Source organism: Bacillus sp. SW14, from assembly GCF_047608225.1.
In the GTDB taxonomy this organism is placed as follows: Bacteria; Bacillota; Bacilli; order Bacillales; family Bacillaceae; genus Bacillus; species Bacillus subtilis_G.
Genome location: NZ_JBLKRW010000001.1, coordinates 2475772 through 2706457, shown reverse-complemented (window position 1 = coordinate 2706457; position 230686 = coordinate 2475772). Strand labels below are relative to the sequence as shown.

Annotated in this window: 228 protein-coding genes, 1 pseudogene, 2 riboswitches and 1 other annotated feature (2 of these 232 running past the window's edge); of the genes and pseudogenes, 213 read left to right on the top strand and 16 right to left on the bottom strand. The window is 43.7% G+C overall.

What is annotated here, in order from left to right:
• Together ACMX2I_RS13880 and nprE are read right to left on the bottom strand one after the other, a co-directional pair.
• Positions 1 to 514 carry the 5' portion of a class I SAM-dependent methyltransferase gene (locus ACMX2I_RS13880; protein ID WP_414957238.1) on the bottom strand. Its footprint begins 401 nt before the window's first position, so only the first 514 of its 915 coding nucleotides appear in the window; the start codon lies at positions 512 to 514; the stop codon falls past the left edge of the window.
• Positions 515 to 881: 367 nt separating this feature from the next.
• Positions 882 to 2447, bottom strand: coding sequence for a neutral metalloprotease NprE (nprE, locus tag ACMX2I_RS13875; RefSeq protein WP_414957237.1), 1566 nt, complete (start codon positions 2445 to 2447; stop codon positions 882 to 884).
• 214 nt (positions 2448 to 2661) lie between these two features.
• Here nprE and ACMX2I_RS13870 point away from each other — a divergent pair.
• Positions 2662 to 2808, top strand: a pseudogene (locus ACMX2I_RS13870) (anti-sigma factor); the annotation flags it as partial.
• A gap of 40 nt (positions 2809 to 2848) precedes the next feature.
• On the opposite strand, the gene ACMX2I_RS13865 reads toward ACMX2I_RS13870, so the two are convergent.
• Together ACMX2I_RS13865 and ACMX2I_RS13860 are read right to left on the bottom strand one after the other, a co-directional pair.
• Positions 2849 to 3460, bottom strand: coding sequence for a hypothetical protein (locus ACMX2I_RS13865; RefSeq protein ID WP_414957236.1), 612 nt, complete (start codon positions 3458 to 3460; stop codon positions 2849 to 2851).
• A 470-nt stretch (positions 3461 to 3930) separates the two neighbouring features.
• A complete protein-coding gene (locus tag ACMX2I_RS13860; protein ID WP_333517676.1) occupies positions 3931 to 4119 on the bottom strand; it encodes a YlaF family protein in 189 nt (62 codons plus the stop codon).
• 112 nt (positions 4120 to 4231) lie between these two features.
• Between ACMX2I_RS13860 and typA the strand changes: the two genes are divergently transcribed.
• Entirely contained in the window at positions 4232 to 6070 is a 1839-nt protein-coding gene (gene typA / locus ACMX2I_RS13855) for a translational GTPase TypA (protein ID WP_087992181.1), read from the top strand.
• Between the two features lie 56 nt (positions 6071 to 6126).
• A complete protein-coding gene (locus ACMX2I_RS13850) occupies positions 6127 to 6444 on the top strand; it encodes a YlaH-like family protein (RefSeq protein WP_003232274.1) in 318 nt (105 codons plus the stop codon).
• Positions 6445 to 6500: 56 nt separating this feature from the next.
• On the opposite strand, the gene ACMX2I_RS13845 is transcribed toward ACMX2I_RS13850, so the two are convergent.
• A complete protein-coding gene (locus ACMX2I_RS13845; RefSeq protein ID WP_414957235.1) occupies positions 6501 to 6710 on the bottom strand; it encodes a YlaI family protein in 210 nt (69 codons plus the stop codon).
• A 95-nt stretch (positions 6711 to 6805) separates the two neighbouring features.
• A complete protein-coding gene (locus tag ACMX2I_RS13840) occupies positions 6806 to 7423 on the bottom strand; it encodes a YhcN/YlaJ family sporulation lipoprotein (protein WP_087992178.1) in 618 nt (205 codons plus the stop codon).
• A gap of 154 nt (positions 7424 to 7577) precedes the next feature.
• On the opposite strand from ACMX2I_RS13840, the gene ACMX2I_RS13835 reads away from it, so the two are divergent.
• Entirely contained in the window at positions 7578 to 8906 is a 1329-nt protein-coding gene (locus tag ACMX2I_RS13835; protein ID WP_087992177.1) for a PhoH family protein, read from the top strand.
• 2 nt (positions 8907 to 8908) lie between these two features.
• On the opposite strand, the gene ACMX2I_RS13830 is transcribed toward ACMX2I_RS13835, so the two are convergent.
• Positions 8909 to 9394 (bottom strand): peptidyl-prolyl cis-trans isomerase, encoded by a 486-nt coding sequence (locus ACMX2I_RS13830; RefSeq protein ID WP_414957234.1) that lies wholly within the window; start codon positions 9392 to 9394, stop codon positions 8909 to 8911.
• Between the two features lie 103 nt (positions 9395 to 9497).
• Between ACMX2I_RS13830 and glsA the strand changes: the two genes are divergently transcribed.
• The 5 genes from glsA (at position 9498) to ACMX2I_RS13805 (ending at position 17242) form a co-directional block, all read left to right on the top strand.
• On the top strand, positions 9498 to 10427 hold the full coding sequence (glsA, locus tag ACMX2I_RS13825; RefSeq protein WP_087992175.1) for a glutaminase A: 930 nt from the start codon (positions 9498 to 9500) through the stop codon (positions 10425 to 10427).
• Positions 10428 to 10524: 97 nt separating this feature from the next.
• A complete protein-coding gene (locus tag ACMX2I_RS13820; RefSeq protein WP_003221339.1) occupies positions 10525 to 10806 on the top strand; it encodes a YlaN family protein in 282 nt (93 codons plus the stop codon).
• A gap of 205 nt (positions 10807 to 11011) precedes the next feature.
• Entirely contained in the window at positions 11012 to 12223 is a 1212-nt protein-coding gene (locus tag ACMX2I_RS13815; RefSeq protein ID WP_414957233.1) for an FtsW/RodA/SpoVE family cell cycle protein, read from the top strand.
• Positions 12224 to 12297: 74 nt separating this feature from the next.
• Positions 12298 to 15744: a pyruvate carboxylase gene (gene pyc / locus ACMX2I_RS13810; RefSeq protein WP_414957232.1), complete on the top strand. Its 3447-nt coding sequence runs from the start codon at positions 12298 to 12300 to the stop codon at positions 15742 to 15744.
• Between the two features lie 64 nt (positions 15745 to 15808).
• Positions 15809 to 17242 (top strand): cryptochrome/photolyase family protein, encoded by a 1434-nt coding sequence (locus ACMX2I_RS13805; protein WP_414957231.1) that lies wholly within the window; start codon positions 15809 to 15811, stop codon positions 17240 to 17242.
• A 37-nt stretch (positions 17243 to 17279) separates the two neighbouring features.
• On the opposite strand, the gene ctaA is transcribed toward ACMX2I_RS13805, so the two are convergent.
• A complete protein-coding gene (gene ctaA, locus ACMX2I_RS13800; protein WP_414957230.1) occupies positions 17280 to 18200 on the bottom strand; it encodes a heme A synthase CtaA in 921 nt (306 codons plus the stop codon).
• Positions 18201 to 18553: 353 nt separating this feature from the next.
• Here ctaA and cyoE point away from each other — a divergent pair, with 353 nt between their 5' ends.
• From cyoE to ctaG, 6 genes are all read left to right on the top strand, one after another.
• The gene (cyoE, locus tag ACMX2I_RS13795) at positions 18554 to 19471 is read left to right on the top strand and encodes a heme o synthase (RefSeq protein ID WP_039073848.1); all 918 of its coding nucleotides are present in this window, start codon (positions 18554 to 18556) and stop codon (positions 19469 to 19471) included.
• A gap of 239 nt (positions 19472 to 19710) precedes the next feature.
• The gene (gene coxB, locus ACMX2I_RS13790) at positions 19711 to 20781 is read left to right on the top strand and encodes a cytochrome c oxidase subunit II (RefSeq protein WP_087992170.1); all 1071 of its coding nucleotides are present in this window, start codon (positions 19711 to 19713) and stop codon (positions 20779 to 20781) included.
• A 32-nt stretch (positions 20782 to 20813) separates the two neighbouring features.
• A complete protein-coding gene (gene ctaD, locus ACMX2I_RS13785; protein ID WP_414957229.1) occupies positions 20814 to 22682 on the top strand; it encodes a cytochrome c oxidase subunit I in 1869 nt (622 codons plus the stop codon).
• Positions 22682 to 23305 (top strand): cytochrome c oxidase subunit III, encoded by a 624-nt coding sequence (gene ctaE, locus ACMX2I_RS13780; protein ID WP_252685724.1) that lies wholly within the window; start codon positions 22682 to 22684, stop codon positions 23303 to 23305. The genes ctaD and ctaE overlap by 1 nt, the downstream gene beginning before the upstream one ends.
• Before the next feature lie 2 nt (positions 23306 to 23307).
• Positions 23308 to 23640 (top strand): cytochrome c oxidase subunit IVB, encoded by a 333-nt coding sequence (ctaF, locus tag ACMX2I_RS13775; protein WP_414957228.1) that lies wholly within the window; start codon positions 23308 to 23310, stop codon positions 23638 to 23640.
• A gap of 26 nt (positions 23641 to 23666) precedes the next feature.
• The gene (gene ctaG / locus ACMX2I_RS13770) at positions 23667 to 24560 is read left to right on the top strand and encodes a cytochrome c oxidase assembly factor CtaG (protein WP_414957227.1); all 894 of its coding nucleotides are present in this window, start codon (positions 23667 to 23669) and stop codon (positions 24558 to 24560) included.
• Between the two features lie 237 nt (positions 24561 to 24797).
• Here ctaG and ACMX2I_RS13765 read toward each other — a convergent pair whose 3' ends face one another.
• A complete protein-coding gene (locus tag ACMX2I_RS13765; protein ID WP_087992166.1) occupies positions 24798 to 25160 on the bottom strand; it encodes a YugN family protein in 363 nt (120 codons plus the stop codon).
• A gap of 140 nt (positions 25161 to 25300) precedes the next feature.
• Here ACMX2I_RS13765 and ACMX2I_RS13760 point away from each other — a divergent pair, with 140 nt between their 5' ends.
• The 8 genes from ACMX2I_RS13760 to coaD all read left to right on the top strand — a co-directional run bounded on the left by ACMX2I_RS13760 (position 25301) and on the right by coaD (position 30112).
• On the top strand, positions 25301 to 25747 hold the full coding sequence (locus tag ACMX2I_RS13760; RefSeq protein ID WP_087992165.1) for a CBS domain-containing protein: 447 nt from the start codon (positions 25301 to 25303) through the stop codon (positions 25745 to 25747).
• 81 nt (positions 25748 to 25828) lie between these two features.
• Positions 25829 to 26869 (top strand): CAP domain-containing protein, encoded by a 1041-nt coding sequence (locus tag ACMX2I_RS13755; RefSeq protein WP_202327705.1) that lies wholly within the window; start codon positions 25829 to 25831, stop codon positions 26867 to 26869.
• A gap of 324 nt (positions 26870 to 27193) precedes the next feature.
• Positions 27194 to 27592, top strand: a complete 399-nt coding sequence (locus ACMX2I_RS13750; RefSeq protein WP_414957226.1) for a YlbD family protein — start codon at positions 27194 to 27196, stop codon at positions 27590 to 27592.
• Positions 27593 to 27607: 15 nt separating this feature from the next.
• Positions 27608 to 27847 carry a YlbE-like family protein gene (locus ACMX2I_RS13745; RefSeq protein WP_003221368.1) on the top strand — a complete coding sequence of 80 codons (240 nt, stop codon included), beginning with the start codon at positions 27608 to 27610 and terminating at the stop codon, positions 27845 to 27847.
• Positions 27848 to 27966: 119 nt separating this feature from the next.
• Entirely contained in the window at positions 27967 to 28416 is a 450-nt protein-coding gene (gene ricF / locus ACMX2I_RS13740) for a regulatory iron-sulfur-containing complex subunit RicF (RefSeq protein WP_148961906.1), read from the top strand.
• 54 nt (positions 28417 to 28470) lie between these two features.
• Positions 28471 to 28743: a YlbG family protein gene (locus ACMX2I_RS13735; RefSeq protein WP_015715839.1), complete on the top strand. Its 273-nt coding sequence runs from the start codon at positions 28471 to 28473 to the stop codon at positions 28741 to 28743.
• Between the two features lie 324 nt (positions 28744 to 29067).
• Entirely contained in the window at positions 29068 to 29622 is a 555-nt protein-coding gene (gene rsmD / locus ACMX2I_RS13730) for a 16S rRNA (guanine(966)-N(2))-methyltransferase RsmD (protein ID WP_414957225.1), read from the top strand.
• Positions 29623 to 29626: 4 nt separating this feature from the next.
• The gene (coaD, locus tag ACMX2I_RS13725) at positions 29627 to 30112 is read left to right on the top strand and encodes a pantetheine-phosphate adenylyltransferase (protein WP_414957224.1); all 486 of its coding nucleotides are present in this window, start codon (positions 29627 to 29629) and stop codon (positions 30110 to 30112) included.
• 13 nt (positions 30113 to 30125) lie between these two features.
• Here the strand turns inward: coaD and spoVV are convergent, their stop codons facing one another.
• Positions 30126 to 31352 (bottom strand): dipicolinic acid transporter SpoVV, encoded by a 1227-nt coding sequence (gene spoVV, locus ACMX2I_RS13720; RefSeq protein WP_414957223.1) that lies wholly within the window; start codon positions 31350 to 31352, stop codon positions 30126 to 30128.
• A 179-nt stretch (positions 31353 to 31531) separates the two neighbouring features.
• Here spoVV and ACMX2I_RS13715 point away from each other — a divergent pair, with 179 nt between their 5' ends.
• Both ACMX2I_RS13715 and ddcP read left to right on the top strand, forming a co-directional pair.
• Positions 31532 to 32314 carry a patatin family protein gene (locus tag ACMX2I_RS13715; RefSeq protein ID WP_087992158.1) on the top strand — a complete coding sequence of 261 codons (783 nt, stop codon included), beginning with the start codon at positions 31532 to 31534 and terminating at the stop codon, positions 32312 to 32314.
• A 1-nt stretch (position 32315) separates the two neighbouring features.
• Complete coding sequence (gene ddcP, locus ACMX2I_RS13710; protein ID WP_414957222.1) at positions 32316 to 33341, top strand: protease DdcP; 1026 nt, start codon at positions 32316 to 32318, stop codon at positions 33339 to 33341.
• Between the two features lie 192 nt (positions 33342 to 33533).
• Here ddcP and ACMX2I_RS13705 read toward each other — a convergent pair whose 3' ends face one another.
• Positions 33534 to 34781, bottom strand: a complete 1248-nt coding sequence (locus ACMX2I_RS13705; RefSeq protein WP_414957221.1) for a nucleotidyltransferase — start codon at positions 34779 to 34781, stop codon at positions 33534 to 33536.
• The gene (locus tag ACMX2I_RS13700; protein ID WP_414957220.1) at positions 34778 to 34963 is read right to left on the bottom strand and encodes a hypothetical protein; all 186 of its coding nucleotides are present in this window, start codon (positions 34961 to 34963) and stop codon (positions 34778 to 34780) included. Before ACMX2I_RS13700 ends, ACMX2I_RS13705 begins: the two co-directional genes overlap by 4 nt.
• 27 nt (positions 34964 to 34990) lie before the next feature.
• Here ACMX2I_RS13700 and ACMX2I_RS13695 point away from each other — a divergent pair, with 27 nt between their 5' ends.
• The 3 genes from ACMX2I_RS13695 to gerR all read left to right on the top strand — a co-directional run bounded on the left by ACMX2I_RS13695 (position 34991) and on the right by gerR (position 36440).
• Positions 34991 to 35509 (top strand): YceD family protein, encoded by a 519-nt coding sequence (locus tag ACMX2I_RS13695; protein ID WP_148961898.1) that lies wholly within the window; start codon positions 34991 to 34993, stop codon positions 35507 to 35509.
• Positions 35510 to 35530: 21 nt separating this feature from the next.
• Positions 35531 to 35710 carry a 50S ribosomal protein L32 gene (gene rpmF / locus ACMX2I_RS13690; protein WP_003154457.1) on the top strand — a complete coding sequence of 60 codons (180 nt, stop codon included), beginning with the start codon at positions 35531 to 35533 and terminating at the stop codon, positions 35708 to 35710.
• A gap of 145 nt (positions 35711 to 35855) precedes the next feature.
• Positions 35856 to 36440: a sporulation specific transcriptional regulator GerR gene (gene gerR / locus ACMX2I_RS13685; RefSeq protein ID WP_087992153.1), complete on the top strand. Its 585-nt coding sequence runs from the start codon at positions 35856 to 35858 to the stop codon at positions 36438 to 36440.
• 55 nt (positions 36441 to 36495) lie between these two features.
• Here gerR and ACMX2I_RS13680 read toward each other — a convergent pair whose 3' ends face one another.
• On the bottom strand, positions 36496 to 36978 hold the full coding sequence (locus ACMX2I_RS13680) for an N-acetyltransferase (RefSeq protein ID WP_087992152.1): 483 nt from the start codon (positions 36976 to 36978) through the stop codon (positions 36496 to 36498).
• 157 nt (positions 36979 to 37135) lie between these two features.
• On the opposite strand from ACMX2I_RS13680, the gene ACMX2I_RS13675 reads away from it, so the two are divergent.
• The 53 genes from ACMX2I_RS13675 (at position 37136) to sirC (ending at position 95825) form a co-directional block, all read left to right on the top strand.
• A complete protein-coding gene (locus ACMX2I_RS13675; RefSeq protein ID WP_414957219.1) occupies positions 37136 to 38032 on the top strand; it encodes a 2-dehydropantoate 2-reductase in 897 nt (298 codons plus the stop codon).
• 69 nt (positions 38033 to 38101) lie between these two features.
• The gene (bshC, locus tag ACMX2I_RS13670; RefSeq protein WP_414957218.1) at positions 38102 to 39721 is read left to right on the top strand and encodes a bacillithiol biosynthesis cysteine-adding enzyme BshC; all 1620 of its coding nucleotides are present in this window, start codon (positions 38102 to 38104) and stop codon (positions 39719 to 39721) included.
• Between the two features lie 125 nt (positions 39722 to 39846).
• Complete coding sequence (gene mraZ / locus ACMX2I_RS13665; protein ID WP_003221402.1) at positions 39847 to 40278, top strand: division/cell wall cluster transcriptional repressor MraZ; 432 nt, start codon at positions 39847 to 39849, stop codon at positions 40276 to 40278.
• A gap of 69 nt (positions 40279 to 40347) precedes the next feature.
• A complete protein-coding gene (gene rsmH, locus ACMX2I_RS13660) occupies positions 40348 to 41283 on the top strand; it encodes a 16S rRNA (cytosine(1402)-N(4))-methyltransferase RsmH (protein ID WP_414957217.1) in 936 nt (311 codons plus the stop codon).
• A gap of 39 nt (positions 41284 to 41322) precedes the next feature.
• Positions 41323 to 41676, top strand: coding sequence for a cell division protein FtsL (gene ftsL, locus ACMX2I_RS13655; RefSeq protein WP_087992148.1), 354 nt, complete (start codon positions 41323 to 41325; stop codon positions 41674 to 41676).
• Complete coding sequence (gene pbpB, locus ACMX2I_RS13650; RefSeq protein ID WP_289347130.1) at positions 41673 to 43823, top strand: penicillin-binding protein 2B; 2151 nt, start codon at positions 41673 to 41675, stop codon at positions 43821 to 43823. The genes ftsL and pbpB overlap by 4 nt, the downstream gene beginning before the upstream one ends.
• A gap of 133 nt (positions 43824 to 43956) precedes the next feature.
• Positions 43957 to 45897 carry a stage V sporulation protein D gene (locus tag ACMX2I_RS13645; protein WP_087992146.1) on the top strand — a complete coding sequence of 647 codons (1941 nt, stop codon included), beginning with the start codon at positions 43957 to 43959 and terminating at the stop codon, positions 45895 to 45897.
• A gap of 173 nt (positions 45898 to 46070) precedes the next feature.
• Entirely contained in the window at positions 46071 to 47555 is a 1485-nt protein-coding gene (locus ACMX2I_RS13640; RefSeq protein WP_414957216.1) for a UDP-N-acetylmuramoyl-L-alanyl-D-glutamate--2,6-diaminopimelate ligase, read from the top strand.
• 111 nt (positions 47556 to 47666) lie between these two features.
• Positions 47667 to 48641 carry a phospho-N-acetylmuramoyl-pentapeptide-transferase gene (mraY, locus tag ACMX2I_RS13635; protein ID WP_087992144.1) on the top strand — a complete coding sequence of 325 codons (975 nt, stop codon included), beginning with the start codon at positions 47667 to 47669 and terminating at the stop codon, positions 48639 to 48641.
• On the top strand, positions 48642 to 49997 hold the full coding sequence (murD, locus tag ACMX2I_RS13630; protein ID WP_414957215.1) for a UDP-N-acetylmuramoyl-L-alanine--D-glutamate ligase: 1356 nt from the start codon (positions 48642 to 48644) through the stop codon (positions 49995 to 49997). It begins immediately after the preceding gene.
• A gap of 60 nt (positions 49998 to 50057) precedes the next feature.
• On the top strand, positions 50058 to 51158 hold the full coding sequence (gene spoVE / locus ACMX2I_RS13625; RefSeq protein WP_014663887.1) for a stage V sporulation protein E: 1101 nt from the start codon (positions 50058 to 50060) through the stop codon (positions 51156 to 51158).
• Positions 51159 to 51278: 120 nt separating this feature from the next.
• The gene (gene murG, locus ACMX2I_RS13620) at positions 51279 to 52370 is read left to right on the top strand and encodes an undecaprenyldiphospho-muramoylpentapeptide beta-N-acetylglucosaminyltransferase (protein WP_414957214.1); all 1092 of its coding nucleotides are present in this window, start codon (positions 51279 to 51281) and stop codon (positions 52368 to 52370) included.
• A 31-nt stretch (positions 52371 to 52401) separates the two neighbouring features.
• On the top strand, positions 52402 to 53313 hold the full coding sequence (murB, locus tag ACMX2I_RS13615) for a UDP-N-acetylmuramate dehydrogenase (RefSeq protein ID WP_289347137.1): 912 nt from the start codon (positions 52402 to 52404) through the stop codon (positions 53311 to 53313).
• Between the two features lie 129 nt (positions 53314 to 53442).
• On the top strand, positions 53443 to 54234 hold the full coding sequence (divIB, locus tag ACMX2I_RS13610; RefSeq protein ID WP_414957213.1) for a cell division protein DivIB: 792 nt from the start codon (positions 53443 to 53445) through the stop codon (positions 54232 to 54234).
• Positions 54231 to 54926: a DUF881 domain-containing protein gene (locus ACMX2I_RS13605; RefSeq protein WP_087992138.1), complete on the top strand. Its 696-nt coding sequence runs from the start codon at positions 54231 to 54233 to the stop codon at positions 54924 to 54926. The genes divIB and ACMX2I_RS13605 overlap by 4 nt, the downstream gene beginning before the upstream one ends.
• Positions 54927 to 54948: 22 nt before the next feature.
• Positions 54949 to 55656, top strand: coding sequence for a DUF881 domain-containing protein (locus ACMX2I_RS13600; RefSeq protein WP_087992137.1), 708 nt, complete (start codon positions 54949 to 54951; stop codon positions 55654 to 55656).
• Between the two features lie 17 nt (positions 55657 to 55673).
• Positions 55674 to 56039, top strand: coding sequence for a small basic family protein (locus ACMX2I_RS13595; RefSeq protein WP_087992136.1), 366 nt, complete (start codon positions 55674 to 55676; stop codon positions 56037 to 56039).
• A gap of 174 nt (positions 56040 to 56213) precedes the next feature.
• The gene (gene ftsA, locus ACMX2I_RS13590; RefSeq protein ID WP_087992135.1) at positions 56214 to 57536 is read left to right on the top strand and encodes a cell division protein FtsA; all 1323 of its coding nucleotides are present in this window, start codon (positions 56214 to 56216) and stop codon (positions 57534 to 57536) included.
• A 35-nt stretch (positions 57537 to 57571) separates the two neighbouring features.
• Entirely contained in the window at positions 57572 to 58720 is a 1149-nt protein-coding gene (gene ftsZ, locus ACMX2I_RS13585) for a cell division protein FtsZ (RefSeq protein WP_394714857.1), read from the top strand.
• A 300-nt stretch (positions 58721 to 59020) separates the two neighbouring features.
• Positions 59021 to 63322, top strand: a complete 4302-nt coding sequence (locus ACMX2I_RS13580) for a S8 family serine peptidase (RefSeq protein WP_414957212.1) — start codon at positions 59021 to 59023, stop codon at positions 63320 to 63322.
• 193 nt (positions 63323 to 63515) lie between these two features.
• Positions 63516 to 64445, top strand: a complete 930-nt coding sequence (gene spoIIGA / locus ACMX2I_RS13575; RefSeq protein ID WP_414958338.1) for a sigma-E processing peptidase SpoIIGA — start codon at positions 63516 to 63518, stop codon at positions 64443 to 64445.
• Between the two features lie 62 nt (positions 64446 to 64507).
• The gene (gene sigE, locus ACMX2I_RS13570; RefSeq protein ID WP_003221446.1) at positions 64508 to 65227 is read left to right on the top strand and encodes an RNA polymerase sporulation sigma factor SigE; all 720 of its coding nucleotides are present in this window, start codon (positions 64508 to 64510) and stop codon (positions 65225 to 65227) included.
• A gap of 139 nt (positions 65228 to 65366) precedes the next feature.
• Positions 65367 to 66149, top strand: coding sequence for an RNA polymerase sporulation sigma factor SigG (gene sigG / locus ACMX2I_RS13565; RefSeq protein WP_003221449.1), 783 nt, complete (start codon positions 65367 to 65369; stop codon positions 66147 to 66149).
• Between the two features lie 148 nt (positions 66150 to 66297).
• Positions 66298 to 67092, top strand: a complete 795-nt coding sequence (locus tag ACMX2I_RS13560) for an ABC transporter ATP-binding protein (protein ID WP_414957211.1) — start codon at positions 66298 to 66300, stop codon at positions 67090 to 67092.
• A gap of 12 nt (positions 67093 to 67104) precedes the next feature.
• A riboswitch (TPP riboswitch) is annotated at positions 67105 to 67206 on the top strand.
• 85 nt (positions 67207 to 67291) lie between these two features.
• The gene (locus tag ACMX2I_RS13555; RefSeq protein ID WP_414957210.1) at positions 67292 to 68572 is read left to right on the top strand and encodes an acetylornithine deacetylase; all 1281 of its coding nucleotides are present in this window, start codon (positions 67292 to 67294) and stop codon (positions 68570 to 68572) included.
• An 83-nt stretch (positions 68573 to 68655) separates the two neighbouring features.
• The gene (locus tag ACMX2I_RS13550) at positions 68656 to 68901 is read left to right on the top strand and encodes a YlmC/YmxH family sporulation protein (RefSeq protein ID WP_003232153.1); all 246 of its coding nucleotides are present in this window, start codon (positions 68656 to 68658) and stop codon (positions 68899 to 68901) included.
• Between the two features lie 161 nt (positions 68902 to 69062).
• A complete protein-coding gene (pgeF, locus tag ACMX2I_RS13545; RefSeq protein WP_414957209.1) occupies positions 69063 to 69899 on the top strand; it encodes a peptidoglycan editing factor PgeF in 837 nt (278 codons plus the stop codon).
• Between the two features lie 6 nt (positions 69900 to 69905).
• The gene (locus ACMX2I_RS13540; RefSeq protein ID WP_414957208.1) at positions 69906 to 70598 is read left to right on the top strand and encodes a YggS family pyridoxal phosphate-dependent enzyme; all 693 of its coding nucleotides are present in this window, start codon (positions 69906 to 69908) and stop codon (positions 70596 to 70598) included.
• Positions 70595 to 71053: a cell division protein SepF gene (sepF, locus tag ACMX2I_RS13535; protein ID WP_141113407.1), complete on the top strand. Its 459-nt coding sequence runs from the start codon at positions 70595 to 70597 to the stop codon at positions 71051 to 71053. The genes ACMX2I_RS13540 and sepF overlap by 4 nt, the downstream gene beginning before the upstream one ends.
• 6 nt (positions 71054 to 71059) lie before the next feature.
• A complete protein-coding gene (locus ACMX2I_RS13530; RefSeq protein ID WP_414957207.1) occupies positions 71060 to 71332 on the top strand; it encodes a YggT family protein in 273 nt (90 codons plus the stop codon).
• A 60-nt stretch (positions 71333 to 71392) separates the two neighbouring features.
• On the top strand, positions 71393 to 72166 hold the full coding sequence (locus tag ACMX2I_RS13525; protein WP_414957206.1) for an RNA-binding protein: 774 nt from the start codon (positions 71393 to 71395) through the stop codon (positions 72164 to 72166).
• 93 nt (positions 72167 to 72259) lie between these two features.
• Positions 72260 to 72754 (top strand): septum site-determining protein DivIVA, encoded by a 495-nt coding sequence (gene divIVA / locus ACMX2I_RS13520; protein ID WP_003221468.1) that lies wholly within the window; start codon positions 72260 to 72262, stop codon positions 72752 to 72754.
• A 62-nt stretch (positions 72755 to 72816) separates the two neighbouring features.
• Positions 72817 to 73042 (top strand) — a binding site (T-box leader).
• 52 nt (positions 73043 to 73094) lie between these two features.
• A complete protein-coding gene (gene ileS, locus ACMX2I_RS13515; RefSeq protein WP_414957205.1) occupies positions 73095 to 75860 on the top strand; it encodes an isoleucine--tRNA ligase in 2766 nt (921 codons plus the stop codon).
• Positions 75861 to 76004: 144 nt separating this feature from the next.
• Positions 76005 to 76379 carry a sporulation-related RNA polymerase-binding protein YlyA gene (ylyA, locus tag ACMX2I_RS13510; RefSeq protein ID WP_087992125.1) on the top strand — a complete coding sequence of 125 codons (375 nt, stop codon included), beginning with the start codon at positions 76005 to 76007 and terminating at the stop codon, positions 76377 to 76379.
• Positions 76380 to 76482: 103 nt separating this feature from the next.
• A complete protein-coding gene (gene lspA, locus ACMX2I_RS13505) occupies positions 76483 to 76947 on the top strand; it encodes a signal peptidase II (protein WP_087992124.1) in 465 nt (154 codons plus the stop codon).
• 1 nt (position 76948) lies between these two features.
• Positions 76949 to 77860, top strand: coding sequence for an RluA family pseudouridine synthase (locus ACMX2I_RS13500; protein ID WP_087992123.1), 912 nt, complete (start codon positions 76949 to 76951; stop codon positions 77858 to 77860).
• Positions 77861 to 78041: 181 nt separating this feature from the next.
• Positions 78042 to 78587, top strand: a complete 546-nt coding sequence (pyrR, locus tag ACMX2I_RS13495) for a bifunctional pyrimidine operon transcriptional regulator/uracil phosphoribosyltransferase (protein WP_087992122.1) — start codon at positions 78042 to 78044, stop codon at positions 78585 to 78587.
• A gap of 179 nt (positions 78588 to 78766) precedes the next feature.
• Complete coding sequence (gene pyrP, locus ACMX2I_RS13490; protein WP_333517634.1) at positions 78767 to 80074, top strand: uracil permease PyrP; 1308 nt, start codon at positions 78767 to 78769, stop codon at positions 80072 to 80074.
• 144 nt (positions 80075 to 80218) lie between these two features.
• Complete coding sequence (locus ACMX2I_RS13485) at positions 80219 to 81133, top strand: aspartate carbamoyltransferase catalytic subunit (RefSeq protein ID WP_414957204.1); 915 nt, start codon at positions 80219 to 80221, stop codon at positions 81131 to 81133.
• Positions 81117 to 82403: a dihydroorotase gene (locus tag ACMX2I_RS13480; protein ID WP_414957203.1), complete on the top strand. Its 1287-nt coding sequence runs from the start codon at positions 81117 to 81119 to the stop codon at positions 82401 to 82403. The genes ACMX2I_RS13485 and ACMX2I_RS13480 overlap by 17 nt, the downstream gene beginning before the upstream one ends.
• Positions 82400 to 83494, top strand: coding sequence for a carbamoyl phosphate synthase small subunit (locus ACMX2I_RS13475; protein WP_087992118.1), 1095 nt, complete (start codon positions 82400 to 82402; stop codon positions 83492 to 83494). Before ACMX2I_RS13480 ends, ACMX2I_RS13475 begins: the two co-directional genes overlap by 4 nt.
• On the top strand, positions 83479 to 86694 hold the full coding sequence (carB, locus tag ACMX2I_RS13470) for a carbamoyl-phosphate synthase (glutamine-hydrolyzing) large subunit (RefSeq protein WP_414957202.1): 3216 nt from the start codon (positions 83479 to 83481) through the stop codon (positions 86692 to 86694). The genes ACMX2I_RS13475 and carB overlap by 16 nt, the downstream gene beginning before the upstream one ends.
• On the top strand, positions 86691 to 87461 hold the full coding sequence (pyrK, locus tag ACMX2I_RS13465; protein WP_087992116.1) for a dihydroorotate oxidase B electron transfer subunit: 771 nt from the start codon (positions 86691 to 86693) through the stop codon (positions 87459 to 87461). The genes carB and pyrK overlap by 4 nt, the downstream gene beginning before the upstream one ends.
• Entirely contained in the window at positions 87461 to 88396 is a 936-nt protein-coding gene (locus tag ACMX2I_RS13460) for a dihydroorotate dehydrogenase (protein ID WP_087992115.1), read from the top strand. The genes pyrK and ACMX2I_RS13460 overlap by 1 nt, the downstream gene beginning before the upstream one ends.
• On the top strand, positions 88365 to 89084 hold the full coding sequence (gene pyrF / locus ACMX2I_RS13455; RefSeq protein ID WP_414957201.1) for an orotidine-5'-phosphate decarboxylase: 720 nt from the start codon (positions 88365 to 88367) through the stop codon (positions 89082 to 89084). Before ACMX2I_RS13460 ends, pyrF begins: the two co-directional genes overlap by 32 nt.
• The gene (gene pyrE / locus ACMX2I_RS13450; RefSeq protein WP_414957200.1) at positions 89081 to 89713 is read left to right on the top strand and encodes an orotate phosphoribosyltransferase; all 633 of its coding nucleotides are present in this window, start codon (positions 89081 to 89083) and stop codon (positions 89711 to 89713) included. Before pyrF ends, pyrE begins: the two co-directional genes overlap by 4 nt.
• A 144-nt stretch (positions 89714 to 89857) precedes the next feature.
• A riboswitch (SAM riboswitch) is annotated at positions 89858 to 89963 on the top strand.
• A gap of 154 nt (positions 89964 to 90117) precedes the next feature.
• Positions 90118 to 90819, top strand: a complete 702-nt coding sequence (locus ACMX2I_RS13445; protein ID WP_148961866.1) for a phosphoadenylyl-sulfate reductase — start codon at positions 90118 to 90120, stop codon at positions 90817 to 90819.
• Between the two features lie 11 nt (positions 90820 to 90830).
• A complete protein-coding gene (cysP, locus tag ACMX2I_RS13440; protein WP_414957199.1) occupies positions 90831 to 91895 on the top strand; it encodes a sulfate permease in 1065 nt (354 codons plus the stop codon).
• Positions 91896 to 91943: 48 nt separating this feature from the next.
• Complete coding sequence (gene sat / locus ACMX2I_RS13435) at positions 91944 to 93092, top strand: sulfate adenylyltransferase (RefSeq protein WP_414957198.1); 1149 nt, start codon at positions 91944 to 91946, stop codon at positions 93090 to 93092.
• A gap of 12 nt (positions 93093 to 93104) precedes the next feature.
• On the top strand, positions 93105 to 93692 hold the full coding sequence (gene cysC / locus ACMX2I_RS13430) for an adenylyl-sulfate kinase (protein WP_414957197.1): 588 nt from the start codon (positions 93105 to 93107) through the stop codon (positions 93690 to 93692).
• Positions 93693 to 93794: 102 nt separating this feature from the next.
• Positions 93795 to 94568 (top strand): uroporphyrinogen-III C-methyltransferase, encoded by a 774-nt coding sequence (gene cobA / locus ACMX2I_RS13425; RefSeq protein WP_289347161.1) that lies wholly within the window; start codon positions 93795 to 93797, stop codon positions 94566 to 94568.
• A gap of 2 nt (positions 94569 to 94570) precedes the next feature.
• Positions 94571 to 95356, top strand: coding sequence for a sirohydrochlorin chelatase (gene sirB / locus ACMX2I_RS13420; RefSeq protein ID WP_414957196.1), 786 nt, complete (start codon positions 94571 to 94573; stop codon positions 95354 to 95356).
• Positions 95337 to 95825 (top strand): precorrin-2 dehydrogenase, encoded by a 489-nt coding sequence (gene sirC, locus ACMX2I_RS13415; protein ID WP_414957195.1) that lies wholly within the window; start codon positions 95337 to 95339, stop codon positions 95823 to 95825. Before sirB ends, sirC begins: the two co-directional genes overlap by 20 nt.
• A 242-nt stretch (positions 95826 to 96067) precedes the next feature.
• Here the strand turns inward: sirC and rqcH are convergent, their stop codons facing one another.
• Positions 96068 to 97780, bottom strand: a complete 1713-nt coding sequence (gene rqcH, locus ACMX2I_RS13410; protein WP_414957194.1) for a tRNA modification protein RqcH — start codon at positions 97778 to 97780, stop codon at positions 96068 to 96070.
• Between the two features lie 119 nt (positions 97781 to 97899).
• Here rqcH and ACMX2I_RS13405 point away from each other — a divergent pair, with 119 nt between their 5' ends.
• From ACMX2I_RS13405 to spoVM, 17 genes are all read left to right on the top strand, one after another.
• On the top strand, positions 97900 to 100572 hold the full coding sequence (locus ACMX2I_RS13405) for a calcium-translocating P-type ATPase, SERCA-type (protein ID WP_414957193.1): 2673 nt from the start codon (positions 97900 to 97902) through the stop codon (positions 100570 to 100572).
• A gap of 81 nt (positions 100573 to 100653) precedes the next feature.
• Complete coding sequence (locus ACMX2I_RS13400; protein ID WP_414957192.1) at positions 100654 to 101529, top strand: YicC/YloC family endoribonuclease; 876 nt, start codon at positions 100654 to 100656, stop codon at positions 101527 to 101529.
• 76 nt (positions 101530 to 101605) lie between these two features.
• Positions 101606 to 101875 (top strand): extracellular matrix/biofilm regulator RemA, encoded by a 270-nt coding sequence (remA, locus tag ACMX2I_RS13395; protein WP_003154355.1) that lies wholly within the window; start codon positions 101606 to 101608, stop codon positions 101873 to 101875.
• Between the two features lie 7 nt (positions 101876 to 101882).
• Complete coding sequence (gene gmk / locus ACMX2I_RS13390) at positions 101883 to 102497, top strand: guanylate kinase (RefSeq protein ID WP_394714881.1); 615 nt, start codon at positions 101883 to 101885, stop codon at positions 102495 to 102497.
• 3 nt (positions 102498 to 102500) lie between these two features.
• Positions 102501 to 102704, top strand: a complete 204-nt coding sequence (rpoZ, locus tag ACMX2I_RS13385; protein ID WP_087992101.1) for a DNA-directed RNA polymerase subunit omega — start codon at positions 102501 to 102503, stop codon at positions 102702 to 102704.
• 81 nt (positions 102705 to 102785) lie between these two features.
• Positions 102786 to 104006 (top strand): bifunctional phosphopantothenoylcysteine decarboxylase/phosphopantothenate--cysteine ligase CoaBC, encoded by a 1221-nt coding sequence (coaBC, locus tag ACMX2I_RS13380; RefSeq protein ID WP_414957191.1) that lies wholly within the window; start codon positions 102786 to 102788, stop codon positions 104004 to 104006.
• Positions 104003 to 106420, top strand: a complete 2418-nt coding sequence (gene priA, locus ACMX2I_RS13375; protein WP_414957190.1) for a primosomal protein N' — start codon at positions 104003 to 104005, stop codon at positions 106418 to 106420. The genes coaBC and priA overlap by 4 nt, the downstream gene beginning before the upstream one ends.
• Before the next feature lie 26 nt (positions 106421 to 106446).
• Positions 106447 to 106929: a peptide deformylase gene (gene def / locus ACMX2I_RS13370; RefSeq protein WP_087992098.1), complete on the top strand. Its 483-nt coding sequence runs from the start codon at positions 106447 to 106449 to the stop codon at positions 106927 to 106929.
• A 4-nt stretch (positions 106930 to 106933) separates the two neighbouring features.
• Positions 106934 to 107887 carry a methionyl-tRNA formyltransferase gene (gene fmt, locus ACMX2I_RS13365; protein ID WP_414957189.1) on the top strand — a complete coding sequence of 318 codons (954 nt, stop codon included), beginning with the start codon at positions 106934 to 106936 and terminating at the stop codon, positions 107885 to 107887.
• Positions 107874 to 109217 carry a 16S rRNA (cytosine(967)-C(5))-methyltransferase RsmB gene (gene rsmB, locus ACMX2I_RS13360; RefSeq protein WP_414957188.1) on the top strand — a complete coding sequence of 448 codons (1344 nt, stop codon included), beginning with the start codon at positions 107874 to 107876 and terminating at the stop codon, positions 109215 to 109217. Before fmt ends, rsmB begins: the two co-directional genes overlap by 14 nt.
• A 2-nt stretch (positions 109218 to 109219) precedes the next feature.
• Positions 109220 to 110311, top strand: a complete 1092-nt coding sequence (gene rlmN, locus ACMX2I_RS13355) for a 23S rRNA (adenine(2503)-C(2))-methyltransferase RlmN (protein ID WP_148961854.1) — start codon at positions 109220 to 109222, stop codon at positions 110309 to 110311.
• Positions 110312 to 110317: 6 nt separating this feature from the next.
• Entirely contained in the window at positions 110318 to 111082 is a 765-nt protein-coding gene (prpC, locus tag ACMX2I_RS13350) for a protein-serine/threonine phosphatase PrpC (protein WP_148961853.1), read from the top strand.
• Entirely contained in the window at positions 111076 to 113022 is a 1947-nt protein-coding gene (prkC, locus tag ACMX2I_RS13345) for a serine/threonine protein kinase PrkC (RefSeq protein WP_414957187.1), read from the top strand. The genes prpC and prkC overlap by 7 nt, the downstream gene beginning before the upstream one ends.
• Before the next feature lie 14 nt (positions 113023 to 113036).
• Positions 113037 to 113933 carry a ribosome small subunit-dependent GTPase A gene (rsgA, locus tag ACMX2I_RS13340; protein ID WP_414957186.1) on the top strand — a complete coding sequence of 299 codons (897 nt, stop codon included), beginning with the start codon at positions 113037 to 113039 and terminating at the stop codon, positions 113931 to 113933.
• Between the two features lie 4 nt (positions 113934 to 113937).
• Positions 113938 to 114591 (top strand): ribulose-phosphate 3-epimerase, encoded by a 654-nt coding sequence (rpe, locus tag ACMX2I_RS13335; RefSeq protein WP_414957185.1) that lies wholly within the window; start codon positions 113938 to 113940, stop codon positions 114589 to 114591.
• 68 nt (positions 114592 to 114659) lie between these two features.
• A complete protein-coding gene (locus tag ACMX2I_RS13330) occupies positions 114660 to 115304 on the top strand; it encodes a thiamine diphosphokinase (protein ID WP_414957184.1) in 645 nt (214 codons plus the stop codon).
• Between the two features lie 70 nt (positions 115305 to 115374).
• The gene (spoVM, locus tag ACMX2I_RS13325; RefSeq protein WP_003221545.1) at positions 115375 to 115455 is read left to right on the top strand and encodes a stage V sporulation protein SpoVM; all 81 of its coding nucleotides are present in this window, start codon (positions 115375 to 115377) and stop codon (positions 115453 to 115455) included.
• Between the two features lie 72 nt (positions 115456 to 115527).
• On the opposite strand, the gene rpmB is transcribed toward spoVM, so the two are convergent.
• Positions 115528 to 115716 (bottom strand): 50S ribosomal protein L28, encoded by a 189-nt coding sequence (gene rpmB, locus ACMX2I_RS13320; RefSeq protein ID WP_003221548.1) that lies wholly within the window; start codon positions 115714 to 115716, stop codon positions 115528 to 115530.
• Between the two features lie 279 nt (positions 115717 to 115995).
• Here rpmB and ACMX2I_RS13315 point away from each other — a divergent pair, with 279 nt between their 5' ends.
• From ACMX2I_RS13315 to ftsY, 13 genes are all read left to right on the top strand, one after another.
• Entirely contained in the window at positions 115996 to 116358 is a 363-nt protein-coding gene (locus tag ACMX2I_RS13315; RefSeq protein ID WP_087992089.1) for an Asp23/Gls24 family envelope stress response protein, read from the top strand.
• Positions 116359 to 116373: 15 nt separating this feature from the next.
• Positions 116374 to 118035 (top strand): DAK2 domain-containing protein, encoded by a 1662-nt coding sequence (locus tag ACMX2I_RS13310; RefSeq protein WP_414957183.1) that lies wholly within the window; start codon positions 116374 to 116376, stop codon positions 118033 to 118035.
• Positions 118036 to 118173: 138 nt separating this feature from the next.
• The gene (gene sdaAB, locus ACMX2I_RS13305) at positions 118174 to 118836 is read left to right on the top strand and encodes an L-serine ammonia-lyase, iron-sulfur-dependent subunit beta (RefSeq protein ID WP_019714380.1); all 663 of its coding nucleotides are present in this window, start codon (positions 118174 to 118176) and stop codon (positions 118834 to 118836) included.
• Between the two features lie 23 nt (positions 118837 to 118859).
• The gene (sdaAA, locus tag ACMX2I_RS13300) at positions 118860 to 119762 is read left to right on the top strand and encodes an L-serine ammonia-lyase, iron-sulfur-dependent, subunit alpha (protein ID WP_414957182.1); all 903 of its coding nucleotides are present in this window, start codon (positions 118860 to 118862) and stop codon (positions 119760 to 119762) included.
• A complete protein-coding gene (gene recG, locus ACMX2I_RS13295; RefSeq protein WP_414957181.1) occupies positions 119740 to 121788 on the top strand; it encodes an ATP-dependent DNA helicase RecG in 2049 nt (682 codons plus the stop codon). Before sdaAA ends, recG begins: the two co-directional genes overlap by 23 nt.
• A gap of 108 nt (positions 121789 to 121896) precedes the next feature.
• Positions 121897 to 122463 (top strand): transcription factor FapR, encoded by a 567-nt coding sequence (gene fapR / locus ACMX2I_RS13290; RefSeq protein WP_087992084.1) that lies wholly within the window; start codon positions 121897 to 121899, stop codon positions 122461 to 122463.
• Positions 122464 to 122476: 13 nt separating this feature from the next.
• Positions 122477 to 123478, top strand: a complete 1002-nt coding sequence (gene plsX, locus ACMX2I_RS13285) for a phosphate acyltransferase PlsX (RefSeq protein ID WP_414957180.1) — start codon at positions 122477 to 122479, stop codon at positions 123476 to 123478.
• A gap of 18 nt (positions 123479 to 123496) precedes the next feature.
• Positions 123497 to 124450 (top strand): ACP S-malonyltransferase, encoded by a 954-nt coding sequence (gene fabD / locus ACMX2I_RS13280; protein WP_414957179.1) that lies wholly within the window; start codon positions 123497 to 123499, stop codon positions 124448 to 124450.
• Positions 124443 to 125183: a 3-oxoacyl-[acyl-carrier-protein] reductase gene (gene fabG, locus ACMX2I_RS13275; RefSeq protein WP_087992081.1), complete on the top strand. Its 741-nt coding sequence runs from the start codon at positions 124443 to 124445 to the stop codon at positions 125181 to 125183. Before fabD ends, fabG begins: the two co-directional genes overlap by 8 nt.
• An 84-nt stretch (positions 125184 to 125267) precedes the next feature.
• Positions 125268 to 125501 carry an acyl carrier protein gene (gene acpP / locus ACMX2I_RS13270; protein ID WP_003154310.1) on the top strand — a complete coding sequence of 78 codons (234 nt, stop codon included), beginning with the start codon at positions 125268 to 125270 and terminating at the stop codon, positions 125499 to 125501.
• A 139-nt stretch (positions 125502 to 125640) separates the two neighbouring features.
• Positions 125641 to 126390 (top strand): ribonuclease III, encoded by a 750-nt coding sequence (gene rncS, locus ACMX2I_RS13265; RefSeq protein ID WP_014113767.1) that lies wholly within the window; start codon positions 125641 to 125643, stop codon positions 126388 to 126390.
• Positions 126391 to 126492: 102 nt separating this feature from the next.
• Complete coding sequence (gene smc / locus ACMX2I_RS13260) at positions 126493 to 130053, top strand: chromosome segregation protein SMC (protein ID WP_414957178.1); 3561 nt, start codon at positions 126493 to 126495, stop codon at positions 130051 to 130053.
• Between the two features lie 19 nt (positions 130054 to 130072).
• A complete protein-coding gene (gene ftsY, locus ACMX2I_RS13255) occupies positions 130073 to 131062 on the top strand; it encodes a signal recognition particle-docking protein FtsY (RefSeq protein WP_087992079.1) in 990 nt (329 codons plus the stop codon).
• Positions 131063 to 131095: 33 nt separating this feature from the next.
• Here the strand turns inward: ftsY and ACMX2I_RS13250 are convergent, their stop codons facing one another.
• Positions 131096 to 131581 (bottom strand): Ig-like domain-containing protein, encoded by a 486-nt coding sequence (locus ACMX2I_RS13250; protein ID WP_253269087.1) that lies wholly within the window; start codon positions 131579 to 131581, stop codon positions 131096 to 131098.
• 178 nt (positions 131582 to 131759) lie between these two features.
• Between ACMX2I_RS13250 and ACMX2I_RS13245 the strand changes: the two genes are divergently transcribed.
• From ACMX2I_RS13245 to tdh, 102 genes are all read left to right on the top strand, one after another.
• Entirely contained in the window at positions 131760 to 132092 is a 333-nt protein-coding gene (locus ACMX2I_RS13245) for a putative DNA-binding protein (protein WP_087992077.1), read from the top strand.
• Positions 132093 to 132105: 13 nt separating this feature from the next.
• On the top strand, positions 132106 to 133446 hold the full coding sequence (gene ffh, locus ACMX2I_RS13240) for a signal recognition particle protein (protein WP_087992076.1): 1341 nt from the start codon (positions 132106 to 132108) through the stop codon (positions 133444 to 133446).
• A gap of 105 nt (positions 133447 to 133551) precedes the next feature.
• Positions 133552 to 133824: a 30S ribosomal protein S16 gene (gene rpsP, locus ACMX2I_RS13235; protein WP_010788590.1), complete on the top strand. Its 273-nt coding sequence runs from the start codon at positions 133552 to 133554 to the stop codon at positions 133822 to 133824.
• Positions 133824 to 134069 (top strand): KH domain-containing protein, encoded by a 246-nt coding sequence (locus ACMX2I_RS13230; RefSeq protein WP_087992075.1) that lies wholly within the window; start codon positions 133824 to 133826, stop codon positions 134067 to 134069. Before rpsP ends, ACMX2I_RS13230 begins: the two co-directional genes overlap by 1 nt.
• Before the next feature lie 120 nt (positions 134070 to 134189).
• Entirely contained in the window at positions 134190 to 134576 is a 387-nt protein-coding gene (locus ACMX2I_RS13225; RefSeq protein ID WP_394714900.1) for a YlqD family protein, read from the top strand.
• A 4-nt stretch (positions 134577 to 134580) separates the two neighbouring features.
• Entirely contained in the window at positions 134581 to 135105 is a 525-nt protein-coding gene (gene rimM / locus ACMX2I_RS13220; protein WP_087992073.1) for a ribosome maturation factor RimM, read from the top strand.
• Positions 135102 to 135833, top strand: coding sequence for a tRNA (guanosine(37)-N1)-methyltransferase TrmD (trmD, locus tag ACMX2I_RS13215; protein WP_087992072.1), 732 nt, complete (start codon positions 135102 to 135104; stop codon positions 135831 to 135833). Before rimM ends, trmD begins: the two co-directional genes overlap by 4 nt.
• A gap of 139 nt (positions 135834 to 135972) precedes the next feature.
• Positions 135973 to 136320 carry a 50S ribosomal protein L19 gene (gene rplS, locus ACMX2I_RS13210; protein WP_003220825.1) on the top strand — a complete coding sequence of 116 codons (348 nt, stop codon included), beginning with the start codon at positions 135973 to 135975 and terminating at the stop codon, positions 136318 to 136320.
• A 144-nt stretch (positions 136321 to 136464) separates the two neighbouring features.
• Positions 136465 to 137313: a ribosome biogenesis GTPase YlqF gene (gene ylqF / locus ACMX2I_RS13205; RefSeq protein ID WP_148961838.1), complete on the top strand. Its 849-nt coding sequence runs from the start codon at positions 136465 to 136467 to the stop codon at positions 137311 to 137313.
• A 70-nt stretch (positions 137314 to 137383) separates the two neighbouring features.
• Positions 137384 to 138151, top strand: coding sequence for a ribonuclease HII (rnhB, locus tag ACMX2I_RS13200; protein WP_414957177.1), 768 nt, complete (start codon positions 137384 to 137386; stop codon positions 138149 to 138151).
• Positions 138152 to 138180: 29 nt separating this feature from the next.
• Positions 138181 to 139911, top strand: a complete 1731-nt coding sequence (locus ACMX2I_RS13195) for a hypothetical protein (protein WP_414957176.1) — start codon at positions 138181 to 138183, stop codon at positions 139909 to 139911.
• A complete protein-coding gene (locus ACMX2I_RS13190) occupies positions 139908 to 140189 on the top strand; it encodes a FlhB-like flagellar biosynthesis protein (RefSeq protein ID WP_414957175.1) in 282 nt (93 codons plus the stop codon). Before ACMX2I_RS13195 ends, ACMX2I_RS13190 begins: the two co-directional genes overlap by 4 nt.
• A gap of 173 nt (positions 140190 to 140362) precedes the next feature.
• The gene (sucC, locus tag ACMX2I_RS13185) at positions 140363 to 141520 is read left to right on the top strand and encodes an ADP-forming succinate--CoA ligase subunit beta (protein WP_148961835.1); all 1158 of its coding nucleotides are present in this window, start codon (positions 140363 to 140365) and stop codon (positions 141518 to 141520) included.
• A gap of 28 nt (positions 141521 to 141548) precedes the next feature.
• A complete protein-coding gene (gene sucD / locus ACMX2I_RS13180) occupies positions 141549 to 142451 on the top strand; it encodes a succinate--CoA ligase subunit alpha (protein ID WP_253269091.1) in 903 nt (300 codons plus the stop codon).
• Positions 142452 to 142511: 60 nt separating this feature from the next.
• Entirely contained in the window at positions 142512 to 143405 is an 894-nt protein-coding gene (gene dprA, locus ACMX2I_RS13175) for a DNA-processing protein DprA (RefSeq protein WP_202327680.1), read from the top strand.
• Between the two features lie 186 nt (positions 143406 to 143591).
• A complete protein-coding gene (gene topA / locus ACMX2I_RS13170; protein WP_289347209.1) occupies positions 143592 to 145667 on the top strand; it encodes a type I DNA topoisomerase in 2076 nt (691 codons plus the stop codon).
• Between the two features lie 75 nt (positions 145668 to 145742).
• Positions 145743 to 147050, top strand: a complete 1308-nt coding sequence (gene trmFO, locus ACMX2I_RS13165; RefSeq protein WP_087992064.1) for an FADH(2)-oxidizing methylenetetrahydrofolate--tRNA-(uracil(54)-C(5))-methyltransferase TrmFO — start codon at positions 145743 to 145745, stop codon at positions 147048 to 147050.
• A gap of 66 nt (positions 147051 to 147116) precedes the next feature.
• A complete protein-coding gene (xerC, locus tag ACMX2I_RS13160; protein ID WP_289347213.1) occupies positions 147117 to 148031 on the top strand; it encodes a tyrosine recombinase XerC in 915 nt (304 codons plus the stop codon).
• A gap of 12 nt (positions 148032 to 148043) precedes the next feature.
• The gene (gene clpQ / locus ACMX2I_RS13155; RefSeq protein WP_003238555.1) at positions 148044 to 148589 is read left to right on the top strand and encodes an ATP-dependent protease subunit ClpQ; all 546 of its coding nucleotides are present in this window, start codon (positions 148044 to 148046) and stop codon (positions 148587 to 148589) included.
• A 16-nt stretch (positions 148590 to 148605) separates the two neighbouring features.
• On the top strand, positions 148606 to 150009 hold the full coding sequence (hslU, locus tag ACMX2I_RS13150; RefSeq protein ID WP_087992062.1) for an HslU--HslV peptidase ATPase subunit: 1404 nt from the start codon (positions 148606 to 148608) through the stop codon (positions 150007 to 150009).
• 39 nt (positions 150010 to 150048) lie between these two features.
• A complete protein-coding gene (gene codY / locus ACMX2I_RS13145; protein WP_003238551.1) occupies positions 150049 to 150828 on the top strand; it encodes a GTP-sensing pleiotropic transcriptional regulator CodY in 780 nt (259 codons plus the stop codon).
• 382 nt (positions 150829 to 151210) lie between these two features.
• Positions 151211 to 151600, top strand: a complete 390-nt coding sequence (flgB, locus tag ACMX2I_RS13140; RefSeq protein WP_087991586.1) for a flagellar basal body rod protein FlgB — start codon at positions 151211 to 151213, stop codon at positions 151598 to 151600.
• Positions 151600 to 152052, top strand: a complete 453-nt coding sequence (gene flgC, locus ACMX2I_RS13135) for a flagellar basal body rod protein FlgC (protein WP_289347220.1) — start codon at positions 151600 to 151602, stop codon at positions 152050 to 152052. Before flgB ends, flgC begins: the two co-directional genes overlap by 1 nt.
• Positions 152053 to 152063: 11 nt before the next feature.
• Entirely contained in the window at positions 152064 to 152384 is a 321-nt protein-coding gene (gene fliE / locus ACMX2I_RS13130) for a flagellar hook-basal body complex protein FliE (protein ID WP_087991588.1), read from the top strand.
• Between the two features lie 45 nt (positions 152385 to 152429).
• Positions 152430 to 154037 (top strand): flagellar basal-body MS-ring/collar protein FliF, encoded by a 1608-nt coding sequence (fliF, locus tag ACMX2I_RS13125; RefSeq protein ID WP_414957174.1) that lies wholly within the window; start codon positions 152430 to 152432, stop codon positions 154035 to 154037.
• Between the two features lie 12 nt (positions 154038 to 154049).
• Positions 154050 to 155066, top strand: coding sequence for a flagellar motor switch protein FliG (gene fliG, locus ACMX2I_RS13120; RefSeq protein ID WP_414957173.1), 1017 nt, complete (start codon positions 154050 to 154052; stop codon positions 155064 to 155066).
• Complete coding sequence (fliH, locus tag ACMX2I_RS13115) at positions 155059 to 155811, top strand: flagellar assembly protein FliH (protein WP_367387397.1); 753 nt, start codon at positions 155059 to 155061, stop codon at positions 155809 to 155811. The genes fliG and fliH overlap by 8 nt, the downstream gene beginning before the upstream one ends.
• The gene (gene fliI, locus ACMX2I_RS13110; RefSeq protein ID WP_087991595.1) at positions 155808 to 157124 is read left to right on the top strand and encodes a flagellar protein export ATPase FliI; all 1317 of its coding nucleotides are present in this window, start codon (positions 155808 to 155810) and stop codon (positions 157122 to 157124) included. Before fliH ends, fliI begins: the two co-directional genes overlap by 4 nt.
• 2 nt (positions 157125 to 157126) lie before the next feature.
• Positions 157127 to 157570, top strand: a complete 444-nt coding sequence (gene fliJ, locus ACMX2I_RS13105; protein WP_087991596.1) for a flagellar export protein FliJ — start codon at positions 157127 to 157129, stop codon at positions 157568 to 157570.
• Positions 157571 to 157581: 11 nt separating this feature from the next.
• Positions 157582 to 158196 carry a MotE family protein gene (locus ACMX2I_RS13100; protein ID WP_414957172.1) on the top strand — a complete coding sequence of 205 codons (615 nt, stop codon included), beginning with the start codon at positions 157582 to 157584 and terminating at the stop codon, positions 158194 to 158196.
• A gap of 12 nt (positions 158197 to 158208) precedes the next feature.
• Positions 158209 to 159669, top strand: coding sequence for a flagellar hook-length control protein FliK (locus tag ACMX2I_RS13095; protein ID WP_414957171.1), 1461 nt, complete (start codon positions 158209 to 158211; stop codon positions 159667 to 159669).
• Positions 159666 to 160088, top strand: coding sequence for a flagellar hook assembly protein FlgD (flgD, locus tag ACMX2I_RS13090; RefSeq protein ID WP_087991600.1), 423 nt, complete (start codon positions 159666 to 159668; stop codon positions 160086 to 160088). The genes ACMX2I_RS13095 and flgD overlap by 4 nt, the downstream gene beginning before the upstream one ends.
• 21 nt (positions 160089 to 160109) lie before the next feature.
• Positions 160110 to 160904 carry a flagellar basal body rod protein FlgG gene (gene flgG, locus ACMX2I_RS13085; RefSeq protein ID WP_414957170.1) on the top strand — a complete coding sequence of 265 codons (795 nt, stop codon included), beginning with the start codon at positions 160110 to 160112 and terminating at the stop codon, positions 160902 to 160904.
• A 38-nt stretch (positions 160905 to 160942) separates the two neighbouring features.
• Positions 160943 to 161158 (top strand): swarming motility protein SwrD, encoded by a 216-nt coding sequence (gene swrD, locus ACMX2I_RS13080; protein WP_087991602.1) that lies wholly within the window; start codon positions 160943 to 160945, stop codon positions 161156 to 161158.
• Entirely contained in the window at positions 161155 to 161577 is a 423-nt protein-coding gene (gene fliL, locus ACMX2I_RS13075) for a flagellar basal body-associated protein FliL (RefSeq protein ID WP_414957169.1), read from the top strand. Before swrD ends, fliL begins: the two co-directional genes overlap by 4 nt.
• Before the next feature lie 33 nt (positions 161578 to 161610).
• Positions 161611 to 162609, top strand: coding sequence for a flagellar motor switch protein FliM (gene fliM, locus ACMX2I_RS13070; protein WP_003220879.1), 999 nt, complete (start codon positions 161611 to 161613; stop codon positions 162607 to 162609).
• Complete coding sequence (gene fliY, locus ACMX2I_RS13065; RefSeq protein WP_414957168.1) at positions 162599 to 163783, top strand: flagellar motor switch phosphatase FliY; 1185 nt, start codon at positions 162599 to 162601, stop codon at positions 163781 to 163783. The genes fliM and fliY overlap by 11 nt, the downstream gene beginning before the upstream one ends.
• Positions 163784 to 163808: 25 nt before the next feature.
• A complete protein-coding gene (gene cheY, locus ACMX2I_RS13060; RefSeq protein WP_014476812.1) occupies positions 163809 to 164171 on the top strand; it encodes a chemotaxis protein CheY in 363 nt (120 codons plus the stop codon).
• 14 nt (positions 164172 to 164185) lie between these two features.
• Positions 164186 to 164845 (top strand): flagella biosynthesis regulatory protein FliZ, encoded by a 660-nt coding sequence (gene fliZ / locus ACMX2I_RS13055; RefSeq protein ID WP_087991607.1) that lies wholly within the window; start codon positions 164186 to 164188, stop codon positions 164843 to 164845.
• A complete protein-coding gene (fliP, locus tag ACMX2I_RS13050; protein ID WP_087991608.1) occupies positions 164838 to 165503 on the top strand; it encodes a flagellar type III secretion system pore protein FliP in 666 nt (221 codons plus the stop codon). Before fliZ ends, fliP begins: the two co-directional genes overlap by 8 nt.
• A 14-nt stretch (positions 165504 to 165517) precedes the next feature.
• Positions 165518 to 165787: a flagellar biosynthesis protein FliQ gene (fliQ, locus tag ACMX2I_RS13045; RefSeq protein ID WP_003220888.1), complete on the top strand. Its 270-nt coding sequence runs from the start codon at positions 165518 to 165520 to the stop codon at positions 165785 to 165787.
• 7 nt (positions 165788 to 165794) lie between these two features.
• Positions 165795 to 166574: a flagellar biosynthetic protein FliR gene (gene fliR / locus ACMX2I_RS13040; protein ID WP_414957167.1), complete on the top strand. Its 780-nt coding sequence runs from the start codon at positions 165795 to 165797 to the stop codon at positions 166572 to 166574.
• The gene (gene flhB, locus ACMX2I_RS13035; protein ID WP_202327677.1) at positions 166574 to 167653 is read left to right on the top strand and encodes a flagellar biosynthesis protein FlhB; all 1080 of its coding nucleotides are present in this window, start codon (positions 166574 to 166576) and stop codon (positions 167651 to 167653) included. The genes fliR and flhB overlap by 1 nt, the downstream gene beginning before the upstream one ends.
• A 36-nt stretch (positions 167654 to 167689) precedes the next feature.
• Positions 167690 to 169723 (top strand): flagellar biosynthesis protein FlhA, encoded by a 2034-nt coding sequence (gene flhA / locus ACMX2I_RS13030; protein WP_087991611.1) that lies wholly within the window; start codon positions 167690 to 167692, stop codon positions 169721 to 169723.
• Positions 169723 to 170823: a flagellar biosynthesis protein FlhF gene (locus ACMX2I_RS13025; protein ID WP_414957166.1), complete on the top strand. Its 1101-nt coding sequence runs from the start codon at positions 169723 to 169725 to the stop codon at positions 170821 to 170823. The genes flhA and ACMX2I_RS13025 overlap by 1 nt, the downstream gene beginning before the upstream one ends.
• Complete coding sequence (gene flhG / locus ACMX2I_RS13020; protein WP_414957165.1) at positions 170814 to 171710, top strand: flagellum location/number ATPase FlhG; 897 nt, start codon at positions 170814 to 170816, stop codon at positions 171708 to 171710. The genes ACMX2I_RS13025 and flhG overlap by 10 nt, the downstream gene beginning before the upstream one ends.
• Before the next feature lies 1 nt (position 171711).
• Positions 171712 to 172782: a protein-glutamate O-methylesterase CheB gene (gene cheB, locus ACMX2I_RS13015; protein ID WP_414957164.1), complete on the top strand. Its 1071-nt coding sequence runs from the start codon at positions 171712 to 171714 to the stop codon at positions 172780 to 172782.
• Positions 172783 to 172787: 5 nt separating this feature from the next.
• A complete protein-coding gene (gene cheA / locus ACMX2I_RS13010; RefSeq protein ID WP_414957163.1) occupies positions 172788 to 174803 on the top strand; it encodes a chemotaxis protein CheA in 2016 nt (671 codons plus the stop codon).
• A gap of 21 nt (positions 174804 to 174824) precedes the next feature.
• Positions 174825 to 175295, top strand: coding sequence for a chemotaxis protein CheW (gene cheW / locus ACMX2I_RS13005; protein ID WP_087991619.1), 471 nt, complete (start codon positions 174825 to 174827; stop codon positions 175293 to 175295).
• Between the two features lie 18 nt (positions 175296 to 175313).
• Positions 175314 to 175943, top strand: coding sequence for a CheY-P phosphatase CheC (gene cheC, locus ACMX2I_RS13000; RefSeq protein WP_414957162.1), 630 nt, complete (start codon positions 175314 to 175316; stop codon positions 175941 to 175943).
• The gene (cheD, locus tag ACMX2I_RS12995; RefSeq protein ID WP_087991621.1) at positions 175940 to 176440 is read left to right on the top strand and encodes a chemoreceptor glutamine deamidase CheD; all 501 of its coding nucleotides are present in this window, start codon (positions 175940 to 175942) and stop codon (positions 176438 to 176440) included. Before cheC ends, cheD begins: the two co-directional genes overlap by 4 nt.
• Before the next feature lie 22 nt (positions 176441 to 176462).
• Entirely contained in the window at positions 176463 to 177227 is a 765-nt protein-coding gene (gene sigD, locus ACMX2I_RS12990; RefSeq protein WP_414957161.1) for an RNA polymerase sigma-28 factor SigD, read from the top strand.
• A 28-nt stretch (positions 177228 to 177255) separates the two neighbouring features.
• Positions 177256 to 177759 (top strand): Swarming motility protein SwrB, encoded by a 504-nt coding sequence (locus tag ACMX2I_RS12985; RefSeq protein ID WP_414957160.1) that lies wholly within the window; start codon positions 177256 to 177258, stop codon positions 177757 to 177759.
• Between the two features lie 143 nt (positions 177760 to 177902).
• Entirely contained in the window at positions 177903 to 178643 is a 741-nt protein-coding gene (gene rpsB, locus ACMX2I_RS12980; protein ID WP_087991623.1) for a 30S ribosomal protein S2, read from the top strand.
• Positions 178644 to 178744: 101 nt separating this feature from the next.
• Positions 178745 to 179626, top strand: a complete 882-nt coding sequence (tsf, locus tag ACMX2I_RS12975; protein WP_414957159.1) for a translation elongation factor Ts — start codon at positions 178745 to 178747, stop codon at positions 179624 to 179626.
• A 145-nt stretch (positions 179627 to 179771) separates the two neighbouring features.
• The gene (gene pyrH, locus ACMX2I_RS12970) at positions 179772 to 180494 is read left to right on the top strand and encodes a UMP kinase (protein WP_039073977.1); all 723 of its coding nucleotides are present in this window, start codon (positions 179772 to 179774) and stop codon (positions 180492 to 180494) included.
• Between the two features lies 1 nt (position 180495).
• Complete coding sequence (gene frr / locus ACMX2I_RS12965; RefSeq protein ID WP_087991625.1) at positions 180496 to 181053, top strand: ribosome recycling factor; 558 nt, start codon at positions 180496 to 180498, stop codon at positions 181051 to 181053.
• A 121-nt stretch (positions 181054 to 181174) separates the two neighbouring features.
• Positions 181175 to 181957 (top strand): isoprenyl transferase, encoded by a 783-nt coding sequence (locus tag ACMX2I_RS12960; protein ID WP_414957158.1) that lies wholly within the window; start codon positions 181175 to 181177, stop codon positions 181955 to 181957.
• A gap of 3 nt (positions 181958 to 181960) precedes the next feature.
• Positions 181961 to 182770, top strand: coding sequence for a phosphatidate cytidylyltransferase (gene cdsA / locus ACMX2I_RS12955; RefSeq protein WP_414957157.1), 810 nt, complete (start codon positions 181961 to 181963; stop codon positions 182768 to 182770).
• 60 nt (positions 182771 to 182830) lie between these two features.
• Positions 182831 to 183982, top strand: a complete 1152-nt coding sequence (gene dxr, locus ACMX2I_RS12950) for a 1-deoxy-D-xylulose-5-phosphate reductoisomerase (protein ID WP_087991628.1) — start codon at positions 182831 to 182833, stop codon at positions 183980 to 183982.
• A gap of 6 nt (positions 183983 to 183988) precedes the next feature.
• Positions 183989 to 185257, top strand: a complete 1269-nt coding sequence (gene rseP / locus ACMX2I_RS12945; RefSeq protein WP_414957156.1) for an RIP metalloprotease RseP — start codon at positions 183989 to 183991, stop codon at positions 185255 to 185257.
• Positions 185258 to 185289: 32 nt separating this feature from the next.
• Positions 185290 to 186984: a proline--tRNA ligase gene (proS, locus tag ACMX2I_RS12940; RefSeq protein WP_414957155.1), complete on the top strand. Its 1695-nt coding sequence runs from the start codon at positions 185290 to 185292 to the stop codon at positions 186982 to 186984.
• A gap of 109 nt (positions 186985 to 187093) precedes the next feature.
• The gene (locus tag ACMX2I_RS12935) at positions 187094 to 191407 is read left to right on the top strand and encodes a PolC-type DNA polymerase III (RefSeq protein WP_414957154.1); all 4314 of its coding nucleotides are present in this window, start codon (positions 187094 to 187096) and stop codon (positions 191405 to 191407) included.
• Positions 191408 to 191734: 327 nt separating this feature from the next.
• Positions 191735 to 192205 carry a ribosome maturation factor RimP gene (rimP, locus tag ACMX2I_RS12930; protein ID WP_003231915.1) on the top strand — a complete coding sequence of 157 codons (471 nt, stop codon included), beginning with the start codon at positions 191735 to 191737 and terminating at the stop codon, positions 192203 to 192205.
• A gap of 34 nt (positions 192206 to 192239) precedes the next feature.
• Complete coding sequence (gene nusA, locus ACMX2I_RS12925; RefSeq protein WP_289347253.1) at positions 192240 to 193358, top strand: transcription termination factor NusA; 1119 nt, start codon at positions 192240 to 192242, stop codon at positions 193356 to 193358.
• A gap of 13 nt (positions 193359 to 193371) precedes the next feature.
• Positions 193372 to 193647 (top strand): glucose-induced regulator RulR, encoded by a 276-nt coding sequence (gene rulR, locus ACMX2I_RS12920; RefSeq protein ID WP_010334283.1) that lies wholly within the window; start codon positions 193372 to 193374, stop codon positions 193645 to 193647.
• A 1-nt stretch (position 193648) separates the two neighbouring features.
• The gene (locus tag ACMX2I_RS12915) at positions 193649 to 193951 is read left to right on the top strand and encodes a YlxQ family RNA-binding protein (RefSeq protein ID WP_414957153.1); all 303 of its coding nucleotides are present in this window, start codon (positions 193649 to 193651) and stop codon (positions 193949 to 193951) included.
• 19 nt (positions 193952 to 193970) lie between these two features.
• Positions 193971 to 196118 (top strand): translation initiation factor IF-2, encoded by a 2148-nt coding sequence (gene infB, locus ACMX2I_RS12910; RefSeq protein ID WP_414957152.1) that lies wholly within the window; start codon positions 193971 to 193973, stop codon positions 196116 to 196118.
• Positions 196115 to 196393: a DUF503 domain-containing protein gene (locus ACMX2I_RS12905; RefSeq protein WP_010328005.1), complete on the top strand. Its 279-nt coding sequence runs from the start codon at positions 196115 to 196117 to the stop codon at positions 196391 to 196393. The genes infB and ACMX2I_RS12905 overlap by 4 nt, the downstream gene beginning before the upstream one ends.
• Positions 196394 to 196409: 16 nt before the next feature.
• A complete protein-coding gene (rbfA, locus tag ACMX2I_RS12900) occupies positions 196410 to 196763 on the top strand; it encodes a 30S ribosome-binding factor RbfA (RefSeq protein ID WP_009967251.1) in 354 nt (117 codons plus the stop codon).
• 83 nt (positions 196764 to 196846) lie between these two features.
• On the top strand, positions 196847 to 197776 hold the full coding sequence (gene truB, locus ACMX2I_RS12895) for a tRNA pseudouridine(55) synthase TruB (protein ID WP_414957151.1): 930 nt from the start codon (positions 196847 to 196849) through the stop codon (positions 197774 to 197776).
• Between the two features lie 18 nt (positions 197777 to 197794).
• Positions 197795 to 198745 carry a bifunctional riboflavin kinase/FAD synthetase gene (gene ribF / locus ACMX2I_RS12890; protein ID WP_414957150.1) on the top strand — a complete coding sequence of 317 codons (951 nt, stop codon included), beginning with the start codon at positions 197795 to 197797 and terminating at the stop codon, positions 198743 to 198745.
• A 156-nt stretch (positions 198746 to 198901) separates the two neighbouring features.
• On the top strand, positions 198902 to 199171 hold the full coding sequence (gene rpsO, locus ACMX2I_RS12885; protein ID WP_003154182.1) for a 30S ribosomal protein S15: 270 nt from the start codon (positions 198902 to 198904) through the stop codon (positions 199169 to 199171).
• 172 nt (positions 199172 to 199343) lie between these two features.
• The gene (gene pnp / locus ACMX2I_RS12880; protein WP_087991637.1) at positions 199344 to 201461 is read left to right on the top strand and encodes a polyribonucleotide nucleotidyltransferase; all 2118 of its coding nucleotides are present in this window, start codon (positions 199344 to 199346) and stop codon (positions 201459 to 201461) included.
• A 116-nt stretch (positions 201462 to 201577) separates the two neighbouring features.
• On the top strand, positions 201578 to 202537 hold the full coding sequence (locus ACMX2I_RS12875; protein ID WP_414957149.1) for a polysaccharide deacetylase family protein: 960 nt from the start codon (positions 201578 to 201580) through the stop codon (positions 202535 to 202537).
• Positions 202538 to 202576: 39 nt separating this feature from the next.
• Entirely contained in the window at positions 202577 to 203806 is a 1230-nt protein-coding gene (locus tag ACMX2I_RS12870; protein ID WP_087991639.1) for a M16 family metallopeptidase, read from the top strand.
• A 77-nt stretch (positions 203807 to 203883) separates the two neighbouring features.
• On the top strand, positions 203884 to 204141 hold the full coding sequence (locus ACMX2I_RS12865) for a YlmC/YmxH family sporulation protein (RefSeq protein ID WP_003238478.1): 258 nt from the start codon (positions 203884 to 203886) through the stop codon (positions 204139 to 204141).
• 186 nt (positions 204142 to 204327) lie between these two features.
• Positions 204328 to 205221, top strand: a complete 894-nt coding sequence (gene dpaA, locus ACMX2I_RS12860; RefSeq protein ID WP_414957148.1) for a dipicolinic acid synthetase subunit A — start codon at positions 204328 to 204330, stop codon at positions 205219 to 205221.
• Positions 205222 to 205223: 2 nt separating this feature from the next.
• Complete coding sequence (gene dpaB, locus ACMX2I_RS12855; RefSeq protein WP_087991641.1) at positions 205224 to 205826, top strand: dipicolinate synthase subunit B; 603 nt, start codon at positions 205224 to 205226, stop codon at positions 205824 to 205826.
• Positions 205827 to 205951: 125 nt separating this feature from the next.
• Positions 205952 to 206992: an aspartate-semialdehyde dehydrogenase gene (gene asd / locus ACMX2I_RS12850; protein ID WP_087991642.1), complete on the top strand. Its 1041-nt coding sequence runs from the start codon at positions 205952 to 205954 to the stop codon at positions 206990 to 206992.
• Positions 206993 to 207083: 91 nt separating this feature from the next.
• The gene (gene dapG / locus ACMX2I_RS12845; protein WP_414957147.1) at positions 207084 to 208298 is read left to right on the top strand and encodes an aspartate kinase; all 1215 of its coding nucleotides are present in this window, start codon (positions 207084 to 207086) and stop codon (positions 208296 to 208298) included.
• Between the two features lie 30 nt (positions 208299 to 208328).
• Positions 208329 to 209201, top strand: a complete 873-nt coding sequence (gene dapA / locus ACMX2I_RS12840) for a 4-hydroxy-tetrahydrodipicolinate synthase (RefSeq protein WP_148961798.1) — start codon at positions 208329 to 208331, stop codon at positions 209199 to 209201.
• Between the two features lie 179 nt (positions 209202 to 209380).
• Positions 209381 to 211048 (top strand): ribonuclease J2, encoded by a 1668-nt coding sequence (gene rnjB, locus ACMX2I_RS12835; RefSeq protein ID WP_414957146.1) that lies wholly within the window; start codon positions 209381 to 209383, stop codon positions 211046 to 211048.
• Positions 211049 to 211163: 115 nt separating this feature from the next.
• Complete coding sequence (tepA, locus tag ACMX2I_RS12830; RefSeq protein ID WP_087991646.1) at positions 211164 to 211901, top strand: translocation-enhancing protein TepA; 738 nt, start codon at positions 211164 to 211166, stop codon at positions 211899 to 211901.
• Positions 211898 to 212110: a TepA modulator TepJ gene (gene tepJ, locus ACMX2I_RS12825; RefSeq protein ID WP_087991647.1), complete on the top strand. Its 213-nt coding sequence runs from the start codon at positions 211898 to 211900 to the stop codon at positions 212108 to 212110. Before tepA ends, tepJ begins: the two co-directional genes overlap by 4 nt.
• 130 nt (positions 212111 to 212240) lie before the next feature.
• Entirely contained in the window at positions 212241 to 214604 is a 2364-nt protein-coding gene (gene spoIIIE / locus ACMX2I_RS12820; protein WP_414957145.1) for a DNA translocase SpoIIIE, read from the top strand.
• A gap of 142 nt (positions 214605 to 214746) precedes the next feature.
• Positions 214747 to 215472: a GntR family transcriptional regulator gene (locus tag ACMX2I_RS12815; protein ID WP_414957144.1), complete on the top strand. Its 726-nt coding sequence runs from the start codon at positions 214747 to 214749 to the stop codon at positions 215470 to 215472.
• Between the two features lie 138 nt (positions 215473 to 215610).
• Positions 215611 to 216822, top strand: coding sequence for a bacillibactin exporter BcbE (gene bcbE, locus ACMX2I_RS12810; RefSeq protein WP_414957143.1), 1212 nt, complete (start codon positions 215611 to 215613; stop codon positions 216820 to 216822).
• 345 nt (positions 216823 to 217167) lie between these two features.
• Entirely contained in the window at positions 217168 to 218448 is a 1281-nt protein-coding gene (yfmF, locus tag ACMX2I_RS12805; RefSeq protein WP_414957142.1) for an EF-P 5-aminopentanol modification-associated protein YfmF, read from the top strand.
• Complete coding sequence (yfmH, locus tag ACMX2I_RS12800; RefSeq protein ID WP_414957141.1) at positions 218445 to 219731, top strand: EF-P 5-aminopentanol modification-associated protein YfmH; 1287 nt, start codon at positions 218445 to 218447, stop codon at positions 219729 to 219731. The genes yfmF and yfmH overlap by 4 nt, the downstream gene beginning before the upstream one ends.
• Positions 219732 to 219784: 53 nt before the next feature.
• The gene (ymfI, locus tag ACMX2I_RS12795; RefSeq protein ID WP_414957140.1) at positions 219785 to 220513 is read left to right on the top strand and encodes an elongation factor P 5-aminopentanone reductase; all 729 of its coding nucleotides are present in this window, start codon (positions 219785 to 219787) and stop codon (positions 220511 to 220513) included.
• Between the two features lie 80 nt (positions 220514 to 220593).
• Complete coding sequence (locus ACMX2I_RS12790) at positions 220594 to 220851, top strand: DUF3243 domain-containing protein (protein WP_087991653.1); 258 nt, start codon at positions 220594 to 220596, stop codon at positions 220849 to 220851.
• Positions 220852 to 220980: 129 nt separating this feature from the next.
• Positions 220981 to 221772 carry a DUF3388 domain-containing protein gene (locus tag ACMX2I_RS12785; protein ID WP_087991654.1) on the top strand — a complete coding sequence of 264 codons (792 nt, stop codon included), beginning with the start codon at positions 220981 to 220983 and terminating at the stop codon, positions 221770 to 221772.
• 18 nt (positions 221773 to 221790) lie between these two features.
• The gene (gene rodZ, locus ACMX2I_RS12780; protein WP_414957139.1) at positions 221791 to 222705 is read left to right on the top strand and encodes a cell shape determination protein RodZ; all 915 of its coding nucleotides are present in this window, start codon (positions 221791 to 221793) and stop codon (positions 222703 to 222705) included.
• 49 nt (positions 222706 to 222754) lie between these two features.
• Positions 222755 to 223336, top strand: coding sequence for a CDP-diacylglycerol--glycerol-3-phosphate 3-phosphatidyltransferase (pgsA, locus tag ACMX2I_RS12775; RefSeq protein ID WP_087991656.1), 582 nt, complete (start codon positions 222755 to 222757; stop codon positions 223334 to 223336).
• An 18-nt stretch (positions 223337 to 223354) separates the two neighbouring features.
• The gene (locus ACMX2I_RS12770; protein ID WP_414957138.1) at positions 223355 to 224605 is read left to right on the top strand and encodes a competence/damage-inducible protein A; all 1251 of its coding nucleotides are present in this window, start codon (positions 223355 to 223357) and stop codon (positions 224603 to 224605) included.
• Between the two features lie 172 nt (positions 224606 to 224777).
• A complete protein-coding gene (recA, locus tag ACMX2I_RS12765; protein WP_087991658.1) occupies positions 224778 to 225821 on the top strand; it encodes a recombinase RecA in 1044 nt (347 codons plus the stop codon).
• A 169-nt stretch (positions 225822 to 225990) separates the two neighbouring features.
• Positions 225991 to 227166 carry a serine hydrolase domain-containing protein gene (locus ACMX2I_RS12760; protein ID WP_414957137.1) on the top strand — a complete coding sequence of 392 codons (1176 nt, stop codon included), beginning with the start codon at positions 225991 to 225993 and terminating at the stop codon, positions 227164 to 227166.
• A gap of 276 nt (positions 227167 to 227442) precedes the next feature.
• Complete coding sequence (rny, locus tag ACMX2I_RS12755; protein ID WP_003221010.1) at positions 227443 to 229005, top strand: ribonuclease Y; 1563 nt, start codon at positions 227443 to 227445, stop codon at positions 229003 to 229005.
• A gap of 72 nt (positions 229006 to 229077) precedes the next feature.
• The gene (gene ymdB / locus ACMX2I_RS12750) at positions 229078 to 229872 is read left to right on the top strand and encodes a 2',3'-cyclic-nucleotide 2'-phosphodiesterase (RefSeq protein ID WP_148961786.1); all 795 of its coding nucleotides are present in this window, start codon (positions 229078 to 229080) and stop codon (positions 229870 to 229872) included.
• A gap of 199 nt (positions 229873 to 230071) precedes the next feature.
• Positions 230072 to 230332: a stage V sporulation protein SpoVS gene (spoVS, locus tag ACMX2I_RS12745; protein WP_003154135.1), complete on the top strand. Its 261-nt coding sequence runs from the start codon at positions 230072 to 230074 to the stop codon at positions 230330 to 230332.
• Between the two features lie 265 nt (positions 230333 to 230597).
• Positions 230598 to 230686, top strand: the 5' portion of a protein-coding gene (gene tdh, locus ACMX2I_RS12740) for an L-threonine 3-dehydrogenase (protein ID WP_414957136.1). It continues 955 nt past the right edge of the window; 89 of the gene's 1044 nt are visible here — the first part of the coding sequence; its start codon is at positions 230598 to 230600; its stop codon lies off the right edge, out of view.

Here is a 230686-nt window from a genome sequence, read left to right as displayed (position 1 = left end):
GCTGATAGGAAAACGTTTTGGTAAAATCCATAGGAACAAAGTGAAGGTGCTCCGGGATGGTCAGCTTTGCATCTTTCAGCTTATTTTTTTTGAATTGCTGTGTAGCCGGATGATCAACCTCGAAAACTTTTAAGCTGTTTTCCAATTCAGGATGCCGAAAACAGAAAGTATCCAGCCCGGCCCCAAGAATGACATACTGTTTTGCTCCAAGCATTAATTCGTTGTGTAAAACTTTTTCGCAATACGAAGCACGTGCTAAGGGCGTGGGTGACAGCTGGACTTGCGTAACCCATTTTAATATTTCTTCGGGATCATTTTGCAGGCGTTCAGCAATCTCTTTGTTGAAAAACGTGATTCCTTGAATCATATTCTCGCTGATGTCGGAAAACTCTTTTTCGTTAATAAGATCTTTTGCAATAAAATCATCAAAAATGAGAGGTGTGTCATATCGGCTGTGATACGCACGGGCAAAAGCTGAAATCAAAGACGTTAAGCTGGACTGATTTTTCCTCATGAAATGATCCTCCATAAAAAAATAAGATTCCCCTGGCCAGGAGAATCTTATTATACATACAAATATATTAATAGTAAATTATAGCATAAATAAAATTTTTGTCAATGTTTTTGCTCTTTTCTAGAAGCGCAATCCTTCACATAACAAGTGTCGCTAGAAGAATTTCTCTATCAATTTTGTGCGTTGAATCAGGGAAGATCGACTGCCGCTTTCCCTGTGCTGCACACTTGCGGCTGTACCCCCTCTTTTTTTGCAAATCAGAAGCGGTTTCTGATTTTTTAACATCGTTCTTTCATGCTGAAGAGAGAAATGAATACATGTAACAAAAAAAGCCTGAGGGATCTCAGATCTCAGGCTTTTCCTAACATTACAATCCAACAGCATTCCAGGCTGCTTCAACTTTTGCGGCATCAGTTGAGCCGTAAAGATCACGGGCAGACTGAATGAGCGCTGCTTTGGCATCTTTGAACGTGGAAGAAGGTGTAAGATACGTTGTTAACGCACGGTAATAGATCTGCTGTGATTTAGATACACCTAGTTTTGTAATGGTATTGTAAGCGGCTTTATTTGGAATTCCGCTGTTTGTGTGTACGCCGCCATAATCGCCTTCATCTGTGTTCGGAAGGTTTTGGTAATCGGCGTAATTGTCAGGCTGATCGTATTTTGTCGGATTGGACAGGCTGCGGAGAGCAGGCTGGCTGACTGTAATGTCTTCACCAATGTCCCAGTCTTCTGTATCTGTAAAATAACCGAATACGTCAGAGAATGATTCGTTTAATGCCCCCGGCTGATTTTCATAAATCAAGTTGGCCGTTTCTTGAGTGACGCCATGTGTCATTTCATGTGCTGTCACATCTAATGAGCCGGAAAGCGGAGAGAAGAATGATCCGTCGCCGTCACCGTAAATCATTTGATCGCCTGTCCATGCAGCATTGTTATACCGAGTGCCGTAGTGAACGGAAGAAACGATTTTACTGCCTTTGTTATCATAGCTGTTTCGTTTAAAGTTTGAATAAAAATAATCGTACACTTTACCGAGGTTATAGTGGGCGTCAACGGCTGCCCGTTGTGATGAAGATGTAAACGTTTTAGTTGTGCTTGAGACAAGCGTACCTGGAAGGCGGCTTTGTCTGTTTTGTAAGTCATATGTGATGATTTGTGTGCCTGTTGGTTTTGAAAGATCTCTTAGAACGTATTTTCCGCTTTCATAAGAGATGTTCAAAGGAACAGTTGCGCCCTTTAGAGTTGTTCCGCTTCCAGTGGCAGCAGCATGTTCCACTTTATTTTGCTGTTTTAATATGCTGCCTGTTTCGGCATCTATTAAGACTTCCCAGTTTGCAGGTTCAGGCTCGATATAGCGAATCGTCACGTCGTAAGCAAGACGATAGCTGCCATCCTTTGTTTCTATCGCTTTTAACTCGGCTTTGTTACTATTTTTGGCTGTTCCGTTAGAAACAGCGTCTGGTGATTTGCTGATGGCTTTGAAAGCGAGTGCCAGTGCTTTTTCAGAAGAGACTTTTTGGCTGTTTTCTGTTTTTGCAGCAGATTGATTGTGTAATTCGCCATTGACCGCATAGACATTATCGGATTTATCGACGTGAACGATCACCTGTGAATCTTTAATAGGCACTCCGTTAACTACAGGCGCATATCGAAAGTGCTTGTACCCAAGGGCATCAGTAGTACTTTCGACAAGCTTCAGCCTTTTGGCGGGGTCACCTTTAAAAATGTTGCTGTTCTTTTTCAAAAACTGTTTGACAGCCTTGTCATTTGGTGCAGAGAGCTCTGATTGAGCTATTGCGTTTTTGGAGAGGAAGTTAGTTTGATTCTCTTTAAGCTGATGGTTTTCAGCAGCCTGAACACCAGGAAGGCTGATTGACAAACTCATAAACGAAGCAGCGACAGCAACAGACAATTTCTTACCTAAACCCACAATAAATCCCCCTTTTTTGAAAATACTGAAAAATCTTTATATCGTTATATTAAACTAGCATTTTGGAATACTCAACAAAAACTAACATAACTAGACAAAATTGATAGAAATGTCCTGTGTTTATTTTTGCTGAATAATATCCAGATGAGTCAAGTGTCATGTGATGGCTCATTGCAAGAGTTATGGGGAAGAAAAGAAATATTTGTTTCTTATTGAAGGCGGACAGGCCGTTGAGGAGGCTTTTCTGCCGGAAGAAGAAATGCGGTTTAAACAGAGGTACTATGGTTTGCTGATCGTTAAAGCTGCCTGCTGGTTCGGAGCGGCGGTAGCCGTGATGCTGATCGTCAAACTGCTCATATAAAGAAAGGCGCTTGTCCGATTCCGGCAAGCGCTTTTTTAGATTAAGCTTCAGGATGGATCATATCGTAAATTGCGGCAAGCTGTTCTTGTGGCAGAGCACTGAAGAGTTTGCCGTAAACATCAGCTTGCGAAGGTGTCGCCCCTGCTTGTACGGCTGCATCTTTATCATAGCTGTACACACCGTCTTGTAATACAATTGCTGCTTGAAGAATGTGAATCTTTAAGGAAACAGCGGAGAAAAATTGTTCAAGTGCGAGTGCTTCTTTATCTGTGAAGCCAAGTTCAATTGCTTTTTCTGTATCAAATTTGTAATTTCCATCTTCAGCATACACACATTGTGAAACAACATTGAAAAATTCTGAAGTCGACTCCCATAATGTTGCGATTACTTGAGCCTCTTCTTTTGTCATTCCTAACTCGACAGCTTTTTCACTGTCAAAATAATACACACCGTCTTGTTCATATATACATTCATTTAATATATCAATGAATGTATTGAGATCTTCGTTAGTGATTGTCTGATGCTGAACATGGCCAGCTGTGTTATCAACCAATGTTTTTGCGCTGGCTGCATCAGGGCCGAACGTTAATAGAGCAGCTGAGGTCATTGCGGCAGTTGTTAGCATAGCTTTTTTTACAAATGTTTTCTTCATGTTTCTTCTCTCCCTTTTATGAATTGTGCTACGAATCCCATTATAGGGAGAGATTGGAGGAAGAGAAATAGGCTCTATGGTCTTTTATGTATATGTTGCCGGACTATTTTTTGCCGGTCACATGTGTCATCATGAGAACGTTTGTCTATGTATGAATGCTGTTTTACATCTTCCAGACTAAGAAACAGGGGAGATAAGGCTTAATAAAATGAAAAAAACCGCTTTTTTGCGGTGTTTCAGCATGTCGACAAACTCTCGCATTCGTTGTCAAGGCTGCGCGCCGGTGCTCACGAATTCGAACATTCGCTGTGCTCCGGTGCACGCCCTTCCTAGACTTCAAGGGATTTCAATCACACTGAAAAGATACAAAATGCTAAAATGAAAACCATTTTAGCATTTTGTCAACAATTTGAAACACTGCTTTCTTTGCGGTGTTTTTTGATTATAATATCTCCTGCGGGGCAATGCTTTTAATCAAGCAAGCCCTGCTCGCGCATTTTCTTTTTTAATGTAAATCCGCCGCCCATAACGGCGCAAACAAGTACAATGCTCCCTGCAATGCCTATGGCGCTTTTTTCAGCGATAAAGACGCCGATCAGCATAATGCTGAAAACTGCTGCAAATGCAAATAATAGGAAAAGCCAATTCTTTTTTTTCATATTTTCCATCCCCTTTTACGTCTTATAGTAAGTTTACTGAAAAACGTGACGCTTTTAAAGAGGAAGTGTGGTATAATATGAAAGTTATCTAATTTTTTTAGGAGATGAAAAAGTGAAACTTCGAAACGATCTTCGCAACATCGCGATTATTGCCCACGTTGACCATGGAAAAACGACTCTAGTTGATCAGCTTTTACATCAAGCTGGTACGTTCCGTGCCAACGAACAGGTTGCTGAACGCGCAATGGACTCTAATGATCTTGAACGCGAACGCGGCATTACAATTTTGGCGAAAAATACAGCGATTAACTATAAAGATACACGCATCAATATTTTGGATACCCCTGGACACGCAGACTTTGGGGGAGAGGTAGAACGGATTATGAAAATGGTTGACGGCGTACTGCTTGTCGTTGACGCATATGAAGGCTGTATGCCTCAAACTCGTTTTGTTCTGAAAAAAGCCCTTGAGCAAAACCTGAACCCGGTTGTTGTTGTCAACAAAATTGACCGTGACTTTGCTCGTCCTGAGGAAGTAATCGATGAGGTTCTTGATCTGTTCATTGAGCTTGATGCCAATGAACAGCAGCTTGAATTCCCAGTGGTATATGCTTCAGCGATTAATGGTACAGCGAGTCTTGATCCGAAACAGCAGGATGAAAACATGGAATCTTTATATGAAACCATTATTAAGCATGTTCCGGCACCTGTTGAAAATGCAGAGGAGCCGCTTCAGTTCCAAGTTGCCCTTCTTGACTACAATGATTATGTAGGCCGTATCGGAATCGGACGCGTATTCCGCGGCACGATGAAAGTCGGTCAGCAGGTTTCTCTTATGAAGCTTGACGGAACGGCTAAGTCATTCCGTGTTACAAAGATTTTCGGTTTCCAAGGCTTAAAGCGGGTGGAAATTGAAGAAGCAAAAGCGGGAGACCTCGTTGCGGTTTCCGGCATGGAAGATATTAACGTAGGTGAAACGGTCTGCCCTGTAGACCATCAAGATCCGCTTCCAGTGCTTCGCATTGATGAACCGACACTTCAAATGACATTTGTCGTGAATAACAGTCCGTTTGCAGGCCGTGAAGGTAAATATGTAACAGCCCGTAAAATTGAAGAGCGTCTTCATTCGCAGCTTCAGACGGATGTGAGCTTGCGTGTTGAGCCGACAGCTTCTCCTGATGCTTGGGTTGTTTCCGGACGCGGTGAGCTTCACTTGTCAATACTGATTGAAAATATGCGTCGTGAAGGCTATGAACTTCAAGTTTCAAAACCTGAAGTTATCATCAAAGAAATCGACGGCGTACGCTGTGAGCCTGTTGAGCGCGTGCAAATCGATGTTCCGGAAGAGCATACAGGCTCTGTCATGGAATCAATGGGTGCCCGCAAAGGCGAAATGATTGACATGATCAACAATGGTAACGGCCAAGTCCGTCTCATCTTTACAGTTCCTTCCCGCGGACTGATCGGGTACTCCACAGAGTTCTTATCATTAACACGCGGCTTTGGTATTCTTAACCATACGTTTGACAGTTACCAGCCGATGCAGGCGGGCCAAGTCGGCGGCCGCCGTCAAGGTGTACTTGTGTCAATGGAAAACGGAAAAGCGACATCTTATGGTATTCAAGGAATTGAAGACCGCGGTGTCATCTTCGTTGAGCCAGGTACTGAAGTATACGAAGGAATGATTGTTGGAGAGCATAACCGTGACAACGACCTTGTTGTTAACGTCAGCAAAATGAAACAGCAGACGAACGTCCGCTCTGCGACAAAGGATCAGACAACTACAATTAAAAAAGCGCGCATCATGTCTCTTGAGGAGTCTCTAGAGTACTTAAACGAAGATGAATACTGTGAAGTAACGCCTGAATCCATCCGTTTAAGAAAGAAAATCCTCAATAAAAACGAACGTGAAAAAGCGGCTAAAAAGAAAAAAACAGCAGGATTGTCTTAATCTCTTGCAGAATTTGAAAAGATAGAACCCGTACGTTTACAGGGGAGGGAATCTTTTTGAATGACGTAAGCGAACGCCTGTCGTTCTTCGCCGCTCTATATCAAGTAGACCGGCAGCCTGCGGCAGGCATGTGGCTGCTGTACGGCACGATTTTTGTGTTGGCCGTTATTGTATTTAAGCTTGGATTTGCTAAACGGCTTCCGGTATTAAAATCAGCAGTGGTGTATGTATTTCTGGCTTTGGGCTGCACTGTTTTAACCTTTTTAGGAGTGTTTTTGCCTGTGGCAGAGGGATTGGTCGTCGCTGCGCTGATTTTAATCATTTACAAAATTCGGCTGTATCAGTCGAAAAAAGGACAGTCTGCAAAATCATAAAAAGACTCAGCTGAGAAGCTGAGTCTTTTTGTTCTGTATGGTAAAGCTGCCGCTTTTTATTTTTTGACTTTATCTTTCTTCTGCTGTCCCGGGTGAAAAGAGAATTTTCCCGTTTTCAGCCGTTCTTTTGTTTTTTGGGTAATCCGATCGTGGCATTCCTGGCACATATATGTATGGATCGGGCGGTTTCGAAGCCGTTTCGCGATCAGGGTATCATCATCAATTGTTTCAATTTTATCGCAAATAGAACATTGGACCCTCATCATATCACCTCTTTCACTAACATGTATTATAGCACGGATCAGAAGCTGTCCAAAATAAGAAAAAGCTAAAGCGCAAGGCTATAGCTTTTTCATGATTATTATTTTTTCATATGATGATCAGATTGATCGTTTTGCTCCTGTTCCAATTCCTGCTGCTGCTTTTTGTTTAATTGGTCATTTTGCTGCTTTGTTTGCGGCTCATCTTCATCGTCAATCACATCGTTAGGCACTTCCGGAAGCACTCGGCCGACAATTGCAGCCAATTCATCTAATATGCCTGTCACCGGCCGGCCTTCACTGATTTCTCTGCTCATTTCATTCAGGCGGCTGACCGTATCCGGGTCAGCAATGACAACTGCGTTGGCACCGTGTCGATCATCTTTCAGAGCCTGTGCTACAGAATATTTAATGGTTTCCACTTTGCTTCTGTCCAAATTATCATCGACATCAATTCCTACAACGGCATAACCTCCCAGCACAACGGCTGTTGCATCCTTAACATCAGGGATTTTTTCAGCAACGCTGACAAGATGCTTCGCAATATCCGCTCTTGTCCCATTGTCTTTTGTCTCCTGAGTTGTGTCCTTTACGTGAATCGGTTTGGTTTCCTGCTGCCTTGTTGATTCTTTTTCAACATTCTGATCTTGGTTTCCTTGTTGGTAGGCACATGCGGACAGGATAAGCGTCAGCTGTATCATAATGAAAAGAATTCGCACTTGCGGGTTCCCTCCTTGAAATGCATTCATTAATTTTATTGTTGAATTAACCTTCTATCTTTATTCACAAAAACATATATTTTAGCAGGCATTCACCTTTTTTATCGTAAGAGAAGCAGGAAGAACTTTGACCTTTATATCAGGAGGCTGAGACTTGAGTAAAATTTATGTGTTAGATACGAATGTGTTATTACAGGATCCTAACGCGATATTTTCTTTTGAAGAAAATGAGGTTGTCATCCCTGCTGTTGTATTAGAAGAAGTTGATTCGAAAAAAAGGTATATGGACGAAGTTGGGAGGAATGCAAGGCACGTATCTAAGCTGATCGATGCTTTAAGGCAAAAGGGAAGGCTGCATGAGCAGGTCCCGCTCGACACCGGCGGTACACTGAGAATTGAACTGAATCATCGTTCGTTTCACCAGCTCCAAGAGATCTTTATTGAAAAAACGAACGATAATCGTATATTGGCTGTTGCGAAAAATTTAAGCCTCGAGGAAGAAACGAAGGAAGAGGGCAGGCCGGTTATCCTCGTCAGCAAGGATGTATTGGTCAGAGTGAAAGCGGACGCGATCGGACTGCATGCTGAAGATTTCTTAAATGACCGGGTTGTGGACAATGATGAAATGTACAACGGCTATAAGGATTTATATATCAGCCAGCAGCTGTTCAGCTCTTTTTATGGGAAAAATCAAATTACAGTAAATGAAATGAAACAGCACACATTTTATCCGAATCAATTCGCATTAATGAAAGATGAGCTGGGAGGGTCCTCTTCAGCCGTCGGAATGGCGGATAAAACAGGCACGGTCTTAAAAAGGCTTGTTTTTGATGATGAACATGTATGGGGAATCAGGCCAAAAAATGTACAGCAGACAATGGCATTAGAGCTTTTGCTGCGTGAAGATATTCCGCTCGTCACCCTAATCGGAAAAGCAGGAACCGGGAAAACGCTTTTAGCATTGGCGGCGGGGCTATTACAGACAGAAGACTTGGGAATATATAAAAAATTGATCGTCGCAAGGCCGATTGTTCCTGTTGGCAAGGATATTGGATATTTGCCCGGCGAAAAAGAGGAAAAGCTAAAGCCTTGGATGCAGCCGATTTTTGACAACTTAGAGTTTCTGTTTAATGCGAAAAAACCGGGGGAGCTTGAGGCCATTCTGGCGGGTATTGGCTCAATTCAGGTGGAAGCGCTGACTTATATCAGGGGGAGAAGCATTCCGGATCAATTTATTATTATTGATGAGGCCCAAAATTTGACCAGGCATGAGGTGAAAACGCTGCTGACGAGAGTCGGTGAGGGCAGTAAAATTGTCTTAATGGGCGATCCAGAACAAATTGATCACCCATATTTAGACAGTCTGAACAATGGTTTAGCCTACGTGGTTGAACGATTTAAAGGACAACCCATCTCAGGCAGCGTGAAGCTGTTAAAAGGTGAAAGATCGGGTCTCGCCCAGCTTGCCGCTGACTTGCTGTAAGCTTATATGATTTCAATTTCTTTTATATCGGTGATCGGCTGATCGTGATCAACTGGATCTTCAAAATAAATATGAACGGGGCCGCCTTCTTGGATTGGCTTGCCTGCCTCACTGAAATGGACAATACTGTTCAGTGCGGTTTCCAGAGGAACGGCGGTCTTTTTCGAACTTGTGACAAATACGCATTGTGTCGCGGAGCTGAGAGGCTCAGCATTTTTCAGGACAGTCCCAAGTTTCATGGCAAAACTGCCGTTCATCAGTTTTTGCTTCTCGTATTGTTTTTCCGTCTTTAATGTCGGCGGTGCAATCTGGCCCTCTCTGATCACGCGTTCAGGGTCAAGAGCGGATTCATCCCCGACTGATTGTAAATGTATGTCTTGACTGTCCCCTTTGCGTTCAAACGAAAATTTGCGATCATCAAAAATCCATACGCTCGGATCGATGGTGATCGGATATGTAACATTGCCTTTTACTTGTATAACACTCATGGTTATGACCCCCTTCTCCCAAAATTATAAAAGTTTTCGCATGAATTGTCACTTTGTGTACAAATTATGTGTATTGAAATGCTCAGGGAGCGAGGGTGGTTGCATGGTATGCCGGCATAATGACGAGCTTGAAACCTTAGTGAACGAAGCGAAAAAGATGACGGACAAGGGGGAGGTAGCCAGTTATATTCCTGCCCTGGCAAAAGCTGATCAACACGATCTGTCAGTGGCGATTTATTATTCCAATACTACTTGTCTGTCAGCGGGTGACGTGGAAAAAACATTTACGCTTCAAAGTATATCGAAAGTGCTCTCGCTTGCTTTGGTATTAATGGAATACGGTAAGGAGAAGGTCTTCAGCTATGTCGGACAGGAGCCGACTGGTGATCCGTTTAATTCTATTATCAAGCTTGAAACAGTGAATCCGAGCAAGCCGTTAAACCCTATGATCAATGCCGGTGCATTGGTAGTGACCAGCTTGATTAAAGGGAAAACGGTAAAAGAGAGACTTGATTATTTACTTTCTTTTATCAGAAAGCTGACAAACAACCAACAGATTACATACTGCCGGGAAGTTGCTGAATCCGAATACAGCACGTCGATGATTAATCGGGCAATGTGTTATTATATGAAACAGTACAGGATTTTTGAAGATGATGTAGAAGCGGTAATGGATTTATACACGAAACAATGTGCGATTGAAATGAACAGTCTGGACTTGGCGAAAATCGGATCTGTATTTGCGCTGAACGGCAGACACCCCGAGACTGGGGAGCAAGTTATCTCAAAAGATGTTGCGAGAATTTGCAAAACATTTATGGTGACGTGCGGAATGTACAATGCAAGCGGCGAATTTGCAATTAAGGTCGGAATTCCTGCGAAAAGCGGCGTATCCGGAGGGATTATGGGCATTTCGCCATACGATTTCGGGATTGGTATTTTTGGCCCGGCATTGGACGAAAAAGGGAACAGCATTGCGGGTGTGAAGCTTTTGGAAATCATGTCTGAAATGTACAAACTGAGTATTTTTTAATTTATGTCATCTGCTTAAATCCTCTTGCATTTTCTGCTGATACCCTTTATGATAAATAGAAGAATTAGGTACTCGCCTTGGGAACGGAGGGATACTTTTGGCTTCAGAGATGATAGTTGACCATCGGCAAAAAGCTTTTGAGCTCTTAAAAGTTGACGCTGAGAAGATTTTGAAGCTGATCCGAGTACAAATGGATAACTTAACGATGCCTCAATGTCCTCTATATGAAGAGGTATTAGATACTCAAATGTTCGGGCTTTCGAGGGAAATCGATTTTGCTGTCCGCCTGGGATTGGTTGATGAAAAAGACGGTAAAGACCTTTTATACACATTGGAGCGCGAATTGTCTGCTTTGCATGACGCGTTTACAGGTAAATAAATGATAAAACTCAAACTTGTTAACAGTTTGGGTTTTTTTATAACCGCACATTTTCTCCTACCTTCTCGGAGACGGTCTTTTTTTACACATTCCTTCCGAATCGTATAGAGATTCTTCATCTCGTTTGATAAATTGTAGTAAAATAAAAAAGATCAATACATAAAAACCATAGATAATGGAAGTTGGAAGCAGGGAAGAGGATGTTATGTTAAAAAAAATGCTGAAATCTTATGATTACTCACTGATATTTGCAATTGTTTTATTATGCGGATTCGGTTTAGTGATGGTATACAGTTCAAGTATGATTACGGCTGTTTCTCGTTTTAACGTAAGCAGTAATTTTTTCTTCATGAGGCAGCTGTTTGCTTTATTTGCGGGTGGCGCTCTTTTTATTCTCATGGCTTTGTTTCCTTACAAAGCACTGGCTCACCAAAAGTTTCAGAAGGGAATGCTGCTTGTTTCTGTTTTTGCGCTCATTTCGCTGTTCGTATTCGGACATGTTGCCGGAAACGCGCAAAGCTGGTTTAAAATTGGCGGACTGAGCATGCAGCCGGGCGAATTTGTCAAGCTAGTGGTCATATTGTACCTTGCAGCCGTATACGCCAAAAAACAAAGCTATATTGATCATCTGTTAACGGGAGTTGCGCCTCCGGTGGTGATGACAATCATTCTTTGCGGTTTGATCGCTATGCAGCCTGACTTCGGAACTGCGGCGATTATCGGATTAATTGCGGCTTGCATGATTTTGTGTTCCGGTTTCAGCGGGAAGACTCTGGCAAGGCTTGTTTTACTGGGGGGAATTGTTCTGCTCTTGGTCAGTCCGATTATTTATTTAAACAAGGATAAAATCCTGTCAGAAAAGCGTTTAGATCGTTTTGAGAGCCTTGAAGATCCGTTTAAATATGCGGATTCATCTGGCCTGCAAGTGATTAATTCCTATTATGCGATCGGATCAGGCGGTATTTTCGGTATGGGACTAGGTGAAAGTATTCAAAAATACGGTTATCTTCCTGAATCGCATACTGACTTTATTATGGCTGTCATTGCCGAAGAACTTGGTATTTTTGGGGTATTGTTTGTGATTATTCTATTGGGGTTTATCGTCATAAAAGGCTTTTATATAGCCAGAAAATGCGAGGACCCGTTTGGAAGTCTTCTAGCGATCGGTATTTCAAGCATGATCGCCATCCAATCGTTTGTTAACCTTGGCGGTGTCAGCGGATTAATTCCCATTACAGGAGTTACGCTGCCGTTTATCAGCTACGGGGGGTCTTCTTTAGTGCTGCTGCTGGCGAGTATGGGAATATTAGCCAATATCAGTATGTTTGTGAAATATTCAGAGAATAAGAAAAAGAAAGAGCCCGTGGCGTCAAAGGGAATGAAGAAGAAACAGCTTGAAAAAACTGTTTATCTGTAAAAAACAAGTGTGTACATGGGAAGGATATTCCTTTATGATAGATTATATTCCATTTCGGGTAAGGGGGAAAAAGTTTGTCACAGCAATCTATACAAAAAGTGTTAGTAGCAAACAGGGGAGAAATTGCAATCCGTATATTCCGTGCTTGTACAGAATTAAATATTCGTACAGTTGCGGTCTATTCAAAAGAAGATTCCGGTTCCTATCATCGTTATAAAGCAGATGAAGCGTACCTGGTTGGCGAAGGAAAAAAACCGATTGATGCTTACCTGGATATTGAGGGTATCATTGATATTGCGAAAAGAAACAAAGTGGATGCAATCCATCCGGGATACGGTTTCTTATCTGAGAATATACATTTCGCCAAACGCTGTGAAGAAGAAGGCATTGTGTTCATCGGTCCTACTTCTGAACATTTAAATATGTTTGGTGATAAGGTGAAAGCGCGTGAACAGGCAGAAAAAGCCGGAATTCCTGTAATCCCGGGAAGCGATGGTCCTGCAGAAACGCTTGAAGCCGTCGAACAATTCGGACAAACGCACGGTTATCCGATGATTATTAAAGCTTCTCTTGGCGGCGGCGGACGCGGCATGAGAATTGTCAGAAGTGAAAGTGAAGTAAAAGAAGCATATGATCGTGCAAAATCAGAGGCAAAAGCAGCCTTTGGCAATGACGAAGTATATGTAGAGAAACTGATTGAAAACCCTAAGCACATTGAAGTTCAAGTCATTGGAGACAAGCAGGGCAACGTGGTTCATCTTTTTGAAAGGGATTGTTCTGTTCAAAGACGCCATCAAAAAGTAATCGAAGTAGCGCCGAGTGTCTCGCTGTCACCTGAATTGAGAGATCAAATTTGCGAAGCGGCAGTTGCGCTTGCCAAAAATGTGGATTATATAAACGCCGGCACGGTTGAGTTCCTTGTCGCGAACAACGAGTTCTATTTCATTGAAGTAAACCCGCGCGTTCAAGTTGAACATACAATTACAGAAATGATTACCGGTGTCGATATTGTCCAAACACAGATCCTTGTTGCCCAGGGGCACAGTCTTCACAGCAAAAAAGTAAATATTCCACAGCAAAAGGACATTTCTACAATCGGTTATGCAATTCAGTCACGGGTAACGACTGAAGATCCGCAGAATGATTTCATGCCCGATACAGGAAAAATTATGGCTTACCGCTCTGGCGGCGGCTTTGGTGTCCGGCTAGACACCGGAAACAGCTTCCAAGGCGCCGTAATTACCCCGTATTACGATTCACTTCTCGTTAAGCTTTCAACTTGGGCTTTAACATTTGAACAGGCGGCGGCCAAAATGGTCCGAAACCTTCAGGAGTTTAGAATCAGGGGCATTAAAACAAATATTCCGTTCCTTGAGAACGTTGCAAAACATGATAAATTCCTGACAGGACAATATGATACTTCCTTCATTGATACAACACCTGAGCTGTTTATTTTCCCTAAACAGAAAGACCGCGGCACGAAAATGCTCACGTACATCGGCAATGTGACAGTGAACGGGTTCCCTGGAATCGGGAAAAAAGAAAAACCGGCGTTTGACAAGCCGATACACGTAAAAGCGGACGTTGATCAGGAGCCTGCCAGAGGAACAAAGCAAATCCTTGATGAAAAAGGCGCTGAAGGTCTTGCGAAATGGGTGAAGGAACAGAAATCTGTCCTTTTAACTGATACAACATTCAGGGATGCACACCAATCCTTATTGGCAACGAGATTCAGATCACATGATTTGAAAAAAATCGCGAATCCGACGGCTGCTTTATGGCCTGAGCTATTCAGCATGGAAATGTGGGGAGGCGCGACCTTCGATGTAGCCTACCGATTCCTGAAAGAAGATCCATGGAAGCGTTTGGAGGACCTTCGAAAGGAAGTGCCGAATACCTTATTCCAGATGCTGCTTCGTTCATCAAACGCAGTCGGCTATACGAATTATCCGGACAATGTGATTAAAGAATTTGTGAAACAATCCGCTCAATCCGGTATTGACGTGTTCCGTATATTCGACAGCTTAAACTGGGTAAAAGGGATGACATTAGCCATTGATGCTGTTCGGGATACCGGCAAAGTGGCAGAAGCTGCGATTTGTTACACAGGTGATATCCTTGACAAGAATCGCACCAAATATGATCTTGCTTATTATACGTCGATGGCGAAGGAGCTTGAGGCTGCCGGAGCCCATATTCTCGGAATTAAAGATATGGCAGGGCTGTTAAAACCGCAGGCTGCATATGAACTCGTTTCTGCATTGAAAGAGACGATCGACATTCCGGTTCACCTGCATACGCATGATACGAGCGGAAACGGCATTTATATGTATGCAAAAGCTGTTGAAGCAGGCGTTGATATCGTAGACGTGGCGGTCAGCGCAATGGCAGGGTTAACGTCTCAGCCTAGTGCGAGTGGATTTTATCATGCGATGGAAGGCAACGCCCGCCGCCCGGAAATGAATGTCCAAGGTGTTGAAATGCTGTCCCAATATTGGGAGTCAGTGCGTAAATACTATAGCGAATTTGAAAGCGGAATGAAGTCACCGCATACTGAAATATATGAACACGAAATGCCTGGAGGCCAATACAGCAACCTGCAGCAGCAGGCGAAGGGAGTAGGCCTGGGTGACCGCTGGAATGAAGTCAAAGAAATGTACAGACGCGTCAACGATATGTTCGGCGATGTCGTGAAGGTCACACCTTCCTCAAAAGTCGTCGGAGATATGGCGCTCTACATGGTACAAAACAACTTGACTGAAAAGGACGTGTACGAAAAAGGCGAATCATTGGATTTCCCTGATTCAGTTGTTGAGCTATTCAAAGGAAATATCGGCCAGCCTCATGGCGGATTCCCGCAAAAACTCCAAAAACTGATCTTAAAAGGGCAGGAGCCAATTACGGTCAGACCTGGAGAACTGCTTGAGCCGGTATCATTTGAAGCGATCAAACAGGAATTTAAAGAGCAGCATAACTTGGAGATTTCAGATCAAGATGCTATTGCGTATGCCCTTTATCCTAAAGTCTTCTCTGATTATGTGAAAACGGCAGAAAGCTATGGAGACATTTCGGTATTAGATACACCGACATTCTTCTATGGCATGACATTGGGTGAAGAAATAGAAGTGGAAATTGAGCGCGGAAAAACGCTGATCGTTAAGCTGATTTCAATCGGCGAGCCTCAGCCTGATGCCACTCGCGTCCTTTATTTCGAACTGAACGGGCAGCCGCGTGAAGTTGTCATTAAAGATGAAAGCATTAAGTCTTCCGTTCAGGAAAAGCTGAAAGCGGACCGGACTAACCCAACCCACATCGCAGCCTCCATGCCTGGAACGGTTATTAAGGTATTGACTGAGGCAGGTGCAAAAGTCAATAAAGGTGATCACTTGATGATTAATGAAGCGATGAAAATGGAAACAACGGTTCAGGCGCCTTTCTCAGGAGCAATCAAGCAGGTTCATGTGAAAAATGGCGAGCCGATCCAAACGGGAGATCTGCTTATCGAAATTGAAAAAGCATAAAAAACAAGAGTGTATATCATTTGATATACACTCTTGTTTTTTAGAAAAAAGCGGAGTGAAACAAATGAAAGTTGTCATTGTGTGGTTTAGAAGAGATTTAAGGCTTGAAGACAATACAGCACTGTCAAAAGATATTTCCTATTCAAAACAAAAACAGGCTGGTCTGCTTCCGATCTTTCAGATCGATCCTCACTTTGTAGATATGAAGTATGATATGAGTCACGAATATTTTTTTAAGACACTCTCTGTTTTTACAAATGAAGCGCGACAAAAGGGACTCTATCTGCACATCTTTTATCTTGAAGCGATACATATGTTTCGCAGGCTGATGGATGCATATGAAATTGATGCGGTTTTTTATAATCAGGATGACGCAGGATACGGAGCGCAGCGGGATCATGAAGTATCAGCGTTTTTAAGAAAAAACGGGATTTATCCTTCGCCGTGGACAGATGCACATATTCACGGTGCGGACGACATCGTGAAACAAGATGGCAGTATGTATAAGGTGTTTACGCCATATTTTAGATCATGGTCAAAGGCTGAAAAGCCGAAAATGATGGAGATCGATCCTCATTTTTTATGTTCAACGCAGATGATTAGAAATCAGTCGTTATCTAATCAGGGCGAACGGATGCTGGAACATCTTGTGCAGTCCAGCAAAAGACACTGGGTGCATGTTGATGCCTCCATTGCAAAAGAGGCTCTCTTCCGATTTATAGATGAAAAGCTGTCAATGTACCATAAAAATAGAGACATTCCTTTTGCAAATAGCACCAGCAAGCTGTCCCGGTTTCTAAAAACCGGCGTCTTGTCACCGCGTATGGTATATTATGCAGTACTGCAGCATGAGTCGTCGCAAGGAGCGAAGGACGTTTTTATCAAGGAGCTGGCTTGGCGTGACTTTTACAACATGGTATACGCCGTTCATCCGCACATGGCTGAGACGGAAATTGATGAGAGGTTCCGCAACATCAGCTGGAATCATGATCACAAGCTGTTTCAAGCGTGGTGTGAAGGGCGCACTGGTTTTCCGATCGTTGATGCGGGGATGAGGCAGCTTAACAAAGAAGGCTGGATGCATAACCGGCTTCGCATGATCACTGCTTCTTTTCTCGTTAAGGACTTTTTAATCGATTGGCGTCTCGGGGAAGCATATTTTGCTGATAAATTAATTGATTACGATCCTGCATCTAACATTGGGGGGTGGCAGTGGGCTGCTTCTGTCGGGACGGATGCTGTGCCGTACTTCAGGATATTTAATCCTGTCACCCAATCTAAGAAGTTTGATCCGGATGGGCTGTTTATTAAGAGATACATTCCCGAATTGAAACATATTACGGATGAATTTCTTCACGAGCCATGGAAAATGACGCCTCAAATTGAAGGGAGTTCATCCTGCATCATCGGCGAGGATAATCCGAAGCCGCTCATTGATCATCAAGTTCAGCGGAGGCTGGCCATTGAAACATATGAAACGGCAAAAAATATGACATAAAAAAGACCAAAGCACTGGAAGCTTTGGTCTAAAATCTTTATGATTGTCTGGATTCATAACGGAACCGTGCAATCAATAATATGAAGTAGCATAGAACGCCAAACAGGCAGGCAATAAAGAACGAGTGGGCAAGAGCAAAGCCCAGAGCCAGTTCAGTATACACGATCATAATACCGGACAGTGCCTGTAATGTAATAAAAATAAGACATGAGATCCAGCCCCAAAAGATCTGCTTTTGATCTTTATAGGAAGTAACAGCATGAACAGCGGCCACAATAATCCATACAAACAAGAGCAATGCTGCTGTTCTGTGGCCCATTTGCACCCATTCAGGGAATTGAGTTGGAAGTCCGTTGTTCAGCGGACTGCACAGCGGCACATCAGGACATGCCAGACTTGATTCTGTATGTCTTACATATGCGCCTGTATACACAACGATATAGGTATATATTAATATTCCTATCATGTGAAATTGCATTCTTTTGCCGATTTTAAGCGGTTTAACCAGTTTTCTAACTGATTTGTCAGCTTCAAATATAAGCAACGTCAAAATAAGCACTGAAGCAAAAGATATCAATGAGATGCCGAAGTGAAGCGCCATAATCAGCGCGTTTGAACCGAATACGACAGCCAATGCGCCAAGCAGTGCCTGAAGAAATAAAAAGATAATAGACATGATCGCGAGAAACGTTGTTTCACGGAAAATCGGCGTTATTTTTCTCCATGACCAAAACGCAAGGCTTAACACAAGGATAATAGAGATCCCGCTTGCGAATCTGTGGCTCCATTCAATAATTGAAGCCGGATTCATTTCAGGGAAAAAACGGCCGTGACACAGCGGCCACTGTCTGCCGCATCCTTGGCCGGAACCTGTTTTTGTAACGAGGGCTCCCCCGATTAAAACAATAAGCATGACAAATGTTGTCAGAACACCGAGAGCTTTTAATGCTTTATTCATTTAATATTCACCTTCTTAACATACTGCTGCGATTTTATATACGTTCCAAGTGTAAGCGAATATGTGTTTTGAGGCAATTCTTAGAGCCTTTTGTTCACAAAAATATAATAGAATGGCGGCTTCCGGAAAATGTACACTTGATTATTCATGCCGGGTCTGATAGAAATAAGGTAAACGCACTGCCGATTTCGCGATTGCCTTTATCTTTGGTAAAATTCATAAAAAGTTCACAAATAAATTCCTGTTTGTCGTTTAATATTTAATAGGATGTTTTTTTACAAGATGTTATCTTGTATGATAGAGTTGCAGGTTTTTTATTGTCCTGCGTTAGGTTTGTAAGGGAGGTTTACGTTATGGCTAACTCCAGAATCATAAATGATACAGCTATAGACGGACAAATTGAAGAAACAACGGCATGGAAAGATTTTCTGTCCCTTATTAAAATAGGGATCGTCAATTCCAATCTCATCACGACTTTTACTGGAATGTGGCTTGCACTGCATATTTCCGGTTTGAGTTTTTTAGGCAATATAAACACCGTTCTTCTTACATTAATCGGGTCATCTCTGATTATTGCGGGCTCTTGCGCGATCAATAACTGGTATGACCGGGATATCGATCATCTGATGGAGCGCACGAAAGTAAGACCGACGGTTACGGGTAAAATTCAGCCGAATCAGGCGTTATGGTCCGGAATTTTGCTGGTTGCTTTAGGATTGATCATGCTGCTGATGACAACTGTCATGGCTGCTGTTATCGGTTTTATCGGAGTCTTTACGTATGTTGTATTGTATACAATGTGGACGAAACGCCGCTATACGATTAACACAGTAGTAGGAAGTGTTTCCGGCGCTGTTCCGCCACTTATTGGATGGACGGCAGTGGAAGGGCATATCGGTGTCGTGGCATGGGTATTATTCATGATTTTATTTATTTGGCAGATCCCTCATTTTTTAGCATTGGCTATTAAGAAAACTGAGGATTACAGAGCTGCAAATATTCCGATGCTTCCTGTCGTATACGGATTTGAAGTGACAAAAAGACAAATTATTGTGTGGGTTGCGTGCCTGATGCCACTTCCGTTTTTCCTTGGAAGCTTGGGCCTGCCGATTGTCATTCTCGGCTTGCTGTTAAATATCGGCTGGCTGATTCTCGGCTTGATGGGCCTCCGCACCAAAAATATCATGAAGTGGGCAACGCAGATGTTCATTTACTCGCTCAATTACATGACAATCTATTTCGTTGCCATGGTTGTCTTGACTCTTTTTTAAAAAATAGATACATTGCTTGTTTTATCGCTTCAAAATAATCGATGACAACTAGTAAATGCCGCCTTGACCTTTTGTTTAATCAGGCGGCTTTACTTTTATACATAGATGGCATTTTGAGTCAAAAAACTCATATTTTAAGAGAAGTGGAAATGTAAGTGCTTTATTGGTGATAGGCTGGATTGCGACGAATTTCGATCTGCTCTCCGCCTTTGTATTGACCAGAAAAGGGGTTGGGTGAAATGGTAAAGCATTGGCGTCTTATTTCATTATTAGCCTTAGTGCCGCTTCTATTAAGCGGATGTGGAAAACCTTTTTTATCCACGCTCAAGCCTGCTGGCGAGGTGGCTGATAAACAGTATGACCTGACAGTGCTCAGCACATTGATTATGGTGGTTGTTGTTGCAGTAGTATCTGTTATCTTCTTTTATGTGATTGTGAGATTCAGAAGATCACGGGTCGGTGAGAATACGATACCGAAACAGGTAGAGGGGAACAAATTTTTAGAAATCACATGGACCGTGATCCCGATTTTGCTGCTCATTATTCTTGTGATCCCTGTCGTACTATATACGCTAGAGCTAGCAGATACATCACCAATGGATAAGAAAAGCCGCAAAGCTGAGGATGCTCTTGTAGTCAATGTCCGGGCAAATTTATATTGGTGGGAGTTTGAATACCCTGATTACGGGATTATCACAAGTCAGGAGCTGATTGTGCCGACAGACCAGCGTGTGTATTTTAATTTAAAAGCCTCAGATGTAAAACATTCTTTCTGGATTCCTTCAGTTGGAGGAAAACTTGATACGAATACGGATAATGAAAATAAGTTTTTCCTGACATTTGATTCAAAACGAAGCAAAGAGGCAGGAGATATGTTTTTTGGAAAGTGTGCAGAGCTTTGCGGCCCTTCACACGCGCTGATGGATTTTAAGGTAAAGACGATGTCTGCAAAAGAATTTCAGGGCTGGACAAAAGAAATGAAAAACTATAAGTCTACAGCAGAGAGTGATTTGGCTAAGCAGGGCGAAGAACTCTTTAAAGAGAAGAACTGCCTGAGCTGCCATGCGGTCGAGCCGAATGATAAGCGGGCAGAAGCAGCAAGAACAGCCCCCAACTTAGCGACCTTCGGTGAAAGGGCAAAAGTGGCAGGGGTGAAAGACGCTAACGAAGAAAATGTGAAGGATTGGCTGAAGGATCCTGAGAGCATAAAACCGGGGAACAAAATGACTGGAACATATCCGAAGCTCTCAGACAGTGAAACAGATGCACTTTATGAATACTTAAAAGGCTTAAAAACGGAAAGCAAGTAGGAAAGAAAGGGAGATATTAGGGGAGGTCGCATATGTTGAACACGCTTACAGAAAAGCGGACGCGCGGATCTATACTTTGGGATTATTTGACGACGGTGGACCATAAAAAAATCGCGGTTCTTTACTTAATCGCCGGGGGATTCTTCTTTCTTGTCGGCGGAATTGAAGCGATGTTTATCAGAATTCAGCTTGCAAAGCCGGAAAATGCTTTTCTCAGTGCTCAAGCATACAATGAAGTCATGACAATGCACGGGACGACGATGATCTTTCTGGCCGCGATGCCGCTTTTATTTGCCTTGATGAATGCGGTCGTGCCTTTGCAGATTGGGGCTCGTGACGTTTCGTTTCCATTTTTAAACTCACTCGGTTTTTGGCTCTTCTTTTTCGGGGGCATCTTCTTAAATCTAAGCTGGTTTTTGGGCGGAGCGCCAGATGCGGGCTGGACGTCATACGCCTCACTTTCGCTTCATTCTGAAGGGCACGGCATAGACTTTTTCGTCCTCGGACTGCAAATATCGGGGCTCGGGACGCTGATAGCCGGGATTAACTTTTTGGCCACGATTATCAACATGAGGGCGCCCGGCATGACGTACATGAGGCTGCCTTTGTTTACATGGACAACATTTGTGGCTTCGGCATTGATTTTGTTTGCCTTTCCGCCGCTTACGGCCGGATTGGCTCTGATGATGCTGGATCGGCTGTTTGGCACCAATTTCTTTAATCCAGAGCTTGGCGGGAATACGGTCATTTGGGAGCATTTGTTTTGGATCTTTGGCCACCCGGAGGTTTATATCTTGATTTTGCCTGCATTCGGTATTTTTTCAGAGGTCATTCCTGTGTTCGCCAGAAAGCGTTTGTTTGGGTATTCATCAATGGTTTTTGCCATCGTGCTCATTGGCTTTCTAGGTTTTATGGTTTGGGTCCATCACATGTTTACGACAGGTCTCGGACCGATTGCAAATGCGATTTTTGCGGTTGCCACAATGGCTATCGCGATTCCGACCGGGATTAAAATTTTCAACTGGCTTTTGACGATTTGGGGAGGAAATGTAAAGTATACGACCGCTATGCTGTATGCCGTCTCCTTTATACCGTCCTTCGTGCTCGGCGGTGTAACGGGAGTTATGCTGGCAGCGGCTGCTGCTGATTATCAGTTCCATGATACGTATTTTGTGGTGGCGCATTTCCACTATGTCATTATTGGCGGTGTGGTATTCGGCCTTTTAGCCGGTGTGCATTTCTGGTGGCCGAAAATGTTCGGTAAAATTCTGCATGAGACGATGGGGAAAATTTCATTTGTATTGTTTTTTATCGGCTTTCACCTTACGTTTTTCATTCAGCATTTTGTCGGTTTAATGGGTATGCCGCGCCGGGTTTATACGTTCTTACCAGACCAGGGTCTTGAAACCGGCAACTTGATCAGTACAATCGGGGCGTTTTTTATGGCGGCAGCAGTTATTCTTCTGCTGGTCAATGTCATCTGGACATCGGTAAAAGGAGAATATGTCGGAGCCGATCCATGGCAGGACGGACGTACGCTTGAATGGACTGTTTCTTCACCGCCGCCTGAGTATAATTTTAAACAGCTTCCTTTTGTCAGAGGGCTTGATCCGCTTTGGATTGAGAAGCAGGCAGGACACAGCTCAATGACGCCGGCTGAACCGGTAGATGATATTCATATGCCGAACGGCTCAATACTGCCGTTCATCATTTCCTTTGGCCTCTTTGTCGCAGCGTTCGGGCTGATGTACAGAACCGAACACGCTTGGGGCCTGCCGGTGATCTTTATCGGGCTCGGCATCACATTTATCACGATGTTGCTTCGCTCAGTCATTGATGATCACGGTTATCATATTCATAAAGAGGAACTGCCGAACGATGATAAAGGGGTGAAGGCATAATGCAAATTGAAGAAAAATTCACCGCGGAAACCTTTCCAGCTTCTCCCGAAAAAGTAACACTGGAAGGGAAAAATAAATTTTTAGGCTTTTGGCTTTTTCTTGGGGGAGAGACAGTTTTGTTCGCGTCTCTCTTCGCCACGTTTCTCGCACTCCGGAATTCAAACGCCGGTGACCCGCCTACGACGGAAATGTTTGATGTGACGCTTGTGTTTATTGCCACAATGCTTTTATTAACGAGCAGTTTAACGAGTGTGTACGCGATGTACCACATGAAGAACTTTTCCTTTGGCAAAATGCAGCTTTGGCTTGGAATTACGCTCTTATTGGGGGCGGGATTTTTAGCATTGGAAATTTATGAGTTTATGCATTACACCCATGAGTTTGGCTTTACGATCACAAGCTCTGCGCTCGGTTCCGCGTTTTACACGCTTGTCGGTACACACGGCGCCCACGTGGCATTTGGGCTTATGTGGATCAGCACGCTGATGATCCGCAATGCCAAAAGGGGACTAAACCTGTATACGGCGCCTAAGTTTTATCTTGCAAGTCTTTATTGGCACTTTATTGATGTCGTGTGGGTCTTCATCTTTACCGTTGTATATTTAATGGGGATGGTGGGATAAACATGGTCGGTAAAAAAAGCAAGGGGCATATCAACAGCGGCCTTGAATTTAAGAAAAAGAAGCACGCTCAGGAGATGAAATATCAGGTTCTGTCTTTTGGTCTAATGATCGGCCTTACGATTGTGGCCTTTCTCACTGTGGCAACGGACGGTGTCGCCAGCTGGTTTACGATTCCTTTCATTATTCTGCTTGCTGCGATTCAAGTCATCTTCCAGCTTTATTATTTCATGCATATGAATCAAAAAGGGCATGAAGCGCCGGCACTGTTTTTGTATTCAGGCATGTTTGTCGCGTTCATCACTGTGCTTGCGTTTGTCACAATTATATGGTGGTAATGTGAACAGCCGCCGGAGGTGAAATAATGGATCAGTTAGATGTGTTTGGGTTTCGCGCGATGTGGAGCCCTTATCTTTTTTGTATCCTGTTGGGTATTATGGTGCTTTATCTCTATTTTTACTGGCGAATGTTTTCAAAGCCAGAACGGATAACAGGTAAAGAGATGGTGTGCTTTCTATCGGCGATGCTGTTTTTATATGCAGCAGAGGGGAGTCCGGTAGATCTGCTCGGCCATATTATGTTCAGCGCTCATATGGTGCAAATGGCTGTCCTGTATTTGGTCGTCCCGCCATTATTAATTGCGGGAATTCCCGCATGGCTCTGGGAAAAGATCATTTTCAGGCCTGCCATTAAACCGGTTTTTTCATTCTTTTCGACACCTTTAATTGCTTTGCTTTTGTTTAACGGCATTTTTTCGTTATATCATGTTCCACTTATATTTGATACTGTCAAAACGGATCCGTTTTATCATACATTAATGACTTGGCTCATCTTTGTACTGGCGTTTTTGATGTGGTGGCCGCTTGTTCATAAGGTAGAGCGTCTCCCGCAGCTCAGCGGCTTGATGAAGCTGGGATATATTATGGCGGACGGTATGCTGCTCACGCCTGCTTGCGCGCTGATCATGTTCAGCGGCGCGCCGTTATACGCGACCTATACAGACCCGTCTGCGTGGGCTGAGGCAATGAAGCTTTGTGTGCCTGCGGATATGATGGGGCAGGTCCCATTAACAGGACCGGAGATGTTAAATACACTCCCTTTGTTGGAGGATCAGCAACTCGGAGCAGTCATGATGAAAATCATCCAGGAAATTGTGTACGGCACTTTTTTGGCGCTTGTTTTTTTTCAATGGGTGAAGAAAGAAAGAGAAAAGGACGGGCAGGAGGAACCGCCGTATATTCAACAGACGATATCATAAAAGGTACAGCTGAAGATGCTGTACCTTTTCAGCGTGTCGACAAACCCACGCATTCGTTGTCAAGTCTGCGCGTTGGAACTCACGAATGAAAACATTCGCTCCGCTCCAATGCTCGCCTTTCCTAGACTTCAAGGGTTTTCAATCACGCTGAAAAGATGACAAAATGCTAAAATCAAAACCGTTTTGCATTTTGTCAACCAATCTGAAAGGAACAGCAGAAGATGCTGTTCCTTTTCATTACATTTGAACTGTTTTTAACATGTCGGATATGTCCTGAATCAGTGCCTTGCTTTTTGTTACAACCTGTACGGGAAACTCTTCCGTTTCTCCATATTCTACTCCGTGCGGGTAGTAATGCTTACCTAAGAGAGGGGGCATTAATTGAATCACGGCGCGGCCGCTTCCAACATCGCCCTCAGCCGCAATGCCTGGTATCCGCAGGTAAAACGTACCCTCAATCGTCGAAAACTTTCTGTCATAGGTGACTCTTTCGTAATCCCATTGACCCGCTCTGATGAGACCTTTGCTTTCCATCAAGTCGTCTAGCCAGCTGAGCTCAGCCTTTACTCCTTCAAGCCCGCTTTCAGTAAACTTCAACACTGACCCCTCCTTATAAAAATTACCTTTCCTGACAATCATAGTATGAAAGCGTTAAACTTTCAATGAATCTTCTTCTTTTGAAAGTATGCAAAAAATAAATTTTGACGAAAATAGCACTAGACTAAAGGAGGGCTATACGGATGACAAAAATAAAAGATCTGATGACAGCCGACTTGCAATATTGCACGGTATTAGATAATGTATATGAAGCTGCAGTAAAGATGAAGGACGCGAATATAGGTGCGGTTCCGGTAGTAGATGAGGATGGAGAAACCCTCGTTGGCATCGTGACCGACCGGGATCTCGTGTTAAGAGGAATCGCTATAAAAAAACCGAATTCGCAAAAAATCACTGACGCGATGACCGAAAAACCTGTCAGTGTGGAGGAAGATGCTTCAGTCGATGAGGTTCTTCATTTGATGGCATCACATCAGCTCAGAAGGATACCCGTTACAAAAAACAAAAAGCTGACTGGAATCGTCACGCTTGGTGATCTTTCTTTATCTGAGCAAACGAATGAACGTGCCGGCAGCGCCTTATCGGATATTTCCGAGGGTGATGACAGAGAAGAAGGCTTTTTTCATTAACACATAAATCTTTGACATGTTAAATAGGCTGTATTGTAATGAGATGTAAGGCAAGACACGTGATCGCACGGGGGTGATAGATTGAAAAATATATTGAGAGCACTGGTTATCCTCTTGATTATCTGCGGAACTTATGTTCTGTTTATTCAATACGGATCTGTTCCTGAAAAAAAATCCAATGACAGCGAGCCTCAAGTGTCTAACGAGGAAGCGCAAAGCGGCAAACGAATACATATGCCGACTTCAGGGTTATTGTCCTTTATGGGCAAGTCCGCCGATGATGTAACAAAAAAGCTTGGGAAACCTGAACGCATTGACCCTTCCGCATATGATTACGATTGGTGGGTTTACAATCAAGGAAAGGACCAATATATCCAAATCGGAGTATTAAATAATAAAGTGGTCACATTATTTGCAGCTGGGAATGATATTAACGCAAAGCCTTTCAAAATTGGCGAATCAACCGGAGAAGTATTCAAGACGACTCAGGTGGCGCCGTTTGTGAATGTAGAGTATAAAGGAAATTCCTATCGATTTGAGTTTTCTGAAGAGGATATCAATACCAGACCGACTGTAAAGGTAGGAAAGATGTATGTCCAGCTGTATATGGACAAATTTGAGGGGAAGTTATCCAGCATCAGGGCGTTTGATGCGCAAACCTTTGTAAAGCAAAGACCTTATGAGGTTGTATACCGCGGTGAATTAATGAAGTCAAAAGATGTTTCAGATGATAAGTGGGAAAAGATCCAAACGACGAGCGAAAAGCAAATATTTGATTTGACGAATGTCATACGTGTCAAGTATGGACTTGCGAAGCTTGAGTGGGACCAGCCGACGGCAGAAGTAGCTTTTGGACATAGCGAGGATATGAAGGACAATAACTATTTCTCCCATGTTTCTAAAAAATACGGGACGCTGAAAGACCGCTTAGAAGAAGGGGATGTTGACTTTCAGCAAGCGGGAGAAAACATCGCATACAATTATGTGGACGGCCCGGCCGCTGTAGAAGGCTGGCTTAATAGTGAAGGCCATCGAAAAGCGCTTCTAAATTCAGATTATACGCATCTAGGTGTCGGAGTAGACCGGAAATATTACACCCAAAATTTTATTAAGCGATGGTAATGAAAAGCCGCGAACGGTTGGTTCCGCGGCTTTTTTATTTCCACATAATCGGCTGGTCTGGATGTGATGGTACAGAGGAGGCCGATACTCTTCCTGCGTTCGATCACCTTTATTGTGTTGGGGCAAATCTAGAAACATTCCATCCTGATAGCAGCCATCTGTGCGATATTTAAAAAACGGAGCAGAACGGCGGTATTCTGACTCTCAAATTGCTCTGCGCTCCCTGTGATAATAAATGAAGATATTGGTGTGAATATAGGCGAACACAATGCCTCACAAAACGATACATTGTAGTAGGTATCATTTTCGGAGGGGGTGAGGATTGTGGCGAACCAACACGCCAATCATTCAATCAATGACTTTAAACAATTCGTCAAAAAGCATCCCAAGCTGATAAAAGAAGTGCGTAAAGAACAAAGAAGCTGGCAGGACGTCTATGAGAATTGGGTCCTCTTCGGGGAGAGCGACCCGATTTGGGATCCGTATCGGGAACCGGAAGAAGGCACGAATGCTGTGCCAGAAACGGCGGAAAAAAATGATTTTGTCTCTAAAATGGTAACAGCGGTGAAAAAAATGGATGTCAATCAAATGAACGAACAAATCAATAAAATGAGCCAGTCAATTTCATCATTGCAAAGTCTTCTTCATACATTTTCCGGGAGCGGCCAAAAGCAATCTCAGCCAGGCTCTGGACAGCATCCTTTTTCTTTTCGAAAGGATTAAAAAAGGAGAGCTTATATGCGCAAAGAGGTTCAGGAATTTATTTCAGCAAATGAAGAACGGAAACGATTCATCAGAGAACAGCCGATATGGTACCGCAGGCTTTCGAGAAAACCGGATGATCTGTCCTCCTTTCAGCTTGAGATGATGAACTTTTATGAAAAAACCATACCGCACCGGGTAAACCAGTTTACGAACGGGATCCAAATGGCGCAAATGATGATGCAAATGTTTCAAGCGATGCGGACAAAAGATTGAAAGGCCCGAAAGAGGGTCTTTTTTCATGCTGTAAATGCAGGGAGATTGTTTTCAGGCTTCGGCTAAGGATTTTCCAATTGGCTGGTTTCATGGTAAACTAACAACTGGAGGTGCGTGTTATGTATGCGACGATGGAATCCGTGCGGCTTCAAAGTGAAGCTCAGCAGCTTGCCGAGATGATTCTGCAGTCGGAGACGGCTGAGAACTACCGCAATTGTTACAAGCGTCTCCAAGAAGATGAAGAGGCAGGGCGGATTATTCGTTCTTTTATCCAAATAAAAGAGCAGTATGAGGATGTACAGCGTTTTGGCAAATATCATCCTGACTATAGAGAAATATCCCGGAAAATGAGGGAGATCAAGCGGGAGCTGGATCTGAACGATAAGGTGGCTGACTTCAAGAGAGCTGAAAATGAGCTCCAGTCTATTCTTGATGAGGTTAGCGTCGAGATTGGAACAGCTGTTTCAGAGCATGTTAAAGTTCCGACTGGGAACCCTTATTTTGATGGTTTGTCTTCGTGCGGAGGCGGCTGCGGTTCGGGCGGAGGCTGCGGATGCAAAGTGTCCTGACGAGACTGGCCGTCTCGTCTTTTACATATAAGAGAAATCAGGCAGGTGATTGTATTGGAGAATAGGCGCCAGGGTATGGTTGTGTATCTGCATTCCCTAAAACAAAGCAAAATGCTGAGGAAGTTCGGAAATGTGCACTATGTATCAAAACGCTTAAAATATGTCGTGCTGTATTGCGATATGAATCAAATTGAAAAAACAATGGACAAGATCGCTTCTTACTCGTTTGTGAAAAAAGTGGAGCCTTCTTATAAACCGTTTTTAAAATTGGAATTCGAGTCAAAGCTTGATAAAGCAAAAGAATACGATTATAAAATCGGCATATAGCTCTATAAAAAAATCCCCGCAGGCTTCTGCGGGGTCCTTCTATTCCTTAACAAGTTAAGGAGAAGGCAAAGGGAGAGGAGAAACCGGAGGAAGAACTTATGGGGAAACGTAAGTCTTCTCCGCGGTTGGCAACAACATCCTCTAGATGCTGTTGTTTATAGTATGGACAAGGATCAGTCTGCCTATACACCTGTTTTAACAAGATTACGTTCATTGTTTGCAAGAATGCTTTATGTTAAGATAGGATTGATTTTTTTCTATGTACATAGCGGCGTCCGGCCGAACAAAGAAACAAAATAGCTTTTAGAAAAAGTGGTGTGGAATATGAGAGTAATTTCTGGATCAAAAAAAGGCCGTTCACTAAAGGCCGTGCCGGGAACATCAACAAGACCGACAACCGACAAAGTGAAGGAATCCATTTTCAATATGATCGGCCCTTATTTTGACGGGGGCAGGGGACTGGACTTATTCGCGGGGAGCGGAGGACTTGGAATCGAAGCGCTTTCACGCGGGTTTGAGCATTGTATATTCGTTGACCGTGATTTTAAAGCGATTCAAACGGTAAAATCAAATTTAAAAACGCTGGAGCTTACAAAACATGCACAGGTATACCGCAATGATGCGGAACGGGCTTTGCACGCTGCTGCAAAAAGAGAAACTGCCTTTCGCGGCATTTTTCTTGATCCGCCGTATAAGGAACAAAAGCTGAAAGCGCTTTTAACGATGATTGACGAATGTCAAATGCTGGAAGAATACGGCTTTATCGTTACTGAGCATGACAGAGAGGTCGAGCTTCCTGAAGCTGTAGGAGATCTTGTGATGGCAAGAAAAGAAACCTATGGACTTACAGGTGTAGCGATTTATAAAAAGAGGGGGTAGTGTTGTGGCGAGTATAGCTGTCTGTCCCGGCAGTTTTGATCCGGTGACCTACGGGCATCTGGACATCATCAGACGCGGGGCGCATATTTTTGAACAAGTGTATGTGTGTGTGTTGAATAATTCTTCAAAAAAACCTTTGTTCAGTGTAGAAGAAAGGTGTGAGCTTTTGAGAGAAGTGACAAAAGACATCCCGAACATAACAGTTGAAACGTCGCAAGGGCTATTAATTGATTATGCAAAAAGAAAAAATGCGAAAGCGATTTTAAGAGGCTTGAGAGCGGTGTCTGATTTTGAATACGAGATGCAGGGGACATCTGTAAACCGTGTTCTTGATGAATCCATTGAAACGTTTTTTATGATGACAAACAATCAATATTCGTTTTTAAGTTCAAGCATTGTCAAAGAAGTGGCAAGATACAAAGGCACTGTATCAGAATTTGTGCCGCCGGAAGTAGAGCTGGCGCTTCAGCAAAAATTCAGACAAGGATGAGGGGTTTTGTGACTCATCCTTTTTTTGTGCCGTTTGTCAGTCTGAAAGAACAAATGATAATGTACGTAAACAGTGCGCATAATGTGACAACAGGTCCAATCTGCACCAGCTGATTCCAACCGTTTATAAGTGCTGTTGGCATTTCGCCGCTATGAAGAGATTTGAAAACATACTGATATGGATCATTCCATGCCGTGTATAGAGGTTTCCATAAAAGCATGACGAAGACGGCGGCATAAACGCCCTGCAGCAAACGCGCGATAAAGAATGGTTTAAATCTGATATCGGTTTCCGATAAAATACCTGCCACTTGAGCTTGAACAGAAAAGCCGCTAAACCCGAGAATAAAGCTGACGATAATGGCTTGTTGCAGAAGAGTAACGTCTGTTTCGCTGACAAGCTTGCTTCCCAGCGTAATTTCAAACATTCCTGATAATAGAGGGATGTCCAATTGAGCTGGAAGCTGAAACAAGGCCAGCGCACCTTTTGTGAATACAGACAGAATATCAGTCAACTGCACCACGGATAACAGCCTGTTAAAGACAGAAAACAAAATAATAAACCCGCCCACCATGAGAAGCGTTTGAACAGAAGATGTCACGGCGTCGCCTAAAATTTTGCCCAGAGGCCGTTTTTCCGCAAGTCTGGCGGTATGCAGAGCGTGTAAAGCATCTTTGATCGAAGGAAAAGGAATCGTTTTCTTATTTCTGAGATGCTGCTCTTCTTTGCGTCCATAGGAACGCATCGTTAAACCGACAGCCAGATTCCCTAAATAGTGTGCGGTAGCCAATAATATGCCCAATGACGCGTTTTGAAAGAAACCGACGGCAACAGCGCCAAAAATAAAGAGCGGATTTGAAGAATTGGTAAACGACGCAAGCCGTTCTGCTTCTACTCTTGAAATCTGTTTTTCCTGCCGCAGACGGGCAGTGAGTTTTGCTCCCGCTGGGTTTCCTGATGCCATTCCCATAGCAAGAACGAAGCCGCCGACACCCGGCACGCGAAAGATCGGCCGCATAAAAGGCTCAAGCAAAACACCGACAAACCGCACAATGCCAAAACCGATTAAGAGTTCAGACAGAATAAAAAATGGCAGCAATGACGGAAACACAACCTCCCACCACATAGAAAGCCCGGTTTTAGAGGCTTCGAATGAGGCCTGCGGATGTGAGATGACAGTCGCTGTTAAAAAAAGAAAAAACGAAGCAATTAAAAGTGTATGAATCTTCGACAAGTTCATTCTTACCTCCCCGATGCTAAAAATGCCCAATCACATGTATATCATGATAAAATATGTATGACACGAAACGGCCAAGCAGTACCTGTCCTTTTGAATCTTTGTACTAATATACGAGCATAGGGGTTCAGTTTAGACCATAGAATTCGGTATACAGGGAATTCAGGCAGGAGGTCAACGCTTTGGTCAAACCTAAAATCGGGTTAGCGTTAGGATCGGGAGGGGCCAGGGGGCTCGCTCATCTCGGTGTGCTCTCCAGTTTACATAAGCATCAAATTGAAGTGGATATGATTGCGGGGAGCAGCATGGGCGCTTTGGTAGGCAGTTTCTATGCCGCCGGCCACGATGTGGCAACGATGGAGAAAGTCGCTAAAGTCTTTAAACGGCGGCTTTATGCTGATTATACGGTTCCGAGGCTCGGTTTTTTAAAAGGTGATCGCGTCAGGCAGCTTGTGCATGCTTATACATTCGGAAAACCGATCGAAGAGCTTCAAATCCCGCTGGGCATTGTGGCGTGTGATTTACAGACAGGAGAAAAGATTGTGTTCCGCAAGGGCTCGGTGTCAGATGCGGTGCGGGCGAGCATCAGCATACCAGGTATCTTTATTCCGCAGAAGCTGGACGGACGGCTTCTTGTAGACGGCGCGGTCGTCGACCGAATCCCGGTTTCTGTTGTCAAAGACATGGGGGCTGATATTATCATCGCTTCGGATGTCTCCAGGGTTCGAAAAACCGAAACGGCGGCGCATATTTTTGATGTGATTATGCAAAGTATGGATATACTGCAAAATGAATTGGTGCGACATCAAACGATTGCCGCGGATATCATGATTCGCCCTTCTCTTGAAACATACAGCTCCAGCTCGTTTGCTAATATTGAAGCAATGATATCGGCAGGCGAGGAAGCGACAGACCGAATGATCAGCAAGATAAAAAAAGAAATAGAGAATTGGGAGGGCTCATAATTTGCTTCGTAAAAAACATTTTAGCTGGATGCTTGTCATCCTCATTCTGATTGCCGTTTTATCATTTATAAAACTTCCATACTATATTACAAAACCGGGAGAAGCGACAGAGCTTGCTTCACTGATAAAAGTGGAGGGAGGCTACCCGGAAACAGGAAGTCTGTCCTTAATGACTGTCAAAGTGGGACCGGCTAATCCGTTTACATATGTGTGGGCGAAGGTTCACTCTTATTATGAAATAGTTCCTGATGAAATCATCAAGGAAGAAGGCGAATCAGATGAGGAGTATATGAAAAGGCAGCTCCAAATGATGAAAAGCTCGCAAGAAAACGCCGTCATAGCGGCCTATCAAAAGGCAGGAAAAAAAGTCAGTTATTCCTTTAACGGCATATACGCTAGCTCAGTTGTAGAAAACATGCCCGCAAAAGGGAAAATAGAAGTCGGTGATAAAATTATTAGGGCAGACGGCAAAAACTATCAGTCTGCTGAAAAGCTGATTGATTATATCAGCAGCAAAAAAGCGGGAGATAAAGTCCGGTTAAAAATTGAAAGAGAAGAAAAAGAAAAGATGATCACCCTTACATTAAAACAATTTCCCGATGAGCCGGAACGGGCAGGCATCGGAGTTTCGCTCTATACGGACAGGAACGTGAAAGTGGAGCCCGATATTGATTTTGAAATCGAAAATATCGGCGGCCCGTCAGCAGGGTTAATGATGTCTCTGGAAATCTATAATCAGCTGACAAAACCAGACGAAACAAAAGGCTACGAGATTGCGGGAACCGGTACCATTGATGTTGACGGAAAAGTAGGCCCGATCGGCGGCATCGATCAGAAAGTCGTCGCCGCGGACAAAGCCGGAAAAGACATTTTCTTCGCCCCAAATCAAAACGGCGCCAGCAATTCCGATTATGAAAACGCAGTGAAAACAGCAAAAGATATTGATTCAGATATGAAGATTGTGCCTATTGATACGATGCAAGACGCGATTGATTATTTGAATAAGCTGAAAGCGAAAAGCACCTGATACTCAAGTGCTTTCAGCGTGTCGATAAACTTCCGCATTCGTTGTCAGGGCTGCGCGTCGGTGCTCAATACGGAGTGGAACGGGCAGACGTCCTGCCTAAACGCCGCCGTCTTCACATCCTTTGAAATGCTGCTCCGATGCTCGGCCTTCCTAGACTTCAACAATTTGAAGCACCTGAAACTCAGGTGCTTTTTATATATTTAAAAAGCGTTGTTCATGCTCGTCATATCGAATGGGAGTACGTCCATATTCCTGCAGGGCAAATTCAGTTCTCAGCGGTTCTTCTATCGGCAGACTGTAGATTCTGCTTGCTTTTATGTCCAGATCGAGTGCCGGATGGGAGAAAGAGGATAGTTTGCTGACAAGCGGAACGGACATCGCTTTTTTCTTTTCTGATAAATAAGACTGTCCTTTTTTCGTCATGCCGAGAAGCCTAATATAAGGCACCTCTTCGCCGGCAAGCAGCTTATGCATCTCCTGTTTGTTCGTTCTGGTTAAAATGTGCGTGTTCATCCGCTGGAGCCTTGTCCACGTATAACGTTTTGTTTTCAGCAGCTCCATAAATTCCTGATAGGAGCTGGCTTTTCTGATCGAACGAAGAATTCTGTGTTCTAAGCCTTCCTCCACCTCGTATACGTGCTGTAATTCCTGTGCTGTGACAGTCGACAGGCTGTATTTTAAGTAAGAAAAATAGCTTTCAGGTGTATGCCACAATCCGAAAGATTTTCGGTAATGTGCTAATTCACTTGCGGATGTACCAGGAAGAAAACGAAGGCAGGCTTCAAGATTCTGTTCAAACATCGCTTTTCTGATACTTGTGGCGCTTGCGATATGGTTTTCGCCTTCAGGAAGGTCGGCATCATGATAGTCCGAGGAAATGCGCGCTGTGGTATAAGGTTTCGTTGGATATCCCCCGGAAAGAATGGAAGTCACATAATGATATCCCAGAATGTTGTTTGGCTTTGATAAATCAAGCGCATTTTCTGTATGTAAAATGGATCTGAAGGCGATAGCTGCCGCGGCTGGGTAGCTGGCCCCCTTTTTAAGTTCTTCTTTGATACACTGATCAAATGTATGCTTATGCTCATCAATAAGCTTTGCTGTTTCTATAAACGGCTTAATATCACCATTTTCACTCCCGAAAAAAAGCGCCTCGCATCCAAGTTTGTTCAGAATGGAAACACTGCCGCGTGCGAAAATCTCCGCTTTTTGCACCGCATAAAGATAAGGCAGTTCAATGACAAGATCGACTCCGCTTTGCAGCGCCATTTTTGTTCGGGCCCATTTTGACACTACAGCCGGTTCTCCGCGCTGTAAAAAATGTCCGCTCATTACAGCAACAGCCGTGTCACATCCGGTTTGCCGCTTTGCTGTTTGGGCATGATAAAGGTGACCGTTATGAAAGGGATTATATTCAACCACCAATCCGACAGCTTTCATATTTTTTCCGCCTTTCTTGCTATGTTTAAAAACGTATGGTACATTTGCAAATGGAAACTCTTACGTCTTATTTTTAATCTAAGTGTATGCATCGCATATACCGCTGTCAACGATACTTGAATGGCAGCATTATGCTGTAAAGAAAAAATATTGACAAAAACAATCTTAAAAGCTATAATCATGTTTGTTGCTTTCATGAGGTGATACAAATGAAATGGACGATTTATCAGCTGCATCAAATGCCAAACCAAAGTTTTGAGTTTGATGAAACAGTTGAGTTAAATGAGCTGACAAAGCTGAATTCTGACATCCGCCGCATTTCTCCCGTTCGGGTGAAGGGCAGAGCGGATATTAAATCGAAACAGGTTTCGTTTGATTTTACGATTTCAGGCGAAATGATTTTGCCATGCTCAAGAACACTCGTTGATGTTGCGTATCCATTTGAAATTTCAACAAAAGAACTGTTTATATTTCATCAGACGGATGATATAGAAGATGATGACGTTCACATTGTTGAGGACGATACTATCGACTTAACTCCGATCGTGAAAGAAGAAATTCTTTTAGAAATCCCTATGCAAATCTTTTGTGAATCTGAACAAGAAAAAGGAGCTGCTCCTCAAGAAGGAAAGGACTGGCAAGTCATTTCAGAGGAAGACAAGAAGAATCAAGTCGATCCGAGACTTGCAGCCCTCGAAAAGCTCTTAAAACAAGATGATGAATCTTAACTCTTTAAGGAGGTGGGAATAATGGCTGTACCTTTTAGAAGAACTTCTAAAATGAAGAAAAGATTGCGCCGTACACATTTCAAACTTAATGTACCTGGTATGACAGAATGTCCGTCATGCGGAGAGATGAAATTGTCTCACCGTGTATGCAAAGCATGCGGATCATACAACGGCAAAGACATAAATGTGAAAAGTAACTAATAAGAAAAGCGCAGGGTGAAAGCCCTGCGCTTTTTCTTATTCTCTTCCTGTCAGCTTGCGGAAAATTTGTAAGTGCAAATAGTCTATCTAATCTATTACCGGCATATGTATGAGATAAATAAGCTGACATGGAGGGAGATTAAATTTGACCATTACAAGACAAGATGCTTGGACTCAGGATGAGGATTTGCTGCTGGCAGAAGTGGTGCTTCGCCATATTCGAGAGGGAGGAACACAGCTATCAGCCTTTGAGGAGGTTGGAAGAGCGCTGACCAGAACCGCAGCAGCCTGTGGGTTCAGGTGGAACTCGTATGTGAGAAAACAATACCAATCAGGCATAGAGCTTGCGAAAAAGCAGAGGAAAGAACTGAGAAAACAAATCGGCGTTCATTCGGTCAATTTGCCGAATTCCGTAAAGCAAACCGCCGCGGCAGCGTCAACAGAAGGAAAACGAGATTTGTCCATTCAGGATGTCATTCAATTTCTCGAACAATTCAAAGAAACGCCGTCTGCACATGAATTTCAGCTCGAAAGGGAAAAATTGAAGAGGCAAATCCAATCGCTGCAAAAGGAGCTTGAGGACTTACGGAGTGAAAATCAAACATTGAGGAACCAGCTAGAGATGACAGAAGAGGATTACAAGGCGCTGATCGATATTATGGACCGGGCCAGAAAAATGGTTGTTTCTAAGGAAGACGGAAGAATGAAAAAAAAGGCTCAAGAAACGTAATGAACGCCTGAAATGAACCGGCCGTAGAGTGTGAATAGGCCGGTTGTTTTTATTTCTATGCAGATTCTCCCGGTGTCATTTCTTGATCCATATCAGGGTGCCAGATGAGCGGGTTTTCCCCTTTGTCCCGCGCCATATCATATTTAACAGTTTCAAAGTTCATTTTATTCCAAAATTCCGCTGATTTCATTCGCGGATTTGTCCGAATCGGCATTTTGAATGATTTAGCAAATTCAACCAACGCTTTCCCATATCCCCTGTTTTGGTAGCCCGGAAGAACCTCAAGCTTCCAAAGCTCCAAATAATCCTGATGATTGTCGAAATAAGGATTCGATTTGCCATTAACTTGATATAGACTCATTCGCGCTACAAGTTTATCCCCAAAATAAATCCCGTAAAAAGGCGAAGTGCTGTCATTTTCAATAATATTATCCTGAAGATCTTCAAGCATTGAAAGCTCCTGAATGCCGTATTCTTTGAACTTCTTGAATTCTTCAAGCGTTTTATAGTTGACGAGCAGACGTTCTACCTTTACCATGCAATCTCCCCCTTTGTTGTTTCTACATATATTGTAAACGCTTTATTTAAAAAATCCAAATATTAAAACTTTAATTTTAAGCACACGGAACCTTTGAGAAGTAATTTATTCTTACTTCTGCTATGATAATACGTAAATGTTAATTGGGTGTGACAACATGAAAATTGGGATTATCGGCGGAGGCTCTGTCGGTCTTTTATGCGCCTATTATTTGTCACTTCATCACGAGGTGACTGTTGTGACGAGGCGGGAAGAGCAGGCTGCGGCCATTCAGTCTGAAGGGATCCAGCTTGATAAAGGCGGAGAAGAATTCAGCGCTGATTGCAGTGCGGACACGAGTATCAATTCGGACTTTGATCTGCTTGTCGTGACAGTAAAGCAGCATCAGCTCCAGTCTGTTTTTCCGTCGCTTGAACGGATCAGGAAAACGAATATATTATTTTTGCAAAACGGTATGGGGCATATCCACGACTTGAAAGACTGGCGCGTTGGCCATTCCATTTATGTTGGAATTGTTGAGCACGGAGCTGTTAGGAAATCAGATACAGCTGTTGATCATACGGGTTTGGGTGCGATAAAATGGAGCGCGTTCGATGACGCTGAACCAGATCGGCTCAACATTTTGTTTCAGCATAACCATTCGGATTTTCCGATTCGTTATGCGGCGGATTGGTACCGTTTGCTGACGGGCAAGCTGATTGTTAACGCTTGTATCAATCCGTTAACCGCGTTATTGCAGGTGAAAAATGGAGAACTGCTGACAGCGCCTGCTTATCTCGCTTTTATGAAGCTGGTTTTTCAGGAGGCGTCCCGCATTTTAAGGCTTAAAAACGAAGAAGAGGCTTGGGAGAGGGTTCGGGCCGTTTGCGGGCAAACGAAAGAAAACCGCTCTTCTATGCTGGTTGACGTTATCGAAGGCCGGCAGACGGAAGCTGACGCCATTATCGGATATTTATTGAAGGAAGCTAGCATTCGCGGCCTTGATGCTGTCCACCTCGAGTTTTTATACGGGAGCATTAAAGCTTTGGAGCGAAATACAAACAAAGTCTTTTGAGCTTTTTCTGTAACATGCTATACTCATTTCGGATAACTAACTATTTATTTAGAAAGGAAGTTCTAGAAGATGCAGCTAACTGAACTTTCCATCAAAAATCAGAATGTGTTTGTACAGCACTATATAGATGGCAAAGAAGAAATGTCTTCTTTTTTTGATTACAGCATTCATCATAAGGACATGTGGCGCGACAGACTGAAGGACTTATCCTCCCGGTTTTTCGCAAGAGAGGAGTTGGCGGCATACTTATCCTCCTACCATAATAAATTCGGTTCAAGTGCTATGCAGTCTGCTATTGAGAAGCTGAAGGATCCGTCAAGCGCCGCTGTTGTCGGCGGACAGCAGGCAGGACTTTTAACAGGACCGCTTTATACTATACATAAAATCATTTCAATCATTGTGTTAGCAAAGGAACAAGAAAAGCAGCTGCAAGTGCCTGTCATCCCGATTTTCTGGGTGGCCGGAGAAGACCACGATTTGGATGAAATTAATTTTGTCCATACATCTGAAGAGAATGGTCCCGTGAAAACAAAGCTGCCCCAGTCTTATTGGAAGAAATCTTCGGCAGCGAGCACAACTCTTGATCAGGAAAAATGCGCCGCATGGATAGATGGTGTATTTGCCGCTTTTGAAGAAACAGACCATACGAATACACTTCTCGACAATGTGAAGCGATGTTTAAGTGAATCTGTTACATTCACTGATTTCTTTGAACTGCTGATCGCGGATCTGTTCCAAGAGGAGGGGTTAGTTTTATTAAATTCTGGAGATCCGGGGATTAAAAAGCTTGAAACGGCCATGTTCCAAAAGATTCTCCGGGAAAATGATGAACTCGCCCTTGCTGTTTCAGATCAGCAGGCCTTCATGCGTGAAGCTGGCTACAAGCCGATTATCGAGTCCGGAAAAGAGCAGGCGAATCTGTTTTATGAATATGAAGAAGAGCGTTTTTTAATTGAAAAAGACAACGGCCGTTTTGTCATCAATGAGCTTGATATGGGATGGACGATGGATGAACTTTATACACATATAGAAGAACATCCTGAGCGCTTCAGCAATAATGTTGTAACGAGACCGTTAATGCAGGAATACCTCATTCCGACTTTAGCCTTTATTGCAGGGCCTGGAGAAATTAACTACTGGGGTGAGCTTAAACAGGCCTTTACGGTGATGGGCTTTAAAATGCCTCCGGTTATGCCGAGGCTGAATATTACGATACTTGAACGGCATATTGAGAAAAAAATGCTTGAACGGGATATCTCATTACAAGATGCGATTGAACGCGGTACGGAGAATCAAAGAGAGATATACTTTGAGCATCAGATTCCGGAAGAGTTTACCGCGGTGATGGATCAGGCGAAAAGACAAATTGAAGCGGTTCACAAAACGGTAAGGCACGAGGCGTTAAAGGTTGATCAAAGCATGGAACCTTTACTCCTGAAGAACGCCGCTTTTATTCAGGATCAGCTTCAATTTTTAGAGCGGACAGTGACGAAACGAATTGAAGAAAAAGAAGGCTGCGTCTTGAAGGATTATGAGAGAATCCAAAATAGCATTAAGCCGTTGCTTGCGCCGCAAGAGCGAATTTGGAATATCATGTATTATTTGAACAGGTACGGTCCAAAATTCTTCACATCATTCAAGAATCTGCCATTTTCTTTTCAAAATCAACATCAAGTTGTCAAACTTTGAAATAAAGTTTTAAAGAACCCTGACTAGTTCAGGGTTTTTTTTTATGGGTAAACAGTGTAAAATGAAGTTGTGGAGAGAAGTGGTGGATAGTGGTGAGTTAAGGAGAGAAAGTGGGGCAAGAGATCATGTTTATGGGTGAATATCAGCATACCATCGATGCGAAGGGCCGCATGATCGTACCCGCTAAATTCAGAGAAGGCCTTGGCGAGCAGTTTGTGCTGACCAGAGGGCTTGACCAATGTCTCTTCGGCTACCCTATGCACGAATGGAAACAAATTGAAGAAAAACTAAAAGCACTTCCTCTCACTAAAAAAGATGCCCGCGCGTTTACCCGTTTCTTCTTTTCAGGGGCGACCGAATGCGAACTGGACAAGCAAGGCAGGGTAAATATCGCATCATCTCTATTGAATTACGCCAAACTGGAAAAAGAATGTGTTGTTATCGGGGTTTCTAATCGAATTGAATTGTGGAGTAAAGTAATTTGGGAACAATACACAGAAGAGCAAGAAGATTCATTTGCTGAAATTGCTGAAAACATGATTGGGTTTGATATATAATGATTCTTCGTGTATAACACTCTAAAAACAATTTCAATTCATCCTGATAAAAGGTGGGACCAACACAAGATGTTTCAACACAAAACAGTACTTCTTCGTGAAACCGTAGACGGGCTTAATATTAAACCGGACGGTACATATGTAGACTGCACACTCGGCGGAGCTGGGCACAGTACATACTTATTGCAGCAATTATCCGAGAAGGGGCGTTTAATCGCTTTTGACCAAGACGATACGGCATTAGAGCATGCCAAAGAAGCGTTGTCCGATTATAAAGGGCAGCTCATTCTGATCAAAAGCAATTTCAGGTATTTAAAAGAATGTTTGAATGAACAAGGCATTACTGAAGTAGACGGTATTTTATTTGATTTAGGGGTGTCTTCCCCGCAGCTGGATACACCGGAACGGGGATTCAGTTACCATCATGACGCACCGTTGGACATGAGGATGGACCAGTCGGCCACGCTTACGGCGAAGGAAGTCGTTAATGAGTGGCGCTATGAGGATCTCGTCCGTATCTTCTTTAAATACGGCGAAGAGAAGTTCAGCAAACAGATCGCCAGAAAAATTGAAGAGGCAAGAATCAAATCTCCTATTCAAACTACGGGCCAACTGGTCGATCTAATAAAAGACGCGATTCCCGCTCCAGCGAGAAGGAGCGGAGGACATCCCGCTAAACGCGTGTTTCAGGCAATCAGAATTGCCGTGAACGATGAACTTAAGGTGTTTGAAGAGGCTTTGGAGCAGGCAATAGAGGTTCTGAAACCAGGGGGAAGGGTATCAGTCATCACCTTCCACTCGCTTGAAGACAGAATTTGTAAATCCACTTTTAAAGAAAAGTCGTCACTTCCGGAACTTCCTCCGGGTCTTCCTGTCATACCGGAAGAGTTTGAACCAGAACTTAAACTCATCACGCGAAAACCGATTACGGCATCTCAGGAAGAGCTTGAAGAAAACAACCGGGCTCGTTCTGCGAAGCTTCGGATTGCCGAAAAAAGAAAATAACGAAACAAGAACGCAAAATAAAAAGGAGGTCATCAGCCTATGAGCAATTTAGCTTACCAACCAGAGAAACAGCAGCGGCATACGATCAGTCCTGAGAAAAAAGTAATTGTCAAGAAAAGGGCTTCCATTACTCTCGGAGAAAAAGTGCTTCTTGTCCTCTTTGCTGCGGTGGTGCTCAGCGTATCGCTTTTGATCGTATCAAAGGCGTATGCGGCATATCAAACCAATATTGAGGTGCAAAAGCTTGAGGAGCAAATTTCATCCGAAAATAAGCAAATTGGTGACCTCGAAAAAAGTGTTGCTGATTTAAGCAAACCGCAGCGCATTATGGACATTGCGGAAAAGAACGGCTTGAATTTAAAAGATAAAAAAGTGAAAAACATACAGGAATGATTCAAATGCCAAAAAAGAATAAATTTATGAATAGAGGAGCAGCGATTCTAAGTATTTGTTTCGCTCTCTTTTTCTTTGTTATCCTTGGGAGAATGGCGTATATTCAAATAACCGGAAAAGCGAATGGCGAGGTGCTTGCGACAAAAGCGACAGAGCAGCATGAAAAGAAACGGCCCATCGAAGCAAGCCGCGGCTCGATTTTAGACCGAAACGGTAAAGTGATTGCGGAAGATACAGCGACGTATAAGCTGATTGCCGTTCTTGATAAAAAAATGACCACTGATAAAAAGCATCCTCAGCATGTTCAAAACAAAGAAAAAACGGCGGAAGCGCTCTCTAAAGAGATTAAGATGGACAAGGCTGATATCCTTGATATCTTAAACAAGGATTTAAAGCAAGTGGAGTTCGGTTCAGCGGGCCGGGATATTACGTATTCGAAAAAGAAAGAAATCGAAAAGTTGAAACTCCCGGGCATTTCATTTTTACGGGATACCAAACGCTACTATCCAAATGGTGTTTTTGCATCCAATCTAGTAGGGTATGCCGAGGTTGATGAAGACACAAATGAAATTTCCGGCGCGATGGGACTAGAAAAAGTGCTGGATAAGTATTTGAAGGAGCGGGACGGATATGTGACCTATGAAAGCGACAAATCCGGCTGGGAGCTCCCGAACAGCAAAAATAAAATTACAGCGCCAAAAAATGGTGACAATGTTTATTTAACCATTGACCAGAAAATCCAAACCTTTTTGGAAGACAGTATGACAAAAGTGGCGAAAAAATACAATCCGAAAAAAATCATGGCAGCAGTCGTCGATCCGAAAACTGGAAAAGTGCTTGCCATGGGACAGCGCCCAAGCTTTGATCCGAACACCCGTGATGTGACAAACTACTATAATGATTTGATTTCATATGCATATGAACCCGGATCAACGATGAAGATTTTTACACTTGCTGCTGCGATGCAGGAAAATGTGTTTAATGCGAATGAAAAATACAAATCTGGTACGTTTGAAGTTGGCGGGGAACCTGTGAAGGATCATAATCAGGGTGTAGGCTGGGGACCGACAACGTATCATGACGGCGTCCTAAGATCGTCGAATGTTGCATTTGCGAAACTGGCGAAAGAAAAGCTGGGTTACGACCGCCTCAATCAGTACTTACACAAATTCAACTTTTATCAAAAAACAGGTATTGATTTGTCTGGAGAAGTCTCCAGTAAAATCAACTTTAAGTATGAATTTGATAAAGCATCAACCGCATATGGACAAGCTTCTGCTGTTACGCCGATTCAGCAGCTTCAGGCCGCAACAGCAATTGCGAATGACGGCAAAATGATGAAACCGTATGTCATTGACCATATTGTTGATCCAGATACAGATAAAACCGTTTATCAAAATAAGCCTGAATCAGCTGGAACTCCAATTTCTGCAAGCACTGCGAAAAAGGTGCGAGATATTTTGGGAGAAGTCGTTACATCGAAAATCGGAACAGGGAAGCCCTATAAAATCGAAGGGTTTGATGTTGCCGGAAAAACAGGTACTGCACAAATAGCAGGTAAAGGCGGATATTTAGGCGGATCAGATAATTATATCTTTTCGTTTATGGGTATGGCGCCAAAAGATGACCCTGAACTTTTAATCTATGTTGCTGTACAGCAGCCGCAGTTAAAAGCAGGGCAAACCAGTTCAGATCCAGTATCAGAAATCTTCAACCCAACAATGAAAAACAGCCTGCACTACCTGAACATCAAACCAACTGAAAAATCTGACTCGGATAAGGAAGAAACAAAAGCGCAGACGATGCCTGATTTAACAGACCAAACGGTAGCCGGTGCTCAAAAGAAAGCAAAAGAAGAAAATCTCACACCGGTTGTCATTGGCAGTGATGTCGCTGTAAAAGAACAGTATCCGAAAGCGGATGAGGAAGTTCTGACCAATCAGAAGGTCTTCCTGAAAACGGGCGGTAAAATCAAAATGCCTGATATGACAGGCTGGTCGAGAAGAGAGGTTCTTCAGTACGCCGAGCTGGCGGGAATTCACATTGAAGTAAGCGGACAGGGCTATGCTGTCAGCCAAAGCGTCAAGAAAGACAAAGAAATAAAAGACAAAACCGTAATCAAGGTGACGTTTAAAAATCCTGATTAAATAGAAAGAAAGCTTGCCGGGGATTTCCCTGCTATGCAGGCTTTCTTTTTTTATACCTTCAGAGGAGCATCGTTCTACTTGTCCAAGTTCAGGCATAAAATGAAACAAGCTTAAATAAGGAGTGAACGGTCCCTTGCGCGTCTCGAATGTAACGGTTAGAAAACGTTTATTATTTGTTTTGCTTTTTGGCGTGATCGTGTTTCTGATCATTGATACAAGGCTGGGGTATGTTCAGTTTGTGATGGGTGAGAAACTGACTTCGCTAGCAAAGGATTCTTGGAGCAGGAATTTGCCATTCGAGCCGGAGAGGGGCGAGATCCTTGATCGCAACGGTGTGAAGCTCGCAACAAACAAAAGCGCGCCGACCGTATTCGTCGTCCCGCGCCAAGTTCAGAATCCGATGAAAACGAGCAAGCAGCTTGCGGCGGTTTTAAACATGTCAGAAGAAAAAGTATATAAGCACGTGACCAAAAAAACGTCAATCGAAAAGATCACTCCTGAAGGGAGAAAGATTTCAAATGAAAAGGCGAAAGAAATCAAAGCGCTCGATTTAAAAGGTGTGTATGTGGCGGAGGACAGTATCCGCCATTACCCGTTCGGCAGCTTTTTGTCTCATGTGCTTGGATTTGCCGGAATTGACAACCAAGGTCTCCTTGGTCTAGAAGCTTATTACGATGATGATTTAAAAGGGGAAAAGGGCTCTGTTAAGTTTTATACAGATGCCAAAGGAAAGAAGATGCCTGATGAAGCGGACGACTATACACCGCCTAAGGACGGGCTTGATATGAAGCTGACAGTTGATTCAAAAGTTCAAACGATAATGGAAAGAGAGCTTGATAACGCTGAGGCTAAATATCATCCAGACGGTATGATTGCCGTGGCCATGAATCCGAAAAACGGAGAAATATTGGGAATGTCCAGCAGGCCTGACTTTGACCCTGCTGATTATCAATCAGTCGATCCGTCCGTCTACAATCGGAATCTGCCGGTGTGGAGCACGTATGAGCCTGGATCTACCTTTAAGATTATTACACTTGCAGCAGCTCTTGAAGAGCAAAAAGTAAATTTGAAACGTGATCAATTTTATGATAAAGGGCATGTGGAAGTGGACGGAGCGAGACTACGGTGCTGGAAAAGAGGCGGGCACGGGCTGCAGACGTTTCTAGAAGTTGTACAGAATTCCTGCAACCCGGGGTTTGTTGAATTGGGCGAGCGCCTAGGCAAGGATAAGCTTTTCAAATATATCAAAGACTTTGGTTTCGGCCAAAAAACAGGAATTGATCTGCAAGGTGAGGGAACAGGAATCTTATTCCCGCTTGACAGAGTAGGTCCGGTCGAACAAGCGACTACGGCTTTCGGGCAGGGGGTATCTGTCACGCCGATTCAGCAGGTTGCAGCCGTATCTGCCGCTGTAAACGGAGGAACGCTTTACACACCTTATATTGCAAAGGAATGGATCGACCCTGTAACGAAAAAAACGGTCAAAAAACAATCGCCAATTGCCAAGAAACAAGTCATTTCAGAGGGAACCTCCAAACAAATCCGCTATGCTTTAGAAAGCGTCGTGGCAGAAGGCACCGGGCGCAACGCATTTGTAGAAGGATACCGTGTCGGCGGAAAAACGGGAACTGCACAAAAGGTTAAAGATGGAAAATACCTTGAAAACAACCATGTTGTATCATTTATCGGTTTCGCGCCGGCTGACGATCCGAGTCTTGTCGTCTATGTCGCGGTGGATAACCCGAAAGGCACGATTCAGTTTGGCGGAACGGTTGCAGCGCCTATTGTCGGGAATATTATGAGAGACAGCCTGCCTGAGATTGGTGTCAAGCCTCGGAAAAATCAAATCGAGAAAAAATACAAATGGAACGACACAAAAACAGTAGAAGTTCCGAATGTTGTAGGGATGTCTGTCTCAGAACTTGAGTCACTTTTGGTGAATCTCAATGTCGATGCTTCCGGGAAAGGAAGCAAAATCGTGAAACAATCGCCAGCTGCCGGAACGAAAGTAAAAGAGGGCTCAAAGATACGCGTTTATTTGACTGAAGAGGATGAAAAGGAGGCAGCCGATTGATTCGGGCTGCCTATATTTTATTGCAGAAAAATGATATGATCTTTCAAGATTAGCTGGATGTATCCTTTTATTTACGCTAAAATATGAACTGTATGCTTAAAATCATTATCACATCAATTGACGTGACTTCAATGATAAAAAGAACGAATTAGAATGTTGAGAGGTTTGATACGATGAAACTGACAAAGCTGCTTACATACTTAACAACCGAACCTTCTGTAAACGACTCACAAGACCCTGAAATAACTTCAATTGAGATGGACTCCAGGGAAGTAAAGAAAGGGAGTCTTTTTGTATGTGTAAAAGGGTATACGGTGGATGGCCATGATTTTGCGCAAAAAGCAGCAGAAAGCGGCGCAGCGGCTATTGTGGCAGAAAGAGAGCTTGATGTGGATGTGCCTGTCATTATTGTCCGGCAGTCACTGCGAGCGCTCAGCGTTTTGTCTGATGCGTTTTACGGACAGCCGACAAAGAAACTTCAGCTGATCGGGATCACAGGCACAAACGGAAAAACATCAACGACCCACATGGTCGATGAGATTCTGAAAAAAGCGGGAAAACGCACAGGCTTAATCGGCACAATGTACATGAAAATCGGCGAAGAAACACTTCCAGTTAAAAACACGACACCTGAAAGCGTCACGCTGCAGAAAATGTTTAAGAAAATGAATGACAAGCAAGTTGACACTGCCATCATGGAGGTTTCTTCTCACGCATTGTCTTTAGGTCGTGTTCATGGCTGTGATTATGATATTGCCGTGTTTACGAATTTAACGCAGGACCATCTGGACTATCATAAAACGATGGATGAGTACCGACAGGCAAAAAGCCTGCTCTTTTCTCAGCTTGGCGGGGCTTTCGACCATGAACATCCAAAGCGTGCCGTACTGAACGCTGACGATGAGGCGAGCGCTTATTTTGAAAAGGTGACCGCAGCGCATATTTGTACATACGGAATAAAAAACAACGCTGATGTGATGGCGAAGAACATCAATATCACGGCACAGGGCACAAGATTTGATCTTGTGACAAACAAAGGCACTAAACATATCACAATGTCGCTCGTCGGACAGTTTAACGTGTATAACGTGCTGGCAGCTGTTGCAACATGTATTGCAGCAGGCATACCGTTTGAAACGATCACTGAAGCGGTTGAAGAATTGCATGGCGTAAGAGGCCGTTTTGAATTGGTTAATCAGCAGCAGGAGTTTCCAGTCATTGTTGATTACGCGCATACGCCGGACAGCCTTGAAAATGTACTGAAGACATGCAAAGACATGACAGAAGGTAAGCTTTTTGTCGTTGTCGGCTGCGGGGGAGACAGAGATAAGACGAAACGCCCGAAAATGGCTAAAATCGCTGCGGAGCTGGCTGACGAACCGATTTTCACTTCAGATAACCCGAGAAGCGAAGATCCCCGCGCGATTTTAAGAGATATGGAAGCTGGAGTAGAGAATGCATACTACCATAGCATTGCAAACCGCGAGCAAGCGATCTTTTTCGCGATTGCCAATGCCAAAAAAGGCGATGTTGTTCTCATTGCAGGAAAAGGGCATGAAACCTATCAGCAGATCGGAAACGAAACCTTCGATTTTGACGATGCTGAAGTGGCGGCGAGAGCGATTGTCGAACTCAATAAGAATAAGACAAATTCATAGGAAAGAGATGTTATTGCATAATGGAGCTTCAAAAGATTTTTCATATGGAAAAAGATCATGAATATGATAACTACGTATGTCGTTTGAAAGAAACAGGAGGAGAAAAGGACAATGCTTGAGCAAGTCATTCTGTTTACAATTTTAATGGGGTTTTTAATTAGTGTTCTGCTCTCTCCGATTCTTATTCCGTTTTTAAGAAGATTAAAATTCGGCCAAAGTATTAGAGAAGAAGGACCGAAATCACATCAGAAAAAATCAGGGACGCCGACAATGGGCGGGGTCATGATCATACTTTCTATCATTGTGACAACAATTGTGATGACACAGAAGTTTTCAGAAATAAGCCCGGAAATGGTGCTGCTTCTGTTTGTTACGCTCGGCTACGGTTTGCTTGGCTTTTTAGATGATTACATCAAGGTCGTCATGAAGCGCAACCTTGGATTGACGTCAAAGCAAAAGCTGATCGGACAAATTATCATTGCGGTTGTATTTTATGCCGTGTACCATTACTACAATTTCGCGACGGATATTCGCGTGCCTGGAACTGATTTATCATTTGATCTTGGCTGGGCTTACTTTATCCTGGTGCTCTTTATGCTTGTCGGCGGATCAAATGCGGTTAACCTGACTGACGGTCTTGACGGTTTATTATCCGGTACGGCTGCGATTGCTTTTGGCGCCTTTGCCATCCTGGCATGGAATCAGTCTCAATATGACGTAGCGATTTTCTCAGTTGCCGTTGTCGGTGCGGTGCTGGGCTTCCTTGTATTTAATGCTCATCCGGCCAAAGTCTTTATGGGAGATACGGGATCACTGGCATTGGGAGGAGCCATCGTTACCATTGCTATTTTAACGAAATTAGAGATCCTGCTTGTTATCATCGGCGGTGTATTCGTTATCGAAACATTATCCGTTATTCTGCAGGTCATCAGCTTTAAAACGACAGGTAAACGAATCTTTAAAATGAGTCCGCTTCATCACCATTATGAGCTTGTCGGCTGGTCTGAATGGAGAGTCGTCGTGACGTTTTGGACTGCGGGACTTTTACTTGCCGTTTTAGGAATTTACATCGAGGTGTGGTTATAAGTGGAAAACGATCAATTTTTACAGAATCAGCATTTTTTAATCCTTGGGCTCGCGAAAAGCGGGTATGCGGCGGCATCTATTCTTCATGAAAAAGGCATGTATGTTGCAGTCAATGATCAAAAACCTTTTGAAGAAAACGAACCAGCGCAAAAGCTTTCTGAAGCAGGCATTGAGGTTGTTTGCGGAGAGCATCCTGTTTCTCTGTTCGATCAGCATCAAATCACGGTTCTGATCAAAAACCCCGGCATTCCATATGAAAATATTATGGTTCAGGAAGCGGAAAAAAGAGGCATCCCGGTTTGGACGGAAATTGAGCTCGCTTACTACCTGACAAACGCCAAGTTTATCGGGATTACCGGATCGAATGGAAAAACAACCACGACAACGCTGATTTATGAAATGCTCAAAGCTGACTCGCAAAAAGCGCTGATTGCCGGAAACATCGGCACTGTCGCAAGTGAAGTTGCTTATCATGCTGATGGGGATGAATGGATCGTTACTGAACTTTCTTCGTTTCAGCTGATGGGAACACACGCTTTCAGACCGGAAATCAGCTTGATTTTAAACTTATTTGACGCTCATTTGGATTATCACCATACACGAGAAAACTATGAAAAAGCGAAACAGAAAGTGTATCTTCATCAGAAAGCTTCAGATAAAGCCATTGTTAATCAGAATGATGAAACTGTCGTGCGTCTGGCTGAAGACGGAAAAGCCGAAGTCATCCCATTCTCAGTCAGCAAAACGCTTGAAAAGGGCGCTTATGTAAAAGACGGTATGATGATGTTCAACGGCGAAGCCATTCTTCCTCTGGAAGAGGTTGTGCTGCCCGGCGCACATAACATGGAGAACATTTTAGCTGCCATTGCAGTTGTGAAAACGGCAGGAGTGTCCAACGAAGCAGTCAAAAAGGTGCTGACAAGCTTTACTGGCGTCAAGCACCGTCTCCAATATGTCACAACAGTGCAAGGCCGCAAGTTTTATAATGACAGTAAAGCAACAAACATTTTGGCGACAACCAAGGCGCTTTCAGCTTTTGACAAACCGGTCATTCTGCTTGCGGGCGGACTGGATCGCGGAAATGGTTTTGACGATTTGAAACCGTATATGAAGCATGTCAAAGCAGTGCTTACATTTGGCCAGACAGCGCCGAAACTCGAGAAGCTCGGCAATGAGATGGGAATACAACATGTCAAACGTGTCGATAATGTTGAACAAGCAGTATCTGCGGCGTTTGCGCTCTCAAATGAAGGCGATGTCATCCTGCTGTCACCTGCGTGTGCGAGCTGGGATCAATTCAAAACATTTGAAGAACGCGGTGACATGTTTATAGATGCCGTGCATATGCTTAAGTAAGGGCTTGTCTTGAAGTAAATCGGCAGCCCTAATGACTTTAAGCTTGGGGTGTCGGTTGCTTTGACTACTAAAAAAACATCGCCTGATTTATTATTGGTCATCATTACGCTATTATTATTAACAATCGGATTAATTATGGTGTACAGTGCGAGTGCCGTATGGGCAGATTATAAATTTGACGACTCTTTCTTTTTCGCGAAACGGCAGCTGCTGTTTGCGGGAATCGGCGTTATTGCCATGTTTTTTATCATGAATGTTGATTATTGGACGTGGAGGACATGGTCCAAATTATTGATGGTTATTTGCTTTTTTCTCCTTGTGCTTGTTTTGATACCAGGCGTCGGCATGGTGCGGAACGGCTCAAGAAGCTGGATCGGGGTCGGGGCATTCAGCATACAGCCTTCAGAGTTTATGAAGCTTGCGATGATTGCATTCCTTGCTAAATTTCTCTCTGAAAAGCAAAAAAACATAACATCATTCAGACGGGGATTTATCCCGGCACTTGGCATCGTGTTTTCAGCGTTTTTGATTATCATGTGCCAGCCTGACCTTGGAACAGGGACAGTAATGGTTGGGACTTGTATTGTCATGATTTTTGTAGCCGGCGCGCGCATCGCCCATTTCGTTTTTCTTGGGCTGATCGGACTCAGCGGATTTGTTGGACTGGTACTATCGGCTCCATACCGAATTAAGCGGATTACCTCCTACTTAAATCCGTGGGAAGATCCGCTCGGCAGCGGTTTTCAAATCATTCAATCGCTTTATGCGGTGGGGCCCGGCGGATTGTTCGGAATGGGGCTAGGACAAAGCAGACAGAAGTTCTTTTATCTGCCTGAGCCGCAAACAGACTTTATTTTCGCCATATTGTCAGAGGAACTTGGCTTTATCGGGGGGACCCTTATTTTGCTCCTCTTCAGCGTCCTGCTGTGGAGAGGGATCAGAATTGCCCTCGGCGCACCTGATCTGTACGGAAGCTTTGTCGCAGTCGGCATTATTTCAATGATTGCCATTCAAGTCATGATTAATATTGGTGTAGTAACGGGCCTTATTCCGGTAACAGGCATCACGCTGCCGTTTTTGAGCTACGGAGGCTCTTCATTGACCCTGATGCTGATGGCCGTCGGCGTTCTGCTGAACGTAAGCCGATACTCGAGGTATTAATGAATGTATTGCCGAGCGTCCTGTGAACAGGAAGCCTGAGAAACAATTGATGCGATAACCCTGTCCAACAAAACAGGGTTATCGCTATGTTATAGAGAAACTTAGACTGGGGGAAGAGATATGCGAATTGCAATAAGCGGAGGCGGTACAGGAGGTCACATTTATCCTGCTCTTGCCTTTATTAAAGAAGTGCAGCGCCGTCATCCTGAAGTGGAATTTTTATATATCGGAACAGAAAACGGGCTGGAGAAAAAAATTGTTGAACGGGAGAATATACCGTTTCGTTCAATTGAAATTACAGGCTTTAAAAGAAAGCTGTCATTTGAAAACGTCAAAACTGTGATGCGTTTTCTGAAGGGCGTAAAAAAGAGCAAATCGTATTTAGCGGAATTTAAGCCTGATGCCGTGATCGGAACGGGCGGTTACGTATGCGGGCCGGTTGTCTATGCCGCTGCGAAAATGGGAATTCCGACTATTGTCCATGAACAAAACAGCCTGCCGGGCATCACGAATAAGTTTCTTTCAAAATATGTTAATAAAGTAGCGATCTGTTTTGAAGAAGCAAAATCACATTTTCCTAGCGAGAAAGTGGTATTTACGGGAAACCCGAGAGCCTCTGAAGTCGTCTCAATAAAGACGGGCCGATCGATGGCGGAATTTAGGCTTTCTGAAGAGAAAAAAACGGTCTTAATCTTCGGCGGAAGCCGAGGCGCCGCACCGATTAACCGTGCTGTTATCGACATGCAGAATGCGCTAAAAACTAGAGACTACCAAGTGCTGTATATCACCGGTGAAGTTCACTATGAAAAAGTGATGAATGAGCTGAAAAGCAAGGGTGCCGCTGATAATATGGTCACCAAGCCGTTTCTTCATCAAATGCCGGAGTATTTAAAGGCCATAGATGTCATTGTGGCCAGAGCCGGGGCGACAACGATTGCCGAAATTACGGCTCTCGGAATCCCAAGTGTACTGATCCCAAGCCCATATGTAACAGCGAATCACCAGGAGGTCAATGCGAGATCTCTCGGCCAGCATGATGCGGCGATTGTTCTTAAAGAAACAGAGCTAAGCGGGGAAAAGCTGATTGCTGCGCTTGACCGGATTGTACTGAATGAGCAAACGTTAAAGGAAATGAGCGAACGGACAAAGTCACTCGGTGTTCCTGACGCGGCTGCCCGTTTATACAGCGTACTCGAAGAATTGAAAAAGTAATAGAAAAGCAAATGGAATGCGGAGGTTTACGATGGAGAAAGTGATACATGAATTAAAAGAACGCGAAGTCGGCAAGGTTCTTGCAAATGAACCGCTCGCGAATCATACAACGATGAAAATCGGCGGCCCTGCGGATGTATTGGTGATTCCAAGCAGTGTAGATGCTGTCAAAAATATCATGGACGTTATTAAGAAATATGATGTGGAGTGGACAGTCATCGGCCGCGGGTCAAACCTTCTTGTTTTAGATGAGGGGATCAGAGGCGTAGTGATTAAGCTGGGGGCAGGCCTTGACCATTTGGAGCTTGACGGGGAACAAGTAACGGTCGGAGGCGGTTATTCAGTGGTCCGTCTTGCTACATCATTGAGTAAAAAAGGCCTGTCCGGTTTGGAATTTGCTGCGGGTATTCCAGGATCAATCGGCGGAGCGGTTTATATGAATGCCGGCGCTCACGGTTCTGATATGAGCGAAATCCTCGTCAAAGCGCATATTTTATTTGAAGACGGCACGATTGAGTGGCTGACAAATGAGCAGATGGATTTCAGCTACAGAACGTCTGTATTGCAACAGAAACGTCCGGGCGTTTGCCTTGAAGCGGTTCTGCAACTGGAGCAGAAGGATAAGGAATCAATCGTTCAGCAAATGCAAAGCAATAAAGACTACAGAAAAAATACACAGCCGTATTCAAGCCCGTGTGCTGGAAGCATATTCAGAAACCCGCTTCCGAATCATGCCGGAAACCTTGTAGAAAAAGCAGGCTTGAAAGGATATCAAATCGGCGGTGCAAAGATTTCGGAGATGCACGGAAACTTCATCGTCAATGCGGGCGGAGCATCAGCAAAAGATGTGCTTGATCTCATTGACCATGTGAAAAAGACAATTCGTGAAAAATACGAGATTGATATGCATACAGAGGTTGAAATCATCGGCGAAAATCGCTGATTCAAGTTCTGACTGAAGCTGTTCATATGATATACTGTAAGCAAACGACAAACGGCATCATAGTATGCCGTTTGTTTTGGAATAGACAGACTTTTAACAGCTGTTTCATTTGAATGAGGTGAACAGGCAATGAACCCGGGGCATGACCGAGAAAAAATCGTAAACATTGAAGAACGGATTCCTAAAATTAAAGAGCAGCGGAAACAGAAGGCAAACCGCCGTCTCATTTCATTTATTATGCTCTTTTTTATGATGGTGTTGGTCATTGTGTATCTGCAGACGCCAATCAGTAAAGTATCGACAATCTCTGTAACAGGGAATGAGAATGTATCCAAAAAGGAAATTATTGACCTTTCCGATATCAACAGCGGAGATACCGAGTTTTGGAGTTTGGACAAGAAAAAAACAGAAAAGAAGATTCAGCAAAATAAATTAGTGAAAAAAGCGGAGATCAGCAAATCGCTTCCTAATAAAATCAACATTGCGATCGAAGAATATAAAGCGATTGCTTATTTAGAAAAAGACAATGTGTACTATGAAGTGCTTGAAAATGGTTCCGTTCTGCCAAACGAAGTAACGCCGGATGATGCCGGACCGATTTTGGTGAATTGGACTAACGCAAAAAAACGGTCTCAAATGGCTAAGCAGCTTAATGCTTTGTCAAATTCGTTAAAACAGTCAATATCAGAAATCTACTATACACCTGTAAAAATGGATGAAAACCGTATTAAATTGTACATGAACGACGGTTATGTTGTCACTGCGTCTATAAAAACCTTTGCAGACAGAATGAAAACGTATCCTTCTATCATTTCACAGCTTAGCAGCAGTAAAAAGGGAATTATTCATTTAGAAGTTGCCACCTATTTTGAAGAGTTTGGAAAAAACGATAAATCTGCAAAAAAGGAAGATGGAAATTGAGGGGCAAATCAGCAGTCCTTCTTTCTTTGATCATGCTTATCGCAGGCTTTTTGATTTCATTTTCTTTTCAAATAACTAAAGAAAATGAAAAAGGAGCGGCTGAGTCAGAAGAGTGGAAAAAAGAATATGCGCTGAGAGATGAACTGTTGAAACAGGAGAAAGAAAATAAGACTCTTGAAAAAGAATTGTATCAAAAGCAAAACAAAGTCCGTCAGGCAGAAAATAAGCTGAAAAAAGAAAAGACGGAATACTATAACGTCCTTGAAGATACAGAAAAATACAGAATGTATATTGGGGAAGTCGGTGTGCAGGGAGAGGGCGTTGAGGTGACCTTGGAAGATGCGTCGTACATACCGGAAGGGGAGAATGTGAACAGTTACATCGTTCACGAAAGCCATATCTTTCAAGTGGTAAACGAACTGTATATTTCGGGTGCGGCGGCTGTTGCCGTTAATGGCCAGCGTTTGACACATGATTCCTATATCAAGTGCAACGGTCCCGTTGTAACGGTAGACGGAGTGCAGCATCCCGCTCCGTTTACGATATCAGCTATTGGAGATCCTGATGTTCTGCTGCCTTCGTTAAATATAGCAGGAGGCCTGATCGATCAGCTGTCAATGGATCATATTTCTGTTTCCGCAGAAAAAGAGAAAAACGTTCAAATGAAACCGATTCTGAAAACGAAGGAATGACTGAAAAAGCGGGTGAAACAGATTGAAAATAAAGCGTTCCTTCATAAGCATCAGTGTGCTTATGATCATCTTCGGCATCATGATAGCTGTTCAGTTTAACTCATTAAAGCACCCCAAAGTCCGAGACACAAGAGATATGTGGGATATAAGGGAAGAGCTGACTTCAGAGCAGAAGAAGCAGGAAAAGCTGCTGGATGAAATAAACAAATATGATAAATTGCTGAATAGCTATTCGCAAACGAAAGAAATGACAAAAGAAACCGCGCTCAATAATACCTTGCAAACCTTAAAAAAAACAGCCGGCATGACCGATATAACAGGTAGCGGAATTGTCATCACCATATCCCCGCTTTTTTCTGAAAGTTTAACAGGAGAGCCGATCAAAAATCCGCCTCCGGATTTGCTGAAGAAACTGATCAATGAACTCAACTCCTTCGGTGCAGAACAAATCTCTATTAATGAGCGAAGAGTTGTGAATCATACAGTCATAAGGGATATAAACGGCACAACGAAAATAGACGGATACGGCCTTGACGATTATCCTTTAACAGTAAATGTGCTTGCCAAAGATCCGGACATGCTGTACAGCAGAGTGAAGGGATCAGGCCTTGAGGATCTCTTTGCATCTGAAAATTTAGCATTTAAAGCCGGTAAATCTGAAAGCGAACTGACATTAAAAGCATATGACAGGCCATTGGATGTACAACGGCTAAAACCGCTTAAAGACTGAAAAGGAGGAGAACCGTCATGTGGCTGCCCGTATTGGGGCTGGTGCTCGGAATTGCGCTTGGACTGATGACAAACTTAACGATACCGAGTGAATACTCAAACTATTTATCGCTTGCGGTGCTTGCCGCACTTGATACATTAATCGGCGGAATCAGGGCGCATTTACAAGGTACATATGATGAAATGGTATTTGTTTCCGGTTTCTTTTTTAATATTATATTGGCAATAAGTTTAGCTTTTCTGGGAGTCCATCTTGGTGTAGACTTGTATTTAGCAGGTATATTCGCATTTGGAGTCAGATTATTTCAGAATATTGCCGTGATCAGAAGAAATCTACTAACAAAGTGGACTCTTTCTAAAAAAAATAAAAAAAATGTGATATAAAAGAGGATATACATAGGATATAACGAATATTTTCAATAAACATAAAATGTGAAGAGCACATAAGGAATATTCCGTTGTTATTTTTTGTTACACACTTGTAAAGCCACATTCATTGTATTGTTGTTCCGCAAATAATAGAATAGAAATGATTTAAATGTGAGGAGGTGCCATAGAATGAACAACAATGAACTTTACGTCAGTCTTGACATCGGTACGTCCAATACAAAAGTGATCGTCGGAGAAATGACAGATGATTCCCTAAATATTATCGGTGTGGGAAATGTACCGTCTGAAGGGTTGAAAAAAGGCTCAATCGTTGATATAGATGAAACTGTTCATTCTATAAGAAAAGCGTTTGACCAAGCTGAAAGAATGGTAGGTTTTCCGCTTAGAAAAGCTATTGTCGGCGTTAATGGAAATTATATCAATATTCAAGATACAAACGGTGTTGTAGCAGTTTCCAGTGAAAATAAAGAAATTCAGGTTGAAGATGTGCGCCGAGTCATGGAGGCGGCACAGGTTGTGTCAGTACCGCACGAACAGCTGATTGTGGATGTCATTCCTAAACAGTTTATCGTAGATGGAAGAGATGAAATCACCGACCCGAAAAAAATGCTTGGTGTGCGTTTAGAAGTAGAGGGCACCTTGATCACCGGTTCAAAAACAATTTTACATAACTTGCTTCGCTGTGTTGAAAGAGCCGGTATTGAAATAACTGATATTTGTCTTCAGCCGCTGGCAGCCGGTTCTGCTGCATTGTCAAAGGACGAGAAAAATCTTGGAGTGGCTCTCATTGATATAGGGGGAGGGTCAACGACCATTGCCGTATTCGAGAACGGACATCTGACTTCTACCCGTGTTATTCCACTCGGTGGCGAAAATATCACCAAAGATATCTCCATCGGATTGAGAACGTCAACAGAAGAAGCAGAACGCGTGAAAAAGCAATTTGGACATGCCTACTATGACGAAGCCTCGGAAGATGAAGTATTTGAGGTAACCGTTATCGGCACCAATCAAAAACAAACATTTACACAGCAGGAAGCAGCGAACATCATTGAAGCAAGAGTAGAAGAAATTCTTGAAATTGTTTCAGAAGAGATTAGCAGTATGGGAATTACCGATCTGCCGGGAGGCTTCGTGCTGACAGGGGGACAAGCAGCAATGCCGGGTGTCATGTCATTGGCACAGGATGTGCTGCAAAACAATGTCAGAGTGGCAAGCCCGAATTATATCGGTGTAAGAGATCCTCAATATATGACGGGAGTGGGCATGATCCAATTCGCCTGCCGAAATGCAAGAATCCAAGGCAGAAAAATAGGCTTCAAGATGCCTGAAGAAGCGATACAGGAAATCGCAGTCTCATCATCAGAGGAACAAGAGCAGCATCATTACCAAAATGAGGTGCAGCAGCGGCCAAAAGGAAAACAAAAAACACAAGCCGAACATCATAAACAGAGCAAAATGAAAAAACTATTAAGCATGTTTTGGGAATAGATAGATAGTCATTCGGCAGATTAGGAGGATTTAGCATGTTGGAGTTCGAAACAAACATAGACGGCTTAGCATCAATTAAAGTAATCGGAGTAGGAGGCGGCGGTAACAACGCCGTTAACCGAATGATTGAAAATGAAGTGCAAGGAGTAGAGTACATCGCGGTAAATACGGACGCTCAAGCTCTTAACCTGTCAAAAGCAGAAGTGAAAATGCAAATCGGCGCAAAACTGACTAGAGGATTGGGAGCAGGTGCGAATCCTGAAGTCGGAAAAAAAGCCGCTGAAGAAAGCAAAGAGCAGATTGAAGAAGCATTAAAAGGCGCTGACATGGTATTCGTGACAGCTGGTATGGGGGGCGGAACAGGAACAGGTGCCGCACCGGTTATCGCACAAATCGCGAAAGACTTAGGCGCATTAACAGTCGGAGTCGTTACAAGACCGTTTACATTTGAAGGACGCAAAAGACAGCTTCAGGCTGCAGGCGGAATCTCAGCAATGAAAGAAGCGGTGGATACACTGATCGTGATCCCGAACGACCGAATTCTGGAAATTGTTGATAAAAACACGCCGATGCTTGAAGCATTCCGTGAAGCTGACAACGTACTCCGCCAAGGGGTTCAAGGTATTTCAGACTTAATTGCGACACCTGGTCTTATCAACCTTGACTTTGCTGATGTGAAAACAATCATGTCAAACAAAGGATCTGCTTTGATGGGTATCGGTATTGCGACTGGAGAAAACCGCGCGGCAGAGGCAGCGAAAAAGGCAATCTCCAGCCCGCTTCTTGAAGCGGCCATTGACGGTGCGCAAGGCGTTCTCATGAACATCACTGGGGGCACAAATCTCAGCCTATATGAAGTTCAGGAAGCAGCAGACATTGTCGCTTCTGCGTCTGACCAAGACGTAAATATGATTTTCGGTTCTGTTATCAATGAAAATCTAAAAGACGAGATTGTGGTGACAGTGATTGCGACTGGTTTCATTGAACAAGAGAAGGACGTGACGAAACCTCAGCGTCCAAGCTTAAACCAAAGCATCAAAACAAATAATCAAAGTGCTCCAAAGCGTGAGCCAAAACGTGAGGAGCCTCAGCAACAAAACACAGTAAGCCGTCACACCTCACAGCCGGCTGATGATACACTTGACATCCCGACATTCTTAAGAAACCGAAATAAACGCGGCTAATGTAAAGGACAAAATCGTTTTCGATTTTGTCCTTTTTGTTTTTCTCCAAAACCTTTCTTTTATATAAAGTCTTTTTCCTTATGCCTTCCTTCACATAAAAATAAATCAGGCCATTAGACTCATTTAAATCCTGTGACAATTTTATCGTTTTCATAATTATGGAAATGAGGTGACATAAAACGACAATATCTGTAATAGAGATTGTCTACAGTTAACGTACAGCGATGTTCTGACAAACCATTCATTTTTATAAGGAGGGACGACATTTTTTTCAAAGCATGTTGATAAAGGGGGATAAAAATGAGGAAAAAAACGAAAAACAGACTCATCAGCTCTGTTTTAAGTACGGTTGTCATCGGTTCAATGCTTTTTCCGGGTGTAGCCGGAGCAAGCAGCAAAAGCGCCTCAACTTCTGTTAAACAGGAGCTTCAATCTGCTGAATCCATTCAAAACAAGATCTCGAGTTCATTAAAGAAAAGCTTTAAAAAGAAAGACAAAACGACCTTTCTGATTAAATTTAAAGATCAGGCCGACACAAAAAAAGCGGCAAAAGCGGCTGTTAAAAAAGCGAAATCGAAGAAGCTGTCTGCCGCTAAAACGGAATATCAAAAGCGTTCGGCCGTTGTGTCATCTTTAAAAGTCACAGCCGACGAATCCCAGCGAGATGTCTTAACATACTTGAACAGCCAGAAAAACAAGGGGAATGCAGACCAAATTCACTCTTATTATGTAGTGAATGGGATCGCTGTTCATGCTTCAAAAGAAGTGATGGAAAAAGTGGCGCAGTTCTCCGAAGTGGAAAAGGTGCTTCCAAATGAGAAACGGCAACTGTTTAAATCATCCTCTCCATTTAATATGAAAAAAGCGCAAAAATCTGTCAAAGCAACTGACGGTGTGGAATGGAATGTAGACCAAATCGACGCCCCGAAAGCTTGGGCACTTGGATATGACGGAACTGGCACGGTTGTCGCGTCCATTGATACCGGTGTGGAATGGAACCACCCGGCTTTAAAAGAGAAATATCGTGGATATAATCCGGAAAGTCCTGATGAGCCGGATCATGAAATGAACTGGTATGATGCCATAGCAGGCGAAGCAAGTCCTTATGATGATTTGGCTCATGGAACCCACGTGACAGGTACGATGGTGGGATCTGAACCTGATGGAACAAATCAAATCGGTGTAGCGCCAGGCGCAAAATGGATTGCTGTTAAAGCGTTCTCCGAAGATGGCGGCACTGATGCTGACATTTTGGAGGCCGGTGAATGGGTTTTAGCTCCAAAGGATGCAGATGGAAATCCTCACCCGGAAATGGCTCCTGATGTTGTCAATAATTCATGGGGCGGGGGCTCAGGACTTGATGAATGGTACAGGGACATGGTCAATGCCTGGCGTGCGGCCGATATTTTCCCTGAGTTTTCAGCGGGAAATACAGATATCTTTATTCCGGGCGGGCCTGGTTCTATCGCAAACCCAGCAAACTATCCGGAATCGTTTGCAACTGGAGCGACTGATATTAACAAAAAGCTTGCTGACTTTTCTCTCCAAGGGCCATCTCCATATGATGAAATAAAGCCGGAAATTTCTGCACCTGGCGTTAATATTCGCTCTTCCGTTCCCGGCCAGACATACGAGGACGGATGGAATGGCACATCAATGGCAGGGCCGCATGTGTCTGCTGTTGCCGCATTGCTTAAACAGGCGGATGCCTCACTTTCTGTTGATGAGATGGAGGATATTTTAACCAGCACGGCTGAACCGCTGACGGATTCAACATTTCCCGATTCTCCGAATAACGGATACGGACATGGTTTGGTGAACGCTTTTGACGCTGTATCAGCTGTTACAGATGGTTTAGGAAAAGCAGAAGGACAGGTTTCTGTAGAGGGAGATGATCAAGAGCCTCCTGTCTATCAGCATGAGAAAGTAACAGAAGCCTATGAAGGCGCGAACCTGCCGCTGACTTTGACAGCTGAAGACAATGTAAGTGTGACATCTGTCAAACTGTCCTATAAGCTGGATCAAGGCGAGTGGACTGAAGTAACGGCTAAACGAATCAGCGGAGATCACTTGAAAGGAACGTATCAGGCGGAGATCCCAAACGTAAAAGGAGCTGCACTAAGCTATAAGTGGATGATTCAGGATTTTGGCGGCCATGTCGTTGAGTCTGACACATATGATGTAACAGTGAAACCAAGCATCACGGCGGGCTATAAGCAGGACTTTGAAACTGAACCCGGCGGCTGGATTGCGAGCGGCACAAATAATAGCTGGGAGTGGGGAGTTCCGTCAGCAGGCCCAAATACAGCAGCTTCCGGAGAAAAAGTATACGGAACAGACCTGGCAGGAAACTATGGCAACTCAGCAAACATGAATCTCGTGATGCCTCCTGTTAAAGTGCCGGATTCAGGAAACCTGTTTCTCCAATTTAAAAGCTGGCACAATTTAGAGAATGATTTTGATTATGGCTATGTTTTTGTTTTGCCTGAAGGTGAGAAGAATTGGGAGCAGGCTGGCGTCTATAATGGAAAGACATCAAGCTGGATGGACGAAGAAATTGATTTATCCGCTTATAAAGGTCAAAACATTCAAGTCATGTTTAATCTTCAATCCGATGATAGCATTGCAAAAGAGGGCTGGTACATTGATGATGTAGTGCTTTCTGACAAATCGGCCGGAAAAACAGCCAAAAAGAATAAGCTGGGTGTTGAAAAGCCGTCTGGAAAGCAAAAGAAAAAGCCAGTGAATCCGAAAAAAGCTAAGCCATCTGCAAACACAGCGGTAAAAAACCAGAGTAAAGAGATACAGCCTCAAATTTTGCCGCTCAGGGCGCAAGTCAGTGTTGTGGAAACAGGGAAATCAACATATTCAGATCAATCCACAGGGCAGTACACGTTGACGCACAAAGCGGGAGACTATACGCTTATGGCAGAAGCATACGGCTATCAATCGAAAACACAAAAGGTTTCTCTGCAGGCAGATCAGACGACACCAGCTAATTTTACGTTAGAAGAAATGAAGAAGGGCACATTAAAAGGCACGGTCATCAATAAATCGACAGGAGAGCCGGTAAAAGGAGCCTCTGTTTATGTTGTGGAGGATGCCGCGGTTGAACCGGCTACAACAAATGACAAAGGTGAATATACGCTTGAGGCCTATGAAGGCGCCTATACGATTAAAGTCGCTGCACCAGGTTATTACAGCGATGAATTTTCCGTTAATTTAAAAGGTAATGTTGTGAAGGAAACTGTACTAAAGCCTTTCGTCGGTTATCCGGGTGAGATTGCATATGATGATGGAACGGCGGAGAATGCCAATTCCTATTTTGCAGCCGGTAACGGATGGGCTGTCAAAATGACATTGGCTGACGGCAAAGACAAAGGCATGCTTACAGGAGGACTGTTTAGATTCTGGGATACAGAGTTCCCTGATCCTGGCGGCACAGAGTTTAAGGTTGAGGTATACGATGCTACAGGAGAAGATGGCGCACCGGGCAAGAAAATTGCCGGGCCATTTAACGCTGAAGCCCTCCGCAATGGCGAATGGACCAAGGTAGATCTCAGTTCAAAAGGGATTATGGTCGATAAAGATTTTTATCTCGTATATATCCAGTCGAAACCAGATCCATATTCACCAGGACTGGCAATGGATGAAACCGGTCAGAATTCCGGCCGCAACTGGCAGTATATAGACGGAGAATGGCAGCCAGGTGACGAAGCTGACGGCAACTATATGATCCGCGCATTAGTTGATTATGAAGCAGCTGTACCTGAGATCACTTCACCGGCAGACAAATCATACACAAATAAGGAGAACGTCACCGTAAAAGGAAAAGCTTCTCCGGGAACAACGGTACACATTTATAATGGAAAGAAAGAAGCAGGAGAGACGAAAGCTGCGAAGGATGGCACGTTTCAGGCAGGCGTATCACTCAGCGAGGGTGAAAATGAGCTGACGGCCACGGCATCAACAGACAACGGGACTACAGATGCTTCCAGCCCTGTCATGGTCACGCTTGATCAAGACAAGCCAGAATTGACGCTGGACAATCCAAAGGATGGCGAGAAAATAAATAAAGAAGCCCTGACTGTCAAAGGGTCTGTATCCGATGACAATTTGAAAGAAGTCAAGGTGAATGGCAAAAAAGCAACGGTATCTGAAGGTTCATACTCAGCCCGTATTCTTTTGGAGAACGGAAGCAATGAAATCAAGGTGACGGCAACAGACTTAGCAGGCAACAAAACGAAGAAAAAGGCTGTCATTGATGTCAACTATGACCAGCCTGTCATCTCCGGATTGATCCCGGGAGAGGATAAAATCTTAAAAGCCGGTGAATCTGTGAAAATCGCTTTCTCAAGCGCTAAAGACTTGGATGCAACGTTTGTCATTCGTATGCCGCTGACAAATGCAAGAGCGAGTGTGCAAAACGCCACCGAGCTCCCGTTAAGAGAAATTTCTCCGGGGCGATATGAAGGCTATTGGACAGCCACTTCTTCTATTAAAGCAAACGGAGCAAAAGTAGAAGTGATTGTACATGATGATTATGGAAATGAAACAAGAAAAACAGCGAACGGAAAACTCTATATCAATACTGGAAATTAAGTGTAAAAAAGCTGCCGTCAAGGGCAGCTTTTTTATGTATACTCTCCTTTATTCCCTCGACAAATTAAGCAGTTATCCCTGAAAAATTGTATTTTCCTCTCAACATTAATTGACAGACTTTCCCACAGAGCTTGATTTATACTTATGAAACAAGAAGGGGAACAGCGTGATGCAAGAAAGAAAGGAGTCAGATGTGAAAATCTATTTAGATGTCATTTGGCTATTGAACTTTTGTTTTGATGCACTTTTGCTTTTGCTCACGGCATTTATTTTAAAACGGCATGTGAAAAAAAGAAGACTGCTAGGCGGAGCGTTCATCGGTTCAAGTATTGTTCTATTGATGTTTACTCCTTTTTCGCCGATCGTTGAACATCCGGCCGGTAAGCTGGCTTTTTCAGTTGTTATTGTGATGGTGACATTTGGCTTTAAAAGATTTCGTTATTTCTTTCAAAATTTGTTTTCCTTTTATTTTGCCACTTTTTTAATGGGGGGAGGAATGATCGGAGCCCATTCTTTGCTGCAGACCAATTCCGTTGTTCGAAACGGTGTCATGATGACGAATCAAACAGGGTTTGGAGACCCGATCAGCTGGTTGTTTATTGTTGCTGGCTTTCCAGTGTTATGGTTTTTTTCTAAGAGAAGAATTGAAGAGATTGAAACAAAAAACATTCAATATGAGGAACGAGTCATCGTACAGGCTGATTTGGGCGGCCAAACGCTTCATGTCAGAGGGCTGGTTGATTCCGGTAATCAGCTGTACGATCCGCTTACTAAAACGCCTGTCATGATTATTCACCTTGATAAACTGGAACCGATTTTCGGAGCAGCCGAAACGATGATCATTCGAAACACAGATCCATTGGAAGCCACTCAACAGCTCGATGATTCATTTCGCTTTTTGGATAAAATGAGGCTGATTCCATACAGGGGAGTAGGTCAGCAAAATCAATTTTTACTATGCGTTAAACCGGATCACGTAACGATTATGACAAAACAAGAAATGATTTCTGCGGATAAATGCTTAATCGGCATCAGCACAACAAAGCTATCTGCAGATGGCGAGTTTGACGCCATTATTCATCCTAAAATGCTTTCGGGCAAGGCCATCAAACACGTCTCATAATGTTCGGAAATGTCCGTTACTTATCATACTCAAACGACGTGACATTTAGAAGGGAGAGGAAGATGAAAAAACTGAAATTGCGATTGACGCACCTCTGGTATAAGCTGCTGATGAAACTTGGGCTGAAAAGTGATGAAGTCTATTACATAGGCGGGAGTGAAGCCCTGCCTCCTCCATTATCTAAAGATGAGGAGCAGGTTCTGTTAATGAAGCTTCCAAACGGCGATCAGGCGGCTCGCGCCATTTTGATTGAACGCAATTTGCGTCTGGTCGTCTATATCGCCCGTAAATTCGAAAATACAGGAATTAATATAGAGGATTTAATCAGCATCGGCACCATCGGATTAATCAAAGCTGTGAATACGTTTAATCCAGAAAAGAAAATCAAGCTGGCGACCTATGCCTCACGCTGTATAGAAAATGAAATCCTGATGTATTTAAGAAGAAACAACAAAATCCGGTCAGAGGTTTCCTTTGATGAGCCGCTTAATATTGATTGGGACGGCAATGAGCTGTTGCTTTCTGATGTGCTCGGCACGGACGATGACATTATCACAAAAGACATAGAAGCTAACGTAGATAAAAAGCTTTTGAAAAAAGCGCTTGAACAGCTTAATGAGAGGGAAAAGCAAATCATGGAGCTGCGGTTTGGGCTTGTCGGCGAAGAAGAAAAGACCCAAAAGGATGTAGCGGATATGATGGGAATTTCCCAGTCTTATATTTCACGTCTGGAGAAAAGAATAATAAAAAGATTGAGAAAAGAGTTCAACAAAATGGTGTAAAATTTTTTATAGTATAGAACCCTTGATTTTACAGGGATTTCCTGAATTCGACTGTTTTTCGATCTGAGTGCAGTGCATATTTTTCCCACCCAAGGAGATACTTAACGTTGTACAGCAGCTCCTGTAGGGAGGGAAAAAAGTGTCGAGAAATAAAGTCGAAATCTGCGGGGTGGATACCTCCAAATTACCAGTACTCAAGAATGAAGAGATGAGAAAGCTGTTTAGGCAGCTGCAGGATGAAGGCGATGATTCAGCGAGAGAAAAGCTTGTAAACGGGAACTTGCGTCTTGTCTTAAGTGTCATTCAAAGATTTAATAACAGAGGAGAGTATGTTGATGACTTATTTCAGGTCGGCTGCATCGGACTAATGAAATCCATTGATAATTTTGACCTAAGCCACAATGTTAAGTTTTCAACATACGCTGTACCTATGATAATCGGAGAGATCCGCAGGTATTTACGCGATAATAACCCGATTCGTGTCTCAAGATCACTCCGGGACATCGCTTACAAGGCACTTCAAGTAAGAGAGCGGTTAATCAGTGAGACAAGCAAGGAGCCGACTGCAGAAGACATCGCAAAAGTTCTTGAAGTACCGCATGAAGAAATTGTATTTGCGCTTGATGCCATTCAGGATCCGGTTTCTCTATTTGAACCGATCTATAACGACGGCGGAGACCCGATCTATGTGATGGACCAAATTAGTGATGAGCGCAATAAAGATTCACAATGGATTGAAGAGCTGGCTTTAAAAGAGGGCATGAGAAGACTGAATGATAGGGAAAAAATGATTTTGCGAAAGCGGTTCTTCCAAGGGAAAACACAAATGGAAGTAGCCGAGGAAATCGGGATTTCCCAAGCGCAGGTGTCCAGGCTTGAAAAAGCGGCTATCAAACAAATGAATAAGAATATCCATCAATAATGTAAAGCCTTTAAAACAATTTTTGTTTTAAAGGCTTTTCTATTGATTGCGGGCGGTTTACGTTTTGGAAAAAATAAGGTATCCTAGTTCGTGCAAAGTTTTATGAAAATTTAAATAATTATAGAAGGCAGTAAAGAGGAGGACCACGATGATTTTGCAGCTTGACAATGTCTCATTAAAACGAAATGGAAAATGGATACTGAGGGATATCCAGTGGAGGGTGGAAGAAAAGGAAAATTGGGTGCTTTACGGACTGAATGGCGCCGGAAAGACCGCACTGTTAAATATGCTTTGCTCATATTATTTCCCAACATCGGGCAAGATGCAGGTGCTTGGCCATGAATTTGGCAAAACAGAGCTTGGGGAGAAGCTCAGACGGAAAATTGGCCTCGTATCAGCGGCTCTTCAGCAAAAATTTTATCCGGCAGATTCAGCATTTGAAATTGCTTTGAGCGGCGCTTACGCTTCAATTGGATTATATGAAACACCAAGTGCGGAAATCAGGGAAAAAGCGATTGGTTTGTTAGAGGACTTGGGAGCGATTGAATATGCCGACCGCCGCTATGAAACCCTTTCTCAAGGAGAAAAACAAAGAGCTTTGATTGCAAGAGCGCTAATGGCGGATCCGGAGCTGCTGATTTTGGACGAACCGGTCACAGGGCTGGATTTTATTGCCCGGGAAAAGCTGTTAGACACGATTACATACATTGCAAACAAAGAAAATGCGCCATCGATCCTTTATGTGACTCATCATGCGGAAGAAATTTTGCCGGTCTTTGACAAAGCCCTTTTGTTAAAACAGGGAGAGGTCTTTAAATCCGGAGAAATAAAGGAAATGCTTACTGATCACATACTTTCGGCTTTTTTTGATACGCCAATCCATGTATTATGGAATCAGGGTCGGCCGTTTTTAACAAGAGCCGAGCCGATAACAAATGCCTGACAAACACATACAGACTCATCCTAGGGGTGCTTTTCGAAGCTGAGAGAGACATTGTCTCAACCCTTTTGACCTGATCTGGATCATGCCAGCGGAGGGAAGCGGTGAAAAAGCGGAGTACATAGGACTCTGTCTGTTTTTATCGAGCCGTTTCATAACATATGAAACGGCTTTTTGATTTTTAAGAAAGGAGCGGATCACATTGAATCAACAAATAGACTCTCTGATCAAAAAGGCGGAAGATCAAAAGGGGGACCTGATTGAGCTTGCAAAAACGCTGATTTCTTATCAGACACCTGCTCCGCCTGCAAGGAATACAGACGGCGTCCAGTCATGGATTGCAGGGTTTTTACATGACATGGGTTTCTCGATCGATAAATGGGACGTGTACCCGGGAGATCCCAATGTAGTGGGGCTTCTTAGAGGAATGGATTCAGCCGGTTATCATAGCCTGATCATCAATGGCCATGTAGATGTTGCAGAGGTAAAAGAGAATGAGGATTGGGAGCATAATCCGTTTCACCCAATTGAAAAAAACGGTTTCTTAATCGGACGAGGCGCTTCAGATATGAAAGGCGGGTTGGCGTGTGTGCTGTTTGCGGTCAAATTGATTCGTGAAGCTGGCATTGAACTTCCCGGTGATTTGATTTTGCAATCGGTGATTGGGGAGGAAGTCGGAGAAGCCGGCACGCTTGAATGCTGCAAGAGGGGCTATCATGCTGATTTTGCAGTTGTCGCGGATACGAGCGATATGCATATTCAAGGCCAAGGAGGTGTCATTACAGGCTGGATCGAAATCAAAAGCAGTCAAACGTTTCATGATGGGACGAGGCGGAATATGATTCACGCAGGAGGAGGCACATTCGGGGCAAGCGCAATTGAAAAAATGGCAAAAATCATTGCGGGACTCGGTGAACTTGAGCGCCACTGGTCCATTATGAAAAGTTACCATGGCTTTAAACCCGGCACAAATACCATTAATCCGGCTGTTATTGAAGGCGGCAGACATGCGGCTTTTATAGCGGACGAGTGCCGGCTGTGGATTACGGTCCATTTTTACCCGAATGAAACCCATAACCAAGTGGCAGCTGAAATAGAAGATTACATCAACCGGCTGAGCGACAGTGATATTTGGCTTAGGGAAAACCGTCCTGTTTTTAAGTGGGGAGGCTCATCTATGATTGAAGACAGAGGAGAAATTTTTCCGGCACTGGAAGTTGACCCCAGCCACCCAGGCGTCTTAGCGCTTACAGCGTCTCATGAGGAAGTGAAACGGGAGCATCCGGTTATTGACGTTTCTCAATCCGTTACAGACGGGGGATGGCTGTTTAATGCCGGGATTCCAAGCGTGATCTACGGTCCTGGCGATCTGCACAATGCACACTCTGTGAACGAGGAGGTATCGATTGAGCAGCTGGTGGATTACACAAAAATCATGCTCGATTTTATCATTAGATGGTGCAGCGGTAAAAAAGAACAGTAACCATGAAAATTTCTTCTTGCTGACAAGGTTCAGCCCGCCCATTCATATACTTGAAAAAAAGGACGGAAAAAGGACGTGATGGAATGATCAGCATTTCAGAATTTCAGGTGAAGGATGTTGTCAATGTCTCAAACGGGAAAAAGCTTGGAAGCATTGGCGATATCGATATCAATGTGACTACTGGTAAAATTCAGGCGATCATACTAGGGGGGAATGGGAAAGTTCTCGGATTTTTTGGAAAAGAAGAGGAATTAGTCATTCCATGGCGAAATATAGTAAAAATCGGGGAAGATGTGATCTTGGTCCGATTAAGTGAACCGCATGCATAACCTGCTTGTCTGCTGCTGATTGGAAAATGCCGGAAGTCTCGTTTCTTCCGGCACATTTCATTTAGAAATATGCAAATCGGCGCTCAACGAATGCAGAAAGATGTGGTAAAATAAGTGGGAAATTCCGCTTTTTTAAATGTTTGTCGAAAGGTTGGATCATCATGAATACATATCACCCATTCAGTCTTACCACACCCTCGACACTCATGATACAAGACTGGACACAAACGAATCAAAACAACAGAGAAGTCATTGCCGGATTTACTACGAAAAACGGCGGTGTCAGCCAAAAGCCTTTTGAATCGTTAAATACAGGATTGCACGTTCATGACAAAGATGCAGATGTAGTTAAAAATCGCGAATATATTGCCGATATGTTTAATATTGATTTGCAGTCTTGGGTATTTGCTGATCAGACACACGATAATCGCGTTCAAAAAGTGACGCAGAGAGATAGGGGAAAAGGCGCCCGTGAGTATCACACGGCTCTGAAAGCAACGGACGGGCTCTACACAAATGAAAAGAATGTGTTTTTGGCATTATGCTTTGCTGATTGTGTGCCTCTTTTCTTCTATGATCCGGTTAAATCGCTTGTCGGGGTCGCCCATGCCGGGTGGAAAGGCACTGTCAAACAGATTGGCAGAGAAATGGTGAAGCAATGGACCGAGCAGGAAGGGTCAAATCTCTCAGACATTTATGCTGTTATTGGACCGTCTATCAGCGGAGCATGCTATACGGTAGACGACCGTGTCATGGATGCTGTCCGGGCATTGCCGGTTTCGGCAGGACGTGCCGTTAATCAGACGGAAAAGGCACAATATCAGCTTGATCTGAAAGAGCTGAACCGCCTTATACTGATCGACAGCGGTTTGGCAACTGAACAGATTTCTGTCAGCGGTTTATGCACGGAAAGTGAGCCGTCTCTTTTCTATTCTCACCGCCGCGATCAGGGGAAAACTGGACGAATGATGTCCTTTATCGGAATGAAGGAGGCATAAAAGATCTTGCGTGTTGTTGATCATTTACGACATATAAACGAACGAATAAACGAAGCATGTAACAGATCGGGCCGCAGCTCCGATGAAGTTACGGTTATTGCAGTCACAAAATATGTATCACCTGAAAGAGCACAGGAGGCAGTGGATGCGGGCATCACCTGCCTCGGAGAGAATCGGGATGCGGAACTGCTCCGCAAACAGGAAATCATAAAAGGGAATCCGGAATGGCATTTTATCGGCAGTCTGCAATCAAGAAAAGCAAAAGCCGTTGTCAATGCGGTTTCCTATATCCATTCCTTAGACCGGCTCTCATTAGCGAAAGAAATTGAAAAACGGGCTGAAGGTACTGTCAAGTGCTTTGTGCAGGTCAATACCTCTCTTGAGCCTTCTAAACACGGCATGAAAAAAGAAGAAATCATACCATTCATACAGGAGCTTTCCGGTTTCGAACATATCGTTGTGGCCGGACTGATGACAATGGCTCCGCTGACTGATGAGCAAGATCAGGTCAGAAGCTGTTTCCGGTTGCTGAGAGAACTCCGTCATCAGGTTCAGGAGCTGAAACAGCCGAACGCTCCGTGTACAGAACTGTCGATGGGCATGTCAAATGATTTTGAAATTGCAATTGAAGAAGGGGCTACTTATATTAGAATCGGCTCATCGTTAGTCGGAAATGAAACAGGGGGTGTACAGCAATGAGTATGAAAAATAAACTGAAAAACTTTTTCTCAATGGAAGATGAAGAATACGAATATGAATATATTGAGACAGAGCGGGAATCTGACGAGGAGCAGCAGGAGCAAAAAGAAAAGCCGGCTTACGCTGCTCATAAACCTGCGGGCAAACAGAATGTAGTGAGCTTGCAAAGTGTTCAGAAATCCTCTAAAGTGGTGTTGAGTGAGCCGCGCGTTTATGCGGAGGCACAGGAAATAGCCGACCATTTGAAGAACCGGCGGGCAGTTGTCGTCAATCTTCAGCGGATCCAGCATGACCAGGCCAAGCGGATTGTTGACTTTTTAAGCGGAACCGTTTATGCCATCGGCGGCGACATTCAAAGAATCGGCTCGGATATTTTCCTCTGCACGCCTGACAACGTAGATGTATCAGGCACAATTTCTGAGCTCATATCTGAAGACGAACATCAGAGGTGGTAAAGCCAGATGATCCTTTATCAAGTTTTTTCGGTTTTAAGCTTATTAATCACAATATACTCATTTGCCCTGATTATATATATCTTTATGTCATGGGTGCCGAGTACGAGGGAAACAGCTGTCGGGCGTTTTTTAGCTTCGATTTGTGAACCATATCTCGAACCATTTAGAAAAATCATCCCATCAATCGGAATGCTGGATATTTCACCGATCGTGGCTATTCTTGTGCTTCGGTTTGCGACAACCGGCTTGTGGGGGCTTTATCGCATGATTGCGTTTTAAAGTGACAGTTTGATAGGGGCTTGGCAGCAGCCAAGCCTCTTTACATAGAAGGGAAAGACGATGAGCGATATATATCAGCACTTCAGAAAAGACGAGCGGGCCTTTATTGATCAGGCGCTCGAATGGAAAAGCATTGTCCAGGAACAGTATAGGATGAAGCTGACCGACTTTTTAGACCCCCGAGAGCAGGTCATCCTCTCTGCTGTTACGGGACAGGCAGACGTCGGGCTTGCTTTTTCCGGCGGCTATGGCAGAGCTGAGCGAAAACGGGCGATTCTGTATCCAGAGTACATCACGCCGGAAGAGTCGGATTTTGAACTGCAGGCGTTTAACGTCCGTTATGCTGAAAAATTTGTCTCAGTAGATCACCGTTCTCTGCTTGGTGCATTAATGGGCATAGGCTTAAAGCGGCAAAAGTTTGGTGACATCGTGTTTTCTGAGACATCAGTGCAATTGATTGTCTCAGCCGATACCGCAGATTTTGTGGCTGCACAGCTGACCCAAGCAGGCAAAGCTGCGGTCAGCCTAGAGAAAATTGACTTGTCAGACCTTAACATTCCCGCAGTTGATGTCGAAATAAGAGATGACACGGTTTCTTCTTTAAGGCTTGATGCCGTCTGCGCCTCTATGAGCAGGCAATCCCGCCAGAAATCACAGACGCTTGTGAAAAACGGCCTCGTGAAAGTGAACTGGAAGGTAGTTGAAGATCCTTCATACATGGTGGCAGAAGGGGACATGCTGTCTATCAGAGGCTTTGGCCGGTGCAGCTTGACAAAAATCGAAGGAAAAACCAAAAAAGACAAATGGAGAGTTACGTTTAAACGACAAAAATAGTCGGTTTTTCAGTTTTTTTCTCCATCTGTGCGAAATTTGTTTTATAATGTGAACTAGATAACCGTACTGAAATGTAAAAATGGAGGTGGCATCATGCCATTAACGCCAAATGATATTCACAACAAGACGTTTACAAAAAGTTTTCGCGGATATGATGAAGATGAAGTAAATGAATTCCTAGCGCAAGTCAGAAAAGATTACGAAATTGTTCTCCGTAAGAAAACTGAGCTTGAAGCGAAAGTCAATGAACTTGATGAAAGAATTGGACACTTTGCCAATATTGAAGAAACGCTGAATAAATCGATTTTAGTTGCTCAAGAAGCGGCTGAAGACGTAAAACGCAATTCTCAAAAAGAAGCAAAGCTGATCGTTCGGGAAGCGGAGAAAAATGCTGATCGCATTATCAACGAATCCTTATCAAAATCAAGAAAAATTGCAATGGAAATTGAAGAGCTGAAAAAGCAGTCTAAAGTTTTCAGAACACGTTTCCAAATGCTGATTGAAGCCCAGCTCGATCTTTTGAAAAATGACGATTGGGATCATCTGCTTGAGTATGAAGTCGACGCAGTATTTGAGGAAAAGGAATAAATTTTCTGATCATCTTGACATTTTCTTAGCTTGTCGAATATAATACGTTCATAAATTCAGATGAAAAGACGGTTGAAAGGGACAGTCATGTTTCCTTCAGGCCTTCATAGCGACCCGGAGATGGTGAGAGTCCGGGATGGCCGGAATCATGTAAATCAGCCCTTAAGTTTCCTTTCTGAACTCACAGTAGGTTAGGACGTTCATCACGTTACGATGCTCGAGAGGAAAAAGCGATGCTGGCTTTTTCTAAAAGGGTGGTACCGCGAGATAAGCTTTCTCGTCCCTTATGGGATGAGAGGGCTTTTTTTATTTTCTGAAAAAATGCAGTGGAGGAATGAAAATGGATTTTAAAGACACGCTCTTAATGCCGAAAACAGATTTCCCGATGCGAGGAAATTTGCCAAACCGTGAGCCTGACATTCAAAAGGAATGGGAAGAAGAGGATATTTACCATCTTGTGCAGGAACGGACGAAAGACCGCCCGAAATTTGTTTTACATGACGGACCTCCGTATGCAAATGGAGACATCCATATGGGGCATGCGCTTAACAAAATTTTGAAGGACTTCATTGTCCGCTATAAATCAATGAGCGGCTTCAACGCGCCGTATGTACCTGGCTGGGATACACACGGGTTGCCGATTGAAACGGCTCTCACAAAAAACAAAAAAGTCAACCGCAAAGAAATGTCAGTAGCGGAATTCCGCAAACTGTGTGAAGAGTACGCTTGGAAGCAAATCGAGGGACAGCGTGAGCAGTTCAAACGCCTTGGTGTCCGCGGTGACTGGGAAAACCCATATGTGACATTAAAACCGGAATACGAAGCGCAGCAAATCCGCGTATTTGGTGAGATGGCAAAACGAGGCTACATTTATAAAGGTCTTAAACCGGTTAACTGGTCACCTTCAAGTGAGTCTGCGTTGGCTGAAGCTGAGATCGAATATCAAGATAAACGTTCAGCATCTATTTACGTGGCTTTTGGTGTAAAAGACGGCAAAGGCGTTCTTGAAAACGGCGAGCGTATTATTATCTGGACAACAACGCCTTGGACAATTCCGGCGAACCTCGGAATTTCAGTGCACCCTGATCTTGAGTACAGCGTGATTGCAGTAGGTGAAGACCGCTTTGTCGCAGCAAGTGCTTTAGTCGAAAATGTTGCGTCTGCATGCGGGTTTGAGCAATATGAAGTGACAAGAACAATCAAAGGGAAAGACCTTGAGAACATTATCGCTGAACACCCGCTATATGGCAGAGACTCTCTTGTTATGCTTGGCGAACACGTGACAACTGATGCCGGAACGGGCTGTGTTCATACAGCGCCGGGACACGGGGAAGATGACTTTATCATCGGCCAAAAATATGGTTTAGATGTGCTATGCCCGGTTGATGCAAAAGGTGTAATGACAAGCGAAGCTCCAGGTTTTGAAGGCATGTTCTACGATGATGCGAACAAAGTGATCACACAGCAGCTTGATGAAAAAGGCGCGCTTGTGAAGCTTGAATTTATTACTCACTCTTATCCGCACGATTGGAGAACAAAAAAACCAACCATCTTCAGAGCGACAGCGCAATGGTTTGCGTCTATTAAAGATTTCAGATCAGACCTGCTGGATGCCATTAAAGAAACCAAATGGGTTCCTGAATGGGGCGAGCAGCGTTTGCACAACATGGTGCGTGACCGCGGAGACTGGTGTATTTCCAGACAGCGTGCGTGGGGTGTGCCGATTCCGGTATTTTATGCTGAAAACGGAGAACCGATTATTACAGATGAAACCATCGAACATGTTTCTGAATTGTTCAGGCAGCACGGATCAAACATTTGGTTTGAAAAAGAAGCGAAGGATCTTCTTCCGGAAGGTTTTGCGCATCCTGGCAGCCCGAATGGCACATTTACAAAAGAACAGGACATCATGGATGTTTGGTTTGATTCAGGCTCTTCCCATCAAGCGGTGCTTGAAGAGCGTGAAGACCTCGTTCGCCCGGCTGATTTATATCTAGAAGGATCTGACCAATATCGCGGCTGGTTTAACTCGTCTCTTTCTACAGCGGTAGCCGTAACAGGAAAGGCGCCATATAAAGGTGTGCTCAGCCATGGGTTTGCACTGGATGGAGAAGGACGTAAGATGAGTAAATCAATCGGTAACGTCGTTGTTCCAGCCAAAGTCATGAAACAGCTTGGTGCTGATATTTTGAGGTTATGGGTGTCTTCAGTTGATTATCAGGCGGATGTTCGCGTGTCAGACGCCATTCTGAAGCAGGTTGCTGAAGTGTACCGTAAAATCCGCAATACGTTCCGTTTTCTTCACGGAAACCTATTCGATTTTGATCCAAAAACGAATGCGGTGGCTGTCGAAAATCTTCGCGAAGTGGATCAGTATATGCTGATTAAGCTGAATAAACTGATTGATAAAGTGAAAAAAGCGTATGACGAGTACGAATTTGCGGTTGTGTATCACAGTATCCATAATTTCTGCACAATCGAATTGAGCTCATTCTATCTTGATTTTGCAAAAGATATTGTGTACATCGAGCATGCGGATCATCCGGACAGACGCAGCATGCAGACAGTATTCTATGAGACGCTGCTTGCATTAGTGAAGCTTTCAGCTCCTATCCTTCCTCATACGGCTGACGAATTATGGTCTCATTTAGCATTTGTTGAGGAGCAGAGCGTTCAGCTGACAGATATGCCGGAAACAATTACGGTTCCAAACAGCGAAGCGACAGAAAATAAATTTGACCGCTTTTTGGCTCTTCGTGACGATGTGCTAAAAGCGTTAGAAACTGCCCGAAATGAAAAAATTATCGGTAAATCATTGGAAGCGAATCTGAAATTGTATCCAAACAAAGAAAACCAAGAGCTATTAGCTTCCATTAAAGAAAATCTTTCTCAGCTGTTTATTGTTTCTGAACTGACAATCAGCGAAGAAAATGAAGCGCCGAACGATGCCCAAAGCTTTGCGACAGGTAAAATCGCTGTCGAGAAAGCGGAAGGCGACATGTGTGAGAGATCACGTGTGATTTCAAAAGACGTGGGGGCAAATCCGAAATACCCTACACTTTCATTGCGAAACGCTGAAATCGTTGAAAAATACTATCAAAAATAATGAGAAAGAGCCCGGCGTAAAAGCCGGGCTTTTTTTGTGCCAAGAGTGACATCGATTAGAACAGCAGGAAAAATCTTATGGGCTTTAGATCATCATTCACAGGCAACAATATAGGTACTACGTTAAGAGCAGGAGTTGTGATGAATGAATGATCAACTGACCGCAATTTATACGGAACTTCTTCTGATGAAAGAAGAACTACAGTCGAGATTATTTGAGTATTCTTGCTTTCAGGCTTCAACAAGTCCGCAAGCAGCAATCAATCATAAACAAAAAGCAACTCTGATCTATCACATTAAAGAAGAGCTTCAAGACGTTCTCCTCGCATTGTCCAAAGTCGAAAACGGCACATTCGGATACTGTGAAGAAACCGGGGCTCCCATTCCTCTTTCAAAGCTTGCTGTGCTGCCGACAGCCCGTACAGCAAACGATTTTCTTTATTCTGTCCAATTTGAAAAAAAAACGCTTCCGTTGTGGAAATCAACGGATATTGAATATGGACAGGCACTGTATGAATAACAGTGCCTGTCTGGTTTATATGCCTGATATTTCTTTACTCCAGTGCTTTTTATTGATAAAATGCATAATGGACTAAAGTAACCGTAAAACTGGAGGAACGTTTGTGCTGTATTATATCATTGCACTTCTTATTATTGCAGCCGATCAATTGACAAAATGGCTTGTCGTTAAGAATATGGAACTTGGACAAAGTATTCCGGTCATTGATCAGGTATTCTATATCACCTCCCATCGCAATACGGGTGCTGCATGGGGGATATTGGCCGGTCAGATGTGGTTTTTCTACCTCATTACAACCGCGGTTATTATTGGCATTGTTTATTACATACAGCGTTATACTAAAGGACAAAGGCTTCTTGGCGTAGCTCTCGGACTTATGCTCGGCGGTGCCATCGGCAACTTCATCGACAGGGCTTTCAGACAGGAAGTTGTGGATTTTATCCATGTTATTATTGTGGATTACAATTACCCGATTTTTAATATCGCGGACTCTTCATTATGTGTCGGCGTCATGCTTTTATTTATACAAATGATGTTGGACAGCGGGAAAAAGAAAAAGGAGCAATAGCATGAATCAAATTGATATAACCGCCTCAGAAGAACAAAAAAGTGAGCGGATTGATAAATTTCTGGCATCGACTGAGAATGATTGGTCGAGGACCCAAGTGCAGCAATGGGTGAAAGACGGACAAATTGTCGTAAACGGAAGCCCCGTAAAATCAAATTACAAAATTCAGCCAGGTGATCAGGTGACCGTCACTGTACCTGAGCCGGAAGCGCTCGACGTGCTGGCAGAACCTATGGACCTGGATATTTACTATGAAGATCAGGATGTGTTGGTCGTCAATAAACCGCGGGGAATGGTTGTTCACCCAGCCCCTGGGCATCTTACGGGCACACTTGTAAACGGCCTTATGGCTCATTGCACGGATCTTTCCGGAATCAATGGCGTGATGCGTCCGGGGATTGTTCACAGAATCGATAAGGATACGTCAGGCCTGTTAATGGTGGCGAAAAATGATATGGCGCATGAGTCACTCGTGAACCAATTGGTCAACAAAACGGTCACGCGCAAATATACGGCGGTTGTCCACGGGCTTATTTCTCACGATGACGGCACTATTGACGCGCCGATCGGACGGGACAAGAAAGACCGTCAAAGCATGACTGTGGCGCGTGAAGGCAAAAACGCAGTCACTCATTTTCATGTGCTTGAGCGTTTTCAGGATTTTACGTTAGTGGAATGCCAGCTTGAAACTGGGAGAACGCATCAAATTCGTGTTCATATGAAATATATCGGATTTCCATTGGCGGGCGATCCAAAGTACGGGCCGAGAAAAACGATCGATTTTAACGGCCAGGCCCTTCACGCCGGTATTTTAGGTTTTGATCATCCTCGCACCGGCGAATATGTCGAATTTGAAGCGCCGCTTCCGGAGGATATGGTCCAATTAATCGAAAACCTCAGAAAAAACGGTTGACAGACTGTTTCTTTTCTGAAATAATAAACGAAGCTGAATAGATTCTTTAAAACAGTCCAGAGAGGCTGAGAAGGATAACGGATAGACGGGATGCGTATATTATGCGCACCTTGTCCTAAAACCCCTCTATGCTCTGGCAGGAGGGGTTTTTTCTTCTATATGAACTGTGAGGTGTCACACATTGAATCAAAAAGCTGTCATTCTCGACGAACAAGCAATCAGACGGGCGCTGACCAGAATTGCTCACGAAATGATCGAACGCAATAAAGGAATGAATAACTGCATCCTTGTCGGCATTAAGACAAGAGGGATTTACTTGGCGAAACGCCTTGCGGAACGAATCGAGCAGATTGAAGGAAGTCCTGTAACAGTCGGTGAGATTGATATTACCCTTTACAGAGACGATCTTTCCAAAAAAACGAGCAACGAAGAACCGCTAGTGAAAGGTGCAGATATTCCGGTAGACATCAACGATCAAAAAGTCATTCTTGTTGACGATGTCCTGTACACCGGAAGAACGGTCAGAGCCGGTATGGATGCGCTTGTTGATGTAGGTAGACCTTCCTCCATTCAGCTTGCTGTGCTTGTTGACAGAGGACACAGGGAGCTGCCGATCCGAGCGGATTATATCGGGAAAAACATCCCGACATCAAAGGCTGAAAAGGTTATGGTTCAGCTTCATGAGGTAGATCAAAACGATCTCGTGGCCATTTATCAAAATGAATGAATAATAGATCACCTTTTTAAAGGCAATCCAGAGAGGTTGCAAAGAGGTGCACAACAAAGCCCCGAAAGAATACGGCGGATCTTTGTATGCCTCTTTGCGTAAAAAATAGCAAAGAGGTTTTTTTATACAGTCATTGAGTCATCCTAAAATGAAAGTCAACGATCAGGGGGAAAATCATCATGAGTAAGAAAAAAGTAAATTTAGGAGTCAGGGATGTCCCGACACCTTTCTCGTGGGTTTCATTCAGTCTGCAGCATTTATTTGCCATGTTTGGCGCAACAATTTTGGTTCCGAAGCTTGTTGGAATGAGTCCTGCTGTGGCATTGGTGACAAGCGGCATCGGGACACTCGCTTATCTGCTTATTACGAAAGGGCAAATTCCGGCGTATCTCGGTTCATCCTTCGCCTTTATTTCCCCGATCATACTGGTCAAAGCGACCGGCGGGCCGGGAGCGGCAATGGTCGGAGCGTTTCTTGCAGGGTTAGTGTACGGGCTGATTGCCTTATTGATCAGACAGCTTGGAACAGGATGGCTAATGAAGGTTCTCCCTCCTGTGGTCGTAGGACCTGTTATTATCGTCATTGGGCTCGGACTGGCCAGCACTGCGGTAAACATGGCGATGTATGCTGATCCGAACGCGAGTGAATTGGTTTACAGCTTAAAGCACTTCAGTGTCGCAGGCGTTACGTTGGCGATTACGATTATTTGCGCGACTTTCTTACGAGGGTTTTTAAGCCTGATTCCGGTTCTGATCGGCATCATCGGCGGATACTTGTTTGCCCTTACTCAAGGGATTGTCAACTTCCAGCCTGTGCTTGACGCGAAATGGTTTGCGGTGCCTGAGTTTATCATCCCGTTCAAAGACTATTCACCATCAGTCACACTTGGCATCGCAGCGGCAATGGTTCCCGTCGCGTTTGTGACAATGTCAGAGCATATCGGCCACCAAATGGTGCTGAGCAAAGTTGTCGGACAAGATTTCATTAAAAAGCCGGGGCTTCATCGCTCTATTATGGGTGACAGCGTGGCCACAATCCTTGCTTCCCTGATCGGCGGTCCCCCGACAACGACTTACGGGGAAAACATTGGCGTGCTGGCCATCACAAGAGTATTCAGCGTCTTTGTCATCGGCGGCGCGGCAGTGATTGCCTTATGCTTCGGTTTTATCGGCAAAATCTCAGCGCTGATCAGTTCAGTGCCGTCAGCGGTCATGGGAGGCGTCTCCTTCCTGTTGTTCGGAATCATCGCTTCGAGCGGTCTGAGAATGCTGATTGATAACAAAATTGATTATGAAAACAACAGAAACCTCATTATCACATCGGTGATCCTTGTGATCGGTGTAGGAGGCGCGTTTATCCAAGTGTCTCAAGGAGGATTCCAAGTGTCGGGAATGGCGCTTGCCGCAATTGTCGGTGTCATCTTAAACCTGATTCTTCCGCAGGCGAAGGAAGAGCAGGTTGACACATCTGAACAACATCATATCTAAAACCTTTTAATGAAAGTCCAGAGAGGCTTGGAAGGGTTATAAAGAGAAGGAAGCTTCAATGCTGCCCTCTATTTAACCATACCCCGAGTCTATCTTAGACCGGGGTTTTTTCAGCCTTAAAGTTGAAATGAGAGGGGAAAAAACATGAAGCATTTAACGACGATGAGTGAACTCAGCACTGAGGAAATCAAAGATTTGCTTCAAACAGCACGCGACCTCAAAAGCGGAAACACAGACAATGGGCTTGCGGGGAAATTTGCAGCGAACCTGTTTTTTGAACCGAGCACGAGGACGCGGTTCAGCTTTGAAGTCGCGGAAAAAAAGCTGGGCATGAATGTCCTGAATCTTGATGGAACAAGCACAAGCGTGCAAAAAGGCGAAACCCTATATGACACCATACGGACGCTCGAATCAATCGGTGTAGACGTGTGCGTCATCAGGCACAGTGAGGATGAGTACTATAAAGAGCTTGTCAGCCAGGTGAATATCCCGATTCTGAATGCGGGTGACGGATGCGGCCAGCATCCGACACAATCACTGCTTGATGTCATGACGATTTATGAAGAGTTCAATACGTTCAAAGGGCTTACCGTCTCCATTCACGGCGATATAAAGCACAGCAGAGTGGCAAGATCGAATGCGGAAGTTTTGGCAAGACTCGGTGCCCGCGTCCTGTTTTCCGGTCCTTCGGAATGGCAGGATGAAGAAAACACATTCGGCACGTATGTCTCAATGGATGAAGCAGTTGAGTCTTCCGATGTCGTGATGCTGCTCCGCATTCAAAATGAAAGACATCAGTCCGCTGTCAGCCAGAAAGGTTATTTAAACCAATACGGCTTGACCGTAGAACGGGCTGAGCGTATGAAGCAGCATGCGATCATTATGCATCCGGCTCCGGTAAACAGGGGAGTGGAGATTGATGACAGCTTAGTAGAAAGTAATAAATCAAGAATATTCAAGCAAATGCAAAATGGTGTATTTATCAGAATGGCAGTGATACAGCGTGCCTTACAAACCAATGTGAAAAGAGGAGAAGCAGCGTATGTCATATCTCATTAAAAACGGCTGGATACTTAACGAAAATGGTGAAAAAACAGAAGCGGATATTCGAGTGACAGGAGAAATCATCTCCGAAATCGGAAAGCTTGATGCAGCGGATAAAGAAACGGTAATTGATGCAAAAGGATTGCTCGTTTCACCTGGGTTTGTTGATCTCCACGTACACTTCAGAGAGCCAGGCGGTGAGAAGAAAGAAACCATTGAAACCGGAGCAAAAGCAGCGGCGCGCGGCGGTTATACAACAGTGGCAACAATGCCGAATACGCGGCCGGTTCCTGATACGAAGGAGCAGATGGAATGGGTGCAAAACAGAATTAAAGAAACCTCATGCGTCAGAGTTCTTCCATATGCGTCCATTACGATCAGACAAATCGGTGATGAGATGACAAACTTTGAAGCTTTAAAAGAAGCCGGAGCATTTGCTTTTACAGATGACGGCGTCGGTATACAGACAGCAGGAATGATGTATGAAGCGATGAAGCGGGCAGCCGCAATTGACAAAGCGATTGTTGCACATTGCGAAGACAACTCTTTAATTTACGGAGGAAGTGTGCATGAGGGGACATTCTCAAAAGCAAACGGGCTCAACGGCATTCCTTCTGTGTGTGAATCGGTTCATATTGCCCGCGATGTATTGCTGGCTGAGGCGGCAGGCTGCCATTACCATGTATGCCATATCAGCACGAAAGAGTCTGTCAGGGTCGTACGTGATGCGAAAAAAGCAGGAATCAGAGTGACAGCAGAAGTGTCACCACACCATTTGCTGCTTTGTGATGAGGACATTCCGGGGCTGGACACAAATTATAAAATGAATCCTCCGCTCCGCAGCGCAGAAGACAGAGCTGCTTTAATCGAAGGTCTTTTAGACGGAACGATTGATTTTATCGCAACAGACCATGCGCCGCATACAGAAGAAGAGAAAAATACAGAAATGAAGCTTGCGCCATTCGGAATTGTCGGCTTAGAAACAGCGTTCCCGCTTCTATACACACACTTTGTCAAAAATGGCAGCTGGTCGCTGAAACAGCTGATTGACTATATGACAATTAAACCATGCGAAGCGTTCGGTCTCCCATACGGAACATTACAAACGGGGCAAGTTGCTGATATTACGTTAATTGATTTGGAAAAAGAAGCAGTGATAGAGAAAGAGACATTTTTGTCAAAAGGAAAAAATACACCATTCAACGGCATCAGCTGCACCGGCTGGCCGGTCGCTACAATTGCGGCGGGGAAGCTTGCTTATGAAGAAGGGAGACTTGTCAAATGAAGAGACGATTAGTACTGGAAAACGGAGCGGTATTCGAGGGGAAAGCCTTCGGAAGCTTAGAAAACAGCATGGGAGAAGTCGTTTTTAACACTGGGATGACAGGCTATCAGGAAATTTTATCTGATCCTTCTTACTGCGGGCAGATCGTAACATTAACGTATCCGCTTATCGGAAATTACGGCATTAACCGTGATGATTTTGAATCCATTACCCCTTTTGTAAAAGGGCTGATCGTCAAAGAATTATGTGAACTGCCTTCCAACTGGCGTTCAGCATACACCTTAGACGAATATTTAAAAATGAAAAACATTCCCGGACTGCAGGGAATTGATACAAGAAAGCTAACAAGAATGATCCGCACGGCAGGCGCGCTAAAAGGAACATTCGCTTCACCTGATGAAGATATCGAAGCAGTGCTGAAAAGGCTTGATGAAACTGAACTGCCGAGAAATCAAGTATCTCAAGTATCAGCCAAAACAGCATATCCGAGCCCGGGAAGAGGCAAACGCATCGTCTTGGTTGACTTCGGCATGAAGCACGGGATTCTAAGAGAGCTGAACAAACGGAAATGTGACGTCATCGTTGTGCCTTACAACATTACAGCGGAAGAAGTGCTTCAGCTGAAACCGGATGGCATCATGCTTTCTAACGGACCTGGAGATCCGAAAGATGTGCCTGAAGCGATTGAAATGATCAAAGGTATTCTCGGTAAAGTGCCATTATTCGGAATATGTCTCGGCCACCAATTATTCGCGCTGGCGTGCGGAGCGAATACTGAAAAAATGAAATTCGGCCACAGGGGTTCAAACCACCCGGTAAAAGAGCTGGCAACCGGAAAAGTCGCCTTAACATCTCAAAACCATGGCTATACAGTGTCATCCATCAGCGAAACGGAACTTGAAGTGACACATATCGCAATTAACGACGATACGATTGAAGGGCTGAAGCATAAAACACAGCCGGCATTTACGGTTCAATATCATCCTGAAGCTTCACCTGGTCCTGAGGATGCCAACCATCTATTTGACAGATTCATCGAAATGATCGACACAACAGAGAAAGAAGGGGAAGCGGTATGCCAAAACGCGTAGACATTAACAAAATTTTAGTAATCGGGTCTGGACCGATCATCATAGGCCAAGCAGCAGAATTTGATTATGCGGGAACGCAAGCCTGCCTTGCTTTGAAAGAAGAAGGCTATGAAGTCATTCTTGTCAACTCAAACCCCGCCACAATCATGACAGATACTGAAATGGCTGACCGGGTTTACATCGAACCGCTCACTCCTGAATTCCTGACTCGAATCATCAGAAAAGAGCGCCCGAATGCCATTCTTCCTACTCTTGGAGGCCAAACCGGTTTGAATCTTGCGGTTGAGCTTTCTGAAAGAGGCGTGCTGGAAGAGTGCGGCGTCGAAGTGCTTGGCACGAAGCTGTCTGCGATTCAGCAGGCTGAAGATCGCGACTTGTTCAGAACATTAATGAACGAACTGAATGAACCGGTGCCTGAAAGTGAAATCATCCACTCCCTGGAAGAAGCAGAAACCTTCGTCAGCCAAATTGGATTCCCTGTCATTGTCCGCCCGGCATATACATTAGGCGGAACAGGCGGAGGCATCTGCTCGAATGAAACCGAGCTGAAGGAGATTGTTGAGAACGGCTTAAAATTAAGTCCGGTTCACCAGTGTCTGCTTGAAAAAAGCATCGCCGGTTATAAAGAAATCGAGTATGAAGTCATGAGAGACAGCCAGGATCACGCCATCGTTGTTTGTAACATGGAGAACATTGATCCAGTCGGAATCCACACTGGAGACAGCATTGTAGTAGCGCCGAGCCAAACGCTCAGCGACCGCGAATATCAGCTCTTGCGGAATGTATCGTTAAAACTGATCCGCGCGCTTGGAATTGAAGGCGGATGTAACGTCCAGCTCGCTTTAGATCCAGACAGCTTCCAATACTACATTATTGAAGTAAACCCGCGTGTCAGCCGTTCATCTGCCCTTGCGTCAAAAGCGACAGGATATCCGATTGCAAAGCTCGCTGCTAAAATTGCAGTCGGCCTTTCATTAGATGAAATGATGAACCCAGTGACAGGAAAAACATATGCAGCATTTGAACCGGCTCTTGACTATGTCGTATCCAAAATTCCGCGCTGGCCGTTTGATAAGTTTGAATCAGCAAACAGAAAGCTCGGCACGCAAATGAAAGCGACAGGAGAGGTCATGGCGATCGGCCGCACGCTTGAGGAGTCATTGCTGAAGGCTGTGCGTTCACTGGAAGCGGATGTGTATCACTTGGAATTGAAAGACGCTGCCGACATTTCAGATGAGCTTCTTGAAAAGCGAATTAAAAAGGCCGGTGATGAACGCTTATTCTACTTAGCTGAAGCGTACAGAAGAGGCTACACGGTAGAAGCCCTCCATGAATTTTCAGCTATCGATGTCTTCTTCTTGCATAAGCTTTTGGGAATCGTAAAGTTTGAAAAAGAACTGAAGGCAAATGTGGGCGATACGGATGTGCTGAGACGGGCAAAAGAACTCGGATTCTCTGATAAGTACATCAGCCGTGAGTGGAAAATGAAAGAATTGGAGCTTTACAGCTCGAGAAAACAAGCGGCAATTGCGCCCGTATTCAAAATGGTAGATACGTGCGCGGCGGAGTTTGAATCGGAAACGCCATACTTCTACAGCACATATGAAGAAGAAAATGAGTCAGTCGTTACGGATAAGAAAAGTGTGATCGTGCTTGGTTCCGGTCCGATCCGAATCGGTCAGGGGGTTGAGTTCGATTACGCCACTGTTCACTCTGTGTGGGCAATCAAACAGGCAGGCTACGAAGCCATTATTGTCAATAACAACCCGGAAACCGTTTCTACAGATTTCAGTATCTCGGACAAGCTGTACTTTGAGCCGCTTACGATTGAAGATGTGATGCACATCATTGACCTCGAACAGCCAATGGGCGTTGTCGTACAGTTTGGCGGACAAACTGCCATTAACCTTGCTGATGAGCTTTCTGCACGCGGAGTGAAAATCCTTGGGACTTCATTAGAGGATTTAGACCGTGCGGAAGACCGGGATAAATTTGAACAAGCGCTTGGAGCACTTGGTGTTCCGCAGCCGCTTGGCAAAACAGCGACATCAGTTGATCAGGCGGTAAGCATCGCGAGTGACATCGGCTATCCGGTACTGGTGCGCCCGTCCTATGTACTTGGCGGCCGGGCGATGGAGATTGTGTATCATGAGGAAGAACTGCTTCATTACATGAAAAACGCAGTCAAAATCAATCCGCAGCACCCAGTATTAATTGACAGATATTTAACAGGGAAAGAAATTGAAGTGGATGCGGTATCTGACGGTGAAACAGTTGTAATCCCGGGAATTATGGAGCACATTGAACGGGCGGGCGTTCACTCCGGAGACTCAATCGCCGTTTATCCGCCTCAGTCACTCACAGAAGACATTAAGAAAAAAATTGAACAATATACGATCGCATTAGCCAAAGGGCTGAATATTGTCGGTTTGCTCAACATTCAATTCGTACTGTCACAAGGCGAAGTGTACGTGCTCGAAGTGAATCCGAGATCAAGCAGAACCGTACCGTTCTTAAGCAAAATTACGGGTATCCCAATGGCGAACCTAGCCACAAAAGTCATTCTTGGGCAAAAGCTGGAAGCGTTTGGCTATACAGAGGGCCTTCAGCCTGAACAGCAGGGTGTATTTGTAAAAGCGCCGGTCTTCTCCTTCGCTAAGTTGAGAAGAGTGGACATTACGTTAGGGCCTGAAATGAAATCAACAGGTGAGGTCATGGGGAAAGATTCAACCCTTGAAAAGGCGCTCTATAAAGCCTTGATCGCTTCAGGCATTCAAATCCCTAACTACGGTTCCGTGCTTTTAACAGTGGCTGATAAGGACAAAGAAGAAGGGCTTGCCATCGCTAAGCGGTTCCATGCGATCGGCTACAACATTTTAGCGACGGAAGGAACGGCGGGTTACCTGAAAGAAGCTTCAATTCCTGCGAAGGTGGTCGGGAAAATCGGCCAGGACGGCCCGAACTTGCTTGACGTGATCAGAAACGGAGAAGCGCAGTTTGTCATCAATACGCTGACAAAAGGAAAGCAGCCAGCAAGAGACGGATTTAGAATCAGACGTGAATCAGTAGAAAACGGTGTTGCCTGCTTAACATCTTTAGATACGGCAGAAGCGATATTGCGAGTGCTGGAAAGCATGACATTCCGTGCTGATCAAATGCCGGCAGTCAACACAAATCAGGAGGCGGCAATCACTATATGAAAAAAGCGTATTTGACAGTATGTTCTAACCAGCAAATTGCAGACCGGGTGTATCAAATGGTTTTGAAAGGGGAGCTTGTCCAAGGGTTTACAACCCCGGGACAGTTCCTTCATCTTAAAGTGAGCGAAGCGGTTACGCCTCTATTGAGGAGGCCAATCAGCATCGCCGACGTCAACTTTGAAAAAAATGAAGTCACCATCATTTATCGAGTAGATGGGGAAGGAACAAGACTCTTGTCGCTAAAGCAGCAGGGAGAGCTTGTGGATGTCCTCGGGCCTTTGGGAAATGGCTTTCCTGTCAATGAAGTCAAACCCGGAAAGACGGCTTTGCTGGTGGGAGGCGGTGTTGGTGTGCCCCCTCTCCAAGAGCTGTCGAAACGCTTGAACGAAAAAGGAGTCAAGGTCATACACGTTTTAGGATTCCAATCGGCAAAGGATGTTTTTTACGAAGAAGCGTGCCGGCAGTACGGAGACACGTATGTGGCAACAGCTGACGGAAGCTATGGGGAAACCGGATTTGTCACAGATGTGATAAAACAGAAAAACCTAGAGTTTGACATTCTTCTCAGCTGCGGGCCGACACCAATGCTGAAGGCGTTAAAACAGGAATATGCCCATAAAGAAGTTTACCTGTCGATGGAGGAACGAATGGGCTGCGGAATCGGCGCATGCTTCGCGTGTGTGTGCCATACAAACGAAAGTGAGACATCCTACGTAAAAGTATGTCTCGACGGGCCTGTATTTAAAGCTCAGGAGGTGGCGCTGTAATGCTAGAGGTGAAATTGCCTGGACTAGATTTGAAAAATCCGATCATTCCTGCATCAGGCTGCTTCGGTTTTGGAAAAGAGTTTGCGCGTTTTTATGATTTATCTTGTCTCGGAGCCATCATGATCAAAGCTACGACGAAGGAGCCTCGCTTCGGGAACCCGACGCCTAGAGTAGCTGAGACTGGCGCTGGAATGCTCAATGCGATCGGTCTGCAAAACCCAGGGCTGGAAAGCGTCTTGCAAAATGAGCTGCCTTGGCTTGAGCAGTTTGCAACACCGATCATTGCCAATGTCGCAGGTTCTCAGATCGAGGATTATGTAGAAGTCGCAGAGCATATCAGTAAAGCGCCCAACGTTCATGCACTTGAATTGAACATTTCCTGCCCGAATGTAAAAACAGGCGGAATCGCTTTTGGCACGAACCCTAAAATGGCTGCTGATTTGACGAAAGCGGTTAAAGAGGTTTCAGATGTACCCGTTTATGTGAAGCTTTCCCCGAACGTGGCAAATATCACAGAAATTGCATCAGCGATCGAGGAGGCGGGAGCGGACGGTCTTACGATGATCAACACATTAATCGGGATGAGACTCGATTTAAAATCAGGAAAGCCGATATTAGCGAATAAAACAGGGGGGCTTTCTGGTCCTGCTGTGAAGCCGGTTGCTATTCGCATGGTGTATGAAGTCAGCCAGGCGGTCAACATCCCGATTATCGGAATGGGAGGCGTGCAGACGGCCGAAGATGCACTGGAATTTCTTCTTGCGGGAGCAAGCGCGGTCGCTGTCGGTACAGCAAACTTTGTAAATCCTTTTGCATGCCCAGATATTATAGACCAGCTCCCAGCTGTTTTGCGCCAATACGGCTATCAATCAATTGAAGAATGCATCGGAAGGAGCTGGAACCATGAAAAACAACCTGCCCATCATCGCGCTTGATTTTGCAACAGCTGAAGAAACACTTGCATTCTTAGCGCCTTTTCAGCAAGAACCGTTATTTGTAAAGGTTGGGATGGAGCTTTTTTATCAAGAAGGACCATCTATCGTCAAACAACTAAAAGAAAGAAATTGCGAGCTGTTTTTAGATTTAAAGCTTCATGACATCCCGACCACTGTAAACAAAGCGATGAAGCGCCTTGCCGGTCTCGGAGTAGACCTCGTCAATGTTCATGCGGCCGGGGGCAAAAAAATGATGCAGGCAGCTCTGGAAGGCTTAGAAGAAGGGACGCCGGCCGGACAAAAACGCCCGTCCCTTATCGCGGTAACCCAGCTGACAAGCACATCTGAACAAATGATGAAAGATGAACTGCTGATCGAAAAGGCTCTGATCGACACGGTCGTCCACTACAGCAAACTGGCGGAAGAAAGCGGGCTGGATGGAGTGGTCTGCTCTGTTCATGAAGCAAAAGCCATTTACGAAGCGGTATCGCCTTCATTTTTGACTGTTACTCCGGGGATCAGGCTGTCAGAGGACGCTGCGAATGACCAAATCCGTGTAGCGACACCTGCAATTGCAAGAGAGAAAGGTTCATCAGCGATTGTGGTGGGACGCTCGATTGCAAAAGCGAAAGACCCGGTAAAAGCCTATGAAGCTGTCAGACTCGAATGGGAGGGAATCAAATCATGAAACAAGTCATCGCAAAACATCTATTAAACATCCAAGCTGTATTTTTACGCCCGAACGAGCCATTTACATGGGCAAGCGGCATTTTATCGCCCATCTATTGTGACAATCGCCTTACGCTATCATTCCCGGAGGTCAGAAATGATGTCGCTTCAGGCATCAGCAAGCTTGTCGAAGAGCATTTTCCTGAAGCTGAAATGATTGCGGGAACAGCAACAGCCGGTATTCCTCATGCTGCTCTGGCGGCTGACCGTTTGAATCTTCCGATGTGTTATGTGAGAAGTAAGCCGAAAGCGCACGGAAAAGGCAATCAGATTGAGGGAAAAGTTCAAAAAGGCCAAAAAACGGTCTTGATCGAAGACTTAATTTCCACAGGAGGCAGTGTGCTTGAAGCTGCGGCGGCTTTACAAGCGGCTGGCTGTGAAGTGCTTGGTGTCGTCTCAATCTTTACGTACGGACTGCCTAAAGCGCAGGAAGCGTTTGCGAAGGCAGAACTGCCATACTACTCTTTAACTGATTATGATACGCTCACACAGGTCGCGCTTGAAAACGGAAATATTCATTCAGACGATTTAGAAAAGCTGAAAACGTGGAAACAAAATCCCGAGTCAAAAGATTGGTTTAAAAAATAACAAATAAATTTCGGTGATGTACAAGGGCTCCAAAGCCTTTCTGTACTTGAAAACAGGCCTTGCAGCCTGTTTTTTTATTAATCCTATAAAAAAAGTCGGGTTGACTTATGTTAGAATTGTGCTAAAATTTACTACAAATCTAAAAACTTATCAAGAGCGGCTGAGGGACTGGACCTATGAAGCCCGGCAACCTGCACAGTTTGTAAGGTGCTACTTCCAGCAAAATGAATTCCATTTTGAAAGATAAGGGCTACATGCTGTTCCTGTCTTTCTTTCCGCCGGATTGAAAGTTTTTTATTTTAAGAGGAAAAAAGGCTGACTGCGATAACCGCAGCCGCGCATTACAATTGGTAAAAGACAACCAGCAGAAAGCTACTGTTGTCTCCGAAAGGAGGAAAGAAGAAATGTTAACGTACGATAATTGGGAAGAACCAACGATTACATTTCCGGAAGACGATCCTTATAAAGGAGCGCTGTCAGTTTTAAAGTGGGCATACGGCCATTACGGCAATCAGCTTGTTTATGCATGCAGTTTCGGAATTGAAGGAATCGTTCTGATTGACTTGATTTATAAAGTGAAAAAAGACGCAGAGATTGTGTTTCTTGATACAGGGCTTCATTTTAAAGAAACATATGAAACGATTGAACGAGTGAAAGAGCGTTATCCTGGTCTTCATATCATCCTGAAAAAACCAGACCTTACCCTTGAACAGCAAGCCGGTGAATATGGTGACAAACTGTGGGAAAGAGAACCGAATCAATGCTGCTATCTCAGAAAGATCGTTCCTTTAAGAGAGGCGCTTTCGGGACATCCGGCCTGGCTTTCCGGTCTGCGCCGCGATCAAGGGCCAAGCCGTGCCAATACGAATTTCTTAAACAAAGATGAAAAATTCAAATCAGTAAAAGTATGCCCGCTTATCCATTGGACTTGGAAAGACATTTGGAGATACACATCCCGGAATGAGCTGGACTACAATCCGCTTCATGACCAAGGTTATCCAAGTATTGGCTGCGCGCCTTGTACGGCTCCTGCTTTTACCGCAGAGGATTTACGCTCAGGCAGATGGAATGGCATGGCGAAAACAGAATGCGGACTGCATGAATAAGGAGCTGCAAAATGGAACTAGCCGCTATTTTATTTAGCTTGTTTTTCGCGATGAATATTGGTGCAAGCGGCGCTGCAGCTTCGATGGGAGTTGCTTACGGCTCTGGAGCCATCAGAAAGAAAACCTACGCTTTGATCCTATGCGCAGTCGGTGTGCTTGCTGGGGCGGTCATTGGCGGGGGGGAGGTTGTAAAAACCATCAGTTCCGGAATTATCCCCGAGCAGACGATTACACTGACGATTGTTTGCATTATTATTGGAGCCGCTGCGCTGTCGCTCTTTACGGCTAATCTGCTCGGCATTCCTTTGTCGACAAGTGAAGTAACAGTCGGCGCTGTTGTCGGCGTGGGAGTCGCTTACAAAGTATTGTTTGTGAACAGCCTTCTGGTCATTGTGTCGTTTTGGGTTTTTGTCCCGCTGTTCGCTTTCGGCTTCACATATTTCGTATTTAAGCTGTTTCGTTATTTTAAGATTGAAATTAAATCTTCTAAAAAGCAAAAACTCCTTGGCATTGCATTGTTAGGTGCCGGATTTTTCGAAGCGTTCTCTGCCGGCATGAACAACGTGGCGAATGCCGTTGGCCCGTTAGTGGCGGCCGGTGTGCTGGATGTCGCGAAAGGAACTTTGTACGGAGGAGCGTTTGTTGCTCTTGGCGCGCTGTTATTAGGCCGGCGTGTGTTAGAAACAAACGGGAAGAAAATTACGAGATTCTCAAAAGGAGAAGGCATTCTCTTATCCGGTACGGGAGCGGGACTGGTGATCATCAGTTCGGTATTTGGGATGCCGGTGCCTTTGGCGCAAGTCACTTCATCGTCTATTATCGGAATAGGCATGGCAAAAAACGGTCCGAATGTGTTCCATAAACAAGTTGTTCAAACGATGCTGAAGGTATGGATTGTATCGCCGTTTTTATCTTTATCGATTTCTTATATGCTTGTATCCTTGTTTTTAAAAGCGGATTATTATTCAATCTTTATTATGGTAAGCGTGCTCTTAGCGACGGTCGGTGCCGTCAGCCTGATGAAGGCCATACGTAAAGAGAGACGCTCTGTCCACGAACAAGGCGGGGGAATCTGATCATTAATCTGAGTTTTTTTATATGTTAACTAGGAGGAAATAGATATTATGAGTTTAGCACCTCACGGAGGAACATTAGTAAACAGAGTAGATGAATCATTTGATGTAAGCAGCATTCAAAAAGAAATTGAACTTGATTTAATTTCTTTTGCCGATTTAGAGTTGATTGGAATCGGCGGCTACAGCCCGATCGAAGGCTTCTTTAATGAAAAGGATTACGTATCTGTTGTGGAAAACATGCGTCTTTCTTCCGGTGTTGTCTGGTCTCTGCCGATCACGCTCCCGGTAGGCGCGCAAAAAGCAGCTGAACTGTCAGTCGGTGAAACGGTAAAGTTAACGTATGAAGGAGACACATACGGCGTTATCCAAATTGAAGACCTGTACGTGCCAGACAAACAAAAAGAAGCGGTCAATGTGTACAAAACCGATGATCAGGAACACCCGGGTGTTAAAAAGCTGTTCAGCCGCGGCGATACATATGTCGGCGGACCGATCACATTGATTAAAAAAGCTTCAAAACAGTTCCCTGAATTTACGTTTGAACCGGCAGAAACAAGACGCCAGTTTGCGGAAAATGGCTGGGAAACAATTGTCGGTTTCCAAACAAGAAATCCTGTTCACAGAGCACATGAATACATTCAAAAAACGGCTCTTGAAACAGTAGACGGTTTGTTCTTAAACCCGCTGGTAGGTGAAACAAAATCTGATGACATCCCAGCTGATGTGCGGATGGAAAGCTACCAAGTGCTTCTTGACAATTATTATCCGAAAGACCGCGTGTTCCTCGGCGTCTTCTTAGCGGCGATGCGTTATGCAGGACCGAGAGAAGCGATTTTCCACGCGCTTGTCAGAAAGAACTACGGCTGCACGCATTTCATCGTCGGCCGCGACCACGCGGGTGTAGGTGACTATTACGGAACATATGAAGCACAGGAGCTGTTTGACACATTTAAACCTGAAGAGCTCGGGATTACACCGCTGAAATTCGAGCACAGCTTCTTCTGTGAAAAATGCGGGAATATGGGAACCGCGAAAACTTGCCCTCACGGCAGAGAGCATCACGTGATTTTATCAGGCACTAAGGTAAGAGGCATGCTGAGAGACGGTGTGCTGCCGCCTGCTGAATTCAGCCGCGCAGAAGTCGTAGAAGTGTTAATCAAAGGGATGAAGAAAAAAGAAGAAGCAGGCGTATCTTAAGGAGGACTGGCAGTGACAAATCGCGATATCGTATGGCATGAAGCCTCTATTACAAAAGAGGAGTACCAGCAAAAAAACAAGCATAAAAGCTCTATTCTCTGGCTGACAGGGTTAAGCGGTTCAGGCAAATCAACCATTGCCAATGCCGCTGCGAGAGAATTGTTTGAGCTGGGCTACCAAGTCATTGTGCTGGACGGGGATAATATCCGTCACGGCTTAAATAAGGATCTTGGTTTTTCAGATGAAGACCGTAAAGAAAACATCCGCCGAATCGGAGAGGTGGCAAAGTTGTTTGTTCAGCAGGGCACCATTGTGATCACTGCTTTTATCTCTCCTTTCCGCGAGGACAGAGAACAGGTTCGCCAGCTTGTAGAAGCAGGCGAATTCAATGAGGTATACATTAAATGCGACCTCGATATTTGTGAACAAAGAGATCCGAAAGGGCTCTACAAAAAAGCAAGAAACGGGGAAATTCCCTTCTTCACAGGAATTGATTCTCCTTATGAAGAGCCGGAAGCACCGGAGCTTGTTCTTGATTCAGGACAATATGACCGTGAAGCGTGTAAAAACCAGCTGATCGAGTTTGTCAAAAAAAATTGAGCTAGTATGATCTGCTGTGTTCTTCTCAGATGCCGGAATGCAAGCGAGAACAACATTACAGCGAATGTTCTGGAAGAACTCGAATAGATCGGGGGAAATACGATGGGGAAAGTATATATTGTAGGAGCGGGTCCCGGAGACCCTGATCTGCTGACAATTAAAGCGCTGAAAGCCATTGAAAAAGCTGATGTCATCTTATATGACAGATTAGTAAATAAAGAGATTTTACAATATGCCAAAGAGCAAGCAGACCTGATCTACTGCGGGAAGCTTCCAGATTTTCATACGATGAAGCAAGAAACCATCAATCGATTTCTTGTGAAGTATGCGCAAAAAGGAAAAACCGTTGTCAGACTGAAAGGCGGAGACCCTTTTGTGTTCGGCAGAGGGGGAGAAGAAGCGGAATGCCTCTCAGAAAACGGAATTCCGTTTGAAATCATCCCCGGCATTACGTCAGGAATTGCGGCAGCTGCCTATGCCGGGATTCCTGTTACTCATCGTGATGCGGGCTCTAACGTCGCTTTTGTAACGGGTCATTATAAAAAAGAAGAGGATTTTGAGGAAAAGTGGAAAGCGCTGGCTACAGGAATTGATACACTTGTTATCTATATGGGTATCAAAAACATACAGCAGATTGAAAGAAAGCTCCTTGAAAACGGCCGGGACGGATCTACGCCGGCAGCCTTTATTCACTGGGGAACAACGGACAAGCAAAAAACTGTTTTTTGTACAGTTGATACCCTTTCAGAAACGGTGATAAAAGAGGACATTAAAAATCCGAGTTTAATTGTCATTGGAAATGTTGTAAATTATCACTATAAGCTGGAATGGTTTGAGTCTGAACTGAAAAAACAAGATTTAAGCGAGGCGTTGTAAAAATGAAACAAGCAATTTTATATGTCGGCCACGGCAGCCGGGTGAAAAAGGCGCAGGAAGAAGCCGCGGCCTTTTTGGAAGGATGCAAGGCGCACGTCTCTGCGCCTGTACAGGAAATCAGCTTTTTAGAGCTTCAGGAGCCGACAATTGAGACAGGGTTTGAAGCATGTGTGAAACAAGGCGCCACTCATATCGCAGTGGTGCCTCTGCTTCTTTTAACAGCTGCGCATGCAAAACATGATATTCCGGAAGAAATTGCGCATGCCGCATCTCGATATCCTTCGGTTCGCGTTTCATACGGAAGGCCGATCGGGATTGACGAAGAAGTAGTCAAAGCCGTATACCACCGAATGAAAGACATAGGTGTTTCGTATGAAAATGCCAGAGTCGTGCTCATCGGAAGGGGAAGTTCAGATCCCGAAGTCAAAAGAGATGTAACTGGTATTGCCAACCTTCTTCAAAATATGATTCCGGTCAAGGAGGTCATCCCGTGCTTTTTGACAGCATGCGGCCCGAATTACAAAGAGATTTTTTCAGAACTTAAAGAAGATGCCGGCATAACAACCTTTATCGTTCCCTATTTGCTTTTTACGGGCATGCTGATGAATGAAATCGAACGAGAGGTTCAGGAATTAAAGGCTGTTAATCCGAATGTTTACCTCTCCTCCTATATCGGTTTCCACCCTCACGTGAAAAACGCATTTTTGAATCGTGTGAGCGAAACCGCTGCAAACCCTGAAGGACAATTTGATTTTGACGGAGGTTCATATGCTCCCGCTGCACATTAGCTTGGAGAAGAAAAAGGTTGTCATTGCAGGAGGCGGCGGCATCGCTCTCAGAAGACTGAAAACGGTGCTCTCAGAGGGAGCTGATATTACGCTTGTCAGTCCGGATGTTGAACCGGAAATCAAGCAGATGGCAGACAATCGCCGCATCAGATGGGTCAGCCGTACGATTGAAAAAGAAGATTATCTCGATGCGTTTTTGATTATTGCCGCAACGGATAATGCGGCAGTCAACAAAGAGATTGCTCAAACCGCTTCGCCATTTCAGCTTGTCAATTGTGTCAGTGATGCTGAACTTGGCGATGTGTACATACCGAAAATCGTAAAAAGAGGGCATGTTACGGTATCTGTTTCTACAAACGGAGCCAGCCCAAAGCACACAAAGGAGCTGGCTGAAAAAGTGGGTGAGCTGATTGACGGCGGTTTTGTCGCTGAAGTTGACAGACTTTATCAGACGAGAAGAAAGAAATAAGCCAGAGCATACAAATGCTCTGGCTTCAGATTGTTGACAAAACCCTAAAACGGTTGCGTTTTAGGGTTTTGTCGTTTTTTCAGCGTGATTGAAAACCCTTGAAGTCTAGGAAGGACGAGCATCGGAGCACAGCGAATGTCGAATTCGTGAGCACCGACGCGCAGGCCTGACAACGAATGCGAGGGTTTGTCGACACGCTGGCCAGAGCATACAAAGCTCTGGCTTTTCTTTATCCATGCGGTTCAGCTTTTTTTCAGCTTGATGACAGTATCAGCATCAGGTGTGACAAAGACGGTATGCTGGCTATCATAGGTGACGAAGCCGGGCTTCGCGCCGTTCGGTTTTTTGACATGCCTGATTTTTGTATAGTCTACAGGCACTGAACTTGAATCTTTAGCTTTTGAAAAATAAGCAGCAATCGTCGCGGCTTCCATGATTGTTTGCTCATCCGGCTCGCTGCTTCTGATCACAACGTGGGAGCCTGGAATATCCTTCGTGTGAAGCCAAATATCGTCTCTGGCTGCGGCTCTTGTCGTTAAATACTCATTTTGGCGGTTGTTTTTACCAACTAAAATTGTCAGGCCCGAAGAGGATTCATATGTTTCCAAAACCGGGTTGTGCGGTTTTTGTTTTTTCTGTCCTTTTTGCTGCTTAGGGCGTAAATATTTGCCTTCTACAAGCTCCTCCCTGATTTCGCTAATATCTCGAGGAGAAGCGGATGAAAGCTGCTGAATCAGCTGATCAAAGTATTCAATCTCTTCCTGTGCCAGTCTGATTTGCTCCTCGACAACTGCGACCGAATTTTTTGCTTTCTGATACTTCGTGAAGTAGGCCTGTGCGTTTTCAGAAGGCGATTTGTTAGGATTTAAAGGAATCGTGATTGTCGGACTTTTTTCATCGTAATAATTAATGACCTCAGCCTGTTTATCACCTTTTTTCAGCCTATATAAATGAGCAGTTAAAAGCTCCCCGTATAGCTGAAATTCCTTCGCGTTTTCCGAATACTCCAGTGTTTTTTCTAATTTTTTGATTTTGTTGGCATTTTTCTTCCGTTCATTGACAACAAACCGTTCAAGGTCCTGTGCCTGTTGTTTAACGCGGTCTCGTTCAGCTTTTCCGAAATAAAAACGGTCGAGCAGCTCGCTTAATGAATCAAACCGGCGCGCTTCACCTTTTAAATGAGTCAGCTCCAGCAGATAAAAATATTCCTTTCCATTTACAGTCGTAATGTTTGGAATGAATCGGTGTTCTTTTACTTTCGCAAACAGCTCCAGCAGCGCTTTTGGCAGTGTGACTTTGTTGGCCAGGCCCGCTCTGTGGACCGTTTCTTTGGCAAAGAGCGGAGACACACCTGAAAAGTGGTCGACAATTTGTTTATCAAGCCGACCTTCTTGAAAACTGAGATGACGCAAAATGTGATCTTCTGTCGCCTCGAACGGCGAGATTTTGTTCTGGGCCGGCGGAAGCTTATAATCGTGGCCGGGCAGTACTGTACGGTAGCTGTTCATTGACGGAGATAAATGCTTAAGTCCGTCGATGATCAGATTTTCAGTTCCATCTGTCAAAATGATATTGCTGTGGCGTCCCATAATTTCCACATAAAGCTTCCGAACTGTTTCATCGCCTATTTCGTTCCGGCTTTTAATATGAAAAATCATAATGCGGTCTAAGCCCGCTTGTTCAATTTTCTCAATAAATCCGCCTTCGATATGCTTTCTCAGCAGCATGCAAAACATTGGCGGTTCGCTTGGGTTTTCATAAGCTTGCGTCGTGATGTGCACCCGTGAATAGCTCGGGTGTGCCGATAATAATAGTTTTTGGTTTTTTCCATTCGCGCGAATGTGAAAAATCACATCATGCTTATATGGCTGATGGACTTTCGTAATTCGCCCGCCCATGATTTTCTCGTTAAGTTCGTGTGTCATTCCGTATGTAAACATGCCATCAAACGACATATGCAATACACCCTCTCATTCTTCCTGCATTCGATAATTATAGCATGAAATGGGACGAGTCAGAATAAGCATGCTTATAGAGTGATATCTCTATAAGAGCAGGGGAGTGGACGAGCGGAATGAAGTTTCATGAAATGGGGCAAACAGATTTACTAGAGGCAACCAATACGTCCATGAAACAAGGATTAACAGAAAAAGAGGTGAAAAAACGCCTCGACAAGCATGGGCCAAACGAGCTAGCAGAAGGGAAAAAAACATCAGCGCTTCTCTTGTTTTTCGCGCAGTTCAAAGATTTTATGGTGCTTGTGCTTCTGGCGGCAACGTTAATCTCAGGATTTCTTGGTGAATACGTAGACGCGGTTGCGATTATTGCGATTGTGTTTGTGAATGGCATACTCGGTTTCTTTCAAGAAAGGCGTGCTGAGCAATCTCTTCAGGCTTTAAAAGAGCTTTCAACACCACATGTCATGGCGCTCAGGGGAGGAAGCTGGATAAAGATTCCTTCTAAAGAACTTGTGCCGGGGGATATTGTGAAATTTACGAGCGGTGACAGAATTGGCGCGGACGTTCGAATTGTTGAAGCGAAAAGCCTTGAAATAGAAGAATCAGCGCTGACCGGGGAATCAATCCCGGTTGTGAAGCATGCCGACAAATTGAAAAAACCGGATGTTTCGCTCGGTGATATTACGAATATGGCATTTATGGGAACGATTGTGACCCGTGGCAGCGGTATCGGGGTCGTCGTCGGAACAGGAATGAATACGGCAATGGGGAAAATTGCCGATATGCTTGAATCGGCGGGGACACTGTCAACACCGCTGCAAAGACGACTGGAGCAGCTCGGGAAGATTTTAATTGTTGTTGCGTTGCTGCTGACGGTACTTGTCGTTGCTGTCGGTGTCATTCAGGGCCATGATCTGTACAGTATGTTTTTAGCGGGTGTGTCGCTGGCTGTAGCTGCTATTCCGGAGGGGCTCCCGGCGATTGTGACAGTGGCGCTGTCACTTGGCGTACAGCGGATGATTAAGCAAAAATCAATCGTAAGAAAGCTCCCTGCGGTTGAAACGCTTGGATGTGCATCTATCATTTGTTCAGATAAAACAGGGACAATGACACAAAACAAAATGACGGTGACACATGTCTGGTCCGGAGGAAAAACATGGAGAGTAACAGGGGCCGGCTATGAACCGAATGGAAGCTTCACACTGAACGAAAAAGAGATTAGTGTCAATGAGCATATGCCGCTTCAGCAGATGCTGCTGTTCGGAGCGCTTTGTAACAACTCCAATATTGAGATAAGAGACGGCGTATATGTGCTTGACGGAGATCCGACAGAGGGGGCGCTGCTTACTGCGGCGAGAAAAGGCGGTTTTTCTAAGGAGTTTGTTGAATCTCATTATCGGGTGATTGAAGAGTTTCCGTTTGATTCTGTACGCAAAATGATGACTGTCATTGTAGAGGATCAGGACAGAAAGAGGTATATCATTACAAAAGGTGCACCGGATGTGCTGATGCAGCGTTCTTCCCGTATTTATTATGACGGCTCAGCGGCTCTTTTCTCTAATGAGAGAAAAGCAGAAACAGAGTCGGTATTAAGACATTTGGCATCCCAGGCGCTCAGAACGATAGCAGTTGCCTACAAGCCGATTAAAGCAGGTGAAACACCGTCTATGGAGCAGGCGGAAAAAGATTTGACGATGCTCGGCCTTTCAGGCATTATTGATCCGCCGCGGCCGGAAGTCAGACAGGCGATTAAAGAATGCCGTGAAGCGGGAATCAAGACTGTCATGATTACAGGCGATCATCTGGAGACCGCTAAAGCGATAGCGAAAGACTTGCGCCTCCTTCCGAAAAGCGGCAAAATCATGGACGGCCGGATGCTGAATGAACTTTCTCAAGAAGAGCTTTCTCATGTGGTGGAGGATGTGTATGTATTTGCACGCGTTTCTCCTGAGCATAAACTGAAAATCGTGAAAGCTTACCAGGAAAACGGGCATATTGTGGCGATGACGGGAGACGGCGTCAATGACGCCCCTGCCATTAAACAAGCTGACATCGGAGTCGCTATGGGCATTACCGGGACAGATGTGGCCAAAGAAGCGTCATCCCTCGTTCTCGCGGATGATAATTTTGCGACGATCAAGTCAGCGATAAAAGAGGGCAGAAACATCTATGAGAATATCAGAAAGTTCATCAGATACCTGTTGGCTTCTAACGTCGGAGAAATCCTTGTCATGCTGTTTGCGATGCTGCTTGCCCTTCCTTTGCCGCTCGTGCCGATTCAGATTTTGTGGGTCAACTTGGTGACGGACGGATTGCCGGCAATGGCGCTCGGCATGGATCAGCCGGAAGGAGACGTGATGAAGCGGAAGCCTCGTCATCCGAAAGAAGGGGTATTTGCCCGCAAGCTTGGATGGAAGGTCGTCTCCAGAGGATTTTTAATCGGAGCTGCTACTATTTTAGCGTTTATCATTGTATATCACCGGAATCCGGAGAATTTAGCTTACGCCCAGACGATCGCGTTTGCAACATTGGTGCTGGCTCAGCTGATTCACGTTTTTGACTGCCGCAGCGAGACCTCTGTTTTTTCCAGAAATCCGTTTGAAAACCTGTACTTAATCGGCGCAGTATTGTCATCCATGTTGCTGATGCTTGTCGTCATCTACTATCCGCCGCTTCAGCCGATTTTTCATACGGTAGCCATCACACCGGGAGACTGGATGCTCGTCATCGGCATGTCCGCCATTCCTACTTTTTTGCTGGCTGGGTCACTTTTGACAAGAAAAAAATAAATTCATATGATATAATCTTAGGGGTAATAGCATGTCTATTGCCCTTTTATTATAGAACAGGGAAGAATTGGGTGTTTTAAAATGATACGAAGTATGACAGGCTTCGGCAGTGCGAGCAAAACACAAGATGATCTCTCTGTAAGCGTTGAACTTAAATCTGTGAACTATAGATTTAAAGAAGTGAACGCTCGTTTGCCAAGGCCTTTGCTATATTTTGAAGATAAACTGAAACAGACCATTCTGCAGCATATCCAGCGCGGAAGAATTGAACTTTTCGTGTCCGTTGACAGCGATATGCTTGTTGAGAAAAGGCTTGAAATTGATTGGCCGCTGCTCGATGAATATGTCGCAGCCGCGGGAGATATGAAGAAGCGGTATCAATTGGCTGCAGAGCCTGAAGTAATGGATTTCTTTAAGCTTGACCATGTCGTCCAGATTCATGAAGAACAGACGCAAAATGACAAGCTGGAGGCGTTAATCACCGCTGCTGCAGAGGAAGCGGTAAAAGGGCTCTGTGAAATGCGTGAAAAAGAGGGGCTGCTTTTAGCAAAAGACTGCCTGATGCATATTGATCAGCTTGAAGAGCTGGTGAATGAAACTGAATTGTTGGCAGCCGATGTCGTATCTCGCTATCGGGAACAGCTGTACGCCAGAATAAAAGAATGGACTGAAGACGTGTTAGACGAGAGCCGGCTTGTAACAGAATGCGCTATTTTTGCAGACCGATCTGATATCTCTGAAGAGATTACCAGACTGAAGAGCCACTTCGCCCAATTTCGTGATATATTAGCTGGTGGAGGAGCTGTCGGGCGCAAACTCGATTTTCTCGTTCAGGAGCTGAACCGGGAAGCAAATACAATCGGCTCAAAAGCAAATGATCATCAGATCACAAAGCTTGTCGTCGAAATGAAAAGTTCTATTGAAAAAATAAAAGAACAAGTGCAAAATATAGAATAGTGACTGTGCGTATTGTTTACAGACGGTCTTACTAGGCTAAACTAGAGACGTCTACTTTACAGGGGGAACGTAGAAGATGACGATTAAACTGATTAATATCGGATTTGGCAATATTATCTCCGCCAATCGGATGATTTCGATTGTCAGCCCGGAGTCTGCGCCAATCAAACGGATGATCCAGGATGCAAGAGACCGCGGAATGCTAATTGACGCTACATACGGGCGAAGAACCCGTGCAGTTGTCGTCATGGATAGTGATCACATTATCTTATCTGCCGTCCAGCCTGAGACAGTTGCACACAGACTTTCTGTTAAAGAAGAAATTATGGATGAAGGGCAGGGGTAGTTGCCGCATGAAAGAAAGAGGGTTATTAATCGTTCTCTCAGGTCCCTCAGGAGTTGGTAAAGGAACGGTTCGGCAAGCGATCTTTTCGCAGGAAGACACAAAATTTGAATACTCGATCTCGGTAACCACAAGAAGTCCGCGAGAGGGCGAAGTGAACGGAGTCGATTATTTTTTCAAAAAGAGAGAAGAATTCGAGCAAATGATTGCAGACAACAAGCTGCTTGAATGGGCGGAGTATGTCGGCAATTATTACGGCACTCCTGTCGATTATGTTGAACAGACGCTTCAAGATGGAAAAGACGTCTTTTTAGAAATCGAAGTTCAAGGCGCTCTTCAAGTGAGGAATGCTTTCCCGGAAGGCCTGTTTATTTTCCTTGCTCCTCCAAGCCTTTCTGAACTGAAGAACAGAATCGTAACACGGGGAACGGAAACAGACGCTCTGATTGAAAATCGAATGAAAGCCGCAAAAGCTGAGATCGAAATGATGGATGCTTATGATTATGTCGTTGAAAACGATAATGTTGAAAAGGCTTGCGATAAGATCAAAGCAATCGTTCTCGCTGAACATTTGAAGCGGGAGCGCGTTGCACCGAGATATAAGAAAATGCTGGAGGTTGAATAACAGATGTTAGATCCGTCGATTGACTCATTAATGAATAAATTAGATTCCAAATATACGCTCGTGACTGTTTCTGCGAGACGTGCGCGTGAAATGCAAATCAAAAAAGACCAGCTGATTGAACATACGATTTCACACAAATATGTAGGCAAAGCTTTAGAAGAAATTGATGCAGGCCTGCTTTCGTTTGAAAAGGAAGACCGCGAATAGTAGCACAAGTAGCAACCTATATCATGTAGGTTGTTATTTTTTTCCGTGCTGTTTTTGTAAAGTGCAGAGGGGGAGAAGTCATTGCTAAACAATCGAAATGTGTTACTTTGTGTGAGCGGAGGCATCGCTGTTTATAAAGCCTGTGCGTTAACGAGTAAGCTGGTTCAAGCAGGAGCAAATGTCAAAGTGATTATGACTGAATCAGCATGCCGTTTCGTCTCACCGCTGACATTTCAGGCATTGAGCCGCCATGAAGTATATACAGATACATTTAAAGAACAAAATCCAACTGTCATATCTCATATTGATGCTGCAGACTGGGCCGACTTGATTATCGTGGCACCGGCTACGGCAAATGTGATTGGAAAATTGGCAAACGGCATCGCTGATGATATGCTGACGACCACGTTGTTAGCGGCAACGGCTCCCGTATGGATCGCGCCGGCGATGAACGTTCACATGTATGACCATCCGGCAGTCAAACGAAATATCTCTGTTCTTTATAAGGATGGTTATCGTTTTATTGAGCCGAGCGAGGGTTATTTAGCGTGCGGTTACGTAGGGAAAGGCAGATTGGAAGAGCCAGAAAATATCGTGGAGCTAGCCGAAAAGCATTTTGCTGAAGAAAAAATTGCTCCTTTGGAGGGCAAACATGTGGTCATTACAGCTGGCCCGACACGGGAAGCGATTGATCCTGTCCGATTTTTCACCAATAAATCAACGGGTAAAATGGGATACGCATTAGCGGGGGCTGCTGTTCAGCTCGGCGCACAGGTAACCTTAATCTCTGGCCCTGTTTCACTTGATCAGCCTAAAGGTCTGGCTCAGTTCATTCCTGTTCAATCTGCTGCGGATATGCGCGATGCGGTGCTCTCTGTGTATGACTCAAGCGATATTGTCATTAAAACAGCTGCGGTAGCCGATTTTACGCCGAAAACCGTATTTGACCATAAAATGAAAAAACAAGACGGCGATATGACCTTTGAATTGACAAGAACGGTTGATATTTTAAGAGAATTGGGCGAGAAAAAGCAGTCCCAGCTTTTAGTTGGTTTCGCCGCTGAAACACAAGACGTTGAACACTATGCGCGCAAAAAGCTCGCCGCTAAAAATCTTGATATGATTGTGGCAAATGATGTGAAAGCAAATGGGGCCGGTTTTGGTGCTGATACGAATATCGTGACAATCTTTTTCGAAGACGGGCGCAAACGCGAGCTTCCGATGATGTCTAAGCTCGATGTTTCTTTTGAAATCCTTCAGGAAATCGCAGTCCTCTCAAAACAAACTGGAGAGCAATCATGAATTTTGCCGAGGTCATCGTTGATGTCAGCACTAAAAATATTGACAGGCCTTTTGATTATAAAATCCCGGACCATCTCAAAGGCATGATTAAAACGGGCATGCGGGTCATTGTTCCATTTGGTCCCCGTAAAATTCAAGGGTTTGTGACAGCTGTGAAAGAAGCATCTGATCTCTCGGGGAAATCTGTCAAGGAAGTAGAGGATTTATTAGATCTTACACCTGTTTTGACAGAGGAGCTGATGAATTTGTCATCATGGCTGTCCGACAAAACGCTGTCTTTTAAAATAACGGCGCTTCAAGTGATGCTGCCTGCCGCATTAAAGGCAAAATATGAAAAAGAACTAAAAATCACACAGGGCGCCGATCTTCCGCCGCAAGTGGATCGGCTGTTTTCTGAAACAAAGACTCTGCTGTATTCAGATATACCCGATCACGATACGCTGAAACTGATTCAAAAGCATGTTCAAAAAGGCAGCATTGACGTGACATATAAAGTCGCGCAAAAAACGAATAAAAAAGTGGTCAGGCATATTCAGGCAAATGCGAATATAGAAGAGCTTGCCAAGCAAGCAGAGGAATTATCCCGCCAAGCAGCCAAGCAGCAGGCGATTCTTCACTTTTTCATCGCTGAGCCGGAAGGTGTAAAAATTCCTGCGGCAGATTTGTGCAAAAAAACGGGTGCAAGCTCTGCGACCATCAAAACCCTTATCCAAAAGGGGCTTTTGAAGGAAAGCTATGAGGAGGTTTACAGAGATCCCTATCAGGATAAAATGTTCAAAAAAACAGAGCCGCTCCCGCTGACAGACGAACAGAGCGCTGCCTTTCAGCCAATACGGCAGACATTGGAAAACGATGAACATAAAGTGTTCCTCCTTCACGGCGTGACAGGAAGCGGAAAAACGGAAATTTATTTGCAATCGATTGAAAAAGTACTGGCGAAAGGAAAAGAAGCCATCGTCCTCGTACCGGAAATATCGCTGACGCCGCAGATGGTCAATCGCTTTAAGGGCCGTTTCGGCTCTCAGGTAGCAGTCATGCACAGCGGATTATCCACAGGGGAAAAATATGACGAGTGGCGTAAAATCCACCGGAAGGAAGTGCGGCTTGTCGTCGGCGCCAGATCGGCTATTTTTGCTCCGTTTGAAAATCTCGGAATGATTATCATCGATGAAGAGCATGAGTCCTCTTATAAACAAGAAGAAATGCCGCGCTATCATGCGAAAGAGGTCGCGATCAAGCGGGCTGAGCATCACAGCTGCCCCGTTGTGTTAGGAAGTGCTACGCCGACATTAGAGTCATATGCACGGGCCCAAAAGGGCGTGTATGAACTTCTTTCGCTGAAGCATCGCGTTAACCAACAGGTGATGCCTGAGGTTTCGCTTGTCGATATGAGAGAGGAGCTCAGAAACGGCAATCGCTCAATGTTTTCAGTTGAATTAATGGAACAGCTTGAAGAAACGATTGCCAAGGGTGAGCAGGCGGTGCTGTTTTTAAATAAAAGAGGCTATTCTTCCTTTGTGATGTGCAGGGATTGCGGATATGTCCCGCAATGTCCGCACTGCGACATTTCCATGACGTATCATCGTTACGGCCAAAGGCTGAAATGCCATTATTGCGGACATGAAGAGCCTGTCCCACATACTTGTCCCGAATGTGCAAGCGAGCATATCCGCTTTTTCGGGACGGGGACACAGCGAGTGGAGGAAGAACTGACAAAAGTTCTGCCAAATGCGAGAGTGATTCGGATGGATGTTGATACGACTTCAAGGAAGGGCGCCCATGAAAAATTATTGTCAGCTTTCGGAGAAGGAAAAGCGGATATTCTTCTCGGAACGCAAATGATCGCGAAAGGGCTTGATTTTCCCAATGTCACACTTGTCGGAGTGTTAAGTGCTGATACAACACTCCATATTCCTGATTTCAGATCGGCCGAAAAAACATTTCAGCTGTTAACGCAAGTCAGCGGCCGGGCGGGAAGGCATGAGAAACCCGGCCGTGTCATCATTCAAACATACACACCGTCCCATTACAGCATCCAGCTGACGAAGTCACACGATTATGAAACATTCTATCAGCATGAAATGGCGCACAGGAGAGAACAATCCTATCCGCCTTATTACTATTTGGCTCTTGTGACGGTTTCTCATGAGGAAGTGGCGAAAGCAGCTGTTACGGCTGAAAAAATCGCTCACTTTTTGAAAGCAAACTGCGGAGCTGACACGAAAATTCTCGGGCCTAGCGCGTCGCCGATAGCCCGGATCAAAGATAGATATCGCTATCAATGCGTGATAAAATACAAACAGGAAACCCAGTTATCCGCTTTATTGAAGAAGATACTGGAACATTATAAACGCGAAATTGAACAAAAGCATGTAATGATTTCAATTGATATGAATCCTTATATGATGATGTAAGATCTCACGTCTTGGAGGGTAACAAATTGGCTGTGAAAAAGGTCGTCACACATCCTGCGGAGGTTTTGGAAACACCGACGGAAACCGTGACTGTTTTTGATAAAAAGCTAAAAAAACTGCTTGATGATATGTACGACACCATGCTTGAAATGGATGGGGTCGGACTGGCAGCGCCGCAGATCGGCATTTTAAAAAGAGCGGCTGTTGTAGACATCGGGGATGACAGCGGCAGAATGGATCTCGTTAATCCCGAGATTTTAGAAAAAAGCGGTGGGCAAACCGGAATTGAAGGATGCCTGAGCTTTCCCGGCGTCTATGGTGATGTCACACGTGCCGATTACGTCAAAGTGCGTGCATTTAACCGTCAGGGAAAACCGTTCATTCTGGAAGCGCGAGGCTTTTTAGCGAGGGCTGTGCAGCACGAAATGGATCATTTAGACGGTGTGCTGTTTACATCTAAAATAAGCAAATACTATACAGAAGATGAACTAGCGGATATGGAAGGATGATTTGATGACAAGAATCGTATTTATGGGAACGCCTGATTTTTCAGTTCCTGTTTTAAGAAACATGATAGAGGACGGATATGAAGTAGTAGGGGTCGTCACACAGCCTGACCGTCCGAAGGGCAGAAAAAAAGTGCTGACACCTCCTCCGGTCAAGGAAGAGGCATTGCGTCACGGCATCCCGGTTCTTCAGCCGGAAAAAGTCAGATTGACAGAAGAAATCGAGAAAGTTTTGGCATTGAAGCCTGACCTTATTGTAACCGCAGCATTTGGACAAATTTTGCCGAAGGAGCTTCTCGACAGCCCAAAATACGGCTGCATTAACGTTCACGCGTCTCTTTTGCCGGAACTGCGCGGCGGAGCTCCGATCCATTACTCCATTCTGCAGGGAAAGAAAAAAACAGGTGTTACCATTATGTATATGGTAGAAAAATTAGATGCGGGCGATATGATTTCAAAAGTGGAAGTGGACATTGAAGAAACCGACAATGTCGGAACGCTGCATGATAAATTAAGCGCGGCTGGCGCGAAGCTATTGTCTGAAACCGTTCCAAACGTCATTGCCGGCAGCATATCACCTGAAAAGCAGGATGAAGAGAAAGCGACATACGCGCCTAACATCAAAAGAGAGCAAGAGCTGATCGATTGGTCTAGAACAGGTGAAGAGCTTTACAACCAAGTCCGCGGCTTAAATCCTTGGCCTGTGGCCTATACGACGCTTAATGGACAAAACTTGAAAGTGTGGACGTCGAAAAAAACACCCGCACCAACAAAAGCCGAGCCCGGCACAGTCGTTGCGATTGAAAAGGAAGGGATTATAGTAGCCACAGGTAACGGCACGGCCTTGTTATTAACCGAACTTCAGCCGGCCGGCAAAAAACGCATGAAAGGCGAGGACTTTGTGCGCGGCGCTCATGTTGAAGCAGGCGATATGTTAGGAGTAAACAATGAAAAAAAATAGTGTTCGTGATATCGCCCTTGAGGCGCTGATCAAACTAGAACAAAACCAGGCTTACAGTAATCTGCTCCTGAAGTCGGTCATTAAATCAAATGAACTGAGCGATCAGGACAGAGGTCTTTTGACTGAACTTGTCTACGGTACATTGCAAAACAAGATCGCGCTCGATTATATGCTCAAACCGTTTGTTAATAAGCCTCAAAAAGTAAAGCCGTGGGTGATTCAGCTTCTTCGCCTATCCTTATATCAAATGGAGTATTTGGAGAAGATACCAGACAGGGCTGCTATTCATGAAGCGGTCGAAATTGCGAAAATCCGAGGACACAAAGGCATTGCTTCATTCGTAAACGGCGTACTTCGTTCCATTCAGCGCGAAGGTGTTCCAGCCTTTGACACCATTGAAGACCCTGTCCGCCGGCTGGCGACAGAGACAAGCCATCCGGAATGGCTCGTGAAAGAATGGGCCGATGCGTATGGATTTGAAGCAGCTGAAAAGATTTGCCGAATCCACCTCATTCCGCCGAAGCAGACATTGCGTGTCAACCAAATGAAAGCGGACAGAACGGATTTGCTTGATCAAATGGCAGCTGAGGGAATCGACGTTGAAAAAGGCGACCTCGCTGAAGACGCTGTGAAGCTCCTAAAGGGAACAATTGCTGGAACTCATTTTTTCCAAAACGGTGAAGTGTCCATCCAGGATGAGAGCTCCATGCTCGTCGCCCGCGCTCTTGATCCTAAGCCCGGTGAAACGGTGCTTGACGCATGTGCGGCGCCTGGCGGAAAGTCGGCTCATATCGGAGAATTGATGGAGAACAAGGGAAACGTTACGTCGCTTGATCTTCACAAACATAAAGTGAAGCTGATCAAAGAAGCGGCAGACCGGCTTGGCCTTACGATCATTCATGCGGAAACAATGGATGCGAGAAAAGCAGGAGAAACGTTTGAAAACGAACAGTTTGACCGGATATTGGTAGATGCCCCGTGCTCAGGTTTTGGTGTCATCCGAAGAAAGCCGGACATGAAATACACGAAAAAGCCTGATGACAGCGCGCGGCTTGCTGAGATCCAGCTGTCGATCTTGGCGGAAATCGCACCATTAGTAAAAAAAGGTGGCACTCTTGTCTACAGTACGTGTACAATGGACCGGACAGAAAATGAAGAAGTCATACATGCGTTTATACAAGAACATCCTGATTTTGAACCCGATTTGTCTCTTGAAAAGCGGCTGCCCGAAAAGGCGAGACCCTTTGTTCGGGATGGAAGGGTGCAAATCCTTCCTCATTATTTCGGAACAGATGGTTTCTTTATTTGCAGCATGAGAAAGAAGGGATAACAATGGCAGAAATGAAAAAAACGAAAGAAAGAAAAGAATTGCGGACAGAGCGTCCGTCTATTTATTCTTTAGAATTAGATGAAATCAAACAATGGCTGACAGACAACGGAGAGAAACCGTTCCGCGCAGCACAGATTTTTGAATGGCTATATGAAAAACGGATATCTTCTTTTGAGGAAATGACAAACCTGTCAAAGGATCTGCGTGAGAAATTAAGCACTCATTTTGTGTTAACAACGCTGAAAACGGCCGTTAAACAAACCTCTGAAGATGGTACAATGAAGTTTTTATTCGAACTTCATGACGGTTATACAATCGAAACCGTTTTAATGAGACATGAGTATGGTAATTCTGTATGTGTAACGACACAGGTTGGCTGCCGCATTGGCTGTACATTCTGCGCTTCGACGCTCGGGGGCTTGAAACGAAACCTTGAAGCGGGTGAAATTGTCGCTCAAGTCGTCAAAGTTCAAAAAGCCCTTGATGAAACGGATGAACGCGTGAGCTCTGTCGTGATCATGGGAATCGGTGAACCTTTTGATAACTTTGAGGAAATGCTCGCTTTCTTGAAAATCATTAACCATGACAAGGGCCTGAATATCGGTGCGCGCCATATTACGGTTTCTACAAGCGGGATCATCCCGAAAATTTACGAATTCGCTGATCAGAAAATGCAGATTAACTTTGCGATTTCTCTGCATGCGCCTAATACAGAAATCAGAAGCCGTTTGATGCCGATTAATAGAGCGTACAAGCTGCCTGAATTAATGGAAGCTGTTAAATATTATATTAACAAAACGGGACGCCGAATCAGCTTTGAATACGGGCTGTTCGGAGGCGTAAACGACCAGGTCGAGCACGCTGAAGAGCTTGCCGACTTGCTGGAAGGAATCAAATGCCACGTGAACTTGATTCCGGTAAACTACGTGCCTGAACGGGACTATGTGCGCACACCGCGTGATCAGATTTTTGCTTTTGAGAAAACGCTGAAATCTCGCGGAGTAAATGTCACAATCAGAAGAGAGCAAGGCCATGACATTGACGCAGCCTGCGGTCAGCTTCGCGCGAAGGAGCGTCAAGACGAGACGAGGTGATGAGGGTTGTTAACAGCCTTAAAATCAGATACAGGAAAAATCCGCCAGCATAATGAAGATGATGCGGGGGTATTCAAGGGGAAAGATGAATTTGTATTAGCGGTTGTCGCTGATGGCATGGGCGGCCATCTTGCTGGAGATGTTGCAAGCAAGATGGCTGTGAAAGCCATGGGGGAGAAATGGAATGAAGCGGAGGCGATTCCAGTTGCGCCCGCAGAATGTGAAAAATGGCTCATTGAACAGATTCTGGCGGTAAACAGCAAAATATACGATCATGCCCAAGCCCACGAAGAATGCCAAGGCATGGGGACGACGATTGTATGTGCGCTTTTTACGGGGAAAACGGTTTCTGTTGCTCATATAGGTGACAGCAGATGCTATTTGCTTCAGGAGGACCATTTTTTTCAAGTGACAGAAGATCATTCGCTTGTAAATGAGCTGGTACGCACTGGAGAGATTTCAAGAGAAGACGCTGAACATCATCCGCGAAAAAATGTGCTGACGAAGGCACTCGGAACAGACCTGTCAGTAAGTATTGACACACGTTCTTTTGATATCGAACCCGGGGACAAACTGCTTCTATGTTCTGACGGACTGACGAATAAAGTGGAAGGCACTGAATTAAAAGACATCCTGCAAAGCGATTCAGCTCCTCAGGAAAAAGTAAACCTGCTTGTGGACAAAGCCAATCAGAATGGCGGGGAAGACAACATTACAGCAGTTTTGCTTGAGCTTGCTTTACATGTTGAAGAGGGTGAAGATCAGTGCTAATCGGCAAGCGGATCAGCGGACGTTACCAAATTCTCCGCGTTATAGGCGGCGGGGGAATGGCCAACGTGTACTTAGCTGAGGATATGATTCTAGACCGTGAAGTCGCAATCAAAATCCTGCGGTTTGACTATGTGAATGACAATGAGTTTATCAGGCGTTTCCGAAGAGAAGCCCAATCCGCATCAAGCCTCGATCACCCGAATATCGTCAGTATTTACGATTTGGGTGAGGAAGATGATATTTATTATATTGTCATGGAATACGTTGAAGGCATGACGCTTAAAGAATACATAACAGCAAACGGGCCGCTTCACCCTAAAGAAGCGCTGAACATCATGGAGCAAATTGTCTCAGCCATCGCTCATGCCCATCAAAATCAGATTGTTCACAGAGACATTAAGCCGCATAACATTTTGATTGACCACATGGGAAATATCAAAGTGACGGATTTCGGAATTGCGACGGCACTAAGTTCGACCACAATCACCCATACCAATTCTGTGCTGGGCTCAGTGCATTATTTATCGCCTGAACAGGCGCGGGGCGGTTTGGCGACAAAAAAATCGGATATTTATGCGCTTGGAATCGTTCTATTTGAACTTTTAACCGGCCGTATCCCATTTGATGGAGAATCGGCAGTCAGCATCGCCTTAAAGCATCTTCAGTCGGAAACTCCTTCGGCGAGAAGGTGGAATCCGTCAGTACCCCAAAGCGTTGAAAACATGATCCTAAAGGCTACTGCCAAAGATCCTTTTCATCGCTATGAAACGGCTGAAGACATGGAAGCTGATATCAAAACAGCTTTTGATGCCGACAGACTCAATGAAAAGAAATTTATGATTCAAGAAGATGAAGAAATGACAAAAGCGATTCCTATCATTAAAGATGAAGAGCTCGCTAAAGCTGCTGGCGAAAAAGAAGCCGAGTTGACACCCAGCAACGAAAATAAAACAAAGAAAAACGGCAAAAGAAAAAAGTGGCCGTGGGTTTTGCTCACGGTTTGCATCGTATTCATCACGGCGGGAATTCTTGCTGTCACTGTTTTTCCGTCGCTTTTTATGCCTAAAGATGTCAAAATACCTGATGTCTCCGGAATGGAATACGAAAAGGCGGCAGACATCTTGGAAAAAGACGGCTTGCAGGTAGATTCTGAGGTTTTGGAAATCTCAGATGAGAAAATTGAAGAAGACCTGATGGTAAAAACGGATCCTAAAGCGGATTCTACAGTCAAAGAAGGCGCAACGGTCACGCTTTATAAAAGCACCGGAAAAGCTAAAACGGAGATCGGTGATGTTGCAGGCCAAACGGTCGATCAGGCAAAAAAAGCGTTGAAAGACCAAGGTTTTAAACATGTCACAGTGAATGAAGTGAATGATGAGAAAGACGCGGGCACTGTCATTGAACAGAATCCGTCAGCAGGGACTGAGCTTGTGCCGAGTGATGATCAAGTCAAACTCACAGTCAGTATCGGGCCTGAAGACATTACGCTTAGAGACTTGAAAACTTACAGTAAAGAAGCAGCGTCTGGATATCTGGAAGACAACGGACTGAAGCTGAAAGAAAAAGAAGCATACTCAGATGACGTTCCAGAAGGGCAGGTTGTCAAACAAAAACCAGCAGCAGGAACGGCAGTAAAGCCGGGAAACGAAGTGGAAGTGACATTCTCTCTCGGACCTGAGAAAAAACCTGCGAAAACAGTGAAAGAAAAGGTCGAGATCCCCTACGAGCCAGAAAATGAAGGGGACGAGCTTGAAGTACAAATCGCTATTGACGATGCGGATCACAGTATCTCTGACACTTACGAAGAATTTAAGATAAAAGAGCCGACTGAACGAACGATCGAGCTGAAGATTGAATCCGGCCAGAAAGGGTACTATCAAGTGATGGTAAACAATAAAGTCGTCAGCTACAAAACCATTGAGTATCCGAAAGATGAATAACAAGGAGGGAAAATATGCCTGAGGGCAAAATTATTAAGGCGCTTAGCGGCTTTTACTATGTACTGGATGAATCAGAGGATTCAGATAAAGTGGTACAATGCAGAGGAAGAGGCATTTTCAGAAAGAACAAAATTACCCCTCTCGTCGGCGATTACGTTGTGTATCAGGCTGAAAATGACAAAGAGGGATATTTGTTAGAAATTAAAGAAAGAACCAATGAGCTGATCAGGCCGCCAATTTGCAACGTTGATCAAGCGGTCCTTGTTTTCTCAGCGGTTCAGCCTTCTTTCAGCACGGCATTGCTCGACCGCTTCCTGGTTCTCGTTGAGGCCAATGATATTCAGCCAATTATATGCGTTACAAAAATGGATTTGATTGAAGATCAAGATACAAAAGATACGATACAAGCCTATGCAGAAGACTATCGGAATATTGGTTATGACGTGTATCTCACCTCCTCTAAGGACCAAGACACTTTGGTGGATATCATCCCGCATTTTAAGGACAAAACAACGGTGTTTGCGGGTCAGTCCGGTGTTGGAAAATCCTCGCTCCTCAACGCAATCAGTCCGGAGCTCGGTTTAAGAACAAACGAGATTTCAGAACATTTGGGCCGCGGGAAACACACTACCCGCCACGTAGAGCTGATTCATACGTCCGGAGGCTTGGTTGCGGATACGCCGGGATTCAGCTCGCTTGAATTTACAGACATTGAGGAAGAAGAGCTGGGCTATACCTTCCCTGATATCAGAGAAAAAAGTTCTTCATGCAAATTTAGAGGCTGCTTACATCTAAAAGAACCGAAATGTGCAGTGAAACAAGCTGTTGAAGACGGGAAATTAAAGCAGTACCGCTACGACCATTATGTTGAATTTATGACGGAGATTAAAGACAGAAAGCCGAGGTATTAGCATAATGATAAAGGTTGCACCATCTATTCTTTCCGCTGATTTTGCCGCTTTAGGCAATGAGATTAAAGATGTAGAAAAGGGCGGAGCCGATTATATTCACATTGATGTCATGGACGGGCATTTTGTCCCCAATATCACGATCGGTCCGCTGATTGTAGAAGCTGTACGGCCGGTAACAGATTTGCCGCTTGATGTTCATTTAATGATAGAGGAGCCGGATCGTTACATCCCTGCTTTCGCTAAAGCGGGCGCAGATATCCTGTCTGTACATGCTGAGGCATGTCCGCATCTGCACCGTACCATCCAGCTTATTAAAGAGCAAGGCACAAAGGCCGGTGTTGTTCTGAACCCGCATACATCTGTACAGGTCATCGAGCATGTTTTCGACGACCTCGATCTTGTTCTTTTAATGACGGTGAACCCGGGATTTGGCGGGCAGAAATTTATTCATTCCGTCCTTTCTAAAATAAAAGAAGTTAAGCGAATGGCGGATGAAAGAGGAAAAAAAGATCTGTTGATTGAAGTAGACGGCGGCGTCAACAAAGAAACCGCTCCGCTAGTTATTGAAGCGGGCGCAAATTTACTCGTTGCCGGTTCAGCTGTTTACGGCCAGCCTGACCGTAAAAAAGCGATTTCTGAAATCAGAGGAAGTAAATAATAAGCAAAAAAAGAGCTGGGCATACAACGCCTAAGCTCTTTTTCCTGTATCAGAGAAAGGAATCAAAGATGAAGACAATCAATATCGTTGCGGGAGGCCCTAAAGATCTCATTCCCGATCTAACTGGCTATATGGCTGAGGACGTCCTTTGGATCGGTGTTGACAAAGGCACCGTCAATCTTTTGGATGCCGGTATCATTCCTGATGAAGCTTTTGGAGATTTTGACAGCATAACAGAGCAAGAACGCCGCCGAATTGAAAAAGCGGCTCCCGCACTCCATGTGTATCAATCAGAAAAAGATCAGACAGATTTGGACCTCGCCCTTGATTGGGCGCTGGAAAAGCAGCCTGATATGATTCAGATTTTCGGCATTACAGGCGGCAGAGCTGATCATTTTTTAGGAAATATTCAGCTTCTGTACAGAGGTGTAAAAACGAATATAAAAATTAAACTGATAGACAAACAAAATCATATTCAAATGTTCCCTCCTGGTGAATATGATATGGAGAAGGATGAAAACAAGCGATATATCTCCTTCATACCGTTTTCCGAAGAAATACATGAGCTGACACTGAACGGTTTTAAATATCCGCTAAATAAATGTCATATTACGCTCGGTTCAACACTATGTATTAGTAACGAACTCATTCATTCACGAGGTACTTTTTCGTTTGCAAAAGGCATATTAATAATGATAAGAAGCACGGATTAGCATGTGCTTTCATTCATTTGCTAAAATCAATGAACAGGCGGTTACGGTACGTTATAGGAGGGGACAAAAAATGAAATTTTACACCATTAAATTGCCGAAGTTTTTAGGAGGAATTGTCCGGGCGATGCTGGGCTCATTCAGAAAAGATTAAAGCCCAGGGGTTCAAAGCCCTCTTTCACCACATAAAAACGCCTGCCACATATCGGGGCAGGCGTTCATTTTGTTATACACGCTCAACTTTACCTGATTTTAAAGCTCGAGCAGATACATATACTTTTTTAGGTTTTCCGTTCACAAGGATACGAACCTTTTGAAGATTCGCGCCCCAAGTGCGCTTAGAAGCGTTCATTGCGTGAGAACGGTTATTCCCAGCTGTTGTTTTTTTACCTGTGATAACGCATTTACGTGCCATTTGTTTCCCTCCTCACTTGCACAAAACATCTACTTTTTAACATTTCATATAATCTTAGATGCTTTCGATATGGATACTTTAAATAATTTACCACAGCTAAAAAACGTTTGCAACTATTGTTTCAACATCTTTCAAGAAAATTCACTTGACATCTTGCGGAAACAGCGGTGCTATAGTATATGTAGAGGGACAGGCAGCGACAGCCGGGTCTTTTCTTTTCATAATGGAAACCATATAGTAGAATAGCTGTAACTCTATGCATTCGAAGGAGGAACTAGTGTGTCCATTGAATTAAGAACGAAGTACGGGCAGATTGATATATCTAATGAAGTCATTGCGATGGTTGCAGGTGGCGCGGCGATTGACTGTTACGGCATTGTCGGTATGGCCTCTAAAAATCAGATTAAAGACGGACTGACTGAAATCCTTCGGAAAGAGAATTTCAGCAGAGGTGTCCAAGTTCGCCAAGAAGGAGAACAGATACATATTGATATGTATATCATTGTCAGCTATGGCACGAAAATTTCTGAAGTGGCACATAATATCCAAACAAAAGTAAAGTACACAGTAAATCAAACCATCGGACTGGCAGTGGACTCTGTTAATATTTATGTCCAAGGCGTCCGAGTGACGAACCCGTAGTTAGGAGGAGTAGGATTGTCTATTAGAACATTAGACGGCAGAACTTTTGCCGGGATGATTCTCGCGGGAGCGCAGAATCTGTCTCAAAACGCGAGTGCAGTTGATGCGCTGAACGTGTTTCCGGTGCCGGACGGCGATACGGGAACAAACATGAACCTGTCAATGACTTCCGGAGCAAGAGAAGTGGAGCAAATGGATACGGATGATATCGGTAAGGTAGGCTCTGCGTTATCTAAAGGACTGCTCATGGGAGCGCGCGGAAATTCAGGAGTGATCCTGTCCCAATTGTTCCGTGGATTCAGTAAAAGCATTGAATCAAAAAAAGAAATAAATGCACAAGAGTTTGCCGCTGCGCTGCAAGCGGGTGTTGACATGGCTTATAAAGCTGTCATGAAACCTGTAGAGGGCACCATTTTAACAGTTGCAAAAGACGCTGCAAAAAAAGTGATGGCTCTGGCAGAAAAAGAAACCGATATCACAGCTCTGATGACTGCAGTGACTGAAGAAGCAGAAGCGTCTTTAAACCGGACCCCTGAATTGCTTCCTGTCCTGAAGGAAGTAGGAGTCGTCGACAGCGGCGGCAAAGGCCTGCTTTGTGTGTATGAAGGTTTCCTTGCTTCATTAAAAGGTGAGGCTGTGCCTCAAAAAGCTGTTCTTCCGTCACTTGACGACATGGTCAGCGCAGAGCATCATAAGAGCGCGCAAAGCGTGATGAATACCGAAGATATTGAATTTGGTTTTTGTACGGAAGTGATGGTTAGACTCGATCAGGCAAAACGAGAATTCGACGAAGGTACGTTCAGACAAGATCTCAGCCAGTTCGGTGATTCTCTGTTAGTCATTGCGGATGAATCGCTGGCGAAGGTTCATATTCATGCGGAAGAACCGGGAAACGTATTAAATTATGCCCAGCATTACGGTGAATTGATCAAAATTAAAATAGAAAATATGAGAGAGCAGCATACCTCCCTCATCAGCCAGGTAAGCAAACCTGCTGACAACGAAAAACCGCCGGCAAAACAGCCGTATGGCATTGTGACTGTGGCGATGGGAGAAGGTATTTCCGATTTATTCAAAAGCATCGGCGCTTCTGTTGTGATTGAAGGCGGGCAGACCATGAACCCGAGTACTGAGGATATTGTCGATGCCGTGAAATCTGTAAATGCGGAAACAGTGTTTATCTTACCGAATAACTCCAATATCATCATGGCGGCTAATCAAGCGGCTAGTGTAATGGGTGAACAGGTTTTTGTCATTCCTGCCAAAACGGTTCCGCAAGGGATGTCAGCCCTGCTGGCATTTAATCCGGATCAAGAAGCTGAAGCGAACGAAGCCAATATGCTCAGCGCCATTCAGCAAGTAAAAAGCGGGCAGGTGACGTACTCAGTCAGAGATACCCATATTGACGGCAAAGACATTAAAAAAGGCGACTTTATGGGAATTCTGAATGGCACGATTATCGGCACTGCTGAAGATCAGCTGTCAGCCGCGAAAATGCTGCTGTCAGAAATGATCGGAGAAGACGACGAAATTGTCACCATCCTGTATGGTGAGGATGCGTCTCAGGAAGAAGCTGAGGAGCTTGAAGCGTTCCTTAGTGAAAAGTACGAGGAGATTGAGGTTGAGATCCACAACGGAAAACAGCCGCTGTATTCGTATATAGTTTCTGCAGAATAGAAGGGCGATTCGCCCTTCTATTCTTATGTCTGCTTTTAAGTGCGGCAGCGCTGTGACGCGCCCGCTTGCCATTTTATATATGATCAATTAGTCTAGAAGAAAAGCGCTTATAAGCTCTGGTTCATAAGGAGGAATAGCATGAAATACAGAAGCGTTTTTGATATTATCGGACCCGTTATGATTGGTCCGTCCAGCTCGCATACGGCGGGAGCGGCGAGAATCGGGAGAGTGGCCAGAAGTTTATTTGGCAGAGAGCCAGAGCGCATCATCGTATCCTTTTACGGCTCTTTTGCGGAAACGTATAAAGGCCACGGCACAGATGTTGCGATTATCGGCGGATTGCTGGATTTTGACACATTTGACGAACGAATTAAAACCGCTATACAAATTGCAGAAGATAAAGGAATTGATATAGAGTTTCGGGTTGAAGACGCTGTCCCCGTCCATCCGAATACAGCCAAAATCACCATATCTGATGAAAAGGGAGAGCTTGAGCTGACGGGTATTTCGATTGGCGGAGGAAAGATTGAAATCACAGAATTAAACGGTTTTGAACTACGGCTATCAGGAAATCACCCGGCCATATTAGTTGTTCATAATGACAAGTTTGGCACGATTGCCGGTGTTGCCAATGTCCTGGCGAAATTTTCAATCAACGTAGGCCATATGGAAGTAGCCCGAAAGGATATCGGCCAGCTTGCGCTGATGACAATAGAGGTTGATCAAAATATCGATGATCATGTTCTCGACGAACTGTCGAAGCTGCCGAATATTATTCAAGTGACAAAGATTGCTGACTAGCGAAAGGTCAGGAGGAGCCAGTTATGTTTCGTAATGTAAAGGAATTATTAGAGATTACAAAAGAAAAGCAAATATCCATCTCTGATGTGATGATCGCTCAAGAGATTGGAGTAACAGAAAAAACAAAAGAAGAGATTTTTCAGCAGATGGATCACAATCTGTCTGTTATGGAAGCAGCGGTTCAGAAAGGACTCGAGGGAGTTACGAGCCAAACGGGCTTAACAGGCGGGGATGCCGTTAAATTGCAGGCCTACATTCGGTCAGGTAAAAGCCTGTCTGGCCCGCTGATTTTAGATGCGGTATCGAAAGCTGTTGCAACAAATGAAGTAAATGCAGCCATGGGTACCATCTGTGCGACACCGACTGCAGGTTCTGCTGGTGTGGTGCCAGGCACATTATTTGCTGTAAAAGAAAAGCTGAACCCAACAAGAGAACAAATGATCCGCTTTTTGTTTACGTCCGGGGCTTTCGGATTTATCGTGGCCAATAACGCAAGTATTTCCGGCGCCGCCGGAGGATGTCAGGCAGAAGTTGGATCAGCCTCAGGCATGGCGGCTGCGGCTATTGTTGAAATGGCAGGAGGAACACCCGAACAAAGCGCGGAGGCCATGGCCATTACATTAAAAAATATGCTCGGGCTCGTGTGCGATCCTGTAGCGGGGCTTGTTGAAGTGCCGTGTGTGAAACGGAATGCGATGGGCGCGTCAAATGCGATGATTGCTGCTGATATGGCATTGGCGGGCATTACAAGCCGCATTCCATGTGATGAGGTTATTGATGCCATGTATAAAATTGGCCAAACGATGCCCACTGCGCTTAGAGAAACAGGTCAGGGCGGTTTAGCAGCAACACCGACTGGCAGAGAATTAGAGAAAAAAATTTTCGGAGGAGCGCTAGGTTCACGTGAAACAACATCAGCAAACTAGTATAGCTAACATTAAGGGCATTGGGCCGGAAACAGAAAAAACATTACATGAACTCGGTATTTATGACACTTCTGATCTTCTGAATTATTTCCCTTATCGCTATGATGACTACGAGCTGAGGGATTTAGAAGAAGTGAAGCATGACGAGAGAGTCACAGTCGAAGGGAAGGTTCATTCAGAGCCTTCTCTTACCTATTACGGAAAAAAACGAAACAGGCTGACATTCAGGCTTCTTGTCGGCCGCTATTTAATCACTGCCGTATGTTTTAACCGGCCTTATTTGAAGAAAAAGCTTTCGCTGGGCTCTGTCGTGACGATTTCCGGTAAATGGGACAAGCACCGCCAAACCATCTCTGTTCAGGAGTTGAAAAACGGGCCGCACCAAGAGGATAAAAGCATTGAACCAGTGTATTCTGTGAAAGAAAATGTTACCGTCAAAATGATGAGACGCTTTATTCAGCAGGCGCTGACCCAGTATGCAGACTCGCTTCCGGATCCTCTTCCGGAAAAGCTAAAAACACGCTATAAGCTGCCGGACTATCAGCAGGCGTTAAAAATGATGCATCAGCCTGAAACAAGAGAAGCGTTAACGCTTGCAAGACGCCGGTTTGTTTATGAGGAATTTTTGTTGTTTCAGTTGAAAATGCAGGCGTTCCGAAAGGCGGAAAGAGAGCAGACTCAAGGGATACGGCAGCGTTTTTCAAACGAAGAACTCATGAGATTTATCAATAGCCTTCCGTTTCCTCTCACTAACGCCCAGTCGCGCGTGCTTCGCGAAATAACAGCAGACATGTCTTCTCCATACAGAATGAACCGTCTTCTTCAAGGAGACGTCGGATCAGGAAAAACGGCAGTCGCGGCCATTGGGTTGTATGCCGCGATCCTGTCCGGATACCAGGGGGCGCTCATGGTGCCGACAGAGATTCTGGCCGAGCAGCATGCTGATTCGCTCGTTTCACTATTTGAAAAGTGGAATGTCAGCGTCGCCCTTTTGACAAGCTCTGTCAAAGGGAAGCGGCGAAGAGAACTGCTTGAGCGTCTTGCCGCGGGAGAGATTGATATTCTTGTAGGAACCCACGCTTTAATTCAGGATGAGGTGGAGTTTAAGGCGTTGAGTCTCGTCATTACAGATGAACAGCACCGATTTGGAGTTGAGCAACGTAAAAAACTTCGGAACAAAGGGCAGGATCCCGATGTTCTTTTTATGACAGCCACTCCAATCCCAAGAACGTTAGCCATCACAGTGTTCGGTGAAATGGATGTATCTGTCATTGATGAAATGCCGGCGGGACGAAAACAGATCGAAACCTATTGGGTAAAACATGACATGCTGGATCGTATTTTGGCATTCGTCGAAAAAGAATTAAAACAGGGCAGACAGGCTTATATCATCTGCCCGCTGATTGAAGAATCAGACAAACTTGATGTGCAAAACGCTATTGATGTGTACTATATGCTTTCTGACATTTTCCAAGGGAAATGGAATGTCGGCCTGATGCACGGAAAGCTGCATTCCGATGAAAAAGATCAGGTCATGAGAGAGTTTAGTGCGAATCACTGTCAAATCCTCGTATCAACCACTGTTGTTGAGGTTGGCGTGAATGTTCCAAATGCAACCATTATGGTGATTTATGACGCCGACCGTTTCGGACTGTCACAGCTTCACCAGCTGCGCGGCCGTGTCGGACGGGGAGAGCATCAATCGTTTTGCATTCTGATGGCCGATCCTAAATCAGAAACAGGGAAAGAGCGGATGAGAATTATGTCCGAGACCAATGACGGCTTCGAGTTGTCTGAAAAGGACCTGGAACTGAGAGGCCCGGGAGATTTCTTCGGTAAAAAACAAAGCGGAATGCCTGAATTCAAGGTGGCGGACATGGTTCATGATTACAGAGCGCTTGAAACGGCAAGGCAGGATGCTGCGAATCTTGTGGCTTCTGACGCGTTCTGGAACGAGCCGGAATACGGTGTGCTGAGAGAGCGATTACTGACGAGCGGAGCAATGGACGGGGAAAAATTAAGCTAGTTACCAGAAGTTTTCGGTGTTCAGCAAGAAACAATCGTTGCATTCCAATCTATGAAATTATATACTACTATTAGTACCTAGTCTTAATTGTCCGGATGGTGTTTAGACATGAGAAGAAATAAGAGAGAACGCCAGGAATTACTTCAGCAGACGATACAAGCAACCCCCTTTATTACAGATGAAGAATTAGCGGGTAAATTCGGGGTGAGCATCCAGACAATTCGTTTGGACCGCTTAGAGCTATCGATACCGGAGCTGAGAGAAAGAATTAAGAACGTTGCAGAGAAAACGCTTGAAGATGAAGTGAAATCCCTGTCACTGGACGAAGTTATCGGAGAAATTATTGACCTTGAGCTGGATGATCAGGCGATATCCATTTTAGAAATCAAACAGGAGCATGTGTTCAGCCGGAATCAAATTGCGAGAGGACACCATTTGTTTGCACAGGCGAATTCTTTGGCTGTGGCCGTTATTGATGACGAGCTGGCACTGACTGCAAGCGCAGACATCCGCTTTACAAGACAGGTAAAGCAGGGAGAACGTGTTGTAGCGAAAGCGAAAGTGACGGCGGTCGAAAAAGAAAAAGGAAGAACAGTTGTCGAAGTGAACAGCTATGTTGGCGAAGAAATTGTTTTTTCTGGACATTTTGACATGTACCGTTCAAAACAATTATAAAGGTGGAGCATGCATGAGAATAGCTGTAGATGCAATGGGAGGAGACCACGCTCCCAAAGCTGTTATTGACGGAGTTTTAAAGGGTATAGAGGCATTTGATGATCTCTATATCACACTTGTCGGTGACAAAACAACGATAGAATCACATTTAACAACAACACCAGATCGCATCACGGTGCTGCACGCAGATGAAGTGATTGAGCCTACGGATGAACCGGTCCGCGCTGTGCGAAGAAAAAAGAACTCATCTATGGTCCTTATGGCGCAGGAAGTTGCGGAAAACAGAGCTGACGCCTGCATATCAGCAGGAAATACCGGCGCGTTAATGACAGCCGGTCTGTTTATTGTCGGCAGAATTAAAGGGATTGACCGTCCGGCGCTTGCCCCGACGCTTCCGACCATTTCAGGAGATGGATTTCTTCTCCTTGATGTCGGCGCCAATGTCGATGCCAAGCCGGAGCACCTCGCCCAATATGCCATCATGGGTTCTGTTTATTCTCAGCAAGTACGCGGTGTCACTTCACCGAGAGTCGGGCTTTTAAATGTCGGAACAGAAGATAAAAAAGGAAACGAACTGACGAAGCAGACGTTTCAATTATTAAAAGAAACAGCTAATATACATTTTATCGGAAACGTGGAAGCGCGAGACCTTTTAGATGATGTGGCGGATGTTGTAGTAACAGACGGCTTTACCGGGAATGTTACACTCAAAACGCTGGAAGGTTCTGCGTTGTCTATTTTTAAAATGATGAAGGAAGTCATGACGTCTAATTTCACATCAAAGCTCGCGGCAGCTGTGCTGAAGCCGAAGATGAAAGACATGAAAATGAAAATGGAGTATTCGAATTATGGCGGAGCAAGTCTATTTGGCTTAAAAGCCCCTGTGATCAAGGCGCACGGCTCTTCAGATTCTAATGCTGTATTTCACGCGATTCGTCAAGCAAGAGAGATGGTCAGCCAAAATGTGGCTGCGCTCATTCAGGAAGAAGTAAAAGAAGAAAAAACAGATGAGTAGTCTGGAGGTTTTTACATCATGAGTAAGATTGCATTTTTATTCCCGGGTCAGGGATCACAATTTATCGGCATGGGGAAAGAGCTTTATGAGCAGGTCCCTGCTGCAAAGCGTCTCTTTGATGAAGCGGATGAAACATTGGAAACAAAACTCAGTTCGCTGATTTTTGAAGGTGATACTGAAGAATTAACGCTTACATATAATGCACAGCCTGCTTTACTGACGACAAGCATTGCTGTTCTTGAAAAATTTAAAGAATCAGGCATTACACCTGATTTTACAGCAGGACATAGCCTTGGTGAATATTCCGCACTGGTTGCGTCTGGCGCACTGTCTTTCAAAGATGCTGTTTATATCGTCAGAAAACGCGGAGAGTTTATGAATGAAGCAGTGCCGGCTGGCGAAGGAGCCATGGCTGCGATTCTCGGCATGGATGCTGAAACATTAAAGCAAGTAACCGATAAAGTGACGGAGGAAGGTCGCCTTGTCCAGCTTGCGAATCTCAACTGCCCCGGACAAATCGTCATTTCCGGAACAGCTAAAGGGGTAGAGCTTGCATCTGAACGGGCAAAAGAGAACGGTGCAAAACGTGCGATTCCGCTTGAAGTAAGCGGCCCGTTCCATTCTGAACTAATGAAGCCAGCAGCTGAAAAGCTGAAAGAAGTATTGGACTCCTGTGACATAAATGACGCTGACGTTCCGGTCATCTCAAACGTTTCTGCTAATGTCATGACTGATAAAGCAGAAATCAAAGAGAAGCTCATTGAGCAGCTCTACTCTCCGGTTCGTTTTGAGGAAAGCATTAACAAGCTGATTGCAGAGGGTGTTACGACTTTTATTGAAATCGGCCCCGGAAAAGTGCTTTCAGGCCTTGTGAAAAAAGTAAACAGACGTTTAAAAACAATTGCTGTATCAGATCCGGAAACGATCGAGCTGGCAATTCAAACGCTTAAGGAGGAGAATGAAAATGCTTAATGACAAAACAGCTATTGTCACTGGCGCATCCCGCGGAATCGGCCGCTCAATCGCCCTTGACTTGGCAAAAAGCGGCGCAAACGTTGTCGTGAACTACTCCGGCAATGAAGCGAAAGCTAATGAAGTAGTCGATGAAATCAAATCATTGGGCAGAAAAGCAATTGCTGTCAAAGCGGATGTATCAAATCCCGAAGATGTACAAAACATGATAAAAGAAACGCTGTCTGTTTTTTCTGCGATTGACATTTTAGTTAATAACGCCGGAATTACAAGAGACAATCTCATCATGAGAATGAAAGAAGATGAATGGGATGACGTCATTAACATTAACTTAAAGGGTGTTTTCAACTGCACGAAAGCTGTTACAAGACAAATGATGAAACAGCGTTCAGGCCGTATTATTAACGTGTCGTCTATCGTAGGTGTCAGTGGAAATCCTGGACAAGCAAACTACGTGGCCGCAAAAGCCGGCGTGATCGGTTTAACAAAATCTTCTGCCAAAGAGCTCGCAAGCCGCAATATTACGGTAAATGCGATTGCGCCTGGATTTATCTCAACTGATATGACAGATAAGCTAACAAAAGATGTTCAAGACGAAATGCTGAAACAAATTCCGCTCGCGCGCTTTGGGGAACCTGGCGACGTCAGCAGCGTTGTCACGTTCCTTGCTTCTGAGGGAGCTCGTTATATGACAGGCCAAACGCTTCATATTGACGGCGGAATGGTGATGTAAGTTTTTTTCTCGAAAATTTCATCATAGTTTCTCTAGTTTTTTAAAAACGAATCCACTATAATACTTGAGGGGAGGTGAATTGCTATGGCAGATACATTAGAGCGTGTAACGAAAATCATCGTAGATCGCCTTGGCGTTGATGAAGCAGACGTCAAACTTGAAGCTTCTTTCAAGGAAGACTTAGGTGCTGATTCCCTAGATGTAGTTGAGCTTGTTATGGAACTTGAAGACGAGTTTGATATGGAAATTTCTGACGAAGATGCTGAAAAGATTGCAACAGTCGGCGACGCTGTGAACTACATACAAAACCAGCAATAAGCTGATGCTAAAAGTCCCGCCGGAACGCGGGGCTTTAGCCCTTTATTCGTGCAGTTATTACAGCATGCCGCTTTTACGCGCGCTGTATCCGGTTTAGTCAGAGAAGCGCGGTGAACCTGATGTGCCTATGGAGGTTACTATGTCAAAACACTCACATTATAAAGATAAAAAAAAGTTCTATAAAAAAGTAGAACAATTTAAAGAGTTTCAAGAACGGATTTCGGTTCACTTTCAAAATGAAAAGCTTTTGTATCAAGCATTTACACATTCATCTTATGTGAATGAGCATCGGAAAAAGCCGTATGAAGATAATGAAAGGCTTGAATTTTTAGGTGACGCTGTTTTGGAACTGACCATCTCCAGATTCTTATTTGCCAAGTACCCGGCTATGAGTGAAGGAGATTTGACGAAATTGAGAGCAGCGATTGTATGCGAACCGTCTCTCGTTTCATTGGCTCACGAACTGTCATTCGGCGACCTTGTCCTATTGGGTAAAGGTGAGGAAATGACAGGCGGAAGAAAGCGTCCTGCTCTATTGGCGGATGTTTTTGAGGCATTTATCGGAGCCTTGTATCTTGACCAGGGATTAGAGCCGGTCGAAAGTTTCTTAAAAGTCTATGTGTTCCCTAAAATTAACGATGGTGCTTTTTCTCATGTGATGGATTTCAAAAGCCAGCTGCAGGAATACGTGCAGCGGGACGGCAAAGGCTCTCTGGAGTATAAAATCTCCAACGAAAAAGGACCTGCGCACAACCGTGAATTTGAAGCCATCGTATCTCTAAAAGGTGAACCACTCGGAGTCGGAAACGGCCGTTCAAAGAAAGAAGCCGAACAGCACGCTGCTCAGGAAGCTTTAGCTAAATTGCAAAAACACCATACGAGACAATAAAATCCCCCTTTATCATTCAGGGGGATTTCAGTATGTATGCCGTCTTATTTCATCCATGTTTTATGATAGAATTGAAATACTTATTACATAAGGAGGATCGCTATGTTCCTCAAACGTTTAGACGTTATAGGATTTAAATCGTTTGCAGAACGGATTTCCGTAGATTTTGTAAAAGGCGTTACAGCGGTTGTCGGTCCAAACGGGAGCGGAAAAAGCAATATCACAGATGCCATTCGCTGGGTTCTTGGAGAGCAATCGGCACGGTCTCTTCGCGGCGGAAAAATGGAAGATATCATTTTTGCCGGCAGTGATTCGAGAAAGCGATTAAACCTAGCTGAAGTTACACTTACTCTTGATAATGATGATCATTTCTTGCCGATTGACTTCCATGAGGTCAGTGTTACAAGACGTGTATACAGATCAGGTGAGAGTGAGTTTCTGATCAACAATCAGCCGTGCCGCTTAAAAGATATTATTGATTTATTTATGGACTCTGGTCTGGGTAAAGAAGCATTTTCTATTATCAGCCAAGGGAAAGTGGAAGAGATCCTGAGCAGCAAAGCGGAGGATCGCCGCAGTATCTTTGAAGAAGCGGCCGGGGTGCTTAAATATAAAACGAGAAAGAAAAAAGCAGAAAATAAACTGTTTGAGACACAGGACAATTTAAACCGGGTAGAAGATATATTACATGAGCTTGAAGGACAGGTTGAACCTCTTAAAATTCAAGCTTCAATCGCGAAAGACTATCTGGAGAAAAAGAAAGAGCTGGAGCATGTTGAAATTGCGCTGACTGCCTATGATATCGAAGAGCTGCATGGCAAATGGTCAACGCTTAAAGAGAAAGTGCAGCTCGCAAAGGAAGAAGAGCTCGCTGAATCGTCTGCAATTTCTGCGAAAGAAGCGAAAATTGAAGATGTGAGAGACAAAATTCAAGCGCTGGATGAATCAGTAGATGAGCTCCAGCAGGTCTTATTGGTGACGAGTGAAGAGCTGGAAAAGCTTGAAGGCCGTAAAGAAGTCCTGAAAGAACGCAAGAAAAACGCTGTGCAAAACCAAGAACAGCTTGAAGAAGCCATCGTTCAGTTTCAGCAAAAAGAAACGGTGCTGAAAGAAGAGCTTGCGAAGCAGGAAGCTGTCTTCGAAACGCTTCAGGCAGAGGTGAAACTGTTAAGAGCTCAGGTAAAAGAAAAACAGCAGGCTCTCAGTCTTCACAATGAAAATGTCGAAGAGAAGATCGAGCAGCTGAAAAGCGATTACTTTGAACTGTTAAACAGCCAGGCTTCGATACGAAACGAGCTCCAGCTGCTGGATGACCAGATGTCCCAATCCGCTGTCACATTACAGAGGCTTGCAGACAACAATGAAAAGCATCTTCAGGAACGGCGCGATATTTCTGCGCGAAAAGCCGCATGTGAAACGGAGTTTGCCCGAATTGAGCAGGAGATTCACAGCCAAGTCGGCGCATATCGTGACATGCAGACAAAATATGAGCAGAAAAAGCGCCAATACGAAAAAAATGAATCCGCTCTGTATCAGGCATACCAATACGTTCAGCAAGCGAGATCGAAAAAGGATATGCTTGAGGCGATGCAGGGTGATTTCTCCGGCTTTTATCAAGGTGTTAAAGAAGTGCTGAAAGCGAAAGAGCGGCTCGGCGGAATTCGCGGAGCGGTCCTAGAGCTGATCTCAACAGAACAGAAGTATGAAACGGCCATTGAAATTGCGCTCGGCGCTTCTGCCCAGCATGTCGTGACCGACGATGAACAGTCTGCCCGCAAAGCGATTCAATATTTAAAACAGAATTCCTTCGGCCGGGCGACGTTTCTGCCTCTTTCTGTCATCAGAGACCGCCAGCTTCAAAGCCGGGACGCGGAAACAGCAGCGCAGCATTCGTCATTTCTCGGGGTTGCCAGTGAACTTGTCACATTTGATCCTGCGTATCGGCGCATCATCCAGAATCTTCTTGGAACCGTGCTGATCACAGAGGATTTAAAGGGGGCAAACGAGCTTGCGAAGCTTCTCGGCCACCGGTACCGCATCGTAACCCTTGAGGGAGATGTCGTGAATCCGGGTGGTTCAATGACGGGCGGAGCGGTTAAAAAGAAAAATAACTCGCTGCTTGGAAGAAGCCGTGAGCTTGAAGATGTGGGCAAACGGCTCATTGAAATGGAAGAGAAAACAGCACTGCTTGAACAAGAAGTCAAAACACTTAAGCAATCCCTTCAGGATATAGAGAATAAACTGGCTGATTTAAGAGAAACAGGGGAAAGCTTGAGATTAAAGCAGCAGGATGTAAAAGGCCAGCTGTACGAACTTCAAGTTGCCGAAAAAAATATCAACACCCATTTAGAGCTCTATGATCAAGAAAAATCCGCTCTGTCAGAAAGCGATGAAGAGAAGAAAACGCGCAAACGCAAGCTGGAAGAAGAGCTTTCTGCCGTATCCGAAAAGATGAAGCAGCTTGAAGAGGACATGGACAGACTGACAAAACAAAAACAAACGCAATCCTCAACGAAAGAGTCTCTCTCCAATGAGCTGACCGAGCTGAAGATCACAGCGGCCAAAAAAGAGCAGGCATGCCAGGGTGAAGAGGACAACCTTGACAGACTAAAGAAAGAGCTCGCAGAAACAGAGTTTGCGTTAAAAGAAGCGAAAGAAGACTTGAGCTTCTTAACGTCAGAGATGTCATCAAGCTCCAGCGGCGAAGAAAAGCTTGAAGAAGCTGCAAAACATAAATTGAATGACAAAACGAAAACGATCGAACTGATTGCGTTAAGACGCGACCAGCGTATCAAGCTTCAGCATGGGCTTGATACGTATGAGCGTGAGCTGAAAGAAATGAAACGGCTGTATAAACAAAAAACAACCCTCTTAAAAGATGAAGAGGTCAAACTGGGCCGGATGGAAGTTGAGCTTGATAATTTGCTTCAGTACTTGCGGGAGGAATACAGCTTGTCCTTTGAGGGGGCAAAAGAGACATATCAGCTTGAAGCTGATCCAGAGGAAGCCAGAAAGCGCGTGAAGCTGATTAAACTCGCAATCGAAGAGCTGGGTGCTGTAAACCTCGGAAGCATAGATGAGTTTGAGAGGGTCAACGAACGGTATAAGTTTCTGTCAGAACAAAAAGAAGATTTGACAGAAGCGAAAAATACCCTGTTCCAAGTGATTGAAGAAATGGATGAAGAAATGACGAAACGCTTTAACGACACATTCGTCCAAATCCGCTCACATTTTGACCATGTCTTCCGTTCCTTATTCGGAGGAGGACGAGCTGAACTAAGGCTCACCGATCCGAACGATCTGCTTCACTCAGGAGTCGAGATTATCGCACAGCCGCCGGGGAAAAAATTGCAAAACTTAAACCTTCTGTCAGGCGGAGAGCGTGCGCTTACTGCTATAGCGCTCTTATTCTCAATCTTAAAGGTTCGTCCTGTGCCGTTTTGCGTCCTTGACGAAGTAGAGGCTGCGCTTGACGAAGCGAATGTCTTCCGATTTGCGCAGTATTTAAAAAAATACAGCAGCGATACCCAGTTTATCGTGATTACCCACAGAAAAGGGACGATGGAGGAAGCGGATGTGCTATACGGCGTAACCATGCAGGAATCCGGTGTTTCGAAGGTAATCTCAGTTAAGCTGGAAGAAACAAAAGAATTCGTACAGTAACGAGGAAAGAGGGTAAAAGATGAGCTTTTTTAAAAAATTAAAAGAGAAAATCACAAAACAGACAGATTCCGTATCTGAAAAGTTTAAGGATGGCCTTGAAAAAACAAGAAACTCCTTTCAAACCAAAGTGAATGATCTTGTATCCCGTTACCGTAAAGTGGATGAGGATTTCTTTGAAGAACTTGAAGAGGTTCTTATCAGCGCGGATGTCGGCTTTACAACTGTTATGGAATTAATAGATGAGCTGAAAACAGAAGTGAAACGCAGAAATATTCAAGATCCGATGGAAGTCCAGTCTGTTATTTCTGAGAAACTGGTCGAGATTTATAACAGCGGAGATGAGCAAATTTCTGAGTTGAACATTCAGGATGGGCGTTTAAATGTAATCCTTCTGGTAGGTGTAAACGGAGTCGGCAAAACGACAACAATCGGAAAGCTTGCCCATAAATTGAAGCAAGAAGGGAAATCTGTCGTACTTGCTGCCGGAGACACATTTAGAGCGGGCGCCATTGAACAGCTGGAAGTATGGGGAGAGCGTACGGGAGTGCCTGTCATTAAGCAGACGGCCGGAAGCGATCCTGCGGCTGTTATCTATGATGCTGTCCATGCTGCGAAAGCAAGAAACGCTGATATATTAATCTGTGATACAGCAGGGCGTCTCCAAAACAAAGTAAACCTGATGAAAGAGCTTGAAAAAGTGAAGCGCGTCATCGAAAGAGAAGTGCCTGAAGCGCCGCATGAGGTGCTGCTTGCTCTTGATGCCACAACCGGCCAAAACGCGATGGCGCAGGCGAAAGAGTTTTCTAAAGCAACAAACGTTACAGGCATTGCTTTAACGAAGCTTGACGGTACGGCAAAAGGCGGTATTGTCCTTGCGATCCGCAACGAGCTTCACATCCCGGTTAAACTAGTCGGGTTAGGTGAAAAAGTTGATGATCTTCAGGAATTTAACGCTGAATCGTATGTATACGGCCTGTTTTCAGATTTAGTTGAAAAAGCCGAGGATTAAGAAAAAGGCCCCTAAAAAGGCCTTTTTCTATTATTATCTTCTCACTTGATAGGCGAAATGATAAAGGCTGTTATCAGTGGATACCAGTCTCGAATCTCCTGAATAAACTCTAAAAGGGATGATGTCATAGTAATGAACGGAAACAGATGTGTAATACGTATAGTACCCAGCAGCTGGTCCCAAATACATTGGAACCTCAAACGTTCCGTTTTCATCGGTTGTTCCTGAAGCTGTTTTTGTTGTATTTCCGACTTTCGTATCTGCTTCAAATCTTACTGGAGCGTTTGGCACTGGCTGTCCGTTTTGGTCGAGCAATTTGCCGCTTATGGTGATGTTGTACTTCACTCGCCAAAATTGACCCTGACCGTAATTGATTTTACCGTAAACCCCTCCATCCGTGCTGATATTTGTGATTGTAGCCTTATAAGGCGCCTCAGCAGCATCTGCTTGCTGTGCCGGGACAATGATTGTAAACACAGCTGCCAAGCACAGCATAAACAATAAACCGATTTTTTTCATGAAAAATCCTCCTTTTAAATAGGGTTCATATACAATATCGGAATAAATTGGGTGATATTTAGTGTATTTTGGAAAAAATAATCATTGCTATGACAAGATAAAAACTTGACAGTCTCCGTAAAACCGTGTAAACTAAGTTATCGTAAAGGGATTTGACTTAACAAAGGGGAGAGCTCAAATGTCACTCGAAAAGACAACGAGAATGAATTATCTGTTTGATTTTTATCAGTCGTTGTTGACGTCAAAACAGAAGAGCTATATGTCGCTTTATTATTTGGACGATTTCTCCCTAGGCGAAATAGCCGAAGAATATGAGGTTTCAAGACAAGCTGTTTATGATAACATCAAACGAACAGAAGCGATGCTTGAACAATATGAAGAAAAGCTGCTCCTTTTGAAAAAGTTTCAGGAGCGTAAAGAGATGTTTAATAAGCTGAAGGAGCTTGCTTCCGGTTCAAAAGAAGAGGAAGAACTTACAGCTCTGATTGAAGCGCTTGAGAAATTAGATTAGGAGGCGGCAAACTATGGCATTTGAAGGATTAGCCGACCGACTGCAGCAGACGATTTCCAAAATCCGCGGAAAAGGGAAAGTCAGTGAACAAGATGTAAAAGATATGATGCGTGAGGTTCGTCTTGCGCTGCTTGAGGCTGACGTTAACTTTAAAGTAGTCAAGGATTTTGTCAAGAAAGTAAGTGAACGCGCTGTAGGCCAAGACGTCATGAAAAGTCTGACGCCCGGCCAGCAGGTCATTAAAGTTGTTAAAGAGGAACTGACTGAGCTGATGGGCGGCGAAGAGAGCAAAATCGCCACCGCGAAAAGGCCGCCGACTGTTATTATGATGGTCGGTCTCCAGGGTGCCGGTAAAACGACAACAAGCGGTAAGCTTGCGAATCTGCTGCGCAAAAAGCATAATCGCAAACCGATGCTGGTTGCTGCCGATATTTACCGCCCAGCCGCCATTAAACAGCTGGAAACGCTTGGCAAACAGCTTGACATGCCTGTTTTCTCACTTGGTGATCAGGTCAGTCCTGTAGAAATAGCTAAACAGGCTATTGAAAAAGCCAAGGAAGAACATTATGACTATGTCATTTTGGATACGGCAGGCCGCTTGCATATTGACCATGAATTGATGGATGAACTGACCAGCGTGAAGGAAATCGCGAATCCGGAAGAAATCTTCCTGGTTGTCGATTCAATGACCGGTCAGGACGCTGTAAATGTAGCCCAAAGCTTTAATGAACAGCTCGGTTTAACCGGTGTTGTGCTGACTAAGCTTGATGGAGACACACGCGGAGGTGCTGCGCTTTCTATTCGCGCGGTCACAAACACGCCGATTAAGTTCGCCGGTTTAGGCGAAAAGCTTGATGCGTTAGAATCGTTCCATCCTGAACGCATGGCATCAAGGATTCTCGGCATGGGCGACGTGCTGACATTGATTGAAAAAGCACAGGCCAGCGTCGATGAAGATAAAGCCAAAGAGCTGGAACAAAAAATGAGAACAATGAGCTTCACATTGGACGATTTTCTGGAGCAGCTCGGGCAGGTCAGAAACATGGGGCCGCTTGATGAGCTTCTGCAAATGATGCCGGGTGCAGGTAAAATGAAAGGCCTGAAAAACATCCAAGTTGATGAAAAACAGCTGAATCATGTGGAAGCAATCATTAAATCAATGACTGTTCGTGAAAAAGAACAGCCGGATATCATCAATGCCAGCCGGCGGAAGCGGATTGCGAAAGGAAGCGGGACATCCGTGCAGGAAGTCAACCGTCTGCTTAAGCAGTTTGACGAAATGAAAAAAATGATGAAGCAGATGACAAACATGTCAAAAGGCAAGAAAAAAGGGTTTAAGCTACCTTTTATGTAATCGGTTATACATGATAAAACCGTTGTTAAGAAAAAACACTTTACAAACACTTTTATCATTGTTAATATACTATCTTGTTGAAATATTTTCGGAGGTGCTAGTAAAATGGCAGTAAAAATTCGTTTAAAACGTATGGGATCAAAAAGATCTCCTTTCTATCGTATTGTTGTAGCAGATTCTCGTTCACCGCGTGACGGCCGTTTCATCGAAACAGTCGGAACTTACAACCCGGTTGTAAAACCAGCAGAAGTGAAAATTGATGAAGAGCTTGCTCTTAAATGGCTTCAAACTGGAGCTAAACCTTCTGACACAGTTCGTAACTTGTTCTCTAACCAAGGAATCATGGAAAAATTCCACAACGCTAAACAAGGCAAGTAATGACTGATCAACACTTGGAAGATTTGATTGTCAAAATTGTGACGCCGCTTGTTGATCATCCAGATGACATTCGCATCACAAGAGAAGAAACCGATCAAAAGATTGCGCTGCGCTTATCTGTCCATAAGTCAGATACCGGTAAAGTTATCGGAAAGCAAGGCCGGACTGCAAAAGCGATTCGAACAGCTGTATTTGCAGCTGGCGCACAGTCTTCTAAGAAAGTTCAATTTGAGATATTTGACTAAAAGGGAGAGGGCCGGCACCTCCCCTTTTTTTACACGCAAAAAAAGGGTAAACTGATAGAAGCTTAGGTGAAATTGAAAACCTGAGCGACAAAAAGTTTTAAAAGCGGGGAGCTTGGTGCGATGCAAATTATTCACCGTGTAGCCGTTATGCAAGTCTTAACCGAGCGCAGCAAGGAAAAGCTTTTAGCTTCTTTTGCCGAAAAGAAAGAAATGCTTGAACGAGAATGCAGCCAGCTCTATTTTCAGCTTAGAAAACATGAGAAAGAACAGCAAAATACAGATATGATTGAACAATTTAAAAAGGCAATAGAAAAGCGAAAAGATAACATAAAAATAATCGATTTTCAAATTGCTCAAGTACATACATTGCCGCTTGGCAGTGAGATGAAAGAAAAGGAAGTCGATGCGCTGCTGACAATTGAAGCCGGGGATAACTGGCATGAGAAAACAGCGGCAAACACCATCGTCATAAAAGACGGACAAGTAATTGAAATTCGCCAGAGGTGATGATATGACAAAGCGATGGTTTAACGTAGGTAAGATCGTAAATACCCACGGAATTAAAGGCGAAGTGCGGGTGATTTCGAAAACAGATTTTGCCGAAGAACGGTACAAGCCGGGCAACACGCTGTATCTGTTTATAGACGGACGTAACGAGCCCGTGGAAGTAACGGTGAACACGCACAGACTGCATAAACAATTTCATTTGCTGCAGTTTAAAGAAAGACAAAGCATGAATGAAGTGGAAGAACTGAAAAACGCGATCATTAAAGTTCCTGAAGAAGATTTAGGAGAGCTGAATGCGGGAGAATTTTATTTCCACGAAATCATTGGGTGTGAAGTATTTACCGAAGACGGCCAACTAATCGGAAAGGTTAAAGAAATCTTGACGCCTGGAGCTAATGACGTATGGGTCATCGGGAGAAAAGGGAAAAAAGACGCGCTGATTCCTTACATTGAATCAGTGGTCAAACATATCGATGTCAGCGAAAAGAAAATTGAGGTTGAACTCATGGAAGGATTAATAGACGAATGAAAATCGACTTTTTGACGCTGTTTCCCGAAATGTTTGAAGGCGTGCTCGGTTCATCGATTCTTCAAAAAGCGCAGGATAAAGAAGCGGTGCAGTTTCAAGTCGTAAATTTCCGGGAGTATTCTGATAACAAGCATAATACTGTTGATGATTATCCTTATGGCGGCGGGGCAGGCATGGTTCTCAAGCCTCAGCCTGTTTTTGACGCGGTCGAGGGCCTGACATCAAAGGCAGCCGCTGCTCCGCGTATTATTCTCGTCTGCCCGCAAGGTGAACGCTTTACCCAAAAAAAAGCTGAACAATTAGCGAAGGAAGACCATTTGCTGTTCATTTGCGGCCACTATGAAGGCTACGATGAACGCATTCGCGAGCATCTGGTGACGGATGAAATATCCATTGGCGATTTTGTTCTGACCGGCGGTGAGCTCCCTGCAATGATGATTGCCGACAGTGTGGTTAGACTGCTTCCGGGTGTGCTGGGCAAAGAGGCTTCCCATATTGAAGATTCATTCAGCACCGGCCTCTTAGAGCACCCGCATTATACAAGACCGGCGGATTACAAAGGTTTAAAAGTGCCTGAAACGCTTCTATCAGGAAACCATGCGAAAATCAACGAATGGCGGAATAAAGAATCGATCAGAAGAACCTATGTAAGACGTCCGGATCTTCTGAAAGACTATCCGCTTACAGAGCAGCAAAGAAAATGGATTTCTGAATGGGAAAAAGAATAGATCTTATTGCATAGACTATGAAATTGTGATAAGATACTACTTGTGGCTTAAGCGGGCTTATCCGCTTTAAGCTTGAAAACGATGTTCCGCTGTGCCGGGTTTTGTGGCCAAGAGCATCTGTTGGAAGGAGTTGAAAACGATGCAAAAACTAATTGAAGATATCACAAAAGAACAACTTCGTACTGATCTTCCTGCGTTCCGTCCTGGTGACACTTTACGTGTACACGTTAAAGTTGTTGAGGGTAACCGTGAGCGTATTCAGATCTTTGAAGGTGTTGTGATCAAGCGTCGTGGTGGTGGAATCAGCGAAACGTTCACAGTTCGTAAGATTTCTTACGGTGTTGGCGTTGAACGTACTTTCCCTGTACACACACCAAAAATCGCGAAAATCGAAGTTGTACGTTACGGTAAAGTACGCCGTGCTAAGCTTTACTACCTGCGTGAACTTCGCGGAAAAGCGGCTCGTATTAAAGAGATCAGACGATAATGATAACGAACGAAAAGAGCTTGTTACCTGTAACAAGCTCTTTTTTTATACACAATTTGAAAATGCCGGACAGGCATCGTAAAATACATAAAGGACAACAAAGAATCTTGCATACTGAAGAGATAAAGGCGGTGTTCGTGTCACATGACAATTCAATGGTTCCCGGGCCATATGGCAAAGGCAAGAAGGGAAGTAACCGAAAAATTAAAATTAATCGATATTGTATATGAATTGGTAGATGCCAGAATTCCTATGTCATCAAGAAACCCAATGATTGAGGACATTCTAAAAAATAAGCCGAGAATTATGCTGTTAAACAAGGCTGACAAAGCAGATGCGGCAGTTACGCAGCAATGGAAACAGCACTTTGAGAATCAGGGGATTCGCTCTCTGTCCATTAATTCGGTAAACGGACAAGGCTTAAATCAAATTGTGCCTGCGTCAAAAGAGATCCTCCAAGAAAAATTTGACCGGATGAGGGCGAAGGGCGTGAAGCCTAGAGCAATTCGCGCTTTGATTATCGGCATTCCAAACGTCGGAAAATCAACACTTATCAACCGGCTGGCAAAGAAAAACATAGCAAAAACGGGAGACAGACCTGGTATTACGACATCTCAGCAGTGGGTCAAAGTCGGGAAAGAATTAGAGCTCTTAGATACACCGGGGATTTTATGGCCTAAATTTGAAGACGAGCTTGTCGGCTTGAGGCTGGCAATCACCGGGGCTATTAAAGACACAATTCTCAATCTGCAGGACGTGGCCGTGTTTGGTCTTCGTTTTCTCGAAGAACATTATCCTGAACGGCTTAAAGAGCGTTACAGCCTTGATGAGATCCCAGAGGACATTGCAGAGCTGTTTGATGCAATAGGTGAAAAGCGCGGCTGTCTCATGAGCGGAGGGCTTATTAACTACGATAAAACGACTGAAGTCATCATTCGCGATATCCGCACTGAAAAGTTCGGCAGGCTGTCATTTGAACAGCCCGCTAAGTAAAGGCGCGCAGAAATGCGGGTCTTTATTTTTTCCTGACCGATCCGATACATACAGTAAGGGAGAAGAGAAAGTGAATACATTAACCGTAAAGGACATTAAAGACCGTTTGCAGGAAGTGAAGGATGGACAAGACCCATTTCTTGCCCAATGCGTAAACGATCCGAGAAAGAGCGTTCAAACGCTTGTAGAGCAATGGCTTAAAAAGCAGGCGAAAGAAAAAGCGCTGAAAGAACAATGGCTGAATATGACTTCCTATGAAAGGCTGGCAAGAAACAAAGGATTTCGCTTGATCGCAGGTGTTGACGAGGTCGGCCGGGGGCCATTGGCAGGACCTGTTGTCGCCAGCGCAGTCATTCTTCCGGAGGAATGTGAAATACTTGGGCTGACAGACTCCAAAAAACTTTCAGAAAAAAAGCGTGATGAATATTACGAACTTATTATGAAAGAAGCACTGGCGGTCGGAATAGGAATTGTAGAAGCCTCTGTGATTGATGAAATCAATATATATGAGGCTTCAAAGATGGCAATGGTGAAAGCGATACAGGATTTGCCAGATACACCTGATTATTTGCTTGTTGACGCAATGACACTGCCGCTCGACACGGCTCAGTCCTCAATTATAAAAGGTGATGCCAAAAGCGTGTCTATTGCGGCAGGTGCGTGTATCGCGAAAGTAACAAGAGACCGGATGATGAGCGCCTATGCCGAAACCTGCCCCATGTATGGCTTTGAAAAAAATAAAGGCTATGGGACAAAAGAGCATCTTGAAGCTCTCGCTGCATACGGCCCAACTGAATTGCACCGCAAAACTTTCGCTCCTGTTCAATCTATCAGTTAAATCAATGGACAAGGAGGCACCTCTTGTAAATGAATATACGAAATGATGTGCAAAAGGCGCTGCAGCACCTTTTTAAAAATACAGTAATCCCGAAGGAATCAGCAAATGTCAGCGAAGCGCAAAACGGGGAGAAGCGTCTTCTTTTAGGAAAAGTGCTTCGTTTATTAGGAGATCAGCATGCGCTGATCCAAGTCGGCAATCAAACTGTCCAGGGAAAACTTGAAACCCAGCTTCGTCCTCAGGCGTACTATTGGTTTTCCTACGAAAAAAAAACGGCAGAACAAACAGGCCGCCTTCAGGTCGTTCAAAGCTTTAACCAAAATCCCAAAACCATTCAGGAAGCAGCCGGAAAGCTTCTGAATGCCATATCAGTAAAGCCGTCAAACGCTGCTCTAATGATGACAGGAGCAATGCTCAAGAGCAAAACACCCGTAACAGAAAATGATATCAAAACAGCTGTCCGCTGGATGGATGAGCTGCCTGCGTCAGACACAAAAAAAGCGATTGAAACGGTTCTGTTCGCTTTAAAGCGTGAATTACCCATTCACCCCGAGGTTTTGAGCGGTGTTCATGCAGTAAAATCGCCTGTTCCGCTGCATCAGCACGTATCCCAGCTGCTTCAGGCTATTAACCAAAACCCTCAGCAGAGCCAAATGATGACAAAGCTCAAAGAAGCAATTACAACACTTTTTAATAGTGAAATCGATGTTCATGCAGAACGTCTGATCGATAAGCTTGTCTCTATAACGTACAATACCAAAGCGCCTTCTTCAGGCAATACAGCCGGAAATAGAGAGCTTAGCGCACCATCCGGCTCTCTCGAAAAGGCCAGTTTGCCGCCTGTAAACCACGCAGCGGAACAGAGAGGCGTACAAGGAGAGCCAGCTAAAACCGCAGCAGACATTCCAATCAAAGAAGCCCGGCAGTTACTGACAAAGCTGACGGAATCTGCTGAAAAAAACAGTCTTCAAATTGTGAAAGAAGCAGCAAATTGGATGAAAGCGACTGCTTCATCGGGTGACAGTAAGTCACCTGCCGCTTCAGCTGTTTTACAGGCTGCACAAGTCACAGATCAGGAAGCCGAAGTCTTTTTAAAGGCTGTTCAGCATACAGCGCCTAGTTTAGCTGATAAGGCAGATGTTCTTTCTTTCTTAACCAAAGTGAAGATGGCAATCGGCGCAAGGGACGAGCTTGCATTCATTAAAGCGTTTGAACAAGGAAGCGCGGTCACCCCTGATGAAATACAATCCATGAAGTTGGCTCTTCAGGCCGCAAGAGGGTCGCATGAGGTAGCCGAACCTGTCAAACGGGAAGCCGATCAGCTTTTTCACAAATTAAACGGCCAGCTTTTCATGCAGCAGGACCATCCGTCATACAGCCAAATAGTGATGTCATTTCCGCTGTTCTCGAAGTCAGGGGTTCAGGACATGACCGTTCTGTTTAAAGGAAAGAAAGAAGCGGATGGAAAGCTGGATCCCTCCCATTGCCGTCTTTTGTTTTTGCTGCAGTTGGACACGTTAAAAGAAACAGTCGTTGATTGCTTGATACAGCAAAAAGTCATGACCATTACAATTGAGACTGATTTCGATCTTCAGGCTGCGATCGATCCGATGGTGCCTGCACTTAAACAGGGTCTTATGGAAATGGGGTACAGTCTTTCAGGTGTAAACGCTAAAAAAAGGATTCACACCGAAGAGAAGGCTGCAATTGATCAATATGTAACTAGCATCAGTGATCAGGAAGTGGATGTGAAAATATGAAAGAGCAGATGCCGGTCAGAAAAGCTATGGCTCTCCATTATGATGAACGAAAAGACAGGGCGCCGAGAGTGGTTGCGACAGGAAAGGGCCATGTAGCCGACAACATTATCAAAGAAGCGAAAAATGCAGGGGTCCCGATTCAAGAAGATCGGACCCTTGTCGAATTAATGCGCCATTTGACTGTGGATGATCAAATCCCGGAAGCTCTTTATGAAACGGTAGCCGAGATTTTTTCGTTCATTTACAGATTGGACGAAAGCGTAAAAAACAAAAAATAACGATAATATTCCCCATCCTCTGTTTGAAATTTATGTTTTTAATAAAATAAAAGTTTGAATGTTAAGAAGGATTTAAAGATTTTGCATCGAACTCTAGACAATTCTTCCAGTATTATTATAGAATGAAAGCGCAGTCTATTTTAGTTTTGTTACATAAGTTAGGAGGATGGGAAATGAATATCCATGAGTACCAGGGAAAAGAAGTCCTCAGAAAATATGGGGTATCTGTTCCTGAAGGTAAAGTGGCTTTTACAGCAGATGAAGCAGTTGAGAAAGCAAAGAACTTATCCAGCTCGGTTTATGTCGTAAAGGCTCAAATTCATGCTGGCGGTCGAGGCAAAGCTGGTGGGGTAAAAATAGCAAAATCATTAGACGAAGTTAAAGCGTATGCCGAAGAGCTCTTAGGGAAGACCCTAGTTACACATCAGACGGGTCCGGACGGCCAAGTAATAAAACGCTTACTTATTGAAGAAGGCTGCGATATCAAAAAAGAATACTACGTGGGTCTTGTGCTTGACCGCGCCACTTCCAGAATCGTTCTGATGGCTTCCGAAGAAGGCGGAACAGAAATTGAAGAAGTTGCGGAAAAAACACCGGAAAAAATCAAAAAAGCTGTAATTGATCCGGCTGTCGGCCTCCAAGGCTATCAAGCCAGAGAAATTGCATTCGCTATTAATATTCCAAAAGAGCTCGTGGGGAAAGCTGCCAAATTTATGCTTGGACTATATAAAGCGTTTGTTGAGAAAGACTGCTCTATCGCTGAAATCAACCCGCTCGTTGTCACCGGCGACGGAAGTGTGATGGCGCTTGATGCGAAATTGAATTTCGACAGCAACGCGTTGTATAGACAAAAAGACATTATGGAATACAGAGACTTGGATGAAGAAGATCCGAAAGAAATCGAAGCGTCCAAATACGATTTAAGCTACATTTCCCTTGATGGAAATATCGGCTGTATGGTAAACGGCGCGGGACTTGCAATGTCCACAATGGATATTATCAAGCATTACGGAGGAGAACCGGCCAACTTCCTTGATGTGGGCGGCGGTGCAACCGCAGAAAAAGTCACGGAAGCATTCAAAATCATTCTTTCTGATCAAAACGTTAAAGGGATTTTTGTCAACATTTTCGGCGGCATTATGAAATGTGATGTCATCGCAGAAGGGGTTGTTGAAGCGACTAAACAAGTCGGTTTGACATTGCCGCTTGTCGTCCGTCTAGAAGGCACAAACGTGGATCTAGGGAAGAAAATCCTTAGTGAATCAGGGTTAAATATTACATCTGCGGAATCAATGGCTGACGGCGCGCAGAAAATCGTATCCTTAGTTTAAGAAAGAATGAAAGGCAGGGGACCAGATAATGAGTGTTTTTATTAATAAAGATACAAGAGTTATTGTGCAAGGGATTACAGGTTCTACCGCTTTATTTCATACGAAACAGATGCTCGAATACGGCACAAATATCGTAGGCGGTGTAACACCTGGAAAAGGCGGAACTGAAGCGGAAGGGGTTCCTGTATTTAATACAGTGGCTGACGCAGTTCAAACGACCGGCGCTAACGCGTCTGTTATATATGTGCCGGCACCGTTTGCAGCTGATGCGATTATGGAAGCGGTAGATGCGGAGCTTGATCTCGTGATCTGCATCACTGAACATATTCCGGTTTTGGATATGGTAAAGGTAAAACGCTTTATGGAAGGCAAGAAAACGAGACTGATAGGGCCGAACTGTCCTGGTGTCATCACGCCTGAAGAATGCAAAATCGGCATTATGCCTGGATATATCCATAAAAAGGGTCATGTAGGCGTTGTATCGCGCTCAGGAACATTAACATACGAAGCGGTGCACCAGCTGTCAGAAGCCGGTGTAGGACAATCTACAGCTGTTGGAATCGGCGGCGACCCTGTAAATGGAACAAACTTTATTGACGTTTTAAAAGCGTTTAACGAAGATCCTGACACACATGCTGTCATTATGATTGGCGAAATCGGCGGTACTGCCGAAGAGGAAGCGGCAGAGTGGGTAAAAGCCAACATGACAAAACCGGTAGTCGGTTTTATCGGCGGTAAAACAGCACCTCCAGGGAAGCGCATGGGACATGCCGGCGCCATTATTTCCGGCGGAAAAGGTACAGCTGATGAAAAAATCAAAACCCTTAATGCATGCGGAATCAAAGTTGCAGACACACCTTCTGTAATGGGCGAAACGTTAATTAAGGTGCTGAAAGAGAAGAACTTGTTCGAAACTTGCAAAACGCATTAATAAAGAAGGGACAGCCGTCAAGGCTGTTCTATCTTTTTCTGTCAAAAGGAGGTCAATATATTGGATCAGCCCGCTGCCTGTTTAATGATTTGCAGAATCAATCAATTATTATCCCCATCCCTTCTATTAAAATGGTGGAAAGCCGATCCATCTATGTCGCTGACATCACCCTTGTTAGAAACTGTTACTCGCGGTAAAAGAGAAGCTGCTGCATTAAAAAACAAAATAGAAAAACATTATCCAAAGCTTCAGCGTGTACTTGCTGCTTACCATGAGCAAGGCATTATCCCCATCCCGATTTCTTCTAAGCAATATCCTTTCTGGCTGCAAACCATTTATGATCCCCCCGCCGTCCTGTTTGCAAAGGGTGATATGGCTCTTCTTTCCGAAGGGAGGAAAATTGGAATTGTAGGTACAAGAAATCCAACAGCTTATGGGATGCATGTTGTCAATCACCTTACTAAAGAGCTTTGCCGCAAAGAGTGGGTGATTGTCAGCGGACTTGCGTCTGGGATAGACGGAATGTCCCACGCGGCAAGTATTAAGGCGAAGGGGCGGACAATCGGCGTCATTGCAGGGGGATTTCATCACATTTATCCCCGGGAAAACCTTCAGTTAGCAAATCACATGGCAAAACACCATATCCTTCTGTCAGAGCATCCACCTGAAACTAAACCCCAAAAATGGCATTTCCCTATGAGAAACCGTATCATCAGCGGATTAAGTGAAGGCATTATTGTTGTGCAGGGCAAAGAAAAAAGCGGTTCGCTGATTACTGCATATCAAGCACTGGAACAAGGGAGAGAAGTTTTTGCCGTACCCGGTTCATTATTTGATCCTTACGCCGGAGGTCCTATAAAACTGATTCAGCAGGGGGCTAAAGCCATATGGTCAGCAGAGGATGTTTTCGAGGAGCTTCCTGAAAGAAACGTTCAATATACGGAACCCTTTTGAATTATCGTTTGACAAACGGCATTGTAATATTTAATAATAGTGAGGATTTAAAGTTGCATATTGTTTTCTATTTAAATAATGACGTTCATCATAAAGAATGAAATGTTGAAAGCCAAATAAAGACAGCAGCAAAAATAAAATTGAAATACTTGAAAAGAGAGAGAACACCTCTTGAGGGGGATGAAAATGTCTGATTATCTAGTCATCGTGGAATCGCCTGCTAAGGCGAAAACGATTGAACGTTACTTAGGTAAAAAATATAAAGTAAAAGCATCAATGGGACATGTCCGAGATCTTCCAAAAAGTCAAATGGGAGTTGACATAGAACAGAATTTCGAACCAAAATATATTACCATTCGAGGTAAAGGCCCGGTATTAAAAGAGTTGAAAACGGCTGCGAAAAAAGCTAAAAAAGTATATCTCGCAGCCGACCCCGACAGAGAAGGGGAAGCGATTGCATGGCACTTGGCACACAGCCTTGATTTAGATCTCAATTCAGACTGCCGTGTGGTGTTTAACGAAATTACAAAAGACGCCATTAAGGAATCGTTTAAACATCCCCGCATGATCAATATGGATTTAGTGGATGCACAGCAGGCGAGACGTATTTTAGACAGGCTTGTCGGATACAAAATCAGTCCTATCCTATGGAAAAAAGTCAAGAAAGGGCTTAGCGCAGGCCGCGTTCAATCCGTTGCCCTCCGTTTGATTACTGACCGTGAAAAAGAAATTAACGACTTTAAGCCGGAGGAATATTGGACCATTGACGGTACGTTCTTAAAAGGACAGGAAACGTTCGAAGGGAGCTTTTTCGGAAAAAACGGCAAAAAACTTCCTTTAAATAGTGAAGCCGACGTAAAAGACATTCTTTCTCAGCTTAAAGGCAATAAATATACAGTTGAAAAAGTAACGAAAAAGGAACGTAAACGTAATCCGGCCTTGCCTTTTACCACTTCCACACTCCAACAGGAAGCGGCACGCAAACTCAATTTCAGAGCGAAGAAAACGATGATGATTGCACAGCAATTATATGAAGGAATCGATCTTGGAAGAGAAGGAACTGTCGGTCTGATCACGTATATGAGAACGGATTCAACCCGTATTTCAAATACGGCGGTTGATGAAGCTGCTGCATTTATTGATCAGGCATACGGCAAAGAGTTCTTAGGCGGCAAACGAAAGCCTGCGAAAAAGAATGAAAGTGCCCAGGATGCCCACGAAGCCATCCGTCCGACATCAGTTCTCAGAAAACCTAGTGAATTAAAAGCAGTACTCGGCAGAGATCAGATGAGATTGTATAAATTAATTTGGGAGCGTTTTGTTGCCAGCCAAATGGCACCTGCAATTCTCGATACAATGAGTGTCGATCTGACAAACAATGGTTTGACATTTCGTGCAAATGGAAGTAAAGTCAAGTTTTCCGGGTTTATGAAGGTGTATGTTGAAGGAAAAGACGACCAAATGGAAGAAAAAAACCGGATGCTGCCTGACTTACAAGAAGGCGACACGGTATTATCAAAAGATATAGAACCGGAGCAGCATTTTACCCAGCCGCCTCCGCGATATACCGAGGCACGACTCGTTAAAACTCTTGAAGAACTCGGTATCGGCCGTCCTTCTACGTATGCTCCGACGCTTGATACCATTCAGCGGCGCGGCTATGTGTCTTTGGATAATAAACGTTTTATTCCGACTGAACTAGGGCAGATCGTTCTTGACTTGATTATGGAATTTTTCCCTGAAATCATTAACGTTGAGTTTACAGCGAAAATGGAAAAAGACCTTGATCATGTTGAAGAAGGCGATACCGAATGGGTTAAGATTATTGATAACTTCTACGCGGATTTTGAAAAACGCGTGAAAAAAGCTGAAGCGGAAATGAAAGAAGTTGAAATCGAGCCTGAATATGCAGGGGAAGATTGTGAATTGTGCAGTTCTCCAATGGTATATAAAATGGGCCGATACGGTAAATTCTTAGCTTGCTCCAACTTTCCGGATTGCCGGAACACAAAGCCGATTGTGAAACAAATCGGCGTAAAGTGCCCGAGCTGCGGTGAAGGAAATATTGTTGAACGAAAATCGAAAAAGAAACGGGTTTTTTACGGCTGTGACCGTTATCCGGACTGTGAATTCGTTTCCTGGGACAAACCAATTGAACGAAAATGCCCGAAATGCGGAAAAATGCTCGTCGAGAAAAAACTCAAAAAAGGCATACAAGTCCAATGCGTGGAATGCGATTATAAGGAAGAACCACAGAAGTAGCGGTGAGCAGGGTCTTGCTCACCTTCTTTGTGTGTTAAAAGAAGGCCTTGAATAATAAACTAGGAGATGTGAAAGATGAACCAACAAACAGTGAATGTAATCGGAGCCGGACTCGCAGGAAGTGAAGCGGCATGGCAGCTTGCCAAACGGGGAATTCAAGTCAAATTATATGAAATGCGTCCTGTTAAACAAACGCCTGCGCACCATACAGATAAATTTGCCGAGCTTGTGTGCAGCAACTCTTTGCGCTCCAACACACTTGCTAATGCGGTCGGTGTATTAAAGGAAGAAATGCGGGCACTAGATTCAGCCATCATCGCGGCCGCTGACGAATGTTCGGTGCCTGCCGGCGGTGCTCTCGCGGTAGACCGTCATGAATTTGCCGCAAGCGTGACAAATCGGGTAAAAAACCATCCAAACGTAACCGTTATGAATGAAGAAGTGACGGAAATTCCAGAAGGTCCTACCGTTATCGCAACGGGACCGTTAACGTCTGAATCGCTGTCAGCCCAGCTGAAGGAGCTGACTGGAGAAGACTATTTATATTTTTATGACGCAGCGGCGCCAATTGTAGAAAAAGACAGCCTTGATATGGATAAAGTGTACTTGAAATCCCGTTATGATAAAGGTGAAGCGGCGTATTTGAACTGCCCGATGACAGAAGAAGAGTTTGACCGTTTTCATGAAGCATTAACATCAGCAGAAACAGTCCCTTTAAAAGAGTTTGAAAAAGAGATTTTCTTTGAAGGCTGCATGCCGATTGAAGTCATGGCAAAACGGGGAAAGAAAACAATGCTTTTCGGACCGATGAAGCCGGTTGGATTAGAGCATCCTGAGACAGGAAAACGTCCTTATGCTGTCGTCCAGCTCAGACAGGATGATGCTGCGGGAACACTCTATAATATTGTAGGATTCCAGACTCATTTAAAATGGGGAGACCAAAAAGAAGTTCTCAAATTGATTCCGGGGTTAGAAAATGTAGAAATCGTCAGATACGGCGTAATGCACAGAAACACATTCATTAACTCTCCAAGCCTGTTAAAGCCGACTTATCAATTTAAAAACCGCAGTGATTTGTTCTTTGCAGGCCAAATGACGGGAGTAGAAGGATACGTGGAATCAGCTGCATCAGGACTCATAGCAGGCATTAACGCGGCTAAACTTGTACTAGGAGAAGAGCTTGTCACTTTCCCTCAGGAAACAGCGATAGGCAGTATGGCTCACTATATTACAACAACAAACCAGAAGAACTTCCAGCCGATGAATGCAAACTTTGGGCTTTTAAAAGAATTGCCTGTTAAAATTAAAAATAAAAAAGAGCGGAATGAACAATACGCGAACCGCGCGATTGAGACAATTCAAACAATTTTGAAAACAATATAGGTATTGATTGCAACCTGAACGCGATTTGTGATACCATTTAAAAGCCCTTTCTGGGGAGGTTTAGGTATGGATAATGTTAAGAATTTCGTAAAGTTATTCGTAGAATATTTACAAATTGAAAAAAATTATTCACAATATACTATTGTGAATTATGTGGATTCAATTGAAGAATTCGAGACTTTTCTGCGCGTTCAAGGTATAAATGGATTTGAAGAAACTGCATATCAGGATACTAGGATTTTTTTGACGGAAGCCTATGAAAAAGGTTTATCGAGAAGAACGATAAGCAAAAAAATATCTGCATTAAGAAGCTTTTATAAGTTTCTGATGCGGGAAAAGCTTGTTGAAGAAAATCCGTTTCAGCTTGTTCATCTGCCGAAACAAGAAAAACGGATACCGAAGTTTCTATATCAAAAAGAGCTTGAGGAGCTGTTTGAAGTTTCAGATATAAGCCAGCCGGCCGGAATGAGGGATCAAGCGCTGTTAGAGCTTCTCTATGCCACCGGAATGAGGGTCAGTGAATGCTGTTCCATAACTGTTAACGATGTTGATTTATTTATGGACACTGTCCTTGTTCACGGCAAAGGCAAGAAGCAGCGCTATATCCCCTTTGGATCTTACGCCCGCGAAGCGTTGAAGGTATATATGAATAGCGGAAGACAGTGCTTGCTGATGAAAGCAAAAGAACCTCATGATCTATTATTCGTGAATCAAAGAGGCGGACCGCTTACAGCCCGAGGCATCAGACATATTTTAAGCGGGCTTGTTCAAAAAGCGTCCGGCACTTTACATATCCATCCGCATATGCTTCGACATACGTTCGCCACTCATCTGTTAAACGAAGGAGCAGATTTGAGAAGTGTTCAAGAATTGCTCGGACATTCCAATCTGTCTTCGACACAGATATATACGCACGTTTCGAAGGAAATGTTGAGAAACACATATATGTCTCACCATCCAAGAGCTTTTAAGAAAAATTAAAGGAGGCCCTTTATGTCATCTTTTCATGCGACCACAATATTTGCCGTGCAGCATAAGGGACGAAGTGCTATGTCCGGAGACGGCCAAGTGACATTTGGTCAGGCTGTTGTCATGAAACACACTGCACGAAAAGTGAGAAAACTGTTTAATGGTAAGGTTCTTGCTGGGTTTGCGGGATCTGTTGCAGACGCTTTTACTTTATTCGAAAAGTTTGAAGCTAAGCTTGAAGAGTACAACGGCAACCTAAAACGAGCCGCTGTTGAGCTTGCTAAAGAATGGCGCAGCGATAAAGTGCTTAGAAAGCTTGAAGCCATGTTAATCGTTATGAATCAGGATACTTTGCTTCTCGTATCGGGAACAGGCGAGGTAATCGAACCAGATGACGGCATTCTCGCGATTGGATCAGGAGGCAATTACGCTTTGGCGGCCGGAAGAGCTTTGAAAAAACATGCCGGTGAAAGCATGTCTGCAAGTGAGATTGCTAGAGCCGCGTTAGAAACAGCGGGCGAAATTTGTGTTTACACGAACGATCAAATCATACTGGAAGAACTTGAATAGAAAGGACTTGAGGCGCATGGAAAAAAAACCATTAACACCAAGACAGATTGTAGATCGGTTAGACCAATATATTGTCGGTCAGCAAAACGCGAAAAAAGCTGTCGCCGTGGCATTAAGAAACCGCTATAGAAGAAGTCTTCTAGATGAAAAACTGAAGGATGAGGTCGTTCCGAAAAACATTTTAATGATGGGGCCTACCGGCGTTGGGAAAACTGAAATTGCCAGACGAATCGCCAAGCTCTCAGGTGCGCCATTTATCAAAATTGAAGCAACAAAATTTACTGAAGTCGGCTACGTAGGCAGAGATGTTGAATCAATGGTTAGAGACCTTGTGGAGACTTCTGTTCGGCTTATAAAAGAAGAGAAAATCAATGAAGTAAAAGAGCAGGCTGAAGAAAATGCAAATAAACGTATTGTTCATCTGTTAGTTCCTGGGAAGAAAAAACAATCAGGCGTTAAAAATCCTTTTGAAATGTTGTTTGGCGGCAGCCAGCCGAGTGGCGAAGATGAGGCGGAGAGCCAGGAAGAAGCAAACATTGAAGAAAAAAGGAAACGAATGGAGCATCAGCTGGCTTTAGGAGAGCTCGAAGACCACTATGTAACAGTAGAAGTCGAAGAGCAGCAGCCTTCTATGTTCGACATGCTGCAGGGCTCTGGTATGGAGCAGATGGGCATGAATATGCAGGACGCACTGAGTGGATTAATGCCAAAGAAAAAGAAACGGCGTAAAATGACAGTCAGAGAAGCCAGAAAAGTTCTGACGAATGAAGAAGCAAGTAAACTCATCGATATGGATGAAGTCGGCCAGGAAGCTGTTCAGAGAGCAGAAGAGAACGGAATTATCTTTATCGACGAGATTGATAAAATTGCAAAAAACGGCGGCGCGTCATCCTCTGCCGATGTATCAAGAGAAGGCGTTCAGCGGGATATCCTCCCAATCGTTGAGGGTTCAACCGTTGTCACTAAATATGGTTCGGTAAAAACAGACCATGTGTTATTTATTGCGGCAGGAGCGTTTCATATGGCCAAACCATCTGATTTGATTCCTGAACTGCAGGGGCGTTTCCCGATTCGTGTAGAACTGAGCAAACTCACGGTAGACGACTTCGTGAGAATTTTGGTTGAGCCGGATAATGCGCTGCTGAAACAATATCAGGCATTATTGCAGACGGAAGGTATATCTCTTGAATTTTCTGACGAAGCTATTCGTAAGATTGCAGAAGTTGCTTATCATGTGAACCAGGACACAGATAATATCGGTGCGAGACGCCTTCATACAATACTTGAACGTCTATTAGAAGATCTATCGTTTGAAGCTCCTGATGTCACAATGGAGAAAATAACGATTACACCACAGTATGTCGAAGAAAAGCTAGGAACGATAGCCAAAAATAAAGATTTAAGTCAATTTATATTGTGAAAAATTTAATATGAGGAATATTTAGGAGGATTATTTATCATGGCTTTATTACAAAAAACAAGAATTATTAACTCCATGCTGCAAGCTGCGGCAGGGAAACCGGTGAACTTCAAGGAAATGGCGGAGACGCTGCGGGACGTAATTGATTCCAATATTTTCGTTGTAAGCCGCAGAGGCAAACTCCTTGGATATTCTATTAACCAGCAAATTGAAAATGACCGCATGAAAAAAATGCTTGAGGATCGTCAATTCCCTGAAGAATATACGAAAAATCTGTTTAACGTTCCTGAAACATCTTCTAACTTGGATATTAACAGTGAATATACTGCTTTTCCTGTTGAGAACAGAGACCTGTTCCAAGCTGGGTTAACAACAATTGTACCAATCATCGGAGGCGGAGAAAGATTAGGGACACTCATTCTTTCACGTTTACAGGATCAATTTCATGACGATGATTTAATTCTCGCTGAATACGGTGCTACAGTTGTCGGAATGGAAATCTTGCGAGAAAAAGCAGAAGAAATCGAAGAGGAAGCAAGAAGTAAAGCTGTCGTACAAATGGCTATCAGCTCGCTTTCTTACAGTGAGCTTGAAGCAATTGAGCACATTTTTGAAGAGCTTGACGGAAACGAAGGCCTTCTCGTTGCAAGTAAAATCGCAGACCGCGTCGGCATTACCCGATCTGTTATTGTGAACGCACTCAGAAAGCTGGAAAGCGCTGGTGTCATCGAGTCAAGATCATTAGGAATGAAAGGTACTTATATCAAAGTGCTTAACAACAAATTCCTAATTGAATTAGAAAATCTCAAATCTCATTAATCACCGAAAGAACCCCATTTTTAAGGGGTTCTTTTTTATGCTCAAATAAAGGAAATTGATAAGCTTTATTTCCTGGGTTGAAAGTCTTTCTTTGTAATATTTTTAATAAATCTTATATTTTTCATTAAAAAGACTTAAAAATACCGAAAAAAATGTCGAAAAAACAGAAATTCCGCTATTTTCAGGCTTATATCAAGGTGGAAAACATAGTTCAAATAATCTAGGACTATATACCTAGTTGTAAAATAGATAATTGTGAGGACATTTTTTTACACGAACTTCATAGACTTTATGCCTGTTATTTCTTACAATAAGCATATAGTTTTACAATTCTCGACAAGGATATTGAGGGTGAAAAAAACTGAAATGGAGGTAAGTGGATTTGAGCTTATTTTCTGGAACGATACAAAATCTTGAAAATGCCTTGGGCAGAGCGAATATTAAGCAAAAAGTCATAACTAATAATATCGCCAATATAGATACACCGAACTATAAGGCGAAAAAAGTCTCTTTCCAAAATTTATTAAATCAAGAATCCTCGCGTCTCGAAGCGACAAAAACTGACTATCGTCATGTTGATTTTTCTGATACTGATTCGAATTATTCAATTGTAACGAGTGCGAATACATCGTATCAGCAAAACGGAAACAATGTTGACGTCGACAAAGAGATGACAGAATTGGCGCAAAATCAAATCAACTATCAAGCTTTAGTTGAGAGAATGAACGGTAAATTTAATTCGCTGAAAACCGTATTAACAGGAGGGAAATAATGACAGCTTTTCATAGCTTAAATGTTTCAGCATCAGCTTTAACAGCTCAGCGTGTCAGAATGGACGTTGTATCGTCTAACTTGGCTAATATGGATACGACTAGAGCTAAGCAGGTGGACGGAGAGTGGGTGCCTTACAGAAGAAAAATGGTTTCTCTTCAGTCAAAAGGTGAATCGTTCTCTTCAATTCTCAATTCTAAAATGAGCGGAAGCGGCAATGCTGGAAACGGTGTAAAGGTTTCTAAAATCGCGGAAGATGATTCAGATTTTAATCTTGTCTATGATCCGGCAAACCCAGATGCAAACGCTGAAGGATATGTACAAAAGCCTAATGTTGACCCGTTGAAAGAAATGGTTGACCTTGTCAGCAGCACAAGATCATACGAGGCGAATGTCACAGCAATGAATGCCACAAAGGGAATGCTGATGAAGGCGTTAGAAATCGGAAGGTAAGGTGAACGAATGTGATTAATGCAATTTCTCCTTTTCAGGTTCAAAATACTCAAAACACTCAAAATGCAACAAATCAAGTAAACAATAGCCAAAAAACAGATTCTTCAAATCAAACAAGCTTTTCGGAGCTTTTAAAAAACTCTATTAGTTCGTTAAATGAGTCCCAAGTAGCTTCTGACAACATGACTAATGCCTTGGCTGCAGGAAAAGATGTAAATCTTGATGAGGTCATGATCGCCGCTCAAAAAGCAAGCGTCTCTCTAACTGCTGCAACAGAGTTCCGCAATAAAGCTGTGGAAGCCTATCAGGAGATCATGAGAATGCAAATGTAGAGGGTCTTACGATTAAGAGAAAGAGTGGAATGACCGGGGGTTAACATGAATCGTACTCTAATGCAAATGAAAAACAAAACGAGTGAGTTTTGGAAAAACAGATCTAAATTACAAAAAATTTTAATGATTAGTGCTTTAGCGGCAATTATTATTATTGGAATTATTATCAGTGTTTTTGCTTCCAGTTCAAAAATGGCGCCGCTGTACAAAGATCTATCTGCTGAAGAAGCAGGGCACATCAAAGAAGAACTTGATGCGAAAAAAGTGCCAAACGAACTTTCAAACGGCGGAACAGTGATAAGTGTTCCGGAGGATCAGGTTGATTCTTTGAAAGTGCAGCTGGCTGCAGAAGGACTTCCTAAAACCGGATCAATTGATTATTCATTTTTTGGGCAGAATGCCGGCTTTGGTTTGACAGACAATGAGTTTGATATGGTCAAAGTGAAAGCAACACAGACAGAACTGTCAAATTTGATTAATGAAATGGACGGTATTAAAAATTCCAAAGTAATGATTAACCTCCCGAAAGACGCTGTGTTTGTCGGTGAGGAGCAATCTGCAGCATCCGCATCAATCGTCCTGCAGGTACAACCGGGCTATACACTTGATCAAAGCCAGGTCAACGGACTGTATCATCTGGTATCGAAAAGTGTGCCGAACCTAAAAGAAGATAACATTGTCATCATGGACCAAAATTCTACATACTACGACAAATCAAACAGCGATGCAGGGTCCTACGCGGATAGTTATTCTTCACAGCAGGGAATTAAATCTCAAGTCGAAAAAGACATTCAAAAGCATGTTCAGTCACTGCTCGGTACGATGATGGGACAAGATAAAGTCGTTGTTTCCGTTACAGCAGACATTGATTTCACAAAAGAAAATCGCACAGAAGACATTGTCGAACCTGTAGATAAAGAAAACATGGCAGGCATTGCGGTCAGCGCGGAAAAGGTAGCTGAAACATATGAGGGTGACGGTGCAGCCAATGGCGGAATCGCCGGAACAGGCGACGATGATGTAACAAATTACGAAGCTGACGGGGAAAATACCGAAGGCGGAGGTTATGAAAAAAGCAGCGAAAAAATCAACTATGAGGTTAACCGGATCCATAAAGAAATCGCAGAGAGCCCTTATAAAGTCAGAGATTTGGGAATCCAAGTGATGGTGGAGCCGCCGGACGCAAAAAATATCGAGTCGCTTTCAGCTGAAAGACAAGAAGATATTCAAAAAATACTTTCAACTGTAGTCAGAACTTCTATTGATAAGGATGCACAAGACCAGGAGCTTACCGACGAGGACATCAATAATAAAATTGTCTTATCCGTCCAGCCTTTTGATGGCAAAGTAAATATGGACGCTGATACAGAAGAAGCCTTAGGGGTGCCGATTTGGGTTTATATTGCAGGAGGTATTTTGATTGCTGCCATCATCATTCTCATTATTATGCTGGTTAGAAAGAAACGGACGCAAGAGGATGAATTTGAGGAATATGAGTATGAGGTTCCTCAAGAACCGATCAATCTGCCTGATATCAACGAAGAGGAAAATGAAACAGCGGAAACAGTCAGACGAAAACAGCTTGAAAAGATGGCGAAAGACAAGCCAGAAGATTTTGCAAAACTGCTGAGAAGCTGGCTGGCCGAGGATTAGGAGGAATTAGAAATGGCGAGACGTGATCAAGATAAGCTTACAGGAAAACAAAAAGCAGCCATTCTCATGATTTCCTTGGGGTTAGATGTGTCAGCTTCTGTATATAAGCACTTAACCGATGAAGAAATTGAAAGGCTTACCATGGAGATATCAGGGGTTCGAAGTGTCGATCATCAAAAAAAGGATGAAATTATAGAAGAATTTCATAATATAGCCATTGCGCAAGATTATATTTCTCAAGGCGGCCTAAGCTATGCGAGACAAGTTCTTGAGAAGGCGCTTGGAGAGAATAAGGCGGAAAACATTCTAAACAGGCTGACTTCTTCTTTGCAGGTTAAACCATTTGATTTTGCCAGAAAAGCGGAGCCTGAACAAATTTTAAATTTTATACAGCAAGAGCATCCTCAGACGATGGCTTTAATTTTGTCTTATTTAGACCCTGTTCAATCCGGGCAAATTTTATCCGAGCTGAATCCCGAAGTACAGGCTGAGGTCGCCAGAAGAATCGCAGTTATGGACAGAACGTCACCTGAAATTATTAATGAGGTAGAACGGATTCTGGAACAAAAATTATCTTCTGCATTTACTCAGGATTATACACAAACAGGCGGAATTGAAGCCGTTGTGGAAGTGTTAAATGGGGTAGACAGAGGAACAGAGAAGACGATCTTGGATTCATTGGAAATTCAGGATCCCGATCTTGCTGAAGAAATTAAAAAGCGGATGTTTGTCTTCGAAGATATTGTTACACTTGATAACCGTGCAATTCAGAGGGTCATCCGCGATGTTGAAAACGACGATCTGCTCCTTTCATTAAAGGTTGCAAGCGAAGAAGTCAAAGAAATTGTATTCAACAATATGTCACAGCGTATGGTTGAAACCTTCAAAGAAGAAATGGAATTTATGGGACCTGTACGTTTGAAAGATGTAGAAGAAGCTCAGTCTAGAATTGTAAGCATCGTCAGAAAGCTTGAAGAAGCCGGTGAAATTGTGATAGCAAGAGGCGGAGGGGACGATATTATTGTCTAATATCATTAAACAAGAATCATCTTTTTCTCCACAAAAGGATAAAAGAAAACTCTCTATACAAGAGGTGCACATTGATCATTCTCACCTTTTGCAGGCTGAAGAGAACCCAGAAGCGCTTATGGCGCGGGTGAAAGAGGAAGCTGACCGGATTTCTGAGCAGGCCAACAGCCATATAGAAAATATTCGCCGTCAAATTGAACAGGAAAAAAATGATTGGGCGGCTGAAAAACAGAAACTGATCGAGGAAGCAAAAGCCGAGGGCTTTGAACAAGGTATGGCATTGGGCAGAACTGAAGCGCTTGAACAGTATGCCGAGCTGATCGGCCAAGCGAACAGCATAACTGAAATGTCCAGAAAAGCTGTTGAGGATAAGATTGAAGACGCTTCAGAAGAAATCGTCGAGCTTGCCGTTGCACTAGCTGGAAAAGTGTGGCGGCAAAAATCTGATGATAAAGAGGCATTTCTCCTGCTTGTGAAACAGGTCGTAAACGAAGTAAGGGAATATGACGATATATCAATATATGTGGATCCGTATTACTATGAGACTGTTTTTCAGCAAAAAGATGAAATCATGCAGCTTCTTTATAAAGAATGCCGGCTTGGCATATATGCTGATGAAAAAGCTCAAAAAGGATCATGTTATATAGAAACTCCTTTTGGCAGAGTAGATGCGAGCGTTGACACTCAATTGATGCAATTGAAAGATAAACTTCTGACAGCGCTGGAAGCGGGTGCAGCTGAATGAAGACACAGAGTCTGATAGATTGTATTGAAATGACGGACTCGTATAAACGGTATGGAAAAGTCAAACGGGTGATCGGCCTGATGATTGAATCAAAAGGGCCTGCAAGCTCAATTGGAGACGTGTGCCTGATTTACGCAAAAGGGCAATCAGGTACAGTCATTAAAGCTGAGGTTGTCGGCTTCCAGGAAGAGAATATTTTGCTTATGCCTTATTTAGAGGCTGCAAGCATTGCGCCCGGCAGTATTGTAGAAGCCACTGGTGAATCTCTTCGGGTTAAAGTCGGAGCCGGACTGATCGGACAAGTCATCGATGCTTTTGGCGAGCCGCTTGATGGAAAACTTCTGCCGAAAGGGCTTTCGCCTGTATCGACAGAGCAATCACCGCCCAATCCGATGAAACGGCCGCCTATTCGAGAAAAGATGGGTGTCGGAGTCAGGTCGATTGACAGCTTGCTGACAGTCGGTAAAGGCCAGCGAATTGGTATTTTTGCAGGAAGCGGTGTCGGAAAAAGCACATTAATGGGGATGATCGCCAAGCAGACAGAGGCTGACTTAAATGTCATTGCACTTGTCGGAGAACGCGGGCGAGAGGTTCGGGAATTTATTGAAAAAGATCTTGGGAAAGAGGGGCTGAAACGATCGATTGTAGTCGTTGCCACCTCAGATCAGCCGGCATTAATGAGATTAAAAGCGGCATATACAGCAACGGCAATTGCCGAGTATTTCCGTGATAAAGGCCAAAATGTCATGTTTATGATGGATTCAGTCACAAGGGTGGCAATGGCCCAGCGTGAGATTGGACTGGCTGCCGGCGAGCCGCCGACAACAAAGGGTTATACACCTTCCGTGTTCGCTATTTTACCACGTTTATTAGAACGAACCGGTGCAAATGAGCACGGAACCATTACGGCGTTTTACACAGTATTGGTAGATGGTGATGACATGAATGAGCCGATTGCTGACACTGTTCGCGGGATTTTAGACGGACATATTGTGTTGGACAGGGCGCTTGCCAATAAAGGCCAGTTTCCTGCAGTTAATGTACTAAAAAGCATCAGCAGGGTGATGTCTAACATATCGACTAGGCAACACCTGAGTGCAGCTAATAAATTCCGTGAGCTTTTATCGACTTATCAAAATTCGGAAGATCTCATTAATATCGGAGCTTACAAAAGAGGATCATCTAGAGAAATCGATGAAGCAATACAATTTTATCCGCAGCTTATTCAATTTTTAAAACAGGGAACAGACGAATCGGCATTATTGGAAGAGAGCATTGCTGCATTAACTAGTTTGACAGGAAATGAGGAATAAACGTGGCCTATCAATTTAGATTCCAAAAGCTGCTGGAACTAAAAGAAAATGAGAAAGATCAATCCTTATCTGAGTATCAGCAATCAGTTTCTGAATTTGAAAATGTTGCTGAAAAATTATATGAGAATATGAGCAAAAAGGAATTGCTTGAACAAAATAAGGAAGAGAAATTGAAAAGCGGTATGAGTGTACAAGAAATGAGGCATTACCAGCAATTTGTGTCAAATCTTGACAACACAATTTATCATTATCAAAAGCTTGTGATTATGAAACGAAATCAAATGAATCAAAAACAAGAAATTTTGACAGAGAAAAATATTGAAGTAAAAAAGTTTGAAAAAATGCGTGAAAAACAGTTTAAAATGTTTGCTCTTGAAGACAAAGCTGCAGAGATGAAAGAAATGGACGACATTTCAATCAAGCAGTTTATGATTCAAGGCCATTAGGGGCGAATGTAATGTCAGGCAAAAAGAAAGAATCAGGTAAGTTCCGTTCGGTTTTGCTTATCATTATCCTTCCGCTGATGTTTCTTCTAATCGCAGGGGGGATTGTTCTTTGGGCGGCTGGTGTCAATGTCCTAAAGCCGATACAGGAGGCTGCGGCAAAAACGCCGATTCTTAAAGAATGGGTTCCTGAAACCGAAAATAAAAAAGACACAGCATCAAGTAAGGATAGCGGTAATACGGCAGATCTGGAAAAGACCATTAAGGATCAAAAAAGTGAAATCAGTATATTGAATAAAGATTTAGAAACGAGTAAATCTGAAATCGACAGGCTCAACCAAAAGATTCGTTCTCTTGAAAAGACGGCGGAGGATCAAAAGAAGTCATCAGAAGATCATACTAAAGAAACATCAGGTTCGAATTCTTCTTCTGAGGATGACAAAGTGATCAGTGTATATAAGAGCATGGACAGCGGAAAGGCTGCTAAAATTATTGCCCAATTAAATGAGCAGGAAGCGCTGAAAATATTGAATGGCCTAAGCAAAAAGCAGCTTGCCGACATATTGGCGAAAATGACTCCTGAGCAAGCGGCAACCTATACAGAAAAAATTGCTGCCAGTCAAGAATAGGGGGAATTAAAGGTGAAGCTGCTTGAATTGGCGGGACCTTTGCTGCAAACTACAGCGGGTACTGCGGCTAAAACCGTGAAAAGTAGCCAGGGAGTTTTTCAAAACTGGCTTATGTCTGAGGCGGGCTTGAATGAAATCTCAGAACAAGGGAAGGATGCTCCTAATTCCGGAGACCAGCTAGCAGATGCCCTTAAAAAGATCAGTGATTGGCTAAAAGCAAGTCCTGAAGATCAAGACAAACATAAAGCGGAACTTCTGCAAACATTAAGCAAACTAACAGGGAAACAGCTGGATGAAACGGCTCAGCAATTGTTGCAGAATCTGTTGCAAGCGGTTGAATCAAAAATGTCCGGCGGAACGGATCAATTGCTCGCAGAATCAGGCAAAATGACCTCAGAAGGTAAAACGGCTCTGACTGACAATGATCCTGCTGCTGACAGTAATGGAGAACTGAATGTTGATACAGAGCAATCGAATCAGGATAATGAAGTATCTGAGGATGATAAAGAACTTGCCCTTATTCAGATGTTCATTAGCCAACTGCTAGACGGGAATAAGCTGACTGAACGCGGGAATGGAAATGACGCTCATGTCATTTACCAGAATGGAGAACAATTTCTTTCTGCGTTAGAAAAAAAGGGCGTATCTCAACAGCTCATTCAGGATCTTAAACAGCAAATATTCACTAAAGATGAGTCGGGTTCAAAACTTTATTCGATGACAGCGTCAGAGCTGAAAAGTTTTCAAAGTTTAATGGAGCAAATGTCTATGCTTCCTCAAAAAGGGACTAAAGAATGGAATTTAGCTGAAAGCCAGCTGAAAGCTTTCTTGTTATCGAAATCATCCGAATCATCGCAAGACTTTGGAAAGCGTGTCCTCACACCGCTCTCACAGAATTCATTCAGCAAAAGCGCGTCGGATGCTTCTGGAAGTATTCAGCCCGTAGATAGTAAATCAGGACTCCAAATGCTTTTTTCAGGGTACAGGAACACTGGGGCAGTTCAACCACTCGATCTGCAGCAGCTCTCATCTGATTTACCGACTGCCGAGACAAAAACGGCGGCTGATCAAGTTATCAATGCATGGAAGCAGATGAAATATACGCCATTCGGCAGATCAACGGGAAGTTTCACCATTCGGCTGAATCCTGAACATTTAGGATTTGTCACAATCAAGCTGACAAATGAAAATGGGATGTTTCAGAGTAAAATTATTGCATCGAGTCAATCAGCAAAAGAACTGCTAGAACAGCATCTTCCTCAGCTGAAGCAATCACTGCCGAATATGGCTGTCCAAATTGACCGTTTTACTCTCCCGGTTCAAAGCGGGGATCAGCCGATATACGGCCAGCTTGCTGATGAACAGAGACAGCAGCAAGAGGGGCAGAAACAGCAAAGACAGAAAAAGGAATCAAATGATTTCGGCGATCTGCTCGATGAACTGTCGATGGTTGAAATGGAGGAAGAAGAATGACATCTATCAGTTCAGAATATAAACTGCCTGAAAAAACAAGCACCGTGTCAACTAACAATAGCAGCTTGGGGAAAGATGAGTTCTTAAAAATATTAATGGCCCAAGTCCAAAACCAAGATCCGCTCAACCCGGTTGATGACAAAGAATTTATCAGCCAGATGGCGACTTTTTCAAGCTTGGAGCAAATGGTGAATTTAAATACCACAATGGCTCAATTCGTCGAAAAACAAGATCCGTTTACAACGTACCTTGATTGGATGGGCAAAGAAGTTTCTTGGACTGCTGACGGAGGTGCAACAGAAAAAACAGGCACAGTAAACTCAGTAAAACAGTCAAAAGGAAAATATTATCTCGTTCTTAATGATGGTACTGAAGTCAGCCCGTCTAATGTGTTGAATGTCGCACAGTCTTCTAAATAAAAAAATCTGGGGGAATACATTATGTTACGTTCACTTTATTCTGGAATCAGCGGTATGAAAAATTTTCAAACAAAGCTTGACGTTATCGGCAACAACATTGCCAACGTGAATACAGTAGGATTCAAAAAGAGCCGTGTTACCTTTAAAGATATGGTAAGCCAAACGATTGCCGGCGGTTCTGCGGCTGGAGGAGCAATTGGAGGTACGAACTCTAAGCAGATCGGTTTAGGTTCATCATCTGGCACAATTGATACAATTCATTCAACAAGCGCAACACAAAGCACAGGAAGAACACTTGATTTAGCGATTGACGGTGACGGGTACTTTCAAATTGATTCAGGTGATGGAACAGTTTATACACGTGCAGGAAACTTCTATTTAGATAATACTGGAACACTTGTTACCGGTGATGGCTACCATGTGTTAAATATGACTGGGGGAACGATTCAGATCCCTCTTGATGCACAAAGCTTCAGTATTGGCTCTGATGGTAACGTATCAATCGTTGATGCAGGCGGCCAACCACAAGACGGCGGACAAATCGGGGTTGTTACTTTTGCAAACAGCGACGGTTTAGATAAAATCGGCAACAACTTATACCGTGAATCTTTAAACTCTGGAGCGGCAAGTGCAGCCAACCAGCCTGGTGACGGCGGTACAGGTTCCCTTAAATCAGGGTTTCTCGAAATGTCTAACGTTGATTTAACTGACGAATTTACTGAAATGATTGTTGCCCAGCGCGGATTCCAATCAAACTCAAAAATTATTACAACATCAGATGAAATCCTTCAAGAACTGGTTAACCTTAAACGTTAAGGAGGGAGGGGAGGCGATAATCGCTTCTCCGCTGTTTTATGATTAAAGTAACCCGTTTGAATGGGCAGCCCTTTACACTGAATGCGCTGTTTATTGAACAGATTGAATGCTTTCCGGATACTACAATTACTCTTTCAAATGGTAAGAAGTTTGTAGTAAAAGAAGATGAAGAAGCTGTTCTGGAAAAGATCGCAACTTTCTACCGGAAAATACAAATATTTTCAATGGATCAAGGAATAGAGGAACCGGAATGAAGAAAAATTTAATGATCATTTTACTAATTATTCTTATCGTAATAGGTGCTCTTGGGGCGGCGGCTTATTTTGTTCTAGGCGGTGAGTCCGAAAAAAGTGAAACGGAAAAAAGCATTGATGAAATCGTTGCATCTTCTGTTGATGTAGAAGAGATCACAACAAATTTAAAGTCTGATAACATTATCCGGCTTGCTATTAAACTTCAGACCGACTCTGATAAATCAAAAGAAGAACTTGAAAAACGTGATTTTCAAGTGAAGGATGCTGTAATATCACTGCTGGCCGATACGAATGCTAATGCGATTGAGGGAGACAAGGGAAAAGAAGCCTTTAAGAAGGAACTAAAAGATAAAATAAATAGCTACCTCCAAGAAGGAAAAGTAGAAAAAGTGTATATTACCTCCTTTAATCTGCAATAAACAATCATTTGACAGAATACGGAGGTGAGGAAAATGTCAGGAGAAGTTCTCTCCCAAAATGAAATAGATGCACTGCTTTCTGCAATATCAACTGGTGAAATGGACGCTGAAGAGCTGAAAAAAGAAGAAAAAGAGAAGAAAGTGAAGGTTTATGATTTCAAACGTGCGCTGCGGTTTTCTAAGGATCAGATCCGCAGTTTAACGAGAATTCATGACAATTTTGCAAGACTTCTAACGACTCACTTTTCTGCTCAGCTCAGAACCTATATTCACATATCTGTCAGCTCAGTTGACCAGGTCCCGTATGAGGAATTTATCAGGTCAATACCGAACATGACGATTCTGAATCTGTTTGATGTCCATCCGATGGAAGGCAGAATTATGATGGAGGTTAATCCGACAATTGCTTATACGATGATGGATCGGGTAATGGGCGGTATTGGAATCAGTCATAATAAGGTTGACAGCTTGACAGAAATTGAAACAAAAATCATTTCTAATTTATTTGAAAATGCACTGGGGAATTATAAAGAAGCTTGGCAGTCAATTGCTGATATTGAACCGGAAATGACTGAGTTTGAAGTGAATCCGCAATTCGTTCAAATGGTATCTCCTAATGAAACGGTCGTGGTCATCTCGCTCAATACCCAAATCGGTGAAATCAGCGGTGTTATTAATCTTTGTATCCCGCATATTGTCCTCGAGCCGCTCATACCGAAGCTTTCGGTCCACTATTGGATGCAATCAGATAGAAATGAGCCGAAGCCTGAGGAAACAAAGTCGCTTGAAAAACGTATCATGACAGCACAAATACCTGTCGTGGCCGAGCTTGGCACATCTGAACTGACAATAGAAGAGTTTTTAAGTTTAGAAGTCGGAGACTGCATAACTTTGGACAAATCAGTCACGGATCCTCTTACTGTATTGGTCGGAGATAAGCCGAAATTTTTAGGACAAGCCGGCCGGGTGAATCGAAAACAGGCAGTGCAAATTTTAGATCACGACATAAGAGGTGAACAAGATGGAGAATAATAGATTATCTCAAGATGAGATTGACGCGCTTCTTAACGGCACTGGCGGTACGCCGGATGAGCCAGAGGTTCCGGAAGTACATGACTTATCGGACATGGAGCGTGATGCGATCGGTGAAATCGGAAATATTTCATTCGGCAGTTCTGCGACAGCCCTGTCAACGCTTTTAAATCAAAAGGTCGATATTACGACTCCGAGTGTAGCTGTCATTCCTAAAAGTAAAATCAGCGATGCGTTTCCTGAACCGTACGTAGCGATTGAAGTGAATTATACGGAGGGCTTTAGCGGCAGCAACCTGCTGGTCGTGGAACAAAATGACGCGGCGATTATCGCTGACTTAATGATGGGGGGAGACGGAAAAGGCGCGGACCCTTCACTGGGTGAAATTCATTTAAGTGCGGTTCAAGAAGCGATGAACCAAATGATGGGATCGGCAGCCACGTCAATGTCTACTGTATTCAGCAAAAAAATTGATATTTCACCGCCTCGGGTTGAATTGCTCGATGTTACTGAAGAAAAGGGAACAGACCGCATACCTGATGATGAAATGCTGGTGAAAGTGTCTTTCAACTTAAAGGTGGGAGATTTAATAGATTCCAGTATTATGCAGCTGTACCCGCTGTCATTTGCAAAAGATTTAATTGCAAATCTGATGAACACAGAAAGTGCAAAGGAAGAAACAGTGCCGCAGCCTGATGTTACATATGAGCAGCCGAAAGCGCCTGTGACGCCAGAGCCGCGTATGGAACCGCAGCAGCAACAGCAGCAACAGCAGCAACAGCAGCAACAGCAGCAACAGCAGCAACAGCAACAGCCGCCAAAAAGGCAGGGAACACCAAAAAAAGCAGCACCAGTTCAGGTTTCGCCAGTGGAATTTTCCGCATTTGATCCCAATGAGGCTTCTCAAGCCCCTATAAACAACTTGGATATGCTTTTGGATATTCCGCTTTCGATCACTGTTGAGCTTGGCAGAACGAAGAGAAGCGTAAAAGAAATTTTGGAGCTTTCTGCCGGAAGTATTATTGAGCTTGATAAGTTAGCCGGTGAGCCGGTAGATATTTTAGTGAATCGGCGAATCGTTGCCAAAGGCGAAGTCGTTGTCATTGAAGAAAACTTCGGAGTAAGAGTCACTGACATTTTAAGCCAAGCAGAGCGTATTAATAATTTAAAATAACGAAACACAAGGAGAGAAATAGATTATGGCACACAGAATTTTAATTGTAGATGACGCAGCTTTTATGCGAATGATGATTAAAGATATTTTGGTCAAAAACGGTTTTGAAGTAGTAGCGGAAGCTGAAAATGGAGCACAAGCAGTAGAAAAATATAAAGAGCATTCTCCTGATCTTGTTACTATGGATATCACGATGCCGGAAATGGATGGCATTACAGCATTAAAAGAAATTAAACAAATTGATGCACAGGCAAGAATCATTATGTGTTCTGCTATGGGACAACAATCAATGGTTATCGATGCCATTCAGGCCGGCGCCAAGGATTTTATCGTAAAACCTTTCCAGGCAGACCGTGTGCTTGAAGCAATCAACAAAACATTAAGTTAAAGGGTGTACGGCTGTTGAAAAAGAGTCAATATTTCATCGCTTTTATTTGTTTTTTCGTTCTATACAGTGTACATCCGATTGCGGCTGCCGCGGCAGACTCTGATAATTCAACTGTAAACGAATGGTTTCAAAAGAAAGATGAAAAAACTGCAGATAAGTCAGAGCAAAAGGAAGAAAAAACAACACAAACTGCTGATGAGACGGAGGGGGCTGCTGCTCCTTCTGTCTCAGCTTTTGATTTCGTGAAGATGATTTTCGCTTTACTATTTGTTGTCATGCTGATTTACGGGCTGGTTAAGCTCATGAACAAAAGAAATCGGCTCCTTAAGCCTTTTCAATATGTTGAAAATATTGGCGGCACATCGGTCGGACAAAACAGATCCATCCAATTGATCAAAGTCGGAAAAAATGTGCTCGTCGTTGGTGTAGGAGAAACGATCCAGCTGTTGAAAGAAATTGAGGATGAAAAAGAGATTGAGGTTATTCTCAGCCAGCATGAAGAGGCAATGTCAAGCAAAATAGAGTGGCAAAAGATTGTGAAGCCGCTTAAGGGTTCTGAACATCAATCGCAGCAAAAACTGCCTTCATTTTCAAAAGCGTTAAAAGAGCAGCTTGAAGAGTTAAAACAAAACCGTTCTGAAGGAAAAAAGAAAGGCCCACGTCATCATGAATGAGTTTATAAATATTTTCAGTTCAAGCGATCCGCAAAACGTAAGTTCATCTGTTAAATTACTATTATTGTTAACTGTATTTTCAGTGGCGCCTGGAATATTGATTCTTATGACTTGTTTTACTCGCATCGTCATTGTTCTATCATTTGTCAGGACTTCACTGGCGACACAATCTATGCCGCCAAACCAGGTTCTGATCGGGCTGGCGCTGTTTTTAACGTTTTTTATTATGGCTCCTACTTTTTCAGAGATTAATAAAGAGGCGCTGACGCCATTGATGGACAACAAAATCAGCTTGGACGAAGCGTATACGAAAGCTGAGGAACCAATTAAAGAATTTATGAGTAAACACACAAGGCAGAAGGATCTGGCGCTGTTTATGAATTACGCGAAAATGGATAAACCCGAATCATTAAAGGATATCCCGCTAACAACAATGGTTCCCGCTTTTGCCATATCGGAGCTCAAAACAGCGTTTCAAATAGGTTTTATGATTTTTATCCCATTTTTAATTATAGATATGGTCGTAGCGAGCGTCTTAATGTCAATGGGAATGATGATGCTCCCTCCAGTTATGATTTCTCTGCCCTTTAAAATATTACTTTTTGTTTTAGTAGACGGCTGGTATTTAATTGTGAAATCTTTGCTTCAGAGCTTTTAGGGTAGGTGCTAAACGTGAGTTCAGAATTTGTAATTTCTATGGCGGAAAAAGCCGTATACGTAACGCTGATGATCAGCGGGCCATTATTGGCTATTGCTTTACTGGTCGGTTTAATCGTCAGTATATTTCAGGCGACAACTCAAATACAGGAACAGACTTTGGCGTTTATTCCGAAAATCGTGGCAGTTCTTCTGGCCCTGATTTTTTTTGGCCCATGGATGCTGTCTACCATTCTTTCATTTACAACAGAGCTGTTTTCTAATTTAAATCGTTTTGCAGGGTAATGTAGAGATGAATTCGATTATTGATTTATTTCCTGCTTTTTTATTGGTTTTTATTAGAATTTCTGCTTTTTTTGTAACGATTCCGCTATTCGGACACCGAAATGTACCAGCTGTTCATCGAATTGGATTTGCTTTTTTTCTCGCGGTCATTTGTTTCAGCACCATTGATAAACCTCCCTCTTTGGAGATAGATGGGCAATATATGCTCCTGGCGTTTAAAGAAGCTTTGGTTGGTCTCTGTCTGGGATTAATCGCTTATATGATGATCGCCGCAGTTCAAATTGCCGGCTCGTTTATTGATTTTCAAATGGGTTTTTCAATTGCGAACGTTATTGATCCGCAAACCGGAGCACAAAGTCCGCTGATCGGCCAGTTTATCTATACGATGGCACTTTTGTTTATGCTCAGTGTCAACGCCCATCATTTGCTGCTCGACGGTATTTATTACAGCTTTGAGTATATTTCAGTTGATCAGGCATTTCCGAATTTCGGCGATGAGAAGTTTGCTTATTTTATCGCCAAAAGCTTTAATGCGATGTTTATTATTGCTTTTCAAATGTCAGCACCTGTTGTGGCCAGTTTGTTTCTGGTTGACTTAGCATTAGGCATTGTGGCTCGAACTGTTCCGCAATTAAATGTATTTGTGGTCGGTCTGCCCTTAAAGATCGCTGTCAGTTTCATCATGCTCATTGTGTGTATGTCTGTTATCTTCGTCGTTGTGCGGAATGTCTTCAGTTTAACGATTGAAACGATGCGGAATCTTTTAGCATTGGTCGGTGTTTCTTAATGAAGCTTAGAGTTGACCTGCAGTTTTTTGCGGGAGAGAAAACAGAAAAAGCCACTCCAAAAAAACGGCAGGATACGCGAAAAAAAGGACAGGTTGCTAAAAGTGCTGATGTCAATACTGCCGTTTCTTTATTAGTGATATTCCTTTCACTCATTGCGATTGGGCCGTTTATGAGGGACAGACTGCTGTCATTTATAGAAACATTTTATACCAAGTCGCTCTTAATGAAGCTTTCAGAATCAAATGTGCATATGCTGTTTATCAGCTTATTAAAGGATACGGCTTTTGTGCTTGCGCCGATTATGCTTGTCGCTCTTGTCGCAGGGGTCGTCAGCAACTATATGCAGGTGGGCTTCTTATTTTCTACAGAGGTCATAAAGCCTAAGCTTGAAAAACTTGATCCGATTAAAGGCTTTAAACGGATTTACAGCATGCGGGCAATAGTAGAACTGCTTAAATCCATTCTGAAAATCACTGTAGTCGGTTTTTCTGCTTTCGCTGTGCTTTGGCTGCATTATGGAGAAATTCTCCGGCTCCCGCTTCTGACACCCGAAGAGGCACTTTCTTTTGTTTCAAAACTCACCCTGTGGATGGGGCTGAGCGGTGCAGGGGCTTTGTTGATTCTTGCTGGTCTCGATTATTTATATCAAAAGTTTGACCATGAGAAAAACATCAAAATGTCAAAACAGGATATAAAAGATGAGTACAAAAAGTCTGAAGGAGACCCGATTATCAAGTCTAAAATTAAACAAAGACAGCGGGAAATGGCAATGAGGCGGATGATGCAGGAAGTTCCAAAAGCAGATGTCATTATCACAAACCCGACTCACTATGCGATTGCCCTGAAATATAACGAAGAAAAAATGGACGCTCCTTATATCGTTGCAAAAGGTGTTGACCACCTCGCGTTAAATATCAGGAAAATTGCGAAAGAGCATGATGTCATGATGGTCGAAAACAGACCGCTTGCCCGTGCGTTATATGATCAGGTAGAAATTGACCAGGCTGTGCCGGAAGAATTTTTTAAAGTCTTGGCTGAAATTCTGGCTTACGTATATAAAACAAAACAAAAAGTATAATTGAATTTTTCGATTTAAAAGGAGAGAAAAAGCAGCATGTCAACAAGAGATTTATCCGTTTTAATAAGTGTTGTCCTCATTGTGGCGATGCTGGTGATTCCATTTCCTCCATGGCTGTTAAGTATTTTGATCATTATTAATATTTCTCTTGCATTGATCGTGCTTCTTACCACAATGAATATGCAGGAAGCGCTGCAGTTTTCGATATTCCCGTCACTGTTGCTGCTTTTAACCCTATTTCGTTTGGGCTTGAACGTCTCAACGACCCGTTCAATTCTTTCACATGGTGAAGGCGGAAAAGTCGTCGAGACGTTCGGAAATTTCGTTGTCGGCGGAAATGTATTAGTTGGACTTGTTGTATTTATCATCCTGATTATTATTCAGTTTATCGTCATTACGAAAGGTGCTGAACGTGTTTCCGAGGTTGCAGCAAGATTTACGCTGGACGCAATGCCGGGGAAGCAGATGAGTATTGATGCTGATTTAAACGCAGGGATGATTACCGAACAGGAAGCGAAGCACCGCCGCGAAAAAGTGGCAAGAGAGGCTGACTTTTATGGAGCGATGGACGGTGCCAGTAAATTTGTAAAAGGTGACGCGATTGCCGGAATCATCATTGTCATGATCAATATTATTTTCGGTATCGTTATCGGAATGCTTCAGCAGGACATGTCCATTCAAGAGGCAGCTTCAAAATTTACGATGCTGACTGTAGGAGATGGGATTGTTTCGCAAATTCCTGCCCTGTTAATTTCTACAGCTACGGGTATAGTCGTGACAAGAGCTGCCTCTGAAGGAAACTTAGGGCATGACATTACAGGTCAGCTGTTTGCTTATCCAAAGCTTTTATACGTCGCAGCGTCTACGATTTTGCTTCTTGGTATTTTCACTCCGATTGGCATTTTTCTGACGGGTCCGCTTGCAGGGCTGCTTGCTTTTGGCGCTTATATGCTATCTAAATCAGGTAAGGAAAAAGAAGAAGTGGATGAGATTCTCGAGGAAGAGGCTGAGGTTGACGACCTTAAAAGCCCTGAAAGCGTTGTTCAGCTTCTGCACATAGATCCGATAGAATTTGAGTTTGGATATGGTTTGATACCGCTTGCTGATGCCAATCAAGGCGGTGATTTATTAGACCGAATTGTGATGATTCGCCGTCAATTGGCCCTGGAACTCGGCCTTGTCATTCCTGTGGTGCGCATCAGAGACAATATAGCATTGCAGCCTAATGAATACCGATTAAAAATTAAAGGGAACGAAATAGCAAAAGGCGAGCTGTTGCTTGATCATTATTTAGCAATGTCGCCTACGCCGGAAGATGATCTCATTGAAGGGATTGAAACAGTGGAACCGTCATTCGGACTGCCGGCAAAATGGATTGGCGAATCGATAAAAGATGAAGCTGACATGCTTGGTTATACAGTTGTTGATCCTGCTTCAGTCGTTTCAACCCATATTACAGAGAAGATTAAGCAGTATGCCCACGAATTGATCGGGAGACAGGAGACGAAACAGCTGATCGATCACTTGAAAGAAACGTATCCGGTGCTTGTTGAAGAGGTTACGCCTAATCCGTTGTCTGTCGGTGATATTCAGAAGGTGCTGGCTAAGCTTTTAAAAGAAAAAGTTTCAATCCGAAACTTAGTAACGATTTTTGAAACGCTTGCTGATTATGGAAAATTAACAACAGATTCTGATCTTTTGACAGAGTATACAAGACAGGCACTGGCTAAACAAATAACAGCCCAGTTTTCCAAAGAAAACGAAGTGTTGAAGGTTGTTACTTGTTCGGGTCGTGTAGAAAAGGCAATAGCTGACGGTGTACAGCAAACGGAACACGGAAATTATTTGTCGCTTGAACCAGATATTTCAGAAAGTATTGTGCGCTCTGTCGCTAAAGAAGCCGAACAGCTCTCATTACGTCAGGAAACTGCGATTCTTCTTTGTTCGCCGCCTGTCAGAATGTATGTGAAACAGCTTCTTGAACGATACTTCCCTGATCTTCCGGTACTCTCATATAACGAACTTGAGGCGAATGTTGAGGTACAAAGCATTGGAGTGGTGGATATTTAATGAAAATAAAAAAATTTACTGCTGCTTCAATGCAAGAAGCGGCACTTCTTATCAGAAAAGAGTTAGGTAATGATGCCGTCATCTTAAATTCGAAAAAGATTAAAAAGCGGAAATGGTTTGGACTCATCAACAAGCCTGCTGTTGAAGTAATTGCCGTATTGGATCAGGACTTTCCTAAGAAAAAAACACCTCAGAAGGAAGCTGAGCCGGAACAAACCTTAAAAACTCCGGTCAGCAGTCCGAAAATAGAAGAGAGGACATATCCCCCTCAATTTCCGCAGCCGCATGAGCCTGGTGATTTTTCAGTTTATCAATCTGTACTTCCTGAGCCGCTGCGAAAAACAGAAAAGCTTTTGCAAGAAAGCGGGATTAAAGAGTCAACGAAGACGAACGCGCTGAAAAAAATGCTTCGATGCTCTGTGGAAACGGGCGGTCTGACGGAAGAAAACGTGATCGGTAAACTCGAAGATATACTATGTGATACACTGCCTTCAGCAGACAAGTGGCAGGAGCCTATTCATTCAAAGTATATCGTGCTGTTTGGTTCAACCGGAGCAGGCAAAACAACAACACTGGCTAAGCTCGCAGCCATATCTATGCTTGAAAAACAGAAAAAAATCGCTTTTATTACAACAGATACGTATCGGATTGCAGCTGTTGAACAGTTGAAAACATACGCCGAACTGCTGCAGGCTCCTCTGGAAGTTTGTTACACAAAAGAAGAATTCGAGAAGGCGAAAGAGTTATTCACTGAGTATGACCATGTGTTTATCGATACAGCTGGAAGAAACTTCAAGGAACAGCAGTACATTGATGAATTGAAAGAGACAATCCCTTTTGAGAGCAGTATTCAGTCATTTCTCGTTTTATCCGCGACTGCAAAATATGAGGATATGAAGCATATTGTCAAACGGTTTTCATCTGTCCCTGTCAATCAGTTTATTTTTACGAAAATAGATGAAACTGCTTCCTTAGGTTCTGTATTTAATATACTTTCAGAATCCAAAATAGGTGTCGGGTTTATCACAAACGGCCAGAATGTGCCGGAGGATATACAGACTGTATCACCTCTTGATTTTGTAAGGATGCTGTGCAGATGAACAGATTTGACCAAGCAGCAACTTTACGGGCGAAAATGGAAAAGCGTCAGCGTGTTCTGCCAATGGTTTATTCACAAAAAGCAAAGACACTTGCTGTCATCAGCGGCAAGGGCGGTGTCGGGAAATCCAATATTACCTTAAACATGGCCCTTGCGCTGCAGGATAAAGGTAAGAAGGTACTGCTCATCGATCTTGATATCGGGATGGGGAACATTGATATATTAATGGGAAACTCATCGTCCGCCACAATTATCGATATATTAACCGATCGTAAACCTTTGATGCAGTCATTATCCACTGGGCCAAAGGGTTTGCGGTATATATCAGGGGGAACCGGTCTTGATGTGATGTTTCGGCTGGATCAGAGAAAATGGACGTTTTTTGCCAATGAGCTTTCTCATGCGTTAAGCCAGTTCGATTATGTCCTGTTTGACATGGGAGCGGGCTTATCAAAAGATCAGCTGCCTTTTATTTTATCAGCGGAAGATATTTTGATCATAACAACTCCCGAACCGACGGCCATTATGGACGCATACAGCGCTGTCAAGCACTTAGTTTTGACAGAAAATAAGCTTTCAATGAAGGTGGCTGTCAATCGGTGCCGTGATCAAAAGGAAGGGCTGGAGGCTTTTACCCGCCTTTCCCGCACGATTCATATGTTTTTAGATGTTCAGGTTCAGTTTGCTGGTTCCATTTCTGACGATACGATCGTGAGCAAAGCAGTTGTCGAACAGGTTCCTTTTTTCATAAAAAGTCCTCAGGCAAAAGCCAGCCGGTCAGTCCGTCTTTTAGCGGACGCCTTGTTTGAAAGAGAAGAAACAAGACACAAAGAAGACAAACAGACATTTATTGAGAAATTATCTTCTTTTTTAATGAGGAGGGCTTAATTTGATTCGTGTGCTTGTAGTTGATGATTCAGCTTTCATGAGAAAAATGATTAGTGATTTTCTAACCGAGGAAAAGCAGATAGAAGTATGCGGAACTGCGAGAAACGGAGAAGAAGCGCTTAAGAAGATCGAATTGCTAAAGCCGGATGTTATTACTCTTGATGTTGAAATGCCGGTCATGAATGGGACAGACACACTGCGCAAAATTATTGAGATTTATAACTTGCCGGTCATCATGGTGTCAAGCCAGACTGAGAAAGGAAAAGCGTGCACAATTAATTGTTTAGAGATCGGTGCCTTTGACTTTATTACAAAGCCATCGGGTTCTATATCTCTGGATTTGTATAAAATTAAAGAACAATTAGTTGAGCGTGTTGTCGCGGCTGGACTTTCCGGACAGAGGAAACATCCAGTATCACAGGCAGTGCGGCCTGAGCCTATAGTGCGTGCTGTAAAGCCTGAATTAAGCAAACTGAAAACAAGCACAGGCAGACAAATTGTGTGTATCGGCACATCAACAGGCGGTCCGAGGGCGTTACAAAAGGTGATACCGAAGCTTCCTAAGGATTTGAGCGCACCAGTGGTTGTTGTTCAGCACATGCCTGAAGGTTTTACTGCTTCTTTGGCTGAGCGTCTGAATCATTTATCTGACATTCAAGTAAAAGAAGCTAAAGATGGTGAAGCAGCTCTTAACGGTTGTGTTTACATAGCACCGGGCGGAAAAAACATATCTGTTATCAAAAACAGCGGGGGACTCCAGATCGTTCTTGATAATCTCGATACACCGAGCCGTCATAAACCATCAGCCGATTATTTATTCCGTTCTGTCGGTAAACTGGCAGACTATGAAAAAATAGCGGTTATCATGACTGGGATGGGCAGTGACGGCACTGCCGGCCTCAAAGACATGCTTACGGCCGGCAATGTGAAAGCCATTGCGGAGTCTGAAGAATCTTGTGTCGTATATGGGATGCCAAAAGCTGCTGTTAAAGCGGGCCTCATTCATGAGATTAAACATGTGAAAGATATCGCAGCATCCATCACAAGCTGTGTGAAAAAAGAGAGGGTGTGATTCAAATGGATATGAATCAGTATTTAGATGTCTTTATTGATGAGAGTAAAGAACACTTACAAACATGTAATGAAAAGCTGCTCCTTTTAGAGAAAGACCCGACTGACCTTCAGCTCGTTCATGATATATTCAGGGCTGCCCATACATTAAAAGGAATGAGCGCAACGATGGGCTATACGGATTTAGCACATCTAACCCACCTGCTTGAAAACGTGTTGGATGCATTCCGAAACGGAGACATGGCAGTTACCGCAGACTGGCTTGATATTTTGTTTGAAGCTCTGGACCACCTGGAAGCTATGGTTCAGTCTATTATTGACGGCGGAGATGGTAAAAGAGATATCTCAGAAGTAAGCGCCAAGCTTGATGTTAATGGTGCGCATGCTGAAACGGCTGCTTCTGCGGAACCTGCAGAAGTACAGAGTTCAGTATCTGATTGGGAATATGACGAATTTGAACGGACTGTCATACAAGAAGCTGAGGAGCAAGGTTTTAAACGATATGAAATCAAAATTTCTCTGAACGAAAACTGTATGTTAAAAGCAGTTCGGGTATATATGGTGTTTGAAAAGCTTAATGAAGTCGGAGAAGTAGCCAAAACAATCCCAAGTGCGGAAGTGCTCGAAACAGAAGATTTCGGCACTGACTTTCAAGTTTGCTTCTTAACACACCAATCAGCGGAAGAAATTAAACAATTAATCAATGGAGTTTCAGAAATTGAGCATGTCGAAGTTATTCAAGGGGCTCCTTTAACATCAGCTGAAAAGCCGGAAGAACCTAAGTCGGCGGATTCACCAGCCCCTGTACCTGTTAAGCAGGAGAAACAACAACAGCCTGCTAAAAACGATGATCAGGCGAAGCATACAGCCGGCGGATCTAAAACAATTCGTGTCAACATTGACAGACTTGATTCTTTAATGAACTTATTCGAAGAGCTTGTCATTGACCGCGGGCGTCTAGAGCAGATTGCAAAAGAGCTTGAGCACAATGAACTGACTGAAACAGTTGAACGAATGACCAGAATTTCCGGAGATTTGCAATCGATTATTCTAAATATGAGAATGGTTCCGGTTGAAACTGTTTTTAACCGGTTCCCGAGAATGATTCGCCAGCTTCAAAAAGAGCTGAATAAAAAAATAGAACTGTCGATCATCGGTGCGGAAACTGAACTGGATCGAACAGTAATTGATGAAATTGGAGATCCTCTCGTGCACTTGATCAGAAACAGTATTGATCATGGTATCGAGTCTCCGGAAACGCGCTTGCAAAAAGGAAAAACGGAATCGGGAAATGTTGTGCTGAAAGCCTATCACAGCGGCAACCATGTCTTTATCGAAGTAGAGGATGACGGTGCAGGCCTTAATCGTAAAAAAATTCTTGAAAAAGCGCTTGAGCGCAGCGTCATTACGGAAAAAGAAGCTGAAACCTTAGAAGACAATCAAATTTACGAATTGATCTTTGCTCCAGGGTTCTCAACTGCTGATCAAATTTCTGATATTTCCGGCCGCGGCGTCGGACTTGATGTTGTGAAAAATAAACTGGAGTCTCTTGGCGGTTCAGTCAGTGTAAAATCTGCAGAAGGCCAAGGCTCTCTATTCAGCATCCAGCTTCCGCTTACATTGTCCATTATTTCAGTTCTGCTGGTCAAATTGGAAGAAGAGATATTTGCCATTCCGATTTCTTCAATCATTGAAACAGCAGTTATTAACAGAAAAGATATTTTACAAACGCATGACCGTGAAGTGATTGACTTCAGAGGGCACATTGTCCCTGTCGTTTATTTAAAAGAAGAGTTTAAAATAGAAGATACAAGATTAGACGCGGAACAGCTCCATATCATTGTCGTGAAAAAAGGCGACAAACCTACTGCATTTGTGGTGGACTCCTTTATTGGCCAGCAGGAAGTTGTGCTGAAATCACTCGGAGATTATTTAACAAACGTCTTTGCAATTTCCGGAGCTACTATTTTAGGAGACGGAGACGTAGCACTCATTATTGATTGTAATGCACTGATTATTTAACCATTCGAGGAGGTGTCTCACATGACTGCAGAAATTAAAACAGGCGAAAAAATGATTGTCTTTGTGGTAAATGGCAAAGAATATGCCATTTCCGTCACTCAGGTGAAATCAATTGAAAAATGGCAAAAGCCGACGAGAGTGCCTGGCGTCGAACCATATATTTGCGGGGTAATCAATTTGCGCGGGGTTGTGACTCCGGTTATTGATTTAAGAAAGCGCCTGAATTTGCCAGAGTATGAAATTACCGATGAAACACGAATTATCATTATTGCTTATCGTGATATTGAAGTCGGCTGGATTGTGGATGAAGCGAATGATGTGATTACCGTACACGAAAATGAAATAGAATCTGCTCCAGAAAGCGTCCAGAAAGATACAGATGTATCGATCGAACAGATTGTGAAACAAGAGAACAGACTTTTAAATATTATTGATGCGAACGCGGTTTTGGATAAAGAATCATCTCAGTCCGCTGTGCCCGATCAAGCTTAATCTTAAAGGGGTTATGACATGAGTATTTTTAATGGAATCAAAGAAGAGCAGATGGACATTTTGCGGGAAGTCGGCAATATTGGCGCCGGCCACTCCGCCTCTGCAATGGCCCTGCTGTTAAATAGAAAGATAGATATGGAAGTCCCGTTTGCAAAGCTGCTGTCTTTCGATGATCTTGTCGATTTTTTCGGCGGCGCCGATATCCCGGTTGCCAGCATCTTTTTAAGAATGGAAGGCGACTTAACGGGTTCAATGTTCTTTATAATGCCTTTTTATCAGGCGGAGCAGTTTATCAGAGAGCTGATTGGAAACCCCGAATTTGATATAGAGGACTTAGGTGAAGATCATATTAGCTCATCCGCTTTGCATGAACTGGGCAATATTTTAGCAGGGTCATATTTAACAGCCTTGGCGGATTTGACGAAACTCCAGCTTTATCCAAGCGTTCCTGAAGTTTCATTGGACATGTTCGGCGCTGTGATCAGCGAAGGGCTGATGGAGCTCAGTCAGGTTGGAGAACACGCTATTGTTGTCGACACGTCAATTTTTGACCAAGGCCATCAGCAGGAGCTGAAAGCGCATATGTTTATGCTGCCGGACTATGATTCGTTTGAAAAGCTCTTTGTCGCCTTGGGTGCATCAATATGAGTACAACTGAGGCTGTTGTTGTAAAGGTTGGAATTGCTGACGTAAAGATCGCCCGCTTTCCAGATACCATCCGGACCTCTGGTTTAGGATCATGTGTGGGGCTGGTGCTTTACGATAAAGAAAAGCAAACAGCGGGGCTTGTCCATGTTATGCTGCCGGATTCAACGTTATCGAAAACTGCCGAACTTAATCGGGCTAAGTACGCTGACACCGCCGTGAAAACCACAATTGATATGCTGGTAGAAGCGGGGTGCCGGAAATTTGCATTAAAAGCAAAGTTAGCCGGCGGATCAGAAATGTTTAAATTTAAATCGACAAATGATTTGATGAAGATCGGACCGAGAAATGTATTAGCGATAAAGGAACAGCTGTCTTTATATAAAATTCCCATCATTAGTGAAGATACGGGCGGCTCAAGCGGCCGGACGATAGAATTTGAACCGAAGTCCTGCATGCTGCATATTCGAACTGTTAAACAAGGTGAAAAAACGATTTAATTAAGGTATTAGGGGGATAACAATGCAATCCTTGAATTATGAAGATCAGGAGCTTTGGACGCGCTGGAAAGAGTGGAAAGATCCTAAAGCCGGTGACGATTTAATGCGCCGTTACATGCCGCTTGTCACATATCATGTAGGCAGAATTTCTGTCGGACTGCCAAAATCAGTGCATAAAGACGATCTTATGAGCCTTGGTATGCTTGGTTTATATGATGCCCTTGAAAAATTTGACCCCAGCCGGGACTTAAAATTTGATACCTACGCCTCGTTTAGAATTCGCGGTGCAATCATAGACGGGCTTCGTAAAGAAGATTGGCTGCCCAGAACCTCACGTGAAAAAACAAAGAAGGTTGAAGCGACAATTGAAAAGCTTGAACAGCGCTATCTTCGGAACGTAACGCCCGCAGAAATTGCAGAGGAACTCGGAATGACGGTACAGGATGTAGTGTCAACAATGAATGAAGGTTTTTTTGCCAATCTGCTGTCAATTGATGAAAAGCTTCATGATCAAGATGATGGTGAAAACATTCAGGTCATGATCAGAGATGACAAAAATGTTCCGCCTGAGGAAAAGATTATGAAGGATGAACTGATTGCACAGCTTGCCGAAAAAATTCACGAACTCTCTGAAAAAGAACAGCTTGTAGTCAGTTTGTTCTACAAAGAGGAGTTGACATTGACAGAAATCGGGCAAGTATTAAATCTTTCTACGTCCCGCATATCACAGATCCATTCAAAGGCACTATTTAAATTAAAGAATCTGCTTGAAAAAGTGATTCAATAATGAATTTCATGGTTAGCGAGTGAAAAACATGTCAACACTATTATGGCTTTTAAGCTTTGCGCTCCACGGCGTTCTTCTGTACGCTGTCATTATCCTGTATATGAGGCTCGCGGCTGTGAAAGAAACAGAAAAACAGCAAAAAAAGATACTTGAAGAGACGGAAAACACCTTAGCGGCATTTCTTCTTGAATTAAAAGAAGAAAATGAGAAACTGATAGGAAATACCGATTCACCTTCAAGCCAAGCCGAAAAAGAAACCCAAAAGTCAGACCTTCAGCGCTCTGAAAAATATGCAGAGCGGGATGCAGTTCAAGAAGAAGAAAATCTTCCTGAACATATTGAAGGCCTGATTACTGAGGTTGAGCGTCAGGAAGAGAGCGTAAACAGCGATGTCCAATCTTTTGAAGACCAGGTCATAGATTTATATGAACAGGGGTATTCAGCCAGTCAAATAGCTCAGAAACTGAAGAGCGGAAAGACAGAAATCGAGCTATTTTTAAAATTTCGCTCCAAAGGTGTAAAGGATTCTTGATTGTCGGATAAAGCTGTGTTATATTATGTCTTGGTGTTAAATACACACGCTTAACGATTTATGCAGAGGGTGCTGCAGGCGGCAGTTCTGCACAAAAATGACCTAAGCGGAGGAAAAAAACCATTATATTAGGAGGAAATAACATGTCAGTCATTTCTATGAAGCAATTGCTTGAAGCTGGTGTTCACTTCGGTCACCAAACACGCCGTTGGAACCCAAAAATGAAGCGTTACATTTTCACGGAGCGTAACGGAATCTACATCATTGACCTTCAAAAAACAGTCAAAAAAGTAGAGGAAGCTTACAACTTCACTAAAAATCTTGCTGCTGAAGGCGGAAAAATCCTTTTCGTCGGAACAAAAAAACAAGCTCAAGATTCTGTTAAAGAAGAAGCTCAGCGCTCTGGCATGTACTATGTCAACCAACGCTGGTTGGGCGGTACATTAACAAACTTTGAAACAATCCAAAAACGTATTAAACGTCTTAAAGACATTGAAAAAATGCAAGAAAACGGTACGTTTGAAGTACTTCCTAAAAAAGAAGTCGTTCAATTGAAAAAAGAATTAGAGCGTCTTGAAAAATTCCTAGGCGGAATTAAAGATATGAAGGGTCTTCCTGATGCATTATTCATCATCGATCCTCGCAAAGAGCGCATCGCTGTTGCGGAAGCTCGCAAATTAAACATCCCTATCATCGGTATCGTAGATACTAACTGTGATCCAGATGAAATCGATGTTGTAATTCCAGCGAACGATGACGCTATCCGTGCTGTTAAACTTCTAACTTCTAAAATGGCAGATGCAATCCTAGAAGCGAAGCAAGGCGAAGAAGAAGCGGAAGTTGCTGAAGAAACTGCACCAGAAACAGAAACAACAACTGCGTAACCTATTTAAAAGGTGATAAGAGGGACTGCCTTTTATCACCTTTTTTCAAGAAAAATGTGTGATATACATACTCTTGTTTAAACATATAAGGAGGAATACAAATGGCAATTACTGCACAGCAAGTAAAAGAACTGCGTGAAAAAACTGGCGCGGGCATGATGGACTGTAAAAAAGCGTTAACTGAAACTGACGGAGATATGGATAAAGCAATTGACCTTTTAAGAGAAAAAGGAATTGCGAAAGCAGCGAAAAAAGCTGACCGTATCGCAGCTGAAGGTTCTACTATTATTAAAACTGACGGCAACAAAGGTGTTATCCTTGAAGTCAACTCTGAAACTGACTTCGTTGCGAAAAACGAAGGCTTCAAAGAGCTTCTTAACACTTTAGCTGACCACCTTCTTACAAATGCTCCAGCAGATGTTGAAGAAGCAATGGGTCAAAAAATGGAAAATGGCGCTACTGTTGAAGAGTACATCACAAGCGCAGTTGCTAAAATCGGTGAGAAAATCACTCTTCGCCGCTTTACAGTTCTTACAAAAGACGACAGCTCTGCATTCGGTGCTTACCTTCACATGGGCGGCCGCATCGGCGTATTAACTGTTCTCAACGGTACTACTGACGAAGAAACTGCGAAAGATATCGCAATGCACGTTGCTGCAGTGAATCCTCGTTATATTTCTCGCGATCAAGTATCTGAAGAAGAAAAAAATCATGAGCGTCAAATCTTAACTCAGCAAGCCCTTCAAGAAGGCAAACCTGAAAACATCGTAGCGAAAATGGTTGAAGGCCGTCTGAACAAATTCTTCGAAGAAATTTGTCTTTTAGACCAAGCGTTCGTTAAAAACCCAGATGAAAAAGTGAAACAAGTTGTTGCATCGAAAAACGCAACTGTTCAAACTTTTGTCCGCTATGAAGTTGGAGAAGGCATCGAAAAACGTCAAGAAAACTTTGCTGAAGAAGTAATGAACCAAGTGAAAAAATAATGGCGAAAAGATTTCGCGGCGAAGTCGCGTCTTTTCAGGCAGTATAGGGGACACACTTTGTGTTCCCTATTTTTAAAACTATATTTACAAACCTTTTTTTCTCTTGCATAATAGAAAACGGCAATGTTTACACTTGGAGGTTATCATGGAAAAACCAAAATACAAACGTATCGTATTAAAGCTTAGCGGAGAAGCATTGGCAGGAGAACAGGGAAACGGAATTAACCCAACTGTCATTCAATCCATTGCAAAGCAAGTGAAAGAAATCGCTGAGCTTGAAGTCGAAGTGGCTGTTGTAGTAGGCGGAGGCAACTTATGGCGCGGAAAAACAGGAAGTGACCTGGGCATGGACCGTGCAACTGCTGACTATATGGGAATGCTGGCGACAGTTATGAATTCGCTTGCTCTTCAAGACAGCTTGGAAACACTCGGAATCCAGTCCAGAGTGCAAACATCCATTGAAATGAGACAAGTTGCTGAACCGTACATAAGAAGAAAAGCGATACGCCACTTAGAGAAAAAACGTGTCGTTATTTTCGCTGCGGGCACAGGAAACCCATATTTCTCAACTGATACGACAGCTGCACTGCGCGCTGCTGAAATTGAAGCAGACGTTATTTTAATGGCGAAAAATAATGTTGACGGTGTGTATAATGCTGATCCTAGAAAAGATGAAACAGCTGTTAAGTATGAATCACTTTCTTATCTTGACGTTCTAAAAGACGGCCTGGAAGTCATGGATTCAACAGCATCATCTTTATGTATGGATAATGACATTCCGCTTATCGTCTTTTCTATTATGGAAGAAGGAAATATCAAACGCGCCGTTATCGGTGAATCAATCGGAACGATCGTGAGGGGGAAATAACGTGTCAAAAGAAGTATTAACTCAAACAAAAGAAAAAATGGAAAAAGCAATTGCTGCTTATCAGCGCGAATTGGCTACTGTACGTGCAGGCCGTGCCAATCCATCTTTATTAGATAAAGTAACGGTTGAATATTACGGAGCACAGACACCTTTAAATCAGCTGTCTTCTATTAACGTGCCTGAAGCTCGTATGCTTGTGGTAACGCCTTATGACAAAACAGCTATTGGTGATATCGAAAAAGCGATTTTAAAGGCTGACTTAGGCGTAACGCCGACAAGTGACGGGAATATGATCCGAATTGCAATTCCTGCGCTGACAGAGGAAAGACGGAAAGAATTAGTCAAAGTTGTAAAAAAATATGCTGAAGAAGCGAAAGTAGCTGTCCGAAATGTACGCCGCGATGCGAACGATGATCTCAAAAAGCTTGAGAAAAACGGAGACATTACTGAGGATGAACTGCGTGCTTCCACTGAAGACGTTCAAAAACTGACAGATGAATATGTGTCAAAAATTGACGGTGTCACAAAAGACAAAGAAAAAGAAATCATGGAAGTTTAATGAAAAACTATGTACAATAGATAATAGTGAAAAGACCCTCTCATGTTTACAGGGGGTTTTTTTGTTAATACTGTTGATTATCAGCAGGGAATGCAACCTTTTTGGGTGACGGAGGAATCTCATGCTCAACATACTCAAAAATTGGAAGAATCAGCAAACTGCGGCTTCCAACTTAGAACGTTATACAAAAGAAGACATACTTAAGGGAGAAATTCCCGAACACATCGCCATTATTATGGATGGAAATGGCCGTTGGGCTAAAAAACGCTCTCTTCCCCGAATTGCAGGCCACCATGAGGGGATGAAGGTGGTAAAAAGGACAACGAAGCTTGCGAACGAACTAGGTGTCAAAGTACTGACATTGTATGCATTTTCAACAGAAAACTGGAAGAGGCCGAAAATGGAAGTCGATTTTTTAATGAAGCTTCCGGAAGAATTTTTAAATACGTACCTTCCAGAGCTTATTGAGGAAAATGTACAGGTTCGGATCATAGGAGATGAAACGGCTCTGCCGGCGCACACCTTACGTGCAATTGAAAAGGCTGTACAGGATACGGCGCAAAACGACGGAATGATCCTTAATTTTGCTCTCAATTATGGAGGCCGTACTGAAATTGTCACTGCTGCAAAATCGCTCGCGGAAAAAGTGAAGGAAGGGTCTTTGAATATTGAAGACATTGATGAATCTCTTTTTTCTAATTATTTAATGACTGAATCTTTGCAGGATCCTGAACTTTTAATTCGAACGAGCGGGGAGATCAGACTGAGTAATTTTATGCTATGGCAGGTTGCCTACAGCGAATTTGTCTTTACTGACGTCCTGTGGCCTGACTTTAAAGAAAATCACTTCTTAGAGGCGTTAGGAGAGTATCAGCGAAGGGGCCGGAGGTTTGGCGGAATTTAGAGGATGGTGGACATGAAACAAAGAATTTTGACAGGTGTTCTGGCAGCAATTGTATTTTTATTTTTGGTTATTGTCGGGAAATTGCCGTTCACCATATTAGTTTATGCTATGGGCAGTGTAGCGCTTTTTGAACTATTACGGATGAAAAAGCTGAGAATGATTTCACTGCCAGGTTTGATCGGTCTTTTATTATTGTGGATGTTCTTATTGCCAAGCCAGTATTCGTTTTTAGAGGCGGACGGTATTTCAAAAGTGGAAGTCGCTTTGTTTGCGGTACTGCTTTTGCTGACTTACACAGTGTTGGTGAAAAACACCTTTACTTTTGATGAAGTCGGGTTTATTACGCTTGCAGCAATTTACATTGGAATGTGTTTTCATTATTTTATAGAAATCAGAAATCTTGACCAATCTGGGTTAACATACATTTTTTACGCGTGTGTTGTGATTTGGTCTACTGATTCCGGTGCATATTTTGTCGGGAAAGCGCTGGGTAAGCGAAAACTGTGGCCTGAAATCAGTCCGAATAAAACAGTGGAAGGATTCGCAGGCGGAATTGTCATCGCACTTGTACTTGCGACGATTTTTCAACTTGTTGTACATCTTCCGATCCCGTATATCTATCTGCTGTTGATCACACTGTTTTTATCCATTTTCGGACAACTTGGAGATTTAGTGGAATCCGCCTTGAAAAGACATTACGATGTTAAGGATTCTGGGAATATTCTCCCGGGTCATGGCGGTATCTTGGACCGTTTTGACAGTTTCTTGTTTGTCATGCCTTTCTTGTACTTTCTGCTTGCCCTTTTTTCATAAAAAAGTCTAATATGAATATGAGAATGATTATGCAGCAAAAAGAATAGGAGTCGTGGCACTTTGAAAAATATTTGTCTTTTAGGAGCAACAGGATCGATCGGCGAACAGACGCTTGACGTATTGCGTACGCATCAAGATCAATTTCAGCTGGTATCTATGTCGTTTGGCAGAAATATTGATAAGGCTGTTCCGATGATAGAGGCTTTTCAGCCGAAGTTTGTCTCTGTCGGTGATCTGGATACATATCATAAATTAAAACAAGTTTCTTTTTCATTTGATTGCCAAATCGGGCTTGGAGAAGAAGGCCTGATTGAAGCGGCAGTTATGGAGGAAGTCGATGTTGTTGTCAATGCCTTGCTCGGAAGCGTCGGTCTTATCCCGACGTTAAAGGCAATTGAACAGAAAAAAACAATTGCGCTTGCAAATAAGGAAACTCTTGTCACTGCCGGGCATATAGTTAAAGAACATGCTAAGAAATACGATGTTCCGCTGCTGCCTGTTGACAGTGAGCATTCGGCAATATTTCAAGCACTCCAAGGCGAACAGGCAAAAAATATTGAACGCCTCATCATTACAGCCTCCGGCGGAAGCTTTCGGGACAAGACGCGGGAGGAGCTCGAATCAGTAACAGTTGAGGACGCATTAAAACATCCGAATTGGTCAATGGGTGCAAAAATTACGATCGATTCGGCTACAATGATGAATAAGGGATTAGAGGTGATCGAGGCACATTGGCTTTTCGATATCCCATATGAACAAATTGATGTGGTTTTACATAAGGAGAGCATCATCCATTCAATGGTTGAGTTTCATGACAAAAGTGTGATCGCACAGCTTGGAACTCCTGATATGAGGGTTCCAATTCAATATGCCCTAACCTATCCTGACCGGTTGCCATTACCAGATGCCAAAAGGCTTGAATTATGGGAAATCGGCTGCCTTCATTTTGAGAAAGCTGATTTTGACAGGTTCCGATGCTTACAATTTGCGTTTGAATCAGGTAAAATGGGAGGAACAATGCCGACAGTGCTAAATGCAGCAAATGAAGTAGCTGTCGCTGCCTTTTTAGCCGGTAAGATACCGTTTTTGGCTATTGAAGACTGTATCGAAAAGGCACTATCCCGCCATCAGGTAATGAACAAACCGAACCTGGCGGACATTCAAGAAGTGGACAAAGATACCCGGGGATACGTCAATTCAATACTCACATAAGGTGGTATGTTCGTGAATACAGTTATAGCGTTTATTATTATTTTCGGAACGCTCGTTTTCTTCCATGAACTGGGTCATTTATTGCTAGCCCAAAGAGCGGGAATTCTCTGCCGTGAATTTGCGATCGGATTCGGTCCGAAGATTTTTTCTTTCAAAAAAAATGAAACAGTTTATACCATCAGGCTGCTTCCGGTCGGCGGATTTGTCCGTATGGCCGGCGAAGATCCGGAAATGATTGAGGTAAAACCCGGTTACACGGTCGGGCTTCTGTTTAATAAAGACGATCAAGTTGAGAAAGTCATCATCAATCAAAAGGAAAAATACCCGGATGCTTTAGTCATTGAAGTAGAAACTGCGGATTTAGAGCATGACATGAAGATCACCGGCTATGAACAGGGGAAAGAAGATGAACTTTCCAGCTTTGCTGTCAGTGAAACATCCTTTTTCATTGTAGACGGAGAAGAAGTGCAGATTGCGCCGTATAATCGCCAATTTGGTTCCAAACCTGTGTGGCAGCGAATTAAAGCGATTGCTGCAGGGCCGATTATGAACTTTATTTTAGCTTACGTTATTTTAGTGATGCTTGGGCTGATTCAAGGCGTGCCGTCAAATGAGCCTGTGCTCGGGCAGCTGACTGACAATGGACGGGCGGCCGAAGCGGGGCTAAAAGAAGGGGACTATATTCAAAGCATTAACGGAGAGAAAATGAGGTCTTGGACGGACATTGTCTCTTCTGTAAAAGAAAATCCGGAAAAAGAAATGGACGTTGCAGTAAAAAGAGATAACAAAACGCTTCATATTTCAGTGACTCCGGAAGCTGTTAAAGATGAGAACAAAAAAACAATCGGGCGTTTCGGTTCCTATGCGCCGACTGAAAAAGGCGTTCTCTCAGCAGTTGCTTACGGCGCGACCTCAACAGTTGATGTCACTAAAGCCATTTTAACCAACTTAAGCAAATTAGTAACAGGCCAATTTAAAATTGATATGTTGTCAGGTCCTGTCGGCATATATGACATGACAGACCAGGTGGCGAAAACAGGGTTAGTGAATTTATTCCAGTTTGCTGCATTTTTAAGCATTAACCTTGGGATTGTCAACCTGCTTCCGATTCCGGCGCTTGACGGAGGAAGGTTGTTATTTCTATTTATTGAAGCGATTCGGGGCAAACCGATTAACAGGGAAAAAGAAGCATTTGTTGTGTTTATCGGAGTAGCTTTCTTAATGCTTCTTATGCTGGTTGTCACATGGAACGATATCCAGCGGCTGTTCTTGTAAACGAAAAGTAAATCAATCAGAGGTGCGAAGAAATGAGACAAAGCTTGACGCTTATTCCTACGCTCCGTGAAGTTCCAGCTGATGCCGAAGCAAAAAGCCATCAGCTTCTTCTGAGAGCAGGGTTTATCAGACAGAATACGAGCGGGGTATACAGCTATATGCCTCTTGCGTATAAAGTGATTCAAAACATTCAGCAGATTGTTCGTGAAGAAATGGAGAAAATAGATGCCGTGGAAATGCTTATGCCCGCATTGCAGCAGGCTGAGACATGGCAGGAATCAGGCAGATGGTATACGTATGGTCCTGAACTGATGAGACTAAAAGACCGTCATGGCCGTGAATTTGCTTTAGGGGCAACGCATGAAGAAGTTATCACTTCACTTGTTCGCGATGAGGTTAAATCTTATAAGCGTCTCCCTCTGACTCTGTATCAAATTCAGTCTAAGTTCAGAGATGAAAAACGTCCCCGCTTCGGTTTGTTAAGAGGACGCGAATTTATTATGAAGGATGCGTATTCTTTCCATGCATCTGAAGAGAGCTTGGATAATACGTATCAAAAAATGTACGAGGCTTATTCTAATATTTTTGCCCGTTGTGGCATTAATGTAAGACCTGTCATCGCCGATTCAGGCGCAATGGGAGGAAAGGATACGCACGAGTTTATGGCACTTTCTGCAATCGGAGAGGATACGATTGCATATTCTGATGAATCACAGTATGCGGCTAATATCGAAATGGCTGAAGTTCTTTATCAAGAAGTCCCTTCTGATGAAGAGCCTCAAACTTTAGAGAAAGTCCACACGCCTAACGTGAAAACAATCGAAGAACTGACTGCGTATTTACAGGTTTCCGCTGAAGCCTGCATGAAGTCAGTGCTGTTTAAAGCAGATGACCGTTTCGTCTTAGTGCTTGTAAGAGGGGACCATGAAGTTAACGAGATTAAAGTGAAAAACTTGCTTCATGCAGAAGTTATGGAGCTTGCCTCACATGAAGAGGTTATTCAGCAGCTTGGAACAGAACCGGGTTTTGTCGGCCCTGTCGGTGTCAAACAAGATGTTGAAGTATATGCCGATCATGCTGTGAAAGCAATGGTCAATGCTGTTGCCGGTGCAAATGAAGGAGATCATCATTATAAAAATGTCAACGTAAATCGTGACGCGCAAATTAAAGAATTTGCTGATCTTCGTTTTATTAAAGAGGGTGATCCTTCACCAGACGGCAAAGGTACAATCCGTTTTGCAGAAGGAATCGAAGTCGGACAAGTCTTTAAGCTTGGAACACGCTATTCAGAGGCGATGAATGCGACATACTTAGATGAAAACGGTCGCGCGCAGCCAATGCTGATGGGCTGTTACGGAATCGGTGTGTCAAGAACGCTTTCTGCTATTGCTGAACAGCACCACGACGATAAAGGATTGATATGGCCAAAAAGCGTTGCGCCGTACGATCTTCATATTCTTGCTTTGAACGTGAAAAACGATGGGCAAAGAGAGCTTGCTGAAAAGCTGTATGCCGATTTAAAAGCGGAAGGCTATGGAGTGCTCTATGATGATCGTGCTGAGCGCGCCGGTGTAAAATTCGCTGATTCAGATCTCATCGGCCTTCCAATCCGCATTACTGTCGGAAAACGTGCGGACGAAGGAATTGTCGAAGTGAAAATCCGTAAAACGGGTGAATCAACTGAAATTTCAGCAGACGAACTATCTGCTTTTATCAGCAAGCAGTAATCACCATAACGATTTATTAAAAAACATGTTAAAATAGAAATAATAGAAGGTACCTCATTTGCCTGAGGTACCTTCACTTATGAAGTTTTTAGGGAGGGGTACTGTCTTAATGGAACAGTTATCAGTAAACAGAAGGCAGTTTCAAATTCTTCTGCAGCAGATTAATATGACAGATGATACCTTCATGACATACTTTGAAGATGGCGAGATTAAAAAGTTGGCGATACACAAAGCGTCTAAGTCTTGGCATTTTCATTTTCAATTTAAATCTTTGCTGCCTTTTCAAATATATGACACATTAACAACGAGGCTGACGCAATCGTTTGCCCACATAGCAAAAGTGACATCTTCAATCGAAGTGCAAGATGCCGAGGTTAGCGAAAGTCTAGTACAAGATTACTGGTCACGCTGTATTGAGGAACTGCAAGGCATTTCACCGCCGATTATCAGTCTTTTAAACCAGCAAAAACCGAAATTGAAAGGCAATAAACTGATTGTCAAAACAAAAACGGACACGGAAGCGGCTGCTCTTAAGAACAAATATAGTTCTATGATTCAAGCCGGATACCGTCAATTTGGTTTCCCGGACCTTCAGCTTGATGCCGAAATCTTTGTATCCGAGCAAGAAGTTCAAAAGTTTCGGGAGCAAAAGCTTGCGGAAGACCAAGAGCGGGCCATGCAGGCACTGATTGAAATGGAGAAGAAAGATCAAGAAAGTGATGAAGATCAAATACCATCTGGGCCTCTTGTCATCGGTTATCAAATTAAAGATAACGAAGAAATCCGGACACTTGACAGCATCATGGACGAAGAACGGAGAATTACGGTCCAGGGTTACGTGTTTGATGTGGAGACACGAGAGCTGAAAAGCGGGCGTACGCTGTGTATCTTCAAAATTACAGACTACACAAATAGTATTTTAATCAAAATGTTTGCACGTGAAAAAGAAGATGCGGCGCTGATGAAGTCTCTGAAAAAAGGAATGTGGGTAAAAGCACGCGGCAGCATTCAAAATGACACTTTTGTCAGAGATCTCGTCATGATCGCAAATGACGTAAACGAAATGAAAGCAAAAGCCCGTGAAGATTCTGCATCTGAAGGAGAAAAAAGAGTGGAATTGCATTTGCATTCCCCAATGAGCCAAATGGATGCTGTTACGGGTGTCGGAAAACTTGTCGAACAGGCAAAAAAATGGGGGCATGAGGCCATCGCTTTGACTGACCATGCTGTCGTTCAATCCTTCCCTGATGCGTATTCTGCCGCAAAAAAGCATGGAATTAAAATGATTTACGGGATGGAAGCGAATCTTGTTGATGATGGCGTGCCAATTGCTTATAATGCTGCACATCGGCTGCTTGAGGAAGAAACATATGTTGTTTTTGACGTCGAGACAACAGGACTGTCTGCTGTATACGATACCATTATTGAGCTGGCTGCAGTAAAAGTAAAAGGCGGAGAAATTATTGATAAATTTGAGGCGTTTGCGAACCCGCATCGTCCGCTTTCAGCCACAATCATAGAGCTGACCGGCATCACCGATGATATGCTTCGCGACGCTCCTGATGTCGTAGATGTAATAAGAGATTTCAGAGAATGGATCGGCGATGATATCCTTGTCGCTCACAATGCGAGTTTTGATATGGGATTCTTAAACGTAGCTTATAAAAGGCTTCTTGAAGTCGAAAAAGCTAAAAACCCAGTCATTGATACGCTTGAGCTTGGCCGTTTTCTCTATCCGGAATTTAAGAACCACCGTTTGAACACACTTTGTAAAAAGTTTGATATCGAACTGACACAGCATCACCGTGCGATCTACGATACTGAGGCGACGGCTTATTTGCTCCTGAAAATGCTGAAGGACGCGGCTGAAAAAGGCATTCAGTACCATGATGAGTTAAATGAAAATATGGGTCAGTCCAACGCTTATCAAAGATCGAGACCTTATCACGCAACATTACTTGCTGTGAACAGCACGGGTCTTAAAAATTTATTTAAGCTTGTGTCACTCTCTCATATCCATTATTTTTACAGAGTGCCTCGTATCCCGAGATCTCAGCTTGAGAAATATAGGGAAGGGCTTCTGATCGGTTCAGCCTGTGACAGGGGAGAGGTTTTTGAAGGAATGATGCAAAAATCGCCTGAAGAGGTGGAAGATGTCGCGTCATTCTATGATTATCTTGAGGTTCAGCCGCCTGAAGTGTACCGTCACTTGCTAGAGCTTGAACTGGTCCGCGATGAAAAATCGCTTAAAGAAATTATTGCGAATATCACGAAACTGGGTGAAAAGCTAAATAAACCGGTTGTTGCTACGGGAAATGTTCATTACTTGAATGACGAGGATAAAATCTACAGAAAGATTTTAGTATCCTCTCAAGGCGGGGCAAATCCGCTGAACAGACATGAACTGCCGAAAGTGCATTTCAGAACGACAGACGAAATGCTTGAAGCATTTTCTTTCTTAGGCGAAGAAAAAGCGAAGGAAATCGTTGTCGCCAATACCCAAAAGGTTGCTTCTTTAATCGATGACATCAAGCCAATTAAAGATGATTTGTATACACCGAAAATCGAAGGCGCTGATGAAGAGATCAGAGAAATGAGCTATCAGCGTGCAAGAAGCATTTACGGCGAAGAGCTGCCTGAAATTGTGGAAGCGCGGATTGAAAAAGAATTAAAAAGTATCATTGGCCATGGCTTCGCTGTTATTTATTTGATCTCTCACAAACTTGTAAAACGTTCACTAGATGACGGATATCTCGTAGGTTCCCGTGGTTCCGTAGGCTCCTCATTAGTTGCGACGCTTACTGAGATCACTGAGGTCAACCCGCTGCCGCCGCATTATGTATGCTCTGAGTGCCAGCATTCTGAGTTCTTTAATGACGGGTCTGTCGGTTCCGGTTTTGACCTGCCTGACAAGATATGCCCTCATTGCGGAACGCCTTTGAAAAAAGACGGCCATGATATTCCGTTTGAAACATTCTTAGGATTTAAAGGGGACAAAGTACCTGATATCGATTTAAACTTTTCAGGGGAATATCAGCCGCACGCACACAATTACACAAAAGTATTGTTCGGAGAAGACAATGTATATCGTGCGGGAACGATAGGAACAGTTGCAGAAAAAACAGCTTACGGATATGTAAAAGGCTATGCCGGGGACCACAATCTCCACATGCGCGGGGCCGAAATAGATCGGCTCGTACAGGGATGTACAGGTGTTAAACGTACGACCGGACAGCACCCTGGGGGTATTATCGTTGTCCCGGATTATATGGACATTTATGATTTTTCACCAATTCAGTTCCCGGCGGATGCCACAGGTTCAGAGTGGAAAACCACTCATTTTGATTTCCACTCCATCCATGACAACCTGTTAAAACTCGATATTCTCGGACACGATGACCCGACCGTTATTCGGATGCTTCAAGACTTAAGCGGAATTGATCCGAAAACCATTCCAACAGATGATCCTGAAGTGATGAAAATCTTCCAGGGAACCGAATCACTCGGTGTTACAGAAGAACAGATCGGCTGTAAAACGGGTACCCTGGGAATTCCTGAATTCGGAACCCGATTTGTGCGGCAGATGCTTGAAGATACAAAGCCGACAACTTTTTCCGAGCTCGTTCAGATTTCAGGCTTATCTCACGGAACTGATGTATGGCTCGGCAATGCACAAGAGCTCATCCACAATAATATTTGTGAACTGAGTGAGGTTATCGGCTGCCGTGATGACATTATGGTTTATTTAATCTATCAAGGCCTTGAGCCATCCCTTGCCTTTAAAATTATGGAATTTGTGCGTAAAGGGAAAGGATTAACGCCTGAATGGGAAGAAGAAATGAAAAATAACAATGTCCCGGACTGGTATATTGATTCTTGTAAAAAGATTAAATACATGTTCCCGAAAGCCCACGCCGCGGCTTATGTATTAATGGCGGTCCGCATCGCTTACTTTAAAGTGCATCACGCGCTTTTGTATTATGCGGCTTATTTTACCGTTCGTGCAGACGACTTTGATATCGATACAATGATCAAGGGTTCTACAGCAATCAAAGCCGTAATGGAGGATATTAACGCTAAAGGGCTTGATGCTTCACCGAAGGAAAAAAACCTTCTCACTGTGTTAGAATTAGCGCTTGAAATGTGTGAGAGAGGCTATACATTCCAAAAAGTCGATTTATATCGCTCCAGCGCTGCAGAGTTTATTATAGACGGCAACAGCCTTATCCCGCCGTTTAACTCCATTCCTGGATTAGGAACGAACGCTGCTCTGAATATTGTAAAGGCTCGTGAAGAAGGCGAATTCCTCTCTAAAGAAGATTTGCAAAAGAGAGGGAAAGTGTCAAAAACGATTTTAGAGTATTTAGATCGCCATGGCTGTCTGGAATCACTGCCTGATCAAAACCAATTGTCACTGTTTTAATATAGAAGCAGAATTTCTCAGGAAATTCTGCTTCTATGCATACATAAGCGCAAAAAGTGACATTGTAACATTAGAGTCTCTGTCATTTGCTTAGGTGAAGGTAAGTGTATATCCATTTGCAATAAAAATATGGTTATGGTATAGTTTTATTGGAAATGCTAACGATTACCGAGGCAAAGAGTGGGGAAACCCGCTCTTTTGTATTGAACAGGAGAATTTTGTCTCGACATGTTCATCGTTTACTTTTAAGCCCCTGCTCTTTTGAAGCAGGGTTTTTATGCAGAGTGACGAGACGAACATGAGATCGACAGCACAAGGAGGAAGAACATGAGCAAAAAAGTGACTGACACCGTTCAAGAGATGGCTCAGCCAATCGTAGACAGCCTTCAGCTGGAACTCGTTGACATTGAATTTGTCAAAGAGGGTCAAAGCTGGTTCCTTCGCGTGTTTATTGATTCCGATGACGGTGTGGATATTGAGGAATGTGCCAAAGTAAGCGAAGCTTTAAGCGAAAAGCTTGATGAGGCAGACCCAATCAGCCAAAATTACTTTCTTGAAGTCTCATCTCCAGGAGCTGAGCGTCCGCTAAAGAAAAAAGCCGATTTTGAAAAATCACTTGGGAAAAATGTGTACATTAAGACGTATGAGCCTATTGATGGCGTAAAAGTGTTTGAAGGTGAACTGGCTGAATTTGATGGACAAACAGTGACAGTTGAGATCACGATCAAAACAAGAAAGAAACGGATCAATATTCCGTATGAAAAGATAGCTAATGCACGATTAGCTGTTACGTTCTAATGAATACAAATGCTTTAAGGGGGGAGACCGTTAAATGAGCAGTGAATTATTAGATGCTCTCACGATTCTTGAAAAAGAAAAAGGCATCAGTAAAGAAATTATCATTGAAGCAATTGAAGCTGCGTTAATTTCTGCTTATAAGCGGAATTTTAATCAAGCGCAAAATGTACGAGTGGATTTAAACCGTGAAACAGGCTCCATCCGTGTATTTGCAAGGAAAGATGTCGTTGACGAAGTATACGACCAAAGACTGGAGATCTCTATTGAAGAGGCGCAGGGCATCCATCCGGAATATATGGTCGGCGATGTTGTCGAAATCGAAGTAACGCCTAAGGATTTTGGGCGCATAGCTGCTCAAACAGCGAAGCAGGTCGTCACACAGCGTGTGCGCGAAGCTGAGCGCGGTGTGATTTATTCTGAATTTATCGACCGTGAAGAAGATATCATGACAGGTATCGTCCAGCGTCTGGACAATAAGTTTATCTACGTGTCTTTAGGCAAAATAGAAGCCTTGCTGCCGGTTAATGAGCAAATGCCAAATGAAAGCTACAGGCCTCATGACCGCATTAAGGTATTTATCACAAAAGTTGAAAAAACGACGAAGGGCCCGCAGATTTATGTGTCAAGAACACACCCAGGCCTGTTAAAGCGTTTGTTTGAAATCGAAGTGCCTGAAATTTATGATGGAACTGTCGAGCTGAAATCTGTAGCCAGAGAAGCCGGCGACCGTTCAAAAATTTCGGTCCGCACAGACGACCCTGACGTGGATCCTGTCGGCTCATGCGTAGGCCCTAAAGGCCAGCGTGTTCAGGCGATCGTCAATGAATTAAAAGGTGAAAAAATTGACATTGTCAACTGGTCCAGTGATCCTGTAGAATTTGTCGCAAATGCACTCAGTCCTTCGAAAGTGCTAGAAGTCATCGTTAATGAGGAAGAAAAAGCGACAACTGTTATTGTCCCTGATTACCAGCTGTCTCTGGCGATTGGCAAAAGAGGACAAAACGCACGCTTAGCTGCTAAACTGACAGGCTGGAAGATTGATATTAAGAGCGAAACGGACGCAAGAGAACTTGGAATCTATCCGAGAGAACTTGAAGCAGACGACGATGAGCCGCTCTTTACGGAGCCTGAAACTGCTGAAACGGATGAATAAGAGGTGGCCTTAGGTGAATAAACACAAGAAGATCCCGTTACGCAAATGTGTAGTGACTGGTGAAATGAAGCCTAAAAAAGAATTGATCCGAGTTGTACGTTCGAAAGAAGGCGAAATCTCAGTAGACCCGACCGGAAAGAAGAACGGGCGGGGTGCTTATTTAACGCTGGATAAAGAGTGCATTTTAGCAGCAAAAAAGAAAAACACTTTGCAAAATCAATTTCAATCACAAATCGATGACCAGATTTTCGAAGAATTGCTAGAGCTGGCGGAAAAGGTGAAAAAATAAAATGTCTGGAATGGAATGGTTTCCCTTGCTGGGTCTGGCCAATCGAGCTCGTAAGGTCGTGTCAGGCGAGGACTTGGTAATTAAAGAAATCAGGAATGCGCGTGCAAAGCTTGTCCTGCTTACAGAGGATGCATCATCTAACACAACGAAAAAAGTAACCGACAAGTGCAGCTATTATAAAGTCCCTTATAAAAAAGTCGAAAATCGCGCGGTTCTTGGACGCTCTATCGGTAAAGAATCCCGTGTCGTTGTCGCCGTCACTGACCAAGGTTTTGCGAATAAGCTGATCAGCTTGCTCGATTAATATTTTTGGGGGTGAACGAATGGCTAAAATGAGAGTATACGAATATGCAAAAGCATTAAATGTTTCAAGTAAGGAAATTTTGACCGCACTGAAAAACATGAATTTAGAAGTGAATAATCACATGGCCATGCTTGAAGAAAAGGCTATTAAACAGCTTGATGCCAAATATAAAAAAGGCGGCGCAGCCGTTAAATCTCAAAAGCCTGCAGAAACGAACAAAAACAAACAGACGCAAGGGGTTAATCAGCAATCTGCTGGAAATCAACCAAATAAAATTCGAGACGGAAAGAAGAATGACGTGCAGAATAATCAATTTAACAAAAACAAGAAGAATAACAACAACAAAAAAAATAAACGCAACAACAACAATAAGAATCAATATCAGCAAAAGCCTGTAAAGCCGAAAAAAGAGCTTCCTGAGAAAATTACATTCTCCGGCACTTTAACAGTCGGCGCATTGGCTGAGGAGCTTGGCAAAGAGCCTTCAGAACTCATTAAAAAGCTGATGCTTCTTGGCGTAATGGCAACCATTAACCAAGAGCTTGATAAAGATACAATCGAACTCATTGCATCAGAATATGGTGTAGAAACAGAAGAAGTCATTGTGCTTGAAGAAACAGAACTGGAAAAATATGAAGAGCCCGATAAAGAAGAGGATCTTGAAATTCGTCCTCCTGTCGTGACAATCATGGGTCACGTTGACCATGGAAAAACGACGCTTCTTGACAGCATCCGTAAAACGAAGGTTGTTGAAGGAGAAGCAGGCGGAATCACCCAGCATATCGGTGCTTACCAAATTGAAGAGAACGGCAAGAAAATTACGTTCTTGGATACTCCGGGCCATGCCGCATTTACGACAATGCGTGCACGCGGTGCAGAAGTAACTGATATTACGATTCTCGTTGTGGCTGCAGATGACGGTGTAATGCCGCAAACCGTAGAAGCGATTAACCATGCAAAAGCAGCTGAGGTTCCAATTATCGTTGCTGTGAATAAAGTTGATAAAGAATCCGCAAATCCTGACCGTGTGATGCAAGAACTGACGGAATACGGACTTGTCCCTGAAGCTTGGGGCGGAGAAACCATTTTTGTTCCGCTTTCTGCTTTAACTGGAAAAGGCATTGATGAACTTGTTGAAATGATTTTGCTTGTCAGTGAAGTAGAGGAACTCAAAGCGAATCCGAACCGCCATGCAAAAGGAACGGTTATTGAAGCGGAACTTGATAAAGGCAGAGGGTCAGTTGCGACATTGCTCGTACAGACTGGTACATTGAATGTCGGTGATCCTATCGTAGTCGGCAATACATTTGGCCGTGTCCGTGCCATGGTCAACGATATTGGACGCCGTGTAAAAACTGCCGGCCCGTCAACTCCGGTTGAAATTACCGGTTTGAACGATGTCCCTCAAGCTGGAGACCAATTCCTTGTCTTTAAGGATGAAAAAACAGCTCGTTCTGTCGGGGAAGCCCGTGCTTCGAAACAGCTTGAAGAGCAGCGCAGCGATAAAGCGAAACTCAGTCTTGATGATTTATTCGAGCAAATTAAACAAGGTGATGTAAAAGATATTAACCTCATCGTAAAAGCTGATGTTCAAGGATCTGCTGAAGCCTTAACAGCCGCACTTCAAAAAATTGAAGTAGAAGGCGTTAAAGTGAAAATCATCCACACAGGCGTTGGTGCAATTACTGAATCTGACATTATCTTGGCATCTGCTTCCAATGCAATAGTTATCGGGTTTAATGTGAGACCGGACGGAAATGCTAAGAGTACGGCTGAAGCTGAAAATGTAGATATTCGTCTTCACCGTATCATTTACAAAGTAATCGACGAGATTGAAGCTGCCATGAAAGGTATGCTTGATCCTGAATATGAAGAAAAAGTAATTGGCCAAGTAGAAGTACGCCAAACATTCAAAGTATCTAAAATAGGTACAATTGCCGGCGGATATGTTACTGAAGGAACCATTACGCGCGACAGCGGCCTCCGTTTAATTCGTGACGGCGTCGTCATCTTCGAAGGCGAAGTAGACGTTTTGAAACGTTTTAAAGACGATGTGAAAGAAGTTTCACAAGGCTATGAATGTGGTATTACAATTAAGAAATACAATGACATTCGCGAAGGTGACATCCTGGAAGCTTATGTCATGCAAGAAATTGAAAGAAAGTGATCGGATTTGCGGAATGTGAATGCATCATTTATGATGCAGGATCGCTAAAAGAAAAGCGTGCCGTTCTGAAGCGGGTTTTAACCAGGGTTCAAAACAAGTTCAATGTTTCGATTTCGGAGATTGACTATCAGGACACATGGCAAAGGACCAGCTTCGGAATCGCCGCTGTTTCTTCCTCTCGCGTTCAAACAGAAAAAGAGCTACAGCGCGTCCTAGCGTTTATCGATTCTTTTCCTGAGATTGAACGGACGATCACTAGGACAGAGTGGTTTTAACTTAGAGGTGATTGAATTGAGTATGAGAGCAAACCGTGTCGGCGAGCAAATGAAAAAAGAACTCGGTGATATTATCAGCCGCAAGCTGAAAGATCCGAGAATAGGTTTTCTGACAGTAACGGATGTACGTGTATCAGGTGATTTGCAAATTGCAAAGGTGTATATCTCGGTTCTCGGCGACGAGAAAAAACGGGAGGAAGCGCTGAAAGGGCTGGCAAAGGCGAAAGGATTTATCCGATCTGAAATCGGCAGCCGCATCAGACTTCGAAAAACGCCTGAAATTGAATTTGAGTTCGATGAATCAATCGATTACGGAAATCGAATCGAAACGCTGATTCACGAATTACATTCAGAGAAACCATCTGAATAAAAAATGGAGAGGATAGGCGTATATCGTCTGTCCTCTTTTCTTCGTTTTAAAGAGAAAAAACCAAAAGAAGGAGTGAAAGACAAATGGTTAACGGAGTTCTCCTTTTACATAAACCGGTTGGCATGACATCGCACGACTGTGTCATGAAGATCCGAAAACTGTTAAAAACAAAAAAAGTAGGACATACGGGAACACTCGATCCAGAAGTGTCAGGTGTACTTCCGATTTGTGTGGGAAGGGCGACAAAAATAGTCGAATACTTGACTGAAAAGTCTAAAACATATGATGCGGAAATAACACTTGGCTTTTCAACGACAACAGAGGATCAGACTGGCGAAAGGGTTGAAACTAAGCCTGTCAATCAAGCCATTGATCAAGCAGATGCAGTAAAAGTTTTAAATAGCTTAAAGGGTAAACAAGAACAAATTCCTCCCATGTATTCCGCTGTCAAAGTAAACGGCAAAAAATTATACGAGTACGCAAGAGCAGGGATTGAGGTAGAACGTCCAAAACGTATGATTACTATTGAAGACATTGCCCTGACGACAGAGATTAAACATAATGGAGAAACGGCAAGCTTTCGGTTTACAGTGACATGCTCCAAAGGGACCTATGTAAGGACGCTGGCGGTTATGATCGGAGAAAAACTCGGATATCCGGCTCATATGTCTCATTTAATCCGTACGGCATCCGGAGACTTCTCTCTCGACGAATGCTTTACCTTTGATGAACTGGAAACACAGGCCCAGTCAGGGACCGTGGGAGAGCATACAGTTCCTATTGAAGGCGCGCTCAATCATTTGCCGAAATGGATCATAAGTGATACATTAGCTAAGAAAGTAGAAAATGGGGCTTTGCTTGAGACGCCCGAGCAGTTTTCTGAGATGACAAGCGAAGACCGCATTGCTGTCTTTACGGAATCTGGAAGTTGTTTGGCGATCTATTTTCCCCATCCTACAAAAGAAGGGCTGTTAAAGCCGGCAAAAGTATTGCTGCAAAAAAGCGAACAATAGAAAAAAGGTGACCGTTCTGTGAAGACGATACATATTACACATCCTCATCATTTAATCAAAGAGGAGCAGGCAAAGTCTGTGATGGCGTTAGGGTATTTTGACGGCGTTCATCTAGGGCATCAAAAGGTAATCGGCACAGCGAAGCAGATAGCTGAAGAAAAGGGCCTGGCGTTAGCTGTGATGACCTTTCATCCTCATCCTTCCCACGTATTGAGGAGGAATCAGGAGCCAAAGGATCTGATTACGCCTCTGGAAGATAAAATAAACCAAATTGAACAATTAGGCACAGAGATTCTGTATGTCGTTAAATTTAATGAAGCATTTGCTTCTCTTTCTCCTAAGCAGTTTGCAGACCAGTATATTGTCGGTCTTAATGTACAGCACGCTGTTGCGGGCTTTGACTTTACGTACGGCAAATACGGTAAGGGAACAATGGAGACCATGCCGCATGATTTAGATGGAGAAGCTGAGTGCACAATGGTAGAAAAATTAACGGAACAAGATAAAAAAATCAGTTCCTCGTATATCCGTACCGCGCTTCAAAACGGAGACGTTGAGTTGGCGAATGTCTTGCTTGGACAGCCTTATTTTATAAAAGGAATTGTCATTCACGGTGATAAAAGAGGGCGGACCATCGGGTTTCCGACAGCAAATGTCGGTTTAAATAACAGCTATATCGTTCCGCCGACGGGTGTATATGCCGTAAAAGCGGAAGTGAACGGCGAAGTCTACAACGGCGTTTGCAATATCGGCTATAAGCCGACATTTTATGAAAAACGCCCGGAGCAGCCTTCAATCGAAGTCCATCTGTTTGATTTTGATCAAGAGGTATACGGAGCCGCTATAAAAATTGAGTGGTATAAACGGATTCGGAGCGAGCGGAAATTCAATGGCATCAAAGAATTAACAGAGCAAATTGAGAAAGACAAGCAGGAAGCCATCCGTTATTTCAGCAATTTGCGGAAATAACATGCAATGTACACAAATTTCATTTTAAAATATTTGCATATAGGCGCGATTTTTAGTATGATAGTTTGCGTAGTCTTAAAACCATTGCTTGGCAATCCGAAGTCACCGACGGTTGCTAGGTAACTGGGGCTAAATATGATTTGGAGGTGAAACAGGATGGCAATTACTCAAGAGCGTAAAAACCAACTCATCAGTGAGTTCAAAACACACGAATCTGATACTGGATCTCCAGAAGTTCAGATCGCTATCCTAACTGACTCAATTAACAATTTGAACGAGCATTTACGTACTCATAAGAAAGACCACCATTCACGTCGCGGTCTTCTTAAAATGGTAGGTAAGCGTCGTAATCTTCTTACGTATCTACGTAATAAAGACGTAACTCGTTATCGTGAGTTAATTAACAAACTAGGCTTACGTCGATAATCGTAAAAAGCGGGAGGATTCCCGCTTTTTTATCGTATTAAAGCGAAATTTCTTATAACAAATCATTGAAATCCTTTTACATACTACTTTGACATTGATATGTTCAATTCATTTCGTTCATAATAGGAGTAATTGATTATTTCACACAACGAAGAGAGGAGTTCGTAATCGTATGGGACAAGAAAAACATGTCTTTACCATAGATTGGGCCGGAAGAACGCTTACCGTTGAAACCGGCCAGCTTGCCAAACAGGCAAACGGTGCTGTTATGATCCGTTACGGTGATACAGCAGTGCTTAGTACAGCAACCGCTTCAAAAGAACCAAAACCGCTTGATTTCTTCCCGCTTACTGTAAATTATGAGGAAAGATTATATGCGGTAGGGAAAATTCCGGGCGGATTTATTAAAAGAGAAGGGCGTCCAAGTGAAAAAGCGGTTCTTGCCAGCCGTTTAATCGACCGTCCGATCCGTCCTTTGTTTGCTGATGGATTCCGTAATGAAGTTCAAGTCATCAGCATTGTCATGAGTGTTGACCAAAACTGCTCTTCTGAAATGGCTGCTATGTTCGGTTCATCTCTGGCTCTTTCTGTATCGGATATTCCGTTTGAAGGACCGATTGCAGGGGTTACTGTCGGACGCATTAATGATGAATTTATCATTAACCCGACTGTCGATCAGCTTGAGAAAAGCGACATCAATCTTGTCGTTGCCGGCACGAAAGATGCCATTAACATGGTAGAAGCGGGAGCGGATGAAGTTCCTGAGGAAACCATGCTTGAAGCCATTATGTTCGGCCATGAAGAAATTAAACGCCTGATTGCATTCCAAGAAGAAATTGTAGCAGCAGTCGGCAAAGAAAAATCAGAAATTGCGCTCTATGAAATTGATGAAGAGCTTAGTGAAAAAGTAAAAGCTTTAGCAGAAGAAGATTTGCTGAAAGCCATCCAGGTTCATGAAAAGCATGCCCGCGAAGATGCCATTAATGAAGTGAAAAAAGCAGTTGTGGCGAAATTCGAGGATGAAGAGCATGATGAAGACACAATCAAGAAAGTGAAGCAGACTTTGTCCAAGCTGGTGAAAAATGAAGTGCGCCGGTTGATTACTGAAGAGAAAGTAAGACCGGACGGCCGCGGTGTCGATCAAATCCGCCCGCTTTCTTCTGAGGTCGGCCTCTTGTCAAGAACTCACGGATCAGGGCTGTTTACAAGGGGACAAACACAGGCTCTCAGCGTATGTACGCTAGGTGCTCTTGGAGATGTGCAAATCCTTGACGGCTTAGGTGTCGAAGAGTCGAAACGGTTTATGCATCACTACAACTTCCCGCAATTCAGCGTTGGGGAAACAGGGCCAATGCGCGGACCGGGACGCCGTGAAATCGGACATGGAGCACTGGGTGAGCGTGCGCTTGAGCCAGTTATTCCGTCTGAAAAAGACTTCCCTTACACTGTCCGTCTTGTATCAGAAGTGCTTGAATCAAACGGTTCTACGTCTCAAGCAAGTATTTGCGCAAGCACACTTGCAATGATGGATGCCGGTGTACCAATTAAAGCCCCTGTTGCGGGTATTGCGATGGGTCTTGTCAAATCAGGCGAACATTACACTGTTCTGACTGACATTCAAGGCATGGAAGACGCACTTGGAGATATGGACTTTAAAGTAGCCGGAACTGAAAAAGGCGTCACGGCGCTGCAAATGGACATTAAAATCGAAGGACTTTCCAGAGAGATTCTTGAAGAAGCGCTTCAGCAGGCGAAAAAAGGAAGAATGGAAATTCTCAACAGCATGCTTGCGACATTAAGCGAATCAAGAAAAGAGCTTTCTCAATATGCACCTAAGATTTTAACAATGGCCATTAATCCTGATAAGATCCGCGATGTCATCGGGCCAAGCGGAAAACAAATCAATAAAATCATCGAAGAAACCGGTGTTAAAATTGATATTGAACAGGACGGCACCATCTTTATTTCTTCAACAGTTGAAAGCAGCAACCAAGAAGCGAAAAAAATCATTGAAGACCTTGTCAGAGAGGTTGAAGTCGGCCAGCTTTACCTAGGTAAAGTGAAACGAATTGAAAAATTCGGAGCTTTCGTTGAAATTTTCAGCGGAAAAGACGGTTTGGTGCACATTTCAGAGCTTGCGCTTGAACGCGTAGGAAAAGTTGAAGATGTTGTGAAAATCGGGGACGAGATTCTTGTCAAGGTCACTGAAATTGATAAACAAGGACGAGTCAATTTGTCCCGTAAAGCGGTGCTCCGTGAAGAGAAAGAAAAAGAAGAACAACAATCTTAAATGAAAACATAAAAGGAGCCTGGGAGACCCGGCTTCTTTATTTTGAAGCTTTTAAAATGCAGGCAGGTTCTACCTTGTCCCTATCCTTCATAATGTGAGGTGAGGGGGGACAGAACATGTACAAAAAATTTGTGCCGTTTGTCGTTTTTCTATTTCTTTTTTTTGTCTCATTTGAGATGATGAAAAATCCGCACACACTTGATTATATAGGGGCAATGAAAAAAGATACGGTGACTGTCACGGCGTCCAAAGACCCGCTATATGAAGAGTTGCTTCAAAAAGCGCCGGAATATGAAGTTAGGCCCCAGGATGCCAGAGTAGATAAGGTCTGGAAAAGCATTCCCGGTTACAATGGGTTGATGGTCAATATTGAAAAATCATATAAAAAAATGAAAAAGCACGGCGAGTTTCGGGAAAACGATTTGGTGTACAGGCAAGTAAAACCAAACATTCATCTTGAGTCTCTTCAGCCTGAGCCTATTTATAAAGGAAATCCTGACAAACCGATGGTGGCTTTTTTAGTCAATGTGGCATGGGGAAATGAATATTTAGAAAAAATGCTCCCTGTTCTGCAAAAGCATCAGGTCAAGGCTACGTTCTTTTTAGAAGGCAATTGGGTGAGGAAAAATGAACAGCTTGCTAAAAAGATTGCGGAAGAAGGACATGAAATCGGAAATCATTCATACAATCATCCGGATATGAGCAAACTGACTACAGGAAGAATTTCCGAGCAGCTCGACAAGACAAATGAGCAAATAGAAAAAACGCTCGGTGTTAAGCCGAAGTGGTTTGCTCCGCCGAGCGGAAGTTTTAGAAAAGCGGTCGTCGACATTGCAGCTGAGAAACAGATGGGAACAGTCATGTGGACAGTTGATACGATCGATTGGCAAAAACCGGCTCCGTCTGTACTTCAAACGAGAGTGTTAAGCAAGATACATAATGGTGCCATGATTTTAATGCATCCGACTGACCCTACGGCTGAAAGTCTTGAAGCGCTGATTACAAAGATAAAAGATAAAGGATACGCGCTTGGAACAGTCACTGAACTAATGGATGAAACAAGACTGTTGAAGTAACAGATGCAGGCAGCTTGTCTTTGAATAGGAGGAACAAATTTGATTAAACGATATACGTGTCAAAATGGTGTAAGAGTTGTGCTGGAAAATAACCCGACAGTCCGTTCTGTTGCGATCGGCGTGTGGATCGGCACCGGTTCGCGGCACGAAAAGCCGGAGATAAACGGGATTTCTCACTTTTTAGAGCACATGTTCTTTAAAGGGACGAGCACAAGATCTGCACGCGAGATAGCAGAATCTTTTGATCGTATTGGCGGTCAGGTCAATGCGTTTACCTCAAAGGAATATACCTGCTACTATGCAAAGGTGCTTGACGAGCATGCAAATTACGCACTGGACGTATTAGCAGATATGTTTTTTCATTCAACGTTTGATGAAAACGAGCTGAAAAAAGAAAAAAATGTAGTATATGAAGAGATTAAAATGTACGAAGATGCGCCGGACGACATTGTGCATGATTTACTGAGCAAAGCCACTTACGGCAATCATTCTTTAGGCTATCCTATTCTTGGTACGGAAGAAACGCTTGCTTCCTTCAACGGCGACTCTCTCAGACAATACATGCATGATTATTATACACCGGACCGAGTAGTTATTTCGGTAGCGGGCAATATATCAGACAGTTTTATCAAAGATGTAGAAAAATGGTTCGGGTCATACGAGGCGAAAGGCAAAGCGACAGGCCTCGCGAAGCCCGAGTTCTACACGGAAAAACTGACGAGAAAAAAAGAAACAGAGCAGGCTCATTTATGCCTTGGCTTTAAAGGCCTTGAGGTTGGCCATGAACGCATTTATGATTTAATCGTCCTGAATAATGTGCTCGGAGGCAGCATGAGTAGCCGCCTGTTCCAGGATGTCCGTGAAGATAAAGGGCTCGCTTATTCTGTTTACAGCTATCACAGCTCTTATGAGGACAGCGGTATGCTTACCATTTACGGCGGGACCGGTGCAAATCAGCTTCAGCAGCTGTCAGAAACAATTCAAGAAACCCTTGCTACATTAAAACGCGAAGGTATTACCTCTAAAGAGTTGGAAAACAGCAAAGAGCAAATGAAGGGAAGCTTGATGCTGAGCTTAGAAAGCACAAACAGCAAAATGAGCCGAAATGGAAAAAATGAACTGCTGCTCGGCAAACATAAAACTTTAGATGAGATCATCAAGGAATTAAACGCTGTAAACTTAGAGCGAGTCAACGGCCTTGCCAGACAACTGTTTACTGAAGATTATGCACTGGCACTCATCAGCCCATCCGGCAATATGCCATATTAAAAGGAAAAGCCTGCCCCATAACGGAGCAGGCATTTTTTAATTCCTTTAATCATACATAGTACAAGGGGGTGACAGACATGCGGCTCAGTGAATTATCAGGAAAGGAAATTGTAGACATCAAAAGAGCTGAACGGCTGGGAGTACTCGGCCAGACCGATTTAGAAATCAATGAACAGGATGGACAGATTACGGCACTCCTCATTCCGACAGTTAAGTGGTTTGGTTTGAGAAAACACGGTCAAGACATTCGTGTCCCCTGGCATCATATTCAAAAAATCGGATCAGATATGATCATATTAGACGTGCCTGAGGAAATGTCTCCTCGGCAAGAGTAAGAAAAAAGCACAAAAGAATATAGTGCGGGCTCCAAAGTAAACTTATGAAACATCGGCTTCGGCAGCCGGTGTTTTTTTCTATGAAAAAAGCGCTTTTTAATTCACCGGTATTTCCTTTTGATCATAAGATGAAGGGGAGCTTAACAACTAGAGATCTAGTATATACAAAGAAGGTGAACGTTTAAAATGTTAACCGGATTGAAAATTGCAGTTATCGGCGGTGACGCAAGACAGCTCGAAATAATAAGAAAGCTCACTGAACAGCAGGCTGACATCTATCTTGTCGGTTTTGACCAATTGGATCACGGTTTTACCGGAGCAGTAAAATGCAACATTGATGAAATTCCTTTTCAGCAAATAGACAGTGTTATTCTCCCAGTGTCTGCAACAACAGGAGAAGGTGTCGTATCGACTGTATTTTCGAATGAAGAGGTTGTGTTAAAACAGGAGCATCTCGACAAAACACCTGCACACTGTGTCATTTTCTCAGGAATTTCTAACGCCTATTTAGAAAACATTGCAGCTCAAGCAAACAGAAACCTTGTTAAGCTGTTTGAGCGGGATGACATTGCGATATACAATTCTATTCCGACAGTAGAAGGAACCATTATGCTGGCTATTCAGCACACGGATTATACGATACACGGATCTCAGGTGGCCGTTCTCGGTCTGGGGCGCACCGGGATGACGATTGCCCGCACATTTGCCGCGCTTGGAGCGAATGTAAAAGTGGGGGCAAGAAGTTCAGCGCATCTGGCACGTATTACTGAAATGGGACTCGTTCCTTTTCATACCGATGAGCTGAAAGAGTATGTAAAAGATATAGATATTTGTATTAATACAATACCGAGCATGATTTTAAATCAAAAGGTACTTTCTAGCATGACACCAAAAACCTTAATATTGGATCTGGCCTCACGTCCCGGGGGAACGGATTTCAAATATGCCGAAAAACAGGGGATTAAAGCACTTCTTGCCCCTGGTCTACCAGGAATTGTCGCTCCTAAAACAGCTGGGCAAATCCTCGCAAACGTCTTGAGCAAGCTATTGGCTGAAATACAAGCTGAGGAGGGGAAGTAAGCATGTCGTCATTAAAAGGAAAAAGAATCGGGTTTGGACTGACTGGATCGCACTGCACATATGAAGCGGTTTTCCCGCAAATTGAGGCCCTGGTCAACGGCGGGGCAGAAGTCCGTCCGGTTGTCACTTTTAACGTAAAATCTACAAATACCCGATTTGGAGAAGGAGCGGAATGGGTTAAAAAAATTGAAGACCTGACCGGATATGAGGCCATTGATTCGATTGTGAAGGCAGAGCCCCTTGGGCCGAAGCTGCCCCTTGACTGCATGGTCATTGCGCCCTTAACCGGAAACTCAATGAGCAAGCTTGCAAATGCTATGACAGACAGTCCGGTGCTGATGGCGGCAAAAGCGACAATCCGAAACAATAGGCCAGTCGTTCTTGGTATCTCGACAAATGATGCTCTCGGTTTAAACGGAACAAATTTAATGAGGCTCATGTCAACAAAAAATATCTTTTTTATTCCATTCGGGCAAGACGATCCATTTAAAAAACCGAATTCAATGGTAGCCAAAATGGATCTGCTTCCGCAAACCATTGAAAAGGCGGTTATGCATCAGCAGCTTCAGCCGGTTCTGGTTGAGAATTATCAGGGAAATGACTAAATTTACAGAAAATCTTTCCCAAACTAAAAAATTCGGTCATCACCCGCATATTCTATGGTAAAATAAAACGTAAAATCATAGTCAAATCAATTCAATGATGCTGATTGGCGGAAGGAGTTTTACAGATGGGAAGAGGTTTACACGTAGCAGTTGTCGGAGCGACAGGGGCTGTAGGACAACAAATGCTGAAAACACTTGAAGACAGAAACTTTGAAATGGACACACTTACATTGCTATCTTCCAAACGCTCTGCGGGGACAAAAGTCACGTTTAAAGGCCAAGAGCTGACTGTTCAGGAAGCTTCTCCCGAGAGCTTTGAAGGGGTAAATATTGCTTTGTTCAGCGCCGGCGGAAGCGTATCACAGGCATTGGCACCAGAAGCTGTAAAACGCGGCGCTATTGCTATAGATAATACGAGTGCGTTCCGTATGGACGAAAATACACCGCTTGTTGTGCCTGAAGTGAATGAGGCAGACTTGCATGAACACAACGGCATTATTGCCAATCCAAACTGCTCTACAATCCAAATGGTTGCGGCTCTTGAACCGATCCGCAAAGCATACGGCTTAAACAAAGTCATCGTATCAACTTACCAGGCGGTTTCAGGAGCGGGAAATGAAGCTGTAAAAGAGCTTTACAGCCAAACACAGGCGATTTTAAATCAAGAAGAAATTGAGCCCGCGATCATGCCTGTAAAAGGCGACAAAAAACACTATCAAATCGCCTTCAACGCGATTCCGCAAATTGATAAATTCCAAGATAACGGCTATACGTTTGAGGAAATGAAAATGATAAATGAAACGAAAAAAATCATGCACATGCCGGACCTTCAAGTAGCGGCTACATGTGTGAGACTGCCAATTCAAACTGGGCACTCAGAGTCCGTCTACATTGAGGTTGACCGTGATGACGCTACAGTTGAGGATATTAAAAAACTATTAAAAGAAGCTCCGGGCGTGACACTTCAGGATGACCCAAACCAGCAGCTTTATCCGATGCCTGCTGATGCCGTCGGTAAAAACGATGTGTTTGTTGGCCGCATCCGCAAAGATTTGGACAGAGCAAACGGTTTTCATTTATGGGTTGTTTCTGATAACCTGTTAAAAGGCGCGGCATGGAACTCTGTTCAGATTGCAGAAAGCCTGAAAAAACTAAACCTCGTATAAAAGAGAGAATTTCCTAAAGACGAATAGAAGAGAGTAAGGTGCTATCAGCCTGCTCTCTTCTGTTACGTCCGAATAATTTGGAGTGAAAACAGTGAAGATAATTGTTCAAAAGTTCGGCGGAACATCTGTAAAAGATGATAAAGGCCGTAAACTGGCTTTAGAGCATATTAAAGAAGCAATCAGTGAGGGATATAAGGTTGTCGTTGTCGTTTCAGCGATGGGCCGGAAAGGAGACCCGTACGCAACGGATTCTTTGCTGGGGCTGCTTTATGGCGATCAGTCAGCGATTTCCCCGAGAGAGCAGGATTTGCTTTTATCTTGCGGAGAGACCATTTCTTCTGTCGTCTTTACAAGCATGCTGTTTGATAACGGTGTGAAAGCAGCTGCCCTGACAGGGGCTCAGGCTGGCTTTTTAACGAATGATCAGCATACCAATGCGAAAATCCTTGAAATGAGACCGGAGCGTTTATTCAGTGTTCTAGCAAATCATGACGCTGTAGTCGTCGCAGGGTTCCAGGGTGCCACTGAAAAGGGTGATACAACAACGATCGGCAGAGGGGGCAGCGATACGTCCGCAGCCGCACTTGGCGCAGCGATTGACGCGGAATACATCGATATTTTCACCGATGTAGAAGGTGTGATGACTGCTGACCCGAGAGTGGTGGAAAATGCGAAACCGCTTCCTATCGTGACGTATACTGAAATTTGCAACCTGGCGTATCAAGGGGCAAAGGTCATTCATCCGCGGGCTGTAGAGATTGCGATGCAGGCAAAGGTTCCCATCCGCGTCCGTTCGACTTATTCGAAAGATAAAGGCACATTGGTGACATCGCATCACTCTTCCAAAGTCGGAAGCGATGTTTTCGAAAGGCTGATTACGGGAATTGCCCATGTCAAAGATGTCACGCAGTTTAAAGTGCCTGCGAAAATCGGCCAGTATAACGTACAGACTGAAGTGTTTAAGGCGATGGCGAATGCGGGAATCAGTGTTGATTTCTTCAACATTACCCCTAGTGAAATCGTATATACGGTGGCCGGTAATAAAACAGAAACAGCTCAGCGTATTTTAATGGATATGGGCTATGATCCGATGGTAACGAGAAATTGCGCGAAGGTATCGGCGGTCGGAGCGGGCATTATGGGTGTTCCCGGGGTCACGTCCAAAATTGTTTCGGCTCTTTCCGATAAAGAAATTCCGATCCTTCAGTCGGCTGACAGCCATACGACGATATGGGTGCTTGTCCATGAAGCGGATTTGGTTCCTGCTGTAAACGCTTTGCATGAAGTGTTTGAACTTTCCAAGTAAATGTGATTGAATCATGATGAGGTGAATAAAATGAATTTCGGAAATGTGTCTACAGCGATGATTACACCCTTTGACAATAAAGGGAACGTAGACTTTCAAAAACTGTCTACACTGATTGATTACTTGTTGAAAAACGGAACGGATTCTTTAGTAGTGGCGGGAACAACTGGAGAGTCGCCAACCCTTTCAACTGAAGAAAAAATTGCGCTGTTTGAATATACGGTAAAAGAAGTGAACGGTCGGGTGCCGGTTATCGCGGGTACTGGCAGCAACAATACGAAAGATTCCATAAAGCTGACAAAAAAAGCTGAGGAAGCGGGCGTAGACGCGGTCATGCTCGTTACGCCGTATTACAATAAACCTTCTCAAGAAGGAATGTACCAGCATTTTAAAGCAATTGCGGCAGAAACGTCTCTTCCGGTCATGCTGTATAATGTGCCGGGCCGCACAGTAGCTTCTCTCGCTCCTGAAACGACGATTCGTTTGGCGGCAGACATCCCGAATGTGGTTGCGATTAAAGAAGCGAGCGGAGACCTCGAAGCGATTACGAAAATTGTTGCGGAAACGCCCGAAGACTTCTCTGTCTATTCAGGGGATGACGCTCTGACCCTTCCTATTCTCTCAGTCGGAGGAAGAGGAGTTGTGTCAGTGGCGAGCCATATTGCAGGCTCTGATATGCAGCAAATGATCAAAAATTATACGAATGGGCAAACAGCTAATGCGGCACTGATTCATCAGAAACTGCTGCCGATTATGAAGGAACTGTTTAAAGCGCCTAACCCGGCTCCTGTCAAAACAGCGCTTCAGCTGAAAGGCCTTGATGTCGGATCGGTGCGACTTCCTCTTATCCCGCTTAGCGAAGATGAACGACTGAGCTTAAGCAGCACGATCAGCGAACTGTAAGAAAAAAATTCATACAGTGAAACAAACGCGGTCATTCTCACATTCAGCTGAGTTTGACCGTTTCTTATACATATTGGTTTTGCTTAAACCTTCTGCTTTATCTTGTTTTCTAAATTTACTTTCAGTTATAATAGGAACAAGTGATGATGGACGGGTATGAGACTAGGAGGATATAGATTTTGAAAAAGAAAAATACAGAAAACGTTAGAATTATCGCCCTTGGCGGTGTCGGAGAAATTGGGAAGAATCTTTATGTCATCGAAATTGACTCAGACATATTTGTCGTTGATGCCGGCCTTATGCATCCAGAAAACGAAATGCTCGGTATTGATGTAGTGATTCCTGACATATCATATTTGATTGAACGGGCTGACCGCGTCAAGGCAATCTTTTTAACACATGGGCATGATGAAAATATCGGCGGCGTTTTTTACTTGTTAAACAAGTTGTCTGTTCCAGTGTACGGAACAAAGCTGACGCTTGCACTATTAAGAGAAAAATTAAAACAATACGGACATAACCGAAAAACTGATTTAAGAGAAATTCACTCCAAATCTGTCATTACATTTGAATCAACAAAAGTATCGTTCTTTAGAACGATTCACAGCATCCCTGATTCTGTAGGTGTGAGTTTTAAAACATCACTTGGATCTATAGTATGCACGGGAGACTTCAAATTTGACCAAACACCCGCACTTAATCAAATGTGCGACATTGGCGAGATCGCCAAGATCGGCAATAGCGGCGTGCTTGCCCTGCTTTCAGACAGTACAAATGCGGAACGTCCGGGTTATACGCCTTCGGAAGCAGCTGTCAGCGGAGAAATTTCGGACGCGCTGTATAATTCAGAGAACCGGGTGATTATTGCTGTTTTCGCATCCAATATTAACCGGATTCAGCAAGTCATTCATGCAGCTTCTCAAAATGGAAGAAAGATTGCCGTTGCCGGAAAAAATCTACAATCTGTCCTGCAGCTGGCAAGAAAGCTCGGATATATCGAAGCTGATGATGAACTGTTTATTTCTGTGCAGGATGTCAAGAAGTATCCAAAGCGCGAAGTAGCCATTGTTACAGCCGGCAGTCAAGGTGAACCGTTAGCTGCCCTGACAAGAATGGCAAACAAAGCTCACAAACAGCTGAACATTGAAGAAGGGGATACAGTTGTCATTGCGTCCACCCCAATCCCTGGACAGGAACTTATTTATTCTAAAACAGTAGATATTCTCGCGAGAGCCGGCGCGCAAGTCACCTTTGCCCAAAAGCGTGTCCATGTATCTGGCCACGGTTCACAGGAAGAGTTAAAGCTGATGATCAATCTGCTTAAACCAAAATATTTAATTCCTGTAAACGGCGAATACAGAATGCAAAAAGCTCATTCAAAAATCGCTGAAGAAATCGGCATGAAGCGCAGTGACATCTTCTTAATTGAAAAAGGAGACGTCGTTGAATTTCGCGGCCAAAACGTAAAAGTTGGGGATAAAGTTCCGTATGGCAATATTTTAATTGATGGTTTAGGCGTCGGCGATATCGGCAATATCGTGCTGCGAGACCGCCGCTTACTTTCACAGGACGGAATTTTAATCGTTGTCATTACACTTGATAAACAAAAGAAACATCTTGTATCAGGACCAGAAATTATCACTCGCGGTTTTGTTTATGTAAGAGAGTCTGAAGGCCTTATCGTAGAGGCTACTGAGCTTGTCCGTTCCATCGTGACAGAAGCGACTGAAACATCAAATGTTGAATGGTCAACGCTGAAGCAGGCTATGCGGGATGCTTTGAACCAATTCCTATATGAAAAAACGAAACGTAAACCGATGATCATTCCAATTATTATGGAAGTGTGATGACTGACTAAGGCCGGAGCTGCTCCGGTCTTTATTTTTTGCCTTTTAAGCCGGGGATTGAATTGCGTAACTTTGTTCATAATACAAAGAGAAACTCGGAAAGGGTGAAAGCGAGATGGATCATCGTATGGAAAACACAGAAGAAGAGCGTCCTGAAAAAAATGATGCGAAAGACAGCATTATGAATAAAATACAGCAGCTTGGTGAAACGGCGCTCCCGCAGCTGCCCCAGGATACAAATATTCATTGTCTGACCATTATCGGCCAAATAGAAGGCCATGTTCAGCTTCCTCCGCAAAACAAAACAACAAAATATGAGCATGTTATCCCGCAGATTGTCGCAATTGAACAGAATCCCAAAATTGAAGGTCTGCTGATTATATTAAATACGGTCGGAGGAGATGTTGAAGCGGGTCTCGCAATAGCGGAAATGCTCGCATCTTTATCAAAACCGACCGTTTCCATTGTGCTTGGCGGAGGACATTCTATCGGCGTTCCGATTGCGGTATCCTGTGATTACAGTTATATCGCTGAAACAGCAACAATGACCATTCATCCGGTTCGGCTGACCGGATTGGTAATCGGCGTGCCGCAAACGTTTGAATACCTGGATAAAATGCAAGAAAGAGTTGTTAAATTTGTAACTAGCCATTCCAATGTAACCGAAGAGAAGTTTAAAGAACTGATGTTTTCAAAAGGAAATTTAACACGCGACATCGGAACAAATGTAGTGGGTAAGGATGCAGTTGAATACGGACTGATCGATCACGCAGGCGGTGTTGGACAGGCGATCAATAAACTGAATGAGCTCATTGAGGAAGCAAGGGAAGAAGAAGGACGGATGATTCAATGATTCTGTATACCGTGATGCCGCAGGAAATTGTGTTTGCAGAACAGAACCAAGAGACAAGCGTTCATGAGCAGATTGAGTATAAAGGTGTACCGCTTCTTGTCGAGATGAAAGGCAATGAAGCGGAAGTCATTCAAATCATGAGCACAAATCCAATGCATTTTCTGCACCCGGACATTTCTCCGGGACAAAAGCTGAAATTAAACGTATAAGATTCCAACCCTTTTTTAAGTGCAAAATATGCTATAATAGGGGAATCCTACAGAAAAAACGCAGCCTGTAAACGGCTGCTTTCTTCATTATGTATGAACTTACATTTTTTAACGCAGTAAGGTGATGAGTGTGGCAAAGAAAAAACGAAAATCAAGAAAAAAACAGGCGAAACAGCTCAATATAAAATACGAACTTAACGGATTGCTGTGTATAGCCATTTCAATTATCGCGATTCTGCAGCTGGGGGTAGTCGGGCAAACCTTTATCTATTTGTTCCGCTTTTTTGCTGGAGAGTGGTTTATTTTATGCTTGTTAGGTCTTTTGGTGTTAGGAGTCTCGCTGTTTTGGAAGAAGAAAACGCCGAGCCTATTAACGAGACGAAAAGCCGGACTGTACTGTATTATCGCAAGCATATTGCTGCTTTCTCACGTGCAGCTGTTTAAAAATTTGACGCATAATGGGTCGATTGAGTCCGCAAGCGTGGTGCGCAATACATGGGAATTGTTTTTGATGGACATGAATGGAAGCTCCGCTTCACCTGATTTAGGCGGAGGGATGATCGGAGCTTTGCTGTTTGCTGCTTCACACTTTTTATTTGCGTCAACCGGTTCTCAGATTATGGCGATTGTCATGATTTTGATCGGAATGATTTTAGTCACAGGGCGCTCTCTTCAAGAAACGCTGAAAAAGTGGATGAGCCCGATTGGCCGCTTTATAAAAGAACAATGGTTTGCATTTATTGATGATATGAAATCCGTCAAAACAAATATGAAGTCTTCGAAAAAAACGAAAGCGCGGAGCAAAAAACAAAAGCCGGCCCGCAAAAAACAGCAATTGGAACAAGAGCCTTCTGATGAAGAGGGGGATGCGGAAACGGTATCGCCTCTTATACATTCAGAGCCGATTATCTCAAGCTTTTCAGATCGGAATGAAAATGAAGAGTCTCCAGCCATAGAAAAGCGTGCTGAACCTGTATCAGAGCCGCTTCAGGAGATCCAGACTGAGACAGGTGATCAGGAAACTGTTTCTGCTCCCCCTATGACCTTTACGGAGCTTGAAAACAAGGATTACGAGATGCCGTCACTGGATTTACTGGCCGATCCGAAGCATACCGGCCAGCAGGCAGATAAAAAGAATATTTATGAAAATGCGAGAAAGCTCGAACACACCTTCCAAAGCTTTGGCGTAAAGGCGAAAGTCACACAGGTTCATCTCGGCCCGGCCGTAACAAAATATGAAGTGTATCCTGATGTCGGAGTGAAGGTTAGCAAAATTGTCAATTTAAGCGATGATTTAGCGCTAGCACTTGCTGCGAAGGATATCAGGATAGAGGCGCCAATACCAGGAAAATCAGCAATCGGAATTGAGGTTCCGAATGCAGAAGTGGCGATGGTATCGCTGAAGGAAGTGCTGGAGTCTAAATTAAACGACAGACCGGATGCGAAACTGCTAATTGGACTTGGCCGCAATATTTCAGGTGAAGCTGTGCTGGCTGAGTTAAACAAGATGCCTCACCTTTTAGTCGCAGGCGCAACCGGAAGCGGGAAGAGCGTTTGTGTCAACGGCATTATTACAAGTATATTGATGCGCGCGAAACCGCATGAAGTGAAAATGATGATGATCGATCCTAAAATGGTAGAGCTGAATGTCTACAACGGGATTCCGCATTTGCTTGCTCCAGTTGTAACCGATCCGAAAAAAGCGTCACAGGCTTTGAAAAAGGTTGTCAATGAAATGGAGAGGCGGTACGAATTATTTTCTCATACGGGTACAAGAAATATTGAAGGATACAATGATTATATAAAACGCTCTAATAATGAAGAGGAAGCGAAACAGCCGGAGTTGCCCTATATCGTTGTCATTGTGGACGAGCTTGCCGATCTCATGATGGTCGCTTCATCTGATGTGGAAGATTCGATTACGAGATTGTCCCAAATGGCGCGGGCTGCCGGCATCCACCTCATCATTGCGACACAGAGGCCGTCGGTTGACGTTATCACAGGGGTGATCAAAGCGAATATTCCGTCACGAATCGCGTTCAGCGTTTCTTCACAGACGGATTCAAGGACGATTCTTGACATGGGTGGCGCTGAGAAGCTGCTCGGCCGCGGCGATATGCTGTTTTTGCCTGTCGGGGCTAATAAACCTGTCCGCGTGCAGGGAGCGTTTTTGTCTGATGACGAAGTGGAGAAGATCGTCGACCATGTGATTACGCAGCAGAAAGCGCAATATCAGGAAGAAATGATTCCTGAGGAGACTACGGAAACGCATTCCGAGGTTACTGATGAACTTTATGATGAAGCTGTTGAATTAATCGTCGGCATGCAGACGGCATCTGTTTCAATGCTGCAAAGAAGATTCAGAATCGGTTATACGAGGGCGGCGCGCCTCATTGACGCAATGGAGGAACGAGGCGTTGTCGGGCCATATGAAGGCAGCAAACCGAGAGAAGTTTTATTATCCAAAGAGAAATATGATGAGCTCTCTTCTTAATGAAGGGAGTTCAGCTTTCTTTAGTAATCGATAATAACATTATGTAAACTGCAACCTTTCTATTTATTTTTTCGACAAAACATGATATAGTTGTCCCAATTGTTCAATAATTTTTATCGAAAGTGGTTTACGGAGGGAAAACATGTCTACAAAAGCTGATAATCGGCACTTGTATTTAAAAGTAATTGAACGAATTAAAGAGGATATTAAAAATGGAATCTACACTGAGAAGGAAAAGCTGCCATCTGAATTTGAGCTTTCCAAAAAGCTTGGTGTCAGCAGAGCGACGCTAAGAGAAGCCTTGCGGATCCTTGAAGAAGAGCATGTGATTATCAGAAGGCATGGTGTAGGCACTTTTGTCCATTCTAAGCCGTTATTTCTTTCGGGCATTGAACAGCTGAACAGTGTAACCAAGATGATTGAACAGGCAAATATGACGCCTGGCACGATTTTTCTATCATCACAAGTGCTTATGCCGTTTGAGGATGATATGATGAGATTTCACTTGGAAGAGGGGCAGGAACTTTTTTACCTCGAACGAGTCAGGACAGCTAACGGACAGCCGATTGTGTATTGTATAGACAAAATTCCGATGGATATTTTGCCGAATTCTTTTTCTCACCAGCAAGAATCTATGTTTGATTTACTTGAGAAAAATTCAGGCTCCGTGATCAGCTATGCCGTGACTGATATTGAGCCGATCGGCTATCATGATACCATTTCTCCGGTGCTTGAATGCGATCCGGAAACAGCTCTTTTGCTGTTAAAACAAACCCATTACGATCAGCACGATAAACCGGTGCTTTACTCTTTAAATTACTTTAGAGCGGATAAATTCAGATTTCATGTTTTGCGTAAACGATTCTAAAACGGACGCCTGTGATGTGTCTGTTTTTTTATTTGCACTGATTCATGTTTCTTTGTACATACTTTCTCGCCGGTTAACGCAAGATATAAGGGATGACAAGAAAGTGAATGGGTGAAAATGTTGAGAAAGAAAGATGGAATGAAACATATTATTGCATTGTCTTCCGTACCGCTTGTGATGACACTTGGAAATTCCATGCTGATTCCCGTTCTGCCGATGATGGAAAAAAAGCTGTCGGTGACTTCATTTCAAGTGTCTTTAATCATTACTGTATATTCGGTGGTGGCAATTATTTGCATACCGATTGCTGGGTATCTGTCAGATCGATTCGGGAGGAAAAAAATATTGCTTCCATGTCTCCTGATTGCAGGATTGGGAGGGGCGGTGGCTGCTTTTGCTTCAACCTATATGAAAAATCCCTACGCTATGATTTTGGCGGGGAGGGTTCTTCAAGGCATCGGTTCAGCAGGTGCAGCTCCTATCGTCATGCCGTTTATCGGCGATTTGTTTGAAGGAGACGATGAAAAGGTCAGCGCCGGTCTTGGCGATATTGAAACCGCCAATACATCAGGGAAGGTACTGAGTCCCATACTTGGCGCCTTACTGGCTACATGGTACTGGTTTGTACCATTTTGGTTTATTCCGTTTTTCTGTTTGATCAGCTTTTTGCTCGTGTTGTTTCTGGTGGCCAAACCTGAAGAAGATGAGGATGCGCCTGCGGTTTCTGAGTTTATTAAGAATGTGCGGAAAATCTTTAAGCAGGACGGACGTTGGCTTTATACGGTCTTTATTATCGGGTGTGTCATTATGTTTCTGTTATTCGGCGTACTATTTTATTTATCAGATACGCTGGAGAAGAAGTATGCCATTGACGGAGTGGCTAAAGGCGGATTACTGGCAATCCCACTTTTATTTTTGTCAACCAGTTCCTATATAGCTGGAAAAAAGATTGGCAAAGATAAAGGCCGAATGAAGTTTTGTGTTGTTACAGGAATGATTATGTTAAGCCTGTCGTATATAGCTTTGTGGTGGAATCACAGTTTTTATTTTTTATTTGTCTTTTTAAGTTTTGGCGGGATTGGAATTGGAATGGCTCTTCCTGCTTTAGATGCACTGATAACCGAAGGGATTGAAAGTGAGGAATGCGGAACCATTTCCTCCTTTTACAATAGCATGCGCTTTATAGGAGTAGCTCTCGGCCCCCCTGTGTTTGCGGCATTAATGTCTAATGCAGACTGGCTGATTTTCATTCTATCGGCGTTTTGCAGCATCGTTGCTTTATTCTTAGTCATCTTCACTGTGGATACTAAAAAAAGTGAGGAGGAAGAAAAAAACTTGGGGACGGTCTAGCCAACCGTCTTTTTTCCGCTGTGAAAATAGCGAATATTGACACTCTTCTCTCGGATCATTATGCTGTAATTTATAATCGGAAGAGCCCCACTGTCGTTCTGACAGGGCTTCTCTTTGAGCACATTTATCGTTCTGCCGCTGTTTGTGCCTGTCATGGTGCGGCTATTCGGCGGCGGCCTTTCAAATCAAAAAGGATGAATCGATACAGCCCCCGTCTTGTCTGGCGGAGGTTATTATTTCCTTATAAATCCTACAGTTGCTATAATTACATGAAAGAGTGATTCTGCGTATGCTGAAAATGGGTCATAATACATACTAATAAGAAATGAACGAAGGAGGATCCATATGTCATATGTAAATGAAATCAAAACAAAGCATGGCGGTTTAACCGCGCACATTGTAGAAACAGAAAAATTCAAAACCGTCTCGCTTATCTTTAAAATGCTTGCGCCGCTGACAAAGGAGCAAGTCACCAAAAGAGCGCTGCTCCCGCATGTGCTCCTTCGCGGAACAAAAAGCCATCCGAAAACCGCAGAATTACGTTCTTATTTAGATGAACTGTACGGCACGTCCGTTTCAGCTGATCTTTCGAAAAAAGGAGAGCGGCACGTCATTACGTTCAGGCTTGAAATCCCGAATGAAAAATATTTAAAAAATCAAACGCCGCTTCTTGAAAAAGGACTGCAGCTTCTCGCAGAAATCGTCTTTTCACCTGCTCTGGAGGAGGGCGCTTTTCAATCACAATACGTGGCTCAGGAAAAACGTACGCTCAAGCAGAGAATTCAAGCGGTCTATGATGATAAAATGCGCTACTCGAATTTAAGGCTGATACAGGAAATGTGCAAAAATGAGCCTTACGCGCTTCATGTCAATGGGGAAATGGAAGATGTCGATGCCATTACAGCAGATCAATTATATAAAACATACCAAAGCGCTATCCAAAAAGACCAGCTTGATCTTTATGTCGTTGGCGATGTGGACAGTAACCAAGTGCAAGCGTCAATTGACAAGTATTTTCAAACAGAAGAGCGCACCCTTGGCATGATTAAAAACAATCACTCTGAGCAAAACGCACAGCCTAAAGAAGTAATTGATGATGAAGATGTCAAACAAGGGAAGTTGAATATTGGCTACCGCACCAGTATCACTTATACGGATCAGGATTATCCTGCCTTGCAAGTGTTTAACGGGCTGTTTGGCGGATTCTCTCACTCCAAGCTTTTCATCAATGTTCGGGAAAAAGCCAGTCTTGCATATTACGCCGCTTCGCGTATAGAAAGTTTTAAAGGCTTGTTAATGGTGATGTCGGGCATTGAAGTGAAAAATTATGAACAGGCAGTTTCTATTATTACTGAGCAATTTCAGGCAATGAAAAACGGCGAATACAGTGAGCAGGATATCGCTCAGACAAAGGCTGTCATTCGAAATCAAGTGCTGGAAACCATTGATACTGCGTACGGTCTATCTGAATTTTTATATCAGCAGGCTGCTGCCCAAGTCGATATTCCAATCGAAGACTTTCTCACCAATATTGATCAGGTCACAAAAGAGGATATCATGAAAGCCGGCGAAAAGATTCAGCTTGATACGACTTATTTCTTAAAAGGGACGGAGGGTGCATCTTGATCAAACCAATCAAATATGAACAGCTGCAGGAGACGCTGTACCATGAAAAAATGCCAAACGGCCTTGACGTTTACGTTTTGCCGAAAAAAGGCTTCAACAAGACGTATGCGGTTTTCACTACAAAGTATGGTTCTATAGATAACCGATTCGTCCCTTTAGGTAAAAATGAAATGGTTCACGTGCCGGACGGCATCGCTCATTTTCTTGAGCACAAGCTGTTTGAAAAAGCGGATGGAGACGTTTTTCAAGATTTCAGCAAACAGGGCGCTTCTGCTAATGCGTTTACGTCATTTACAAGAACGGCTTATCTTTTCTCAAGCACATCGAATGTTGAACGCAATTTAGAGACACTGATTGATTTTGTGCAGGATCCGTATTTTACTGAAAAAACGGTTGAAAAGGAAAAAGGGATTATCGGGCAGGAGATTAACATGTATGACGACAATCCTGATTGGAGGCTTTACTTCGGGGTCATTGAAAACATGTACAAAGAACATCCTGTCAGAATTGACATAGCCGGAACAGTGGAAAGCATCTCACATATTACAAAAGACAATCTTTATGAATGCTATGAAACGTTTTATCACCCTAGCAACATGCTCCTCTTTATTGTCGGTCCTGTAGATCCTGAAGCGATCATTTCTCAGGTAAGAGAAAATCAGGAGAGAAAGCCGTATACAGACCAGCCGGAGATCAAACGTGAAGAAGTAAAAGAGCAAGAAGCGGTTTTCCGGAAAGAAAAAGAGATTAAAATGAATGTGCAGGGACCGAAATGCCTTGTCGGGCTAAAATCAAAGAACCCGTTTAAATTAGGTAAAGAGCTGTTAAAGCATGAACTTTCAATGAACTTATTGCTTGAATCTCTTTTCGGCAAAAGCTCTGCCCAGTACGAATCACTTTATGAAAAAGGGTATATTGACGAAACGTTCAGCTTTGATTTTACTGCTGAATATGGGTTTGGTTTTGCGGCGATCGGCGGTGATACGCCGGAACCCGATCAATTGGCTGAAGACATTTCAAGCATGCTTCTGCGCGCCGGTGAATTGATTACTGCTGAAAAGATTGAACTTGCCAGAAAGAAAAAGATCGGTACATTTCTAAAAGCGCTGAATTCACCTGAATACATCGCCAATCAATTTACCCGTTATGCTTTCTTGGATATGAGCCTGTTTGACGTCGTATCGGTTCTCGAGCAAATTACCCTCGAAGATGTCCGGCAAGTCATACAAGAGGAAATTGCTGCAGACAGGTTGACTGTCTGTAAGGTTGTTCCCAAATCATAACAAAACATCCCTCCTGTGTGAGGGGTGTTTTTCTGCGGAAAGAAGGAAAGAGGATGAAAAAAACAGCATTGATCACCGGAGCAAGCGGCGGCATCGGTAAAAGCATAAGCGAAACGCTTGCGGCAGAGGGATACAATCTGCTGCTGCATTACAATACAAATCAAAACGCAGCATCGGAGCTTGCTGAAAAACTAAGAGAGGCGTTTGGCGTTCATGCTGAGATTTTGCAAGCCGATCTGTCCGTACCGGAAGGGGCAGATAAGCTGACAAGATCAATTGTTCAGCCGGTTGATGCCATTATTTTAAATAGCGGCAGAAGCCATTTTGGGTTGATTACGGATGTAGATAATGCAACGGTCCAGGAAATGGTTCAGCTCCATGTGGCAAGTCCGTATATGTTGACGAGAAACCTTCTTTCAGGCATGATCCGGAATAGAACAGGAGCGATTGTGGCTGTCAGTTCTATTTGGGGAGAGACTGGAGCATCTTGTGAAGTGCTGTACAGTATGGCAAAGGGAGCTCAACACTCGTTTGTAAAAGGACTGGCTAAGGAGCTGGCGCCAAGCGGAATCAGAGTAAACGCTGTAGCGCCGGGCGCGGTTGATACAAATATGATGAATCAATTTACCCCGTCTGAAAAAGAAGAGATCGCTGATGAGATCCCGATCGGGCGACTGGCCCGGCCGCAAGAAATTGCGGATGCAACAGTTTTTCTCCTGTCTGAAAAAGCGTCATATATCACCGGCCAAATTCTGTCAGTGAATGGCGGCTGGCACTGCTGATCCGAAAATATTCGGTGTATAGTTTCTTTTGCGAAGGACACAATAATCTTGTAACTTCACATGAAATGGAGGAAACGAGCATGTCAGTATTAGAAAACTGGGATAACTGGAAAAACTTCCTTGGCGACCGTTTGAACTATGCGCAAGATAAAGGCATGAGCCAGGATACCATTACAGAACTTGCGACAGAAATCGGTGGTTACTTGGCTAATGAAGTGGAATCTAAAAACGAGCAGGAAAAAGTGCTGGCAGATCTTTGGAGCGTAGCATCAAAAGATGAACAGCACGCTATTGCCAATATGATGGTTAAGCTTGTTGAAAATAACAGCACTCACTAGGAAGAGAGGAGATTTTTCCTCTCTTTTTTATGTTTTCCTCATCACAGCAACATTCTTCTTTCTAATTAGAGAAAAATGCTTTATGATAAAGGAAGGTAAAATTTTGCCACAATGAAGGGGGTATATCATTTGGCAAAGCTCGAATGGTATTTTGAATATGAAATTCAAGTGAACCGCCCCGGACTGCTCGGGGATATTTCATCTCTTCTTGGGATGCTTTCTATTAACATCGTAACGATAAACGGCGTCGATCTTTCCAGAAGGGGAATGCTCCTCAGGTGCCGCCATATAGATCAAATTAAACGGTTAGAATCAATCTTAAAAACGATGGAAACAATTAAAGTAACGAAGCTGAGAGAACCAAGGCTTCGCGACCGTCTTGCCGTACGTCACGGCCGTTACATTCAAAGGGATGCCGATGACAAGAAAACGTTCCGCTTTGAACGAGACGAGCTAGGCTTATTAGTCGATTTTATGGCCGAACTGTTCAAAAAAGAAGGCCATAAATTAATCGGAATCCGAGGGATGCCGCGTGTCGGAAAAACGGAATCAATCGTGGCCTCCAGCGTGTGCGCAAGCAAAAGGTGGCTGTTTGTGTCATCAACCTTGCTGAAGCAGACAATAAGAAGCCAGCTGATTGCCGATGAATACAGCACTGAAAATGTTTTTATCGTTGATGGAATTGTATCAACACGAAGAGGGTCAGAACGCCATCTCCAGCTGGTCAGAGAAATCATGAGGCTGCCTGCAACAAAAGTGGTGGAGCATCCTGACATATTCGTTCAAAACACAGAGTATACACTAGATGACTTTGATTATATTATTGAACTGAGAAATGGCCCCGATGAGGTTATTACATATGAACATGCTGAGGAACCCCAACTGTTTGATCAATCCGGGTTTTCAAGCTTTGATTTTTAAAATTGGAAGGTGTTTGTTGTGACTGAACTAGGAATCCGGCTGAAAGAGGCCAGAGAGGAAAAAGCAATGTCATTGGATGATCTCCAAGCGGCAACAAAGATTCAAAAAAGGTATTTAACCGCCTTGGAGGAAGGAAACTATGACATTATTCCGGGGAAGTTTTATGTTCGGGCATTCATCAAGCAATATGCCGAGGCCGTCGGGCTTGATGCCGATCAGCTGTTTGAGGAGCATAAAAAAGATATCCCGAATACGTATCATGACGATGTGTCTGAAAAGATCTCGGGCATGAAGCTTCAAAAGGAGATGCCCAAGTCGGCATCCAAGGCGCTGGAACTGCTGCCAACGATACTTGTGATTCTAGGTGTAATTGTTGTGATTGCGATTGTGTACGCGATCATACAATTTACGAATCATAAAAGCAGCGATGATAATCATTCAGCTTCCGAAAAATCAATTACGCAAAGTGAAAGCAAGTACGAAATCCCTAAAGATTCAACGCTAAAAGAGAATCAAAATAACAGCTCTGAAAAAGAGGCTGACACTAAAAAAGAAACAAAAGAAAATGAAGATAAAAAAGAAGAAAGTGACAGTGAAAAACTGGAGATTAAAGCAACTGGCACTGAAGGATCGTTAACAACTTACGAAGTGTCCGGCGCTGATAAAATCGAGCTTGAACTGAAGGCATCAGACAGCTCTTGGATTCGAGTGCGCGATGAAAACAGCAGCTCTTTAAAAGAGGGAACGCTGAAAAAAGACGAAACCTATAAAAAAGACATAACCGATCAGAAACAAGTTGAAATCCGCACCGGATATGCACCTAATCTGAAAATAAAAATTAACGGTAAGGTTCTTTCCTATGAACTTGATCCGAAAGATGTGATGGCACAAACCATAAAGATTGTAAATAAAAAGGAAGAAAAGTCATCTTAATTACCAGGTGACTTTTCTTCACGTCCGAGTATGAAATTGGAGGGGCTTTATGTTTAACTTACCAAATAAAATCACACTAGCTAGAATCGCATTAATCCCAATCTTCATGGTGATCATGCTGGCGCCGTTTGACTGGGGCAGGCTCGAATTTGGAGACGAATCGATCCCAGTCGCACACTTGGCGGGCGCTATTCTATTTATTGTTGCAGCCACAACAGACTGGGTGGACGGGTATTATGCCCGAAAGCTGAATCTCGTGACAAACTTCGGGAAATTTCTTGATCCGCTTGCGGACAAACTGCTTGTATCCGCAGCGTTAATTATCCTTGTTCAATTTGATCTTGCTCCAGCTTGGATGGTCATTGTGATTATCAGCCGGGAGTTTGCCGTGACAGGTTTAAGGCTTGTCTTAGCCGGAACTGGAGAAGTCGTAGCTGCTAATATGCTTGGTAAAATTAAAACCTGGGCACAAATCATTGCGGTTTCCGCATTGCTTCTTCATAATCTTCCGTTTGAACTTGTGTCATTCCCGTTTGCTGACTTGGCGCTGTGGGTAGCCGTCTTCTTTACTGTCGTTTCAGGCTGGGAATACTTCTCCAAAAATTGGGAAGCGCTGAAAACATCTAATTAAGAAAGAAGGACTTACGTCATGGAATTTCCAAAAAAAGCAGAAATTATTGCAGTCGGTTCTGAGCTGCTGCTTGGCCAAATCGCCAATACAAATGCTCAATTTATCAGCAAACAGCTCGCTGAAATCGGAGTGAACGTATTTTATCATACAGCAGTCGGAGATAATCCGGAGCGGCTGAAGCAGGTCATCCGTACTGCTGAAGAACGATCTGACTTCATTGTTTTTTCAGGAGGTCTCGGACCGACAAAAGATGATCTGACGAAAGAAACGATTGCAAATGTGCTGGGCCGTCCGCTCGTATTAAATGATGAAGCGTTCCAATCCATTGAGGATTATTTCAAACGGACAAAACGAACGATGTCACCTAATAACCGAAAACAGGCGCTTGTGATCGAAGGATCTGACGTACTGGCGAATCACTTCGGAATGGCGCCGGGAATGCTCACAGAGCACGATTCGCGCTTTTATATGCTTCTTCCTGGGCCGCCAAGCGAATTGCGTCCCATGTTTGAAAACGAGGCAAAGCCTCTTCTGCTGAAAAAGATGGGCTCAAATGAAAAAATTGTGTCAACCGTTCTTCGCTTTTTCGGTATCGGGGAATCTCAGCTTGAAGCCGACTTGGAAGATATTATTGATGCGCAAACGAACCCGACAATCGCTCCTTTGGCGGCTGACGGAGAGGTAACGCTGCGTCTGACAGCCAAACATGCTGACGAAAAGGAAACGGGGCGTCTGTTAAAAGAAACAGAGGCTGTTATCTTAGAACGTGTCGGGGAATTTTTCTATGGCTACGATGATACTTCCCTTGTAAAAGAGCTTTCTAAAGCATGTAAGGAAAAAGGCATTACGATTGCCGCCGCAGAAAGCTTTACCGGCGGGCTGTTTTCTGAATGGCTGACGGATCTTAGCGGTGCTTCAACACTATTTACCGGCGGCGTTGTTTGCTATTCAAACGACGTGAAGCAGCATGTGCTTGGCGTCAAGAAGGATACTTTAGACCGTTTTGGGGCGGTCAGCAAGGAGTGCGCATCAGAGCTGGCAAAGGGTGTTCAAAAGCTCACTGGCAGCGATATCGGCATCAGCTTTACCGGTGTAGCAGGTCCTGATACGCAAGAAGGGCATGAGCCTGGACATGTGTTTATCGGCATTTCAGCAAATGGAAAAGAAGAGGTTCATGAGTTTCACTTTGCGGGTTCCAGAACGGGAATCAGAAAACGCGGCGCCAAATACGGCTGCCATTTAATCTTGAAGCTTTTAGAACAAAAATAATATTTTCAGCACATTATCCTCCTAAGAAAACAGGATTTCTCTGATCCATTATGGTATTTTGATAGAAATCACGCCAAGAAAAAATCCGAATATGCGTTCGCTTTTTTCTTGGCAAATCCCTTCAAACAGGGTATAGTATATGTAGTGGTAACATAAAGGAGGAAAAAATAGAATGAGTGATCGTCAGGCAGCCTTAGATATGGCTCTTAAACAAATAGAAAAACAGTTCGGCAAAGGTTCCATTATGAAACTGGGAGAAAAGACAGATACAAGAATTTCTACTGTCCCAAGCGGCTCCCTCACTCTTGATACGGCACTAGGAATTGGCGGATATCCGCGCGGACGGATTATTGAAGTATACGGTCCTGAAAGCTCGGGTAAAACAACTGTGGCGCTTCATGCGATTGCTGAGGTTCAGCAGCAGGGCGGACAAGCCGCGTTTATCGATGCAGAGCATGCGTTAGACCCGGTATACGCGCAAAAGCTCGGTGTCAACATCGAAGAGCTTTTACTGTCTCAGCCTGACACAGGCGAGCAGGCGCTTGAAATTGCGGAAGCGTTGGTTCGAAGCGGTGCAGTTGACATTGTTGTTGTCGACTCTGTGGCGGCTCTCGTTCCGAAAGCGGAAATTGAAGGCGACATGGGAGATTCGCATGTTGGTTTACAAGCACGCTTAATGTCTCAAGCGCTTCGTAAGCTTTCAGGAGCCATTAACAAATCGAAGACAATCGCGATTTTCATTAACCAAATTCGTGAAAAAGTCGGTGTTATGTTCGGGAACCCGGAAACAACTCCTGGCGGCCGTGCGCTGAAATTCTACTCTTCCGTACGTCTAGAAGTGCGCCGTGCTGAACAGCTGAAACAAGGCAACGACGTAATGGGGAACAAAACGAAAATCAAAGTCGTGAAAAACAAGGTGGCACCGCCGTTCCGTACAGCCGAAGTTGATATTATGTACGGAGAAGGCATTTCAAAAGAAGGTGAAATCATTGATCTTGGAACTGAACTTGATATCGTGCAAAAAAGCGGTTCATGGTACTCTTATGAAGAAGAGCGTCTTGGACAAGGCCGTGAAAATGCAAAACAATTCTTGAAAGAAAATAAAGATATCATGCTAATGATCCAGGAGCAAATTCGCGAACATTACGGCTTGGATAATCACGGAGCAGTGCAGCAAGCTGAAGAGGCACAAGAAGAATTAGAATTTAAAGAATAAAAATAAAATCAGTTTGAAATGATACTAAAGGCTGGGTGAAAAACTCAGCCTTTTTATTTTTGCAAAAAATGATAAAAATATTGCTTTTTTTGACAACTTTTTCAGTGCCTCATTCGTCTAACAAAACGTGTGCAAAATGGATTTATTTATTTTTGGGAGGAAAAAATAAATGACAAGCCCAACCAGCAGAAGAACTGCGAAACGCAGACGGAAAAAACTAAATAAAAGAGGCAAACTTTTGCTTGGTTTTTTAGCGGCGGTGATTTGCTTTTCGATTTGGAATGCGCTTCATCGAGATAGTGAAGAGAACGAGCCATCTCAAGAAACTGCAGCAGTTTCAGATACCGGTCAGAAAAAAGAGGCTAAAAAGAAAACCGCCAAAAAAACAGAGGAACAAATCAAAACAGTGGACCGTAATCAAAAAATCAGCAATTATTTAAATGAGATCGGTTTCAGCGGAACAGCCATGATTGTCAGAAATGGAGAAATCGTAACTCATAAAGGTTTTGGTTATGCAGACCGTAAACATCACATTCACAATAATCCTTTGACATCTTTTTATGTCGGTTCGTCACAAAAAGCGCTGATTGCAACCGCTATTTTGCAGCTTGAGGAAAAGGGGAAACTTCAGACAAGTGATCCGGTAAGCACGTATTTACCTCAATTCCCTAACGGACAAACGATTACTTTGAAGAATCTGCTCACACATACATCGGGAATAAACGGACATATTGAGGGTAACGGGGCAATCACTCCGGACGATTTAATAAAAGACATAGAACGTCAGGGAATCAAACGTCAGCCGGGCGTATGGGACTATCAGGATTCCAACTATTCCGTTCTCGCTTATATTGTTGCTGAAGCAAGCGGTGAGTCCTATGAACAATACATAACGAATCATATTTTTAAACCAGCGGGGATGACGCATGCGGGCTTTTACAAAACATATCATAAAGAACCTTATCCGGCTGTCGGTTATAAGCTGAAGGCCAGAAGATCAATTACACCGTATATACCCGATTTATCCCAGCTGTATGGAGCCGGTGATATCTATATGAGCGCTGGAGATATGTACAAATTTGACCAAGCGCTGATAGACGGCAAACTGTATTCGCAAAAAAGCTATGAAAAGATGTTTACGCCGGGGAGCAGCTCCACATACGGTATGGGATTTTATATTGCTCCCGGGAGCTATTCAAACCATGGTGTCATGCCGGGCTTCAACATCTTGAACAGTTTTAGCAAATCTGGGCAAACCATTGTTATTTTGTTGTCGAACATTCAAAATAACGCTAAACTGGGCCAAGTGAACAATAAAATATACCAGCTTCTGAATCAAGAATGATTCATGATCTTTTTTGGGGAAGGATTGCACGCAGCACCAAAAAGGCAACTGGTCTGTAAACGTTAAGATGGCAAGCTTGACAAGTATTTCCGACACATTTACAATGAAGTTGTAACATTTGTTTTTTTAACATGATTGTTAAACCATTTAAACTTGACAAGGGCGATGAAAATACTCATTCCCTGTGAAGGTTCTGTATGTTGAGAAAACTAGACAATGTACATGCCGACACTTATTTAAGCAACAACCAAGTTCATAGCAAGAGGAGGTGAAAGTATGACCCCAATTATGATGGTTCTCATCTCCATTTTGCTGATTCTACTCGGTTTAGTTGTTGGCTACTTTGTTCGTAAAACCATTGCCGAAGCGAAAATTGCGGGCGCACGCGGTGCAGCCGAGCAAATTCTTGAAGATGCAAAGCGTGATGCTGAAGCACTGAAAAAAGAAGCTCTGCTTGAAGCAAAGGATGAAATCCACAAACTTCGAATAGATGCTGAACAGGAAGTTCGTGAAAGACGAAATGAGCTTCAAAAACAAGAAAACCGTTTACTCCAAAAGGAGGAAAACCTTGATCGCAAACATGAGGGAATTGATAAACGGGAAGCGATGTTGGAGAAGAAAGATCATTCTCTGAATGAACGACAACAACATATTGAAGAGATGGAAAGCAAAGTGGATGAGATGATTCGTATGCAGCAGTCAGAGTTGGAACGAATTTCGAGTCTGACTCGTGATGAGGCAAAACAAATCATCCTTGAACGGGTTGAAAACGAGCTTTCACATGACATCGCCATCATGACAAAAGAAACTGAAAACCGCGCGAAAGAAGAGGCGGATAAGAAAGCGAAAAACATTCTTTCACTCGCCTTACAGCGCTGCGCAGCGGACCACGTTGCTGAAACAACGGTATCAGTTGTTAATCTTCCAAATGATGAGATGAAAGGACGTATCATCGGACGGGAAGGGCGTAACATTCGTACGCTTGAAACGCTGACAGGAATTGACCTGATTATTGATGATACACCTGAAGCTGTCATTCTTTCCGGATTTGATCCGATCAGACGTGAGACAGCAAGGATTGCTCTTGATAAACTCGTTCAGGATGGCCGTATTCATCCGGCACGGATTGAAGAAATGGTAGAAAAATCTCGCCGCGAGGTCGATGACTATATTCGTGAGATGGGTGAGCAAACGACATTTGAGGTTGGTGTTCATGGCCTCCACCCAGATCTCATCAAGATTCTCGGCCGCTTAAAGTTCCGTACAAGCTATGGTCAAAATGTGCTTAAGCATTCCATGGAAGTCGCATTCTTGGCCGGTCTAATGGCATCGGAGCTTGGAGAAGACGCAAAGCTTGCTAAACGTGCAGGCCTACTTCACGACATCGGAAAAGCAATTGACCATGAAGTAGAAGGAAGCCACGTTGAAATCGGAGTTGAGCTTGCGACTAAATATAAAGAGCACCCAGTCGTGATTAACAGTATTGCATCACACCACGGGGATGAAGAGCCGACTTCCATTATCGCTGTGCTGGTAGCGGCAGCAGATGCGCTTTCCGCTGCAAGACCAGGCGCAAGAAGTGAGACGCTCGAGAATTATATTCGAAGACTTGAAAAGCTCGAAGAAATTTCTGAGTCCTACGAAGGTGTTGAAAAATCATTTGCTATTCAGGCTGGACGCGAAGTGCGTATTATGGTGAAGCCGGATTCAATTAATGATCTTGAAGCTCATCGACTGGCGCGAGATATCCGTAAGCGAATTGAGGACGAGCTCGATTATCCAGGTCATATTAAAGTGACAGTAATCAGAGAAACCCGAGCCGTTGAGTATGCAAAATAAAGTGATGCGCTAAGCATCACTTTATTTTTTTGATGGCCAAAGAATTTGAAGAATAGGAAGGATTTTTACAAAATGAGAATTTTATTTATCGGAGATGTTGTCGGTTCACCGGGCCGTGACATGGTCAAAGAATATGTACCAAAGCTGAAATCAAAATATAAGCCTCACTTTACTATTATTAATGGTGAAAATGCCGCACATGGAAAAGGCCTGACGGAAAAAAATTATCACAGCTTAATCCAGGCTGGCGCCGATGCAATCACTATGGGGAACCACACATGGGATAAAAAAGAAATTTTCGATTTTATAGATGACGTTCCGAATTTGGTTCGCCCTGCAAACTTTCCAGAAGGAACACCGGGAAAAGGGATCACATATGTGAAAGCAAACGGCAAAGAGCTTGCCGTCATTAATTTACAAGGACGCACGTTTTTACCGCCGCTTGATGATCCGTTTTTAAAAGCGGATGAGTTGATTGCCGAAGCTGCGAAAAGAACACCGTACATTTTTATCGACTTCCATGCCGAAGCGACAAGTGAAAAGCTCGCACTTGGCTGGTATACAGACGGCCGGGCATCAGCTGTCGTCGGAACTCATACACATGTGCAAACAGCGGATAACCGCATTTTTCCAAAGGGTACGGCATATATTACTGATGTAGGAATGACTGGCCCATATGACGGTATACTGGGGATGGACAGAGAGACGATTATTAAGCGATTCAAAACGAACCTTCCAGTCCGTTTTACTGTCGCTGAAGGAAAAACAACGCTGAGCGGAGTTGTCATTGACATCGACGACCAAACGAAAAAGGCTGTCAAAATTGACCGGATCTTGATCAATGATGATCACATGTTCTTTGAATAATTGAACATATGGTTATTTTATAAAAATATTAAAAAGAAAAGCAGGAATATAGCAACTCCTTAGTGAATATAGTAAAAATGGAAGGTAGCCCGCTATTTTTGAAAAGCATTGTGGGGATGGCTTTTGGGATAGCAACATCTAATAATGATTGTTCTAATGAACACTCACTTATCCATTGTAAAACTAAGGGGGAGCAGAAATGGAAATCTTAAAAGTTTCAGCAAAATCGAGTCCAAATTCAGTGGCAGGTGCGCTTGCGGGTGTGTTAAGAGAGCGAGGAGCCGCCGAGATTCAAGCGATTGGAGCGGGTGCATTAAACCAGGCTGTAAAAGCTGTCGCGATTGCCAGGGGATTTGTGGCGCCTAGCGGCGTTGATTTGATTTGTATTCCGGCTTTTACCGATATTCAGATCGACGGGGAAGAAAGAACGGCAATTAAATTAATCGTGGAGCCTCGCTAAAAACAAATAAAGCATTCTCAACCTGTTTGCATGATGCAAACAGGTTGTTTTTCATTTATTGTGATGTTTTCTTCCAATAGTATTTTCGTCATATAAATGAGTGATATACAAAAGTCAGCAATGACCTAGAACGTTTCAGAAAAAAATTCCGCCCATTTTTCAAGACGGATACTTTTGTCTTTCTCAAGAAGACAGTGATGTTTACGCTTATTCCATATCATGGTACAATCCAAATGTAACAAGAATTTTTCAAGGAGGATTGTACATGCAGAGTGGAAAGATGAAAGCTCTAATGAAAAAGGGCGGGATGTTCGGTGCTGTGCTGACTGAAGTTCCCATTCCTGAGATCGATAA

What these genes read in the sequence shown, in the direction of transcription:
- fliM (WP_003220879.1), top strand. Translation starts at nt 161,611, where the DNA reads ATGTCAGGAGAAGTTCTCTCCCAAAATGAAATAGATGCACTGCTTTCT.
- ACMX2I_RS13025 (WP_414957166.1), top strand. Translation starts at nt 169,723, where the DNA reads ATGAAAATAAAAAAATTTACTGCTGCTTCAATGCAAGAAGCGGCACTT.
- dpaB (WP_087991641.1), top strand. Translation starts at nt 205,224, where the DNA reads ATGTCGTCATTAAAAGGAAAAAGAATCGGGTTTGGACTGACTGGATCG.
- ACMX2I_RS13225 (WP_394714900.1), top strand. Translation starts at nt 134,190, where the DNA reads ATGCAAATTATTCACCGTGTAGCCGTTATGCAAGTCTTAACCGAGCGC.
- ctaE (WP_252685724.1), top strand. Translation starts at nt 22,682, where the DNA reads ATGCAAATTGAAGAAAAATTCACCGCGGAAACCTTTCCAGCTTCTCCC.
- cheY (WP_014476812.1), top strand. Translation starts at nt 163,809, where the DNA reads ATGGCACACAGAATTTTAATTGTAGATGACGCAGCTTTTATGCGAATG.
- pgsA (WP_087991656.1), top strand. Translation starts at nt 222,755, where the DNA reads ATGTTTAACTTACCAAATAAAATCACACTAGCTAGAATCGCATTAATC.
- ACMX2I_RS12960 (WP_414957158.1), top strand. Translation starts at nt 181,175, where the DNA reads ATGCTCAACATACTCAAAAATTGGAAGAATCAGCAAACTGCGGCTTCC.
- xerC (WP_289347213.1), top strand. Translation starts at nt 147,117, where the DNA reads ATGGATAATGTTAAGAATTTCGTAAAGTTATTCGTAGAATATTTACAA.
- rseP (WP_414957156.1), top strand. Translation starts at nt 183,989, where the DNA reads ATGTTCGTGAATACAGTTATAGCGTTTATTATTATTTTCGGAACGCTC.
- mraY (WP_087992144.1), top strand. Translation starts at nt 47,667, where the DNA reads ATGCTTGAGCAAGTCATTCTGTTTACAATTTTAATGGGGTTTTTAATT.
- gmk (WP_394714881.1), top strand. Translation starts at nt 101,883, where the DNA reads ATGAAAGAAAGAGGGTTATTAATCGTTCTCTCAGGTCCCTCAGGAGTT.
- glsA (WP_087992175.1), top strand. Translation starts at nt 9,498, where the DNA reads ATGGTATGCCGGCATAATGACGAGCTTGAAACCTTAGTGAACGAAGCG.
- trmD (WP_087992072.1), top strand. Translation starts at nt 135,102, where the DNA reads ATGAAAATCGACTTTTTGACGCTGTTTCCCGAAATGTTTGAAGGCGTG.
- murB (WP_289347137.1), top strand. Translation starts at nt 52,402, where the DNA reads ATGGAGAAAGTGATACATGAATTAAAAGAACGCGAAGTCGGCAAGGTT.
- ylyA (WP_087992125.1), top strand. Translation starts at nt 76,005, where the DNA reads ATGAATGATCAACTGACCGCAATTTATACGGAACTTCTTCTGATGAAA.
- ftsA (WP_087992135.1), top strand. Translation starts at nt 56,214, where the DNA reads ATGAACAACAATGAACTTTACGTCAGTCTTGACATCGGTACGTCCAAT.
- yfmF (WP_414957142.1), top strand. Translation starts at nt 217,168, where the DNA reads ATGTCATATGTAAATGAAATCAAAACAAAGCATGGCGGTTTAACCGCG.
- ACMX2I_RS13330 (WP_414957184.1), top strand. Translation starts at nt 114,660, where the DNA reads ATGAAGACAATCAATATCGTTGCGGGAGGCCCTAAAGATCTCATTCCC.
- rimP (WP_003231915.1), top strand. Translation starts at nt 191,735, where the DNA reads ATGAGCAAAAAAGTGACTGACACCGTTCAAGAGATGGCTCAGCCAATC.
- ACMX2I_RS13405 (WP_414957193.1), top strand. Translation starts at nt 97,900, where the DNA reads ATGAAGTTTCATGAAATGGGGCAAACAGATTTACTAGAGGCAACCAAT.
- ACMX2I_RS13675 (WP_414957219.1), top strand. Translation starts at nt 37,136, where the DNA reads ATGAAAATTGGGATTATCGGCGGAGGCTCTGTCGGTCTTTTATGCGCC.
- smc (WP_414957178.1), top strand. Translation starts at nt 126,493, where the DNA reads ATGTTCCTCAAACGTTTAGACGTTATAGGATTTAAATCGTTTGCAGAA.
- ACMX2I_RS13475 (WP_087992118.1), top strand. Translation starts at nt 82,400, where the DNA reads ATGAAGAGACGATTAGTACTGGAAAACGGAGCGGTATTCGAGGGGAAA.
- rpsP (WP_010788590.1), top strand. Translation starts at nt 133,552, where the DNA reads ATGGCAGTAAAAATTCGTTTAAAACGTATGGGATCAAAAAGATCTCCT.
- fapR (WP_087992084.1), top strand. Translation starts at nt 121,897, where the DNA reads ATGAGAAGAAATAAGAGAGAACGCCAGGAATTACTTCAGCAGACGATA.
- ACMX2I_RS12985 (WP_414957160.1), top strand. Translation starts at nt 177,256, where the DNA reads ATGTCAACACTATTATGGCTTTTAAGCTTTGCGCTCCACGGCGTTCTT.
- rqcH (WP_414957194.1), bottom strand. Translation starts at nt 97,780, where the DNA reads ATGTCGTTTGATGGCATGTTTACATACGGAATGACACACGAACTTAAC.
- ACMX2I_RS13485 (WP_414957204.1), top strand. Translation starts at nt 80,219, where the DNA reads ATGAAGCATTTAACGACGATGAGTGAACTCAGCACTGAGGAAATCAAA.
- fliF (WP_414957174.1), top strand. Translation starts at nt 152,430, where the DNA reads ATGAATCGTACTCTAATGCAAATGAAAAACAAAACGAGTGAGTTTTGG.
- rny (WP_003221010.1), top strand. Translation starts at nt 227,443, where the DNA reads ATGACCCCAATTATGATGGTTCTCATCTCCATTTTGCTGATTCTACTC.
- pnp (WP_087991637.1), top strand. Translation starts at nt 199,344, where the DNA reads ATGGGACAAGAAAAACATGTCTTTACCATAGATTGGGCCGGAAGAACG.
- ACMX2I_RS13745 (WP_003221368.1), top strand. Translation starts at nt 27,608, where the DNA reads ATGCGCAAAGAGGTTCAGGAATTTATTTCAGCAAATGAAGAACGGAAA.
- ACMX2I_RS12935 (WP_414957154.1), top strand. Translation starts at nt 187,094, where the DNA reads ATGGAACAGTTATCAGTAAACAGAAGGCAGTTTCAAATTCTTCTGCAG.
- plsX (WP_414957180.1), top strand. Translation starts at nt 122,477, where the DNA reads ATGAGAATAGCTGTAGATGCAATGGGAGGAGACCACGCTCCCAAAGCT.
- coxB (WP_087992170.1), top strand. Translation starts at nt 19,711, where the DNA reads ATGGTAAAGCATTGGCGTCTTATTTCATTATTAGCCTTAGTGCCGCTT.
- ACMX2I_RS13190 (WP_414957175.1), top strand. Translation starts at nt 139,908, where the DNA reads ATGAAAGAGCAGATGCCGGTCAGAAAAGCTATGGCTCTCCATTATGAT.
- ACMX2I_RS13525 (WP_414957206.1), top strand. Translation starts at nt 71,393, where the DNA reads ATGAGCGATATATATCAGCACTTCAGAAAAGACGAGCGGGCCTTTATT.
- ACMX2I_RS13480 (WP_414957203.1), top strand. Translation starts at nt 81,117, where the DNA reads ATGTCATATCTCATTAAAAACGGCTGGATACTTAACGAAAATGGTGAA.
- ACMX2I_RS13530 (WP_414957207.1), top strand. Translation starts at nt 71,060, where the DNA reads ATGATCCTTTATCAAGTTTTTTCGGTTTTAAGCTTATTAATCACAATA.
- ACMX2I_RS13230 (WP_087992075.1), top strand. Translation starts at nt 133,824, where the DNA reads ATGACTGATCAACACTTGGAAGATTTGATTGTCAAAATTGTGACGCCG.
- rsgA (WP_414957186.1), top strand. Translation starts at nt 113,037, where the DNA reads ATGCCTGAGGGCAAAATTATTAAGGCGCTTAGCGGCTTTTACTATGTA.
- ACMX2I_RS13560 (WP_414957211.1), top strand. Translation starts at nt 66,298, where the DNA reads ATGATTTTGCAGCTTGACAATGTCTCATTAAAACGAAATGGAAAATGG.
- fliI (WP_087991595.1), top strand. Translation starts at nt 155,808, where the DNA reads ATGAAGACACAGAGTCTGATAGATTGTATTGAAATGACGGACTCGTAT.
- divIVA (WP_003221468.1), top strand. Translation starts at nt 72,260, where the DNA reads ATGCCATTAACGCCAAATGATATTCACAACAAGACGTTTACAAAAAGT.
- hslU (WP_087992062.1), top strand. Translation starts at nt 148,606, where the DNA reads ATGGAAAAAAAACCATTAACACCAAGACAGATTGTAGATCGGTTAGAC.
- trmFO (WP_087992064.1), top strand. Translation starts at nt 145,743, where the DNA reads ATGAACCAACAAACAGTGAATGTAATCGGAGCCGGACTCGCAGGAAGT.
- ACMX2I_RS13595 (WP_087992136.1), top strand. Translation starts at nt 55,674, where the DNA reads ATGTGGCTGCCCGTATTGGGGCTGGTGCTCGGAATTGCGCTTGGACTG.
- asd (WP_087991642.1), top strand. Translation starts at nt 205,952, where the DNA reads ATGGGAAGAGGTTTACACGTAGCAGTTGTCGGAGCGACAGGGGCTGTA.
- fabD (WP_414957179.1), top strand. Translation starts at nt 123,497, where the DNA reads ATGAGTAAGATTGCATTTTTATTCCCGGGTCAGGGATCACAATTTATC.
- ACMX2I_RS13100 (WP_414957172.1), top strand. Translation starts at nt 157,582, where the DNA reads ATGTCAGGCAAAAAGAAAGAATCAGGTAAGTTCCGTTCGGTTTTGCTT.
- sepF (WP_141113407.1), top strand. Translation starts at nt 70,595, where the DNA reads ATGAGTATGAAAAATAAACTGAAAAACTTTTTCTCAATGGAAGATGAA.
- ACMX2I_RS13860 (WP_333517676.1), bottom strand. Translation starts at nt 4,119, where the DNA reads ATGAAAAAAAAGAATTGGCTTTTCCTATTATTTGCATTTGCAGCAGTT.
- ACMX2I_RS13550 (WP_003232153.1), top strand. Translation starts at nt 68,656, where the DNA reads ATGATCAGCATTTCAGAATTTCAGGTGAAGGATGTTGTCAATGTCTCA.
- flhA (WP_087991611.1), top strand. Translation starts at nt 167,690, where the DNA reads ATGTCAACAAGAGATTTATCCGTTTTAATAAGTGTTGTCCTCATTGTG.
- ymdB (WP_148961786.1), top strand. Translation starts at nt 229,078, where the DNA reads ATGAGAATTTTATTTATCGGAGATGTTGTCGGTTCACCGGGCCGTGAC.
- fliL (WP_414957169.1), top strand. Translation starts at nt 161,155, where the DNA reads ATGAAGAAAAATTTAATGATCATTTTACTAATTATTCTTATCGTAATA.
- pyrP (WP_333517634.1), top strand. Translation starts at nt 78,767, where the DNA reads ATGAGTAAGAAAAAAGTAAATTTAGGAGTCAGGGATGTCCCGACACCT.
- ACMX2I_RS13830 (WP_414957234.1), bottom strand. Translation starts at nt 9,394, where the DNA reads ATGAGTGTTATACAAGTAAAAGGCAATGTTACATATCCGATCACCATC.
- rlmN (WP_148961854.1), top strand. Translation starts at nt 109,220, where the DNA reads ATGGCAGAAATGAAAAAAACGAAAGAAAGAAAAGAATTGCGGACAGAG.
- rpoZ (WP_087992101.1), top strand. Translation starts at nt 102,501, where the DNA reads ATGTTAGATCCGTCGATTGACTCATTAATGAATAAATTAGATTCCAAA.
- flgD (WP_087991600.1), top strand. Translation starts at nt 159,666, where the DNA reads ATGACATCTATCAGTTCAGAATATAAACTGCCTGAAAAAACAAGCACC.
- fliG (WP_414957173.1), top strand. Translation starts at nt 154,050, where the DNA reads ATGGCGAGACGTGATCAAGATAAGCTTACAGGAAAACAAAAAGCAGCC.
- ctaG (WP_414957227.1), top strand. Translation starts at nt 23,667, where the DNA reads ATGGATCAGTTAGATGTGTTTGGGTTTCGCGCGATGTGGAGCCCTTAT.
- topA (WP_289347209.1), top strand. Translation starts at nt 143,592, where the DNA reads ATGTCTGATTATCTAGTCATCGTGGAATCGCCTGCTAAGGCGAAAACG.
- dapA (WP_148961798.1), top strand. Translation starts at nt 208,329, where the DNA reads ATGAATTTCGGAAATGTGTCTACAGCGATGATTACACCCTTTGACAAT.
- rsmB (WP_414957188.1), top strand. Translation starts at nt 107,874, where the DNA reads ATGAAAAAAAATAGTGTTCGTGATATCGCCCTTGAGGCGCTGATCAAA.
- clpQ (WP_003238555.1), top strand. Translation starts at nt 148,044, where the DNA reads ATGTCATCTTTTCATGCGACCACAATATTTGCCGTGCAGCATAAGGGA.
- cysP (WP_414957199.1), top strand. Translation starts at nt 90,831, where the DNA reads ATGGAACTAGCCGCTATTTTATTTAGCTTGTTTTTCGCGATGAATATT.
- sucC (WP_148961835.1), top strand. Translation starts at nt 140,363, where the DNA reads ATGAATATCCATGAGTACCAGGGAAAAGAAGTCCTCAGAAAATATGGG.
- flgC (WP_289347220.1), top strand. Translation starts at nt 151,600, where the DNA reads ATGACAGCTTTTCATAGCTTAAATGTTTCAGCATCAGCTTTAACAGCT.
- rpsO (WP_003154182.1), top strand. Translation starts at nt 198,902, where the DNA reads ATGGCAATTACTCAAGAGCGTAAAAACCAACTCATCAGTGAGTTCAAA.
- pyrF (WP_414957201.1), top strand. Translation starts at nt 88,365, where the DNA reads ATGAAAAACAACCTGCCCATCATCGCGCTTGATTTTGCAACAGCTGAA.
- fliP (WP_087991608.1), top strand. Translation starts at nt 164,838, where the DNA reads ATGAATGAGTTTATAAATATTTTCAGTTCAAGCGATCCGCAAAACGTA.
- tepJ (WP_087991647.1), top strand. Translation starts at nt 211,898, where the DNA reads ATGATTCTGTATACCGTGATGCCGCAGGAAATTGTGTTTGCAGAACAG.
- ACMX2I_RS13705 (WP_414957221.1), bottom strand. Translation starts at nt 34,781, where the DNA reads ATGAAAGCTGTCGGATTGGTGGTTGAATATAATCCCTTTCATAACGGT.
- rsmD (WP_414957225.1), top strand. Translation starts at nt 29,068, where the DNA reads ATGAGAGTAATTTCTGGATCAAAAAAAGGCCGTTCACTAAAGGCCGTG.
- cobA (WP_289347161.1), top strand. Translation starts at nt 93,795, where the DNA reads ATGGGGAAAGTATATATTGTAGGAGCGGGTCCCGGAGACCCTGATCTG.
- cheA (WP_414957163.1), top strand. Translation starts at nt 172,788, where the DNA reads ATGGATATGAATCAGTATTTAGATGTCTTTATTGATGAGAGTAAAGAA.
- infB (WP_414957152.1), top strand. Translation starts at nt 193,971, where the DNA reads ATGGCTAAAATGAGAGTATACGAATATGCAAAAGCATTAAATGTTTCA.
- ACMX2I_RS12815 (WP_414957144.1), top strand. Translation starts at nt 214,747, where the DNA reads ATGTCTACAAAAGCTGATAATCGGCACTTGTATTTAAAAGTAATTGAA.
- sdaAA (WP_414957182.1), top strand. Translation starts at nt 118,860, where the DNA reads ATGTTTCGTAATGTAAAGGAATTATTAGAGATTACAAAAGAAAAGCAA.
- ileS (WP_414957205.1), top strand. Translation starts at nt 73,095, where the DNA reads ATGGATTTTAAAGACACGCTCTTAATGCCGAAAACAGATTTCCCGATG.
- rpsB (WP_087991623.1), top strand. Translation starts at nt 177,903, where the DNA reads ATGTCAGTCATTTCTATGAAGCAATTGCTTGAAGCTGGTGTTCACTTC.
- pyrE (WP_414957200.1), top strand. Translation starts at nt 89,081, where the DNA reads ATGAAACAAGTCATCGCAAAACATCTATTAAACATCCAAGCTGTATTT.
- ctaD (WP_414957229.1), top strand. Translation starts at nt 20,814, where the DNA reads ATGTTGAACACGCTTACAGAAAAGCGGACGCGCGGATCTATACTTTGG.
- priA (WP_414957190.1), top strand. Translation starts at nt 104,003, where the DNA reads ATGAATTTTGCCGAGGTCATCGTTGATGTCAGCACTAAAAATATTGAC.
- ACMX2I_RS13400 (WP_414957192.1), top strand. Translation starts at nt 100,654, where the DNA reads ATGATACGAAGTATGACAGGCTTCGGCAGTGCGAGCAAAACACAAGAT.
- ftsL (WP_087992148.1), top strand. Translation starts at nt 41,323, where the DNA reads ATGAGCAATTTAGCTTACCAACCAGAGAAACAGCAGCGGCATACGATC.
- cheD (WP_087991621.1), top strand. Translation starts at nt 175,940, where the DNA reads ATGAGTACAACTGAGGCTGTTGTTGTAAAGGTTGGAATTGCTGACGTA.
- remA (WP_003154355.1), top strand. Translation starts at nt 101,606, where the DNA reads ATGACGATTAAACTGATTAATATCGGATTTGGCAATATTATCTCCGCC.
- fliR (WP_414957167.1), top strand. Translation starts at nt 165,795, where the DNA reads ATGAATTCGATTATTGATTTATTTCCTGCTTTTTTATTGGTTTTTATT.
- mraZ (WP_003221402.1), top strand. Translation starts at nt 39,847, where the DNA reads ATGTTTATGGGTGAATATCAGCATACCATCGATGCGAAGGGCCGCATG.
- nusA (WP_289347253.1), top strand. Translation starts at nt 192,240, where the DNA reads ATGAGCAGTGAATTATTAGATGCTCTCACGATTCTTGAAAAAGAAAAA.
- ACMX2I_RS13245 (WP_087992077.1), top strand. Translation starts at nt 131,760, where the DNA reads ATGTCACTCGAAAAGACAACGAGAATGAATTATCTGTTTGATTTTTAT.
- ylqF (WP_148961838.1), top strand. Translation starts at nt 136,465, where the DNA reads ATGACAATTCAATGGTTCCCGGGCCATATGGCAAAGGCAAGAAGGGAA.
- bcbE (WP_414957143.1), top strand. Translation starts at nt 215,611, where the DNA reads ATGAAACATATTATTGCATTGTCTTCCGTACCGCTTGTGATGACACTT.
- ACMX2I_RS13865 (WP_414957236.1), bottom strand. Translation starts at nt 3,460, where the DNA reads ATGAAGAAAACATTTGTAAAAAAAGCTATGCTAACAACTGCCGCAATG.
- rpmB (WP_003221548.1), bottom strand. Translation starts at nt 115,716, where the DNA reads ATGGCACGTAAATGCGTTATCACAGGTAAAAAAACAACAGCTGGGAAT.
- codY (WP_003238551.1), top strand. Translation starts at nt 150,049, where the DNA reads ATGGCTTTATTACAAAAAACAAGAATTATTAACTCCATGCTGCAAGCT.
- ftsY (WP_087992079.1), top strand. Translation starts at nt 130,073, where the DNA reads ATGAGCTTTTTTAAAAAATTAAAAGAGAAAATCACAAAACAGACAGAT.
- ctaA (WP_414957230.1), bottom strand. Translation starts at nt 18,200, where the DNA reads ATGAATAAAGCATTAAAAGCTCTCGGTGTTCTGACAACATTTGTCATG.
- proS (WP_414957155.1), top strand. Translation starts at nt 185,290, where the DNA reads ATGAGACAAAGCTTGACGCTTATTCCTACGCTCCGTGAAGTTCCAGCT.
- ctaF (WP_414957228.1), top strand. Translation starts at nt 23,308, where the DNA reads ATGGTCGGTAAAAAAAGCAAGGGGCATATCAACAGCGGCCTTGAATTT.
- dpaA (WP_414957148.1), top strand. Translation starts at nt 204,328, where the DNA reads ATGTTAACCGGATTGAAAATTGCAGTTATCGGCGGTGACGCAAGACAG.
- ACMX2I_RS13680 (WP_087992152.1), bottom strand. Translation starts at nt 36,978, where the DNA reads ATGGTAAAGGTAGAACGTCTGCTCGTCAACTATAAAACGCTTGAAGAA.
- ACMX2I_RS13760 (WP_087992165.1), top strand. Translation starts at nt 25,301, where the DNA reads ATGACAAAAATAAAAGATCTGATGACAGCCGACTTGCAATATTGCACG.
- pbpB (WP_289347130.1), top strand. Translation starts at nt 41,673, where the DNA reads ATGATTCAAATGCCAAAAAAGAATAAATTTATGAATAGAGGAGCAGCG.
- pgeF (WP_414957209.1), top strand. Translation starts at nt 69,063, where the DNA reads ATGAATACATATCACCCATTCAGTCTTACCACACCCTCGACACTCATG.
- rplS (WP_003220825.1), top strand. Translation starts at nt 135,973, where the DNA reads ATGCAAAAACTAATTGAAGATATCACAAAAGAACAACTTCGTACTGAT.
- flhB (WP_202327677.1), top strand. Translation starts at nt 166,574, where the DNA reads ATGAAGCTTAGAGTTGACCTGCAGTTTTTTGCGGGAGAGAAAACAGAA.
- ACMX2I_RS12760 (WP_414957137.1), top strand. Translation starts at nt 225,991, where the DNA reads ATGACAAGCCCAACCAGCAGAAGAACTGCGAAACGCAGACGGAAAAAA.
- sigE (WP_003221446.1), top strand. Translation starts at nt 64,508, where the DNA reads ATGAAAAAACTGAAATTGCGATTGACGCACCTCTGGTATAAGCTGCTG.
- ACMX2I_RS13580 (WP_414957212.1), top strand. Translation starts at nt 59,021, where the DNA reads ATGAGGAAAAAAACGAAAAACAGACTCATCAGCTCTGTTTTAAGTACG.
- ACMX2I_RS13445 (WP_148961866.1), top strand. Translation starts at nt 90,118, where the DNA reads ATGTTAACGTACGATAATTGGGAAGAACCAACGATTACATTTCCGGAA.
- ACMX2I_RS12915 (WP_414957153.1), top strand. Translation starts at nt 193,649, where the DNA reads ATGTCTGGAATGGAATGGTTTCCCTTGCTGGGTCTGGCCAATCGAGCT.
- ACMX2I_RS13460 (WP_087992115.1), top strand. Translation starts at nt 87,461, where the DNA reads ATGCTAGAGGTGAAATTGCCTGGACTAGATTTGAAAAATCCGATCATT.
- divIB (WP_414957213.1), top strand. Translation starts at nt 53,443, where the DNA reads ATGAACCCGGGGCATGACCGAGAAAAAATCGTAAACATTGAAGAACGG.
- cheW (WP_087991619.1), top strand. Translation starts at nt 174,825, where the DNA reads ATGACTGCAGAAATTAAAACAGGCGAAAAAATGATTGTCTTTGTGGTA.
- sirB (WP_414957196.1), top strand. Translation starts at nt 94,571, where the DNA reads ATGAAACAAGCAATTTTATATGTCGGCCACGGCAGCCGGGTGAAAAAG.
- bshC (WP_414957218.1), top strand. Translation starts at nt 38,102, where the DNA reads ATGCAGCTAACTGAACTTTCCATCAAAAATCAGAATGTGTTTGTACAG.
- ACMX2I_RS13640 (WP_414957216.1), top strand. Translation starts at nt 46,071, where the DNA reads ATGAAACTGACAAAGCTGCTTACATACTTAACAACCGAACCTTCTGTA.
- fliY (WP_414957168.1), top strand. Translation starts at nt 162,599, where the DNA reads ATGGAGAATAATAGATTATCTCAAGATGAGATTGACGCGCTTCTTAAC.
- rimM (WP_087992073.1), top strand. Translation starts at nt 134,581, where the DNA reads ATGACAAAGCGATGGTTTAACGTAGGTAAGATCGTAAATACCCACGGA.
- spoVM (WP_003221545.1), top strand. Translation starts at nt 115,375, where the DNA reads ATGAAATTTTACACCATTAAATTGCCGAAGTTTTTAGGAGGAATTGTC.
- pyrH (WP_039073977.1), top strand. Translation starts at nt 179,772, where the DNA reads ATGGAAAAACCAAAATACAAACGTATCGTATTAAAGCTTAGCGGAGAA.
- flgG (WP_414957170.1), top strand. Translation starts at nt 160,110, where the DNA reads ATGTTACGTTCACTTTATTCTGGAATCAGCGGTATGAAAAATTTTCAA.
- ffh (WP_087992076.1), top strand. Translation starts at nt 132,106, where the DNA reads ATGGCATTTGAAGGATTAGCCGACCGACTGCAGCAGACGATTTCCAAA.
- ACMX2I_RS12790 (WP_087991653.1), top strand. Translation starts at nt 220,594, where the DNA reads ATGTCAGTATTAGAAAACTGGGATAACTGGAAAAACTTCCTTGGCGAC.
- rncS (WP_014113767.1), top strand. Translation starts at nt 125,641, where the DNA reads ATGTCAAAACACTCACATTATAAAGATAAAAAAAAGTTCTATAAAAAA.
- tepA (WP_087991646.1), top strand. Translation starts at nt 211,164, where the DNA reads ATGGATCATCGTATGGAAAACACAGAAGAAGAGCGTCCTGAAAAAAAT.
- spoVS (WP_003154135.1), top strand. Translation starts at nt 230,072, where the DNA reads ATGGAAATCTTAAAAGTTTCAGCAAAATCGAGTCCAAATTCAGTGGCA.
- ACMX2I_RS13815 (WP_414957233.1), top strand. Translation starts at nt 11,012, where the DNA reads ATGTTAAAAAAAATGCTGAAATCTTATGATTACTCACTGATATTTGCA.
- cyoE (WP_039073848.1), top strand. Translation starts at nt 18,554, where the DNA reads ATGGCTAACTCCAGAATCATAAATGATACAGCTATAGACGGACAAATT.
- pyrK (WP_087992116.1), top strand. Translation starts at nt 86,691, where the DNA reads ATGAAAAAAGCGTATTTGACAGTATGTTCTAACCAGCAAATTGCAGAC.
- rpe (WP_414957185.1), top strand. Translation starts at nt 113,938, where the DNA reads ATGATAAAGGTTGCACCATCTATTCTTTCCGCTGATTTTGCCGCTTTA.
- ymfI (WP_414957140.1), top strand. Translation starts at nt 219,785, where the DNA reads ATGAAAAAAACAGCATTGATCACCGGAGCAAGCGGCGGCATCGGTAAA.
- cdsA (WP_414957157.1), top strand. Translation starts at nt 181,961, where the DNA reads ATGGTGGACATGAAACAAAGAATTTTGACAGGTGTTCTGGCAGCAATT.
- tsf (WP_414957159.1), top strand. Translation starts at nt 178,745, where the DNA reads ATGGCAATTACTGCACAGCAAGTAAAAGAACTGCGTGAAAAAACTGGC.
- fabG (WP_087992081.1), top strand. Translation starts at nt 124,443, where the DNA reads ATGCTTAATGACAAAACAGCTATTGTCACTGGCGCATCCCGCGGAATC.
- ftsZ (WP_394714857.1), top strand. Translation starts at nt 57,572, where the DNA reads ATGTTGGAGTTCGAAACAAACATAGACGGCTTAGCATCAATTAAAGTA.
- carB (WP_414957202.1), top strand. Translation starts at nt 83,479, where the DNA reads ATGCCAAAACGCGTAGACATTAACAAAATTTTAGTAATCGGGTCTGGA.
- ACMX2I_RS12865 (WP_003238478.1), top strand. Translation starts at nt 203,884, where the DNA reads ATGCGGCTCAGTGAATTATCAGGAAAGGAAATTGTAGACATCAAAAGA.
- ACMX2I_RS13695 (WP_148961898.1), top strand. Translation starts at nt 34,991, where the DNA reads ATGAAATGGACGATTTATCAGCTGCATCAAATGCCAAACCAAAGTTTT.
- recA (WP_087991658.1), top strand. Translation starts at nt 224,778, where the DNA reads ATGAGTGATCGTCAGGCAGCCTTAGATATGGCTCTTAAACAAATAGAA.
- sdaAB (WP_019714380.1), top strand. Translation starts at nt 118,174, where the DNA reads ATGAAATACAGAAGCGTTTTTGATATTATCGGACCCGTTATGATTGGT.
- ACMX2I_RS13500 (WP_087992123.1), top strand. Translation starts at nt 76,949, where the DNA reads ATGAATCAAATTGATATAACCGCCTCAGAAGAACAAAAAAGTGAGCGG.
- ACMX2I_RS12770 (WP_414957138.1), top strand. Translation starts at nt 223,355, where the DNA reads ATGGAATTTCCAAAAAAAGCAGAAATTATTGCAGTCGGTTCTGAGCTG.
- swrD (WP_087991602.1), top strand. Translation starts at nt 160,943, where the DNA reads ATGATTAAAGTAACCCGTTTGAATGGGCAGCCCTTTACACTGAATGCG.
- cheC (WP_414957162.1), top strand. Translation starts at nt 175,314, where the DNA reads ATGAGTATTTTTAATGGAATCAAAGAAGAGCAGATGGACATTTTGCGG.
- sucD (WP_253269091.1), top strand. Translation starts at nt 141,549, where the DNA reads ATGAGTGTTTTTATTAATAAAGATACAAGAGTTATTGTGCAAGGGATT.
- murG (WP_414957214.1), top strand. Translation starts at nt 51,279, where the DNA reads ATGCGAATTGCAATAAGCGGAGGCGGTACAGGAGGTCACATTTATCCT.
- ACMX2I_RS13250 (WP_253269087.1), bottom strand. Translation starts at nt 131,581, where the DNA reads ATGAAAAAAATCGGTTTATTGTTTATGCTGTGCTTGGCAGCTGTGTTT.
- sat (WP_414957198.1), top strand. Translation starts at nt 91,944, where the DNA reads ATGAGTTTAGCACCTCACGGAGGAACATTAGTAAACAGAGTAGATGAA.
- ACMX2I_RS13805 (WP_414957231.1), top strand. Translation starts at nt 15,809, where the DNA reads ATGAAAGTTGTCATTGTGTGGTTTAGAAGAGATTTAAGGCTTGAAGAC.
- sirC (WP_414957195.1), top strand. Translation starts at nt 95,337, where the DNA reads ATGCTCCCGCTGCACATTAGCTTGGAGAAGAAAAAGGTTGTCATTGCA.
- ricF (WP_148961906.1), top strand. Translation starts at nt 27,967, where the DNA reads ATGTATGCGACGATGGAATCCGTGCGGCTTCAAAGTGAAGCTCAGCAG.
- ACMX2I_RS13195 (WP_414957176.1), top strand. Translation starts at nt 138,181, where the DNA reads ATGAATATACGAAATGATGTGCAAAAGGCGCTGCAGCACCTTTTTAAA.
- acpP (WP_003154310.1), top strand. Translation starts at nt 125,268, where the DNA reads ATGGCAGATACATTAGAGCGTGTAACGAAAATCATCGTAGATCGCCTT.
- rsmH (WP_414957217.1), top strand. Translation starts at nt 40,348, where the DNA reads ATGTTTCAACACAAAACAGTACTTCTTCGTGAAACCGTAGACGGGCTT.
- sigD (WP_414957161.1), top strand. Translation starts at nt 176,463, where the DNA reads ATGCAATCCTTGAATTATGAAGATCAGGAGCTTTGGACGCGCTGGAAA.
- ACMX2I_RS13845 (WP_414957235.1), bottom strand. Translation starts at nt 6,710, where the DNA reads ATGATGAGGGTCCAATGTTCTATTTGCGATAAAATTGAAACAATTGAT.
- ACMX2I_RS12875 (WP_414957149.1), top strand. Translation starts at nt 201,578, where the DNA reads ATGTACAAAAAATTTGTGCCGTTTGTCGTTTTTCTATTTCTTTTTTTT.
- fmt (WP_414957189.1), top strand. Translation starts at nt 106,934, where the DNA reads ATGACAAGAATCGTATTTATGGGAACGCCTGATTTTTCAGTTCCTGTT.
- spoVV (WP_414957223.1), bottom strand. Translation starts at nt 31,352, where the DNA reads ATGAACTTGTCGAAGATTCATACACTTTTAATTGCTTCGTTTTTTCTT.
- rpmF (WP_003154457.1), top strand. Translation starts at nt 35,531, where the DNA reads ATGGCTGTACCTTTTAGAAGAACTTCTAAAATGAAGAAAAGATTGCGC.
- ACMX2I_RS13700 (WP_414957220.1), bottom strand. Translation starts at nt 34,963, where the DNA reads ATGATTATAGCTTTTAAGATTGTTTTTGTCAATATTTTTTCTTTACAG.
- truB (WP_414957151.1), top strand. Translation starts at nt 196,847, where the DNA reads ATGGTTAACGGAGTTCTCCTTTTACATAAACCGGTTGGCATGACATCG.